This is a genomic window from Nocardioides campestrisoli (genome assembly GCF_013624435.2).
Classification (GTDB): domain Bacteria; phylum Actinomycetota; class Actinomycetes; order Propionibacteriales; family Nocardioidaceae; genus Nocardioides; species Nocardioides campestrisoli.
This window is the reverse complement of the sequence record NZ_CP061768.1, coordinates 1207501-1432735: the sequence shown is the minus strand read 5'-3', so window position 1 is coordinate 1432735 and position 225235 is coordinate 1207501. Positions and strand designations below refer to the sequence as shown.

At 72.2% G+C, this 225235-nt stretch carries 213 protein-coding genes, 7 tRNA genes, 2 rRNA genes, 1 other RNA gene and 1 riboswitch (1 of these 224 cut by a window edge); of the genes, 83 read left to right on the top strand and 140 right to left on the bottom strand.

Features of this window, described 5'->3' with window-relative positions; all coding sequences use genetic code 11:
• On the top strand, nucleotides 1-465 hold the 3' portion of the coding sequence (valS, locus tag H8838_RS06895) for a valine--tRNA ligase (RefSeq protein ID WP_181310413.1). Its footprint begins 2163 nt before the window's first position; the window shows 465 of its 2628 coding nt (coding positions 2164-2628); its start codon lies off the left edge, out of view; its stop codon occupies nucleotides 463-465.
• 7 nt (nucleotides 466-472) lie between these two features.
• On the opposite strand, the gene H8838_RS06890 is transcribed toward valS, so the two are convergent.
• The 12 genes from H8838_RS06890 to metG form a co-directional block, all read right to left on the bottom strand.
• The gene (locus tag H8838_RS06890) at nucleotides 473-1324 is read right to left on the bottom strand and encodes a hypothetical protein (RefSeq protein ID WP_185995042.1); all 852 of its coding nucleotides are present in this window, start codon (nucleotides 1322-1324) and stop codon (nucleotides 473-475) included.
• Between the two features lie 138 nt (nucleotides 1325-1462).
• Nucleotides 1463-2743, bottom strand: coding sequence for an ATP-dependent Clp protease ATP-binding subunit ClpX (clpX, locus tag H8838_RS06885; protein WP_181310411.1), 1281 nt, complete (start codon nucleotides 2741-2743; stop codon nucleotides 1463-1465).
• A 131-nt stretch (nucleotides 2744-2874) separates the two neighbouring features.
• The gene (locus H8838_RS06880) at nucleotides 2875-3483 is read right to left on the bottom strand and encodes an ATP-dependent Clp protease proteolytic subunit (protein WP_181310410.1); all 609 of its coding nucleotides are present in this window, start codon (nucleotides 3481-3483) and stop codon (nucleotides 2875-2877) included.
• Between the two features lie 2 nt (nucleotides 3484-3485).
• Nucleotides 3486-4100: an ATP-dependent Clp protease proteolytic subunit gene (locus H8838_RS06875; RefSeq protein WP_181310840.1), complete on the bottom strand. Its 615-nt coding sequence runs from the start codon at nucleotides 4098-4100 to the stop codon at nucleotides 3486-3488.
• Between the two features lie 203 nt (nucleotides 4101-4303).
• Nucleotides 4304-5719: a trigger factor gene (gene tig, locus H8838_RS06870; protein ID WP_185995043.1), complete on the bottom strand. Its 1416-nt coding sequence runs from the start codon at nucleotides 5717-5719 to the stop codon at nucleotides 4304-4306.
• A gap of 79 nt (nucleotides 5720-5798) precedes the next feature.
• Nucleotides 5799-5871, bottom strand: a tRNA-Pro gene (locus tag H8838_RS06865).
• A 36-nt stretch (nucleotides 5872-5907) separates the two neighbouring features.
• Nucleotides 5908-5981: transfer RNA gene (locus tag H8838_RS06860), tRNA-Gly, on the bottom strand.
• A 123-nt stretch (nucleotides 5982-6104) separates the two neighbouring features.
• On the bottom strand, nucleotides 6105-7193 hold the full coding sequence (locus tag H8838_RS06855) for a PP2C family protein-serine/threonine phosphatase (protein WP_181310408.1): 1089 nt from the start codon (nucleotides 7191-7193) through the stop codon (nucleotides 6105-6107).
• The gene (locus H8838_RS06850; protein WP_185995044.1) at nucleotides 7186-8073 is read right to left on the bottom strand and encodes an Fpg/Nei family DNA glycosylase; all 888 of its coding nucleotides are present in this window, start codon (nucleotides 8071-8073) and stop codon (nucleotides 7186-7188) included. The genes H8838_RS06855 and H8838_RS06850 overlap by 8 nt, the downstream gene beginning before the upstream one ends.
• Nucleotides 8066-8572: a ribose-5-phosphate isomerase gene (locus H8838_RS06845; protein ID WP_181310406.1), complete on the bottom strand. Its 507-nt coding sequence runs from the start codon at nucleotides 8570-8572 to the stop codon at nucleotides 8066-8068. Before H8838_RS06845 ends, H8838_RS06850 begins: the two co-directional genes overlap by 8 nt.
• A 12-nt stretch (nucleotides 8573-8584) precedes the next feature.
• Nucleotides 8585-9481, bottom strand: coding sequence for an alpha/beta hydrolase (locus H8838_RS06840; protein ID WP_185995045.1), 897 nt, complete (start codon nucleotides 9479-9481; stop codon nucleotides 8585-8587).
• Nucleotides 9481-11271, bottom strand: a complete 1791-nt coding sequence (metG, locus tag H8838_RS06835) for a methionine--tRNA ligase (RefSeq protein ID WP_185995046.1) — start codon at nucleotides 11269-11271, stop codon at nucleotides 9481-9483. The genes H8838_RS06840 and metG overlap by 1 nt, the downstream gene beginning before the upstream one ends.
• Nucleotides 11272-11325: 54 nt before the next feature.
• On the opposite strand from metG, the gene H8838_RS06830 reads away from it, so the two are divergent.
• Nucleotides 11326-12021 (top strand): GOLPH3/VPS74 family protein, encoded by a 696-nt coding sequence (locus tag H8838_RS06830; RefSeq protein WP_181310403.1) that lies wholly within the window; start codon nucleotides 11326-11328, stop codon nucleotides 12019-12021.
• A 28-nt stretch (nucleotides 12022-12049) separates the two neighbouring features.
• Here H8838_RS06830 and H8838_RS06825 read toward each other — a convergent pair whose 3' ends face one another.
• A complete protein-coding gene (locus tag H8838_RS06825; protein ID WP_185995047.1) occupies nucleotides 12050-12661 on the bottom strand; it encodes a mycothiol-dependent nitroreductase Rv2466c family protein in 612 nt (203 codons plus the stop codon).
• Between the two features lie 69 nt (nucleotides 12662-12730).
• Between H8838_RS06825 and pepN the strand changes: the two genes are divergently transcribed.
• Nucleotides 12731-15298, top strand: coding sequence for an aminopeptidase N (gene pepN, locus H8838_RS06820; RefSeq protein WP_185995048.1), 2568 nt, complete (start codon nucleotides 12731-12733; stop codon nucleotides 15296-15298).
• Nucleotides 15299-15423: 125 nt separating this feature from the next.
• Here pepN and H8838_RS06815 read toward each other — a convergent pair whose 3' ends face one another.
• Nucleotides 15424-15816: a DUF5130 family protein gene (locus tag H8838_RS06815; protein ID WP_181310400.1), complete on the bottom strand. Its 393-nt coding sequence runs from the start codon at nucleotides 15814-15816 to the stop codon at nucleotides 15424-15426.
• Nucleotides 15794-16171, bottom strand: coding sequence for a hypothetical protein (locus H8838_RS06810; protein ID WP_181310399.1), 378 nt, complete (start codon nucleotides 16169-16171; stop codon nucleotides 15794-15796). The genes H8838_RS06815 and H8838_RS06810 overlap by 23 nt, the downstream gene beginning before the upstream one ends.
• Nucleotides 16172-16251: 80 nt before the next feature.
• On the opposite strand from H8838_RS06810, the gene H8838_RS06805 reads away from it, so the two are divergent.
• Nucleotides 16252-17376 (top strand): mechanosensitive ion channel family protein, encoded by a 1125-nt coding sequence (locus tag H8838_RS06805; protein ID WP_185995049.1) that lies wholly within the window; start codon nucleotides 16252-16254, stop codon nucleotides 17374-17376.
• Nucleotides 17377-17396: 20 nt separating this feature from the next.
• A complete protein-coding gene (locus tag H8838_RS06800; protein WP_185995050.1) occupies nucleotides 17397-17831 on the top strand; it encodes a globin in 435 nt (144 codons plus the stop codon).
• Here H8838_RS06800 and H8838_RS06795 read toward each other — a convergent pair.
• On the bottom strand, nucleotides 17802-18683 hold the full coding sequence (locus H8838_RS06795; protein WP_224766438.1) for an acyl-CoA thioesterase: 882 nt from the start codon (nucleotides 18681-18683) through the stop codon (nucleotides 17802-17804). The genes H8838_RS06800 and H8838_RS06795 overlap by 30 nt on opposite strands.
• Before the next feature lie 157 nt (nucleotides 18684-18840).
• Between H8838_RS06795 and H8838_RS06790 the strand changes: the two genes are divergently transcribed.
• Together H8838_RS06790 and H8838_RS06785 are read left to right on the top strand one after the other, a co-directional pair.
• Nucleotides 18841-20055 carry an acetyl-CoA C-acetyltransferase gene (locus H8838_RS06790; protein WP_181310396.1) on the top strand — a complete coding sequence of 405 codons (1215 nt, stop codon included), beginning with the start codon at nucleotides 18841-18843 and terminating at the stop codon, nucleotides 20053-20055.
• A gap of 100 nt (nucleotides 20056-20155) precedes the next feature.
• A complete protein-coding gene (locus H8838_RS06785; RefSeq protein ID WP_181310395.1) occupies nucleotides 20156-20656 on the top strand; it encodes a MarR family winged helix-turn-helix transcriptional regulator in 501 nt (166 codons plus the stop codon).
• A 78-nt stretch (nucleotides 20657-20734) separates the two neighbouring features.
• Here H8838_RS06785 and ettA read toward each other — a convergent pair whose 3' ends face one another.
• From ettA to H8838_RS06760, 5 genes are all read right to left on the bottom strand, one after another.
• Entirely contained in the window at nucleotides 20735-22417 is a 1683-nt protein-coding gene (gene ettA / locus H8838_RS06780) for an energy-dependent translational throttle protein EttA (RefSeq protein ID WP_181310394.1), read from the bottom strand.
• A gap of 44 nt (nucleotides 22418-22461) precedes the next feature.
• Complete coding sequence (locus tag H8838_RS06775; protein ID WP_181310393.1) at nucleotides 22462-22974, bottom strand: single-stranded DNA-binding protein; 513 nt, start codon at nucleotides 22972-22974, stop codon at nucleotides 22462-22464.
• Nucleotides 22975-23159: 185 nt separating this feature from the next.
• Nucleotides 23160-24815, bottom strand: coding sequence for a YfjP family GTPase (locus tag H8838_RS06770; RefSeq protein WP_185995051.1), 1656 nt, complete (start codon nucleotides 24813-24815; stop codon nucleotides 23160-23162).
• Between the two features lie 39 nt (nucleotides 24816-24854).
• Nucleotides 24855-26639 carry a dynamin family protein gene (locus tag H8838_RS06765; protein WP_224766437.1) on the bottom strand — a complete coding sequence of 595 codons (1785 nt, stop codon included), beginning with the start codon at nucleotides 26637-26639 and terminating at the stop codon, nucleotides 24855-24857.
• Nucleotides 26636-27757: a PrsW family intramembrane metalloprotease gene (locus tag H8838_RS06760; RefSeq protein WP_185995052.1), complete on the bottom strand. Its 1122-nt coding sequence runs from the start codon at nucleotides 27755-27757 to the stop codon at nucleotides 26636-26638. Before H8838_RS06760 ends, H8838_RS06765 begins: the two co-directional genes overlap by 4 nt.
• A 48-nt stretch (nucleotides 27758-27805) precedes the next feature.
• Here H8838_RS06760 and H8838_RS06755 point away from each other — a divergent pair, with 48 nt between their 5' ends.
• On the top strand, nucleotides 27806-29227 hold the full coding sequence (locus H8838_RS06755; protein ID WP_224766436.1) for an aminopeptidase P family protein: 1422 nt from the start codon (nucleotides 27806-27808) through the stop codon (nucleotides 29225-29227).
• Here H8838_RS06755 and H8838_RS06750 read toward each other — a convergent pair.
• Nucleotides 29186-30505 carry an MFS transporter gene (locus H8838_RS06750; protein WP_181310390.1) on the bottom strand — a complete coding sequence of 440 codons (1320 nt, stop codon included), beginning with the start codon at nucleotides 30503-30505 and terminating at the stop codon, nucleotides 29186-29188. The genes H8838_RS06755 and H8838_RS06750 overlap by 42 nt on opposite strands.
• 123 nt (nucleotides 30506-30628) lie before the next feature.
• On the opposite strand from H8838_RS06750, the gene rlmC reads away from it, so the two are divergent.
• The 5 genes from rlmC (at nucleotide 30629) to H8838_RS06725 (ending at nucleotide 35030) form a co-directional block, all read left to right on the top strand.
• Nucleotides 30629-31792 carry a 23S rRNA (uracil(747)-C(5))-methyltransferase RlmC gene (rlmC, locus tag H8838_RS06745; protein ID WP_185995053.1) on the top strand — a complete coding sequence of 388 codons (1164 nt, stop codon included), beginning with the start codon at nucleotides 30629-30631 and terminating at the stop codon, nucleotides 31790-31792.
• Between the two features lie 10 nt (nucleotides 31793-31802).
• Nucleotides 31803-32114 (top strand): MGMT family protein, encoded by a 312-nt coding sequence (locus H8838_RS06740; protein ID WP_373562874.1) that lies wholly within the window; start codon nucleotides 31803-31805, stop codon nucleotides 32112-32114.
• An 81-nt stretch (nucleotides 32115-32195) separates the two neighbouring features.
• The gene (locus H8838_RS06735; protein ID WP_185995054.1) at nucleotides 32196-32858 is read left to right on the top strand and encodes an enoyl-CoA hydratase-related protein; all 663 of its coding nucleotides are present in this window, start codon (nucleotides 32196-32198) and stop codon (nucleotides 32856-32858) included.
• 13 nt (nucleotides 32859-32871) lie between these two features.
• Complete coding sequence (locus tag H8838_RS06730) at nucleotides 32872-33513, top strand: TetR/AcrR family transcriptional regulator (protein WP_185995055.1); 642 nt, start codon at nucleotides 32872-32874, stop codon at nucleotides 33511-33513.
• A gap of 152 nt (nucleotides 33514-33665) precedes the next feature.
• Complete coding sequence (locus H8838_RS06725) at nucleotides 33666-35030, top strand: uracil-xanthine permease family protein (RefSeq protein ID WP_181310386.1); 1365 nt, start codon at nucleotides 33666-33668, stop codon at nucleotides 35028-35030.
• 19 nt (nucleotides 35031-35049) lie between these two features.
• Here the strand turns inward: H8838_RS06725 and H8838_RS06720 are convergent, their stop codons facing one another.
• The 3 genes from H8838_RS06720 to H8838_RS06710 are packed head-to-tail and all read right to left on the bottom strand — an operon-like array spanning nucleotide 35050 to nucleotide 37697.
• A complete protein-coding gene (locus H8838_RS06720) occupies nucleotides 35050-36066 on the bottom strand; it encodes a hypothetical protein (protein WP_185995056.1) in 1017 nt (338 codons plus the stop codon).
• Between the two features lie 13 nt (nucleotides 36067-36079).
• Nucleotides 36080-36958, bottom strand: coding sequence for an NAD(P)H-hydrate dehydratase (locus tag H8838_RS06715; protein WP_181310384.1), 879 nt, complete (start codon nucleotides 36956-36958; stop codon nucleotides 36080-36082).
• The gene (locus H8838_RS06710; RefSeq protein WP_181310383.1) at nucleotides 36945-37697 is read right to left on the bottom strand and encodes a histidine phosphatase family protein; all 753 of its coding nucleotides are present in this window, start codon (nucleotides 37695-37697) and stop codon (nucleotides 36945-36947) included. The genes H8838_RS06715 and H8838_RS06710 overlap by 14 nt, the downstream gene beginning before the upstream one ends.
• Before the next feature lie 323 nt (nucleotides 37698-38020).
• Here H8838_RS06710 and H8838_RS06705 point away from each other — a divergent pair, with 323 nt between their 5' ends.
• Entirely contained in the window at nucleotides 38021-39520 is a 1500-nt protein-coding gene (locus H8838_RS06705) for a dicarboxylate/amino acid:cation symporter (RefSeq protein WP_185995057.1), read from the top strand.
• Here H8838_RS06705 and H8838_RS06700 read toward each other — a convergent pair.
• Genes H8838_RS06700 through selD form a run of 5 tightly spaced genes read right to left on the bottom strand, consistent with a single transcriptional unit; the run spans nucleotide 39447 to nucleotide 47334 of the window.
• A complete protein-coding gene (locus H8838_RS06700; RefSeq protein ID WP_185995058.1) occupies nucleotides 39447-40757 on the bottom strand; it encodes an L-lactate MFS transporter in 1311 nt (436 codons plus the stop codon). The genes H8838_RS06705 and H8838_RS06700 overlap by 74 nt on opposite strands.
• Before the next feature lie 20 nt (nucleotides 40758-40777).
• Nucleotides 40778-41932: an NrfD/PsrC family molybdoenzyme membrane anchor subunit gene (nrfD, locus tag H8838_RS06695; protein WP_224766435.1), complete on the bottom strand. Its 1155-nt coding sequence runs from the start codon at nucleotides 41930-41932 to the stop codon at nucleotides 40778-40780.
• Complete coding sequence (locus H8838_RS06690) at nucleotides 41929-42861, bottom strand: 4Fe-4S dicluster domain-containing protein (protein WP_224766434.1); 933 nt, start codon at nucleotides 42859-42861, stop codon at nucleotides 41929-41931. The genes nrfD and H8838_RS06690 overlap by 4 nt, the downstream gene beginning before the upstream one ends.
• A 29-nt stretch (nucleotides 42862-42890) precedes the next feature.
• The gene (fdh, locus tag H8838_RS06685; protein WP_185995059.1) at nucleotides 42891-46271 is read right to left on the bottom strand and encodes a formate dehydrogenase; all 3381 of its coding nucleotides are present in this window, start codon (nucleotides 46269-46271) and stop codon (nucleotides 42891-42893) included.
• A gap of 46 nt (nucleotides 46272-46317) precedes the next feature.
• On the bottom strand, nucleotides 46318-47334 hold the full coding sequence (gene selD, locus H8838_RS06675; protein ID WP_185995060.1) for a selenide, water dikinase SelD: 1017 nt from the start codon (nucleotides 47332-47334) through the stop codon (nucleotides 46318-46320).
• 45 nt (nucleotides 47335-47379) lie between these two features.
• Here selD and H8838_RS06670 point away from each other — a divergent pair.
• The 3 genes from H8838_RS06670 (at nucleotide 47380) to selB (ending at nucleotide 50665) form a co-directional block, all read left to right on the top strand.
• A tRNA-Sec gene (locus tag H8838_RS06670) sits at nucleotides 47380-47474 on the top strand.
• Between the two features lie 50 nt (nucleotides 47475-47524).
• The gene (gene selA / locus H8838_RS06665) at nucleotides 47525-48883 is read left to right on the top strand and encodes an L-seryl-tRNA(Sec) selenium transferase (RefSeq protein ID WP_224766433.1); all 1359 of its coding nucleotides are present in this window, start codon (nucleotides 47525-47527) and stop codon (nucleotides 48881-48883) included.
• 3 nt (nucleotides 48884-48886) lie between these two features.
• A complete protein-coding gene (selB, locus tag H8838_RS06660) occupies nucleotides 48887-50665 on the top strand; it encodes a selenocysteine-specific translation elongation factor (RefSeq protein ID WP_185995061.1) in 1779 nt (592 codons plus the stop codon).
• Between the two features lie 34 nt (nucleotides 50666-50699).
• On the opposite strand, the gene H8838_RS06655 is transcribed toward selB, so the two are convergent.
• The 4 genes from H8838_RS06655 to H8838_RS06640 all read right to left on the bottom strand — a co-directional run bounded on the left by H8838_RS06655 (nucleotide 50700) and on the right by H8838_RS06640 (nucleotide 55324).
• Complete coding sequence (locus tag H8838_RS06655; RefSeq protein ID WP_185995062.1) at nucleotides 50700-52355, bottom strand: PhnE/PtxC family ABC transporter permease; 1656 nt, start codon at nucleotides 52353-52355, stop codon at nucleotides 50700-50702.
• The gene (locus H8838_RS06650) at nucleotides 52352-53104 is read right to left on the bottom strand and encodes a phosphonate ABC transporter ATP-binding protein (RefSeq protein WP_181310375.1); all 753 of its coding nucleotides are present in this window, start codon (nucleotides 53102-53104) and stop codon (nucleotides 52352-52354) included. Before H8838_RS06650 ends, H8838_RS06655 begins: the two co-directional genes overlap by 4 nt.
• Nucleotides 53101-54048: a putative selenate ABC transporter substrate-binding protein gene (locus tag H8838_RS06645; RefSeq protein WP_185995063.1), complete on the bottom strand. Its 948-nt coding sequence runs from the start codon at nucleotides 54046-54048 to the stop codon at nucleotides 53101-53103. The genes H8838_RS06650 and H8838_RS06645 overlap by 4 nt, the downstream gene beginning before the upstream one ends.
• A 67-nt stretch (nucleotides 54049-54115) precedes the next feature.
• On the bottom strand, nucleotides 54116-55324 hold the full coding sequence (locus H8838_RS06640; RefSeq protein ID WP_181310373.1) for a fatty acid desaturase family protein: 1209 nt from the start codon (nucleotides 55322-55324) through the stop codon (nucleotides 54116-54118).
• A 199-nt stretch (nucleotides 55325-55523) separates the two neighbouring features.
• On the opposite strand from H8838_RS06640, the gene H8838_RS06635 reads away from it, so the two are divergent.
• The 4 genes from H8838_RS06635 (at nucleotide 55524) to H8838_RS06620 (ending at nucleotide 58791) form a co-directional block, all read left to right on the top strand.
• On the top strand, nucleotides 55524-56174 hold the full coding sequence (locus H8838_RS06635) for a hypothetical protein (protein WP_181310372.1): 651 nt from the start codon (nucleotides 55524-55526) through the stop codon (nucleotides 56172-56174).
• 169 nt (nucleotides 56175-56343) lie between these two features.
• Entirely contained in the window at nucleotides 56344-57747 is a 1404-nt protein-coding gene (locus H8838_RS06630) for an MBL fold metallo-hydrolase (protein WP_181310371.1), read from the top strand.
• Nucleotides 57747-58559, top strand: coding sequence for a sulfite exporter TauE/SafE family protein (locus H8838_RS06625; RefSeq protein WP_181310832.1), 813 nt, complete (start codon nucleotides 57747-57749; stop codon nucleotides 58557-58559). Before H8838_RS06630 ends, H8838_RS06625 begins: the two co-directional genes overlap by 1 nt.
• Nucleotides 58560-58623: 64 nt before the next feature.
• Entirely contained in the window at nucleotides 58624-58791 is a 168-nt protein-coding gene (locus tag H8838_RS06620; RefSeq protein ID WP_185995064.1) for a hypothetical protein, read from the top strand.
• Between the two features lie 111 nt (nucleotides 58792-58902).
• Here H8838_RS06620 and fahA read toward each other — a convergent pair whose 3' ends face one another.
• From fahA to H8838_RS06585, 7 genes are all read right to left on the bottom strand, one after another.
• Nucleotides 58903-60141, bottom strand: a complete 1239-nt coding sequence (fahA, locus tag H8838_RS06615; RefSeq protein WP_185995065.1) for a fumarylacetoacetase — start codon at nucleotides 60139-60141, stop codon at nucleotides 58903-58905.
• A gap of 76 nt (nucleotides 60142-60217) precedes the next feature.
• Nucleotides 60218-61078, bottom strand: coding sequence for a hypothetical protein (locus H8838_RS06610; protein ID WP_181310368.1), 861 nt, complete (start codon nucleotides 61076-61078; stop codon nucleotides 60218-60220).
• Nucleotides 61075-62298: a homogentisate 1,2-dioxygenase gene (locus tag H8838_RS06605; protein WP_181310367.1), complete on the bottom strand. Its 1224-nt coding sequence runs from the start codon at nucleotides 62296-62298 to the stop codon at nucleotides 61075-61077. The genes H8838_RS06610 and H8838_RS06605 overlap by 4 nt, the downstream gene beginning before the upstream one ends.
• 49 nt (nucleotides 62299-62347) lie before the next feature.
• Entirely contained in the window at nucleotides 62348-63892 is a 1545-nt protein-coding gene (locus H8838_RS06600) for a GntP family permease (RefSeq protein ID WP_181310366.1), read from the bottom strand.
• 93 nt (nucleotides 63893-63985) lie between these two features.
• A complete protein-coding gene (locus H8838_RS06595) occupies nucleotides 63986-66316 on the bottom strand; it encodes a cytochrome P450/oxidoreductase (RefSeq protein WP_185995066.1) in 2331 nt (776 codons plus the stop codon).
• Nucleotides 66317-66468: 152 nt separating this feature from the next.
• A complete protein-coding gene (locus H8838_RS06590) occupies nucleotides 66469-67146 on the bottom strand; it encodes an IclR family transcriptional regulator (RefSeq protein ID WP_181310364.1) in 678 nt (225 codons plus the stop codon).
• Nucleotides 67147-67213: 67 nt separating this feature from the next.
• Nucleotides 67214-67780 (bottom strand): hypothetical protein, encoded by a 567-nt coding sequence (locus H8838_RS06585; RefSeq protein ID WP_185995067.1) that lies wholly within the window; start codon nucleotides 67778-67780, stop codon nucleotides 67214-67216.
• A 161-nt stretch (nucleotides 67781-67941) separates the two neighbouring features.
• Here H8838_RS06585 and H8838_RS06580 point away from each other — a divergent pair, with 161 nt between their 5' ends.
• From H8838_RS06580 to H8838_RS06565, 4 genes are all read left to right on the top strand, one after another.
• Entirely contained in the window at nucleotides 67942-69237 is a 1296-nt protein-coding gene (locus tag H8838_RS06580) for a FlgD immunoglobulin-like domain containing protein (protein WP_185995068.1), read from the top strand.
• 143 nt (nucleotides 69238-69380) lie between these two features.
• Nucleotides 69381-70076 (top strand): hypothetical protein, encoded by a 696-nt coding sequence (locus H8838_RS06575; protein WP_185995069.1) that lies wholly within the window; start codon nucleotides 69381-69383, stop codon nucleotides 70074-70076.
• Nucleotides 70077-70378: 302 nt separating this feature from the next.
• Nucleotides 70379-70452: transfer RNA gene (locus H8838_RS06570), tRNA-Arg, on the top strand.
• 155 nt (nucleotides 70453-70607) lie between these two features.
• The gene (locus H8838_RS06565) at nucleotides 70608-71159 is read left to right on the top strand and encodes a GNAT family N-acetyltransferase (RefSeq protein WP_185995070.1); all 552 of its coding nucleotides are present in this window, start codon (nucleotides 70608-70610) and stop codon (nucleotides 71157-71159) included.
• Between the two features lie 102 nt (nucleotides 71160-71261).
• On the opposite strand, the gene H8838_RS06560 is transcribed toward H8838_RS06565, so the two are convergent.
• From H8838_RS06560 to H8838_RS06535, 6 genes are all read right to left on the bottom strand, one after another.
• Entirely contained in the window at nucleotides 71262-71906 is a 645-nt protein-coding gene (locus H8838_RS06560) for a fasciclin domain-containing protein (protein ID WP_185995071.1), read from the bottom strand.
• A gap of 127 nt (nucleotides 71907-72033) precedes the next feature.
• Nucleotides 72034-72612, bottom strand: a complete 579-nt coding sequence (locus H8838_RS06555; protein ID WP_185995072.1) for a sugar O-acetyltransferase — start codon at nucleotides 72610-72612, stop codon at nucleotides 72034-72036.
• A gap of 9 nt (nucleotides 72613-72621) precedes the next feature.
• Nucleotides 72622-73683: an adenosine deaminase gene (locus H8838_RS06550; RefSeq protein WP_181310357.1), complete on the bottom strand. Its 1062-nt coding sequence runs from the start codon at nucleotides 73681-73683 to the stop codon at nucleotides 72622-72624.
• A 34-nt stretch (nucleotides 73684-73717) separates the two neighbouring features.
• Nucleotides 73718-73972 carry a hypothetical protein gene (locus tag H8838_RS06545; protein ID WP_181310356.1) on the bottom strand — a complete coding sequence of 85 codons (255 nt, stop codon included), beginning with the start codon at nucleotides 73970-73972 and terminating at the stop codon, nucleotides 73718-73720.
• Nucleotides 73973-73981: 9 nt separating this feature from the next.
• Nucleotides 73982-74758 (bottom strand): DsbA family protein, encoded by a 777-nt coding sequence (locus H8838_RS06540; protein ID WP_181310355.1) that lies wholly within the window; start codon nucleotides 74756-74758, stop codon nucleotides 73982-73984.
• Nucleotides 74718-75284: a DoxX family protein gene (locus tag H8838_RS06535; protein ID WP_224766432.1), complete on the bottom strand. Its 567-nt coding sequence runs from the start codon at nucleotides 75282-75284 to the stop codon at nucleotides 74718-74720. Before H8838_RS06535 ends, H8838_RS06540 begins: the two co-directional genes overlap by 41 nt.
• A 116-nt stretch (nucleotides 75285-75400) precedes the next feature.
• On the opposite strand from H8838_RS06535, the gene orn reads away from it, so the two are divergent.
• On the top strand, nucleotides 75401-76075 hold the full coding sequence (gene orn, locus H8838_RS06530) for an oligoribonuclease (protein ID WP_181310354.1): 675 nt from the start codon (nucleotides 75401-75403) through the stop codon (nucleotides 76073-76075).
• A 42-nt stretch (nucleotides 76076-76117) separates the two neighbouring features.
• A tRNA-His gene (locus tag H8838_RS06525) sits at nucleotides 76118-76193 on the top strand.
• Between the two features lie 94 nt (nucleotides 76194-76287).
• Here H8838_RS06525 and H8838_RS06520 read toward each other — a convergent pair.
• Nucleotides 76288-78417: an ATP-binding protein gene (locus H8838_RS06520; RefSeq protein ID WP_181310353.1), complete on the bottom strand. Its 2130-nt coding sequence runs from the start codon at nucleotides 78415-78417 to the stop codon at nucleotides 76288-76290.
• A 124-nt stretch (nucleotides 78418-78541) separates the two neighbouring features.
• On the opposite strand from H8838_RS06520, the gene H8838_RS06515 reads away from it, so the two are divergent.
• From H8838_RS06515 to H8838_RS06500, 4 genes are all read left to right on the top strand, one after another.
• Nucleotides 78542-80110, top strand: coding sequence for a phytoene desaturase family protein (locus tag H8838_RS06515; RefSeq protein WP_181310830.1), 1569 nt, complete (start codon nucleotides 78542-78544; stop codon nucleotides 80108-80110).
• A complete protein-coding gene (locus tag H8838_RS06510; RefSeq protein WP_219923983.1) occupies nucleotides 80107-81333 on the top strand; it encodes a glucose-1-phosphate adenylyltransferase family protein in 1227 nt (408 codons plus the stop codon). The genes H8838_RS06515 and H8838_RS06510 overlap by 4 nt, the downstream gene beginning before the upstream one ends.
• A gap of 91 nt (nucleotides 81334-81424) precedes the next feature.
• Nucleotides 81425-81497, top strand: a tRNA-Lys gene (locus H8838_RS06505).
• A gap of 137 nt (nucleotides 81498-81634) precedes the next feature.
• Nucleotides 81635-82363: a B3/B4 domain-containing protein gene (locus tag H8838_RS06500; RefSeq protein WP_181310352.1), complete on the top strand. Its 729-nt coding sequence runs from the start codon at nucleotides 81635-81637 to the stop codon at nucleotides 82361-82363.
• A gap of 45 nt (nucleotides 82364-82408) precedes the next feature.
• Here H8838_RS06500 and H8838_RS06495 read toward each other — a convergent pair whose 3' ends face one another.
• From H8838_RS06495 to H8838_RS06470, 6 genes are read right to left on the bottom strand one after another with little or no spacing between them, the layout of a single operon-like run.
• Nucleotides 82409-82708, bottom strand: coding sequence for a GroES family chaperonin (locus H8838_RS06495; RefSeq protein WP_181310828.1), 300 nt, complete (start codon nucleotides 82706-82708; stop codon nucleotides 82409-82411).
• 43 nt (nucleotides 82709-82751) lie between these two features.
• A complete protein-coding gene (locus H8838_RS06490) occupies nucleotides 82752-83003 on the bottom strand; it encodes a DUF3618 domain-containing protein (protein WP_181310351.1) in 252 nt (83 codons plus the stop codon).
• Nucleotides 83000-83755 carry an energy-coupling factor ABC transporter ATP-binding protein gene (locus tag H8838_RS06485; RefSeq protein ID WP_181310350.1) on the bottom strand — a complete coding sequence of 252 codons (756 nt, stop codon included), beginning with the start codon at nucleotides 83753-83755 and terminating at the stop codon, nucleotides 83000-83002. The genes H8838_RS06490 and H8838_RS06485 overlap by 4 nt, the downstream gene beginning before the upstream one ends.
• Complete coding sequence (cbiQ, locus tag H8838_RS06480; RefSeq protein ID WP_181310349.1) at nucleotides 83752-84420, bottom strand: cobalt ECF transporter T component CbiQ; 669 nt, start codon at nucleotides 84418-84420, stop codon at nucleotides 83752-83754. The genes H8838_RS06485 and cbiQ overlap by 4 nt, the downstream gene beginning before the upstream one ends.
• Before the next feature lie 2 nt (nucleotides 84421-84422).
• Nucleotides 84423-84779, bottom strand: coding sequence for a PDGLE domain-containing protein (locus tag H8838_RS06475; RefSeq protein ID WP_181310348.1), 357 nt, complete (start codon nucleotides 84777-84779; stop codon nucleotides 84423-84425).
• Nucleotides 84776-85468: an energy-coupling factor ABC transporter permease gene (locus tag H8838_RS06470; protein ID WP_185995073.1), complete on the bottom strand. Its 693-nt coding sequence runs from the start codon at nucleotides 85466-85468 to the stop codon at nucleotides 84776-84778. The genes H8838_RS06475 and H8838_RS06470 overlap by 4 nt, the downstream gene beginning before the upstream one ends.
• A 75-nt stretch (nucleotides 85469-85543) precedes the next feature.
• On the opposite strand from H8838_RS06470, the gene bcp reads away from it, so the two are divergent.
• The 3 genes from bcp to H8838_RS06455 all read left to right on the top strand — a co-directional run bounded on the left by bcp (nucleotide 85544) and on the right by H8838_RS06455 (nucleotide 87076).
• Complete coding sequence (gene bcp, locus H8838_RS06465; protein WP_185995074.1) at nucleotides 85544-86020, top strand: thioredoxin-dependent thiol peroxidase; 477 nt, start codon at nucleotides 85544-85546, stop codon at nucleotides 86018-86020.
• A gap of 33 nt (nucleotides 86021-86053) precedes the next feature.
• Nucleotides 86054-86138, top strand: a tRNA-Leu gene (locus tag H8838_RS06460).
• Between the two features lie 56 nt (nucleotides 86139-86194).
• On the top strand, nucleotides 86195-87076 hold the full coding sequence (locus H8838_RS06455) for a bile acid:sodium symporter family protein (RefSeq protein WP_185995075.1): 882 nt from the start codon (nucleotides 86195-86197) through the stop codon (nucleotides 87074-87076).
• Between the two features lie 30 nt (nucleotides 87077-87106).
• Here H8838_RS06455 and rdgB read toward each other — a convergent pair whose 3' ends face one another.
• The 5 genes from rdgB to H8838_RS06430 all read right to left on the bottom strand — a co-directional run bounded on the left by rdgB (nucleotide 87107) and on the right by H8838_RS06430 (nucleotide 91072).
• Complete coding sequence (gene rdgB / locus H8838_RS06450) at nucleotides 87107-87730, bottom strand: RdgB/HAM1 family non-canonical purine NTP pyrophosphatase (protein WP_185995076.1); 624 nt, start codon at nucleotides 87728-87730, stop codon at nucleotides 87107-87109.
• Nucleotides 87723-88481: a ribonuclease PH gene (rph, locus tag H8838_RS06445; RefSeq protein ID WP_181310343.1), complete on the bottom strand. Its 759-nt coding sequence runs from the start codon at nucleotides 88479-88481 to the stop codon at nucleotides 87723-87725. Before rph ends, rdgB begins: the two co-directional genes overlap by 8 nt.
• Before the next feature lie 39 nt (nucleotides 88482-88520).
• Nucleotides 88521-89273 (bottom strand): helix-turn-helix domain-containing protein, encoded by a 753-nt coding sequence (locus H8838_RS06440; RefSeq protein WP_181310342.1) that lies wholly within the window; start codon nucleotides 89271-89273, stop codon nucleotides 88521-88523.
• 93 nt (nucleotides 89274-89366) lie between these two features.
• On the bottom strand, nucleotides 89367-90143 hold the full coding sequence (locus H8838_RS06435; RefSeq protein WP_181310341.1) for an ABC transporter permease: 777 nt from the start codon (nucleotides 90141-90143) through the stop codon (nucleotides 89367-89369).
• Nucleotides 90140-91072, bottom strand: coding sequence for an ABC transporter ATP-binding protein (locus H8838_RS06430; RefSeq protein ID WP_181310340.1), 933 nt, complete (start codon nucleotides 91070-91072; stop codon nucleotides 90140-90142). The genes H8838_RS06435 and H8838_RS06430 overlap by 4 nt, the downstream gene beginning before the upstream one ends.
• 132 nt (nucleotides 91073-91204) lie before the next feature.
• Here H8838_RS06430 and H8838_RS06425 point away from each other — a divergent pair, with 132 nt between their 5' ends.
• Both H8838_RS06425 and H8838_RS06420 read left to right on the top strand, forming a co-directional pair.
• Nucleotides 91205-92377 (top strand): sensor histidine kinase, encoded by a 1173-nt coding sequence (locus H8838_RS06425; protein ID WP_224766431.1) that lies wholly within the window; start codon nucleotides 91205-91207, stop codon nucleotides 92375-92377.
• On the top strand, nucleotides 92365-93030 hold the full coding sequence (locus H8838_RS06420; protein WP_224766430.1) for a response regulator: 666 nt from the start codon (nucleotides 92365-92367) through the stop codon (nucleotides 93028-93030). The genes H8838_RS06425 and H8838_RS06420 overlap by 13 nt, the downstream gene beginning before the upstream one ends.
• 32 nt (nucleotides 93031-93062) lie before the next feature.
• On the opposite strand, the gene H8838_RS06415 is transcribed toward H8838_RS06420, so the two are convergent.
• Together H8838_RS06415 and murI are read right to left on the bottom strand one after the other, a co-directional pair.
• Entirely contained in the window at nucleotides 93063-93818 is a 756-nt protein-coding gene (locus H8838_RS06415; protein WP_185995077.1) for an MBL fold metallo-hydrolase, read from the bottom strand.
• Nucleotides 93815-94645, bottom strand: a complete 831-nt coding sequence (gene murI, locus H8838_RS06410) for a glutamate racemase (RefSeq protein WP_219923982.1) — start codon at nucleotides 94643-94645, stop codon at nucleotides 93815-93817. Before murI ends, H8838_RS06415 begins: the two co-directional genes overlap by 4 nt.
• A gap of 152 nt (nucleotides 94646-94797) precedes the next feature.
• On the opposite strand from murI, the gene H8838_RS06405 reads away from it, so the two are divergent.
• Entirely contained in the window at nucleotides 94798-95889 is a 1092-nt protein-coding gene (locus H8838_RS06405) for an alkaline phosphatase family protein (RefSeq protein ID WP_185995078.1), read from the top strand.
• Here H8838_RS06405 and H8838_RS06400 read toward each other — a convergent pair.
• Genes H8838_RS06400 through H8838_RS06380 form a run of 5 tightly spaced genes read right to left on the bottom strand, consistent with a single transcriptional unit; the run spans nucleotide 95870 to nucleotide 99274 of the window.
• Nucleotides 95870-96883: a DUF3152 domain-containing protein gene (locus tag H8838_RS06400; protein WP_185995079.1), complete on the bottom strand. Its 1014-nt coding sequence runs from the start codon at nucleotides 96881-96883 to the stop codon at nucleotides 95870-95872. The genes H8838_RS06405 and H8838_RS06400 overlap by 20 nt on opposite strands.
• A 55-nt stretch (nucleotides 96884-96938) precedes the next feature.
• On the bottom strand, nucleotides 96939-97886 hold the full coding sequence (locus H8838_RS06395) for a PLP-dependent cysteine synthase family protein (protein ID WP_181310335.1): 948 nt from the start codon (nucleotides 97884-97886) through the stop codon (nucleotides 96939-96941).
• 55 nt (nucleotides 97887-97941) lie between these two features.
• On the bottom strand, nucleotides 97942-98496 hold the full coding sequence (locus H8838_RS06390; protein ID WP_224766429.1) for an NYN domain-containing protein: 555 nt from the start codon (nucleotides 98494-98496) through the stop codon (nucleotides 97942-97944).
• A gap of 5 nt (nucleotides 98497-98501) precedes the next feature.
• Entirely contained in the window at nucleotides 98502-98774 is a 273-nt protein-coding gene (locus tag H8838_RS06385; RefSeq protein ID WP_181310334.1) for a MoaD family protein, read from the bottom strand.
• On the bottom strand, nucleotides 98774-99274 hold the full coding sequence (locus H8838_RS06380; RefSeq protein ID WP_181310333.1) for a Mov34/MPN/PAD-1 family protein: 501 nt from the start codon (nucleotides 99272-99274) through the stop codon (nucleotides 98774-98776). The genes H8838_RS06385 and H8838_RS06380 overlap by 1 nt, the downstream gene beginning before the upstream one ends.
• Before the next feature lie 169 nt (nucleotides 99275-99443).
• Here H8838_RS06380 and H8838_RS06375 point away from each other — a divergent pair, with 169 nt between their 5' ends.
• Nucleotides 99444-100916, top strand: a complete 1473-nt coding sequence (locus H8838_RS06375) for a matrixin family metalloprotease (RefSeq protein ID WP_185995080.1) — start codon at nucleotides 99444-99446, stop codon at nucleotides 100914-100916.
• A gap of 72 nt (nucleotides 100917-100988) precedes the next feature.
• Here H8838_RS06375 and H8838_RS06370 read toward each other — a convergent pair whose 3' ends face one another.
• Both H8838_RS06370 and clpS read right to left on the bottom strand, forming a co-directional pair.
• Nucleotides 100989-101570, bottom strand: coding sequence for a DUF2017 domain-containing protein (locus H8838_RS06370; protein WP_181310331.1), 582 nt, complete (start codon nucleotides 101568-101570; stop codon nucleotides 100989-100991).
• Complete coding sequence (clpS, locus tag H8838_RS06365; RefSeq protein WP_181310330.1) at nucleotides 101567-101863, bottom strand: ATP-dependent Clp protease adapter ClpS; 297 nt, start codon at nucleotides 101861-101863, stop codon at nucleotides 101567-101569. Before clpS ends, H8838_RS06370 begins: the two co-directional genes overlap by 4 nt.
• 17 nt (nucleotides 101864-101880) lie before the next feature.
• Here clpS and H8838_RS06360 point away from each other — a divergent pair, with 17 nt between their 5' ends.
• The 3 genes from H8838_RS06360 (at nucleotide 101881) to H8838_RS06350 (ending at nucleotide 104681) form a co-directional block, all read left to right on the top strand.
• Nucleotides 101881-103206 carry a nicotinate phosphoribosyltransferase gene (locus H8838_RS06360; protein WP_397181885.1) on the top strand — a complete coding sequence of 442 codons (1326 nt, stop codon included), beginning with the start codon at nucleotides 101881-101883 and terminating at the stop codon, nucleotides 103204-103206.
• A 136-nt stretch (nucleotides 103207-103342) separates the two neighbouring features.
• Complete coding sequence (locus tag H8838_RS06355) at nucleotides 103343-103918, top strand: isochorismatase family protein (RefSeq protein ID WP_181310329.1); 576 nt, start codon at nucleotides 103343-103345, stop codon at nucleotides 103916-103918.
• Nucleotides 103911-104681 carry an enoyl-CoA hydratase-related protein gene (locus H8838_RS06350; RefSeq protein ID WP_181310328.1) on the top strand — a complete coding sequence of 257 codons (771 nt, stop codon included), beginning with the start codon at nucleotides 103911-103913 and terminating at the stop codon, nucleotides 104679-104681. Before H8838_RS06355 ends, H8838_RS06350 begins: the two co-directional genes overlap by 8 nt.
• A gap of 23 nt (nucleotides 104682-104704) precedes the next feature.
• Here the strand turns inward: H8838_RS06350 and H8838_RS06345 are convergent, their stop codons facing one another.
• Complete coding sequence (locus tag H8838_RS06345) at nucleotides 104705-105433, bottom strand: RDD family protein (protein WP_185995081.1); 729 nt, start codon at nucleotides 105431-105433, stop codon at nucleotides 104705-104707.
• Between the two features lie 168 nt (nucleotides 105434-105601).
• On the opposite strand from H8838_RS06345, the gene H8838_RS06340 reads away from it, so the two are divergent.
• From H8838_RS06340 to H8838_RS06330, 3 genes are read left to right on the top strand one after another with little or no spacing between them, the layout of a single operon-like run.
• Complete coding sequence (locus H8838_RS06340) at nucleotides 105602-106387, top strand: transporter substrate-binding domain-containing protein (protein ID WP_181310326.1); 786 nt, start codon at nucleotides 105602-105604, stop codon at nucleotides 106385-106387.
• A gap of 46 nt (nucleotides 106388-106433) precedes the next feature.
• A complete protein-coding gene (locus H8838_RS06335) occupies nucleotides 106434-107225 on the top strand; it encodes an amino acid ABC transporter permease (RefSeq protein WP_181310325.1) in 792 nt (263 codons plus the stop codon).
• Nucleotides 107225-107995, top strand: a complete 771-nt coding sequence (locus tag H8838_RS06330; protein WP_181310324.1) for an amino acid ABC transporter ATP-binding protein — start codon at nucleotides 107225-107227, stop codon at nucleotides 107993-107995. The genes H8838_RS06335 and H8838_RS06330 overlap by 1 nt, the downstream gene beginning before the upstream one ends.
• A gap of 18 nt (nucleotides 107996-108013) precedes the next feature.
• On the opposite strand, the gene H8838_RS06325 is transcribed toward H8838_RS06330, so the two are convergent.
• Nucleotides 108014-108922: a LysR family transcriptional regulator ArgP gene (locus H8838_RS06325; protein ID WP_224766426.1), complete on the bottom strand. Its 909-nt coding sequence runs from the start codon at nucleotides 108920-108922 to the stop codon at nucleotides 108014-108016.
• 72 nt (nucleotides 108923-108994) lie between these two features.
• On the opposite strand from H8838_RS06325, the gene H8838_RS06320 reads away from it, so the two are divergent.
• Nucleotides 108995-109594 (top strand): LysE/ArgO family amino acid transporter, encoded by a 600-nt coding sequence (locus H8838_RS06320; protein WP_224766425.1) that lies wholly within the window; start codon nucleotides 108995-108997, stop codon nucleotides 109592-109594.
• Nucleotides 109595-109652: 58 nt separating this feature from the next.
• On the opposite strand, the gene hppD is transcribed toward H8838_RS06320, so the two are convergent.
• Nucleotides 109653-110894, bottom strand: coding sequence for a 4-hydroxyphenylpyruvate dioxygenase (gene hppD, locus H8838_RS06315; RefSeq protein ID WP_181310322.1), 1242 nt, complete (start codon nucleotides 110892-110894; stop codon nucleotides 109653-109655).
• An 82-nt stretch (nucleotides 110895-110976) separates the two neighbouring features.
• Between hppD and H8838_RS06310 the strand changes: the two genes are divergently transcribed.
• Nucleotides 110977-111465, top strand: coding sequence for an Lrp/AsnC family transcriptional regulator (locus tag H8838_RS06310; RefSeq protein ID WP_181310321.1), 489 nt, complete (start codon nucleotides 110977-110979; stop codon nucleotides 111463-111465).
• Between the two features lie 39 nt (nucleotides 111466-111504).
• Here the strand turns inward: H8838_RS06310 and H8838_RS06305 are convergent, their stop codons facing one another.
• The 4 genes from H8838_RS06305 to H8838_RS06290 are packed head-to-tail and all read right to left on the bottom strand — an operon-like array spanning nucleotide 111505 to nucleotide 114853.
• Nucleotides 111505-112143 carry an IclR family transcriptional regulator gene (locus H8838_RS06305; protein WP_181310320.1) on the bottom strand — a complete coding sequence of 213 codons (639 nt, stop codon included), beginning with the start codon at nucleotides 112141-112143 and terminating at the stop codon, nucleotides 111505-111507.
• A gap of 18 nt (nucleotides 112144-112161) precedes the next feature.
• Nucleotides 112162-113955, bottom strand: coding sequence for a DEAD/DEAH box helicase (locus H8838_RS06300; RefSeq protein ID WP_181310319.1), 1794 nt, complete (start codon nucleotides 113953-113955; stop codon nucleotides 112162-112164).
• Nucleotides 113952-114236: a DUF3039 domain-containing protein gene (locus H8838_RS06295; RefSeq protein WP_185995082.1), complete on the bottom strand. Its 285-nt coding sequence runs from the start codon at nucleotides 114234-114236 to the stop codon at nucleotides 113952-113954. The genes H8838_RS06300 and H8838_RS06295 overlap by 4 nt, the downstream gene beginning before the upstream one ends.
• A 17-nt stretch (nucleotides 114237-114253) precedes the next feature.
• Nucleotides 114254-114853: a YqgE/AlgH family protein gene (locus H8838_RS06290; protein WP_181310317.1), complete on the bottom strand. Its 600-nt coding sequence runs from the start codon at nucleotides 114851-114853 to the stop codon at nucleotides 114254-114256.
• Nucleotides 114854-115101: 248 nt separating this feature from the next.
• Between H8838_RS06290 and H8838_RS06285 the strand changes: the two genes are divergently transcribed.
• Nucleotides 115102-115779: a TetR/AcrR family transcriptional regulator gene (locus H8838_RS06285; RefSeq protein ID WP_181310316.1), complete on the top strand. Its 678-nt coding sequence runs from the start codon at nucleotides 115102-115104 to the stop codon at nucleotides 115777-115779.
• On the opposite strand, the gene H8838_RS06280 is transcribed toward H8838_RS06285, so the two are convergent.
• The 6 genes from H8838_RS06280 to H8838_RS06255 form a co-directional block, all read right to left on the bottom strand.
• Entirely contained in the window at nucleotides 115776-116789 is a 1014-nt protein-coding gene (locus H8838_RS06280) for a DUF3048 domain-containing protein (RefSeq protein WP_185995083.1), read from the bottom strand. The two genes, H8838_RS06285 and H8838_RS06280, sit on opposite strands and share 4 nt — an antisense overlap.
• A gap of 169 nt (nucleotides 116790-116958) precedes the next feature.
• Nucleotides 116959-117657, bottom strand: a complete 699-nt coding sequence (locus H8838_RS06275; protein ID WP_224766424.1) for a C40 family peptidase — start codon at nucleotides 117655-117657, stop codon at nucleotides 116959-116961.
• A gap of 9 nt (nucleotides 117658-117666) precedes the next feature.
• A riboswitch (cyclic di-AMP (ydaO/yuaA leader) is annotated at nucleotides 117667-117817 on the bottom strand.
• Nucleotides 117818-117977: 160 nt separating this feature from the next.
• Nucleotides 117978-118748: an SDR family NAD(P)-dependent oxidoreductase gene (locus H8838_RS06270; protein WP_185995084.1), complete on the bottom strand. Its 771-nt coding sequence runs from the start codon at nucleotides 118746-118748 to the stop codon at nucleotides 117978-117980.
• 150 nt (nucleotides 118749-118898) lie between these two features.
• Nucleotides 118899-119339, bottom strand: coding sequence for an HIT family protein (locus tag H8838_RS06265; protein ID WP_224766423.1), 441 nt, complete (start codon nucleotides 119337-119339; stop codon nucleotides 118899-118901).
• Nucleotides 119336-120814, bottom strand: coding sequence for a M15 family metallopeptidase (locus H8838_RS06260; protein ID WP_185995085.1), 1479 nt, complete (start codon nucleotides 120812-120814; stop codon nucleotides 119336-119338). The genes H8838_RS06265 and H8838_RS06260 overlap by 4 nt, the downstream gene beginning before the upstream one ends.
• Nucleotides 120815-120866: 52 nt before the next feature.
• Nucleotides 120867-122063, bottom strand: a complete 1197-nt coding sequence (locus H8838_RS06255) for a glycoside hydrolase family 6 protein (protein ID WP_185995086.1) — start codon at nucleotides 122061-122063, stop codon at nucleotides 120867-120869.
• 197 nt (nucleotides 122064-122260) lie between these two features.
• Between H8838_RS06255 and H8838_RS06250 the strand changes: the two genes are divergently transcribed.
• From H8838_RS06250 to H8838_RS06240, 3 genes are all read left to right on the top strand, one after another.
• On the top strand, nucleotides 122261-123307 hold the full coding sequence (locus H8838_RS06250) for a hypothetical protein (protein WP_181310311.1): 1047 nt from the start codon (nucleotides 122261-122263) through the stop codon (nucleotides 123305-123307).
• 132 nt (nucleotides 123308-123439) lie between these two features.
• On the top strand, nucleotides 123440-123925 hold the full coding sequence (locus tag H8838_RS06245) for a GNAT family N-acetyltransferase (RefSeq protein ID WP_181310310.1): 486 nt from the start codon (nucleotides 123440-123442) through the stop codon (nucleotides 123923-123925).
• A 37-nt stretch (nucleotides 123926-123962) separates the two neighbouring features.
• On the top strand, nucleotides 123963-124478 hold the full coding sequence (locus H8838_RS06240; protein ID WP_181310309.1) for an MSMEG_6728 family protein: 516 nt from the start codon (nucleotides 123963-123965) through the stop codon (nucleotides 124476-124478).
• A gap of 109 nt (nucleotides 124479-124587) precedes the next feature.
• Here the strand turns inward: H8838_RS06240 and katG are convergent, their stop codons facing one another.
• The 3 genes from katG to H8838_RS06225 form a co-directional block, all read right to left on the bottom strand.
• A complete protein-coding gene (katG, locus tag H8838_RS06235; protein ID WP_181310308.1) occupies nucleotides 124588-126864 on the bottom strand; it encodes a catalase/peroxidase HPI in 2277 nt (758 codons plus the stop codon).
• Nucleotides 126861-127316 (bottom strand): Fur family transcriptional regulator, encoded by a 456-nt coding sequence (locus tag H8838_RS06230; protein ID WP_185995087.1) that lies wholly within the window; start codon nucleotides 127314-127316, stop codon nucleotides 126861-126863. The genes katG and H8838_RS06230 overlap by 4 nt, the downstream gene beginning before the upstream one ends.
• Before the next feature lie 72 nt (nucleotides 127317-127388).
• The gene (locus H8838_RS06225; protein WP_317983798.1) at nucleotides 127389-127814 is read right to left on the bottom strand and encodes an organic hydroperoxide resistance protein; all 426 of its coding nucleotides are present in this window, start codon (nucleotides 127812-127814) and stop codon (nucleotides 127389-127391) included.
• A 239-nt stretch (nucleotides 127815-128053) separates the two neighbouring features.
• On the opposite strand from H8838_RS06225, the gene H8838_RS06220 reads away from it, so the two are divergent.
• The 3 genes from H8838_RS06220 to H8838_RS20265 are packed head-to-tail and all read left to right on the top strand — an operon-like array spanning nucleotide 128054 to nucleotide 130562.
• Entirely contained in the window at nucleotides 128054-129640 is a 1587-nt protein-coding gene (locus H8838_RS06220; protein ID WP_224766422.1) for a flavin monoamine oxidase family protein, read from the top strand.
• An 11-nt stretch (nucleotides 129641-129651) separates the two neighbouring features.
• Nucleotides 129652-130311 carry a Rid family hydrolase gene (locus H8838_RS06215; protein WP_181310304.1) on the top strand — a complete coding sequence of 220 codons (660 nt, stop codon included), beginning with the start codon at nucleotides 129652-129654 and terminating at the stop codon, nucleotides 130309-130311.
• Complete coding sequence (locus H8838_RS20265; RefSeq protein WP_185995089.1) at nucleotides 130311-130562, top strand: twin-arginine translocase TatA/TatE family subunit; 252 nt, start codon at nucleotides 130311-130313, stop codon at nucleotides 130560-130562. Before H8838_RS06215 ends, H8838_RS20265 begins: the two co-directional genes overlap by 1 nt.
• Here the strand turns inward: H8838_RS20265 and H8838_RS06205 are convergent.
• A complete protein-coding gene (locus tag H8838_RS06205; RefSeq protein ID WP_185995090.1) occupies nucleotides 130514-131269 on the bottom strand; it encodes an SDR family NAD(P)-dependent oxidoreductase in 756 nt (251 codons plus the stop codon). The genes H8838_RS20265 and H8838_RS06205 overlap by 49 nt on opposite strands.
• 179 nt (nucleotides 131270-131448) lie before the next feature.
• On the opposite strand from H8838_RS06205, the gene H8838_RS06200 reads away from it, so the two are divergent.
• Nucleotides 131449-134913, top strand: a complete 3465-nt coding sequence (locus H8838_RS06200) for a reprolysin-like metallopeptidase (RefSeq protein ID WP_185995091.1) — start codon at nucleotides 131449-131451, stop codon at nucleotides 134911-134913.
• Between the two features lie 123 nt (nucleotides 134914-135036).
• Here H8838_RS06200 and H8838_RS06195 read toward each other — a convergent pair whose 3' ends face one another.
• The 7 genes from H8838_RS06195 to H8838_RS06165 form a co-directional block, all read right to left on the bottom strand.
• Nucleotides 135037-137790, bottom strand: a complete 2754-nt coding sequence (locus H8838_RS06195; RefSeq protein WP_185995092.1) for a M1 family aminopeptidase — start codon at nucleotides 137788-137790, stop codon at nucleotides 135037-135039.
• A 139-nt stretch (nucleotides 137791-137929) separates the two neighbouring features.
• Nucleotides 137930-138193, bottom strand: coding sequence for a DivIVA domain-containing protein (locus H8838_RS06190; protein ID WP_181310299.1), 264 nt, complete (start codon nucleotides 138191-138193; stop codon nucleotides 137930-137932).
• 84 nt (nucleotides 138194-138277) lie between these two features.
• On the bottom strand, nucleotides 138278-139090 hold the full coding sequence (locus tag H8838_RS06185) for a hypothetical protein (protein WP_185995093.1): 813 nt from the start codon (nucleotides 139088-139090) through the stop codon (nucleotides 138278-138280).
• A gap of 4 nt (nucleotides 139091-139094) precedes the next feature.
• Nucleotides 139095-139397: a hypothetical protein gene (locus tag H8838_RS06180; RefSeq protein WP_185995094.1), complete on the bottom strand. Its 303-nt coding sequence runs from the start codon at nucleotides 139395-139397 to the stop codon at nucleotides 139095-139097.
• Nucleotides 139397-140602: a TFIIB-type zinc ribbon-containing protein gene (locus tag H8838_RS06175; RefSeq protein WP_185995095.1), complete on the bottom strand. Its 1206-nt coding sequence runs from the start codon at nucleotides 140600-140602 to the stop codon at nucleotides 139397-139399. The genes H8838_RS06180 and H8838_RS06175 overlap by 1 nt, the downstream gene beginning before the upstream one ends.
• Nucleotides 140599-141828 (bottom strand): SPFH domain-containing protein, encoded by a 1230-nt coding sequence (locus tag H8838_RS06170; protein ID WP_185995096.1) that lies wholly within the window; start codon nucleotides 141826-141828, stop codon nucleotides 140599-140601. Before H8838_RS06170 ends, H8838_RS06175 begins: the two co-directional genes overlap by 4 nt.
• A gap of 125 nt (nucleotides 141829-141953) precedes the next feature.
• Nucleotides 141954-142313: an ArsR/SmtB family transcription factor gene (locus H8838_RS06165; RefSeq protein ID WP_181310295.1), complete on the bottom strand. Its 360-nt coding sequence runs from the start codon at nucleotides 142311-142313 to the stop codon at nucleotides 141954-141956.
• Between the two features lie 96 nt (nucleotides 142314-142409).
• Between H8838_RS06165 and arsM the strand changes: the two genes are divergently transcribed.
• Genes arsM through H8838_RS06145 form a run of 4 tightly spaced genes read left to right on the top strand, consistent with a single transcriptional unit; the run spans nucleotide 142410 to nucleotide 146057 of the window.
• On the top strand, nucleotides 142410-143246 hold the full coding sequence (arsM, locus tag H8838_RS06160; protein WP_185995097.1) for an arsenite methyltransferase: 837 nt from the start codon (nucleotides 142410-142412) through the stop codon (nucleotides 143244-143246).
• The gene (gene arsB, locus H8838_RS06155) at nucleotides 143243-144325 is read left to right on the top strand and encodes an ACR3 family arsenite efflux transporter (protein ID WP_185995098.1); all 1083 of its coding nucleotides are present in this window, start codon (nucleotides 143243-143245) and stop codon (nucleotides 144323-144325) included. The genes arsM and arsB overlap by 4 nt, the downstream gene beginning before the upstream one ends.
• Nucleotides 144322-144777 carry an arsenate-mycothiol transferase ArsC gene (locus tag H8838_RS06150; protein WP_185995099.1) on the top strand — a complete coding sequence of 152 codons (456 nt, stop codon included), beginning with the start codon at nucleotides 144322-144324 and terminating at the stop codon, nucleotides 144775-144777. Before arsB ends, H8838_RS06150 begins: the two co-directional genes overlap by 4 nt.
• A 26-nt stretch (nucleotides 144778-144803) precedes the next feature.
• Nucleotides 144804-146057: a sulfatase-like hydrolase/transferase gene (locus tag H8838_RS06145; RefSeq protein WP_185995100.1), complete on the top strand. Its 1254-nt coding sequence runs from the start codon at nucleotides 144804-144806 to the stop codon at nucleotides 146055-146057.
• A 24-nt stretch (nucleotides 146058-146081) separates the two neighbouring features.
• Here H8838_RS06145 and H8838_RS06140 read toward each other — a convergent pair whose 3' ends face one another.
• The gene (locus H8838_RS06140; RefSeq protein ID WP_185995101.1) at nucleotides 146082-147182 is read right to left on the bottom strand and encodes an ABC transporter permease; all 1101 of its coding nucleotides are present in this window, start codon (nucleotides 147180-147182) and stop codon (nucleotides 146082-146084) included.
• 282 nt (nucleotides 147183-147464) lie between these two features.
• Here H8838_RS06140 and H8838_RS06135 point away from each other — a divergent pair, with 282 nt between their 5' ends.
• Both H8838_RS06135 and H8838_RS06130 read left to right on the top strand, forming a co-directional pair.
• Entirely contained in the window at nucleotides 147465-148061 is a 597-nt protein-coding gene (locus H8838_RS06135; RefSeq protein ID WP_185995102.1) for an RNA polymerase sigma factor, read from the top strand.
• A complete protein-coding gene (locus H8838_RS06130; protein WP_185995103.1) occupies nucleotides 148058-148969 on the top strand; it encodes a hypothetical protein in 912 nt (303 codons plus the stop codon). Before H8838_RS06135 ends, H8838_RS06130 begins: the two co-directional genes overlap by 4 nt.
• A 34-nt stretch (nucleotides 148970-149003) precedes the next feature.
• On the opposite strand, the gene H8838_RS06125 is transcribed toward H8838_RS06130, so the two are convergent.
• The 3 genes from H8838_RS06125 to ssrA form a co-directional block, all read right to left on the bottom strand.
• Nucleotides 149004-149426, bottom strand: a complete 423-nt coding sequence (locus tag H8838_RS06125) for a GNAT family N-acetyltransferase (protein WP_185995104.1) — start codon at nucleotides 149424-149426, stop codon at nucleotides 149004-149006.
• Nucleotides 149427-149466: 40 nt separating this feature from the next.
• The gene (locus tag H8838_RS06120) at nucleotides 149467-151311 is read right to left on the bottom strand and encodes a hypothetical protein (protein ID WP_185995105.1); all 1845 of its coding nucleotides are present in this window, start codon (nucleotides 151309-151311) and stop codon (nucleotides 149467-149469) included.
• A gap of 171 nt (nucleotides 151312-151482) precedes the next feature.
• Nucleotides 151483-151853, bottom strand: a transfer-messenger RNA (tmRNA) gene (gene ssrA, locus H8838_RS06115).
• Between the two features lie 126 nt (nucleotides 151854-151979).
• Between ssrA and H8838_RS06110 the strand changes: the two genes are divergently transcribed.
• Nucleotides 151980-152306, top strand: coding sequence for a hypothetical protein (locus H8838_RS06110; protein ID WP_185995106.1), 327 nt, complete (start codon nucleotides 151980-151982; stop codon nucleotides 152304-152306).
• A 314-nt stretch (nucleotides 152307-152620) separates the two neighbouring features.
• Nucleotides 152621-153841 (top strand): HNH endonuclease signature motif containing protein, encoded by a 1221-nt coding sequence (locus H8838_RS06105; protein WP_185995107.1) that lies wholly within the window; start codon nucleotides 152621-152623, stop codon nucleotides 153839-153841.
• A 29-nt stretch (nucleotides 153842-153870) separates the two neighbouring features.
• Here the strand turns inward: H8838_RS06105 and H8838_RS06100 are convergent, their stop codons facing one another.
• The 7 genes from H8838_RS06100 to ftsE form a co-directional block, all read right to left on the bottom strand.
• Nucleotides 153871-154419, bottom strand: a complete 549-nt coding sequence (locus H8838_RS06100; protein ID WP_185995108.1) for a hypothetical protein — start codon at nucleotides 154417-154419, stop codon at nucleotides 153871-153873.
• A gap of 33 nt (nucleotides 154420-154452) precedes the next feature.
• Nucleotides 154453-155619, bottom strand: a complete 1167-nt coding sequence (locus H8838_RS06095; protein WP_185995109.1) for a YihY/virulence factor BrkB family protein — start codon at nucleotides 155617-155619, stop codon at nucleotides 154453-154455.
• 36 nt (nucleotides 155620-155655) lie between these two features.
• Nucleotides 155656-156624 carry an amidohydrolase family protein gene (locus tag H8838_RS06090; protein WP_224766421.1) on the bottom strand — a complete coding sequence of 323 codons (969 nt, stop codon included), beginning with the start codon at nucleotides 156622-156624 and terminating at the stop codon, nucleotides 155656-155658.
• Between the two features lie 6 nt (nucleotides 156625-156630).
• Entirely contained in the window at nucleotides 156631-157110 is a 480-nt protein-coding gene (gene smpB / locus H8838_RS06085) for an SsrA-binding protein SmpB (RefSeq protein WP_181310281.1), read from the bottom strand.
• 48 nt (nucleotides 157111-157158) lie between these two features.
• The gene (locus H8838_RS06080; protein ID WP_185995110.1) at nucleotides 157159-158457 is read right to left on the bottom strand and encodes a M23 family metallopeptidase; all 1299 of its coding nucleotides are present in this window, start codon (nucleotides 158455-158457) and stop codon (nucleotides 157159-157161) included.
• An 87-nt stretch (nucleotides 158458-158544) separates the two neighbouring features.
• On the bottom strand, nucleotides 158545-159456 hold the full coding sequence (gene ftsX / locus H8838_RS06075) for a permease-like cell division protein FtsX (protein ID WP_181310279.1): 912 nt from the start codon (nucleotides 159454-159456) through the stop codon (nucleotides 158545-158547).
• Between the two features lie 42 nt (nucleotides 159457-159498).
• On the bottom strand, nucleotides 159499-160188 hold the full coding sequence (gene ftsE, locus H8838_RS06070) for a cell division ATP-binding protein FtsE (protein ID WP_181310278.1): 690 nt from the start codon (nucleotides 160186-160188) through the stop codon (nucleotides 159499-159501).
• A gap of 146 nt (nucleotides 160189-160334) precedes the next feature.
• Between ftsE and H8838_RS06065 the strand changes: the two genes are divergently transcribed.
• Complete coding sequence (locus H8838_RS06065; protein ID WP_185995111.1) at nucleotides 160335-163142, top strand: fibronectin type III domain-containing protein; 2808 nt, start codon at nucleotides 160335-160337, stop codon at nucleotides 163140-163142.
• 75 nt (nucleotides 163143-163217) lie between these two features.
• Here the strand turns inward: H8838_RS06065 and prfB are convergent, their stop codons facing one another.
• The 14 genes from prfB to H8838_RS05995 all read right to left on the bottom strand — a co-directional run bounded on the left by prfB (nucleotide 163218) and on the right by H8838_RS05995 (nucleotide 176735).
• Complete coding sequence (gene prfB / locus H8838_RS06060) at nucleotides 163218-164336, bottom strand: peptide chain release factor 2 (protein WP_181310276.1); 1119 nt, start codon at nucleotides 164334-164336, stop codon at nucleotides 163218-163220.
• Between the two features lie 90 nt (nucleotides 164337-164426).
• Nucleotides 164427-165299 (bottom strand): hypothetical protein, encoded by an 873-nt coding sequence (locus H8838_RS06055; RefSeq protein WP_181310275.1) that lies wholly within the window; start codon nucleotides 165297-165299, stop codon nucleotides 164427-164429.
• A 151-nt stretch (nucleotides 165300-165450) separates the two neighbouring features.
• On the bottom strand, nucleotides 165451-166068 hold the full coding sequence (locus H8838_RS06050) for a CAP domain-containing protein (protein ID WP_185995112.1): 618 nt from the start codon (nucleotides 166066-166068) through the stop codon (nucleotides 165451-165453).
• A 112-nt stretch (nucleotides 166069-166180) separates the two neighbouring features.
• On the bottom strand, nucleotides 166181-166630 hold the full coding sequence (locus tag H8838_RS06045; protein WP_224766420.1) for a pilus assembly protein TadG-related protein: 450 nt from the start codon (nucleotides 166628-166630) through the stop codon (nucleotides 166181-166183).
• A 28-nt stretch (nucleotides 166631-166658) separates the two neighbouring features.
• Entirely contained in the window at nucleotides 166659-167105 is a 447-nt protein-coding gene (locus tag H8838_RS06040; RefSeq protein ID WP_224766419.1) for a hypothetical protein, read from the bottom strand.
• Nucleotides 167102-167557, bottom strand: a complete 456-nt coding sequence (locus H8838_RS06035) for a TadE/TadG family type IV pilus assembly protein (protein WP_224766418.1) — start codon at nucleotides 167555-167557, stop codon at nucleotides 167102-167104. The genes H8838_RS06040 and H8838_RS06035 overlap by 4 nt, the downstream gene beginning before the upstream one ends.
• A gap of 17 nt (nucleotides 167558-167574) precedes the next feature.
• Nucleotides 167575-167853, bottom strand: coding sequence for a hypothetical protein (locus H8838_RS06030; RefSeq protein ID WP_224766560.1), 279 nt, complete (start codon nucleotides 167851-167853; stop codon nucleotides 167575-167577).
• Between the two features lie 52 nt (nucleotides 167854-167905).
• Entirely contained in the window at nucleotides 167906-168850 is a 945-nt protein-coding gene (locus tag H8838_RS06025; RefSeq protein ID WP_185995113.1) for a type II secretion system F family protein, read from the bottom strand.
• Complete coding sequence (locus tag H8838_RS06020) at nucleotides 168847-169701, bottom strand: type II secretion system F family protein (protein ID WP_181310271.1); 855 nt, start codon at nucleotides 169699-169701, stop codon at nucleotides 168847-168849. Before H8838_RS06020 ends, H8838_RS06025 begins: the two co-directional genes overlap by 4 nt.
• On the bottom strand, nucleotides 169701-171047 hold the full coding sequence (locus tag H8838_RS06015) for a CpaF family protein (protein ID WP_224766417.1): 1347 nt from the start codon (nucleotides 171045-171047) through the stop codon (nucleotides 169701-169703). The genes H8838_RS06020 and H8838_RS06015 overlap by 1 nt, the downstream gene beginning before the upstream one ends.
• A gap of 283 nt (nucleotides 171048-171330) precedes the next feature.
• Entirely contained in the window at nucleotides 171331-171987 is a 657-nt protein-coding gene (locus H8838_RS06010; protein WP_224766416.1) for a GAP family protein, read from the bottom strand.
• A 127-nt stretch (nucleotides 171988-172114) separates the two neighbouring features.
• Nucleotides 172115-172792, bottom strand: coding sequence for a helix-turn-helix transcriptional regulator (locus H8838_RS06005; RefSeq protein ID WP_181310268.1), 678 nt, complete (start codon nucleotides 172790-172792; stop codon nucleotides 172115-172117).
• Nucleotides 172789-173643 carry a hypothetical protein gene (locus H8838_RS06000; protein WP_185995115.1) on the bottom strand — a complete coding sequence of 285 codons (855 nt, stop codon included), beginning with the start codon at nucleotides 173641-173643 and terminating at the stop codon, nucleotides 172789-172791. Before H8838_RS06000 ends, H8838_RS06005 begins: the two co-directional genes overlap by 4 nt.
• A 14-nt stretch (nucleotides 173644-173657) precedes the next feature.
• Nucleotides 173658-176735, bottom strand: a complete 3078-nt coding sequence (locus H8838_RS05995; RefSeq protein ID WP_185995116.1) for a PKD domain-containing protein — start codon at nucleotides 176733-176735, stop codon at nucleotides 173658-173660.
• A 199-nt stretch (nucleotides 176736-176934) separates the two neighbouring features.
• On the opposite strand from H8838_RS05995, the gene H8838_RS05990 reads away from it, so the two are divergent.
• The 4 genes from H8838_RS05990 to H8838_RS05975 all read left to right on the top strand — a co-directional run bounded on the left by H8838_RS05990 (nucleotide 176935) and on the right by H8838_RS05975 (nucleotide 183157).
• Nucleotides 176935-179094: a hypothetical protein gene (locus H8838_RS05990; protein ID WP_181310265.1), complete on the top strand. Its 2160-nt coding sequence runs from the start codon at nucleotides 176935-176937 to the stop codon at nucleotides 179092-179094.
• Nucleotides 179087-180055 (top strand): glycosyltransferase family 2 protein, encoded by a 969-nt coding sequence (locus H8838_RS05985; RefSeq protein WP_185995117.1) that lies wholly within the window; start codon nucleotides 179087-179089, stop codon nucleotides 180053-180055. Before H8838_RS05990 ends, H8838_RS05985 begins: the two co-directional genes overlap by 8 nt.
• 241 nt (nucleotides 180056-180296) lie before the next feature.
• Entirely contained in the window at nucleotides 180297-181793 is a 1497-nt protein-coding gene (locus H8838_RS05980) for a glycoside hydrolase family 26 protein (protein WP_185995118.1), read from the top strand.
• Between the two features lie 41 nt (nucleotides 181794-181834).
• On the top strand, nucleotides 181835-183157 hold the full coding sequence (locus H8838_RS05975; protein WP_185995119.1) for a hypothetical protein: 1323 nt from the start codon (nucleotides 181835-181837) through the stop codon (nucleotides 183155-183157).
• Between the two features lie 11 nt (nucleotides 183158-183168).
• Here H8838_RS05975 and H8838_RS05970 read toward each other — a convergent pair whose 3' ends face one another.
• Both H8838_RS05970 and H8838_RS05965 read right to left on the bottom strand, forming a co-directional pair.
• Complete coding sequence (locus tag H8838_RS05970) at nucleotides 183169-185733, bottom strand: oligosaccharide flippase family protein (protein WP_185995120.1); 2565 nt, start codon at nucleotides 185731-185733, stop codon at nucleotides 183169-183171.
• Complete coding sequence (locus H8838_RS05965; protein ID WP_181310260.1) at nucleotides 185730-187172, bottom strand: hypothetical protein; 1443 nt, start codon at nucleotides 187170-187172, stop codon at nucleotides 185730-185732. Before H8838_RS05965 ends, H8838_RS05970 begins: the two co-directional genes overlap by 4 nt.
• A 381-nt stretch (nucleotides 187173-187553) precedes the next feature.
• Here H8838_RS05965 and H8838_RS05960 point away from each other — a divergent pair, with 381 nt between their 5' ends.
• The 4 genes from H8838_RS05960 (at nucleotide 187554) to H8838_RS05945 (ending at nucleotide 190186) form a co-directional block, all read left to right on the top strand.
• Nucleotides 187554-188210, top strand: coding sequence for a response regulator (locus H8838_RS05960; RefSeq protein ID WP_224766415.1), 657 nt, complete (start codon nucleotides 187554-187556; stop codon nucleotides 188208-188210).
• A gap of 175 nt (nucleotides 188211-188385) precedes the next feature.
• Entirely contained in the window at nucleotides 188386-188835 is a 450-nt protein-coding gene (locus H8838_RS05955; RefSeq protein ID WP_181310258.1) for a glycosyltransferase family protein, read from the top strand.
• On the top strand, nucleotides 188832-189407 hold the full coding sequence (locus tag H8838_RS05950; protein WP_185995121.1) for a glycosyltransferase: 576 nt from the start codon (nucleotides 188832-188834) through the stop codon (nucleotides 189405-189407). Before H8838_RS05955 ends, H8838_RS05950 begins: the two co-directional genes overlap by 4 nt.
• The gene (locus H8838_RS05945; RefSeq protein ID WP_185995122.1) at nucleotides 189404-190186 is read left to right on the top strand and encodes a sugar transferase; all 783 of its coding nucleotides are present in this window, start codon (nucleotides 189404-189406) and stop codon (nucleotides 190184-190186) included. Before H8838_RS05950 ends, H8838_RS05945 begins: the two co-directional genes overlap by 4 nt.
• Here H8838_RS05945 and ligD (H8838_RS05940) read toward each other — a convergent pair.
• Nucleotides 190180-191088, bottom strand: a complete 909-nt coding sequence (gene ligD, locus H8838_RS05940; protein ID WP_185995123.1) for a non-homologous end-joining DNA ligase — start codon at nucleotides 191086-191088, stop codon at nucleotides 190180-190182. The genes H8838_RS05945 and ligD (H8838_RS05940) overlap by 7 nt on opposite strands.
• Nucleotides 191081-192028, bottom strand: a complete 948-nt coding sequence (gene ligD, locus H8838_RS05935; RefSeq protein WP_185995184.1) for a non-homologous end-joining DNA ligase — start codon at nucleotides 192026-192028, stop codon at nucleotides 191081-191083. Before ligD (H8838_RS05935) ends, ligD (H8838_RS05940) begins: the two co-directional genes overlap by 8 nt.
• Before the next feature lie 133 nt (nucleotides 192029-192161).
• On the opposite strand from ligD (H8838_RS05935), the gene ku reads away from it, so the two are divergent.
• Nucleotides 192162-193217, top strand: coding sequence for a non-homologous end joining protein Ku (gene ku, locus H8838_RS05930; RefSeq protein ID WP_185995124.1), 1056 nt, complete (start codon nucleotides 192162-192164; stop codon nucleotides 193215-193217).
• A 24-nt stretch (nucleotides 193218-193241) separates the two neighbouring features.
• On the opposite strand, the gene H8838_RS05925 is transcribed toward ku, so the two are convergent.
• Nucleotides 193242-198098 carry an NAD-glutamate dehydrogenase gene (locus tag H8838_RS05925; RefSeq protein WP_185995125.1) on the bottom strand — a complete coding sequence of 1619 codons (4857 nt, stop codon included), beginning with the start codon at nucleotides 198096-198098 and terminating at the stop codon, nucleotides 193242-193244.
• 93 nt (nucleotides 198099-198191) lie between these two features.
• Here H8838_RS05925 and H8838_RS05920 point away from each other — a divergent pair, with 93 nt between their 5' ends.
• A complete protein-coding gene (locus H8838_RS05920) occupies nucleotides 198192-198677 on the top strand; it encodes a DUF2505 domain-containing protein (RefSeq protein ID WP_185995126.1) in 486 nt (161 codons plus the stop codon).
• A 312-nt stretch (nucleotides 198678-198989) separates the two neighbouring features.
• Here the strand turns inward: H8838_RS05920 and pruA are convergent, their stop codons facing one another.
• Genes pruA through H8838_RS05905 form a run of 3 tightly spaced genes read right to left on the bottom strand, consistent with a single transcriptional unit; the run spans nucleotide 198990 to nucleotide 202544 of the window.
• On the bottom strand, nucleotides 198990-200618 hold the full coding sequence (gene pruA, locus H8838_RS05915) for an L-glutamate gamma-semialdehyde dehydrogenase (RefSeq protein WP_185995127.1): 1629 nt from the start codon (nucleotides 200616-200618) through the stop codon (nucleotides 198990-198992).
• A gap of 55 nt (nucleotides 200619-200673) precedes the next feature.
• A complete protein-coding gene (locus H8838_RS05910; protein WP_181310250.1) occupies nucleotides 200674-201036 on the bottom strand; it encodes a DUF6912 family protein in 363 nt (120 codons plus the stop codon).
• Nucleotides 201033-202544, bottom strand: coding sequence for a WS/DGAT/MGAT family O-acyltransferase (locus tag H8838_RS05905; RefSeq protein WP_185995128.1), 1512 nt, complete (start codon nucleotides 202542-202544; stop codon nucleotides 201033-201035). The genes H8838_RS05910 and H8838_RS05905 overlap by 4 nt, the downstream gene beginning before the upstream one ends.
• Before the next feature lie 78 nt (nucleotides 202545-202622).
• Between H8838_RS05905 and H8838_RS05900 the strand changes: the two genes are divergently transcribed.
• Both H8838_RS05900 and H8838_RS05895 read left to right on the top strand, forming a co-directional pair.
• Nucleotides 202623-203012 carry a hypothetical protein gene (locus H8838_RS05900; RefSeq protein WP_181310248.1) on the top strand — a complete coding sequence of 130 codons (390 nt, stop codon included), beginning with the start codon at nucleotides 202623-202625 and terminating at the stop codon, nucleotides 203010-203012.
• 1 nt (nucleotide 203013) lies between these two features.
• Entirely contained in the window at nucleotides 203014-204333 is a 1320-nt protein-coding gene (locus H8838_RS05895; RefSeq protein ID WP_181310247.1) for a hypothetical protein, read from the top strand.
• On the opposite strand, the gene H8838_RS05890 is transcribed toward H8838_RS05895, so the two are convergent.
• Both H8838_RS05890 and H8838_RS05885 read right to left on the bottom strand, forming a co-directional pair.
• On the bottom strand, nucleotides 204296-205627 hold the full coding sequence (locus tag H8838_RS05890) for an AAA family ATPase (RefSeq protein ID WP_185995129.1): 1332 nt from the start codon (nucleotides 205625-205627) through the stop codon (nucleotides 204296-204298). The two genes, H8838_RS05895 and H8838_RS05890, sit on opposite strands and share 38 nt — an antisense overlap.
• 1 nt (nucleotide 205628) lies before the next feature.
• A complete protein-coding gene (locus H8838_RS05885; protein ID WP_181310245.1) occupies nucleotides 205629-206231 on the bottom strand; it encodes a flagellar biosynthesis protein FlgA in 603 nt (200 codons plus the stop codon).
• 169 nt (nucleotides 206232-206400) lie between these two features.
• On the opposite strand from H8838_RS05885, the gene H8838_RS05880 reads away from it, so the two are divergent.
• On the top strand, nucleotides 206401-206646 hold the full coding sequence (locus tag H8838_RS05880) for a helix-turn-helix domain-containing protein (protein WP_181310244.1): 246 nt from the start codon (nucleotides 206401-206403) through the stop codon (nucleotides 206644-206646).
• Nucleotides 206647-206649: 3 nt separating this feature from the next.
• Here H8838_RS05880 and H8838_RS05875 read toward each other — a convergent pair whose 3' ends face one another.
• Genes H8838_RS05875 through sigE form a run of 3 tightly spaced genes read right to left on the bottom strand, consistent with a single transcriptional unit; the run spans nucleotide 206650 to nucleotide 209188 of the window.
• A complete protein-coding gene (locus tag H8838_RS05875) occupies nucleotides 206650-208104 on the bottom strand; it encodes a S1C family serine protease (RefSeq protein ID WP_185995130.1) in 1455 nt (484 codons plus the stop codon).
• Nucleotides 208101-208616: an anti-sigma factor gene (locus H8838_RS05870; protein WP_185995131.1), complete on the bottom strand. Its 516-nt coding sequence runs from the start codon at nucleotides 208614-208616 to the stop codon at nucleotides 208101-208103. The genes H8838_RS05875 and H8838_RS05870 overlap by 4 nt, the downstream gene beginning before the upstream one ends.
• Nucleotides 208613-209188, bottom strand: a complete 576-nt coding sequence (sigE, locus tag H8838_RS05865) for an RNA polymerase sigma factor SigE (protein ID WP_309136288.1) — start codon at nucleotides 209186-209188, stop codon at nucleotides 208613-208615. Before sigE ends, H8838_RS05870 begins: the two co-directional genes overlap by 4 nt.
• 378 nt (nucleotides 209189-209566) lie before the next feature.
• Between sigE and H8838_RS05860 the strand changes: the two genes are divergently transcribed.
• Nucleotides 209567-210205: an O-methyltransferase gene (locus H8838_RS05860; RefSeq protein ID WP_181310240.1), complete on the top strand. Its 639-nt coding sequence runs from the start codon at nucleotides 209567-209569 to the stop codon at nucleotides 210203-210205.
• 75 nt (nucleotides 210206-210280) lie between these two features.
• Here the strand turns inward: H8838_RS05860 and H8838_RS05855 are convergent, their stop codons facing one another.
• From H8838_RS05855 to H8838_RS05845, 3 genes are read right to left on the bottom strand one after another with little or no spacing between them, the layout of a single operon-like run.
• Nucleotides 210281-210616 (bottom strand): hypothetical protein, encoded by a 336-nt coding sequence (locus H8838_RS05855; protein WP_185995132.1) that lies wholly within the window; start codon nucleotides 210614-210616, stop codon nucleotides 210281-210283.
• 16 nt (nucleotides 210617-210632) lie between these two features.
• On the bottom strand, nucleotides 210633-212168 hold the full coding sequence (locus tag H8838_RS05850) for a leucyl aminopeptidase (RefSeq protein ID WP_185995133.1): 1536 nt from the start codon (nucleotides 212166-212168) through the stop codon (nucleotides 210633-210635).
• 2 nt (nucleotides 212169-212170) lie between these two features.
• Nucleotides 212171-212338: a DUF3117 domain-containing protein gene (locus H8838_RS05845; RefSeq protein ID WP_082574674.1), complete on the bottom strand. Its 168-nt coding sequence runs from the start codon at nucleotides 212336-212338 to the stop codon at nucleotides 212171-212173.
• A gap of 137 nt (nucleotides 212339-212475) precedes the next feature.
• On the opposite strand from H8838_RS05845, the gene H8838_RS05840 reads away from it, so the two are divergent.
• Nucleotides 212476-213285: a PaaX family transcriptional regulator gene (locus H8838_RS05840; RefSeq protein WP_185995134.1), complete on the top strand. Its 810-nt coding sequence runs from the start codon at nucleotides 212476-212478 to the stop codon at nucleotides 213283-213285.
• Between the two features lie 116 nt (nucleotides 213286-213401).
• Nucleotides 213402-214193, top strand: coding sequence for an enoyl-CoA hydratase/isomerase family protein (locus H8838_RS05835; protein WP_181310236.1), 792 nt, complete (start codon nucleotides 213402-213404; stop codon nucleotides 214191-214193).
• An 18-nt stretch (nucleotides 214194-214211) separates the two neighbouring features.
• Here the strand turns inward: H8838_RS05835 and H8838_RS05830 are convergent, their stop codons facing one another.
• Genes H8838_RS05830 through dapE form a run of 5 tightly spaced genes read right to left on the bottom strand, consistent with a single transcriptional unit; the run spans nucleotide 214212 to nucleotide 217753 of the window.
• Nucleotides 214212-215054: a M14 family zinc carboxypeptidase gene (locus H8838_RS05830; RefSeq protein ID WP_191465652.1), complete on the bottom strand. Its 843-nt coding sequence runs from the start codon at nucleotides 215052-215054 to the stop codon at nucleotides 214212-214214.
• A gap of 55 nt (nucleotides 215055-215109) precedes the next feature.
• Complete coding sequence (locus H8838_RS05825) at nucleotides 215110-215532, bottom strand: hypothetical protein (protein ID WP_181310233.1); 423 nt, start codon at nucleotides 215530-215532, stop codon at nucleotides 215110-215112.
• A 46-nt stretch (nucleotides 215533-215578) separates the two neighbouring features.
• Complete coding sequence (locus tag H8838_RS05820) at nucleotides 215579-215878, bottom strand: DivIVA domain-containing protein (protein WP_185995136.1); 300 nt, start codon at nucleotides 215876-215878, stop codon at nucleotides 215579-215581.
• 37 nt (nucleotides 215879-215915) lie between these two features.
• The gene (locus tag H8838_RS05815; protein WP_224766414.1) at nucleotides 215916-216671 is read right to left on the bottom strand and encodes an LOG family protein; all 756 of its coding nucleotides are present in this window, start codon (nucleotides 216669-216671) and stop codon (nucleotides 215916-215918) included.
• On the bottom strand, nucleotides 216668-217753 hold the full coding sequence (gene dapE / locus H8838_RS05810) for a succinyl-diaminopimelate desuccinylase (RefSeq protein ID WP_224766413.1): 1086 nt from the start codon (nucleotides 217751-217753) through the stop codon (nucleotides 216668-216670). The genes H8838_RS05815 and dapE overlap by 4 nt, the downstream gene beginning before the upstream one ends.
• Nucleotides 217754-217913: 160 nt before the next feature.
• Between dapE and H8838_RS05805 the strand changes: the two genes are divergently transcribed.
• The 4 genes from H8838_RS05805 (at nucleotide 217914) to H8838_RS05790 (ending at nucleotide 221555) form a co-directional block, all read left to right on the top strand.
• Nucleotides 217914-218852, top strand: coding sequence for an ABC transporter ATP-binding protein (locus tag H8838_RS05805; protein ID WP_185995138.1), 939 nt, complete (start codon nucleotides 217914-217916; stop codon nucleotides 218850-218852).
• Nucleotides 218849-219592, top strand: coding sequence for an ABC transporter permease (locus H8838_RS05800; protein WP_185995139.1), 744 nt, complete (start codon nucleotides 218849-218851; stop codon nucleotides 219590-219592). The genes H8838_RS05805 and H8838_RS05800 overlap by 4 nt, the downstream gene beginning before the upstream one ends.
• A 92-nt stretch (nucleotides 219593-219684) precedes the next feature.
• Complete coding sequence (locus H8838_RS05795; protein ID WP_185995140.1) at nucleotides 219685-220935, top strand: sensor histidine kinase; 1251 nt, start codon at nucleotides 219685-219687, stop codon at nucleotides 220933-220935.
• A gap of 14 nt (nucleotides 220936-220949) precedes the next feature.
• Entirely contained in the window at nucleotides 220950-221555 is a 606-nt protein-coding gene (locus H8838_RS05790) for a response regulator transcription factor (protein ID WP_317983795.1), read from the top strand.
• 100 nt (nucleotides 221556-221655) lie between these two features.
• On the opposite strand, the gene rrf is transcribed toward H8838_RS05790, so the two are convergent.
• A 5S ribosomal RNA gene (rrf, locus tag H8838_RS05785) occupies nucleotides 221656-221772 on the bottom strand.
• Between the two features lie 217 nt (nucleotides 221773-221989).
• A 23S ribosomal RNA gene (locus H8838_RS05780) occupies nucleotides 221990-225111 on the bottom strand.
• Nucleotides 225112-225235 lie beyond the last annotated feature (124 nt).

Sequence of the window (225235 nt, the reverse complement as noted above, 5' to 3'; positions counted from 1 at the left end):
CGGGCGTACGCCGAGGACGGCGGCGCCGCCACCGAGTCGGCGCGGGCGGCCCTGGCGGTCGCGCTGCACGTGCAGCTGCGGCTCCTGGCGCCGTTCCTGCCCTACGTCACCGAGGAGGTCTGGTCCTGGTGGCGTGACGGCTCCGTGCACACCCAGGCCTGGCCGACGGCCCTCGAGCTCGGGTCGGCCGCCGCGTCCGACCCGGAGTCGCTGACCGGGGTCGCCGCCGCGCTCGCCGGGGTGCGCGGGGTGAAGTCGAAGGCCAAGGTCGGGATGCGCACCGAGCTGGCCAGCGTCACCGTCACGGGGCCCGCGGCCCTGGTCGCGGGCGCCGAGTCGGCCGCGGACGACCTGCGCAAGGCCGGCAAGATCACCGGGACCCTCGACTTCGTGGTCGACGAGGACGCGCAGGAGATCCGCGTCGAGGCCGAGCTGGCCGGCGACGTGGCGACGCCGGGGGCCTGAGGTTCCCTCAGCCGCGGCCGCCGCGCGACGAGCGCGGCGGCCCGGAGAGCCCGTGGCCGTGCGGCGACCCGTGGCCGTACCCCGGGACGGAGAGCTCCGAGCCGGACGACTGGGGGCCCCGACCCGGCGAGGAGTGGCCCGGGCCGGAAGGTGACGTCGGGGCCGGGGAAGCCTGCGGCTCCTGCGGGCCCGGGTGGGTCGGCGGGACGGGCCCACGCCCCTGTGGGTGCCGCGGCTGCTGGCCGAACGGGGAACGACCCAGCGTCGTCCGGGGCTCCTGGTACTGCCCGGTCAGCGGGTGCTGCGGCTTGCCGGGGTGCTGCGTCTCCCCCGGGTGCTGGGCGTGTCCATGGCGCTGGGCCTTGCCGGGGTGCTGCGCGTGCCGGGGGTGCCGGGCGTACGGGGGCTGCCCCGACGGTGGCACCGGCGGCGTCAGCACCGGCGGGTCGGACGGCGGCACAGCGGGCGGCTGCGGGCGCGACTCCCCGGGGGGCGTCGGAACGCGCGGCCCGGGGCGGGACGAGACGGTCCGGCGAGTGGTCTTGGCCGGGTGCCCGACGGAGGGAGCCTCGACCAGCCGAGTCGCTCCCGGGCGCACCTCGCGCACCGGAGCGCCGGCCCCGGACGCCGTGGCCGGCGGAGGCACCGGCTTGTCGACCCTCGGACCACCGGCCCGAGCTCCGTCCTCCGCGTCTCCACGCTCCGGGCGGTGCTGCTGCAGCAGGTCACCCGCCGGGCCGGGCAGCGCCCGCAGGACCCCGGCGAGCGCCTCGCTGCGGATCGCGTGTCCCATGAACAGCCCGCACAGCAGGGCCACGGTGATGAAGGCGACCAGCGGCCGCTTGTGCTCGGCGCTCATGCGACGTCCTGTTCCGTCCCGAGAAGACATGTCCTGTCCATTCTGGGACCCCAGACAGGGGTCCCGAGCACGTCTCGGGACAAATAGTCACAAGTGACTAGAAGGGATGGAACGAACGGGCCATGCCGCGGCGCCGCGTCAGGCGGAGCGCTTCTTCTTCTCCGGCTCGCGGGTGATCAGGGTGGGGGCCACGTCGCTGAGGACCACCTCGTCGGTGACGATCACCTTCGCGACGTCGCCGCGCGAGGGCACGTCGTACATCACGTGGAGGAGGACCTCCTCGATGATGGCCCGCAGGCCACGGGCGCCGGTGCCGCGCTCCAGGGCCTTCTCCGCGATCGCGCCGATGGCGTCCTCGGTGAACTCCAGCTCGACCCCGTCGAGCTCGAAGAGCCGCTGGTACTGCTTGACCAGCGCGTTGCGGGGCTCGGTGAGGATCTGCACCAAGGCCTCGGTGTCCAGCTTGCTCACGCTGGCGATCAGCGGGAGCCGGCCGATGAACTCGGGGATCAGGCCGAACTTGGTGAGGTCCTCGGGGCGCACCTGCGCCATCAGGTCCTCGGCCTCGCGCTCGGCCTCGCCGCGCACCTCGGCGGTGAAGCCCAGCGACTTCTTGCCGACGCGCTGCTCGACGATGTGCTCGAGCCCGGCGAAGGCACCACCCACGATGAAGAGGATGTTGGTGGTGTCGATCTGGATGAACTCCTGGTGCGGGTGCTTGCGCCCGCCCTGAGGCGGGACGGAGGCGGTGGTGCCCTCCAGCATCTTGAGCAGCGCCTGCTGCACGCCCTCTCCGGAGACGTCCCGGGTGATCGAGGGGTTCTCCGCCTTGCGGGCCACCTTGTCGATCTCGTCGATGTAGATGATCCCGGTCTCGGCCTTCTTGACGTCGTAGTCAGCGGCCTGGATCAGCTTGAGCAGGATGTTCTCCACGTCCTCGCCCACGTAGCCCGCCTCGGTGAGGGCGGTCGCGTCCGCGATGGCGAACGGCACGTTGAGCATCCGGGCCAGCGTCTGGGCCAGGTAGGTCTTGCCGCAGCCGGTGGGGCCGATCACCAGGATGTTGGACTTGGCGACCTCGACGACCTCGTCCTTGTGGTGCTTGCCGGGCGTCCCGCTCAGGCCGGCCTGGACCCGCTTGTAGTGGTTGTAGACCGCGACGGCCAACGACTTCTTGGCGTGCTCCTGGCCGATCACGTAGGAGTTGAGGAACTCGAAGATCTCCTTCGGCTTCGGCAGCTCCTCGAGGCCCACCTCGGCGCCCTCGGCCAGCTCCTCCTCGATGATCTCGTTGCACAGCTCGATGCACTCGTCGCAGATGTAGACGTTGGGTCCCGCGATGAGCTTCTTGACCTGCTTCTGGCTCTTCCCGCAGAAGTTGCACTTCAACAGGTCGCCACCGTCACCGATGCGTGCCACGGGCGATCATCCTTCGAGTAGGCCGGGCGGACCCGGTGTGGTGCGTCGAAACTCCTAGACGGTACCCCGTGCCCGTCCCCCAGGGGGACGGGACACGGAGACCGACCTGACTGCGTGTGACGATGTCGATCTCAGCCGAGCGCCAGCGCGCTGGAGCGCGGCTGGAGAACGGAGTCGATCAGCCCGTACTCGACCGCCTGCTCGGCGGTCAGGATCTTGTCACGCTCGATGTCGCGGCTCACCGTCTCGATGTCCTTGCCGCTGTGCTCGGCGATCATCTTCTCCAGCAGCTCCCGCATCCGCAGGATCTCGTTCGCCTGGATCTCGATGTCCGAGGTCTGGCCGAACGTGCCCTCGGTGTAGGGCTGGTGGATCAGGATCCGGCTGTTGGGCAGCGCCATCCGCTTGCCCGGGGTGCCGGCGGCCAGCAGGATCGCGGCCGCCGAGGCCGCCTGACCCAGGCAGACGGTCTGCACGTCGGGCTTGATGAAGCGCATCGTGTCGTAGATCGCCGTCAGCGCGGTGAACGAGCCGCCCGGGGAGTTGATGTAGATGGAGATGTCCTGATCGGGGTTCATCGTCTCCAGGCACAGCAGCTGCGCCATCACGGCGTTGGCCACGTCGTCGGAGATCGGCGACCCGAGGAAGATGATGCGCTCCTCGAAGAGCTTGCCGTAGGGGTCGATCCGGCGGAACCCGTAGGAGGTCCGCTCCTCCCACTGCGGGATGTAGTAGTTCACTGTCAGTCCTTGTCGGAGTCGGAGGAGTGGGCCGGACGACCCTCGTCGGCGGCCTCGCGGGCGCTCTTGATCACCTGGTCGACCAGCCCGTACTCGAGAGCCTGGTCGGCGGTGAACCAGCGGTCGCGGTCCGCGTCCGCCTCCACCTGCTCGACGCTCTGGCCGGTGTGCTGGGCGATCAGCTCGAGGAGCACCTTCTTGATGTGCAGCGACTGCTGCGCCTGGATCTTGATGTCCGACGCCGAGCCGCCCATCCCGGAGGAGGGCTGGTGCATCATGATCCGCGCGTGCGGCAGGGCGTAGCGCTTGCCCTTGGTGCCGGCGCAGAGCAGGAACTGCCCCATCGAGGCGGCCAGGCCCATGCCCACGGTCGCCACGTCGTTGGGGATGTAGTTCATGGTGTCGTAGATCGCCATGCCGGCGTCCACGGAGCCACCGGGGCTGTTGATGTGGAGGAAGATGTCGGCTTCCGGGTCCTCCGCCGACAGCAGCAGCAGCTGGGCGCAGATCGCGTTCGCGTTCTGGTCGCGCACCTCGGAACCGAGGAAGACGATCCGCTCCTTGAGCAGCCGCTGGTAGATGTGGTCGTCGAGCCCGTAGGAACCGCCACCGTTCATCTGCGGTGCGATCTGGGGAGCACTGGAGTTCGGGTTCACGCCTGTGACCCTAGCCCGTGGCACCGACAGTTCCACGGCATATCGCCCTCTGTTCGCCCACAGCGCACAGCGCGGACGACGCGGGACGCACACGACGAGGCCCCCGTCGCGAGCCCCTCCGGAGAAGGGGCGCGACGGGGGCCTCGAGGCCGCCGGGGGTCCGGTCAGGCCTTGTCGTCTTCCTTCGGCTCCTCGGCGGAGTCGTCGGTCTCGGCGTCCTGCTCCTCGGCCTCGGGCGCGGCGGCGGGCTCGCCCACCGAGCCGTCCGGGCGGAGGTTCTTCAGGTCGACCACGTCGCCGGAGGCGTCCTTGACCACCGCGGTCTCCACCACCTGCGCCAGGGCCTTGCCGCGCAGGATCTCCTGGACCAGGTCCGGGATGTGGTTGTGCTCGAACATGTGGTTCGCGAACTCCTGCGGGTCCTGGCCGGACTGCTGGGCGCGCATCACCATGTGCTGGGACAGGTCGTTCTGGTCGACCCCCAGCTCCTCCTTCTTGGCGATCGCGTCGAGCAGGAACTGCGCGGTGATCGCGTCGCGGACCCGACGGTCGAGGTCCGCCTCGAACTCCTCGGTGGTCTGGCCCTCGTCCTCGAGGTACTTCTCCATCGTCAGGCCGGCGAAGACCAGCTGCTGCTCGATGTTCTGCCGGCGGGCGTTGAGCTCGTCGGTGACCAGGTCGTCGGGCAGCGGGATGGAGACCTTCTCCAGCAGCGCCTCCAGGACGGCGTCGCGGGCGGCCGCAGCCTGCTCCAGGCGCTTGCCCCGGCCGAGCCGCTCGCGCACGTCGGCGGTGAGCTCCTCGACGGTGTCGAACTCCGAGGCCATCTGGGCGAACTCGTCGTCGAGCTCGGGCAGCTGCTGCTCCTGGACGCCGGTCACCTTGACGGTCACCTCGACGTCCTGGCCGACCAGGTCGCCGCCGACGAGCTGGGAGTCGAACGTCTTCTCCTCGTCGGCGCTCATGCCGACCAGGGCCTCGTCGAGGCCGTCGAGCATGCCGCCGCGACCGACCTTGTAGGACATCCCGGAGACCTCGCCGCCCTCGACGGTCTCGCCGTCCTGGGCCGCGCGCAGGTCGATGGTGACGAAGTCGCCCTCGGCCGCCGCCCGGTCGACGTCGACCAGGGTGCCGAAGCGCTCGCGGAGCGCCTCCACCTGCTCCTCGACGTCGGCGTCGGTGACCTCGACGTCCTCGACCTGGGCCTCGACGCCCTCGTAGTCGGGGAGGTCGAACTGGGGCTTGACGTCCACCTCGGCGGTGAAGACGAGGATGTCGTTGTCCTCGAGGCGGGTGACCTCGATCTCGGGCTGGGCCAGCGGCTCCAGGCCGGCGGACTGCATGGCCTCGATGTACTTGGCGGGAACGACCTGGTTGACGGCCTCGTCGAGGACCACGCCGCGGCCGACCTGGCGGTCGATCACCGCGGCGGGCACCTTGCCCCGGCGGAAGCCGGGAACGTTGATCTGCTGGGCGATCTTCTTGTACGCCGCGTCGAGGCTCGGCTTGAGCTCCTCGAAGGGCACCTCGACAGTCAGCTTGGCCCGGGTCGGGCTCAAGTTCTCGACGGCGCTCTTCACAGGTGTTCTCCTTCATCGGGGGCTACGTGGGCTTCTGGCTGAAGCACGGGTGGAATGACGTGGTACGACGTGGTGGGAGTCGGGGCGACAGGACTCGAACCTGCGGTCTCCTGCTCCCAAAGCAGGCGCGCTAGCCACTACGCTACGCCCCGCCAAAGCGCCCCCGCCCGAGGCGGCCGAGAGCTCCTTGGAGCGGATGACGGGAATCGAACCCGCGTAATCAGTTTGGAAGACTGAGGCTCTACCATTGAGCTACATCCGCGTGCGCGCCTGAGGACGGGTGGAATCCACCGCCGACGATGCGCGCAGCCATGTTGCCACATCCGCGGCGAGGCTCGTAACCGAGGCCACCGGCCCTGCATCTCGCGCCGGACCCCCGCGCCGATCAGGGGCGCCGGTGCACCATCAGCAGCGCCCGGTCGTCGTCGGGCGAGCCCAGCGCGTCGATCAGCCGCGCCGCCCCGTCCTCGAAGTCGCCGCGCAGGATCCGCTCGGCCTGCCCCAGCATCCGGTCGATGCCCAGGCTGATGTCCCGGCCACGCTCCTCCACCAGCCCGTCGGTGTAGAGCAGCATCGCGTCGCCGGGCCGCATCACCCCGGCGGTCGAGGGGTAGGTGGCGTCCTCGATCAGTCCCAGCAGCGGGCCGTCGGCCACGACCACGCCCCAGCGTCCGGTGCCCGCGTCGTGCACGGCCGCCGGCGGGTGGCCGGCCGAACGGAGCTCGAAGTGGCCGGTGGCCAGGTCCAGGGAGAGGTGGATCGCCGTGGCGAAGCCCTCCTCCCACGCCTGCCGCAGCAGGTAGTCGTTGGCAGCAGGGAGGAACTGTGCCGGTGACATGGCCCCGAGCAGTCCACCGAAGGCTCCGGAGAGCAGCAGCGCCCGCGTGCCGGCGTCCTCGCCCTTGCCGGAGACGTCGACCACCGCCAGCTCGAGACGGTCGCGCGAGCGGCTGGCCACCACGAAGTCGCCGGCGAAGGCCGTCCCCCCGGCCGAGCGGAGCTCCCAGGCCACGTTCCACCGGGCGGGGAGCGTCGGGATCGCACCCTGCTTGAGGATCCGGTCTCGCAGGTCCACGAGCATCGACTCCCCCATCACCCCCGCCACCCCCAGGGTCGACCGGCGGAAGGAGGCCAGCAGCACGATGAAACCGAGCACGAAGAGCACGGCGACGGTCACCGCCACCCGGACCGTGATGTCGGGCTGCTGGGTCACGGTCACGGCCAGGGTCAGCAGGACGAAGACGATGAACCACGGCAGCTGGCGCGGCCCGAGCACCAGGCTGGCCACCGCCATCGGCAGCACCATCAGGATCAGCGGGGCGTAGTCGGGCACGCCGACGATGGCCGCCGCCATCAGCAGCGTCACCACCACGAGCAGCACCAGCTGCTCGGACATGCCGGTGCGCACAGCCCGGTGGTAGTGCTGCCGGACGCGTCGGGCGGACGCGGAGAGCACCGAGTTCGCTTCAGCCATGGGAGTCCTTGCGTGCGATTGCCCCAGAGCCTAGGGCCCGCGACCTGAATGACGGCTGACATCGGGGGCACCAGAACGAGTTGCGTCCCGCCAGCGGCTCGGTGCGCACCCGGGTGCCGCACACCAGGCACGGCTGGCCGGTCCTCCGGTAGACGTAGACCTCGCCGCCGTGGTCGTCGCGCCGGGGCGGCCGGCCCATCGCCTCGGGCGTGTGCTCGGGGCGCACGGTGTCGATCCGGCCGAGCCGCACGCCCTCGGCCATCAGCTCCACCAGGTCGCGCCAGATCGCCAGGAACTGGCCGCTGCGCAGGGTGTCGGCCGGGCGCAGCGGGTGCAGACGCTGGCGGAACAGGACCTCGGCCCGGTAGACGTTGCCCACGCCGGCCAGGACCGACTGGTCCAGGAGCAGCTCGCCGATCGGCTTGCGGCTGCGCCGGATCTTCTGCCAGGCCCGGTCCGGGTCGGCGTCCGGTCGCAACGGGTCGGGCCCCAGCCGGGCGAGCACCGAGTCGACGGCCTCCGCGCCGACCAGGTCGCAGCGGGTGGCGCCGCGCAGGTCGGCGTACGCCGGAGACCGGTCCGGCTCGGCCTCGGCGACCAGGCGCAGCCGCACCTGCCCGACCGGGGGTGGCACGCCCGCGGCCTCGGGGTGCACCGCGAAGCCGCCGATCAGCCCGAGGTGGATGTGCACGAACCGGTCGCCGGGGAACTCCAGGAACAGGTGCTTGCCGGCCGAGTCAGCGCCGACCAGCACCTCGCCGTCGAGCTGACGCGCCTCGACGGCGAACCGGCCCTGGGGGCTGCTGACGCCGACGCGGCGGCCGGCGAAGGTGGCACTGAGGTCGTCGGCGAGCCGACGCAGGGTGTGCCCCTCAGGCATCCGGCCCCGTCAGCGCCGACTCCGGCAGGGGCGGGAGCTCACGGGTCTGCTCGTACTCGGCCATCTGGCCGATCCGGCGCACGTGCCGCTCGTCGCCGGAGAACGGGGTGGTGAGGAAGACCTCGACGTAGCGGGTCATCTCCTCCAGGGTGTGCATCCGACCACCCACGGAGACCACGTTGGCGTCGTTGTGCTCCTTGGCCAGCGCCGCGGTCTCCTCCGACCAGGCCAGGGCGCAGCGGATCCCGATCACCTTGTTCGCGGCGATCTGCTCGCCGTTGCCCGAGCCGCCGATCACCACGCCGAGGCTCATCTGGCCCTCGGCGCGCTCGGCGGCCACCGCCTCGGCCGCCCGCAGGCAGAAGACGGGGTAGTCGTCGACCGCGTCGTAGACGAACGGTCCGTGGTCCACCGCCTCGTGGCCGGCGTCGACCAGCCAGTTCATCAGGTGGTCCTTGAGCTCGAGGCCGGCATGGTCAGAACCGAGGTGCACGCGCATGCCCACATCCTCTCAGACGTGCTGGCCCAGGAAGGCCGCCACCTGACGCATCAGGGGCTCGGCGGCGTGGTAGGCGTCGGGGTGGCGCCAGAAGCCGTGCAGCATGCCGAGGTAGCGGGTCCCCACGACCTCCACGCCGAGCTCGGCGAGCCGCCCGGCGAGCAGCTCGCCCTCGTCCCGGAGCGGGTCGTGCTCGGCGGTGACCACCAGCGTGGGCGGCAGCGTGCCGAGCCGGTCCGAGCGCAGCGGGGCCAGGTCCGGGTGCTCCAGGTCGGCGGGCGTCGCGGCGTACTGGTCCCAGTACCAGCGAGCGTCCGCGGGGTCGAAGCCCTGCACCTCGGTGCGGTAGGACTCCCCCGCCATGGTGGGGTCCAGGAACGGGTAGATCAGCGCCAGGGCCGCGAACCGTCCCGGGTGCCGCAGCGCGGCCACCAGGGCGAGGTTGGCCCCGGCACTGTCGCCGTGTGCCAGCAGCGGGGTCGACGGGTCGAGACCGAGCTCCTCGAGCCCGCCGGCGACCAGCCAGTCCGTGACCGCGGAGACGTCGTCGGGCGCCGCGGGGAACGGGTGCTCGGGCGGACGCCGGTACTCCACGCTGAGCACCGCCATCCCCGTCCGGTTGGTCAGCCGGCGCGCCGAGGCGTCGTGGACCTCGACGTCGTTGAGCACGAAGCCGCCCCCGTGCAGGTGGACCACCAGGGCCGGCACCCGGTCGACGGCCGGGCGGTAGAAGCGCACCGGCACACCGGCCGCCTCCAGGTCGCGCACCTGCGCCACCTGCTCGCGCGGTCCGGCCAGCGCGGCGGCCCGGTCCCGCGCCCGCTCCGCCTCGACGTCGAAGGCCGGGTCGGAGACCCGCTGGTCGCCGGCAGCCGCCTCGAGCGCGGCCCGGGCCTGGGGGTGCAGCATCAGGCCAGTCCCAGCCGGGCCAGCTCGTCGTCCACCACGGCAGGGTCGAGCTTGGTGAAGACGGGGGCCGGCTTCTCCACCGGGGTCCCCGGGCGCACGGGGAGCCGACGCCACGGACGGATGCCGGTGTAGTCGCCGGTGATCACCGGGTAGCCGGGCCCGCCGTCCAGGTCCTCGGCCTCCTCGATCCGCGGCAGCGGCTGCACGTCGCCGAGGCCGCCCAAGGCTCGGTCCACCTCGTTGGCGGTGAACGGCAGGAACGGGCTGAGCAGCGTGTTGAGGTCCTGCACGCACTGGGCCATCACGTGCAGCACGGTGGCCAGGCGCTCCGGGTCGTCCTTGATCTTCCACGGCTCGGAGTCGGTGACGTACTTGTTGACCTCGCCCACGGTGCGCATCGCCTCGGTGATCGCGTGCCGCATCCGGTTGCGGCCGATCTGCTCGCCCACGACCCCGAACGCGTCGTCGACGAGGTCCAGGATCCGTCGGTCCTCGTCGGTGAGCGGACCCGCCTCCGGGATCTGGCCGAAGTTCTTGGCGACCAGCGTCGCGGTCCGGCTGACCAGGTTGCCCCAGCCGGCGACCAGCTCGGAGTTGGTGCGCTGCACGAACTCCGACCAGGAGAAGTCGGAGTCCTGGTTCTCCGGGCCGGCGGCCGCGACGAAGTACCGGAAGGCGTCCGCCTGGTAGCGCGAGAGCAGGTCGGCGACGTAGATCACGACCTTCTTGGAGGAGGAGAACTTGCGCCCCTCCATCGTGAGGAACTCCGAGCTCACCACCTCGGTGGGCAGGTTGAGCCGGCCGTACTCGTGCTCGGCACCACCCTTGCTGCCCTGGCCGTTGTAGGCCAGCAGCTCGGCCGGCCAGATCTGGCTGTGGAAGGTGATGTTGTCCTTGCCCATGAAGTAGTACGACAGCGCCCGCGGGTCGTTCCACCAGGCGCGCCAGGCGTCGGGGTCGCCGCTGCGCCGCGCCCACTCGATCGAGGCGGAGAGGTAGCCGATCACCGCGTCGAACCAGACGTAGAGCTTCTTCGTCTGGTTCTCGCGCCAGCCGTCCAGGGGCACCGCGATGCCCCAGTCGATGTCGCGGGTCATCGCCCGCGGGCGGATCTCGGCGAGGATGTTCTTGGAGAACTTGATGACGTTGGGGCGCCAGGTGCCCGAGGCCTCCCGCTCGTCGAGCCACTCCCCCAGCGCCTCGGCCAGGGCCGGCAGGTCGAGGAAGAAGTGCTGGGTCTCGATGAACTCCGGCGTCTCCCCGTTGATCCGGGAGACCGGGTCGATCAGGTCGTGCGGGTCCAGCTGGTTGCCGCAGGCGTCGCACTGGTCGCCGCGGGCGCCGGGGGTGCCGCAGATCGGGCAGGTGCCCTCGATGTAGCGATCCGGCAGGGTGCGGCCGGTGGACGGCGAGATCGCGCCGTACGTCGTCTGCTCGACGAAGTAGCCGTTCTCGTAGACCCCGCGGAACATCTCCTGCACCACCGCGTGGTGGTTGCGGGTGGTGGTGCGGGTGTACATGTCGTAGGAGAGGCCGAGCCCGACCAGGTCCTCCACGATCAGCCGGTGGTTCTTGTCGGCCAGCTGCTGGGGCGTCATGCCGGCCTCGTCGGCGGCGATCAGGATCGGCGTGCCGTGCTCGTCGGAGCCGGAGACCATGAGCACGTCGTGGCCCGTCATCCGCATGTACCGACTGAAGACGTCGGAGGGCACGCCGAACCCGGCCACGTGGCCGATGTGGCGCGGGCCGTTCGCGTACGGCCAGGCAACTGCGGAGAGGACTTTGCTCATGTCCCGATCCTAGTGACGTTCCTCGAGCCGAGCCGCCGCGGCTAGGGTCGCCCCATGCCCGAGACCCCCACCCTGGTCGCCGAGGACCTGATGCTGCTGCTCATGGACGACGAGAAGGGCCGGCTCGCCGCCTCCTCCCAGTCCCGCCCGCTGTTCGGCGGCGCGCTGCTCGTGGAGCTGGCGCTCGACGAGGCGGTCGAGGTCGAGGAGAAGCGCGGCCTCCTGCACACCCCCCGGGTGCACGCGCGTCAGCCCCGGTCCCAGGAGCGGCCCGACCCACTGCTGGCGCAGGCCTGGCAGACCGTCTCGGAGAAGCCGCGCACCGCGTCGGACCTCGTCGGCCGCCTCGGCAAGGGGACGCGCGAGGAGCTGCAGCGACGGCTCGTGGCGCGGGGCATCCTGGAGGAGCGGGAGACGCGCGTGCTGGGGCTCTTTCCCAGCCGCACCTGGCCGGCCGCGGACCTGCGGCACGAGCAGGAGGTCCGCGCCGGGCTGCAGCGGTGCCTGGTCGGCGGTGCCCAGCCGGACCCTCGCACGGCGAGCCTGATCGCCCTGCTCTCCGCGGTGGACCAGGCCCACCGAGTGGTGGACCGCGGAGCGCTGAGCTCCCGCGAGGTGCGGAAGCGGGCCAAGGCCATCGCCGAGGGGAGCTGGGCGGCCCAGGGCGTGCGGGACGCCGTCGCGGCCTCGACGGCGGCGATCACCGCCGCGGTGACGACCTCGGCAGCCGTCACCGCAGCCGGCTCCTGAGCCCGAACCCCTCGGCCGGGCCGGCGGGTCAGCTGAAGTCGAGCTCCCCGGTCCGCGAACGCTTGAGCTCGTAGAAGTAGGGGACCTTGGCGACGGCGACGCAGCCGTCCCAGAGCTGACCCGCCTCCTCGCCGCGCGGGATCTTCGAGAGCACCGGGCCGAAGAACGCGGCTCCCTCGATCGCGATGGTCGGCGTGCCGACCTCGTCGCCCACCTGGTCCATCCCCTCGTGGTGCGAGCGCGCCACCGCCTCGTCGTACGACGGGTCGTCCATCGCGTCGACCAGGTCGGCCTCGAGACCGGCGTCGGCGACCGCGGCGGCGATCAGCTCACGGGAGATCGGCTGCTCCCCGACGTGGATCCGCTCCCCCATGGCGGTGTAGAGCGGCAGCAGCACCCTGCGGCCGTGCCGCTGCTCGGCGGCGATACACACCCGCACCGGCCCCCAGGCGGGCTGCAGCATCTCCCGGTACTCGTCCGGGATGTCCTTGTCCTGGTTGAGGTAGGCCAGGCTCATCACGTGCCACACCACCTCGATGTCGCGCACCTTCTCCACCTCCAGGATCCACCGCGAGGTGATCCAGGCGAACGGGCACAGCGGGTCGAACCAGAAGTCGGCATGCGTCTTGGCGTCGGTCATTCCTGAAGTCAAGCAGACAGTGCCAGGCGACACTGGGACTCTCCAGGGCGCGGTGACATGATGCGGGGCATGCCTGGAACTAACCTCACACGGGACGAGGCCGCCACCCGCGCCGCCCTCCTGGACGTGACGTCGTACACCGTCGAGCTGGACCTGACCACCGGGGAGAAGACCTTCGGCTCGACGACCACCCTCGAGTTCTCCTGCCGGGAGCCCGGCGCGAGCACCTTCGCCGACCTCGTCGACGCCACGGTGCACGAGATCACCCTCAACGGCCGGTCCCTGGACCCCGCCACCGCGTACGCCGACAGCCGGATCGCCCTGGACGGCCTCGAGGCCGACAACGTGCTGGTGGTCCGCGCCGACTGCACCTACAGCCACACCGGCGAGGGCCTGCACCGCTTCGTCGACCCGGCCGACCAGCGGGTCTACCTCTACAGCCAGTTCGAGGTGCCGGACGCCCGCCGGGTCTTCACCACCTTCGAGCAGCCCGACCTCAAGTCCAGCTTCACGTTCCAGGTGACCGCGCCCGAGCACTGGAAAGTGGTCTCCAACTCCCCCACGCCCCAGCCCGAGCCCGCCGGGAACGGCACCGCGGTGTGGCGCTTCGAGCCCACGGTCCGGATGTCGACCTACATCACCGCGATCGTCGCCGGTGAGTACCACGAGGTGCTCGACACCTACGAGGGCAAGTTCGGCACCATCCCGCTGGGCCACTACTGCCGCCAGTCGCTGGTCGAGCACATGGACACCGAGGAGCTGGTGCGCACCACCAAGCAGAGCTTCGGGTTCTTCGAGGAGAAGTTCGACTTCCCCTACCCCTTCGGCAAGTACGACCAGCTCTACGTGCCGGAGTACAACATGGGCGCGATGGAGAACGCCGGCTGCGTCACGCTGCGCGACGAGTACCTGCCCCGCAGCCGCCAGCCGCGCTCGTTCTACGAGTTCCGCACCTCGGTGATCACCCACGAGATGGCGCACATGTGGTTCGGCAACCTGGTGACCATGAAGTGGTGGGACGACCTCTGGCTCAACGAGTCGTTCGCGGAGTGGGCCTGCTACTGGTGCGAGGCGGAGGCCACGGACTTCACCGACGCCTGGACCGGCTTCGCCAACGCCCGCAAGCAGACCGGCTACCGCGCCGACCAGCTGCCGAGCACCCACCCGATCGCGGCCGACAACGTCGACCTGCACGCGGTCGAGGTCAACTTCGACATGATCACCTACGCCAAGGGCGCCTCGGTGCTCAAGCAGCTGGTGGCCTGGGTCGGCCTGGAGCCCTTCGTGGCCGGTCTGCGCCAGTACTTCAAGGACCACGCGTTCGGCAACGCCACGTTCGACGACCTGCTGGCGGCGCTGGAGCGCTCCTCGGGCCGTGAGCTGCAGGGCTGGGCCCGGGAGTGGCTGCAGACCGCGGGGGTCAACACCCTGCGCCCGTCCTTCGAGCTGGACGACGAGGGCCGCTACACCTCCTTCACCGTCGAGCAGAGCGCTCCGGCGGACTACCCGACGCTGCGCCGGCACCGGCTGGGCATCGGCCTCTACGACGCCGAGCCGGGCGAGGCCGGGACCGAGCGGCTGGTCCGTCGCCACTACCTCGAGGTCGACGTGGAGGGCGCCTCCACCGCGGTCGCCGAGCTCGTCGGGGAGCGCCAGCCCGCGCTGCTGCTGCTCAACGACGAGGACCACGCCTACGCCAAGATCCGGCTCGACGAGCGCTCCCTGGACACGGCGGTCACCGGGCTCTCCCGGCTCGACGACTCGCTGGCCCGGGCCCTGGTCTGGGGCGCCACCTGGGACATGACCCGCGACGCCGAGCTGCCGGCGCGTGACTTCGTCCGGCTGGTGCTGGCCAACATCGGCACCGAGACCGACTCCTGGGGCGTCACCCGGATCCCGGTCTCTGCCGCCATGGCCGTCAACCTCTACTCCGACCCGGGCTCCCGCGCCGAGCTGCGTGCCGAGTGGGAGGCGGGACTGCGCGAGCTGCTGCTCGCCGCCGAGCCCGCCAGCGACCACCAGCTCACCTTCGCCCGGGCGTACGCCGGCGCGGCCCGCTCGGAGGCCGGCCTGGCCGACCTGGAGGCGCTGCTCGACGGCTCGCTGCAGGTCGAGGGCCTGGTCGTCGACCAGGACCTGCGCTGGACCCTGATCACCGGGCTCGCCGCGGGCGGCCGGTTCGGCGACGCGCAGATCGACGCCGAGCTGGAGCGCGACCGGACCATCTCGGGCCAGGAGAAGGCGGCCGCCGCCCGGGTGGCCCAGCCGACCGCGGAGGCGAAGGCACTGGGCTGGGAGGCGATCATGGATCCCGCGACGCCAAACGAGACCTCCCGGGAGATGGTCTTGTCCATCTTCCGCGCCGGTCAGGACGAGGTCGTGGCGCCGTACCTGGAGAAGTACCTGGACGCGGCCGGCACGCTGATCGACACGCTGGGCTTCCACAAGGCCTCGATCGTGCTCGAGCACGGCTTCCCCAAGGCCCTGGCCTCGCCGGAGCTGGTCGACCGGGTCGAGCAGTGGCTCGCTGCCACCGACGCACCCAAGGCCGCCCAGCGGTACGCCCGCGAGGGCGTGGCCGACGTGGTGCGCGCGCTGGACGCGCAGGCGTGCGACACCCGGGCCGCCGGCGCCTGAGTGCGCTGAGAAGCACAGGAGCCCCGGACCGCCTGGCGGTCCGGGGCTCCTTCGTTCTTGGTGCTGCGTTCGTCCTGGGTCCTGCCACGGCCCGCGCAGGCGTTCGCCGTGCGGGGCTCGAGCGGCTAGGAGCCCGAGTGCAGGGTGCGGGGCGGGATCGCGTGCTCGGCGAGCAGTGCGATGCCGCGCTTGAGCCCCGCGACCTCGTCGCCTCCGGCCATCGTGGTGGCCATCTCGGCCACCGCGAGCTCGACCTCGGCGTCGGTGAGGTGGCGGCGCACCTCGGCGCCCGTCACCACCTCGAGCAGGTGGGCCGTCGGGTCCACCATGACCAGCACGCTGCGGTCCGGGCTGGCCAGGGCGGCGTGCAGGCGACGGGCGAACTCTCGCGGCTCACCGGTCACCACGCCACGGAAGAGGGAGAACTCGAACCGCGTGGCCTGCTCGGCCGCGCGGATGACGCGGTCGAGCTCGGCGCGTTGGCTCGAGGTCAGCTCACCAGGTGCCACTGGCGCCACCGGTCTCCTTCTCCGAGGACGAGGAGCCCTCGAGCTCACCGCGTCCGGCTCGCGGGCCGCCGAGCCACTGGTCCTCGACCGGCGAGGAGCTGGAGGAGATCTTCTCGCCGCGGGCCAGGATGGGGGCGTAGAACAGCAGGGTGATCAGGGCGACGCCGCCCAGCGGCAGCCCGACGAGGATCAGCAGGAACTGGAGCGCCGAGACGGAGTCGGGCTGCGTCCAGTTCTCCGGGACGTCGGCCAGGGCGGGCGAGGCCAGCAGCACGCTGCCCATCACGGCCACCGGGACGATCAGTCGCAGCGACGAGCGCAGGACGCGGGCGGGGCTGGTCTCGGAGGAGCTCGTGGAGGTCACGCGGGGAAGGATATCGCGACGGCTCCGCCGACCTGCACCTGACCACGAACGGTCACCAGCGGCTCGCCATACTGAGGGCCATGCCAGCACTCCCCCTGCAGACCAGCGAGCAGACCAGTCAGGTGTGCGAGGACGGTCAGGCCCTGTGCGGCTGGACCGAGGAGGCCACCGGGAACGCCGACCTGGCCCAGGCCGCCGACCTCCTGATCGGCAAGCCGTTGACAATCACGCTGCTCGTGCTCGGCGCGCTCCTGGTGCGCTGGGTGCTGCACCGGCTCGTCGACCGTGTGGTGCGCCGCGCCGAGCTCGGCATGGTGCCCGACCGGTTCGCCCGGGCCGCGAGCACCACCTCGGCACGACTGGGACGCAGCGTCGAGACCTCGCCGCGGGACCTGGCCGCCCGGGCCCGCCGCATCCAGCGGGCCAAGACCATGGGCAGCCTGCTCAAGAGCATCATCAGCGGCGTGGTCCTCGCGGTCGCGGCGACCATGATCCTCTCCGAGCTGGGCGTCAACATCGCCCCGATCATCGCCAGCGCCGGGATCGTCGGCCTGGCACTCGGCTTCGGCGCCCAGACGCTGGTCAAGGACTTCCTGTCCGGCATCTTCATGCTGATCGAGGACCAGTACGGCGTGGGCGACGTGGTCGACCTCGGAGAGGCGTCCGGCACGGTGGAGGCGGTCAGCCTGCGTGTCACCCGGCTGCGCGACGCCAACGGCACCGTCTGGTACGTGCGCAACGGCGAGATCCTGCGGGTCGGCAACATGAGCCAGAACTGGGCCCGCGCGGTCCTCGACATCACCGTCACCTACGACGCCGACCTGGTGCACGCGCGCCAGGTGCTGGGCGAGGTGGCCACGAGCATGTGGCAGGACGAGGACTTCCAGGGCCGGGTGATCGAGGAGCCGGAGGAGCCCGGGGTGGAGGCGATGACCCTCGACGGGATCACCCTGCGCGTCTCGCTGAAGACCGCGCCGATGGAGCAGTGGTCGGTCGCCCGCGCGCTGCGCGAGCGGGTCAAGGCCCGCTTCGACCACGAGGGGATCGTCATCCCGCACACCCGGTACGTCGAGTGGACCCCCGAGGCGCCCGAGACGTCCGAGCGGTCCGGGGCTCCCGCACGGTCCGGGGCGGCGGAGCGCGGGCCGGACCGGGAGCCGGTCGACGGCGAGGAGCCCCCCTCCCCCACCCGCCCGGTGCGCTGAGTGGAAACCGGCCCGGCACAATGGGACGCGTGAGCACCTTCTACGACGAGATCGGCGGAATGGACACCATCCGTACCGTCGTGGACACCTTCTACGAAGGGGTCGCGCAGGACCCGCTGCTGCGTCCCATGTATCCCGAGGAGGACCTCGGCCCGGCGGCCGACCGGTTCGCGCTCTTCCTGGCCCAGTACTGGGGCGGACCCGGCACGTACTCCGAGACCCGCGGGCACCCGCGGCTGCGGATGCGGCACGCCCCGTTCGAGGTGACCCCGACGGCTGCGCAGCACTGGCTGGTCCACTTCCGCGCCGGACTGGACAAGGCGGCCCTCACCCCCGAGCAGGACGCGAAGCTCTGGGACTACGTCACCCACGCCGCGCAGTTCATGGTGAACACCAACGAGGTCCCGCAGGGACCGAGCGGCGGGTCACCGGCCGGCGACCTCCTCGAGCCTTGACCGCAGGGCGGGCGGCGGCTCGGCACTCCGCCCGGTGACCGGGTCGAGGTAGACCAGCACCACCCTGGCCCGGCTCATCACCCGGTCGCCGTCGCGGATCTCGGACTCCACCGTCACCGACCGGGAGCCCAGCCGGGTCACCCAGTTCAGCACCTCGTAGGGCTCGGACCGGAACAGGATCGGCTGCCGGTACTCCACCTGGGTGCGGGCCAGCACGACCACGACGCCGTGGTCCTCGACCTCGGCGGCGAGGCGGCCCATCATCGCCACCCGCGCCTCCTGGTAGTACTCCACGTACTTCACGTTGTTGACGTGGCCGTAGACGTCGACGTCGCTGAACCGCACCCGGAGCGGGTAGCGGCTCGCGGGCTCGGCCGGTTCCCCGTCGGCGGACTCCCGTCCGGCCAGCGCCGGCTCGGACGCGGTCGGCTCGACGTAGCCGGCCAACGCCTCCCGCTCGGCCGCGGTCAGTCTGCGCGGCCGCTCCTCGGCGAAGACGAAGGGGGTGAGCACGGTGGTCGCCCGGGCGTAGACGGTCCGCTCGCCGTCGACCTCGTCGAAGATCTCGTAGGCCATGGTGAAGCTGGCCGCCCGCACCTGCGTCACCCAGCACTCGATGCTCACCGGGCGTGGACGCAGCTGCAGGGACCGCAGGTAGGTGATGTCGTGCGAGGCCACGACCAGCCCCTCACCCGGACGCGCGCCCGCCAGGCCGCCCGCGGGCGCGGGGGCGTGGGTGCGGAGCATGTCGACCCGGGCCTCCTGCAGGTAGTCGAGGTAGACCACGTTGTTGACGTGGTTGAGGACGTCCAGGTCGGCCCAGCGCATCGGGCACTCGTAGAGGTGGCGCACGGACCGGATCGTCTCACCTCCGGGTCCCTGGTCGCCGCGCCCTCCCCGGTCGGGGCGCGATGGCCAAGGACCGTTGGGCGGGCGCACCCTGACTCTGGGCGCAGAGCCCACGTAGGGTGGCCAGGGCCCTACCGAGAGTCCCGATGAAGGAGCTTCCATGCCCGAGGCAGTGATCGTTTCCGCCGCTCGTTCCCCGATCGGCCGCGCCAACAAGGGGTCCCTGAAGGATCTGCGGCCCGACGACCTGGCCGCCACGATCATCAAGGCGGCCCTGGACAAGGTGCCCGCACTGGACCCGAACACCGTCGACGACACGCTGCTGGGCTGCGGCCTGCCCGGCGGCGAGTCCGGCAACAACATGGGTCGTGTGGTCAACGTGCTCAACGGGATGGACGACGTCCCGGGCGCGACCATCACCCGCTACTGCTCCTCCTCGGTGCAGACCACCCGGATGGCCTTCCACGCGATCAAGGCCGGCGAGGGCGACGTCTTCATCTCGGCCGGCGTCGAGACCGTCTCCCGCTTCGCCAAGGGCACCTCGGACCACCTGCCCAACACGGTGAACCCGCTCTTCGACGACGCGCAGAGCCGTACCGCCAAGCTCGCCGAGGGCGGCCAGGACTGGCACGACCCGCGCCAGGACGGCGTGCTCCCCGACGTCTACATCGCCATGGGCCAGACCGCCGAGAACGTCGCGCGGCTCCGCGGCCTGGACCGCAAGGAGCTCGACGAGTTCGCGGCACGCTCGCAGAACCTCGCCGAGAAGGCGATCGCCGACGGCTTCTGGGCCCGGGAGATCACCCCGGTCACCACCCCCGACGGCACCGTGGTGAGCGCCGACGACGGCCCCCGCGCCGGCGTCACCTACGAGGCGCTCGCCGGGCTCCAGCCGGTCTTCCGCCCCGACGGCGTGGTCACCGCCGGCAACTGCTGCGCGCTGAACGACGGCGCCGCCGCCGTCGTGGTGATGAGCGACACCAAGGCCGCCGAGCTGGGCCTCACCCCGCTGGCCCGGATCGTCTCCACCGGCGTCTCCGGCCTCTCCCCCGAGATCATGGGCCTGGGCCCGGTCGAGGCGACCAAGCGCGCCCTGGCCCACGCCGGGATGAGCATCGGCGACATCGACCTCGTGGAGATCAACGAGGCGTTCGCCGCCCAGGTGGTGCCCTCCTACCAGGAGCTCGGCATCGACCTGGACCGGCTCAACGTCAACGGCGGCGCGATCGCCGTCGGCCACCCGTTCGGCATGACGGGCGCCCGGCTCCAGGCCACGATGCTCAACAGCCTCGACTGGCACGACAAGTCCACCGGCCTGATCACCATGTGCGTGGGCGGCGGCCAGGGCATGGCGCTCATCCTCGAGCGCATCTGAGCCTCGTACGACCTCGTCGCAGCGCCCGCCCCAGGAGCCGTCAGGCTCTAGGGGCGGGCGTTGCCGCGCTCAAGGCCCGGAGCGGGATAGGGTCTGGCCCATGACTGACTCGGGGGCGACCAAGTGGCTCGACGAGCCGCAACAACGGGCGTGGCGGGCGCTGATGCTGGGCCACACCCTGCTGCTGGACCGGTTGGACGACGACCTGCGTGACTCCTTCGACATCTCGCTCGCGGAGTACGAGATCCTCGTCCGGCTCTCGGAGCGCGAGGGACGCGCGATGCGGATGGCCCAGCTGGCCGACGCGCTCGCCCACAGCCGCAGCCGGGTCACGCACACGATCGCCCGGCTGGAGCGCAGCGGCTACGTACGCCGGGCGGCCTCCCCCGAGGACGGCCGCGGCGTGGTGGCGACGCTCACCGACGACGGGATGGACCTGCTGCGCCGTGCGGCCCACGTGCACGTGACGGGTGTCCGGACCAACCTGGTCGACCTCGTCTCGGGCGAGGACCTCGAGGCGGTGGGCCGGGTGATGAACGCCGTCGCCGACCACCTGATCGCGCGGCACCCCGAGATGGAGATGCGCGAAGCGACGCCGTGAGCCCGGAGCCTCCCGGGGCAGGACTCCAGGAGGCTCCGAAGGCTCCGGCCGCTCCGGGAGGCCCGGAGCGGCGCCGGCTCAGTCGCGGGTCAGGCGGCGGTGGGTGACCCGGTGCGGGCGCGCGGCCTCGACGCCCAGGCGCTCGACCTTGTTCTCCTCGTACGAGGCGAAGTTGCCCTCGAACCAGAACCACTTGCCGCCGTCCTCCTCGTCGCCCTCCCAGGCGAGGATGTGGGTGGCGACGCGGTCGAGGAACCAGCGGTCGTGCGAGGTGACCACGGCACAGCCGGGGAAGTCGAGCAGCGCGTCCTCGAGCGCGGACAGGGTCTCCACGTCCAGGTCGTTGGTCGGCTCGTCGAGGAGCAGCATGTTGCCGCCCATCTTGAGCGTGAGGGCCAGGTTGAGCCGGTTCCGCTCACCACCGGAGAGGACGCCGGCCTTCTTCTGCTGGTCGGGGCCCTTGAAGCCGAACGAGGCCACGTAGGCGCGGCTGTTCATCTCGAAGTTGGCGACCTTGATGAAGTCCAGCCCGTCGGAGACGACCTCCCAGACGTTCTTGTTCGGGTCGATGCCGCCTCGGCTCTGGTCCGCGTAGGAGATCTTCACCGTCTGGCCGACCGTCAACTTGCCGGCGTCCGGCTCCTCGTCCCCGGTGATCATCCGGAACAGGGTGGTCTTGCCGACGCCGTTGGGGCCGATCACGCCGACGATGCCGGCGCGGGGCAGCGTGAACGAGATGTCGTTCCACAGCACCCGGCCGTCGTAGCCCTTGGTCAGCCCCTGGGCCTCCAGCACCACGTCGCCCAGGCGCGGGCCCGGCGGGATGTTGATGTCGGCGGTGTCGATCTTGCGGGCCTTCTCGGCCTCGGCGGCCAGCTCCTCGTAGCGAGCCAGACGCGACTTGCTCTTGGTCTGCCGGGCCTTGGCGTTGGAGCGGACCCACTCCAGCTCCTTCTCCAGCATCTTGGCGCGCTTGGCGTCCTTCTGGCCCTCGATCTTGAGCCGGTCCTTCTTGGTCTCCAGGTAGGTGGAGTAGTTGCCCTCGTAGCCGTGGATCGAGCCGCGGTCGACCTCGGCGATCCACTCGGCGACGTTGTCGAGGAAGTACCGGTCGTGGGTGATCGCCAGGACGGCGCCCGGGTAGGTCTTGAGGTGGCCCTCGAGCCACTGGACCGACTCGGCGTCGAGGTGGTTGGTGGGCTCGTCGAGGAGCAGCAGGTCGGGCTGCTGGAGCAGCAGCTTGCAGAGCGCGACGCGGCGGCGCTCACCACCGGAGAGGTTGTCGACCACGGCGTCCGGCGGCGGGCACCGCAGGGCGTCCATCGCCTGCTCGAGGCGGCTGTCGATGTCCCAGGCGTTGACGTTGTCCAGGTAGGTCTGGAGGTCGCCGGTCTCGGTCATCAGGGCGTCCTGGTCCGCGTCCGGGTCGCCCATCTCCATGTAGGCGTCCTCGAGGCGCTTCATCTTGCCCTTGATGTCGGCGACCGCCTCCTCGACGTTCTCCAGGACGGTCCTGCCCTCGGTCAGCGGCGGCTCCTGCTGGAGCATCCCGACGGTGGCGTCGGGGTCCTTGATCGCGTCACCGTTGTTGGGGTGCTCCAGCCCGGCCATGATCTTGAGGAGGGTGGACTTGCCCGCTCCGTTCGGTCCGACGACACCGATCTTGGCGCCGTGGAGGAACGAGAGGGTGACGTTGTCGAGGACGACCTTGTCACCGTGGGCCTTGCGCACGTTGCGCAGCGTGAAGACGTAGTCAGCCATGCGGCGACCTTACCGCTGAGGGGTGGGCGGATCGCACGCGCGGGTCAGGCAGCGGGCTCGTCGCCCGGAGGCTCACCGGCGGCCTGGCTCCCGGGCTCCCCCACGACCTGCCCCTCACCGTCGAGGCGGGGCCCGCCCTCGTCGTAGGAGTGCACGACCCGACGCACCGGATCATCCTGGAGGACCGGGACGGGTTCGGGCCTGGCGGCGCGCTGGAACGTGCTCGTGCCCCGGGTCAGGTCGTGCCCCACGGAGGCGGCCACCACGACGTACCGGGTGGAGACGGTGCCGTCCTCCCGCTTCCACACGTCGGCCACCAGCCGGCCCGAGACCACCACGGGGTCGCCGGTGCGGACCGAGGCCGCCACGTGGGTGGCCAGCGCCCGCCACGCCTTCACCGCGTACCAGATGGTCTCGCCGTCCTCCCACCTCCCGCCGCGGAAGCGCCGGGGCGTGCTGCCCACCCGGAAGCTGGCGACCGCGACGCCGTTGCTCCCCTCCGTCAGGGTCACCTCGGACCCCACCCAGCCGCTGAAGGTGATGGTGCTCTCGTTCATCGCGTTCCTCCTCGCCGTGCGGGCGACCTGCCCACCAGCAGGATCACCCGACGGGGGGCCGCCCGTCGCACGCGCCGCGACGGCCTGGGGACGACGGGGCGCCCCGGACGCCCTGGGGACGACGAGCGGCTCGGGACCGCCGGCGCCGCACCGGCCCGTCAGGAGCGACGGAGCGGCTGAACGGCTCAGCGCAGCGCCGTGGCCAGCCCGTCGACCGCCTGGCCGTAGGCGTCCAGCTCGGTGCGGATCGGCGCGACCACCAGCTCGTCGGAGACCTCGCCGATGGCGTCGCGCAGGGCCTTGTCGGCCACCCGGGCCCGCCGGCGCGCCGTGGCGGAGACCAGCACCCGGCACAGCAGCGCGAGCAGGACGCCCAGGACCACCCCGCCGAGCAGGAGCAGCGTGGGCAGCGCGAACCCGCCCCACGTGGGAGTCGGCGGCTCGGGCACCCGGGCGTAGGTGCCGAGCGCGAGCACGCCCAGCCAGACGGCCCCGGTCAGGGCCGCCAGGATCAGCGCCCACTGCAGCACCCGGACCGCGCCCGCCCACACGGGCAGCTTCTGCGGACCGAGGTCGGTGCCGCCGAGCGCCTTGTCGAGCCGGTCCCCCAGCTCGGGCAGCCGCGCCACCGAGGCCCGTCGGATGGCGTGGCTCCAGGCCGGCCGGAGACCGTCGCTCACCTCGTCCACCAGGGTCCTGACCTCGGTGTCGATCCGGGCCCGCTGGACCTGGGTGGGCTCGGGCACGGAGGTCCGGGGCACGCCCGCGAGCTCCTTGCCCGCTGGTCCGAGGTCGAGGTGGAGGCGCTTGAGCGGGTCGGGACGGAACTTGCTCAGCCACGAGGTCACCGGCCAGCCGGTGGCCCGGTTGGCCCGCACCCGGGTGGACTCCTCGACGGCCTTGACCACGGTCGGCACCCCGGCCGCCTCGGCGAAGGCGTCCTCCAGGGCGTCGAGGCGCTCCCGGGGCAGCGTGGGCACCTTGGTCTCGCCGGTGACGGCGCGCAGCCGGGTCGCGGCCCCCCGGACGTCGGCCTCCAGCCGCTGCTTGGTGACCTTCTTGCCGGCGACCTTGCGCGCGATCTCCTCGCGCAGCTCGTCGATCCCCCAGCCCTCCTTGGAGCTGACCGCGAGCACGGGGACCCCGGTCAGCCCGTCGGCGGCGAGCAGCCGGCGCACGTCGCCCACCATCGCCTCGCGCCGCTCCTCGGGCACCCGGTCGATCTGGTTGAGCACGACGAGCATCACGTCCTGGTGGCCGGCGAGCGGTCGCAGGTAGCGCTCGTGGACCGCCGCGTCGGCGTACTTCTGCGGGTCGAGCACCCAGATCAGCATGTCGGCCAACGAGACCAGCCGGTCCACCTCGAGGTGGTGGCTGACCTCGGTGGAGTCGTGGTCGGGCAGGTCCAGCAGGACCACTCCCTGCAGCACGTCGTCCTCACGGCCGACGCTGAGCAGGTTGTCCCGGGAGACCTGGTGCCGCGCCGGGATGCCGAGGAACTCCAGGAGCTCCGGCGCGCCCTCGGACCCCCAGACGCAGGCGGTCGCCCACGACGTCGTGGGCCGGCGTACCCCGACCGCGCTCAGCTCGAGGCCGGTCAGCGCGTTGAACGTCGAGGACTTCCCGGAGCCGGTCGCCCCGGCCAGGGCCACGACGGTGTGGTCCGCGGAGAGCCGGAGCCGGTGCGCGGCCCGGTCGGCGGTCGAGCCGGCGTGCTCGACCACGTCGTCGTCGAGCCGCCCCCGGCTGGCCTCGACGGCTCGCTCGAGCCCGGCGACACGCTCGCCGATGTCGGAGCCACGGGTCACCAGCTTCTTGGCGCCCTCGAGAAGAGACGTCATGGAGTCCTCTGCGCAGATGGTCGGTTTCCGTGCCTCACCCTAGTCTCCGCCCGCACCCGTTCCAGCGGCGGAGTCCGGTCCCGCGGGGGTCGCCTGGGCGAAGCGCAGGTCGTCGACCCGCCGCGCCGCCTCGCGCAGGGTCTCCGGCGACTGCGTGCTCACTCCCAGCCGGTCCAGCAGGTCCAGGTAGCGCCGGCGCTCGACGTCGAACAGCTCCGCGACCCGGCGGTCCAGGTCCTTGCGGGCCCGCTCGGCCAGCGACCGCACCGCCTGGTCCCCGAAGACCGCCTCGAGCAGCTTCTGGCCCAGCACCGCGCCGCCGCCGGCGATGCCGGCCTCGGCGCCCACCAGTGCTCCGCCGGTGTGGGCGAAGACGACGACCATCAGGGCCACGGAGAGACCGTTGACGCCGTAGGCGAGGAACCGGGCGGTGGTCCGCTTGTCCGCCCCCTCGTCCCGCACCATCGCCAGCACGTCGCCCTGCCAGTCGCGCACCGCGCGCTCGGCCCGCCGGCGGAAGTCGCGGGAGGCCCGGCCCAGGTCCTCCCCGGCGTCTGCGAGCAGCGCCTGCCCGGAGGCGAGCGACTGCCAGGACGCCTCCGCCCGCTCGGCGGCCGCCTCGGCGTGCTCGGTGAGCAGAGTCTCCAGGCCGGACTCGACCGCGACCTGGACCCGCTCGGCCTGCTGGGGCTTGCCCTTGATCGCGTTGACCAGCTTGTCGCGCAGCCAGCCCACGCGGGTCTCCAGGGAGCGCAGCAGCTCGCCGGTGCCGACGAACTCCTGCCAGCGGGCGAGCACCTCCCCGCGCAGCAGCGTGCCGTCGGCGGAGGCCTCGTGGACCGCGGCGATCCCCGCGTCGTAGGCGCGCTCGGCGTCCTCGCGCAGGCGGGTCACGGCCGCGACCTGCCCGGCCTCGGCGTCCGCGACCTCGTGGGTACGGCGCGCGACCCGGCGGATCGCCCCGTCCAGCGTCTGGCGCACCACGGCCGCCCGTGCCCCCGCGTCCGCGGCGAGCGAGTCCAACCAGGACCGGATCTCCGCGACCGACTCCGGGGGCAGCAGGCCCTCGTCGTCGACCGGGCCCTCGTGCACGGTGAACAGCGGCGAGTCCTTGAGCCCGCGGCTGGCCAGCATCCGCGCCAGGTGGCTGGCCACCGTCTCGACCGCGTCCTCAGGGGTCCGGTCGAGCACGATCGCGACCGCAGCGGAGCGCTCGGAGGCCTCGCGCAGGAACTGCCAGGGCACCTGGTCGGCGTACCGGGCCGCGGAGGTGACGAAGAGCCACAGGTCCGCCGCCGCGAGCAGCTGGGCGGCCAGGGTCCGGTTCGCCTCCTCGACCGAGTCGATGTCGGGGGCGTCGAGGACGGCCAGCCCGGGCGGGATGGTGTCCGAGGGCACCAGCTGCAGGGCCGACGGGTCGTCGGTGCTGCGCTCGACCCGCTCCAGCTCGGGCAGCAGCCGGTCCTGGCCGAACCAGTGGCCGTCCGCGGGGTTGTGCACCAGGACCGGGGAGCGCGTGGTGGGGCGCAGCACGCCGGGCTGGGTGACGCGGCGCCCGACCAGGGAGTTGACCAGCGTCGACTTGCCGGCGCCGGTCGAGCCGCCGACCACCGCCAGCATCGGCGCCTCGATGGTCATCAGCCGCGGGATCACGTAGTCCTCGAGCTGGGAGATCATCTCCGCCCGGGCGGTGCGCTGGTCCTCCACGCCGGGGACCTCCAGCGGGAGCGCGGCTCCCTGGAGCGCCCCCCGCAACCGGACCAGCGCGGTGAGCATGCGCGCGCCTTCCGGGGAGGGCTCGGGGGTGGGTGAGGGTTCGGTCATCGCGTGGGGACCACCTGTCCGGGGAAGGAGACGTAGGGCCTGGCGGCCTGGAGACGTTGGACGAAGAGCTGCCCGCGGGCGGCGTAGTCGGGCGGCGGGGTGCCGCGGAGGTATCGGTGGTGCAGGAAGCCGAGCTCCACGGCCGCCTGCTGGTAGTCGCGCATGGCCCGCTCGGCGGCCTCTCCCCCGGACTGCCTGGCGTGCCGGCGCCCGGCCCGACGGGCGCCGAGGTCGATCAGCCACCTGATGTCGGAGACCGGGAGCAGACCGCGCCGGGCCGCGTCGTCGAGGGCTCGGGCGAGCATCCTGCGCTCGGATCGCCTCAGCCACACCGCGAAGGCGACGACCGCGACGAAGGCCGGGAACATGACGGTCACGTAGACGGCGAGGAAGCCTCCGGTCCCGGCCAGGGCGGACGCGTTCCACAACCCGTGGGACAGCACGGCCAGGACGTACCCCGCGACCGGGGCGAGCACGCGCACGACCTTGCTGCGGCTGGCCACGGCCACGCCGACGCCGATGCCGATGAAGGCCGTGAAGAGCGGGTGCGCGAACGGGCTGACCAGGCAGCGGACGACGAAGGTGGCCGTGAGCGCCTCGGTGCCGCCCGGCCCCAGGCCGTCGGTGCCGTCGTAGGCGGCGGCCAGGTAGAGGATGTTCTCCACGAACGCGAACCCGATGCCGACCATGCCGGCGTAGACCAGACCGTCGAGCACCCCGTCCAGCTCTCCGCGCCGCCACCACAGCAGGAGCAGCAGGAAGAGGCCCTTGGTCGCCTCCTCGGTCAGCGGCGCGACTCCCGCGAGCATGTCGCGGTCGTCGAAGCCGCCGAAGAACCCGCCGAGTCCCTGCAGCACCAGGGCCGCGGCGGTGGCCACGAAGGCGCCCCAGGCCAGCCCCGCCGCCAGCAGCCGCCGGGGCTCGGGCTCGTAGCGGTCGAGCCACAGGAAGCAGCCGACCAGGGGCCCCACGGGCAGGAAGGCCAGCAGGGTCGCGGCGGCCAGGGTCTTCGGGGCTCCGGAGAGCAGGATGACCAGCACCATCGCCACCGCTCCAAGGAACGCCAGGAGCGTCACGACGAGCGTGAAAGCGACGCTGTCGCGACCGTGGCTGGACATGGTCCGCAGCCTAACCTTCTCCGTAGGGCGCGGCGTACAGTGATCAGCGTGAGCGAGCAGCTGAGCAGTGAGTCGACCGCGCCCCGGACCGAGAGCCACGACCCCGCCGTGCCGCCCGCGTACGCGGCGTTCATGCGCACCGGCTGGGCCGAGCAGCACCGGCAGGTGCCCCGGCACCCGGTGGCGCCGCACGCCGCCGCCCGCCGGGCCCGGTTGGCCGAGGCGTTCCCGGGCGAGCGGCTCGTGCTGCCCGCGGGCACCTTCAAGGTGCGCTCCAACGACACCGACTACCGCTTCCGCCCCGACACCGCCCACACGTACTTCTCCGGCAACCAGACCACCGACGCGGTGCTGGTCGTCGAGGACGGCGAGTCGGTGCTCTACGCCCGGCCGCGGTCCTCGCGCGAGACCGACGAGTTCTTCCGGGACCGCCAGTACGGCGCCCTCTGGGCCGGGGAGCGCCCCTCCCTGCCCGAGCTGGCCGACGGACTCGGCCTGGAGGTGCGCCACGTCTCCGAGCTGCCCGACGCGCTCGCGCACGGCCCCAAGACCCGCGTGCACCGCGGGGTGAGCGAGGCCGTCGACGCGCTGCTGCCCGCGGACCCGTCGACCGACGACGAGCTGGCCCGGGTGGTCTCCGAGATGCGGCTGGTCAAGGACGCCTGGGAGGTCGAGCAGCTCCAGGAGGCGTGCGACATCACCACCCTGGGCTTCGAGGACTCGGTGCGCGAGTGGGACCGGGTGCTCGAGCACGGCGAGCGCTGGATCGAGGGCACCTTCTTCCGCCGGGCGCGGGCGATGGGCAACGACATCGGCTACGACTCGATCGTGGGGGGCGGCTCCCACGCGACCACCCTGCACTGGATCGACAACACCGGGCCGATCGTCCCGGGCCAGCTGGTGCTGCTGGACATGGGCGTGGAGGGGCGCAGCCTCTACACCGCCGACGTCACCCGCACCCTGCCCGTCTCGGGCGCCTTCACCCCCCTGCAGCGCGACCTCTACGAGCTGGTGCTGACCGCCCAGACCCGCGGCATCGAGGCGGTCCGCCCGGGCGCTCCGTTCCTGGCCGCCCACGACGCGGCGATGACCGTGCTCGCGCACGGCCTGGCCGACCTGGGCCTGCTCCCGGTCCCGGCGGAGGAGGCCCTCGACCCGGAGTCGAAGGTCTACGCCCGCTGGACGCTGCACGGCACCTCGCACATGCTCGGGATGGACGTGCACGACTGCGGCCGGGCCGCCCCCGAGGCCTACACCAAGGCCGAGCTGGCCGAGGGCATGGTGCTCACCGTCGAGCCGGGCCTGTACTTCCAGGCCGACGACCTGCTGGTCCCCGAGGAGCTGCGCGGGATCGGCATCCGGATCGAGGACGACATCCTGGTCACCGCCGACGGCAGCCGGAACCTGTCGGCCGCCCTCCCCCGCGCCTCAGCGGACGTCGAGGAGTGGATGGGCCGTCTCCGGGGCTGACGCCTCGGAAAGGGCGCCCCGCTCCAGGCGCCGGAGCCGGCGGAGCAGGCCCAGGGAGACGAGGACGGCGACCACCATCGCCGACACCGTGACCGCGAAGGCCGCGGTGTGCCCACGGTCCTGGCCGAGGTGGTCCGCGAGCCGGCCCGCGATCCCGGCGCCGACCGCGTAGCCGACGTTGACCGAGCTGCCGAGCAGGCTCAGGCCCAGGGCGAACCGCCCGGGCGGAAGCGTGCGTTCGCCCAGGGTGAACGCGCTGATCATGAACGGGGCGACCCCGAAGCCCAGGGCCAGCACCACGAGGGTGAGCGTGCCCAGGGAGTCGACCAGCAGCAGCGGCAGCGAGAAGACCAGCAGGAACCCCGCGCAGAGCACCATCCGCCGCTCCTGGGCGAAGGAGGCCGGGAGCAGCGCCGTACCGAGGCCGGCGATCACGCTGCCGATCCCGAGCGTGGCGTGCACCAGGCCGGTCAGGCCGGACTGGCCGCTGGCGTCGGCGAGCACGCTGGTGCCGGTCTGGGTGGCGCCGAAGAGCGCCCCCACGCTGAGCAGCGCGACCAGGAGCGCGACGAAGACCGGGGTGAGCACGCGCGGCGCCGGGGCGGACGCCGAGGGCGCCGGCGTGCTGTGGCCTGCTCCGGACGCCGCGTCCGCGTCCCACCCGACCGGGCGACGACGCGCCGTCGGGTGGAGGGCGAACGCCGTCCCGAAGACCAGCAGGCCGACGGCCGCGGCGACCACCGCGGCGGACGGCGAGGCCACCGCGACCAGGATGCCGACCGCGGCGGGGCCGAGCACGAACGCGGCCTCGTCGGCGGCACCGTCGTAGGAGAACGCGGTGTTGAGCAGCCGCTCCCGGTGCGGGTCGCTGTGCCCGAGCATCGGTCGCCAGCGCGCCCGGGAGAGCGGGCCGACCTGCGGGATCAGCATCCCGGAGAGCGCGGCGGCGGCGACCAGCGTCGCGCCGCCCGCCCCCTGCTCGGCGGCACTGACCAGACCGGCCAGCGCGGCAGCGCCGGCCCCGGACTGGACGAGCAGGACCGGACGCTGCCCGAACCGGTCGGCCAGCGCGCCGGCGACCGGGGCGCCGACGGCGTTGGCGACCGCGAGGACGCCGGCGGCGAGACCGCCGGTGGCGTAGCTGTCGGTGACCGAGGAGACCAGGAGCAGGGTGCCCAGCTGGCTCATCGAGAGCGGGAGGCGGCCGAAGAAGGCGACGACGAAGTACAGCGGACCGGCGAGCTCGAGGAGTCGCCGGTACGAGGCGAGAGTAGACACGAGGGAGGGAGGACTTTCGGGTAGGCGCGAACACGCGCGCCGTACCCACCTCCAAGAACGCGCTGAACCCTGTGCGCCGCCAAGTCTAGGACAACGCACACGCGAGGTAGATTCGCCGTCGTCATGGACTGCGCCCACTACGACGCCCACCGGTGTCGCTCCTGCTCCTGGCTGGAGGTCGCCCGACCCGACCAGCTGGCGGCCAAGCAGGCCGAGGTGCGGGCCCTGCTCGAACCGCTGGGCGACCCTGAGTGGCTGCCCCCGGTCGCCGGTCCCGAGGCGGGCTTCCGCAACAAGGCCAAGATGGTCGTCGCCGGCACGGTCGACTCCCCCACCCTCGGCATCCTCGACGAGCGGCGTGCCGGGGTGGACCTGCGCGACTGCCCGCTGCACACCGACGGGCTCCGGGCGACGCTGCCGGTGCTCGCCGACTTCGTCACCACCGCCGCGCTGACGCCGTACGACGTGACCAGTCGCCGCGGCGAGCTCAAGCACCTGCTGGTCACCGAGTCGCCCGACGGGGAGCTGATGGTGCGGTTCGTGCTGCGCTCCTACGAGCCGGTGCCCCGGATCCGCAAGCACCTGCCCACGCTGCTCGCGCTCCTGCCCGGCGTGCGGGTGGTCTCGGTCAACCTGCAGCCCGAGCACAAGGCGGTGCTGGAGGGCGAGCAGGAGCAGGTGCTGCACGGCGAGACCCTGCCGATGCGGGTCAACGGGCTGACCCTGCACCTGCGCCCGCAGAGCTTCTTCCAGACCAACACCGAGGTCGCGGCCGCCCTCTACCGCCAGGCCGCCGCCTGGGTGGACGAGGTGCTGCCCGGTCCCGGCCGGGTCTGGGACCTCTACTGCGGGGTAGGCGGCTTCGCCCTGCACCTGGCTCGCCCCGGGCGTGAGGTGAGCGGGCTGGAGGTCAGTGCCGAGGCGGTCGCCAGTGCCCGGACCAGCGCCGAGGAGGCGGGCCTGGCGGACGTCTCCTTCGAGGCCGGCGACGCGACGGCGTACGTCCTGGGCGCCCTGGACGGCCCGGACTCCCGCTCCGCGCCCGACCTGGTGGTCGTCAACCCGCCTCGGCGCGGGATCGGCCCGGAGCTCGCGAGCCGGCTCGAGGCCTCGGGCGTCGAGCACGTCGTCTACTCCAGCTGCTCCCCCGCGTCGCTGGCCCGCGACCTGGCCGCGATGCCGTCCCTGCGCCCGGTCCGCGCCCGGCTGCTGGACATGTTCCCGCACACCGCGCACGCCGAGGTGCTGGTGCTGCTGAGCCGTGACCCCGCCGCGGCACCGGACTGAGGCGGTGCAGGTGGCCGCCCGGGTGATGGACGAGGAGTACGTCGAGCAGGTGCTCGCCCTGGTCGAGCGGGTGCCCGCGGGCCGGGTCACCACCTACGGTGCCCTCGCCGACGAGGTCGGGCGAGGCGGCCCCCGGCTGGTCGGCCGGGTGATGTCCCTGCACGGCGGTGCCGTGCCGTGGTGGCGGGTGGTGCGGGCCGACGGACGGCCGGCCGAGTGCCACGACGGGGAGGCGGTACGCCGGCTGCTGGAGGAGGACGTGCCGTTCGCCGCACCTGGCCGGGTCGACCTGCGCCGGGCCGGCTGGTGGACGCCGGACTGAGGTTCCAGAGCACGCGCTCTGTTATGGTGCGCGCGCCGTCCTACCCACGGCGACACCGACCCAGCACCCGGGAGACCCGCCATGCCCACCCTCACCACCGACGGACCGATCTGGACCCTGGACCTCGGCGACGACGAGAACCGCTTCTCGCTGGAGTGGCTGAGCACCACCGCCGCCCTCCTGGACGAGGTCGCCGGCTCGGACCAGCCCGCCGCCCTGGTCACCACCGGCAGCGGCAAGTTCTTCTCCAACGGCCTGGACCTGGAGTGGCTCGGCGCCCACCCCGACCAGCTCGGCAGCTACGTCGACCGCATCCACGGCCTCTTCGCCCAGGTCCTGACCCTGCCCGTGCCGACGGTGGCCGCGGTCAACGGCCACGCCTTCGGCGGCGGCGCGATGCTGGCGATGGCGCACGACCACCGGGTCATGCGCTCGGACCGCGGGTTCTTCTGCTTCCCCGAGGTGGACATCCACATCCCCTTCACCGAGGGCATGTCCGCGCTGATCACCGCCAAGCTGACCCCCAGGGCCGCGATCGACTCGATGACCACCGGACGACGCTTCGGCGGCGACGACGCCGCGGAGACCGGGCTGGTCGACGTCGCCACCGACCTGGACTCGCTGCTCGGCACCGCCGCCGACCTGGTGCGCGACCGGGCCGGCAAGGACCGGACGACGCTGGGGGCGATCAAGCGGACCATGTACGCCCAGGTCGTCGAGGCGCTCACCCGCCCGCAGGGCTGAGGAGCCCGCACCCGTGGGTCGCCGCCGCGAGCACGACCTGGACGCGGTGCTCGACCATGCCCGGTCCCTGTGGGCTGAGGGCGGCGCCGGGGCGGTGACCATCCGCGCCCTGAGCGCTGCCAGCGGCGTGAGCAACGGCGCGATCTACCACGCGTTCGGCTCGCGGGACGGCCTGATGGCGACCGTCTGGACCCGGGAGGCCGGGCGCTTGCTGGACCTCCAGGACACCCTGGTGCAGTCGGCGCGGGACGCCGCACCCGACCCCGAGGCCGCCGCCGTGGCCGCCGTGGTCGCCGCGGCCACCGCCCCGGCGACGTACGCCGTGGAGCACCCCGACGGCGCCCGGCTGCTGCTCTCGGTGACCGACGACCGGCTGCTCGACGGCGACCTGGCCCCCGAGCAGCGCGACCACCTGCTCTCCCTGCGGACCTCGCTGGGGAGCCGGATCGCCGGCCTCTCCACCCAGCTGTGGGGTCGCGACGACCGGGCCGCCCAGGCGGTGGTGCGGGCCTGCGTGGTCCAGCTGCCGGCGGCGCTGCTCCACCCCCGGGCACTCCTGGACGCCGCGACCGCCCGCTCGCTGCTGGAGCGTGCGGTGCGCGGCGTCCTCGCCGGCCCGCCGCCCCCGCCGCCTGAGCGACCCGAAGGGACGTGACCTCGGTCACGTCCAAGGTCACGGATCGGGGACGACCCAAAATCAGGGCGCGCGGGGCCTTCGATCAGGGCGCACCGGAAAGTAGAGTCGTTCTGGTCGAGCGGGGCGGCCAGTCATGTCAGGTCGAGCACTAGCACCCAGGAGACACCACCATGCCGTGGAGCCTGCACGGAGACGGCAAGACCGTCGCCGCCGATGCGATCGTCCGGCCCGAGGAGCGGCTCTCGTGGCCGCGGACCATCGGCTTCGGGGGCCAGCACGTGGTCGCGATGTTCGGCGCCACCTTCCTCGTGCCCATCATCACCGGCTTCCCGCCGAGCACCACCCTGCTCTTCTCGGGTCTGGGTACCCTGCTGTTCCTGCTGCTCACCCGCAACCGGGTGCCGAGCTACCTGGGCTCCTCGTTCGCGTTCATCGCGCCGATCCAGGCCTCGATGACCGAGGGCGGCATGGGCGCCGCGCTGTTCGGGATCATGGTCACCGGACTCCTGCTCGCCGCCGTGGGCCTGCTGGTCAACGTCACCGGCACCGGCTGGATCGACGCGCTCATGCCCCCCGTGGTCACCGGCGCGATCATCGCCCTGATCGGCTTCAACCTGGGTGGGGTCGCCTCGAGCAACTACGAGCAGGCGCCGTGGATCGCCACCCTCACCCTGGCCACGATCGTGGTGGTCGCGGTCCTCTTCCGCGGTCTCGCTGCCCGGCTCTCGATCCTGATCGGGGTGGCCGTCGGCTACGCGGCGGCCGCGGTCAGCGGGGCGATCGACTTCGCCCCCGTCTCCGACGCCGCGTGGATCGGCCTGCCCGAGCTCACCACCCCCGACGTCTCCTGGTCGGTCGTGCCGATGTTCCTGCCCGTCGTGCTGGTCCTCATCGCCGAGAACGTCGGGCACGTCAAGAGCGTCGCCCACCTCGTCGGTGACGACTCGATCAACGCCCGGACCGGCAACGCGCTGCTCGCCGACGGTCTGGCGACCGCCCTCGCCGGGGCGGGCGGCGGCTCGGCGACCACGACGTACGGCGAGAACATCGGCGTGATGACCGCGACCCGGATCTTCTCCACCGCCGCCTACTGGGTCGCGGGCCTGTTCGCGATCCTGCTCAGCCTCTCCCCCAAGGTCGGCGCCCTGCTCAACACCATCCCGGCCGGGGTGCTGGGCGGTGTCACCGTCGCGCTCTACGGCCTGATCGGCCTGATCGGCATCAAGGTGTGGATCGACAACGGGGTCGACTTCGGCCGCCCGGTCAACCAGTACCCGGCGGCGGCGGCGCTGATCATCGGCATCGGCGACCTGACCCTGAACGCCGGCGAGATGACCTTCACCGGGATCGCGCTGGGCACGGTGGCGGCCGTGGTCATCTACCACGTGATGGCGGGCCTGGAGCGCTGGCGCAACGGCTCGGCCGACGCCGGGCAGTCCGGTGTCGAGACGTCCGGTGCTGGGGCAGCCTCCGGGGCCAAGGCGTCCCGCGTCGAGGAGGTCGGCGTCGACCCGGAGGGCGGCCGGCAGGCCTGACCCCGGGCCGGCCCCTCGGTCAGCGTCCGGGCCGGAGCCGGTAGTGGTGCTCGTCGACCTGGTCGACGTCGTCGTACGAGGCGACGCCACGTCCCTGGACCTGCGCGCACATGTGCCTGGTCAGCATCGTCAGCACCGTGGCCTCGTCGAAGCGGGCGCCGCTGCGGCGTACCTCGTCGAGCACCTGCTGCTCGTGCACGACGTCGGTCCCGGTCCGTGCGACCACCGCACGGACCGCGGCGAGCACCTCGGCGCGCGCCGTGCCCCGGGGCGACGGGGGCGGCGCGGCCGGCACCGCCTGCAGCGTCTCGCGCACCGGCGCGGCCGGAGGCGGGAGGACGGCCGGCGTCGAACCGGCCGGGATCGTGTCGGGACCTGAGCCCAGCACGTCGACCTCGAAGGCGTAGAGGTCGAGCTCGGGCGAGACCGGCCAGGAGCCGGCACAGGTCACCGCGACCGGCTGGGGCCGAGGGCCGGGACCCAGCGCCCGGGCCGCGCCCGCGGGGAGCGCGTCCAGCCCGGCGCGGTCCAGCAGCACCCGCGCCTGCGGATGACCTGGCCAGGGCACACCACGACGCCGGGCGAGGTGGTCGAGCTGGCCCATCAGCGGCGGCGAGGCGAGGACCCCCAGCCAGCGCCCGGCGGCGGGCACGGAGGCCACCCGGAGCACGTCGCGCAGCAGCCACCCCATCGCCTCGGTGCCCTGCGCGGCCGAGGGCGTCCAGGGCAGACGCACGTCGACGAGCGTCCCGCCGGGACCGTCGAGGAAGAGGTCGGCGAGCGGCTCGGAGGCCTCGCCGGGGCGCCCCGTGCCGGCGGTCCAGCCCAGGGTGATCCGGATGGGTGCGACACCCAGCGCCTGGAGGGCCAGGACCGCGGCCAGCCGCACCGTGTCCTGGGTGACCAGGTGTCCGCGTCCGGCCGCGAGGTGACCGGCCACGGTGGTCGCCACCAGGTGCCAGACCTGGGACCAGTCCACGGCCGGACCGGCGGTGCCTCCGGGCGGCTCGGCCACGCCGAGGTGCTGCTCCGTCACGCCCCCTCCTCCCTCACGACAGGTCCGCGAGCACCCCCGGGACCTGGCCGGGCAGCTCACGCGCGAGGAAGCCTACGGTGCCCACGGCCGTCGCGAGGCGCTCTCCTGCCCGCGCGTGCAGGTGAGCTCCCCACAGCGCCGCCCACAACGGCTCCGCTCCGCGGGCGAGCAGCCCACAGATCAGGCCTGCCTGCACGTCCCCGGAGCCGGAGACGCCCAGCCCCGGACCTCCGCCGGCGACCACCCACGCCTCGCCGTCCGGGGTGACGACGTGCTTCTCCGAGCCGCCGCAGAGCACCACCACCTGAGAGCGCCGCGCCACCTCGCGCGCCACCCCGACCGGATCGTCGTCCACCTGCTCGTCGGTCACCCGGGCGGTGCGGGCCAGCTCGGTGGGGTTCACCGAGAGCACGGCCCGGCCACCCAGGTGGCGCAACCCGTCGGGGTGCTCGGTCAGGAAGGCCGAGCCGAGGGCGTCGACCACCACCGCACACTCGACCCGAGGGACGACGCGTGCCAACAGCGCCACCGCGGACTCGACGTCGCCGAGCCCGCTGCCGAGCAGCACCGCGTCGCAGCTGGTCAGCGGTCCGTCCAGGAGCTCCGCGGCGTCGGGCGCGATCTGGCCCTCCTGCTCCGGCAGCCCCCGCACGGCCGCTTCCGGGACCGCGACCGCCAGCGCCGCGGCGGTGCTCGCGGTCGTGCCGATCATCAGCTTCCCGGCGCCCGCCCGCAGCGCCGCCTCACCGGCCAGCAGCACCGCACCCGGGGTGTCCTGGGCGCCGCCGAGGACGAGCACCGCACCGCGGGCGCTCTTGTCCTCCCCCGGTCGAGGCAGCCGGTGCCGGCGCAGGAGCTCGCGGGTGAGGACCTGGGGCTCAGGTCGCGGCATCGTCGCGCTCCCCGTGCGAGGGCTCGCGCGTCACCTGGGCCCGGTCGGCGTCCACGGCGGAGGTGTCGGCGAACTCCACCAGCTCGAAGACGTCGCCGGCCCGGCGGTAGGAGGTCAGCGAGGCGTTCGGGATCTGCACCCGGCGGTCCACCGCGAGCAGGTCTGCCTCGGCCACGTCCTCGAGCACGTAGCGGAACGTCATGATCACCGCCTGGTGGCTGAACAGCCAGATCCGGGCCCCGTCGTGCCCCTCGCGCAGGTCGTGCAGGAAGCTGCGCACCCGCAGCGCGACGTCGGCCCAGCTCTCCCCGCTCGGGGGCTGGTAGTAGAACTTGCCCAGCTTGTCGCGCCGCGCGCTCTCCTCCGGGTGCCGGGCCCGGATCCCCTTCCCGGTCATGCCGTCCAGGACGCCGAGGTCGCGCTCGCGCAGCCGCTCGTCCAGCAGCAGCGGGACGTCGTGGCCCTCCAGGGCCACGCGGGCGGTCTCCGCGGCCCGCGCGTACGGCGAGCTGACGGCGAGCGTGGGCCGCTCGTCGTCCGCCTGCTCCCTCAGCCAGCGGTTGAGGGCGGTCGCCTGGTCCCGTCCGGTCGCGGAGAGCTCGACGTCGGCGTCGCGGATGTCCAGCTCGAGCCGCTCGGCACCCGCCTTCCGGGCGCGCTGGTCGGCGAGGTTCCCCTCGCTCTCCCCGTGCCTGACCAGCACCAGGCCCGCGGGCCCGCTGTTCCACCGAGGCCGCACGCGCCCCTCCTGTCCGTCGACGATCGGTCCCCCCGCGCGTACCCACGCAGAGTGCGGCCGATGCGCCGGCGGGAATGTCCGAGGCCCCTGCGCTGTTCCCGGTCTCGTGCACCCCGAGACGACCCCCACCGCCCCCGGCGACCTGCTGACCAGGCGCCTCGTGGTGGACCTCGGCCTGCTGCACGGCACCACCTGTCGCTGACCCCGGACGCTGCGCCGCTCGGACGCCTCCTCCCGGAGGCTGCCGATCGCGCGCGTCACGCCGCCGCCCCGTTCCTCCCCGCCGGCGTCCGTGCGGGAGACCAGTGAAAGGCCACCAGAGCATGAGCACCACCCCAGCCAGTCCAGACAGCCAGGCCAGCCAGGACAGCCCGGCCAGCACAGACAGCCCCCGCTCCGAGGGAGGCCCCGCCAAGCGGTCGGCCCGCCGCCGTTGGCTGCCGTCCTTCGGCACCCAGGTCCTGATCGGCCTGGTGCTGGGCGTCCTGCTCGGCCTGGTCGCCCGGGAGATGGGCCCGGACTCCGTCGAGGGCGGGGTCACCGACCCCAACTGGCTGACCGAGACCCTGACCGAGGTGGGCGGCATCTTCGTCACCCTGCTGCGCACCATCGTGCCGGCTCTGGTCTTCCTCGCGATCGTGGCCTCCATCGCCAACCTGCGCGACGTCACCGGAGCCGCACGGCTGGCCTGGAAGACGCTTGCCTGGTTCGCGATCACCGCGCTCATCTCGGTCGGCATCGGCATCGCGCTGGGCCTGGTGCTCGAGCCCGGGCGCAACACCTCGGTGAGCGCGGACGCGGCAGCCGCGCCGTCGAGCACCGGCTCGTGGCTGGACTTCCTCACCGGGCTCGTGCCGGCCAACATCCTGGGCCTGCAGGCCGAAGCCGCCGGCGACGGCAGCGTCGGGCTCTCCTTCAACGTGCTGCAGATCCTGGTGATGGCGATCGCCGTGGGCATCGCCACGCTCAAGGTGGGCCCCGCCGCCGACCCGTTCCTCGCCGTGGTGCGCTCCGCGCTCGCGGTGGTCCAGAAGGTGCTCTGGTGGATCATCCTGCTGGCCCCGGTCGCGACCATCGGCCTGCTCGGCAAGGCGGTCGCCACCTACGGCTGGGACGCACTGGGCTCGCTGGGCACCTTCGCGGCCGCGGTCTACGTCGGCCTGGCCCTGGTGGTCTTCGTGCTCTACCCGGCGCTGCTCAAGGCCAACGGCCTCTCCGTGCGCCAGTTCTTCTCCGGCGCCTGGCCGGCGATCTCGCTGGGCTTCGTCTCCCGCTCCTCGATCGGCACCATGCCGGTCACCGAGACCGTCACCGAGCGGAACCTGGGCGTCCCCCGGGCCTACTCCTCGTTCGCGGTCCCGCTGGGCGCGACCACCAAGATGGACGGCTGCGCGTCGATCTATCCCGCGATCGCCGCGATCTTCGTCGCCCAGTTCTTCGGCGTCGACCTGTCGCTGACCGACTACGTGCTGATCGCCTTCGTCTCGGTCATCGGGTCGGCCGCGACCGCCGGGGTCACCGGCGCCACGGTGATGCTGACCCTGACCCTGTCCACGCTCGGCCTGCCGCTGGAGGGCGTGGGCCTGCTGCTGGCGATCGACCCGATCCTCGACATGGGCCGGACCGCGACCAACGTCGCCGGTCAGGCGCTGGTGCCGACCCTGGTCGCCGCCCGCGAAGGGATCCTGGACCGTGCGGCGTACGACGCGCCGCGCCGCGGTCGCCCCTGGTCCGACCGCGAGGTGGTGGTCACCGGGTCGGCACCCCACCAGCCGGGTCAGCCGTCGACGTCCGCGGCCGAGGCAGCTTCGTCACCACGGTGAGGGCCACCGCGACCAGGGCGACCACGCCGATGGTGGTGTAGGCGACGGTGTACGCCGCGTCGTCGCCGAGCAGCCACGAGGTGAGCAGCGGCCCGAAGACGCCGCCGATGCTCCAGCCGATCAGCATCAGGCCGTAGATGGCGCCGGCGTTGCGGACGCCGAAGAAGTCGCCCGCCGTCGCCGGCATCGTGCCGAACGCCCCGCCGTAGCAGAGGTAGATCACCGCGGCGAGGACGAAGAAGAACGCCGCGTTGCTGGCGTGGGGCAGCAGGATCAGGCAGATCCCCTGGAGCCCGAGGAGCAGGGCGAAGGTGGGCATCCGGCCGATCCGGTCGGAGACCGCCGCCCAGACGATCCGGCCGGCGCCGTTGAAGATGGCCAGCACACCGACGACGGCGGCGGCACCGGAGACGCTGTAGCCGGCGATGTCGGAGGCGGACGTCTTGGCCTGGGAGATCAACGAGATGCCGGCGCTGACGCTCAGGGTGAGGATCGCGGTCAGCAGGTACCACTGCGGGGTCCGCAGCGCCTCGCCCTGGGTGTAGTCGTGGGTGACGGCGGCCTTCTCGGCCTGGCCGGCGGCGGCCGTCGTCCCCGGCACCACGTAGCCGGCCGGCGGGTTGCGGAAGATCGAGGCGCCGACCAGGGACATGACCAGGTAGGCGATGCCCAGCGGCAGGAACGCGCTGGTGGGCTGGTCGGGGTCCCGGTCGATCAGCCACTGCGCGACCGGGGAGGTGAGCACCGCGCCGAAGCCGAAGCCGCCGACCGCCAGGCCGGTGATCAGGCCCCGCTTGTCCGGGAACCACTTCTGCAGCATGGCGATCGGCACGATGTAGGCGAAGCCGAGACCGAATCCGCTGATCACGCCGTACCCCAGGATGATCAGCCACAGCTCGTCGCCGCTGTCGGCGAACGAGGCCAGGATGATCCCCAGCGCGTAGATCACGCCGCCGGCCAGGGCCACCACCCGCGGCCCGCGCACGTCCTGGAGACGTCCGCCGAGGTAGCTGCCGATGAAGATCATCGCGATCGTCACCGTGAAGGGCAGCGAGGCCTCGACCTTGGTCAGCTGGAACGGCTCGGCGTCCTCCAGGGCGCCGCTGAAGACGCTCCAGGCGTAGACCGCGCCGATGGAGAACTGGAGGAGCAGGCCACCGCCGACCAGCAGCCATCGGAACCCGCCGGAGGGCTGCTCGGCGGCGCGGTCGACACCGGGACGTGTCTGGTCGGACATCTGCTGCCTCCTGTGATGAGTCACTCCGGGTGCCGGGTCGGCCCCTCACGCTCCAGCCGCTCACGCTGCGGCAGCACCGTGTACTTCGGGTCCTTCGCCGACTCGATCCCGGCGTGGAAGATGCCGAAGCGCGTGCAGGCCGAGCCCGCCATCAGCGCCGCCCCCGCGAGCGCGGAGACGACCCGGCTGCGGCCTCCGAACGCCGCCCCGGCGGCCCCGGCCACGGTCAGCACGGCGGAGGCCCGCATCAGCTGCCCGGCTCGCCCTTCGTGCAGCGGCTCCGCGGCGATGCCCAGCGAGTGCTCCATCCGGCGCTCGGCGCCGATCTCGACCAGGGCGGCCCCGATCGCGAGTCGGCGCAACGGGTCGATCTCCGCCAGGGGCGCGACGATCATCCCCCAGCCGGAGGAAGCCGCAAGCGCCGAGCTGACGAAGACGAAGGGCAGCTCCCGGTAGCTCTCGTGCCAGGTCGGGGTGGCGGTGTCGGAGAGCAGCACCGCGGTGTAGGCGGCCAGCGGCGGGCCGAAGAGCGCGGCCCAGAGGTTGGCGGGGCGGGCGACCAGCCGGCTGAGGGCGTGAGCCGTGCCCAGGAGCCGGCCACGCCTGTCCTCCGGCACCAGGTCGAGCACCTCGGCCACCCCTGCGACGCCGGCGCCGGGGGCGAACGCGGTGAGGATCCAGGTCCCGACGGACATCGGGGAGGTCAGCTTGGCCACCCGCAGCATGTAGGCGAACCGGGAGGGCTTGCCCAGGTCGTGCACCAGGGTCGCGCCGGAGAAGGCGACCGCGGCCAGCGAGCCCAGCCTGCTCCCCCGGCGCAGGCCCGGACGCCCGGTCAGGTCCGCGGCGGCGGCGATCATCGCCGTCCCGGCGGCCAGGCCGCCGCTGAACAGGTATGCCGGGATGTCGAGCTCCCACGGGGCCGGCTTGACCACGGCCCGGCCGTAGTAGGAGGTGAACTCCGCCTCCTCCACCATGGTCTCGGCGCCCGGCCCGTGCCGGCGCCGGCCACCCGGGCGGCGGCGACGGCTGCTCCCGCCGGTGGTGCGACCCCCGGCGGAGCCGATCACCGCACCGGTCTGCTGCTCGTCCTCGGTGCGGGTGAACCGGGGGCCCGCCCCGTCCTGCCGGCCGGCCGGACCGCGGGCCTGGTCGCTGGTCTGGTCGGGCGTCACGACTTCCTCCCGACGAAGGCGATCGCGACCGCGGCCAGCATCCCGGCCGCCGCGGCCGAGGCCCGGTGGAACATGTGCGGCAGGTCGCGGGTGGTCACCACCGGGTCGGGCGGCAGCCCGTAGACCTCCGGCTCGTCGAGGAGCAGGAAGAACGCGCCCGTGCCGCCGACGCCGTCCTCAGGCTCGTTGCCGTAGAGGCGGGCGTCCATGATCCCGGCGTCGTGCAGCTGGGCGACGCGGGTGTTGGCCCGCTCGCGCAGCTCGTCGAGGTCGCCGTACTGGATCGACTGGGTCGGGCAGGACTGGGCGCACGCGGGGGTCTGGCCGGCGCCCATCCGGTCGTAGCAGAGCGTGCACTTCTGGGCGATCCCGACGTTCTTGGCCCTGTCCGGGCCCTTGCGCCGGTCGATCACCCCGAACGGGCACGCGGCCACGCAGTAGCCGCAGCCGTTGCAGATGTCGTCCTGGACCACCACGGTGCCGAACTCTGAGCGGAACAGCGAGCCCGTGGGGCACACGTCCAGGCAGGCGGCGTGGGTGCAGTGCTTGCACACGTCCGAGGACATCAACCACCGGAAGTCGGGCTTCTCCCCCAGCTCGCCGGCCACCCCGTCCTGGGCGTCGGGCAGGCCGACGGTCGGCATCCCCAGGTCGGTGGGGGGCGCGGTGGGCGGGTCCATTCCGGGGTCCTGGGCACCCATCCGCTTGGGCTGCTCGATGAAGGCCACGTGCCGCCACTGGTTCGCGTTGAGCGAGTGGCTGTTGTCGTAGGAGGTGCCGGTCATGTCGAAGTGGTCCGCGGGGACGTCGTTCCACTCCTTGCAGGCCACCTCGCAGGCCTTGCACCCGATGCAGATGCTGGTGTCGGTGAAGAACCCCTTCCGCGGCGGGTGGTTCCCGGGGTAGCCCGCGTTCTGGGTGGGGTTCACCGGCCCGTAAAGGCTGTTCTTGCCGCCGATCATCGCTGCTCTCCGCTCGGGTCGTTGCCTGGGTCGTTGCCGGGATCGTTGCCTGGGTCGTGCTGGTCGCCGGACGATCCGCCCGGGGAGGGCGTCTCGTCCCCCGTGTCGGCGGTACCCGCCTGCGCCCCGGTCGTCACGATGGGTCGCGCCAGGTCGTAGGCCACCCCGGCGCGGCGCTGGTAGCCGGTCACCAGGTCCAGCAGCGCGGGCCCGGTGGGCCGTCGGCCGGCACGCACGTCGCAGGTGCCGACCTTGGTCTCCTGGATGAGCACGTTGGGGTCGAGCGAGATGCCGAACAGGTCGTTGGCCGAGTCGCCGGTGACGATCCCGCCCTGTCCCCAGTGGTAGGGCATCCACACCTGGTGCACCACGCGGCCCTCGACCCGCAGCGGGGTCAGCCGGTCGGTGACCATCACCCTCGCCTCGATCGCCGACCGGGCGGTGACGATCGTCGCCCACCCGCCGTGCTCCAGCTCGCGCTCCTCGGCCAGCTCGGGCGAGACCTCGACGAACATCTCCGGCTGCAGCTCCGCGAGCCGGGCGACGTACCGCGACATCCCGCCGGCCGTGTGGTGCTCGGTCAGCCGGCTGGTGGTGAAGACGAACGGGAAGACCTCGCTGTGCGGCTCCGGCGGACTCGGGTTCATCCGGTTGTCCTCGCGGGCATACTCCTTGCGGGTGGGGTTGCCCTGCTGCCCGTAGAACGGGTTGCGGAACGGCGACTCGACCGGCTCGTAGTGGGTGGGCATCGGGCCGTCGATCAGTCCGGTCGGGACGTAGAGCGCGCCCTTGCCGTCGCCCTGCATGATGAACGGGTCGTTGCCCGCGATGCCTGCGACGCCGTCGTCGCCCTCCCCCGGCCGGTACGACGGCGGCTTGGTCTTCTCGAAGTCGGGGACGTCGTGCCCGGTCCACTCGCCGCGCTCCTCGTCCCACCAGATGAAGGCCTTCTCGGGGCTCCACGGCCGGCCGTCGGGATCGGCGGAGGCCCGGTTGTAGAGCATCCGACGGTTGGCCGGCCAGGCCCAGCCCCACTCCGGGGCGACCCAGGACTGCTCCGAGCCGGGCTTGCGCCGGGCCGCCTGGTTGACGCCGTCGGCGTAGATCCCGGTGTAGATCCAGCACCCGCCCAGCGTGGAGCCGTCGTCCTTCATCTCGTTGAACGACGACAGCGGCCGACCGGTGGCGATCTCGTAGCCGTTGATCTCCTGCAGGATCGCCTCCGAGCTCGGCTCGGCCCACTCCCCGGACGCACGGCCCTCGTCGTGGGTGGGGTAGTCCCAGGCCAGGTCCTGCAGCGGCCGGTCCCGCTCGTCGGTGGAGCCGGCCACGCGGTCGCGGACCATCCGGCCCAGGTGGTAGAAGAACCACAGGTCGGAGCGGGCGTCGCCGGGCGGGTCGAGCGCCTTCTCCCGCCACTGCACCATCCGCTGCGTCTGGGTGAAGGTGCCCGCCTTCTCCACGTGCGAGGCCGCCGGCAGCAGGAAGACCTCGGTGGCGCACTCCTCGGGCACGATCTCGCCGGTCGCGACCTCCGGGGAGTCCTTCCAGAAGGACGCGCTCTCGATCTCGAAGAGGTCGCGCACCACCAGCCAGTCGAGGTTGGCCATGCCGAGACGCTGGGCCTTGCCGTGCGCCGACCCCACCGCGGGGTTCTGCCCGATCAGGAAGTAGCCCTTGACCTTGCCGTCGATCATGTCCAGCACGGTCCGGTAGGTGCCGTGGTCACCGGAGATCTTGGGCACGTAGTCGAAGCAGAAGTCGTTCTCCGGCGTCGCCTTCTCGCCCCAGTACGCCTTGAGCAGGTTGACCGCGTACGCCGGCGCCTGCGACCAGAACCCCTTGGCGCCGGGCTGACGCACCGCGTCCACCCACTTCTCCAGCGTGGCGTGCTGCTGGACGTTGGGCATCGGCAGGTAGCCCGGCAGCAGGTTGAACAGCGTCGGGATGTCGGTCGACCCCTGGATGCTCGCGTGGCCGCGCAGCGCCATGATGCCGCCGCCCGGACGCCCCATGTTGCCCAGCAGCAGCTGGAGGATCGCGCCGGTGCGGATGTACTGCACGCCCACGCTGTGCTGGGTCCACCCGACGCTGTAGACCAGCGCCGTGGTCTTGTCCCGACCGGAGTTCTCCGTCCAGGCCTTGCAGACCTCCAGGAACGCCTCCTCGGAGACGCCGCAGGTGCGGGCCACCATCTCCGGGGTGTAGCGGGCGTAGTGCCGCTTGAGGATCTGGTAGACGCAGTTCGGGTCCTGGAGCGTCTCGTCCCGCGGCGGCTCCCCCTCGACCTGCATGCCGTGGGTCTCGTGCTGCATCGCCGAGGCCGTCTCCCGCTGCACGGCCTCGTCGTCCCCGGCCGCGTCCCCCTCGTGGGTGGCGTACTGCCAGGACTCGGAGTCGTAGGTCCGGGTGTCGGGGTCGAACCCGGAGAACAGCCCGTCGAGGTCGTCGGTGTCGCGGAACTGGTCGCTGACGATGGTGGCCGCGTTGGTGTAGGCGACCACGTAGTCGCGGAAGTCCAGCTCGTTGCTCAGGACGTAGTTCACGATCCCGCCCAGGAAGGCGATGTCCGTGCCCACGCGCAGCGGCACGAAGGTGTCCGCCAGCGCGCTGGTCCGGGTGAACCGCGGGTCGACGTGGATCACCTTGGCGCCGCGCGCCTTGGCCTCCACCACCCACTGGAAGCCCACCGGGTGCGCCTCGGCCATGTTCGAGCCCTGGATGATGATGCAGTCAGAGTTCGACAGGTCCTGGAGGAACCCGGTGGCGCCGCCGCGCCCGAAGCTGGTCCCCAGACCGGGGACGGTGGCGGAGTGTCAAATACGAGCCTGGTTCTCGATCTGGATGGCGCCCATCGCGGTGAAGAGCTTCTTGATCAGGTAGTTCTCCTCGTTGTCCAGCGTGGCCCCGCCCAGCCCGGCGATGCCCATCGTCCGCCGGACGGCGCGTCCCTGGTCGTCGAAGTCCTGCCAGTAGTCACGCCTGGTCCTGACCACCCGGTCGGCGATCATCTCCATCGCGGTGGGCAGGTCGAGGTCCTCCCACTCGGTGCCGTGCGGACGGCGGTAGCGCACCGTGGTCTGGCGCAGCGGGCTGGTCACGAGGTTCTTGCTGGCCGCCCCCTTGGGGCACAGCCGCCCGCGGGAGATGGGACTGTCGGGGTCGCCCTCGATCTGGGTCACCTCTCCGTCCTTGACGAAGACCCGCTGGCCGCAACCGACGGCGCAGAACGGACAGACGCTACGCGCCATGCTGTCGGCGGTGGTGGTGCGCGAGGTGATCTCCTCGGTCTTCGCCGACCGCGCCGCGGTCCCGCGACCCAGGACGTCGTCACCGCGCAGCTGGCGCAGCACCGGCCAGTCGAGGAACGTCTTCATGCCCCTGCCCTCCTCATGCGTCGCAGGTACCCCACTATGCGCCGGATCATCCCCGGATGACCAGAGTCGTCTCCCGGGCCGGGACCAGCTCGCCGACGACCGGGTGGCCCGGGATCTCGCCGGCCACCAGCAGCCCGCCCGAGGTCTGCGCGTCGGCCAGCAGCACCAGCTCGTCCTCGTCCACCTGGGCGCTCAGGTGCGGCCGCACCCACTCGAGGTTGCGGCGGCTGCCCCCGGGCACGTACCCCGCGGCGAACGACTCGCGGACCCCGTCCAGGTAGGGCACCGCCGCGCTGTCGACCACGGCGGTGACCCCGCTGGCCCGCGCCATCTTGTGCAGGTGCCCCAGCAGGCCGAAGCCGGTGACGTCGGTGGCCGCGGTCACCCCGGCGGCCAGCGCCGCCCGCGAGGCGTCGCGGTTGAGCGTGGTCATCGTCGCCACCGCGTGGTCGAACCGCTCCCCGGTGGCCTTGTGCCGGTTGTTGAGGATGCCGAGCCCCAGCGGCTTGGTCAGGGTCAGCGGCGTCCCCGCGACGGCGGCGTCGTTGCGCAGCAACCGGTCCGGGTCGCCCAGGCCGCTGACGGCGAGGCCGTACTTCGGCTCGGGGTCGTCGATGCTGTGCCCGCCCGCCAGGTGGCACCCGGCCTCGGCGCACACGTCGGCGCCGCCGCGCAGCACCTCGCGGGCGAGCTCGAACGGCACCTTGTCCCGGGGCCAGGCGAGCAGGTTCACCGCCAGCACCGGCTCGCCACCCATCGCGTAGACGTCGGAGAGCGCGTTGGCCGCGGCGATCCGGCCCCAGTCGTACGGGTCGTCGACGACGGGGGTGAAGAAGTCTGCGGTGGCGATCAGCGCGCGACCGCCGGCGATCCGCACCGCGGCCCCGTCGTCGCCGTGCTCGAGCCCGACCAGCAGCTCGCCGGCGGGGTGCGGGGAGCCGTCACCGGCGCGCCCCCCGGGCAGTCCCGCCAGCACCCGCTCCAGCTCACCCGGCGGGACCTTGCACGCGCACCCGCCTCCACTCGCGAACTGGGTGAGCCGGACGTCAGGGAGCGTCGTCATGACTACGACCTTACGGATGTGTCTACAGTGGTGGCCACGTCGCGGGGAGGCGTTTCTCGTCTGGTGACGGGCGCGGTCCTCAAAACCGTAGGGTCCTGGTATCCAGGGCCGGCGGGTTCGATTCCCGTCCGCCTCCGCCACGTGTCGGTCGTCCAAGCTCCCGACGGCCGTCGGCCGAGAGAGGACCTGGATGCTGGAGACGCCCGCGGACCAGCCCCTGGCCGACTCCCGGCGGGCAGTGCCGCGCACCGACACGGTGCTGGCCGAGCCCGCCGTCCGCGCGGCGACCGAGCGGCTGGGAGCCACGATCGTCAAGGACGCGGTCCGCCGGGCCCAGGACCGGTGCCGCCGCGGAGAGCTGGCCCCCGACGAGGTCCCGTCGGCCGCCCTGGCGTCGCTGCCGCCCACCGCCACCGCCCTGCGCCGGGTGCTCAACGCGACCGGCGTGGTGGTGCACACCAACCTGGGGCGGGCCCCCCTCTCCCCTGCCGCGGTCGAGGCGCTCGGGGTGGCTGCGGGTGCGACCGACGTCGAGCTCGACCTCGCCACCGGTCGCCGGGGCCGACGGGGACGCTCGGCGCTCGCGGCGCTGGCCGCCGCGGTGCCGGACGCCGGCGGCGTGCACGTGGTCAACAACGGCGCAGCCGCCCTCGCGCTGGTCACCGCGGCACTCACCGGGACCGGTCGCGGTCCGCGCGACGAGGTGGTCATCGCCCGCGGCGAGCTCGTCGAGATCGGCGACGGCTTCCGGATCCCCGAGCTGCTGGAGTCCGTGGGCGCCCGGCTGCGCGAGGTCGGCACCACCAACCGGGTGCACGCCGAGGACTACCGCGCCGCCCTCGGGGAGCGCACCGCCTTCGTGCTCAAGGTGCATCCCTCCAACTTCCTCGTCTCCGGCTTCACCTCCTCGGTGGAGCTGCCGGTGCTCGCTCGTCTTGCGGGCGAGCACGGCGTCCCCCTGGTGGCCGACATCGGCTCCGGGCTGCTCGCCCCGCACCACCGGCTGCCCGACGAGCCGAGCGCCGCGCACGCCCTGCGGGCCGGCGCCGACCTGGTCACCGCCTCGGGCGACAAGCTGCTGGGCGGACCCCAGTGCGGGCTGATGCTCGGTGCCGCCGAGCTGGTCGAGCGACTGCGCCGGCACCCGTTCGCCCGCGCCCTGCGCGTCGACAAGCTCACCCTCGCGGCGCTCGAGGCCACCCTGACCGGGCCGGAGAGCCCGGTGGCCCGGTCTCTGGCGGCCGACCCGCGCGCGCTGCGTACCCGGGCCGAGCGGATCCGCGACCGCCTGGCCGACGTCGTCGAGGTCTCGGCCGTCGAGACCGTGGCCGCGGTCGGCGGCGGCGGCGCCCCCGAGGTCCCCCTCGCCAGCGCCGCCGTCTCGCTCCCCGTGGTGCTGCACGCCCCCCTCCGCGCCGATGCCGTGCTCCCCGTGGTGGGCCGGGTCGAGCGGGGCGCGCTGCTGCTCGACCTGGTCGCCGTGGCCGAGGCCGACGACGACGCCCTGGTCGACGCCGTACGCCGTGCCCTGGCCGGCGGGGCGGGCTGAGCCGTGCACGTCGTCGCGACCGCCGGGCACGTGGACCACGGCAAGTCCACCCTGGTCGACGCGCTGACCCAGATGACCTCGGACCGGCTGGCCGAGGAGCGGCGCCGCGGCCTGTCCATCGAGCTCGGCTACGTGTGGACCAGCCTGCCCGAGGTCGGCGACGTGGCCTTCGTCGACGTACCGGGCCACGAGCGGTTCATCTCCACGATGCTGGCCGGGATCGGTCCGGTCCCGGCGGTCCTGCTGGTGGTGGCCGCCGACGACCCGTGGATGCCCCAGGCGGCCGAGCACCTGGCCGCCCTCGACGCGCTGGGCGTGCGCTCCGGCGTGGTGGCGGTGACCCGCTCGGACCTGGCCGACCCGGCTCCCGCGATGGCCCGGGTGAGCGCGGAGCTGGCCGGCACCTCGTTGCACGGCGCCCCGGTGGTGGCGGTCTCCGCCCGCACCGGAGCCGGGCTCCCCGAGCTGCGCCAGGCGCTGACCCGGATGGTCGCCGGGCTGCCCGAGCCCGACCCCGCGGCCGACGTGCGGCTGTGGGTCGACCGCCGGTTCGTGGTCAAGGGCGCCGGCACCGTGGTGACCGGCACCCTGCCCGCCGGACGGGTCGCCCGGGGGGACGAGCTCGCCGTCGACGGCAGGCTCGTCCGGGTACGCGGGGTGCAGAGCCTCGGCCGCCCCGTCGACGCCGCGAGCGGCGTGGCCCGGGTGGCGCTCAACCTGACCGGCCCGGACCTGGCCGGCGTGGACCGGGGCAGCGTGCTGGTGACACCGGACGCGTGGCACGAGACCACGCTGGTCGACGTCCGGGTCGCCCTGCGGGGTGGTCACGGGGTCGACGGGTCGTCGGAGCGGTTGGCCTCCGAGCTCCAGCTGCACGTGGGGGCCGCCGCCGTGGCCGCCCGCGTCCGCCCGCTGACCGCGGACCTGGTCCGGCTCACCCTGGCTCGTCCGCTGCCCCTGCGGGTCGGGGACCGGGCGCTGCTGCGCGAGCCGGGGACCCGGACCGTGTGGGGCGTGCAGGTCCTGGACCCCGCTCCCCCGGCTCTGTCCCGGCGCGGCGCAGCGGCGGCCCGGGCCAAGCAGCTGGCCTCGGTCTCCGGCGAGCCCGACCTGGCCTCGGAGACCGAGCGGCGCGGCGTGGTCCACGTCGACCTGCTGCGCCGGCTCGGCGTCCCGGAGGGTGCGACGGCTCCCGGCGCGGTCCGGGTGGGCGACTGGTGGCTCGGCGCCGCGCGGGCCGAGCGGGCGAGCGCCGCGCTGGCCCGGATGGTCGCCGAGCACGACGCCGCGCAGCCCTTGGACCCCGGGGTCCCGCTCTCCGTCCTGGCCGAGCGCCTCGGCCTGCCCGACCCGGCCCTGGTCGCCGCCGTGGCGCCGTCCCCGCTCCGGGTGCGGGGCGGGCGGGTGGTCGCCCCGCACGCTCCGGCCGGGCTGCCCCCGGCGCTGGAGCGCGCTCTGGCCGAGCTGGCGGCCGACCTGGCTCCGGCCCCGTTCGCCGCCCTGACCGCCGATCGGCTGGCCGCGCTCGGCCTCGACCAGCGCGCCGTGGCGGCTGCCGCCAAGGCGGGCCGGCTGGTCCGCGTCGCCCCGGGCATCGTGCTGCTGCCGGGCGCCGAGCAGGAGGCGGTGCGTCTCCTCTCCGGCCTGCCCCAGCCCTTCACCACCAGCGAGGCGCGGCAGGCCCTGGGCACCTCGCGCCGGGTCGTGCTGCCGCTGCTCGACCTGCTGGACCGCCGAGGCCTGACCCGGCGGCTGCCGGACGACCGTCGCGAGCTCGCCTGAGCGCCGGCGACAGCGACAGCGAGGGACAGCCGGGCTACCGGAGGCTGGCGCGCACGGCGAGGCTGACCAGGTCCACCAGCAGGCAGACGGCGATGAGCGCGAGCACCGTGCCGGCCATCCCTGGGTAGTCGAAGGCTGACCGCTGCTGCTCGAGCAGCCGACCGAGCCCGCCGGCGCCGACCACGCCCACCACCACCGTCTCGCGCGCCGTCACCTCCCAGCGGTAGAGGCTCAGGGCGACCAGCTGGCCCAGCGCCGCCGGCAGCGAGGCGTAGGCGAGGGCCACCCCGGGGCGGGCCCCCATCCCGACCAGCGCCTGCCGCGGCCGCTGGTCCAGCTCCTCGACCACCTCGGCGAAGAGCCGGCCCAGGATGCCGAAGGTGTAGATGCCCAGCGCGAGGGCGCCAGGCAACGGCCCGGGGAAGACCACGAAGAGCACCAGCAGCGCCCACACCGGCGGCGGCAGGGCGCGGGTCAGGAGCAGCACCTGGCGCGCCGCCCAGCCCAGGAGGCCGCGCCACGACGCCCGGCTGCCGGCCGGCTGGCGCGCCGCGACCAGGGCGACCAGCACCCCGAGGAGGCTGGCCAGGCTGATCGCCAGCACCGACATCTGCAGGGTCTCCACGGCCCGCCGGCCCAGCTCGGCCCAGCCCCCGGCGGGCAGAGCGGGCGGGACCAGCGCCTCGCGCAGCCGGACCAGCTGGTCGGCCGTGCGGCCCGAGACCCAGCGGGCCGGGTCCGGCCCGAGGTGCCAGACGGAGAGGACCACGAGCAGCGCCCCGACGGCCAGCGAGAACCGTCCCCGGCCCCGTCTCTGCCCCCGTCGCTGCCGCAGCAGCAGCCCCCAGCGGTCCACCGCCGCACCCAGCAGGACCAGCGCGTAGACCGCGGTCCACAGCTCGGCGTACTGGAGGCCGGCGAAGCTCAGGCTCAGCTGGAGGCCCAGCCCGCCGGCGCCGACCATCCCCAGGATGACGGCCGAGCGGATCGCGCACTCGAACCGGTAGAAGGCGTACGAGGTGGCGGCCGGGAGCAGGCCGGGCAGCAGGCCGTAGGTCACCGCGGTCAGGCGGCCAGCGCCGGCGGTGCGCAGCTGCTCGTACGGCCGGTGGTCGGCCTCGTCGAGCAGCTCGGAGTAGACCTTGGCGGTGATCGCCCCGAACGGCACGGCGATCGCCACCACCGCCACCAGCGGGTCCCGCCCGAGCACGCTCACCAGCAGCAGTCCCCACACGGCCTCGTGCACGCCGCGGGGCAGCGCCGCCACCACCCGGGAGAGCACCAGTCCTCCGCGCCGGAGCACGCGACCGACCGGCCGGCCGCTCGTCGGGGCCCACCAGGTCTCGCTCATCCACGGTGCGCCGAGCACCCCGAGCAGCACCGCTCCCACCGTGCCGAGCACCGCGAAGGCGACCGTGGTCAGCGTGGCCTCCCAGGTCGTGCGGAGGAAGGCGGGGTCGAGCTCGGGGCGCAGGGCGTGCGCCCAGAAGTCGGCGAGGAAGTTCCAGCCGGCGGGGTTGACCACCTGCCCGCCGGGCGGTAGCAGCCCGACCGTCGCCCAGCCGAGGACGACCAGCCACCCGAGCGCCCAGAGCCAGCCCCGCCGACGCGGCCGGACCCGACCGGCACCCGCAGGCGGGCTCGGCGGCCCGGTCGCCTCGAGCCGGGTGAGCGCCCGGAGCCCGGTCACCCGCGGCCCAGGGCGTACAGCTCCCGACGCCGCTCCGGGCCGACGGCGGCGGCGGGCAGGTCGAAGACGACCTGCCCCTCGCGCAGGCCGACCACCCGGTCGCACCAGCGCACCGCGAGGTCGAAGTCGTGCAGGCTGACCAGCAGGGTGCGGGCCGGGGTGGCGACCGTCTCGCACAGCAGCCGCATCACCTCCTCGGCCCGGGCGGGGTCCAGGCTGGCGACGGGCTCGTCGGCTAGCACCAGCGACGGGTCCTGCACCAGCACCCGGGCCAGCGCCACCCGTTGCTGCTCCCCGCCGGAGAGGTCCCCGGTGCGGGCGTGCAGCAGCTCCTCGATGCCGGTGCGGGCCAACGCCGCCCGCGCGGTGGCGACCTCCCGGGGCCGGACCAGGGAGGTGAGGGCCTGCCAGGTGCTCCAGCGCGCCAGGTGCCCGGCGTTGACGTTGTGCACCACCCGGAGCCGCTCGACCAGGTGCAGCCGCTGGTGGATGGTGCCGATCCGTCCCCGCACGTCCGCCAGCTCACGAGCGCCCACTCGCGCGAGGTCCCGGCCCAGCACGGTCACCTCTCCCTCGGCCGGGCGCACGGCGCCGGTGCAGAGGGCCAGCAGCGTCGACTTCCCGGCGCCGCTGGGACCGACCAGCGCGACCCGCTCCCCTGCCCGGACCTCGAGGTCCACCCCACGCAACGCGACCCTGCTCCCGTAGCTGACCCGCACCCGGCGCAGCGTCACCGCGAGCTCGCTCACGACGTGACCAGGCCCAGCTTCCGCGCGATCTCCTCGACCTGCTGGTAGTTGTCGGGCTCGGTCGGGACCAGTGCGCCCGCGCCGTACCCGGCGAGCAGCTCCTCCTCCTGCGGGGTCGAGCCGTCGAGCGCCAGCATGGCGTCGCGCAGCCGGTCGGTGAATCCCTCGCCGAACCGGTCGTCGGTCTCGGGGCCGGCGATCCAGTGGTAGTCGTGGTACGTCGGGGTGCGGAAGACCTCCACCACCTCGTCCGGGTCGACCGTGCCGTCGGCGGTCCGGTCCTCCCAGACCTGCTCGTTGAGCACCCCGGCCTCGTAGGAGCCGGAGGCGACGAGCTCGATCGTCTGGTCGTGGGAGCCGCTGAAGCCGGGCTCGCCGGGGAAGTCGGTCGCCCCGTCCAGCCCAGCCTCCTGGAGGAACCACTCGGGCATCAGCCGCCCCGACGTGGAGGACTCGCTACCGAAGGTGAACCGGCGGCCCGTCAGCGCCGTCAGCCCCTCGACCGACTCGATCGGGTCGATCCCGGTCCTGGTCCCGGCGATGAAGACGCTGCGGAACTCCTCGTCGATGTCGCGCTGGGCGACCAGCGTGGCGCCGGGCGTCTGGAGCCTGGCCTGGACGCCGGTGAGACCGCCGTAGAAGACCAGGTCCAGGTCGCCCGCGGTGAAGAGCTGCACCGAGGCGGCGTAGTCGGTGACCGGGACGTACTCGACCTCGACGTCGAGCGTCTCGGCGAGGTAGTCGGCGAGCCGCTGCTCGCGGGCCACCAGCTCGGACGGGTCCTGGTCGGGGATGGCGCTGATGCTCAGCACCGGCGAGTCCTCAGCGGACTCGCTGGAGCCGCAGGCCGCGAGCAGGCCGCCCAGGGCACCGAGGGCCCCGAGGGCCCCGACCAGCACGGTCCGCTGCCAGCCCGACGTCCTCGTCCCGAGAGGTGTCTTCATGCTTCCCGAGCATGCCAGAACCGCAGGCCCCCGGGCCCGGGCGACGCGGGGGTCTCACCTGCGGGACTCAGACCAGGGCGGCCCGGCCCATCGCCGCGACGGCGGCACCCTTCGTGGCCCGGCTCCGGCGTCGGAAGAGCGAGGCCACCTGGCGCGGGGCGTTGGACCAGGTGGTCTCCTCCAGCCAGCCGTTCGGCAGGGAGAGCCGGACGACCTTGTGCCACGCGCTGCCCACCTGCTGCGGGAGGGGGCGCGCGTTGTAGGAGAGGCCGTAGCGCTCGAAGACGGCGCGCACCTTCGGCGCGATCTCCTGGTAGCGGTTGCTGGGCAGGTCCGGGAACAGGTGGTGCTCGATCTGGTGGGAGAGGTTGCCGCACATCAGGTGCATGGTCGGGGAGCCGGAGATGTTGGCCGAGCCGAGCATCTGGCGCAGGTACCACTCCCCTCGGGTCTCGTCCTCGTCCAGCTCGGGCTGCTCGAAGGTCTCCACGCCCTCGGGGAAGTGGCCGCACATGATCACCGAGTGGCTCCACACGTTGCGCACCACGGTGGCCGTGGCGTTGGCACCCAGCGTGGCCTTCCAGCCGCGTCCCGAGAGCGCCGGGAAGACCACGAAGTCGCGCAGCACCTGCTTGCCGGTCTGCTTGAGCGTGTCCACGATCCTGGCCCGCAGCTCGGGGGTGACGCCCTTCTTCTCCCGGAGGTGCTCGCCGAGCTCGATGTCGTAGGTGGCGATCCCGTACTCGAACATCAGCGCGTTGACGGCGTTCCAGACCGGCTGGACCAGGTAGCGGGGCTGCCACTCCTGGTCCTCGTCCACCCGCATGATCCCGTAGCCCAGGTCGTTGTCCATGCCCAGGATGTTGGTGAACCGGTGGTGCTGGACGTTGTGGGCCCGCTTCCACTGCGAGGGCGGCGAGGCGTGCTGCCAGTTCCAGGTCTCGGAGTGGATCTTCGGGTCGCGCATCCAGTCCCACTGCCCGTGCAGGACGTTGTGCCCGATCTCCATGTTGTCGAGGATCTTGGCCACCGAGAGGCAGCCGGCGCCGATCAGCCAGGCGGGGCGCCGCCTGCTGCCCACCATCAGGGCCAGGCGTGCGGCGACCTCGAGCCCGGTACGGGCGGCGATCACCCGCCGGATGTAGGCCGCGTCGCGCTCGCCTCGGGTGTCCAGGACGTCGTGTCGGATCTGGTCCAGCTCACGGCCGAGCGCCTCGATGTCCTCAGGGGTGAGGTGGGCGATCTGGCTCGCGGGCTTCCTCTCGATGGCAGTCACTTCGATGCTGTCCCTACTTGTCGCGGAGCCGCCACCGGTGGTGATGGCTGCCCCCATTGTGCCGGGTCGGCGGACACGTACCCCGTTTTCAGTCTTCCAGCCCTGAGACGCGGATACGACCGGCGCTGGTGGTGTCCCTGCTCACGCTCCCGGGACGCCGCCCTCCGGGCCGCTCGGGGGGCGCGTTACATTCGTCCTCGTGGACGACGTCGCGTGGATCGAAGCCCGAACGCTGGACATCGAGACCGTCCGGGAGACCTTTGCCCTGGCCGCCCGGCACGTGCTCGCCGACACCGCCACGGAGTACCACGCGGTGATCACGGTCGCGGAGCTCTCCGCCGCCGTGCAGCAGCGCACCAAGATCCGCCAGCGCCAGGCACCGAGCCTGTGGATGGGCGACGTGCTCTTCCGCGTGGCCAAGGACTGCGTACGCCGGGCCGAGCCCCTGCTGGGCTCCCTGTGCGTGGGGCCCGACGGCCGGATGAGCGACTGGTACGCCGACACCGTGCTGACCGTGCGCGGCGACCAGGTCACCGACCCCGAGCAGCACGCGGCCCAGGAGCGGCTCGAGTGCTACCGCCGGCACGGCGCGGAGCTGCCGGCGAACGGTGGCGAGCCGGCCCTGCCGCCCGTGCGCGAGGTCGCCCGCCGCAGCCCGAAGGCAGCGAAGAGCACCCGCCCGGCGCGGGCGTCGAAGGACGCCGCGGTCGCCAAGGTCACCCCGCACCGCACCTCCAAGCCGTCCGCCACGGTGAGCCGCTCGCGCCAGCCCGAGCCGCCGCGTACGGCGACCTGCCCCCGATGCTTCATGCAGCTCCCGGCCACCGGGCTCTGCGACACCTGCGACTGACCTCGGCGTCCGGGCCACCGCGGTCCCGGCCGACACGCACCCCGTCCCCCTGCAGCCACCCGGCCGCGTGGGGCCGGGGCTCGAGTCGCGCCCAGGATTCACTAACCCCCCGGGGGGTTGTGTACCTTGGAGGCCATAACCCCCTAGGGGGATGGAAAGTGAGGTAGACATGACCGACTCGCAGGCGCTGACCGTGCGCATCATCGAGACCCCGTCCCTGGGCGACCGCAGCTATCTGGTCCACGACGGGACGGTGGCCTTCGTGGTCGACCCGCAGCGGGACATCGACCGGGTGCTGGAGGTCCTCCAGGCCGACGGCGTCCGACTCACCCATGTCTTCGAGACCCACATCCACAACGACTACGTGACCGGCGGCTTCGCGCTCGCCGAGGCGACCGGAGCGGCCTACCTGGTCAACGCCGCGGACGAGGTCTCGTTCGCCCGCACCCCGATCGCCGACGACGAGGTCGTGCAGGTCGGGCCGGCCATGCGGGTCCGGGCGATCGCCACCCCCGGGCACACCTTCACCCACCTCTCGTACGCCGTCTCCACGATCGGCGACGACGGCACCGAGGAGCCGTACGCCGTCTTCACCGGCGGCTCCCTGCTCTACGGCGCGACCGGCCGGCCCGACCTCCTCGGCGCCGAGCACACCGACACCCTGGTCCGCCACCAGCACGCCTCCGCCCACCGGCTCGCCGACGAGCTGCCCGACGCCGCCGAGGTCTACCCGACCCACGGCTTCGGCTCCTTCTGCTCCGCCAGCCAGTCCGACGCCACCTCCTCCACCCTCGGCCAGGAGAAGCGGTCCAACCCGGTGCTGACCCAGGACGAGGAGACCTACGTCCGCGAGCTGCTCGCCGGGCTCAGCGCCTGGCCGGCGTACTACGCGCACATGGCGCCGCGGAACTCCGCCGGCCCGCAGGCTCCCGACCTCTCCCCCGTCGACACCGCCGACGCCGGGGAGCTGCGGCGCCGGATCGAGGCCGGCGAGTGGGTGGTCGACCTGCGCACCCGCACGGCGTTCGCCGCCGGGCACGCGCCGGGCACCTTCAACTTCGGCCTCGACGGCCAGTTCGCCACCTACCTGGGCTGGCTGATCGAGTGGGGCACCCCGGTGACCCTGCTCGGCGAGACCAGCGAGGACGTCGCCCGGGCGCAGCGCGAGCTGGTCCGGATCGGGATCGACCGCCCGGCCGCCCAGGCGACTGGCGACCCGACGTCCTGGACCACCGGGGAGCTGACCAGCTACCCCACCGCCACCTTCGCCGACCTCGCCCAGGTGCGCCACCACCGCCGGGTGGTGGTGCTCGACGTCCGCCGGACCGACGAGCACCGGGCGGGCGCGGTCGAGGGCGCGCTCAACATCCCCCTGCACGAGCTGCCGCGCCGTACCGGCGAGGTGCCGGCCGGCGAGGTCTGGGTGCACTGCGCAGCCGGCTACCGGGCGAGCATCGGGGCCTCGTTCCTCGACGCGGCCGGTCGCACCGTGGTCGCCGTCGACGACGCCTTCGACCAGGCGCGGGCCGCGGGCCTGCCGATGGTCGGCACCGAGGAGCCGGACGCCGGGTGATGCTCGGCGCCGCACTCCTGGCCGGCGCGCTGATCGGCCTCTCGCTGGGCACCCTCGGCGGCGGCGGCTCCATCCTCGCCGTCCCGGTGCTGGTCTACCTGCTCGACCAGTCCCCCGCGCAGGCGACCACCGGCTCGCTGGTGGTGGTCGGGGCGACCTCCCTGGTCGGCGCGATCAGCGCCCGCCGTGCCGGGCACGTGCTGCTGGGCCGGGGCGCGGTCTTCGGCCTCGTCGCCACGGGCGGCGCGGCCCTCGGCGCCACCGCCTCCACCGTGGTCTCCGACGAGCTGCTGCTGGCGGCGTTCGCGGCGCTGATGCTCTTCGTCGGCGGGCTGATGGCCTGGCGGGTGCTGCGGCACCGCGGCGCCGAGGACTCGCCCCGGCCGACGCTGGACGACCCGATCATCACCTTCAGCCCGACGTTCGCCTGCAACTGCCCCCGTGCCCTCCAGGTGCTGCTCACGGCCACCGCCGTGGGTCTGCTCACCGGGTTCCTCGGGGTCGGCGGCGGCTTCCTCGTCGTCCCGGCACTGCTGCTTGCCCTGGGCATCCCGATGCGTCAGGCGGCGGGCACCTCGCTGGTGGTCATCACGATCACCAGCGCCGTCGCCCTCGCGGTCCGGGCCGGCGGTGGCGTCGCACCCGACTGGTCGTTGGTCGCCGCCCTCACCGCCGCCTCCGCCCTGGCTGCGGTGGCCGGCGCCCGGCTCGCGGGACGGCTCGACGCCGCGAAGCTCCAGGCGGCCTTCACCGTCCTGGTGCTCCTGGTCGCGGTCTACACCGCCGCGCGCGCCCTGCCCGGCCTCCTCTAGACCTGCCGGTCCCTGCCCCGTCCCCCGAGCTCAGAACCTGAGAAACCCACCAAGGAGAAGCACCATGTGTCGTCCCACCACCTGCAAGACCTGCCAGAAGACCACCTGGGCCGGCTGCGGTCAGCACGTCGCCCAGGTCACGGCCAGGGTCCCCGCCGGTCAGTGGTGCCCCGGGCACCCCAAGGAGGAGCGGACCGACGGCGGCTGGCTCAGCCGGTTCCTCGGCCGCTGACCCGTTCTTCGGCGGACGTCATGGCGGCTGGCTGCTCACGCAACCAGCCGCCATGACGCGTTGGTACGGCCGGGGAGGGTCGGCCGTACGTCTGGGGGGACGGGCGGTCGCTCAGCCCTCGGTGGCGGGCAGGATCGTGCCCGCGCAGTCACCGAAGGCGATGACCGAGCCGTCGGGGCCGGGCGCGGTGGCCCGCAGCACGACGGTCTGACCGTCCTCGAGGAAGGACTGCTCGCGACCGTCGGCCAGCACGAGCGGCTCCTGCCCGCCCCAGGAGAGCTCCATGAAGGAGCCGCGCTGGTCGGCCTCGGGGCCGGAGACCGTGCCGGAGCCGAAGAAGTCGCCGGGGCGCAGGGAGGCCCCGTTGACCGTCATGTGCGCGACCATCTGCGGCGCGGTCCAGTACATCGTCCGGAACGGCGGCCGGGAGACGGTCTCGCCGTCGATCTCGACCTCCAGGGTGATGTCCAGGCCCCACGGTCCGTCGACGGAGTCGTCGAGGTAGTCCGCCAGGGCGTGCTCCCGCACCGGCGGCGCGACCCGGGCTGCGGCCAGCGCTTCGAACGGCACCACCCACAAGGAGATCGAGGACGCGAAGCTCTTGCCCAGGTAGGGGCCGAGCGGCACGTACTCGTAGGCCTGGATGTCGCGGGCCGACCAGTCGTTGAAGACCACCACGCCGAAGAGGTGCTCGGCCGCGGCCCGCGACACGGAGACCTCCCCGGCCTCCGCGGAGCCGCCGACCACGAAGCCGATCTCGGCCTCGATGTCCAGACGTCGCGACGGCCCGAAGCTGGGCGACCCCGACTTCTCCGGACGAAGGCCCTTGGGCCGCCGGATGTCCGTCCCGGAGCCGATCACCGTGCCCGCGCGGCCGTGGTAGCCGACCGGCAGGTTCTTCCAGTTGGGCAGCAGCGGCGCCTGGTCGGGGCGGAACATCCTCCCGATGTTGGACGCGTGGTGCTCCGAGGCGTAGTAGTCCACGTAGTCAGCCGGGGTGAACGGCATGTGCAACCGCACCTCGGAGAGCGGCGTCGAGGCCTGCTCGACGGCCGAGTCCAGCCCTTCGGTGGTCACCACCTGCTGGAGCCAGGACCGCAGCGGACGCCACGCCGTGTGGCCGGCCGCCAGCAGCAGGTCGAGGTCAGGCCCCGACGCGGCGGCGCGTGCCGTCGCGTCCAGGGACGGACCGTCGGCCTCCAGCGCGGCGGCCAGCGCAGCCACGTCGAGCACCCGGTCACCCAGGCGGACGCCGAGCCGACGCTCACCTCCCGCGACGGAGAAGGAGCCGTAGGGCAGGTTCTCGACCCCGAAGCCCTCGGTGGCGAAACGGTCGGCGGCGGTGCTCATGCGGTGTGATCCTCCTGGATCGCTGGTCTGGGAAGGGTGGTGTGTGGTGGGGGTGCGCCGGTCCGGGACGGACCGGTCAGTCCGCGGCGGGCGGGAAGAGCACCAGCCGGCGAAGGCTCTCGACGGGCTCGCTCACGCTGCAGGTGCCGAAGGAGAGGAAGGACTCGCGCCAGGCGCCGTCGGAGCGGGCGCCCAGCCGGGCCAGCGCCGCGGAGTCCGTCTCTGCCAGGTGCGCGGCCACCTGCTCGTCCGGCTCCCCCGCACGCGCCGCCTCGGCGGCCATCGCGATGTTGAGGAACCCGTGGTGGTCGAAGCCGGTGGCCGGGTCGGTGTAGCGGACCGCCTCGTGCAGCCCGGCGGTGAGCTTGAACGGGATCCCGGCGTCGATCGCCCGGACCAGGACGTCCGCAAGCTCCGTCGGCGTGGGGAAGAGGTGGGCCTCGATCCCTCCGGTGCGGAACTTCAGGCGCAGCCCGGTGCCCGCCAGCAGGTCCAGCGCCCCGGCTCCGACCTGCCGGGCCGACAGCTCGACGAAGACCGGCAGGCCCTCGACCGCCGCGGCGGCGCGAATCTGCTCGGTCCAGGTCTGCTCGTCGTCCGGATCGGTCTTGAGCTCGATCGCGACCACCCTCAGCTGCGGGGCCAGCCGGTCACCGGCCGCGAGCGCCTCGTCCAGCGCGCCCGCGGGGGTGACCACCGAGACCTCGACCGGTCCGTCGGCCAGGTCGAGCTCAGCGGCCACCCGACGCGCGGCGTCCAGGTCGGCCAGAGCGAGCACGGCGGGACCGACCGAGGCGGCCCAGGAGACGGACCTGCGCCGTACGTGCTCGGTCACCGCACGCTCGACCGGGGCCAGCCCGGGCGGGAAGGTCGCGGCGTCGTCGAAGAAGCCGAGGAACTGCTCCGGCACCTCGCTCACGTGCTCGGCGAGGCTCATGCGTCCTCCGAGGCGGCCGGGAGCCAGCGGCCCCCGGTCCAGGAGGCTGCGTACTTGCCGTCGTCGGTCGCGCGGGCGGCCGGCCCCAGGTCGAGCGGCCGGAAGGTGTCCACCATGACCGCGGTCTCGTCGAAGTACTCCGCGCCCAGCGAGGCCTCCACCGCACCGGGCTGGGGGCCGTGCGCGTGCCCGCCGGGGTGGATGGAGATCGACCCCTTGCCGATGCCCGAGCCCTTGCGCGCCTCGTAGTCGCCGTCGACGTAGAACATGATCTCGTCGGAGTCGACGTTCGAGTGGTAGTACGGCACGGGCACGGCGAGCTCGTGGTAGTCGACCTTGCGGGGCACGAAGTTGCAGATGACGAAGTTGTGCCCCTCGAAGACCTGGTGCGCCGGCGGCGGCTGGTGCACCTTGCCGGTGATCGGCATGTAGTCGCGGATGTTGAAGGTGTACGGGTAGAGGCAGCCGTCCCAACCGACGACGTCGAAGGGGTGGTTCGGCACCGTGTGCACGGTGCCGGCGAGGCCGCCCGGTCCCCGGCCGCGGTGCTTGATGTAGACGTCCACGTCCGTCTCGTCGCGCAGCAGCGGTCCGCTCGGGCCGGTGAGGTCGCGCTCGGAGTACGGCGCGTGCTCGAGGAGCTGGCCGTACTTGGACAGGTAGCGCTTCGGCGGGGCGATGTGGCTGGTCGCCTCGATGAAGTAGAGCCGGGCGGTCTCCCCCTCGCGCAGGACCCAGCGGTGGATGGTCGCCCGCGGGATGATGACGTAGTCGCCCTCCGCCGCCTCCAGCGTGCCGAACTGGGTCTCCACCAGGGCCGAGCCGCGCTCGACGTAGACGCACTCGTCGCCGATCGCGTTCTTGTACAGCGGCGAGGTCGTCCCGACCCAGGCGTAGGAGATCCGGACGTCGGGGTTGCCCAGCACGAGCTGGCGACCGGTGACCGCGTCGGTGGCCGTCGCCTGCTCCTCGGTGAACAGGTCGTGCAGCTTGAGGTGGCGCGGGAGCAGCAGGTCGTTCGGCGTCAGCGACTGGTCGGGGAGCTCCCAGGGCCGGGCGCCGACGATGGCGGACGGGATGTGCCGGTGGTAGAGCAGGGAGGAGTCGGAGGAGAACCCCTCCTCCCCCATCAGCTCCTCGTAGAGGATCCGTCCGTCCTCGTCCTTGTGCAGGGTGTGCCGCTGCTTGGGCACCGGTCCGATCTGGCGGTAGTGGGCCATGATCACGCCTTTCGGGTCGAGCAGGCCGGGGCCTGCCGGTGGGAACGGGTCAGAACGAGCCGACGGTGAAGCCGAGGCCCAGCACGGCCAGCAGGCCGATCACCGGGACGACGACGGTCACCACGAAGATGTCCTTGTAGGACTCACGGTGGGTCAGCCCGCACACGAGCAGCAAGGTGATGATCGCGCCGTTGTGGGGCATCGAGTCGAAGCCGATCGAGGCCATCGCGGTGACCCGGTGCAGCAGGTCCATGGAGATGCCCTGGTCGGCGGCCATCGCCGCCAGGTCGGCACCGAAGGTCTGCAGGGTGATGGTCAGCCCGCCCGACGCGGAGCCGGTCAGGCCGGAGATGCCGGAGGTGGAGGCGGCCGCGACGATCAGCGGGTTGTCGCTGAGGCCGAACAGTCCGTCGCGGATCACCGCGAAGACCGCCAGGGACGCGATCACCGCGCCGTAGGCGACCTCGCTGGCCGTGGTGAAGACCGGCAGCACGGCGTTCTTGGCGCCCTCGGTGAGGCCCTCGACGTACTCGGTGAACGAGCCGGGGCGCATCGCGAAGATCAGCACGATGCCGGTGAGCATCGCCACCGTCACCGCCCAGACGCCGGTGAGCGCGTCGATGGAGGTCGCGCCGTACTTGTCCTCGGCCAGGTAGCCGAAGTCCAGGGCGGGGAAGATGGCGTAGGTGCACAGCGCGTTCATCGCCACCACCGCCAGGACCGGGCTGATCCCGATGAGTCCGGTCAGCGCGGAGGTCCGGGAGCGACGGTCGGTGACCGGCTCTGCCGGCATGGTGGCCACGGCGGAGCCTCCGCCGACGGCGGGCTGGAGGCCCTGCTCGCCGTCCAGGCCGTCGGGGTTCGTACCGGAGGGACGAGGCATCGCGCCTGCGCCCGGGCGGACGGCGCCCCCACCTCGCTCCGCCTCCTTGAGCTCGGCCAGCGTCGGGTCGGCGAAGGACTCACCGGCCTGCGCGAGCTGCTTCGCCCGGCGGTCGAGCCACAGCATGCCGAGGCCGAAGACGAGCGCCGCGGCGAGGACGCCCAGGCCGGGAGCAGCGAAGGTGTTGGTGCCGAAGAACTTCGTGGGGATCGTGTTGTGGATCTGCGGCGACCCGGGCAGCGCGGCGGTGGCGAAGGTGAAGATGCCCAGCGCGATGGCGGCCGGCATCAGCCGCCGCGGGATGTCCGCCTCCTCGAAGAGGGCGGTGGCGATCGGGAAGATGGTGAAGACCACGACCCAGGCGCTCACCCCGCCGTAGGTCAGCAGGGCGGTGGCGAGCACCGTGACCAGGATGGCGAACCGCGGACCGAGCAGGCCGGAGATCCACCCGGCGAGGTCCTGGGCGTAGCCGCTGACCGTCATCAGCCGGCCGAAGATCGCGCCCACCAGGAAGAGCGGGAAGAAGGAGACGATGAACCCGCCGAGGGCGGGCATCATGATCTGGGTGTAGCTGGCCAGGAGCGGTGCTCCTGACATCAGGACCGCGATGGCGGCGGCGACGGGGGCGACCACGATCACGGAGTGGCCGCGGTAGGCCAGGGTGATCAGGACCGCCAGTGACAGCAGGATGCCGAGCATGGCAAACGACATGGTGCGCCTTAGGGAGTGGGTGGGTGGATAGGAAGAGTGTGCTGAGAAAGCTGGTGACAGAAGAAGCTGGGTGGAGAGGAAGCAGTAGCCGGGTCAGAGCCCGAGGACGATCCGGTCGCCGACCGCACGGGAGCAGCAGGACATCATCCGGTCCCCGGACCGTCGCTCGGCGGCGGTGAGCACGACGTCGCGGTGGTCGACCGCCCCGTCGAGCACCGGCACCTCACAGGTGCCGCAGAGACCCTCCTGGCAGTTGGAGGGGATCTCCCAGCCGGCCTCGCGCAGGGTCTGCAGCACGGTCCGGTCGCGGGGCACGACGAGGTCGACGGCGGAGTCCTCCAGGTGCACGGTGAACTCGTGCTCCTGCTCGGGGTCGAGCTCGCCGAGCTGGGAGGAGAAGTGCTCGAAGACGACCGCGCCTTCCGGCCAGTCGTCGCTGGCGGCGGTGAGGTCGTCGATCATCCGCTGCGGGCCGCAGGCGTAGACGTGCAGCCGGCCCGAGCGCCCGTCCTCGGCGTGGGCGGCGAGCAGCGCTCGCAGGTCGGCGCGGGTGCCCTCCCCCGCGCAGTGGACGACGAGGCGGTCGCCGTGCTGCTCGGCCAGCTCGTCGAGGAACGCCATGCTGGTCCGCTCGCGGCCGAGGTAGTGCAGCTCGTAGGGGACGCCCTCGCGCGCGGCCTGCGCGGCCATCGCGCGGATCGGCGTGATCCCGATGCCGCCGGCCACGAAGAGGTAGCGCTCGGTCCGGTCGGGCAGCCGGAAGTGGTTGCGCGGCCCCCACACGGTGAGCACGTCGCCCTCGCGCACGTGGTCGTGCACCCAGGCGGACCCGCCGCGGGAGTCCTCGTCGCGCAGGACCGCGATCTCGTAGGTCTCCGGGCGCGGGGTGTGCGGCACCGGGCAGCCCTCGGCCTGCACCGGGGCGGGCGGCAGCCCGCAGAGCGAGTACTGCCGGACGATGCCGGTGTCCCCGCACTCGATGTCGATGTGCGCGCCCGGCGTGAAGGCCGGCAGCTCGGTGCCGTCGGCGCTGGCCAGGGTCAGGTGCCGCACGCCGGCGGCCGTCTCGACGATGCGCTCGACCCGCATCGGGCGGCTGCGGTGGACCGGCGCGGGCTCGCCGATGTTGACCTGGACCCGCGGGGTCAGCACGGAGGGGTCGGTGCGCTCGGGGTTGAGCGCGGGGTCCCACTCGACCCACAGGTGCTCGGGGCCGCGGAAGGAGGTGTTGGGCACGTAGGTGAACTCCTGCTCGGCCAGCCGCATGTGCGGCAGCCGGCCGGTGAGCTCCTCGAGGAAGATCTGCATCTCCATCCGGGCCAGGTTCTTGCCCAGGCACTGGTGCGCGCCGTAGCCGAAGGTCAGGTGGTCGGCCGCGTCGTCGCGCCGCACGTCGACCAGGTCGGGGTCCTCGAAGTGGCGGGGGTCGTGGTTGCCCGAGGCGGAGACCATGAGGATCCGGGCGCCCTCGGGGATGGCGACGCCACCGACCACGGTGTCCTTGGTGGCGATCCGGCGCCAGGCCGCCTGGGACCCGTTGTGCCGCAGGCACTCCTCGACGGCGTTGGGGATCAGGCTCGGGTCGGCGCAGATCTGGTCCCACACGTGCCGGTTCTCCAGCAGCAGCTTGACCGCGTTGGCGATGCCGTTGGCGGTGGTCTCGTGCGCGGCCACCAGGCCCGCCATCATCATCGAGTGGAGGTAGGAGTCGGTGACGACCTCCGGCAGCTCGCGCTGCTTGCGGATGCCGTACTGCATCCACCCGTGCTCGTCGGGGTTCTCGCGCATCCGCTCCAGCACTCCCCCGGCGTACTGCCAGAAGTTGCCCACGGCGTGCGCCACCGCGACCTGCTCCTCGGGCTCGGGACGGCCCCAGGTGTTGACGGTGTGCGCGACCGAGTACTCCCGCAGCTTGGGCCGGTCGTCGTCGGGGACGCCGAGGAACTCCATCGCCACCGTCAGCGGGATCTCCCAGAACATCTGGTTGACCAGGTCCGCGCGCCCGTCGTCGATGAACCGGTCGACGTACTCGCGGACCAGGGCCCGGACCGCCGGCTCGTGCTCGGCGAGGTGCTCGGGGGCGAACGGCTCCATCAACGCCCGGCGGCGCTCCATGTGCGCCGGCTCGTCCTCGTTGACCAGCGTGCGGGCCATCCCGTAGTCGTAGGAGGCCAGGACCTGGTTGGCCTCCTCGCTGGTGGGGGTGATCTTCTCCAGCGCGACCGCCGGGGAGAAGGTGATGTTGTCGCGGAAGATCGCCTTGATGTCGTCGTAGCGGGTGACCACCCAGTAGTCGAGCTTCGGGCTGTAGAAGATCGGCTCGCGCTCGCGGGACCAGGCCACGTACCCGGGCGGGTCCTGCTGGTAGCCGTCCCCGAACGGGTCGAAGTCGGCGGCCTCAGGCGAGACGGGGCAGGCAGACATGCAACGGACTCCCTTGTGCGGTCAGAGCACACTCTTGTGCGCTGTCCGCACAACGTAGTGTGCGTCACATCGGGTGGTCAAGGGTTTCCACCAGGCGAGACCGGCTGGGCACGCGACCGGTCCGGCAGTAGGGCTCCTCGGGGAGCGGACCCTCAGTAGAGCCCGAGGATCGCCTCGCGAGCGGCCTGCACGAGCGGCAGCAGCTGGTCGACGTCCAGGTCGCCCGGCAGCCCCAGACGCACCACGCCGATGGAAGCCTCCACCGCGGCGCCGGGGTCGCTGCCGGTGCCGACGGCCAGCCCGACCGCGCCGGGCTGGACCTCGCCGTCGGAGAGGGCGTACCCCAAGGAGCGGGCCCGCCGGACCGCGTCGCTGTCGGTGGCTCGCTCGGGGCGCTGGGCGAGGATCGCCAGCCCGTCGGCACCTTCCTCGATCGGGTGCCGGGCGCCTACCTGGTAGCTGATCCCGAGCGGGTCGCGGGTGACCGGCTCGGCGACGGCGAGCGCCACCGACTCGTCCCGGTCGGCGATGGAGACGAAGGCGGTGAAGCCGGTCCGCGACGCCAGCTCCTGGACGACCGGCTGCACGGCGGACCGGTACTGGCTCATGAACCGGCCGGCGAAGACCAGCGCGCCGCTGCCCAGCCGGTAGAGACCGTCGCCCCCCTTGACCACCAGGTGCCGCTCCTCCAGCGTGCTGAGGATCCGGTAGGCCCCCGCCCGGTGCACACCCAGCTCGTCGGCCAGCGAGGCCGGAGAGACGCCGCTCGTGCGCTGGGAGATGATCTCGATCGCCTCGAGGCCTCGATCAAGGGTCTGGAGGGCGCTCATCTGTGTCGGTGCTCCTAGGGCCGGGTGGCCCGGAGTCTACGCAGTGACGACCCGCCCCGCGCTGGAGTCAGTCGTGGCCGACCTTCCAGTACTTGGCGCGGACGCGGTCGTTGCGGTACTCGATGATCGACCAGGCCCAGAAGGCCATGTTGTCGTAGGTGATGCTGGTGGTGTCGCGGGACGTGGACGGGTCCCGTCCTGGGGTGCCGACCAGCGCCGTGACCTCCTCGTAGGTCATGCCACGGCGTACGGCGTCGAACTCCGCCCGGGACAAGGTGCCTTCCCGGGTCTTCTCCTTGATGGTGACCGTCCTGCGTGCGGTCTTGCCCCGACGCCCGCACCACACGGTGGTCTCGACCTGGTACGTCCCGGGTCGCAGCCTGGGGAAGCGCACGCCGGGGAGCGCCCCCCGCCACCGGTGGATGCTCAGCCACCCGGTCTGGGAGTTGACGATGGCCATGACCGCCCGCGGCTCGATCCGGTAGCTGTGGCAGTGCACGAAGGGGTTCTGGATACCGCCCTTCCCGCCCGCCGGGGCGTCGAAGACGGGTGGCTCGCCGATGGCCGGCGTCCGGGGCGGGGCGGAGGCGACAGTGGGTGCCGGCGCGCAGACGGCGAGGAGTGCGGCCGCCACGCCGGCGGCCACGGTCGCTCCGCGACTCCCTCTGCCGGCGTGTGAGGTCCGACGGGAGCGGGTGCTGGTTGGACGGTCCATGCGAGGTCCTGGGATCCGGGATCGGATCTTTCAACGTACGCCCGTGCCACGCGGGTGTACACGTCGCCTACCCTCCCCGGATGGGGAGATCACTGGGGTGGCGCGTGCTGGTGACGATGCTGCTGGCGGCGTTCGTCGGAGTCCAGGCAGGCGCCGTGCTGCCCGCCGCTGCGGTGACGGCTGAGGACGAGCGACCTCGTTTTCTGAGCGGCCAGCGGGAGCTGTCGCCGAGCGGGGACGGGCGCCGGGAGCGGGTCACCCTCCGGTACCGGCTGAAGGCGGACGGACCGGTGCAGCTACGGATCGGCGTGGGGCGCACGGCCAGGAAGGGCTTCACGCCGTACGTCGTCCGGCTGGGCAAGAAGCCGGCTGGGCGGCACGCCTGGACCTGGGACGGGCGCGATCGGCGCGGGCGGGTGGTCCCCCACGGCCCCTACAGGATCACCCTGAGCACGCCACAGGGTCGGGCCCTGGCCTACGTCGACGTGGACCGGAAGTTCGAGGCTGGGGTCGCGGTCGCGGAGCGGTACGGCGCCCCCGGCCGCCAGGTGCCGAAGGTCTACCCCCGCTCACGCGTGGTCCGGGACGCCGTCCGGCTGCAGGCGATCCCCGAAGCCGGGACCCGGCGCGGCAAGCTGACGATCCGCAACGCCGCCGGACGGGTCGTCGCACGTCGGGCCCTGCGCTCGCTCGGCAACGAGGCGGAGATGGCATGGGAGGCCCGTGACCGACGGGGCCGTCCGCTGCCGCCGGGCCGGTACGTCGCCCGCGTCTCGGGGACCGACGCGGCCGGCAACTCCGGCTCCGGCAAGCCGCTGCGGCTCTGGGTCTCCCGGGACCGGCTGACGTGGCGGGAGGAGACGCGCACGCTCACGGCGCAGCAGACGCACGTCGACTCCTGCGACTGGAGCGGGACCCCGGAGTGCTACGAGTTCCCCTCGAGCTGTGGCGAGGTCTCGCCCAGCACCCGGCTGCCAGGCGGGATGACGCACCGCACCGTGCCGTGCGACGACCCGGAGAGGCCCGCCGACGCCGTGTCGGCGCACTTCGTGCCCGTGCCGGACGCCGTGCGCGGGGTGGACGCCGTCCGGGTCGCGTTCTCCGGCGAGCCGACCGTCCCGGGGACGGTGGCCACCGGGAACCTCAACGCCGGGGGGACGGCCTCGGATCCGCCCATGGTCTCCTCCTCCACGGGTGGACGGACCGACTGGGTGCAGGACCCGCACCTCGGCTCCGGGCGCGACCGCGACCCGGACGAGCCCCGAGCTCCCCGCGTGCCGGCAGGCGCCTTCTGGGTGTTCTGGAACGACGGCCCGAACGCGTTCGACGTCGGGACGTTCACGCTGGACCTCCGCTACCTGGCCGTGCTCGGGTAGCGCTCTCCCTGCCGGACCGAGCGGGTTTCGGGAGGCCGGGCGCTCGGCTGCGGCACACTGTCCGAGGGTCGATGACCAAGCGGACAAGCCTGGTACTCCGCACCGTTCCAATCCCACTACGCCTACTGCGGGGACTAAAAAGCATGAACCACCACACCGCACGGGCTGGCGTCACCGCAGTACTGCTGGTGACGGCACTGGGATGCGGCGCCGACACCGGGCAAGGCTCGCCCGGCGCAGCGTCCACCCCCGACCCGGCAGGCAACGTCTCGGTGCCACCCGAACCCCCGGCCGAACCGGTGAACGACGCCTCTACGACGACGGACACTCCCGAGCCCCTCGCGACACGGTCCTCCTCCGAACAGACCCAGGACGAGGCCGACTCCAGCACGGACCGCCTCGCGGCCGAGAACTTTGCCATCTCGTTCGGCCAGATGATCGTGGACGTCCGTGAAGCTCGCGACCAGGAAGCGGTCGTCGACGACCTGATCAGCACCCAGCTGCCCGCCGAGGTGCGTGAGTTCCTGCTGGTCGACTACGAAGACCAACGCGCGCTCGGGTCGCAACGTCGTCTCGACCTGGACTTCCCTGCCTTCGTGCGCTCGAGCATCGAAGGGCCCGCGGACGAGCCCACCCGGGTCAACGTCGAGCTCGCCGCCGTCTTCGCCGCCTGGGACGTGAAGGCCGTGTGTCGAGTCCGGGTCGACGTCATCCGGGAAGGGGACCAGTGGCGGGTCGTCGAGTTCGGCGGACCGTCGGTCACCGGCGGCCCCTTGGAGAAGTCCGAAGAGGTAGAGGCGAGCTTGCAGGGAGCCGGCTGGCGACCCCTTCCGAACTGACCGCCGGTTGACCTGTCGCCGGCGCAGGAGATGAGGTCCTCCGCGTCCCCGGGCAGGACCGAGAGACCGGCAGCAGGCATAGCCACCGGACGACCGGCAGCTCCCCCGCACAGCACCCGGCAGCACCGCCGGTCTACGAACCGACCTCGTGTGTCGATGCGGGCAGTGCGTGTCGGGCCCATGGCAACGGGTCGGGCCGCGCCTGCCCGATGTTGCCCCTAGACTTCCTGGCAAGGTTGAGATCTCTTCGAACTACACGGGAGTTATCCCGATGTTCATCCCGAGGGAAATCCCGACCCCCCGCCTCCGTAGCTCAGCTGGACAGAGCAGCGGCCTTCTAATCCGCCGGTCGCAGGTTCGAATCCTGCCGGGGGCGCCGTGTGATCGCTCAGGACGCACCCGGACCCACGGAAACGTGGGTCCGGGTGCTTGTCATCTCGGGTTCGTCTCTTCTGGGGTCGGCTGTGGAGCACGCGCGAAAACCCCTTGTCGCCCGCGTTCGTCCAGTGCGAGAACTTGATCGTGACGCACGTGATCCTGCGATCTGACCGGCTCCGGCTCCTGCCGTTGAGCGACGAGCACCTGGACCTGGAGTACCTGCTCGACACCGACCCCGAGGTGATGCGCTACGTCGGCGGACCGGCCCGCGACAGGACGGTGGTCGAACGGTCCCATGCACGCCGCATGGAGCTGGGCCGACGACGCGACGGCCTCGGGTTCTGGGTCGGCTTCGCCGGTGACCTGTTCGTCGGCCTGCTGATGCTCCCCCCAGCTCATGGACCGGACCAACCGGACGATCCGGGCGTGGCTGATCTGGGCTACCGCCTCGCCCGGCCCGCATGGGGAGCCGGCTACGGCCGCGAAGCAGTCCGTCTCCTGCTCACCCATGCCTTCGGATCGGTCGGCATGCGGGCGGTCATCGCCCAGACGCGGTCTGACAACGACCGCTCACGGCGACTCCTGGAGGCGGTAGGCATGACGCACGTGCGCGACTTCCAGTCGCTCGACGCCGCACCTGGCGCCCCGCTCGACAGCGAGTACCGGCTCAGCAACAAGGAGTGGCGAACCAAACCGGTGGGCTGACCCGTCGGGCCTGCGCCCTGGCCGGGGGCGCCGGGAACGAGAGCAGCCCTGACCGGGATCGCCGGTCAGGGCCCCTCTCCTCGTCCCTTCGGACCTCGCGCCTCAGAGGTCGAGCGGACGGAGCACCAGGAAGATGCCGTGGGCGATCTGCTTGTTGCCCTTGTTGATGTCGAGCTTGCCGGGCTGGAGGAACGGGTCGACGTCGTTGCGGTCCGTGTCGCGCAGCTGCACGATCCCCAGCCGCGGCGCCAGCACGTCGACGGTGACCTTGCCGCCCTGGGCGGTGGTGAGCGCGGCGTTGTCGGAGCGCAGCGCGGTCCTGGAGTCGATCGTGGCCCCGGGGATCACGTGGTAGAGCAGGACCTGCTCGATCGCGTCCACCCCCACCGCGTCGACCAGCGTCTGGAACGTCTGACGCTCCGACCACTGGAACCGGCCGGTCAGGTCCTTGGCGAGGAGCCGGAAGGAGAGGTCGGTCGGGGCGAACGCGGTGAGCGGCACGTTGCCGTCGGTCAGCACCTTGACCGGGCTGTCGGGCTTGGCCGCCAGCACGGCCAGCACGGCCTCGGTGAGGATGTCGAAGTCGCCGGCGTTGTTGTCGAACTGGTTGCCGTCAGAGGTCAGCACGGCCGCGAGGCTCTGGTTGCCCAGCGGCTCGGAAGAGCCGGACGCCTGGGCCGGCAGCGCCGCCCCCGCGGCGAGCAGCGAGGTGGTCGCGAGCGTGGCGAGCATGGTGCGGATCTTCATGAGATTCCTCCCTGAGCGGGACTGCCCGATGCAGCCCTTCTGGAGGTGTTTCGCCCCTGAGGGCTCCGTTGGATTTGCCCGCGCCGAGATTTCTCGGATTCCGACCCGTGATCCCCAAGAATGGGCATCACCCCAGCTGGCGGATCACCTTCGCCGGCTGGCCCACGGCCAGCACCCCGGCGGGCAGGTCCGAGACGACCACCGCACCCGCCCCCACGACCGTGTTCTCCCCGATCGTCACCCCCGGGCAGACGATCACGCCGCCGCCCAGCCACACGTTGTCGCCGATGGTGATCGGTGCCGCGCCCTCCCACTTGTCCTTGCGCTGCTGCGCGTCCAGGGGGTGGGTGGGGGTGAGCAGCTGCACGTGCGGTCCGATCTGCACGTCCGCCCCGATGGTGATCGGGGCGACGTCCAGCGCGGTCAGGCCGAAGTTGACGAAGGTCCGCGGCCCGATGGTGATCCGGTCGCCGTAGTCCAGGTAGACCGGGGTCCGCACCTCGACGTCCTCCCCCACCTCGCCCAGCAGCTCCTCCAGGAGCCGGCGCCGGGTCTGCGGGTCGCCGGGGTCGGAGGCGTTGTACGCGGCCATCCGCTGCTGGGCCGCCGCGGTCAGCGCGGCGATCTCGCTGTCGGTGATGTAGGGCTGGCCCGCGAGCATCCGCTCGCGCATCGTCATCACGCCGGGCAGGTCGCTGGTCGTCATGGGGCCACGCTAGACGACGGTGGCGCCGTCCCCGGACCCCGCGGCCAGCCGTCCGGCGTACTCGTCGATCTCGCCGAGCAGCCGAGCGCGCACGTCGTCGGAGGCGAACGACCCTTCGACGCCCTCCTTGGCCAGCGCCACCACACCGTCCCGGTCGAGGCCGAGCAGCCCGGCCGCGATCTCGTACTCCCGGTTCAGCGTCGTGCCGAACATCGGCGGGTCGTCGGAGTTCACCGAGAACCTCACCCCGGCGTCGCGGAACGCCACGATCGGGTGCTGCGCGAGCTCGGCCACGGCGCCCGTGGCCAGGTTGGAGGAGGGACAGACCTCGAGCGGGACGCCGGTCCGGGCCAGGTGCTCCAGCAGGGCGGGGTCCTGGGCGGCGGAGGTGCCGTGGCCGATCCGCTCGGCGCCCAGCAGGTCGAGGGCGTCCCAGACCGTCCCCGGTCCGGTGGTCTCCCCCGCGTGCGGCACCGACCGCAGCCCGGCCGCCCGGGCCGCGTCGAAGTGCGGCTGGAACTGCGGCCGCGGGACGCCGATCTCCGGGCCGCCCAGGCCGAATCCGACCAGCCCGTCGGGAGCGTGCTTGGTGGCGTAGGTCAGCGTGGCGTCGGCTGCTGGGATCCCGGCCTCGCCGGGGATGTCGTAGATCCAGCGCAGCACCAGACCGAAGTCGCGCTCGGCGGCCAGCCGGGCGTCCTCGATCGCCTCGGTGTACGCCTCGATCGGCATCCCCCGGTCGGGCTCGTGCGGCCGCACCGAGGTGTACGGCGTGCAGGTGAGCTCGGCGTACCGCACCTGCTGGCCCTGCGCGAGCTCGCGCGCCACCTCGTAGGTGAGCAGCCGGACGTCCTCCGGGGTCCGGACGAGGTCCACCACGGCGAGGTAGACCTCGATGAAGTGGGCGAAGTCGCGGAACTCGTAGAACGCCGCCAGCTGCTCGGGGTCAGCCGGGACCGTGCCCGGGTGGCGCGCCGCCAGCTCGGCCACGATCCGGGGCGAGGCGGAGCCGACGTGGTGCACGTGCAGCTCCGCCTTGGGCAGCCCGGCGATGAACGACGTCAGATCCATGGCGCGCAGTCTGCCCCACCCCTGCTCGGCGTGGTCAGGCGAAGTAGAGCCCCAGCGCCAGCGGCACGAACCCCGCGATCAGCCAGGGCGTCAGCAGCGACATCTGGTTGATCACCCGCGTTCCGACGATCGCCAGCAGGCAGACGATCGTGGCGATCGTGATCAGCACCGGGAACGCTCCCGGGTTGTCCACGGTCAGCGCCAGCAGCACCAGCCCGCCGGCGAAGTGAGCCGCCGTGGTCAGGACCAGGGCGGAGATGATCCACTTCTGGACGCGTTCGACCTGCACGGCTCCCCCTCAGCCCAGCAGGGCGGCGAGCTCGGCGGGCCCGCCCTCGAACCGCTCACCGTCGACCATCACCGTGGGCGTGCCGGTGACGCCCTCCTCGAAGGCGTGCTCCGTGGCGTTCTCCACCCACAGGTCGAAGGTGCCGTCCTCGATCCCGGGGCGCACCTCGGACTCCTCGGCCCCCGCCTCCACGGCGCGGTCGATCAGCCAGTCCTTGTCGGGCAGGTCGCCGGACTCGGCGGGCTGCTCCTTGAAGAGGAGGTCGTGGAACTTCTTGGCGACCTCGGGGCCCGACTTGTCCAGCACCACGGCGAAGGCGTTCGCGGCGTCCTTGGAGTAGTCGCCGTACTGGCCGAGGATCTCGATCGGGTAGTACTTCACCTGCACCTTGCCGTCCTCGGCCGCCTTGTCCAGCATGTCGGCCGTGGCCAGCTCGAACTGGGCGCACGCCGGGCAGAGGAAGTCCTCGTAGATCTCCACGGTGCGCGGGGCGTCGTCCTCGCCGGTGGCCAGGGCGAACTCGTCGGTGATGTTCGCGGGCACGGCCGCGTTCTCCCGGGCCGAGTCCTTCGCCTGCTGGTACCAGAAGATGCCGCCGATGGCCGCGATCACGGCCAGCACGACGCCGCCCACGATCAGCCGCTCCTTGAGCTTGCGGCGGGCACGCTCGCGGGCCAGCGCCTCGGCCTGCCGGGCAGCCTTCTCCCGGCGTGCCTCGCGCCTGGCCTGCTGAGCGGCCTTCTCCTCAGCCCTCGAGCGACCGGGCTTCTTCGGGGGGTTCGCCATCATCGTTCCTTTCCACGTCGAGCTCCGGGTCATGTCCCGGGTCACGCCCATCTGGGCGGAAGATCAGGTTGTCCAGCGCGAGCCGCGTGCGCGGCCAGCGCACCAGCCACAGGGAGGCCAGCATCAGCAGCACGTCGCGAGCGATCTCCCAGGGGTACTCCGAGGAGGCGCCCTCCTTCTCGCCGCCGCCGCCGAAGCAGCCGCAGTCGATCTCCAGGCCACGGGCCCAGGCCGAGGCGATCCCGGCGATGAAGATCGCGAACAGGAGGGCCGAGACGAGCCCGCCGGCGCGGGTCAGCACGCCGAGCACCAGGCAGATCCCCACCACCACCTCGATCGCCGGCAGCAGGAACCCCACCGTCGGGACCAGGGTCTCGGGCAGGATCTCGTAGGCCCGCACCGCCTGGGCGCTCTCCACGGGGTCGGGCAGCTTGAGTGCGCCGGCCACGATCCACACCCCGCCGGTCACCAGACGGGCGACGGTGCCGATCCACGGCCGGGCCACTGGCCAGAGGTTGCGCTGCACGTAGTCACCCTAGGTCGGGAGTCTGAGTACGCGCTGAGCGGGGCGTGAAGCGGCGCCGTGAGCCTGGACACGCGCGGAGAGACGGACCACGGACCTGGGCCAGTAGGGTGGATCGGGTGAGCGACAGACTGGTGTGGATCGACTGTGAGATGACCGGCCTCGACCTCGGGGCAGACGCGCTGATCGAGGTCGCCGCGCTCGTCACCGACTTCGAGCTGAACGTGATCGGCGACGGCGTCGACGTGATCATCAAGCCCCCGGCCGAGGCCCTGGAGCAGATGGTGGACTTCGTCCGCTCGATGCACGAGACCTCGGGCCTGCTCAAGGAGCTCGACGGCGGCATGGCGATGGCGGAGGCGGAGGAGCAGGTGCTCGCCTACATCCGCGAGCACTGCCCCGACGGGAGCCGCCCTCCGCTGGCCGGCAACACGATCGGCACGGACCGGGCCTTCCTGGCCCGCGACATGCCCACCCTCGAGGGACACCTGCACTACCGCAACATCGACGTCTCCTCGATCAAGGAGCTCTCCCGCCGGTGGTACCCGCGGGCCTACTTCGCCTCCCCCGCCAAGCGCGGCAACCACCGCGCGCTCGCCGACATCCAGGAGAGCATCGAGGAGCTGCGCTACTACCGCGAGGCCGTCTTCGTGGCGCCCCCCGGCCCGGACTCCGCGACCGCGAAGGAGATCGCCGCCAAGCACGCCGGCGCCCTGACCGGCCTCGGCCTGGAGCCGGAGCAGAGCGCCGACTCCACGGGTGCCAGCCCGGATGCGGAGCAAACGGCTCCTTAGGGCTACACTCTTCCACGGCCCCGGCACCACCGGGGCCTCATGGTGGGCGTAGCTCAGCTGGTAGAGCGCCGCGTTGTGGTCGCGGATGTCGCGGGTTCAAGTCCCGTCGTTCACCCCAGGTAGAAGGCCCCCGGGCCGCGGAGACGCGGACCGGGGGCCTTCGTCCGTTCCCGGGGCCGACTGCCCCAGCCGAGCCGCGGGCGAGCCGGCGATCAGCTGGCGAGGCTCGTCTCGTCCTTGCCGTACGTCGTCTGCTCGGCCGTCCCGGCCGCCGACGCGGTTGCGACGCCCTGGGCGAGCTGCACGGGAACGGGGTCGGCCCCCTCCAACGGGAGGCGCACCCGGAAGGTGGACCCGACGCCGTGCCCGGACTCCATGTCGATGACCCCGCCGTGGGTCTCCACGATCGCGCGAGCGATGGACAGGCCCAGGCCGCTGCCCTGGGTAGCCCGCTCGTGCGCGATCCGGGAGCGGAAGAACCGGTCGAACAGCTGGCCCTGCTCCTCGGGCGGCACCCCGATGCCGGTGTCGCGCACGGCGAGCACGGCGCAGGCCCCTTGGACCTCGAGGGAGATGTCGATCCGGCCCTCGGGCTCGGTGAACTTCACCGCGTTGCCGAGGAGGTTGACCAGGACCCGGCCGAGCCGCTCCTCGTCGCCGATCACCAGGACCTGCTCCTCGGGCAGCGACAGGGAGCAGTCGATCTCGGCCGAGAGCATCGCCGGGCTCATCTCCTCGCGGGCGCCGGCCACCACGTCCCGCAGGTCCAGCTGGCAGGTGGCGACCGCGAGGCTCCCGTCCTGGATGCGGGAGAGCATCAGCAGGTCGTCGATCAGGGAGAGCAGCCGCCGGCTGTTCCCCTTCACCCGGCCCAGCGCCTGGACCTGGCCCTGGTGCAGCGGCCCGAACCCGCCCTCCTCCAGCATCTCCAGGTAGCCCAGGATGCTGGTGATCGGCGTACGCAGCTCGTGGCTGACACCGGAGACGAACGAGTCCTTGACCGCGTCCACCTCGCGCTGGTGCTCCAGCGCTCGCCGCTCCACCTCGAGCGCCTCCTCCAGCACGCGCTGCTGCTGCACCCGGTGGGTGACGTCCTCACCGGTGCTGACGTAGCCGATGGGTGCGCCGCTCTCGTCCACCAGCCGCGACATGGAGAGCTGGAGGGTGCGCACGGACCCGTCCTTGTGCAGGAACTCCACGTCCATCGCCCCACGCCCGGGTCGGGCGAGCTCGAGCGTGACCGCGGCGTAGTCGGCCTCGATCCCCAGCCGCGTCGCCAGGCGCTGGACCTCGGCGGCGGTGTGGAACATCCGCGGCGAGCGGCCGAGCACCTCTTCGGGGGCGTAGCCCAGCAGCGCGGACGCCCCGGGGTTGAAGAGGTCCAGGTGACCGTTCCGGTTGGTGCCGATGATCGCGATGCTCGACGCGCCCTGGACCAGCTGCTCGACCTTGGCCTTCTCACGCCCGACCTGCCAGCTCTGCCGCCGCTGCGCGCCGACCGCGATCGCGAACGGGATGCAGCTGAGCGCGCAGGCGCAGATGAACAGAGCGAGCACCGCGGCGAAGAGCTCGGCCTCCAGGTGGGTGGTGGTCTCGTCGACGGCCGTCGGACCGAAACCCTGGGTGGTCATGGAGTGGGCGATCACCGCGACCACCATCAGCTGGACCAGCGTCTCGCGCATGGGCGCACGCAGCGCCGCCCAGCCGAGGAAGGGGATGAGCACGAAGGCGAGGCTCACCGGGGAGTCCAGCGGGGAGAAGACCACGACGGTCGCCGTCACGGTGCCGACCCACTGGAGCACCCGCTCGGGCAGCGGTGCCACCCCGCGGTAGCGGGCCCGGCCCATGAAGTGCGGCACCATCACCAGGTACGAGGCCAGGTGCGGCAGGGCGACGGCCATCGCGATCACCCACCAGTCGGCGAGGCCGACGGCCACGCCCACCCCGGTGCACACCACGGCGGCGGCCACCGACCCGGCAGCACTGGCGGCGATGAAGCGCCGCAGGTCCCGCTCGTTGAGCAGCGCCGGGCGGCGCTGTCCGCGCTGGGTGGTCACCTCGGAGACCAGCCAGGCACCCAGCCCGCCGGCGAGGCTCCAGCCCACCGCCACCACGGGGTCGCGTCCGGCCGAGAGGTAGAGCCCGACCGCGATCGCCACCAGGAGCACCAGCAGCGCGGGCCGCGGGGGCCGGGGCACGAGCAGCAGGACGCCGGCCATCAGGCCGACCGGGAACGCCTCCGCGACCACGGCGGCGTCCGACTGCACGCCGAGCGCGTAGAAGCCCACGAGCGCGTAGAAGCCCACCAGAAGGAGCAGCCCGATCCGGTTCCCACGGGTCATCCCCGGCGCCTCCTCCCCCATGACGATCCTGCCGCCGACACTAAACTTGCCGGAAACCTATTGCCGCGGTTTCGGGGCGGGGATCCCCCGTTCGGTGGTTTAGGTTGACCAGGTGACCACCAGCATGACTAGAAATGACTACGACGTCGTCGTGGTCGGCGGCGGCCACAACGGCCTGGTCTCCGCGGCGTACCTCGCCCGGGCCGGCCTCTCGGTTCTGGTCCTCGAGAGACTCCCGCACGTGGGCGGCGCCGCGGTCTCCACCCAGACCTTCCCCGGCCTGCCGGCCCGTCTCTCCCGCTACTCCTACCTGGTCAGCCTGATGCCCGAGCAGGTGATGGCCGAGCTGGACCTGGACGTGCGGCTGGTCTCGCGCCGGACCGCCTCCTACACCCCGTACGCCCGCGACGGCATGGCCGGCGGGCTGCTGGTGGAGCGCCGGGAGGGTGAGGCCACCCGGCGGTCCTTCCGCGAGCTGACCGGCAGCGACGAGGAGTACGACGCCTGGCGCCGCTTCTACGACGAGGTCGGCACCTTCGCCGAGGTGGTGGCCCCGACCCTGACCCAGCCGCTCCCCCTCGAGCGGGACGTGGCCGCCAAGGTCGAGCCCGAGCTGTGGCACGACCTGGTGCGCGAGCCGCTGGGGACGGCCGTACGCCGCCGGTTCGCGAACGACACCGTGCGGGGGGTGGTGGCCACCGACGCGCTGATCGGCACGTTCGCCTCGCTCGACGACGTCTCGCTGGTGCAGAACCGCTGCTTCCTCTACCACCTGGTCGGCAACGGCACCGGCGAGTGGCGGGTCCCGGTCGGGGGGATGGGCTCGGTGACCGACGCACTCGCCCGGTCGGCCGTCGAAGCGGGCGCGGAGCTGGTCACAGGCGCCGGGGTGAGCGCGATCCGTCCCCAGGGCGACGGGGCCGAGGTGACCTGGCACGACGGCACCCGTGAGCACGGGGTGACCTGCCGGCGGGTGCTGTCGGGGGTGGCGCCGTGGGTGCTGAAGATCCTGCTCGGCGAGCCGGAGGAACCGGCGAGCAAGCCCGAGGGCTCCCAGCTCAAGATCAACCTGCTGCTGGAGCGGCTCCCCCGCCTGCGGTCCGGCATCGATCCCGAGGTCGCGTTCGCCGGCACCCTGCACCTGGCCGAGGACTACTCGCAGGTCGAGGCTGCCTGGGCGCAGGCGGCCGCCGGGCGGATGCCTGACGTGCTACCGGGAGAGGTCTACTGTCATTCACTCACCGACCCCTCGATCCTCGGCGACCTCGTCGGGACGGGAGCGCACACGATGACGTACTTCGGACTGCACACCCCCGCCTCGCTCTTCGAGGGGGACCGCGAGGCCGCCAAGGCACAGGCGGTGGAGCGGGCGCTGGCCTCGCTCGACGAGCACCTGGTCGAGCCCATCGCCTCCTGCCTGATGACCGACGCCGAGGGCCGCCCGTGCCTGGAGGCGAAGGTGCCCCAGGACGTCGAGGCCGACCTGGCGATGCCCGGCGGACACATCTTCCACGGCCACCTGGAGTGGCCCTGGGCGCCGAACCGCGCGCGGCTGGAGACACCCGCGCAGCGCTGGGGCGTGGCCACCGACGACGAGGCCGTGCTGCTCTGCGGCTCCGGCGCCCGGCGCGGCGGCGCCGTCTCCGGGATCGGCGGCCACAACGCCGCCCGGGCCGTGCTGGAGGCGCTGTGAACGGCGACGTGCTGGCCATCGTCCAGGCCGGCGGCCAGGGCTCCCGGATGGATGTGCTGACCCGGGAGCGTGCCAAGCCGGCCCTGCCGTACGGCGGCACCCACCGGCTCATCGACTTCGCCCTCAGCAGCATGCTGCACTCGGGGCTGCGCGACGTCTGGGTCAGCCTGGAGTACCAGGTGGCCTCGATCGACCAGTACCTCGCGGGCGGCCGGCCCTGGGACCTGGACTCAAGTCGCGGCGGGTTCCGCCGGATGGTGCCGCAGACCGGGAGCGGACCGGCCACCGAGGACGGCTTCGCCTTCGGCAACGGCGATCTGCTGCTACGGATGGCGCGCGACCTGGAGGCCCGGGCTGCGGAGACCCTGGTGGTCACCAGCGCCGACCACGTCTTCAACGCCGACCTGCGCGACGTGATCGCCGAGCACCGCGGCTCCGGCGCCGCGGCCACGGTGCTGACCAGCGAGGTGACCAAGAAGGAGGCCAGCCAGAACGTGGTGCTGGAGACCGCCTCCGACGGCACCGTGACGGCGGTGCACGAGAAGCCGTCGCGGCCCGTCACCGGCACGGTGGCCACCGAGGTGTTCGTCTACCAGACGGCTCCCCTGCTCGAGGCCCTCTTCCGCCTACGCGCCCGGTTGGCGGGCGAGACCGACGACGACGACAGCGGGATCGGCGACTTCGGCGAGCACCTCCTGCCCGACCTGGTCGCGCGCGGGCTGGTGCGTGCGGAGCCGCTGCCCGGATACTGGCGCGACCTGGGCCGCCCCGAGGTCTACCTCCAGGGTCACCGCGACCTGCTCGCCGGCAAGGTCGACGTCTTCGACCACCCCGACCGCCCCGTGCTCACCCACTGGCCGGACCGCGGGCCTTCGCGGGTGCGTCCCAGCGGCGAGCTCTCCGACAGCCTGCTCGCCCCCGGCTGCGACGTGGCCGGCGCGGTGCGCCGCAGCGTGCTGGGGCCGGGCGTGGTGATCGAGGAGGGCGCGCTCGTCGAGGACGCCGTGCTCTTCGCCGGCACCGTGGTGCGCCGCGGTGCCCGGGTCACGACCAGCATCCTGGACGCAGGCGTCGAGATCGGACGGGACGCCGTCGTCGGCACCCCGCCCACCTCGCGGGTGGCCCGGGAGGAGGAGCTGGTGATGGTCGGCCAGGACTCTTCCGTGGCGGAGCGGACATCGCTGCCGGCCGGGTCCCGGGTCGAGCCCGGCTCCACCGTGTGAACCGACCGCGCGAGGGGTCAAGGGACCCCCACCCCCGCACCCGATTTCTCTCGCGCCCCACCCGCTGGTAGTGTTTCCCTCGCTTCACCGGGCGCCATTAGCTCAATTGGCAGAGCAGCTGACTCTTAATCAGCGGGTTCGGGGTTCGAGTCCCTGATGGCGTACAGATCGCAGCACCGAAAGCCCCTGACCGGGAGTCCCGGTCAGGGGCTTTCTCGTGCCTGGGGGTCAGCGACACGGCGCCGCCGGGCGTCCTCGCCGCGCGGTTGCGCCCGCGCGAAGCACGGGTCAGGCTGGAGACATGTCCGCCACGCTGTCCGACCTCGAGTCCTTCCTCTCCGACGCCCGGGTCGACCCGGCGGTCCTCGAGCTGCGTCCGGACTACCGGGCGCTCCTGGTCGCGGTCAGCGGACTCGCTCCCGCCTCCAGCGACGAGGAGAGCGAGGAGCTGCTGCTCGCCGCCGAGCAGTCCGCCCGCGAGTCGCTGGCCGTGGCACCGGTGCAGGACCTGCCGCACGTCGCCGCCTGGCGCGAGGCCTACCGGGCCTTCGGCGCCAAGCCGCAGCGCACGCGCAACAGCCTGGAGGCGCTGATGCGCCGTGCCGACTCGGGGCTGCCCCGGGTCAACCGGCTCACCGACCTCTACAACGCCGTCTCGGTGCTCCACCAGGTGCCGCTGGGCGGAGAGGACCTGGACCGTTACGCGAGCTCCCCGCAGCTGGTGCGGGCCACCGGCGAGGAGCCCTTCGACACGCTGGCCCAGGGCGAGCCGGTCACCGAGCACCCCGAGCCCGGCGAAGTGGTGTGGCGCGACGCCGAGGGCGTCACCTGCCGCCGGTGGAACTGGCGCCAGGGACGCCGTACGCAGCTGCGGGACGAGACCACGGCGGCGATCTTCATCCTCGACGCGCTCGACCCGATGACGGACGAGCAGCTGCACGCCGCCGCCGACGACCTGCTGACCCACCTGGGCAACGGCGCCTCCGAGCTGGTCAGCGCCCGGCGGCTGCTCGGCCGCTCCGGAGCCTGACCCGGGGAGCAGAGGCCCGGGAGCCTGGCCCCTGGTGAACGTGGCTCAGAGGTAGAGGCCGGTGTCGCCGCCCTCGAGCCGCTCGGCGGCCACGGCGTGGACGTCCCGCTCGCGCATGACGACGTACACCTCGGCGTTGACCTCGACCTCGGCCTTGTCCTCGGCGTCGAAGAGCACCCGGTCCCCCACCTCGACCGCGCGGGCGTGCGGGCCGGTGGCGACCACCTTGGCCCAGCTCAGCCGCCGGGCACCCATGGCCGCGGTCGCCGGGATGACGATGCCGCCGTTGGAGCGTCGCTCTCCCGCCTCCTGGTCGGGCTCGACCAGGATCCGGTCGTGCAGCATCTTGATCGCGGCGCCGCCCCGGCCGCCCGAGAGGTGGCTCGGCTCAGTCACGTGCGATCTTGCGGATCACCGCGAAGAGCAGCACCACGCCCACCACCCCGGCCGCAGCCTTGAGGATGTTGTCGGTGCGCGGGGCGCCCGTGTCGGGATCCACGAAGTGCGCCTTGGTCGAAGCCACCTCGCGGTTCACGATCGTCTTCGGGCTCGCACGGTAGAGCAGCTGGTCGATGGTTCCGGCCAGGCGGTCTCGGGTCATCTCGATCTCGCGCTCGAGCGCGGACACGTCTTGGGTCACTCTGGAAGGCTACCAATGGTGGTGGGGTCGAAGCCGAACGGCAGTTCGAGGCGGTGCCGAGCCATCAGCTCGCGGTCGGTCAGCACGTCGTACGTCGACCCGTCGGCCACCACGACGCCCTCGCTGAGCACCACCGAGCGGGGGCAGAGCTCCAGCGCGTAGGGCAGGTCGTGGGTGACCATCAGCACGGTGATGTCCAGGGAGCGGAGGATGTCGGCGAGCTCGCGCCGGCTGGCCGGGTCGAGGTTGGAGCTGGGCTCGTCGAGCACCAGGATCTCCGGCTGCATGGCCAGCACGGTGGCGACGGCCACCCGCCGGCGCTGGCCGTAGGAGAGGTGGTGCGGGGGCCGGTCGGCGTGCTCGGCCATCCCGACCGCCTCCAGCGCCGCGAGCACCCGGGCTTCCAGCTCCCGGCCGCGCAGCCCGAGGTTCGCCGGCCCGAACGCGACGTCCTGGCGGACGGTGCCGAGGAAGAGCTGGTCGTCGGGGTCCTGGAAGACGATCCCGACCCGGCGACGGATCTCCCCGAGGTTCTTTCCGGCCACCGGCAGCCCGCTGACGGTGACGCTCCCGGCGCCCGCGGTCAGGATCCCGTTGAGGTGGAGCACCAGCGTGGTCTTGCCCGCGCCGTTGGGCCCGAGCAGCGCCACCCGCTCGCCGGCGTGCACGTGCAGGTCGACGCCGAACAGCGCCTGGTGGCCGTCGGGGTAGGCGTGCGCGAGGCCACGGACCTCCAGCACGGGGACGCTCACCGGGGCAGCCGCCCGTCGTACCCGCGGGAGAGCATCGCCAGGTGCACCCGCTCGCCGCGCTCGTAGGAGCGGATGAACAGCGCCCCCAGGGAACGGGCGAGCACCGGCCAGTGGCGCGGCGAACGCGGGTCGACGCCCCGCGACAGCATCGCGGTCCTCATCCGCGCCAGCTCGTCGAGCACCACCTCCAGGTAGCGGACCATGAATCCCATGATCTGCACCAGCAGGTCGGGCATCCGCAGCCGCTCCAGACCGCCGACCACCTCGTGCGGCTCGGTGGTCGCCGCGAGCGTCAGCGCCGCGACCACGCCCAACGTCCCCTTCATCAGCAGGCCCGCGGCGGCGACGAGGCCGGCCTCGGAGAGCGGGAGCCCCAGCACGTCGACCCGCGGGCCGACGGCTACGAAGGGCACGAGGAGGGCGAAGACGACGAACGGCAGCTCGATCACCATCCGCCGGGCCAGGTAGCCCCAGGGCACCCGGGAGGTCGCCACGACCGCCAGCAGCACCAGCGCGTAGCCGGCGAAGACTGGGTAGGCGTCACGCGGGGTGGCGACCACGACCAGCATGAAGACCAGCACCGCGACGATCTTCAGGTGGGCCGGAGCCCGGTGCACCGGGCTGTGACCGTGGTAGTGCAGCAGGTGGCCGTGCCCGGCGCCCACCCCTACTCCCGACTCGAGTCGGGACCGGAACCACGACGCCTGACCACCCAGAAGATCCCGCCCGCGAGGAGCAGCACCGTCCCGGACCCGAGCAGCCCCGCGAGAGCACCGCTGAGCCGGGCGTCCTCGACGCCCTTGACCTGGTAGTCGGCGAGCGGGCCGTCCCCGGCTGCGTGCTCGTCCGCGCTGTCGAGGAAGCCGGTCTGCTCGGCGACGTGCTCGAGCCCGTCGGGGTTGCTGCTGGCGTAGTAGCTCAGCCCGCCGGCGACCAGGAGGGAGACGAGCAGACCGGCCAGCCAGAGCCGGGTGCCGCGCCGACTCCGGACCGGGCGGGGCGAGTCCAGCTGCTCCGTGCTCATCCCTGCATCCCGGAGGGACGGATCTCCAGCGGCCGCGAGCCCAGCAGGGGGCGGGCGCCGTAGACCAGGTCCGGGCGGACCGCGATCACGCTGCCGACCACCAGGAAGGTCACCACCGCCTCGCCGACGCCGATCAGCGTGTGCCAGCCGAGCATCGCGGCGAGCAGCGTGCCCGTGTCCACCGGCGCCGTCCCGCCCACGGCGAAGAGCCCGGTGAAGACCAGCGCGGCCGCCGGGACGCTCACCAGAGCACCGCCGCCGGCGGCGAACGGCACCATCGAGAGCCGCTTCGGCAGGACCGCGCGCAGTCCGGTGAAGACCAGCCAGCCGACCCCGACGGCGACCAGGGAGAGCAGGGTGACGTTGGTGCCCAGGGCGGTGATGCCGCCGTCGGCCATCATCAGCGCCTGCACGACCAGCACCACGGCGACCGCCAGCACCCCCGTCCACGGGCCCACCAGGACCGCCGCCAGGGCGCCGCCCATCAGGTGCCCGCTGGTGCCGGCCCCGACCGGGAAGTTCACCATCTGTCCGGCGAAGACGAAGGTGGCCACGAGCCCGGCCATCGGGGCGGTACGGTCGTCGAGTTCCCGACGAGCCCCGCGCAGGGCCACCGCGATCCCCCCGGCGGCCACCACCCCGGTCACCACCGAGGTGGGTGCGTCGAGGAATCCGTCGGGTACGTGCATACGCTCCACCATGAGCGCACTGCAAACGATTGGCAATAGCCAATTGCACATGACTGGCAACAAGGAGCAGCACAGATGAGCGACCGCCTCACCGTCGGCGACCCGGCCCCCGACTTCACCCTCACCTCCGACACCGGCGAGCAGGTCTCCCTGGCGGACCTGCGCGGCCGGCGCGTGATCGTGTACTTCTACCCCGCCGCGATGACGCCGGGCTGCACCAAGCAGGCGTGCGACTTCACCGACTCCCTCGCCTCGCTGCAGGCCGCGGGCTACGAGGTGGTGGGCATCTCCCCCGACAAGCCGGAGAAGCTGGCGAAGTTCCGCGAGCGGGACGCCCTGACGATCACCCTGCTCTCAGACCCCGACAAGGCGACCATGCAGGCGTACGACGCCTTCGGCGAGAAGAAGCTCTACGGCAAGGTCGTGGAGGGCGTGATCCGCTCCACCGTGGTCGTGGATCCCGAGGGCAACGTCGAGCTCGCGCAGTACAACGTGAAGGCGACCGGCCACGTGGCCAAGCTCCGTCGCGACCTGAAGCTGGACGCCGCCTAGACTGCAGCGGCCGTCGCTCACGCGGCGGCGAACGCCGAAGTGGTGGAACTGGCAGACACGCAGGTTTTAGGTACCTGTGCCTTCGGGTGTGCGGGTTCGAGTCCCGCCTTCGGCACCAGGAGCGGGTGAGCGTCCGCTCTTCCCGGATGTGACCTGAACCACTACGGTCCGGCCATGGACTCCGCGCTGACGACCATCGGTCTGCCGATCGCCCTGGGCATCATCATGTTCGGCCTCGGTCTGGACCTGACCCTCGGCGACTTCCGCCGGGTCGCCCGGACGCCGAAGGCGGTGACGATCGCGCTGGTGTGCCAGCTGGTGCTGATGCCGGCGATCTGCTTCGGACTGGTGGTGGTCTTCGACCTGCCCGCCCTGCTGGGGATCGGCATGCTGCTGCTCGCCGCCTCCCCGGGCGGGACCACCGCAGCGCTGTTCAGCCACCTCTTCCGCGGCGACGTGGCGCTCAACATCTCGCTCACCGCGATCAACTCGGTGGTCGCGGTCTTCACCCTGCCGCTGATCACCGGGGCGGCCATCGCCTTCTACGACCGCCAGGACGAGGTCGCGATGCCGCTGGACGAGATCGTCAAGGTCTTCGCCCTGATCATCCTGCCCGTGGGGCTGGGCATGCTGGTCCGTGACCGGCGTCCCGGGTTCGCCGCGGCGATGGACCGGCCGGTGCGCCTCGGGTCGGCAGTGATCCTCGCCGTCCTGGTGATCGGCATCCTGATCGACCAGCGCGCCGAGGTCGGTGACTACCTGGCCGACATCGGCCTGGTCGCCGCACTCTTCTGCGCCCTCAGCCTGATCGTGGGGTACGCCGTCCCTCGGGCGCTGGGCATCTCCGGCCCCCAGTCGATCTCGTCGTCGATGGAGATCGGGGTGCACAACTCCACCCTGGCGATCTTCGTCGCGGTCGAGGTGCTGGACTCCACGGAGATCTCCGTGCCGGCTGCGGTCTACTCGATCATCATGTTCGTCTTCGCCGCACTCTGGGGCAGCTGGGTCGCGCGGCGGGTGCGGGCCGACGAGCCCGCCCCCGCCGTCGCGGCCTGATCAGCCCAACACGAATCAGCCCAGCACGAATCAACCCAGGACCTGCGCCACCACCGGGGCCAGCGCCCGCAGCGCCCTCCCCCGGTGGGAGATCTCGTCCTTCTCGGCCGGGTCCAGCTCGGCCGAGGTCCGACCGTCCGACGCGTGCTCGTCGGCGACGAAGAGGACGTCGTACCCGAAGCCGCCGGTACCACGGACCTCGCGGATGATCCGGCCGTCCATCCGGCCGTGCAGCACGTGCTCCTCGCCGCCGGGCAGGCAGAGCGCGACCGCACAGGCGAAGTGGGCGCCACGACACTCGTCGGGCACGTCGGCGATCTGGTCGAGCAGCAGCGCGTTGTTGCGCGCGTCCACCTCGGCCCGGTCGCCGCGCGTCCCGCTCCACCGGGCCGAGAGCACACCCGGCATGCCGTTCAGGGCGTCGACGCACAACCCGCTGTCGTCGGCGATCGTCGGTCGGCCCGAGGCCTTGACCCCCGCCCGCGCCTTGACCAGCGCGTTCCCCTCGAAGGTCGGCTGGTCCTCCACCGGCTCGTCGTACGCCGCGACGTCGTCGAGGCCGAGCACCACCACGTCGGGCAGCCACTGCGAGAGGATCCGCTGCATCTCCGCGAGCTTCTTGGCGTTGCGCGAGGCGAGGAAGACCTCAGCCACGGAGGCCTCCCGGGAGCGGCTTGGCGAGCTCCTCGCGCTGGAGCCGGGTCAGGTCGGCGCAGCCCTTCTCCCCCAGGGCGAGCAGCGCGTCCAGCTCGGAGCGCTCGAAGGCGGCACCCTCGGCGGTCCCCTGCACCTCGATGAACTTGCCCTCGCCGGTCATCACGATGTTCATGTCGGTCTCGGCCCGCACATCCTCCTCGTAGGGCAGGTCGAGCCGGGGCACGCCGTCGATGATGCCCACGCTCACCGCGGCGACCGAGCCGGTCAGGGGCTCCCCGGTGAGCGAGCCCGTGGCACGCAGGTGCTCGATGGCGTCCGCCAGGGCGACGTACGCCCCGGTGATCGCGGCGGTGCGCGTGCCGCCGTCGGCCTGCAGGACGTCGCAGTCGAGCTGGATCGTGTTCTCCCCCAGCGCCTGGTAGTCGATCACCGCACGCAGCGACCGGCCGATCAGTCGGGAGATCTCGTGGGTGCGCCCGCCGATCCGGCCCTTGACCGACTCGCGGTCCGAGCGGGTGTTGGTGGCCGAGGGGAGCATCGCGTACTCCGCGGTGACCCAGCCGAGGCCGGAGCCCTTGCGCCAGCGCGGCACGCCGACCGAGGCGGACGCGGCGCAGAGCACCCGGGTGCGGCCGAACTCGACCAGCACCGAGCCGGCCGGGTGGTCCTGCCACCCTCGGGTGAAGCGGATCTCGCGCAGCTCGTCGTCGGCACGCCCGTCGGCGCGGGTCAGGGAGGTCTCAGTCATGGCCACGACCCTAGTCGTGACCACCGACCGGTCCGTCCCTCAGGCGACGTCCTCGGCAGCCGCGCGCAGCAGCTCGGCGAGCCGGTCGTGGTCGCGCAGGATCTCCTGCTCGGGACCGACCACGACCAGAGCGGCGGGTCCCTCGGCGTCGTGACCGTCCTCGCCCGCCTCCGCCTCGCCCTCCGAGCGGGGCAGGGGCCAGGGCAGCGCCAGGCAACCGATGCCGGGTGAGTTCCACGAGCGCTCGACGACGGGCTCGCCGCGTCGCAGGCGGTCCAGCAGGTCGTGCACCTCCTCGGGGCTCCGCGGCGCACCGGCGGCCCGCGTGGGCCACGGGGAGACGTCCAGGTGCGGAGACAGGTCCGCGGGCGGCAGCTGGGCCAGCAGGGCGAGCCCGGCAGCGGTCTCCCACAGGTGGTTCGCCGGCTCGGCGGGAGCCGGCAGCGGGGAGTCCGGCTCCCGGGGCTCCACCGCGAGCGGGTGCGCGCCACTGGTGCGCAGCTGGACCACGGCCGTGGTCTGGCCGGTCTGGTCGCGGAGCCGACGGGCCAGCTGGACGGCCCGGCCGCGCAAGGGGGTGGTGAACGCGCCGGAGGACAGGAGCAGGGCGCGCGGCCCCAGCACGTGCAGGCGGCCGGTCCGCTCGACCCAGCCCTCCTCCAGGAGGGCTCGCAGCACCCGGGAGACCCCGGCCTTGTCCACCTGCAGTCGACGGGCTACCTCGGAGACACCGAGCGGCTCGGTACGCAGCATCTCCAGGATGCGCAGACCGCGGAGCAGGCTGGCAGACATGGCGCCGATCCTAGGCAGAGACCGGCGCCGGGCGTGGCTGAACCCTCACACTCCCGGCGCCGGTGCTCCTGCTACGTCGCTGCCCGGGGCTCGCTACTTGACCTCGGCCTTGAGCAGGCGGAGCCAGCCGAGCACGAACGGGATGACGATCCAGATCAGGGTGGTGCTGCCCAGCTGGGCCCACTCCTCGCCGGAGAGGTCGATGCTGGAGCTGAAGAGCGGCATCTGGGCGGTGGCCAGGTCGATCCAGGGTGCCGCGTCGCGCAGCGCGTCGACCAGGCTGAACAGCAGGTTCATCACGATCGGCAGGCCGAAGAACAGCACGATCGCCGCCGGGGTGTTGAGCAGCAGCAGGCCGTAGGCGAGCCCCTGGAGGATGGTGAACAGCTGCAGCAGGAAGAACGCGGAGCTGTCACCCCACTCGAAGCCGGCGAAGCCGTCGGTCCCGCCCGAGAGCAGGGTGGCGAGGGCACCGAGGACGATCGCCGCCACGAAGGCGCCCGCCCCGAAGATCATGGCGGCCACGGTCTTGGCACCCACCACCCGCGACCGGGACGGCTCGAGGGCGAAGGTCACCATGGCGGTGCGCTGGCTCCACTCGCTGGTGACCAGCAGGATGCCGAGCACCGGGAGCAGCAGCGACTGGGGCGTCGAGGCGGCCGAGAGGTAGTTGCCGAACGTGTGCTCGTCCGAGGCGAAGTAGACGATCGCCATCACCAGGGCGGTGATCACCACGATCGACCCGATCAGCCAGAGCCCGGCCCGGGTGTCGAACGACTTGCGCAGCTCGACCTTCACCAGCCGCGCGAACGGGGTCTTGGGGGTGCCGCTGACGTCGAGGGTCCGCGGCGCGGAGTCGAGGGTGCTCATGCGTGCGCTCCTGTCTGGGGGCCGGTGGAGCCGGCGAGCTGTTCGCGCTGGGTCTGGCCGGTCAGCTCGAGGAACAGGTCCTCGAGACCGCCGCCGGTCTGGTGCAGGTCGGTGAGGACGATGCCCGCCTCGAGGGCGGCCCGGCCCACCACCACGGGCTCGGCGTCGACCCGCAGGCCGTCCCCGGTCGCGGTGACCGTGTGACCGAGCCCCGTCAGCGCCGTCGCGAGCGCCTGGTCGTCGAGGGAGGCGACCTGGGTCGCCGCGCCGCCCCGGCTGGCGAGCAGGGAGCGCTTGTCGCCCTGGGCGAGGATCTTCCCGCGGCCGATCAGCACCATGTCGTCGGCGATCAGCTCGACCTCGTTGAGCAGGTGGCTGGAGAGCAGCACGGTGCCCCCACGCTCGGCGTAGCCGCGCAGCAGGTCGCGCATCCACCGGATGCCCGCCGGGTCGAGCCCGTTGGCCGGCTCGTCCAGGATCAGCACCGAGGGGTCCCCCAGCAGGGCGTGGGCGAGGCCGAGCCGCTGCTTCATGCCGAGGGAGTAGTTGCGCAGGCGGCGCTTGGACTCCTTCGGCGAGAGCGAGACGAGCTCGAGCATCTGGTCCACCCGCGAGGTGGGCAGGCCCATGGTGCTCGCGCCGAGCTGCAGGATCTCCCGGCCGGTGCGGCCCCCGTGCTGGGCGCCCGCGTCGAGCAGCACGCCCACGTGCAGCCCGGGGTTGGGGATGTCGCGGTAGAGCTGCCCGCCGATCGTCGCGCGACCCGCGGTCGGAGCGGTCAGCCCCACCACGATCCGCATCGCCGTGGTCTTGCCGGCACCGTTGGGCCCGAGGAACCCGGTCACCCTCCCCGGCTGGCAGGCGAAGCTCACGTCGTCGACGGCAAGGAAGTCGCCGTACCTTCTGGTCAGTCCCTGGACTTCGATCATGGGAACAGCCTGCCTCAGGCGTCCACCGAATTTCGCCCTCCCCGGGTCGCGTCGCGGCCCTACCTAAGTAGGGGGTGCTGCCCCGACGGCCGGCTCCTGCGCTGCCGGCGACCGCCGCCTAGCCTGTGCTGCGTGCCCCGGCCCGCCCCTTCCGCCTCCCAGCCCCACCAGCCCTCGCTCGGTGTCTGGGACCAGGTCTGGCGCCTGCTGGTGTGCCTGCTCGCCTCGCTGCTGGTCTGGGGCAGCGTGGTGGAGGGACAGTGGGAGGACCACCGCGCGCTGTGGTGGACCGACGTCGTCGTGGGGCTGGCCTCCTACGTGCTCGTGCTGTTCCGGCGGCGCTGGCCGTTGACCGTCGCGCTGCTCACCCAGGTGATGATGATCGGCTCGGGGATCGCGGCCGGCCCGGCGACCCTGTCGGCGGTCTCCCTCGCGACGCACCTGCGGCTCGTGCCGATCGCGGTGACCAGCGTGGCGATGGTCGCTGCCGGGATGGCCTTCCCCCTCGTGCAGCCGTTCGCCGGCAGCAGCCCGTGGTGGCTCGACCTCGCGTTCAACACGGCCGTCACCGTCGCGCTGATGGGCTGGGGGATGTACCTCGGCTCCCGGCGCCAGCTCATCGGCACCCTGCGTGAGCGGGCCGAGCGCGCGGAGACCGAGCAGACGCTGCGCGAGAGCGAGGCCCGGTCGGCCGAGCGGACCCGGATCGCCCGGGAGATGCACGACGTGCTGGCGCACCGGATCTCCCAGATCTCCCTGCAGTCGGGGGCGCTGGCGTTCCGCGACGACCTCGACGCCGACACCCTGCGCGCGGGCGTCGCGGAGATCCGGGAGAAGTCGCACCAGGCCCTCGACGACCTGCGCGGCGTCCTGGGGGTGCTGCGCGACCTCGAGGGCACCGCGCCGGACCGGCCGCTGCCGACGTACGCCGCGGTGCGGGAGCTGGTCGAGGAGGCCTGCGCCGAGGGCACCCCCGTCGTGCTCGAGGACCGGGTGGAGGACCCCGCGCTCGTCCCGGAGGTGTCGGGCCGGGCCGTCTACCGGATCGTGCAGGAAGGGATCACCAACGCCCGCAAGCACGCCCCCGCGGCACGTCTGGAGATCCAGCTGGCCGGAGACCCCGAGCAGGGGCTGAGCCTGCGGTTGAGCAACCGGCTCGGCTTCGCCACGGTGCCCGCCGCGCCAGGGTCGGGGCTGGGGCTGGTCGGCCTCGCCGAGCGCGCCCAGGCCCGCGGAGGTCGGCTCACGCACGGCCGCCAGGGCGACGTCTTCGTCGTGGAGGGGTGGCTGCCGTGGACGACGTGACTCCGCTCGACGTGGTCGTGGTCGACGACGACCCGCTGGTGCGCTCCGCGCTGAGCCTGATGCTCGGCGGCCGGTCCCGGATCCGGGTGGTCGGCGAGGCCGCCGACGGCCAGGCCGGAGTGGCCCTGGTCGAGCGGCTGCGTCCCCACGTGGTGCTGATGGACATCCGGATGCCCGTGCTCAACGGCCTGGAGGCGACGGCCCTCCTGCACGCACGCCCGGACCCGCCGCGGGTGATCGTGCTGACCACCTTCGACGCCGACGAGCACGTGGTCGGCGCCGTGGCGGCCGGCGCCGACGGGTTCCTGCTCAAGGACACCCCTCCGGCGCAGATCGTCGAGGCGATCCACCGGGTCGCCGACGGCGAGGCGATGCTCTCCCCCAGCGCCACCCGGGCGCTGGTCACCCAGGTGCGCGCCCAGGCGCCCGACGACCGCGCCGGGGCGGCCCGGCAGCGGCTGGCCTCACTCACCGCCCGGGAGCAGGACGTGGCCCTGGCCGTGGGCGCCGGGCTCTCCAACGCCGAGATCGCCCGGGCGCTGCACCTGTCGGTGGCCACGGTGAAGGCGCACGTCTCGCGTCTCTTCGAGAAGCTCGAGGTCACCAACCGGGTGCAGATCGCCATCCTGGTGCACGACGCGGGCCTGGCCTGACCACGCTCTTCCGTGCCGGCGGGTGAGTGCTGTCAGAGCTCCAGCACCTGGCCGGCGTACGCCAGCTCCAGCGGCCCGGAGTAGACCTCCTTGGCCTCCTGCAGCGCCACCTCCGGGTCGTGCCACGGCGGCACGTGCGTGAGCAGCAGCCGCCGTACGCCGGCACGCGTGGCCAGCTCGCCGCACTCGCGCCCCGTCAGGTGCAGGTCCGGCGGGTTGACGTCGCCCTCCTGGAACGACGCCTCGGCCAGCAGCACGTCGGCGTCGGCCGAGACCCGGTCCAGCGCCTCGCAGGGGCCGGTGTCGCCCGTGTAGGCCACCACCGTGCCCTGGGTGGCGACCCGCAGGGCGAACGCCGGGACCGGGTGGACCACCGGCACCGCCTGCACCTCGAAGGGGCCGAACCGGAAGGCCTCCCCCCACACGCGGAAGTCGAACTCCCCGGTCATCCCGGACTCCAGCGGCAGGTCGTAGGCCAGCGCCATCCGCTCGGCCGTCCCGGCCGGGCCCCAGACCGGGATCCGCTCCTGCGGGCCCTTCGGGTGGTAGCGGCGCAGCACGTGGTAGCCGCACAGGTCCATGCAGTGGTCGGGGTGCAGGTGACTGAGCAGCACGGCGTCGATCGTGAGCGGGTCCACGTGGCGCTGCAACGCTCCCAGCGCACCGCTGCCCAGGTCCAGCAGCACCCGCCAGGTGCGGCCCTGGTGCTCGGCCTCCAGCAGGTAGCAGCTCGCGGGTGACTCGGGTCCGGGGTAGGACCCCGAGCACCCGACGACGGTGAGCCTCATGCCATCCCTCCCACGAACTGGTGCGCGGTCCTCAGCTCGGGGCCGAGGAACCGTCGTCCGATGGTCTCGAACTCCGAGGCCGTCCCCGTCGTGAGGAACGTGTACGTCGCCTCCCCACCCTCTCGCATCAGGCCCTTGGTCGCCAGCAGCCGGTAGACGTCCTTCGCACATTCCTCCGCGGAGCTGACCAGGGTGACCTGGCCGCCCATCACGTAGGAGATGACCCCGGTGAGCAACGGGTAGTGGGTGCAGCCCAGGATCAGCGTGTCGACGCCCTCGGAGACCAGCGGGTCCAGGTAGCCGTGCGCCGCCTGGAGCAGCTCGTCGCCGCCGGTGATCCCGGCCTCGACGAAGTCCACGAACGAGGGGCACGCCTGGGTGTGCAGTGAGATGTGCGGAGCGGCCGCGAAGGCGTCCTCGTAGGCCATCGACTCGGCGGTGGCCCGGGTGCAGATCACCCCGATCCGGCCGGTCCTGCTGGCGGCGACGGCTCGGCGGGTGGCCGGGTAGATGACCTCGATCACCGGCACGTCGTACCGCTCGCGGGCGTCGCGCAGCATCGCGGCGCTGGCGGAGTTGCACGCGATCACCAGCGCCTTGACGCCCAGGGTGACCAGGTGGTCGAGGCACTCCAGCGCGTACTCGCGCACCTCCCCGATCGGCTTGGCGCCGTAGGGCTGCCGGGCCGTGTCGCCGAAGTAGATGATCGACTCGTGCGGCAGCTGGTCGATCACGGAGCGGGCGACGGTGAGTCCCCCGAAGCCTGAGTCGAAGATGCCGATCGGCGCGTCGACCGGTCCGGGGGGTGGGAGAGACACAAGCGACAAGGCTAGGGGGTCGCCGTCCTGGGGTCACCCACACGCGACCCACGTCACCCATCGCCTGGGTCACACTGGGTGACACTGGGTCACACTGCTCGCCCCGGCCGCCCTGCTCATCTCGGTCACGCGGCGGTGCGGCGCGGGTTACGGTGAGGGAGATGACCTTCCTCGCGCGCACCCGCTCCGGTCCCGGCACTCTCGCGCTCGTCGCCGTCGGCGCCCTCTGCGCCCTGGTGCCGGCCGCCCCGGTCACGCACGGGGCCGCCGGACCCGACGTGGCCCGGGTCCCGCTGGCGGGCGAGCCGTGCGCCGCCGGCACGACCAGCAGCGGACCGGTCACCGACTCGGTGCTCGTGGTCTCGGTCGACGGCCTCAACCCGCACGCGCTGACCCGGCTGGGCCGGGCCGGGACCCCCGCGCTGCACCGGCTCCTCGACGAGGGGGCCGGCACCCTGAACGCGCGCACCGCGGTGGAGCTCACCGTGACGCTGCCCAACCACACCGGCATGGTCACCGGGCGGCGCATCGACGCCGCGCGCGGCGGCCACGGCGTGAACTGGAACGTCGACCGGGCCCGCCCCGCGACCGTGCGGCGGGCCGCCGGCGAGCGGGTCGACTCGGTCTTCACCGCGGTCTCCCGCGCCGGCGGCTCCACCGCCCTGTTCGCCAGCAAGTCCAAGTTCAGCCTCTGGCGGCGGTCCTGGGGCCAGGACCTGGACCGGGTGGTGATCCGGGAGGACAACCAGCAGCTGGTCCGCTCGCTGCTGCGCGACCTGCGGACCCGGGACCGGGACCTGCGCTTCGTGCACCTCTCCGCACCGGACGCCGCCGGCCACCGCCACGGTTTCATGGGCCGCGACTACCTCGACGCGGTACGCGACGTGGACCGGTGGCTGGGCCGGGTGGTGCGTGCGATCGACCGCGACGGCGCCCCCGCCACCACCCTGCTGCTGACCTCCGACCACGGGGGCGGGCGCAGCACCGGCCACTCGCAGCGCAACAAGCCGGCCAACTACCGGGTGCCCTTCCTGGTCCGCGGCCCGGGCGCGGACGCGGGAGCCGACCTCTACGCGCTCAACCCGGCGTACCAGGATCCCGGACGCGGCCGCCCCGGGTACGCCGAGGAGCGGCAGCCGGTGCGCAACGGGATGGTTGCCAACGTGGCGCTGGACCTGCTCGGCCTGCCGCCCGTGCCGGGCAGTGTGCTCGGTGCCGACGAGCGGCTGCTGCTCACCGCTCCGACGGGGTAGGCCACGGATTGAAGCGGCACCCCGCCCGGCCCTTGGACTGCTGCATCATCACCGGGGCGAGCCGTCCGGGAGCCGGGCAGGAGAGGTGCCCGCGGCCCAGCCAGTGGCCGGTCTCGTGGTTGACCACCATGTGCCGGTAGTCGCGCAGGCTGCGCCCGGCGGCGTTCCAGGCCGGGGAGGCGTGCCGCCAGCGGGCCTGGTTGATCACCACGTAGCGCCCGACCCGACAGCTCCAGGTCGCGCTGCACACGCTGGAGAAGCGGGGCACCTCCGAGGGCTCGGCGAGCACCAGGCTCAGGTCCCCACCCCGGTCGACCCGGCGCAGCTCGACGCCGGTGCTGCGCCAGCCCCGCGGGTCGTCGAAGGTCTCCTGGGCCAGCCGGGCAAACTCGCGGACGCCACTGACGGCTCCGCGGGTCTCGACCTGGTAGGTCACGACCCGGCGTACGGGGACCAGGTGCCGCACCGGGGGTGTCGGCCGGGAGACCGCGGTCGCCCAGGACCCTCCGGCCAGCCGCGCCCGGACCTGCACCCGCAGCCTGCTCCCGACGTCCTCGGGACGGATCCGGTACCGGCGCTGCCGGGCACCGGGGATCGGCGTCCCGTCGCGCAGCCAGCGGTAGCGGGTCTCCTCCCGCCGGGGCGTCCAGCGGCCCGGGTGGGCACGCAAGGTGCGTGACCAGCGGGGCTCCCCCAGCACCCGAGGCCTGCGCACCGGCGCGATGCCCGGCTCCTCGGCTCCAGGGTCGGTCTCCGGGCCGGGCTCGGTCCCGGGCGTCTCGGTCGAGCCGGGCGGCCGGTGGGTGGGATCGGGAGCCGGAGCGGGGCTGGGCGACGGGCTGGGCGAGGGTGCGGGCAGGCCGATCAGCGCAGGGTGGACCCCGGGCTGGGCGGACGCGGACTGGGCGGACGCCGAGGTCGCGGCGAGCGGGGGCAGCACCAGCAGGCCGGCCACGAGAGCCGACCTGAGCACCATGGTCCACCGGTCACGCACGCCCCCAGAGTAGGTCGCGACCGGACCGCGGACCAGGTGGCGACCGACACGCCGGTCAGGCCCAGAGCTGCCCGTCCAGCCGGTCCTCGGCCTCGTCGACGGTGCCCTCGTAGGCACCGGTGGAGAGGTACTTCCAGCCGCCGTCGCAGACCACGAAGGCGATGTCCGCGCTCTCGCCGGCCCGGACCGCCTTGGCGGCCTGCGCCATCGCCGCGTGCAGGATCGCCCCGGTCGAGACCCCGGCGAAGATGCCCTCCAGCTCCAGCAGGTCGCGCACCCGGCGCACCGCGTCGCGGGGGCCCACGCTGAACCGGGCGTCGATCAGGGAGGCGTCGTAGAGCTCGGGGACGAAGCCCTCGTCGAGGTTGCGCAGCCCGTAGACCAGCTCGCCGTACCGCGGCTCGGCGGCGACGATGCGCACGTCGGGCTTGGCGCGCCGGAAGAACCGGGAGACCCCCATCAGGGTGCCCGTGGTGCCGAGCCCGGCCACGAAGTGGGTGATCTCCGGGAGGTCGGCCAGCAGCTCGGGGCCGGTCCCCTCCTCGTGCGCCAGCGCGTTCGCCGGGTTGCCGTACTGGTAGAGCATCACCCAGTCCGGGTGCTCGGCAGCCAGCCCCTTGGCCACCCGCACCGCCTCGTTCGACCCCCCGGCGGCGGGCGAGGAGACGATCTCCGCCCCCCACATCTGGAGCAGCTGGCGGCGCTCGACGGAGGTGTTCTCCGGCATCACGCAGACGATCCGGTAGCCCTTGAGCTTGGCCGCCATCGCCAGCGAGATCCCGGTGTTCCCGCTGGTCGGCTCCAGGATGGTGCACCCGGGCCGCAGGGTGCCGTCGGCCTCGGCGACCTCGATCATCTTCAGGGCCGGGCGGTCCTTGATCGAGCCGGTCGGGTTGCGGTCCTCCAGCTTGGCCCACAGACGTACGTCGGGGGACGGCGAGAGCCGCGGCAGGCCGACGAGCGGGGTGTTGCCGACCGAGGCCAGCAGGTTGTCGTGGCGCATGGTCACGAGCCTTTCACGAGCGGTCGGAGCGGGCGGAGCGGAGGGGCAGCTCGGCTCAGCGCAGGAACATCTCGGGGTCGAAGTCGTCGAGCGCGATGATGCGGACCCGCGGCAGCGGGACGTTGAAGGCGGCCACGTCGTCCTCGAGGTCGTGCAGCTCCAGCCCCAGGGCGTCGAACCGGGACGTGGCGTACTCGCGCAGCGCGGCGACGGCGACCCGTCGCCCCCCGCCCAGCAGCGCCTCGAGGTGGTCGGCGAAGTCCGCGTCGTGGCTGACCAGCAGGACGTCGTCGTCGTGGCGCAGCAGCGCCTCCAGCGTGCGCTGGATACCGAGGTCGACGACCTTCTCGTCGGCCCGCCCGGCCAGCGGGATCGGCCGGTAGCCCATCGCCAGCAGCGCCTGGACGAAGGTCTGCGGGAACTGGCCGCTGGTGGCGTTGAGGAAGAACAGTCCGACGACCGGCTGGTCCCACAGCTCCCGGGCGTAGTCGGTGACGCGCTCCCAGCGGGGACGCTCCTCCGGCAACGGTCGTCGGCCCAGGAGGGAGTTGCCCAGGGTGGCGTCGATGTTCTCCCCGTCGACCAGGACGAAGGTGCGCCGACCCGTCACGTCGCTCAGCCGCCGGCGACGGCGGGGAGCACCACGACCTGGTCGCCGTCGTTCAGCTCAGCGTCCAGGCCGCCGATGAAGCGCACGTCCTCGTCGTTGACGTAGACGTTGACGAACCGGCGCAGGTCGGAGCCGTCGAGCAGCCGCTCGGCGAGACCGGGGTGGTTGGCCTCGAGGTCGTCGATGAGCGCCTTGAGCGTCTCGCCCTGGCCGTTCACCGCCTTCTCGCCTCCGGTGTAGGTACGCAGGATGGTGGGGATGCGGACCTCGATGGCCATCAGTCGTTGCTCCTCGGTGTGGATGCCTGGGTGGGCGGACCGTCGGGCGCCGGGTCCTCGGACGAGGTGGCGCCCTCGACGACGACGACCTCTTCCTCGGTCACCTCGCCGTTCACGATCCTGTAGGACCTGAACTCCACCGGGCCGTCGTTATTCCCGTGCTCGCGGGTGCTCACCAGGACGTAGTGGGCGCCGGGCTCGCTGGCCAGGCCGATGTCGGTGCGGCTCGGGTAGGCCTCGGTGGCGGTGTGGGAGTGGTAGACGACGACCGGTTCCTCGTCGTTGTCCCACATCTCCTTGTAGAGCGCCAGCAGCTCGGTGGAGTCGAACTCGTAGAACGTCGGGCTCCCGGCGGCGTTGACCATCTCCACCAGCCGCTCGGGCCGGTCGCTGCCCTCGGGGCCGGCGACGACCCCGCAGGCCTCGTCGGGGTGGTCCCGCTTGGCGTGGGCGACGATGGCGTCGCGGATCTGCCGGCTGATGGTCAACACGTCCCGCATCCTAAGACGCGGCCGGTCGAGCCGCGCCTCCTGTCTCACCCGCCCGACCCGTCTCGTGACCCTCCTCACCGCGACGGTCTCGGTGTGCGGCGCGGGCGAGGCCGCCCGGGTCGGGTGACCGATCGGCGACGCCCCTGACGCCACGGGGGTTCCCGGGTTAGCGTGGACCGTGCCCCCGGACTCCGCGCCTCGTCGCCCTCACCCGCCCCGCACCAGTCGCGCCGTCCGCACCGGCCTGCTCGCCGCTGCCACCGTGCTCTCCGCGGGAGCCGCCACACTGCCGGGTCTGCTGCCGGCCACCGCCTCGGCGTCCCCCGTCCCCAGCGACCAGGTCTCCGCCCGGCCCGCGGCAGGGAGCACGACGGCGTCCGGCGCGACCAGGGCGACCAAGGCGACCAGGGGGGTGGTGGTTGCCCGCCGCGCCCGGATCACGGTCAAGGCCCCGCGGTCGGCCGCTGCCGGTAGCCGCTTCACCCTGCGCGGGACCGTGCGCGCCGGGTCGGGCGTGCGCGTGGTCACGGTGACCGAGAAGCGCGGCGCGCGCTGGAAGAAGGTCGGTCGCGACCGCACGAACCGCAGGGGTGCCTTCTCGGTGAAGGTCCGGGCGGGCGGCAAGGAGCGGACCCGCACCTTCCGGGTGCAGGCCAGCGCGCGCGGGCGGGTGCTCGCCCGGGCCCGGGTCAAGGTCCGGGTGCAGGCGCCGACGACGGTGACCACGACGTGGCCAGCCGCCACCGCCCCGTGGGGCGCGCCGGTCACGGTCACCGGCGTGGTCTCCGCCGCCGACCTGGCCGGCCGCACGGCTCGCCTCCAGCTGAAGCTGCCCACCGGGTGGCGCCAGGTGTCCAGCACCCCGGTGGCCGCGGACGGCTCCTTCGCCCTGGCCGCCCCCTCGGACTGGCTCTACTCGACCAGGCTCCGGGTCCTGGTGCCGGCGGGCGGGGGCAGCTCGGAGGGCCGCTCGGCCCCCTGGGGCCTGACGATCACCCCGACCTGGGCACCGCCGGGCTCCCCCCGCGACTGGACCGAGCTCAACGAGACTCCCCTGCGCTACGACCCGTGCCAGGTGATCGCCTACCGGACGAACCTCGACGCCGCCCCGCCCGGTGCCGCCGAGGCCCTCACCGAGGCGCTGCGCCAGGTGAGCCTGGCCACCGGCCTGCGCTTCCAGCACCTGGGTGCCACGACGGCGCTGTTCGACGGCGAGGGCGCGAACGCGGCGTACCCCAAGGACGCGACGCTGATCGTGGGCTTCGGCACCGCCACCCAGACCCGGGCGCCGTTCGACACCGGCCCCACCATCGGCTGGGGCGGCTCCGCCCACGGGGTTCGCGCCCGCAGCGCGACGCTGGGTCAGGTGTGGCGGATCGTGCAGGGCGGGGCGGTGCTCAAGGCCGACCACGCCTGGACTCCCGGCTCCATGCTCGAGGCCCTCACCCACGAGGTCGGCCACGCGGTGGGGCTCGGGCACGCCGACATGCCCGACCAGCTGATGTATCCGGTGTCCGAGGGCGCCAACCCGGTCTGGGGAGCCGGGGACCTCACCGGGCTGCGCTCGGCGGGGCTGCTGTCCGGGTGCCTGCGACCGGCGCGGGCGAGCGGCGACGGGGACCGGTTCCCCGGCGTGGTCGCCCTGCCCTGACCAGAGGAGGCCTGACCAGAGGGCCTGACCCGGAGCACCTGACCGGACCTGGCCCGGCGCCTGGTCCTCGGGTCAGGTGAGGGACTCGACCAGGGTCTCCTGCAGGTAGCCGACCCACTCGTAGATGTCGTGGGCCTGCGTGCGCGGGTCGTCCTCGGGCAGCGACTCCCAGTAGCCCTCGTCCCCCTCCTCGACCTCCAGCCGGGTGGCCAGGGCGAGCCGGATGTCGTTGAGCGCGCGCAGCCAGTCCTGCGCCTGGGCGGGCTCGAGCTCGACGTCGATCATCAGCCCGTCCTCGTCGAGCTCGGGCGGCAGCCCGGCCTCCTCGAGGGTCTCGATCAGCACCACCGCGGTGCGGGCCTTGCCGTCACGCAGCGCGGCCTCGGTGTAGCGACGGAACTCCGCCGCCGCATCGTCGTCGTCGCGGTAGGCGGTCGGGAAGAAGCGCAGCAGCACCGGGTCCTCGGGCTCGCTGGTCGGCCCCGAGAAGTCGAGCATCGCCTCCAGCGGGTCCACCTCGCTCGCCGGCTCCGCCCGCTCGTTGCGCAGCAGCTCAACGACCTGGGCGGACAGGGAGCGCAGCAGGTCGGCCTCGAGGCCGGTGAAGTTGGCGATGGTCCGGCCGCTGCGCCGGTGCCGGGTGAAGCCGCTCATGCCGAGCGCTCCATCGTGGCCCACAGCCCGTACTCGTGCATCGCCTGGACGTCGCGCTCCATCTCCTCGCGGCTTCCGGTGCTCACCACCGACCTGCCGTCGTGGTGGACCTCCAGCATCAGCTTCTCGGCCTTCTTCTTGTCGTACCCGAAGTAGGTGCGGAAGACGTAGGTGACATAGGACATGAGGTTGACCGGATCGTTCCAGACGATCGTCACCCAGGCCTTGTCCAGCAGGGTCGACTCGTCGGCGGTCAGGTCGGGTTCAACCTCGACGGGGCTCGCGGCGGACACGCCCTCATCGTGGCACAGTGACTGCTGTGACCGCCCGCACCCCCGTCGACCTGCCCTCCTCGGCCCTGCTCACCGACCACTACGAGCTCACCATGCTGCAGGCCTCGCTGGCCTCCGGCACGTGGCAGCGGCGCTCGGTCTTCGAGCTCTTCAGCCGGCGTCTGCCGGAGGGCCGCCGGTACGGCGTCGTGGCCGGCGTCGGCCGCGCGCTCGACCTGGTCGAGCGGTTCCGGTTCGACGACCACGTCCTGGGGATCCTGGACGAGGAGCGCGTGGTCGACGAGCAGACCCTCGCCTGGCTGGCCGACTACGAGTTCACCGGCGACATCTGGGGCTACCCGGAGGGCGAGGTCTACTTCCCCTACTCCCCCCTGCTGGTGGTGGAGTCGACGTTCGCCGAGGCGGTGCTGCTGGAGACCTTGCTGCTCTCGGTCTACAACCACGACTCCGCGATCGCCTCCGCCGGCTCCCGGATGACCTGGGCCGCCCAGGGACGCCCGTGCATCGAGATGGGCTCGCGGCGTACCCACGAGGAGGCGGCGGTCGCGGCCGCGCGGGCGGCGTACGTCGCGGGGTTCGACGCCACCTCCAACCTCGCCGCCCGGGAGCGCTACCAGATCCCCACCACCGGCACCTCCGCGCACAGCTTCACCCTCCTGCACGACAGCGAGGAGGATGCGTTCCGGGCACAGGTCACCTCGCTGGGGCGTGGCACGACCCTGCTGGTCGACACGTACGACGTGGCCGAGGCGGTCCGGCTGGCGGTGGAGGTGGCCGGCCCGGAGCTCGGCGCCGTCCGGCTGGACTCCGGGGACCTGGGGGTGCTGGCCCACCAGGTGCGGGCCCAGCTCGACGCGCTCGGCGCGACGGGCACCAAGATCGTGGTCACCAGCGACCTGGACGAGTACGCGATCGCCGCACTCGCCTCCGCGCCGGTGGACGGCTACGGCGTCGGCACCCAGCTGGTGACCGGCTCCGGGCACCCCACCAGCGGTTTCGTCTACAAGCTGGTGAGCCGGGCCGACGAGCAGGGCCGGATGCTCCCGGTGGCCAAGAAGAGCAAGGACAAGGCGTCGGTGGGCGGACGCAAGTACGCCCTGCGCCAGCTCTCCCCCGAGGGCGTCGCCCAGGCCGAGGTGGTCGGGATCGGCGCCGAGCCGGTCGACGACGGGGACGACCGCTCGCTCCTGGTGCCGTTGGTGCGCGAGGGCGAGGTCGTGGGCCGCGAGAGCCTGGACGCCGCCCGGCAGCGCCACCTAACCAGCCGGGAGGAGCTGCCGCTGCCGGCCCGCATGCTGAGCAAGGGGCAGCCGGTGATCCCCACGGTCCACCTGGACTCTTGACCCGCCCGTCCCCACGAATCCCCGCCTGTGCGGGGTTGTGCGTGGTTGGCACGTGGTGCAACACCCGCCAACCTCCGCGATCCCCGGCTGAGCGGGGATCCCGACAGGGGGCGCGGCCGCGGCGTAGCCTCTCGCCATGACCCGAGCACTCATCGTCGTGGACGTGCAGAACGACTTCTGTGAGGGCGGCTCCCTCGCGGTGACCGGAGGCGCACGCGTGGCCGCCGAGATCTCCACGCTGATCGGGGCCTGGCAGGCGAAGTCGGCCGACGCGCCGGCGTACTCGCACGTCGTCGCCACCAAGGACCACCACGTCGACCCCGGGGCGCACTGGTCCCGCGAGCCCGACTTCGTGGACTCCTGGCCGGTGCACTGCGAGGTCGGCACCGACGGGGAGGCGTTCCACCCCAACCTCGACCCGCAGCCCTTCGACGCGGTCTTCCTCAAGGGCCGGTACGCCGCGGCGTACTCGGGGTTCGAGGGACAGACGGCGGCGGGGTCCGCCCTGGGCGACTGGCTGCGCGAGCACCAGGTGACCGAGGTGGACGTGTGCGGGATCGCGACCGACCACTGCGTGCGGGCCACTGCGCTGGACGCCGTGACGCAGGGGTTCGCCACCCGGGTGCTGGTCGACCTCTGCGCCGGGGTGGCCCCGGGGACCACCGAGTCCGCGCTCGCCACGATGTCCGGGGCGGGGATCGACCTTGTCTGACCTCCAGGTCGCCGTCGAGGACGGCGCGCTGCGGGTCCGTTTCGCCCGGCCCGAGGTGCACAACGCCCTGAGCGCCGAGATGGTCGAGGAGCTCACCGCCCTGCTGGAGGGCCTGCCTCGGCGCGACGACGTCCGGGTGGTGCTGCTGACCGGCAGCGGCCGCTCCTTCAGCTCCGGGGCAGACCTCTCCGGCCCCGACGCCCACCGTCACCTCGACGTCCGCGCAGTCGACCAGGCCAACCGCCTGGTTCGGGCGATCGTCCACGCCGACCAGCCGGTGGTCGCCGCGGTCGACGGCGTGGCGGCCGGGTTCGGCTGCTCGCTCGCCCTGGCCTGCGACCTGGTGGTCGCCAGTGCCCGCTCGACCTTCCTGCTCGCCTTCGCCCGGGTCGGGCTGATGCCGGACGGCGGCGCCACCGCCACCGTGACCGCCGCGGTGGGGCGGGCCCGGGCGATGCGGATGGGGCTGCTCGGCGAGGCGTTGAGCGCGGCCGAGGCGTACGCGGCCGGGCTGGTCAGCCACCTGGTCGAGGACGCCGACCACCCGCGGGAGGTCGACGCGATCCTCCGGCGGTTGGCCGGCGGGGCTCCCCTGGCCCAGGCCGCCACCAAGCGCGCGGTCAACGCCGCGGCGCTGGAGCGGCTCGAGCCCGCCCTGGAGGCGGAGCGGCGCGGCCAGTCCCTGCTGCTGCGCACCGAGGACGCGGCCGAGGGGATGCGCGCCTTCGCCGAGAAGCGGCCGGCAGAGTTCCGCGGCCGCTGACCCGGCCCGTCGCCGGCTCAGGCTCAGCGGGTCCGCACCACGCAGGTCTCCGACCACGTGTCGTGCAGGCCGCGCCGGTGCGCACCGTCGACGACGGCGCTGCCGGCGATGACCAGCCAGGCGAGGGCGCCGACCGACTGGATGCCGGGCACGAGCGCTCCCACCAGGCAGACCGAGCTCGCCGCGGTGCGCACCGCCAGCTGCTCGCGGGTCAGCCGGCCGTGCTCCTGCCAGGGCCGCACCCCCACGCCGACGGCCCGCTGGCCCCAGGTCGCGCCGTGCGCGGACAGGGTCGTCCAGTGGTAGACCCAGAAGACCAGCAGGGGCGTGAGCCCGGTGAGCCAGTCCTGGACGGCCGACGAGCCGTCGAACGCAGCCCCCAGGAGCCTGCCGAGCGGCCACGCGATCACCGCGACGATGAAGAGGTCGAGCACGAAGGCGGTCATCCGCGGCCCGAAGTCAGCCAGGGCCACCCCGTAAGGAGTGACCGGCACCTCGGGGCTGCGCCTCGGCACCGGCGGGGCGGGCAGGGCAGGGACGGCGGGGCCGGGCTGGTCGGTCGCGGCGGGGACCACGGGCGTGTGCCGCGCCGGGTCGCCGGGCGCGGGCACCTCGAGCCGGTCGTGCAGGTCGTCGGGCATCGAGAGCCGGGTGTGCGCCGTCCACTGCACGCCGTTCCACCAGCGCTCCGCGGCCGGGTGCGGCACCGTCGGGTCGGCGTACCACCCCTCCGGGGTCTCTCCCGCGATCATCGAAACCACCTCTCTCCCAGGCACCGCCGTCGCGGCGCCTGGCCCCCTCCGCGTCGTCGCGGGTGTCCGCCGCCCGGGCGAGCACGGCGCCATTGTGGCGGACCCGGACGGTCTGCGCCGCGGACCCGGTGGAGACGTGGAACACATCATTGTGGTTATTGTTCTGGAATGAACTTTCGATCGATGACCTCTGGTATCGGCCTCGCGGCCGCCGCGCTCGTCCTCGCCGGGTGCGCGAGCGACACCGAGACCACGACCACCGAGTCGGGCGTCGAGCTGGTCGAGGACGGCGTGCTCACCATCTGCACGCACCTGCCCTACGAGCCGTTCGAGTTCACCGAGGGCGGCGAGGTCGTCGGCTTCGACATCGACGTGCTCGACATCGCCGCCCAGGCCGAGGGCCTCGACACCAAGGTCGTCGACACCTCGTGGGAGACCATCGTCTCCGGCGAGGCGCTCAACACCGGTCAGTGCGACGTCGCCGCCGGCGCCATGTCGATCACCGACGAGCGCGAGGCCGTGATGGACTTCAGCGAGCCGTACTTCGAGGCCAAGCAGGCCCTGCTGATGAAGTCGGGCGCGGGCTACGAGTCCCTCGAGGACCTGGCCGGCAAGACCATCGCGGTGCAGGACGCCACCACCGGCGCCGAGTTCACCCGGGAGAACGCACCCGAGGACGCCAAGATCATCTCCTTCGAGGACTCCGCGCTGATGCAGCAGGCGGTCAAGACCGGCAAGGCGGACGCCGGGGTCAACGACAACGGCCTGCTCAACTACTTCGCCAGCCAGAACCCCGACGTCGAGGTGGGCACCGAGTTCGAGACCGGTGACGTCTACGGCTTCTCGGTGAAGAAGGACGGCAACGACGAGCTGATCTCGGTGATCGACGACGCCATCGCCAGCGACGAGTACGACGCGGCGTACGAGAAGTGGTTCGGCACCTCCGCCTCCTGAGCCACCCGCGCGAGTCCTGACGTCCGACCGAGCAGGAAGATCCAGCATGGCCAGTCCCCGACAGCGCGCCGCGAGGTGGCGCCTGGTCCAGTACGCCGTCCTCGTGGCCGTGATCGCCGCCCTGGCCTACGTCGCCGACTGGGGGCAGCTCCAGCGGGCGTTCTTCAACTGGGAGCTCGTCAAGGAGCAGTTCCCCCGGGTGATCACCATCGCCCTGAAGAACACGCTCATCTACACCGCGTGCGGCTTCGCGTTCGGCCTGGTGCTGGGCCTGGTGCTGGCGCTGATGCGGCTCTCCAGCGTGGGCCCCTACCGGTGGATCGCCACGCTGGTGATCGAGATCTTCCGTGGGCTGCCGGCCCTGGTCGTCTTCATCGCGCTCAGCGTGGGCTTCCCGCTGGCCTTCCCCGGCCGGGAGATCCCGTTCGGCAACCTCGGCATCGTCACCCTGGCACTCGGCCTGGTCGGCGGCGCCTACATGGCCGAGACGATCCGGGCCGGCATCCAGGCCGTCCCCAAGGGCCAGATGGAGGCCGCGAGGACGCTCGGGATGTCGCACTCGCGGGCGATGATCAGCGTGGTCGTCCCCCAGGCGTTCCGGATCATCCTGCCGCCCCTGACCAACGAGCTGATCCTGCTCACCAAGGACTCCTCGCTGGTCTACATCCTCGGGCTGGCGCTCACCGACTACGAGCTCACCAAGTTCGGCCGGGAGAGCATGAACAGTGCCGCGAACCTGACGCCGATCGTGGTGATCGGGCTCTGCTACCTGCTGATCACCATCCCGCTGTCCATCGTCGTACGCCGCATGGAGAGCCGTGCGGAGAGGGCCCGCTGATGACCGACCCGACCGTCACCCCGTCCGTCGACGACCGCAACGCGGCCGCGATCGACGTCCAGGACCTGCACAAGTACTTCGGGGAGAACGAGGTGCTCAAGGGCATCGACTTCCACGTCGGCCACGGGCAGGTGGTCTGCGTGATCGGGCCCAGCGGCTCGGGCAAGTCGACGCTGCTGCGCTGCGTCAACATGCTCGAGACACCGACCAGCGGCCGGATCTTCGTCGAGGGCGAGGAGATCACCGACCCGGACGCCGACGTGGACAAGCTGCGGGCCCGGATCGGGATGGTCTTCCAGCAGTTCAACCTGTTCCCGCACATGAGCGTGCTGCGCAACCTGACCATCGCCCAGGAGAAGGTGGCCGGGCGGAAGAAGGACGAGGCGGTCGCGATCGCCCGCGCCAACCTGGAGAAGGTCGGGCTGGCCGACCGGGAGAAGGCGTACCCCGCCCACCTCTCCGGCGGCCAGCAGCAGCGGGTCGCGATCGCCCGGGCACTCTCCATGCAACCGGACATGATGCTCTTCGACGAGCCGACCTCCGCGCTGGACCCCGAGCTGGTGGGTGACGTGCTGGCGGTGATGAAGGACCTGGCCACCGAGGGGATGACGATGATGGTGGTCACCCACGAGATGGGGTTCGCGCGCGAGGTGGGCGACAAGCTCGTCTTCATGGACGGCGGGGTGATCGTCGAGGAGGGCCTCCCGTCCGAGGTGCTGGCCGCGCCGCAGCACGAGCGCACCCGGGCGTTCCTGTCCAAGGTCCTCTGAAGTCGGTCACCCGACCGCTCAGCCGAACCAGGCCGACGCGGTCCGAGTGACGGCAGCGGTCAGGTCGGTGATCACCGGCGACTCCAGCCGCCAGTGCTGCCAGAAGAGCGGGACGTCGACGTGCCGCCCGGGGGCCAGCTCGACCAGCCGGCCGGTGGCGAGGTCGCGGGCGGCGTGGCTCTCCAGCACCATCCCCCAGCCCATCCCCCGCCGGACCGCCGAGTCGAACTCGTTGACCGACGGGATGTAGGTCGCCGGCGGGGTCAGCCGGCGACGGGTCACCTTCCGCAGGAAGTCGTGCTGGAGCGTGTCGGAGCGGTCGAAGGCGATCATCGGCGCCCGCTCGAGGGCGGCCGCCGTGGCTCCGTCGGGCAGGTGGTCGCGCACCCACCGGGGGGTGGCAGCCGCCAGGTAGCGCATCCGGCCCAGCTGGACCACCCGGCAGCCCGGCACCGGCCGGGGGTCCGAGGTGACCGCCGCCATCACGTCCCCGCGGCGCAGCCGCTCGGCTGTCCGGGTCTGGTCCTCGCGCAGCAGCTCGAAGGTCACCCGGTGCTGGCCCTGCACCTCCACCAGGGCGTCGATCAGCCAGGTGTGCAGCGCGTCGGCGTTCACCGCCAGGGGCACCGCGGCGTACGGCGCCTCCTCGTCGTCGTCCACCTCGGTCAGCTCGGCGACCGCCTCGCGCTCCAGGAGCTCGGTCTGGGCGGCCAGCCGGACCAGGACCTGGCCCGCCTCGGTGGTCTCCAGCGGCTTGACCCGGTGCAGCAGCACCCGGCCCACCCGCGCCTCCAGCGCCTTGATCCGCTGGCTCACCGCCGAGGGGGTGACGTGCAGCTCACGGGCGGCTGCCTCGAAGGTGCCGGCGCGGACGGCGGCAGCCAAAGTGCGGAGTGCGACGGGGTCCATCTGGGTGAGGTCTTTCACACAAGACATTCTAATGATTGCCCAGAATCGTTCGCTGGCGTTATGACTTCACGGTGCCTAGCGTTTGGTCACGTGCTGAACGTCGTCCTTGCCGGCCTGCTGACCGGCCTCGCCCTCATCGTCGCCATCGGCGCGCAGAACGCCTTCGTCCTGCGCCAGGGGATCCGCGGGGAGCAGGTGCTCCCGATCGTGGTCACCTGCCTGGTCTCCGACGTCGTCGCGATCACCGCCGGCGTCGCCGGGCTCGGCATCGTGCTCGAGCGGTGGCCGGGCGTGCTGCCGGTCGCGCAGGTCCTGGGAGCGGTCTACCTGATCGGGTTCGGCCTGCACGCCGCGATGCGGGCATGGCGACCCAAGGGCCTGGACTCCGGCACCGGGACCTCGATGACCTGGCAGCGCGCGGTGCTCACCACGCTGGCCCTGACCTGGCTCAACCCGCACTTCTACCTCGACGCCGTGCTGATGCTCGGCACGGTGGCCAACAGCTTCGGCGCAGACCGCTGGTGGTTCCTGCTGGGCACCCTGGTCGCGAGCACCGGGTGGTTCTTCGGCCTGGGGTACGGCGCCCGACTGCTCCGCGGACTCTTCGCCCGCCCGTCCGCCTGGCGCGTCCTGGACTCCGCCATCGCCGTGGTGATGGGCTCCCTCGGGGTGGGGCTGCTCCTGCACTAGGAACACCCCGGCGACCGAGCCCACGTCCCTCCCGCGCGGGCTCGGTCCCCACGGGGCCTCACAGGTTGCCGCGCGCCTCCTGCTCCCGCTCGATCGCCTGGAAGAGGGCCTTGAAGTTGCCCTTGCCGAAGCCCAGCGACCCGTGCCGCTCGATGAGCTCGTAGAAGACAGTGGGCCGGTCCCCGATCGGCTTGGTGAAGATCTGCAGCAGGTAGCCGTCCTCGTCGCGGTCGACCAGGATGCCGCGCCGCTTCAGCTCCTCGATCGGCACCCGCACCTCGCCGATCCGAGCACGCAGCTCCGGGTCGTCGTAGTAGGAGTCGGGGGTGTCGAGGAACTCGACCCCGTGGTCGCGCAGCACGTCGACCGAGCGGAGGATGTCGGAGGTGGCCAGGGCGATGTGCTGGCAGCCGGCACCGTCGTAGAACTCCAGGTACTCGTCGATCTGCGACCTCTTCTTCGCGATCGCCGGCTCGTTGAGCGGGAACTTCACCCGGTGGTTGCCGCTGGCGACCACCTTCGACATCAGCGCCGAGTAGTCGGTGGCGATGTCGTCGCCGATGAACTCGGCCATGTTCGTGAAGCCCATGACCTGCTGGTAGAACTCCACCCACTCGTCCATCCGGCCGAGCTCCACGTTGCCCACGCAGTGGTCGACGGCCTGGAAGAGCCGGCGGGGGCGCCCCTCCCCGCGGGCGACGGTCGAACGGCGTGCCACGAACCCGGGAAGGTACGGGCCGTCGTAGCGGGAGCGGTCGACCAGCGTGTGCCGGGTCTCGCCGTACGTCGCGATCGCCGCCATCCGCACCGTGCCGTGCTCGTCGGTCAGGTCGTAGGGCTCGTCGAGGATCGTCGCACCCACCGAACGCGCGTGCTCGATGCAGCGGTCCACGTCGGGCACCTCCAGCGCCAGGTCGACGACGCCGTCGCCGTGCTTGCGGTGGTGCTCCAGCAAGGGGCTGTCGGGAGTCACTCCCCCGGCGAAGACGAACCGTGCCGAGCCCGAGCGCAGCACGAAGACCTTGGCGTCCCGCAGACCCGTCTCCGGCCCCCGGTACGCCTCCAGCTCCATCCCGAAGACCAGCTGGTAGAAGGTCGCGGTCTGGGTCGCGTTGCCGACCACGAAGCAGATCGCGTCCATCCCCGTGACCGGGAACGGGTCGCGCGAGGGGTCGTACTCCACCAGCCCGACGAGCTGCCTGAGCTGGTCCAGCGAGAGATCGGCACGCAGCTCGTCCGCGGTCAGAGCAGCACCGGTGGACGGCTGGGGCCGGGTGGGCGTCGAGGGGGTCTGTGTCATGGCTCACAGACTGTCTCCGATGCGCAAGGTGTGCAATCGTCCTCCAACAGGGTGGACAAGTTGCTCGAACCGGAGGCTCTCGATGGACGCGTTGGACCGCAGGTTGCTCGATCTCTTCTCGGAGGACCCGAGGATCGGCGTCCTCGAGGCGTCGCGTCGACTCGCGGTGGCGCGAGGCACGGTCCAGGCGCGGCTGGACCGGCTCGCCCGGACCGGCGTGATCACCGACTGGGCGCCCCGGCTCTCCCCCGCCGCGCTGGGCTACCCGGTCACTGCCTTCCTCACCCTGGAGATCCGCCAGGGCTCAGGACACCAGGCGGTCGCCACACACCTGGCCGCGATCGCGGAGGTCCTGGAGGTGCACACCATCACCGGCGCCGGGGACCTGTGGGCGCGGGTGGTGGCCCGGTCGAACGCCGACCTGCAACGGGTGATCGACCTGGTGCTGGACGACGCGGCGATCGTGCGCTGCGCCACCGTGATCTCCCTGACCGAGCAGGTCGGGCACCGGGTGCTCCCGCTCGCCCGCGCCGCCGCGGCGCCGCAGGAGCCGCCCGAACCGCCGGCCTGACGAGCGGCTCGAACCGCCGACCGGGCTGCGTACGTCGGCTCAGACCAGGCGGGAGGCGATCTCGCGGGCAGCCGCGACCACCCGGGGCGCCACCACCGACTCGTCCACCGGCCGCCCGAGGGTGACGATGCCGACCGAGGCGTCGAGGCCCTGCACCCCCCGGATCGGCGCGGCCAGGCCGTGCGCCCCCGACTGCAGCTCGCCCTGGCTGACCACGTAGTCGCGGTCGGACTCGCGGCGCCCCAGCAGGATCGCGCGGCCGGCCGCCCCCTGGTCGAGCGGGTGCCTGGAGCCCACCCGGAAGGCGACGTGGAAGTCGGTCCACGACGGCTCGACGACCGCCAGGGCGAGCGCCTCGTCCCCGTCGGCGACCGTGAGGTGTGCCGTGCAGCCGACGGTCTCGGCGAGCTGGCGCAGCACCGGGACCGCGAGGTCGCGCAGCACCGGCTGCACCGCGGAGGCCACGTGCAGCACGCCCAGCCCGACCTGGAGCCGCCCGTGCGGGCCACGGCGGACCAGCGCGTGCTGCTCGAGGGTGGAGACCAGCCGGTAGACGACGGTGCGGTTGACCTCCAGCCGGACCGCCAGCTCGGTCACGGTGAGCCCGTCGGGCTCTCCCGCCAAGGTGGACAGCACCCGGATGCCCCGGTCCAGGGTCTGTGACGTCTCAGCGGCCATTTTTTGAGTGTAGGCCGATCAGGACGACTTGCGGACCGCCCAATTCCTCAACGTGTCGATCCGAGCGTGCAGCTGCTCCGCGGTGGCCACCGCTGCGGCGGGCCCGCCGCACTCCTTGCGCAGCGCCGCGTGGGTCACCCCGTGGGGCTGCCCGGTGCGGTGGTACCAGGAGGCGACCAGGCCGTTGAGCTCGCGGCGCAGCACCGCGAGCTGCTCGTGCGTCGACAGCGCGGCGACCGACTCCTCTGCCTCCCGGCGCGGTGCGGCCGCCTTCTGCCGGGCCGCGCGCTCGCTCTGGCGCGAGTGCAGCAGCTCGCGCACCTGGTCGGGCTCGAGCAGGCCGGGGATGCCGAGGAAGTCCATCTCCTCCTCCGAGCCCACGTGCACCTCGCCGGAGTGGCCGAACTCGCCGCCGTCGTAGAGCACGCGGTCGAACGAGGCCGTCGACCCCACCGCCTCGAACGTCCCCTCCAGGTCGTCGGAGGCGCCCTCCGAGGCCTGGGCCTGGGCGAGCAGGTCGTTCTCGGCGGCGAAGATGTCGCCGTCGTCGTTCACCTTGCGGCCCAGCACGTGGTCCCGCTCGACCTCCATCTCGGAGGCGAAGCCCAGCAGGTTGGGCACCGAGGGCAGGAAGACCGACGCGGTCTCGCCGCGCTTGCGGGCCCGGACGAAGCGGCCGACGGCCTGGGCGAAGAACAGCGGCGTCGAGGTGCGGGTCGCCCAGACCCCGACCGCGAGCCGGGGGACGTCGACCCCCTCGGAGACCATCCGCACCGCGACCATCCAGCGGTCCTCGGACTCGGAGAACTTCGAGATCTTCTTCGACGACAGCTTCTCGTCGGAGAGGACCACCGTGGGCGACTCGCCGCAGATCCCGCGCAGGATCTTCGCGTAGGCGCGCGCGCTCTCCTGGTCCGAGGCGATCACCAGGCCACCGGCGTCGGGCATGTGCCGGCGTACCTCGGTGAGCCGGGTGTCGGCTGCCTCGAGCACCGACGGCATCCACGAGCCGGCGGGGTCCAGCGCCGTACGCAGCGCCTGGGCGTGCATGTCCTTGGTCAACGGCTCGCCCAGCCGGGCGGTGATCTCGTCGCCCATCCGGGTGCGCCACTGCATCTCACCCGAGTAGGCCATGAAGAGCACGGGGCGGACCACGTGGTCGGCCAGCGCCTGGGCGTAGCCGTAGGTGTAGTCGGCGGCCGAGCGCGGGATGCCGTCCGGCCCGGGCGCGTAGGTGACGAACGGGATCGGGTTCACGTCGGAGCGGAACGGCGTACCGGTCAGCGCGAGGCGCCGGGTGGCGGGGTCGAAGGCCTCGCGCACCCCCTCGCCCCAGGCCAGCGCGTCGCCGGCGTGGTGCACCTCGTCGAGGATCACCAGGGTCTTGAACCGCTCGGTGCGGATCCGCATCGCGAGCGGGTTGACCGCCACCCCGGCGTAGGTGACGGCGATCCCGAGGTAGTCCTTGGAGGTGCGGCCCTTGCCGGCGGCGTACGTCGGGTCGATCGGGATGCCCGCCCGCTGCGCGGCCTCGGCCCACTGGACCTTGAGGTGCTCGGTCGGGGCGACGATCGTCACCCGGTCGACGATCCGCCGGCTGAGCAGCTCGGCGGCGACGGTGAGTGCGAAGGTCGTCTTGCCGGCCCCCGGGGTCGCCACCGCGAGGAAGTCGCGGGGCTGCTCCTCGAAGTACTTCGTCATGGCGGCCGCCTGCCACGCGCGCAGGGATCCCGCGGTGCCCCACGCGGCACGCTCCGGCCAGGCCGGGGAGAGCGCAGGAGTGACGGGGCCGGTCTCTGCCCGGTCACTCACGCGTCGTTGCCCCCCGAACCGGGACCTTTCCCTCCCCCGCCGGGCTTGAGGGAGTCCCAGATCTCCTTGCACTCCGGGCACACCGGGTACTTCTCCGGGGCACGGCTGGGCACCCAGACCTTGCCGCACAGCGCGATCACGGGGGTGCCCATGACCATGGCCTCGGTGAGCTTGTCCTTGGGCACGTAGTGGGAGAACCGCTCGTGGTCACCGTCGTCGGTGGGGACGGTGCGAGTGTCCTCGACGGTCGAGGCTCCGGGCGAGAATCCGATCTGGGTCATGGTCCGGTCAGTCTAGGTCAGTTGAGGGCAGGATCGTCAGGCCGCGTGGAGTGCCAGGCCAGCTCGCCGGGCTGCCGACGCAGCACGTCCCGCCTGAGCGTCTCCGGGTCCACGCGGAAGACGTCGCGTTCGTCACCCGGGACGACGTACCAGTCGCCCCGGGCCACCTCGCCGCGCAGCTGCTGGGCGCCCCAGCCGGCGTACCCGGCGAAGACCCGGAGCCCGGAGAGCGACCCGCTGACGAGCTCGAGGGGGGCGTCGAGGTCGACGATGCCGAGCACCGTGCCCTGGTTGACCCAGACCGCGCGGAAGCCCACGGGCTCGTCCGCCGGGTCGGCCAGCTGGGCGACCGCCAGCGCCCCCTCCACCCCCACGGGTCCCCCGTGGAAGAGCACCTCCGGCTCGGTGGCCACCTCGCCCCACTCCCCCAGCACCTCGGAGACCAGCACCGGCGACGGGCGGTTGAGCACCACGCCCAGGGCACCGTCGGCGTCCACGTCGAGCATCAGCACCACGGTGTCGGCGAAGTTCGGATCGGTCATCCCCGGCGTCGCGACCAGCAGCGAGCCGGCCCTGACCGTGCGCTCGCGCTCCGCGTCCTGCTCGGCGTCACCCATGTCTCCATCATGGGGCACGTCAGGGAGAAGACGACAGCCCCGGCCCGGCGCTCAGGGAGGGAGGGAGGTGCGGTGCCTTGGGAGAGACCGCGGCGCAGGGACGGGGCTGTCTGGCTCATCGGGGGACGGACCCGAAGGTCCTTGAGCACGCTTTAAACGTACGTCGGCATACCGCTGGTATGCAAACGTTCAATGAGTGACTCTCCGCACAACCGCGCGTGGGGAGCCGCACTCCCTAGACTGCCGGGATGACCGAGCTCAGGACGCCACGGGTGGCGCGACGGCAGGACTACTCCGCGGCCACGCGCCGAGACCTCCTCGGGGCCGCCGAGCGGCTCTTCACCGAGCAGGGGTACGCCGCCACCTCCCTGGACGCGATCGTCGCCGACGCCTCGGTCACCAAGGGCGCGCTGTACCACCACTTCAGCAGCAAGCAGGCGGTCTTCGAGGCCGTCTTCACCCAGATCGACGAGGAGTCGGCCCGGCTGATCCACCGCTCCGTCGACGCCGAGGAGGACCCGTGGGCCCAGGCCGGCGCCGGGCTGCGGGTCTTCCTCCAGACCGTCCGCGACCCCGGCTACCGCCGGATCGTCGTCCAGGACGGACCGGCCGTGCTGAGCCCCGAGCGGCTGCGCGAGGAGGCACGGCCGACCTTCGCGCTGGTCGAGGGGATCCTGCGCAACATCCTGGGCTCGGGCTCCTGGGAGGTCGACGACGAGGTGCTGCGCACCTTCGCCCGGCTCTTCTTCGGCGCGCTCAACACGGCCGGAGCCGGCGTGGCCACCAGTGAGCACCCCGAGACAGACGCCGCGAGGGCCGAGCAGGTGATCGGCCTGATGCTGGCCTCGATCCGCCAGCTGGTCGAGTCGGGCGCACCGCTGTCCGAGATCACCAGGACGGTGCTGCCCCGACCCCCGTCCCGCTAGCGCGAGAAGGTCACCGCGCCGGTGCCCTGGGGGACCAGCTCGACCCAGGTGCGCCCACGGGGCACCGGGATCTCCTCGCCGCCGGCCTCCAGCTTCAGCTGGCCCTTCAGCCCGGACTTGGACCAGGTCGCGTTGACCACGCGGCCACGGTGGAAGAGCTGGGCGGGGCCGGAGCCCTCGAAGATCGTCTCCGGCACGAAGCTGCCGGCCGGGTCGAGGTAGCCGGCGTCGCCGACCCGGACCCGGAGGACCAGCACGGTGTCCGCGACGAACTCGTCGCCGGCACCGGCGTACCCGTTGACGTTGCGGTAGCGGCCGTTGTCGAACTGCCAGCTGGTGGTGTGCCGGCCGAAGTTCGCGTTGAGGGTCGTCGCCTTCCTGCCCTTGGGCAGGTCGGAACGCTCCCCGAAGGTGAAGTAGTCGGCGGGGCGCGCCTTGGCGCCGGCTGCGACGCCGGCCACCTCGCCGGGTCGCGCCATCAGGTTGTACGGCGCGTAGCGGCTGCTCTCGCGGAACAGGCCCTTGGCCCCCTCCTCGTAGAAGGTGATGCCCGCGCCGCTGATCCGGTTCTTGGTCACCGGCGCCGCGCCACTGGTGATCACCTGGGCCTTGACCGGGGTGACGATGCCGATGTCGCTGGCCCGCATCGAGCGGACCGGACCGGCCACGTCGGGCAGCTGGCTGTAGAAGAAGGCAGCCAGCCGGGTGGTGCCGCCCTCGACCAGCTCCTCGACCACCATGTCGGCCTTGCCGAGTCCCAGCTGGGGGGCGGCGCTGGCGGTGTTGTCGATCTTGGTCACCAGCACCGGGTGCTTCGTGGCCGCCGAGTCGCCGTCGGCCACGGGGAGCCCGGTCAGCGGCCAGGTCTCCGGCTCGGCCTGCTCGGCGGGCGCCTGGGACGCGGGACTCTCCGCCGGGGTGGAGGAGGTGGACTCCTCGCCTCCGCCACACCCGGCCAGGAGCAGGGCAGCGGTGAGGAGGGAAGCGGTGAGGGCAGGGGCGCGACGCACAGGAACTCCGATCGTGGTGCTGGTATCCCGCTCAGTCTGCGGGTGCCCGGAGGCACAGCGCCGCAGGACGCGCGGAACGGGCCGAGACACCCGCACCTCCACCGTAGTCGGCGGGGCCACGGGTGCCTCGGCCCCCTCAGCGCCAGATCAGCGCAAGCTCAGCGCGGGATCAGCGGACCGTGCCGGCGAACCAGCTCGAGGTCCAGGGCGCGGCGGTCTGCACCGGCGTGCCCGGGCGGGAGGCGTGCACCATCAGCGGGGTGCCGCCCTTGCCGCGACCGGCGAAGATGCCCACGTGGTAGACCCCGCCGCCGTTGGCGAAGAACATCAGGTCGCCGGGCTTCATCGCGGCCTTGGAGATCCGACGGGTGTGCGCGGCCTGGGCGCCGGAGGTCCGGGGCATGCCCTTGAACCCGGCGCGGTGGTAGGCGTACTGGACCAGGCCGGAGCAGTCGAAGGCGTTCGGGCCGGTGGCGCCGTACACGTAGGCGTCGCCGCGCTGGGCCAGGGCGACGTTCTTGGCCCGGCCGATCTGGCGGATCTTCGACCACTTGGCCCTGCGGGCCGCGACCCGGGCCCGCTTGGCGCGCAGGGCCTTGCGCTTGGCGATCCGCGCCTTGCGCTTGGCGATGCGCGCCTTGCGCTGGGCGGCCCGGCCCTTGGCGGCGGTGTCGGCGGCGTTGGTCTCCGCCGAGGTGGGCGTGGCCGGGGTCTCGGTCTGCGGGAGCGTCTGGGGGGCGGCGTGGGCCACCGGCGTCGCGGCCGGAGCGGCGAGGCCGAGCCCGGTGACGAGTCCGAGCATGAGGGTGGCGGTGAGGGCGCGGGTGGTGTGAGGGCGCGCAGAGGTGTGACGTGCGAAGACAGGCATGGTGGAGCGAGTTCCTTTCCCACGCCTGTGAGGTGAGCTGTCGGGTTGGAGCTGGAAAGTGCTCCGCCACCAGAGGTGACTTCACCCCGAGCCGTCCGCGGACGGCGAGAAACCTGGGTCCCCCACTCCTGCCCATGCATGGATGTTGCGGTGCTCCATCCGGGAGGGCAGGACTCGGCGTACCCGGGGAACTCTTGACTTGTCGGTCGATCTCTCGACCCCCCGAGTCAGGCACATGACCCTGGGTCAACGCAAAACGGGGAGACCCGGCCACGCCTGGGGCGTGAGCCAAGTCTCCCCGTCAGGGAGCCTGAAGTGAATCAGCTCACCAGCTTGGCGCCACCGTCGACGTAGAGCGTCTGACCGGTGATGTACGACGCCTCGTCGCTGGCCAGGAAGGTCACGGCCGCGGCGATGTCCTCGGGGAAACCGACCCGGCGGACGGGGTTGTTCTTGGCGTTGAGCTCGCGGAACTCCTCCACGCCCAGGCCCAGGCGGGCGGCGGTCGCGTCGGTCATCTCGGTGGCGATGAAGCCCGGCGCCACGGCGTTGGTGTTGATGCCGAAGGGGCTCAGCTCGATGCCCAGGGTCCGGGTGAGGCCCTGGACGCCCATCTTGGCCGCCGAGTAGTTGGCCTGGCCCCGGTTGCCGAGCGCGGAGACGCTGGAGAGGTTGACGATCTTCCCGTACTTCTGGTCCACGAAGTGCTTCTGCGCGGCCTTGGTCATCAGGAAGGCGCCCTTGAGGTGCACGCCCATGACCAGGTCCCAGTCCTGCTCGGTCATCTTGAACAGCAGGTTGTCGCGGGTGATCCCGGCGTTGTTGACGAGGATGTGGATGCCGCCGAGCTCGCTCACGACCCGCTCGACCGCGACCTCGACCGAGGCGGCGTCGCTGACGTCCGCGCCGATCCCGACGGCCTTGGCCTGGCCGACCGTCTCCAGGCGGCCCGCGGCCTCGGCGGCCGCGGCCTCGTCGAGGTCGATGATGGCCACGCTGGCCCCCTCGGCGGCGAAGCGCTGGGCGGTGCCGAAGCCGATGCCTCGTGCTGCTCCGGTGATGACTGCGACGCGACCGTCGAAACGACCCATGTCAGGTGACCTCCTCGGGGTGTGCGAGGCCGGTCCCCGCTCCGGGTGGTCACTCTAGGCGCTGCGCACGGCCCTGGCTCTGGGCGGTCCGCCCACCATCGGCGGCCGCCTCGTCGCCGAGATCACCGCGTGCGCTGATCCGGTCCCGGGTCAGAGCACCGCGCGCAGCCGCTCGCCGTACGCGGCCCGCTCGGCGTCGTCGGCGTACTTCGTACGGGGCCAGAAGAACCCCCGCAGGCCGTCGCCCTTCGTCCGCGGCACCACGTGCAGGTGCAGGTGCGCCACCGACTGGCTGACCACGTTGTTCATCGCCACGAAGGACCCCTGGGCGCCGAGCCCGTCAACGACCGCGGTGGCCAGCCGCTGGGCCTGGGCCAGGAAGCCGTCGCGCAGTTCCGCGGGCAGGTCGGGGAGGGTGATCACGTGCCGCCGCGGCACGAGCAGGACGTGGCCCTTGAAGACCGGCCGTACGTCGAGGAACGCGACGTGGTCCTCGGTGCGCAGCACCACCTCGGCTTCCGCGTCGCCGGCGACGATGGTGCAGAACAGGCAGCCCGGCTCGGCGGCCAGTGCTTCGTCCCCGGTGCTCACGTGCACACTCCCCCGCACCGGTCCCCGGCGAGCACGGCGGCCAGCCGCCCGGTGGCGCCGGCGGCGTCGAAGTGGTGGTTGTCCTGGCGCCCGTAGGTCCAGCGGAACCCGTGGCGGCGCATCAGCGCCACCACCGGGTGGCTCGGGGAGCGCCAGGCGACGCGGGCGTGCGAGCGCGACGCCCACCAGGTGTTGGGCACGATCCCGGCGCGACTTCGGTACGGGTTCTCCCAGGGGTTGATGTCCACCGAGCGTCCCCACGAGTGCGGCGACCGGACCCGGGGGTTGCCGACCACCTGGCGGCAGTTGAACGCCGAGGTGTTCCCCGCGGCCATCGACGCGTAGTCGTCGGCGCCCCGCAGTCGCGGGGACCAGCCGAACCGGTCGACCCGGTACATCGAACGGATCGGCATCCGCCGCTCGTGCCACTCGGTGAACGCGCTCACCACCTGGCCGGTGATCCCGGCGTTGACCACCAGCTCGCCGCGGCGCCGGTAGCCGTCGAAGTCGTAGTAGTTGAGCTGGACCAGCCGCAGCCCGGCCCGGCCGACGGGGCAGCCGGGGCGCCACGAGCGGCCCACCATCTGCCGCCACACGCCGTCGGGGATCTCCCGGACCACCGCGTGCACCCCCGGGCCGGTCGCCCGTGGCTGCGGAGGCAGGGAGATCCGCGGCCGGGGCGCGGCACGGGGCAGCCGCACCGGGACACCTGGCGGGAGGTTGCGCAGGGTCAGCACCCGGCTCCGGGTCCCCGAGAGCCAGGACTGGTCACCGACGACCGCGCGCCACCGGAAGGTCGCGCGCGGACGCACCTCGACCGACGCTGACCCGTCGGCCGCGGTCTCCACCTGCTGCACCGTGCGCCAAGGCTGCGCGCGCCGCTGGGCCGGGGTCATCCGCTCGCCCGGGCGGGCCACCAGCCGGCGCTGCAGCTGCACCGGGCCCGCCACCGGCGCGCCTCGGGCGGTGGTCCACTCCACCCGCAGCGTCGCCGTCTGCTCGTCCACCACGCGCCTCGGGCCGCGCAGGCGCAGCCTGCTCTCCCGCGGCACCAGGGTGAGCGCGTGCTCGGCGGAGACCGCAGCCGGGTGCGTCGCGTCCCCGGCGTACGTCGCCCGCAGCCGGTTGTCGTCCGGGGTCCGGGCCACCGGGAGCGCGAAGGTGGTCACCCCGGCCGCGTCGGTCACCACGTCGGCCGCCCTGACCCACGACCCCGAGCCGACCCGCTCGATCGTCACCGGCGCGTTCGCCAGGCCGAGCCCGTCGACCCCGGTGGCGGTGAGCGTCACCGAGGTGAGGTCGTCGGCGAGGCCGGGTGCGCTCGTGAGGGTGAGCAGCACGCCGCTCGCGGAGCCGCGTACGGCGAGGGAGTCGCGAGCCGTGCTGCCAGGGGCTGCCGAGGAGGCTGCGGGCGCGACGGGCAGGCCGGCCAGCACCGCCGCCGTACCGAGGAGGGAGACGAGCAGTGCACGCATGCCCGCATGTTCACACACCGCGACGACGCGGGCGCCCGCCAGGCTCGGCGGCTCAGAGCAGCGGTCCGGGCCAGGGGGTGCTGCGGCCCATGTCCAGCGCCCGCTGGAGCACGAACGGGTCGGCCTGGTTGTAGAGCCAGGGCCGACCGAACCAGACGAAGCCGTCCACGTAGCGCGCGGCCACCCGGCGGTCCTGCGCCGGCAGTCCCCAGCGCCGGGCCGCGACCCGGACGGTCGGCGGGATGCCCAGCGTCACGCAGCGCTTCATCCGCCGGCTCGTGCAGGTGCGGGCGTTGTCGGTGAGGTCGTGCTTGGTGGCCGGCACCATGTCCAGCCAGCGGGTGGGTCGCCCGCTCTTGGCCGTGTCGATGATGAAGTGCTTCTTCCCGTAGCCCCAGCGCTTGAGGAGCTTGACGATCTCGTGGCCGTGCCGGATGTTGTCGCCCGGTCCGGTGTAGTGGGTGGAGTCGAGCGCGAAGCCGCGGGCGTGCTCGATGCCGGTGCGCTTGAGGATCTGGGCGCACCGCCGGGGGTCGTTGCCGCGGTCGTTCTCGCACCAGTCGGCCGCGCCTGCGTCGAGGTAGACCTCGGTGTTCGGCAGCGCGCTGAGCGTGCGCGTGGCCTCGCTCAGCAGCCGGGACTTCTTGCCCCGGTCCGGCACGCACCACAGGAACGGGCCGTCCGGCTGCATCACCACCAGGGTGGGGGTGGCGCCGATCCCGCGCGCCAGGTTGTCGATCCAGGTGCGGTAGCTCTGCCGCTCCGCCGGGGTCGAGGGCCGGGTGCAGGCCTCGTGCTCCCAGGGCTGCATCCGGAAGACCGCGATCTGCACGAGCCGCTCGGGGTCCCCCTGCTGGGAGGCGGCGATGTAGTCCCGCGCCCGGGACTCGATCTGGTCGTCGGGCACGTGCGTGCCGTACCACTTGGTCCGCGGTCGCAGGGCGATCTTCCCGACCAGCCGCCGCTCGGTGCCGGTGGTCGCCTGGAACGGGGCCCAGACCTGGTCCTGCGGTCCCTGGTAGACGCCCCACACCCGCCCGGCGAGCGGGTTGCGCCGGTTCTCCGGGTACGCCGGCTCCGCGGCCTGCCAGACCTCGCGACGCGGCGCCGGGCGGGCCGCTCGCGCGGCGCCGTCCTGGGCGCCCGACTGGTCCGCCGGCCGGGAGACCGGGCCGTCCTGGTCCGAGGCGGACGCGGCGGTCAGGGGGCCGAGCACGGCAACGAGCAGGGCGACGGCAAGCGCGAGCACGGGGCCCGCCCCCCACCGAGCGAGGCGGGGCGAGGGGCCGGAGGCGACCGGCGGGCGGGATCGAGACAGCACGCGTCACGCTAACCGCGCAGCGCGTCCCGCGTCACGGGAAGTACCGAGGACGCCGCCAGGCGCGGCAGCCGGCGTGCGACGATGCGCCGGACGCCGCGGAGCGGCCCACGGGCGGGAGGACGACCATGCACCAGACGCGAGCCGACGCGGGCACCCCGACGGACGCGCCGGGCAACCCGGCAGGAACGGCCCCGGGCACCGACTCGGGGACCATGGCCGCGGCCGAGCGGTGGTTCCTCGACCACGGCCTGCCCTACTTCGTCGACGACGTGCGCGCCCGGGTCGCCGGCGGCCTGCGCCGCCCCCGCCTGGTCGGGGTCGCGGTCGTCGCGGTGCTGCTCGCCGCGGTCGCCGGAGCGATCACGCTGCCACTCTCGGACCGGTACGTCGCCGCCTCGGCCGCGCTGACCACCCTCGGGGTGGTGGTGGCCGGCTACGCGCTGGCCACGCTGCGGGTGTGGCTGTGGCTGCGCTGGGCGACCGGCAAGACGTTCTCCTCCCTCGGGCTGATGGTGCCGCTCGTGGCCCGGGCGCTGCCGATGCTCATGCTCTTCATCACCTTCCTGTTCATCAACGCCGAGGTGTGGCAGGTCGCCGCCCGGCTCTCCGGCGGCGTGATGTGGGCGGCGGTCCTCGGCTTCGCCGCCGCCGCAGTGGGCTTCCTCCTGTTCAAGCTGCCCGAGGAGGTGGACTCCTTCACCGAGCAGCTCGACCCCGACGGCATCGAGAGCGCGTGCGCCGGCACCCCGTTCGCCGCGTGGTCGGCCCAGGTGGGGCGCGCCGCGGACGTGAGCGTCCCCTCGCGGCTCGAGCGGGCCAACCTGGTGCTGGTGCTGCTGGCCTCGCAGGCCGTCCAGGTGCTGCTCCTCAGCGTCGCGGTCTTCGCCTTCTTCCTGGGCTTCGGCGTGGTCGCCATCCCGGACGAGGTCGCCACCAGCTGGGTCGGGGTGGAGCCGACCCGGGCCGTCGGGGCGCTGACCTGGGAGCTTGTCCGGGTCTCGGTCTTCCTCGCGGCCTTCTCCGGCCTCTACTTCGCCGTCTACGCGGTCACCGACGAGACCTACCGGCGTCAGTTCTTCACCGGCATCACCGACGACCTGGGCAAGGCGCTCTCCACCCGCTGCGCCTACCGAGCCGTGCGCGACCACGCCCACGCTCAGGCCGACGGCTGACGGTCGCACCGGCCCCGCCGCGCCCACCCGCGTGGCGCCGGTGTGGTGCTCGTCTGGTGCTGGTGTGTGGTGCTGGTGTGGCGCTCGTCTCGACCGCTTGAACGGGGGCGCCTCGGCCCTCACGATTGCCCGATGCCCTACGTCTCCCGCATCCTCACCGGCGAGGACTGGATGTCCCTGCGCGAGATCCGCCTGCGTGCGCTCGCCGACTCCCCCGACGCCTTCCAGGCCAGTCTGCAGCAGTCCAGCGAGGACCCCGAGGACGCCTGGCGGGCCCGGGCCGACCAGGCCGGCCCGACGCTGCTGATCCTCGACGGCGAGCACCCGGTCGCGATGGGCGGGGCGCTGGCCTACCCCGAGTCGCGGACCGCGTGGCTGTGGGGCATCTGGACCGCACCCGAGGCGCGGGGCCAGGGCCTGAGCCGGCGCGTGGTGAGCGAGCTCGTCGAGTGGTGCCGGGCGCACTCCCTCGACGTCCACCTGCACGTCACCGACGGCAACGACCCGGCCCGGTCGGTCTACGAGTCGCACGGCTTCGAGCCGACCGGCGAGCGGGTGCCGCTGCGCGAGGGCTCTCCGCTGCAGATGCAGACCATGCGGCTGCGCACCGCCAGCTGAGACGGCGCGTCCCCGTCCCCTGGCTACCCTGGCCAGGGTGCAGACGTTCCTCCCGTACGCCGACTTCGAGGCGTCCGCGCGCGTCCTGGACGTGAGGCGTCTGGGCAAGCAGCGGGTGGAGACGCTGCAGGTCGTCCGGGCGCTGACCCGCACCGACTACGGCTGGGGCAACCACCCCGCGGTGCTGATGTGGCGCGGGCACGAGGAGGCGCTGGGCCGGTACGGCCTCGTCTGCTGCGAGGTGTGGACCCGGCTCGGCTTCGCCGACACCTGCGCCGCAACCATCGCCGACGACCTCGCCGCGGCCGGCGTGACCCGGGTGCGCACCCAGGCCGAGCTCGCGGGGGCGGGCGAGCTGCCGTCCTGGCTCGGTGAGGAGGCACTGCACCTGAGCCACCGGTCGGCGCTGGTGCGCAAGGACCCCGAGCACTACCGGGCGCTCTTCCCCGGCGTGCCCGACGACCTGCCCTACGTCTGGCCGGTCCGCTCCCCCGCGGTGCTGGAGCGTGAGCGCCGGCGCGCCGAGCGCGCCGCCGCCCGCTCCCGGGGCTGACCGGCCGAGCCCGGAACCACCCAGTCCGGAACGACCGAGCCCCGGCCACCCGCACTGCGGGCGACCGGGGCTCGGGCTCAGGCCCTCAGGCCTTCAGGTGCTCAGGTGCTCAGACCAGGTCGAAGCGGTCGAGCTCCATCACCTTGGTCCAGGCGGCGACGAAGTCGCGCACGAACTTCTCCTGCGCGTCGTCGCTGGCGTAGACCTCGGCCAGCGCACGCAGCTGCGAGTTCGACCCGAAGATCAGGTCGACCGCGGTGGCCGTCCACTTCAGCTCACCGGAGGAGAGGTCGCGGATCTCGAAGACGCCCTCCTCGGACTCCGACGCCTTCCACTGCGTGCCGGGGGCCAGCAGGTTGGCGAAGAAGTCGTTGCTGAGCACGCCGGGACGCTCGGTGAAGACGCCGTGCTGCGCGCCTCCGTAGTTGTTGCCGAGCGAGCGCAGGCCGCCGACCAGGACGGTCATCTCGGGCGCCGTCAGGTCGAGCATGTACGCGCGCTCGACCAGCAGGGTCTCCGGCTCCCGCTTCGAGCCCGGGCGCAGGTAGTTGCGGAACCCGTCGAACTTCGGCTCGAGCACCCGGAAGGAGTCGACGTCGGTCTGCTCCTGGGTGGCGTCGGTGCGGCCCGGGTGGAACGGCACGGTGATCTCCACGCCCGCGTCCTTGGCGGCCTTCTCCACCCCGGCGTTGCCGGCGAGCACGATCAGGTCGGCCAGCGAGACCTGGGCCCCGCCCTGGCCGTTGAACTCGGAGCGGATCTCCTCGAGCTTGCCGAGCACCTTGGCCAGCTGCTCCGGCTGGTTGACCTCCCAGCCGCGCTGCGGCTCGAGGCGGATCCGCGCACCGTTGGCGCCACCGCGCTTGTCGGTGGACCGGAAGGTCGCGGCCGAGGCCCACGCGGTGGAGACCAGCTCGGCGACCGAGAGGCCGGAGTCGAGCACCTTGGCCTTGAGCGCGGCCACGTCGGCGTCGCCGATCAGCTCGCCCTCGACGGCCGGCACCGGGTCCTGCCACAGCTGCGGCTCGGGCACCCAGGGGCCGAGGTAGCGCGAGACCGGACCCATGTCGCGGTGGAGCAGCTTGTACCAGGCCTTGGCGAAGGCGAGGCGGAACTCCTCCGGGTTCTCCTTGAACCGTCGCGAGATCTTGTCGTACTCCGGGTCGAAGCGCAGCGCCAGGTCGGAGGTGAGCATCCGCGGCTCGCGGCGCTCGTCGCCCTCGTGAGCACCCGGCACCATGTCGGAGCCGGCGCCGTCCTTCGGCCGCCACTGGTACGCGCCGGCCGGGGACTTGAAGAGCTCCCAGTCGTAGGCGTACAGGATGTGGAAGAACTCGTTGTCCCAGCGGGTCGGGTGGTAGGTCCAGGTGACCTCGAGGCCGGAGGTGATGGTGTCCCCGCCCTTGCCGGAGCCGAACTCGCTCTTCCAGCCCAGGCCCTGCTGCTCCAGCGGAGCGCCCTCGGGCTCGGGGCCGACCAGGTCGGCGTCGCCGGCACCGTGGGTCTTGCCGAAGGTGTGACCACCGGCGATCAGCGCGACGGTCTCCTCGTCGTTCATCGCCATCCGGGCGAAGGTGGCGCGGATGTCGCGGGCCGAGGCCAGCGGGTCGGGGTTGCCGTTGGGGCCCTCGGGGTTGACGTAGATGAGACCCATCTGGACCGCGCCGAGGACCTCGTCGAGCTCCCGCTCGCCGGTGTAGCGCTCGTCGCCGAGCCAGGTGTCCTCGGGGCCCCAGAAGATCTCCTCGGGCTCCCACACGTCCTCACGGCCGAAGGCGAAGCCGAAGTGCTCGAAGCCCATGTCCTCCATCGCGACCGTGCCGGCGAGCACCAGCAGGTCGGCCCAGGAGATCTTCTGGCCGTACTTCTTCTTGATCGGCCAGAGCAGGCGACGGGCCTTGTCGAGGTTGGCGTTGTCGGGCCAGCTGTTGAGCGGCGCGAACCGCTGGCCGCCATCGCCGGCGCCACCACGGCCGTCGTAGATCCGGTAGGTGCCGGCCGCGTGCCAGCTCATCCGGATGAACAGGCCGCCGTAGTGGCCGAAGTCGGCCGGCCACCAGTCCTGCGAGGAGTGCATCAGCTCGACGAGGTCCGCCTTGAGCGCCTCGAGGTCGAGCTTCTCGAACTCCTTGCGGTAGTCGAAGTCCTCGTCCAGCGGGTTGACCTTGGTGGAGTGGGCGTGCAGGACCGAGAGGTCCAGCATGTTCGGCCACCAGTCCTTGAGGCCGTGCGGGCGGCCGCCGGTCTTGGGCTGGGGCGAGTCGATCGCCGGGTTCTCGCTCTCGCTGCCGTGCGCAGCCGCCGAGTCGTGCATGACCGGGCACCCGGCCTCGGCCTTGCGGTCCACCCCCTGGGGGCTCTGCGGGGTGTTCTCTTCCTGGCTCATCTGCTTCCTTCCGGCTGGCGTTGGGTGTGCGTGGTGGCGGACGCGCACGCGGGACAGGTGCCCCAGTACACGACCTCCGCCTCGTCGACCACGAAGCCGTGGTCGTCGGAGGCGGTGAGACACGGGGCGTGACCGACGGCGCACTCGACGTCGGCGATCGCCCCGCAGCTGCGGCAGACCACGTGGTGGTGGTTGTCACCGACCCGGGCCTCGTAGCGCGCGTTGGCCCCGGCCGGCTGGATCCGCCGCAGCAGTCCGGCGTCGGTCAGGGCCTTGAGCACGTCGTACACCGCTTGGTGCGAGACCGTCCCGAGGTCCTCGCGGACCAGGTTGAGAACGGCGTCCGTGTCCAGGTGGGGGTGCTGGTGGACCGCGCTCAGCACCGCGATCCGCGGTCTGGTGACGCGCAGCGACGCGGTGCGCAGCGAGGCCTCGAAATCAGGCGTCTGCATGGGTCTCAGCATGGTTCCTTTTCTTGAACAAGTCAAGATTGGGAGTGTCGGCCGGCGGCCCGCCTCCCGCCGTCAGGCGACCGTGAGGGCCACCTCGATGTTGCCGCGGGTGGCGTTGGAGTAGGGGCAGACCTGGTGGGCCTGCTCGACCAGCTTCTCGGCGTCCTCCCGGGAGACCTGGGGCAGCGTCACCTCCAGGGCCACGGCCAGCAGGAAGCCGCCGTTCCCGTTGTCGCCGATCGAGACGTCCGCGACCACCTCGGACTCCGAGACGTCGGCCTGGGCCTGTTGGGCGACCAGGCGGAGCGCGGAGTGGAAGCATGCGGCATACCCGGCGGCGAAGAGCTGCTCGGGGTTCGTCGCGCCGCCCGGGCCGCCCATCTCCTTCGGGATGCGCACGTCGGTGACCAGCAGGCCGTCCGTGGTCTCGACGTGTCCGTTACGGCCGTCCCCGGTGGCGACGGCACTGGCTGTGTAGAGAGGAGTCATACGCCCCACGATAGGGACGCGCCCCTCGCGCACAACCCCTGCGAGCAACCCCGGCACCACTCCTGCGCACGGCTGGCACTCCGTGCTCCTCCTCCGTGTGCGGAGTCCGACACACGACTGTTCGACGCCCGCCCGGTTGGAAACGCGGGCGTCACCTGAGCACGACCTCCGGCGAAACCACCGCTACCTAGCGTCCCGTGCACCAGTCGGACCCGCGGCCGCAGGCCCGGGCAATCTCGGAGGTCAACTTGTCACAGACACGTCGCGCATTCCTGCGCAGCGTCGGCGTCGCCGGCGGAGCGGGAGTCATGTTCCAGACAATGGGAGCCCTGGGCCTCGCGCCGGCCGCACATGCGGAGACTCCCCCGTTCACCCCGCTCGACCGGGAGGCGCTCCACCGCCGGGGCCGCAAGTCGGTCGTCGTCCTGGGCGGCGGGATCGCCGGCCTGACCACGGCGTACGAGCTGCTCAAGGGCGGCTACTCGGTCACCGTCCTGGAGGGCCGGAACCGGCCCGGCGGGCGCAACTGGACGGTGCGCGGCGGCGACTCCTACACCGACCTCAAGGGCCGCTCGCAGCGCGCCCGGTTCTCCCGCGGCCAGTACATGAACGCCGGCCCCGGGCGGATCCCGCAGATGCACGTCACGCTCGACTACTGCAAGGAGCTGGGCGTCCCGATCGAGGTCTTCACCAACCAGAACGCCGACGCGTTCCTCTACCGTGAGGGTGTCCCGGGGGCCCTCAACGGCGTGCCCGTGCGGCAGCGGGCGATCAAGGCGGACGCCTACGGCTACACCGCCGAGCTGCTGGCGAAGGCGACCAGCCAGGGGGCGCTCGACGCCGAGCTGACCGCAGAGGACAAGGAGGCGCTGATCTCCTACCTGCGCAGCTTCGGGGCGATCAACTCGGCCAACGAGTACGTCGGCGGCGGACGCCGCGGCTACGACCCCGAGCCGGGCGCGCACCTGGAGGCCGGCACCCCGCTCCCCCAGTACGACGTCTCCGACGTCTTCCGCTCCACCCTGGGCAACTACTTCTCCTTCGAGATGGGCTTCGACCAGGCGATGATGATGTACCAGCCGGTCGGGGGCATGGACCGGATCGCCTACGCGCTGGCCGACGCCGTCGGCTCGCGCAACGTGCGCTACAACGCCGAGGTCGTCGAGTACAAGAACACCACCACGGGCGTGGAGGTCCTGTACCGCGGCCTGGGCGGGACCCGGAAGATCACCGCCGACTTCGCGGTCAACACCATGCCGCCGCACATCGCCGCCCGGATCCCGAGCAACCTGCCCGCCGAGGTGGTCACCGCGCTGGGGTCGGTCAGCAAGACCAACGCGGGCAAGATCGGCATCGAGTACGAGCGCCGGTGGTGGGAGGAGGACTTCCGCATCTACGGCGGCATCACCAACGCCAACACCAACCTCGCCAACGTCTGGCACCCGTCGTACGACTACCACGGCAAGCGCGGCACGATGATCGGCTACTACAACACCGGCACCAACGCGAACTTCTACGGGGCGCTCACCCCCGCCGAGCGGTTCACCGAGGCGATCGCCCAGGGCAAGAAGATCTTCGGCGACGTGTACGGCGAGAAGGTCGCGGCGCACTTCAGCCAGGACTGGGCGTCGTCCAAGTTCTCCGAGGCCGCCTGGGTGGGCTGGCCCAGCGCCGTCGGCGGCCAGACGGGCGCCGGCTACCGGAGCCTGCTCGGCGCGACGCAGAACATCTACTTCGCCGGCGACCACCTCAGCCACGCCATCGCCTGGCAGCACGGGGCCATGACCTCGGCCCGCACGACCGTCCAGCAGATCCACGAGAGGGTGACCGCCTGATGCGCACGACGATGAGCCACCGCACGAAGATGATCCTCGCGGCCGTGGTGACGGCCGCCCTGGTCGCACCGCCCGCCGCGGTCGCCGGAAGCAGGTACTGGGAGCCCAAGAAGGACGAGACCGTCTCGATCCTGCCCGCAGGTCAGGACAACCCGATGATCGCCGAGGGCGTGGCGATCGGGAAGGACGTCGCGCTCTACAAGACCAGCGGCCTGGGCCCCGGCGGGCTCAACACCGCGGCGCCCGCGGGGTCGCAGGAGCGCTACATCGACCCGGTCGACCTGGTCGGCGGCGCTCTCCCGCCGGGTGTGACGATCACCGAGGCGCAGGGCCTCAACGTGCTGCGCCGGATCGGGGAGAACCTCGCCAAGGTGGGCCTGAGCTACGACGACGTGATCACCATGCGGGTCTTCCTGCAGAACCCGGCGGGCGAGGAGAAGATGGACTTCGCCGGCTGGAACCGGGCCTACCGCCAGTTCTTCGCCAACACCAGCCTGTCGACCGGCAAGCCGGTGCCCGTCCCGCTGGGCACCGCGGCACCGGCCGCCCCGATGGTGACCAACCCGGCCCGCCCCTCGCGGTTCGCGCTGGAGATCGAGAACCTGCCGGTCAACGGGTGGCTGGTCGAGGTCGAGGTCGACGCCGCCTTCCCGGACAAGAAGAAGCGGTGATGGCGGGCCTGGGCAGCACCGAGCTGCTGATCCTGCTGGCGGTCTTCGTGCTCCTCTTCGGAGCGCGCAAGCTGCCGGAGCTCGCGCGCGGCACCGGTCAGGCGCTGCGGATCCTCCGGGACGAGACACGCTCGGAGGAGCCGGACGCGCTCGAGACCGTGGAGCAGCCGGAAGGCACCTCGCGCCCCGCCCCGCCCGTGGCTCAGTCCACGGGCGCCAGCGGTCTGGGCGCCAGCGGCTCGCCCGTGTAGTCGCTCAGGGCGACCAGCAGCTCGGCTTGGAACTCGTGGTCAAGGACGGCCGGCGCCGGCTCCTCGCGCGCCTCGTGGCGCCAGTAGCCGCCGGAGGTCATGGCCTCGGGCGAGCTGCTGGTCGCCAGCCACACCTGGGTGCGGTGCCCGAGCCGCAGGTCGTCGGGCGCCGAGGGACCGCCCATCCGGGTGGGCACCCAGCCGGGGTCCACGGCGTTGCTCAGGACCTCGGGCCAGACCCGGGCCATGGCGACTGCGAGGGTGGTGACGAAGAGCTTGCTGTCGGGGTAGGACCCCTCCGACTCCCGGCCGCTCCAGTCCTGCCCTCGCAGCACCGGGCGTCCCGCCAGGTGCTCCTCGCTGCTGAGGTAGACCAGCCGCGACGGTCGCCAGATCAGGGCGGTCAGCAGGTACGGCGCGACCACGTTGACCGGCAGCACGTCCGGCCCGCGGTAGACCCCCGCGTTGTGGATCACCGCGTCCATGCGGCCCAGCCGGTTGACCTGCTCGGCCACGTCGCGCGTCTGGTCCGGGTCGGCCAGGTCGCCGGTCACGTGGCCGGCGCCGCGGCGTACCAGGTCCTCGACCGCTCGGAGCCGCTCGTCGTCGCGCGCGTGCACCACCACGTCGTGCCCCTCGTCCAGCAAGGCCTCGGCCGCGGCCCTCCCCAGACCCTCGGTCGAGCCGGTGATGAAGATGCGTGCCATGTCCCCAGGCTGGGCCCGCGACCACACCAGGACCAGTGCCATTCGACCTGTCCACCTCCGAAGGTGTGTCTTCTCACCCCCCGCAAATCGTGTGACACTCGCCATGTTTCACCTACCTCTTCTGTAAGAAAGAGACACCCATGCCACATGCGTCCCACCGACGCCCCCGACTTCGGGGAGTGCTCGGTTCCACCCTGGCGGTGGTCCTGGGTGCGGGCGGCCTCGCGCTGCTCGCCTCCACGCCTGCCACAGCCACCCCCTCCGCCAGCGGCGACTACTGGTCGGCCTCCTCGGCCAAGCCGAACGCCTCGCGTGCCGCTGGCGCGCTCCGCGTCAGCCCGAAGAAGTACGCGGCCTTCACCCTCGACGACGCCGCCCTGCGCGGGGAGCTGCGCGACGCGCCCCTCGAGGAGCAGGTCGGCGCCGAGGCCGAGACGGTCTACGTGCCCGCCCCGAACGGCGACCTGGTCGCCTTCGAGGTCAAGGAGTCCCCGGTGATGGAGGCCGAGCTCCAGGCGGCCAACCCGGAGATCCGGACCTACGCCGGCCGCGGCGTCGAGGACCCCACCGCGACCATCCGCTTCGATGTCACCCCGAACGGCTTCCACGCCTCCGTGCGCGGCGACGGCGGCCAGGCCGCCTGGTACGTCGACCCGGCCTGGAACGGCGACGACAGCCTCTACCTCTCCTACCTGGGCCGTGACCTGCCCGCCCCGGAGAAGGGCCTGATCGAGCCCGAGCTCGACAAGCACACCCTCGACGGGCTGCACGAGGAGCACGCGGACGACGAGCAGCGCGCGGGCGAGGCCCCGGGCACCGAGGTCGGCCTGCGCACCTACCGGCTGGCACTGGTGACCGACCCGTCGTACGCGGCGTACTTCGGCACCGAGAACGTGCTGGCCGAGAAGGTCACCCTGATGAACCGGGTCAACCAGATCTACAACGACGACCTGGCCATCCGGATGCTCCTCATCAACGACACCGACAAGCTCAACCTCGACACCGCCGCCAAGGCCACCGAGCCCGGTGGTCCGTGCGGCGATGCGGCCTGCTTCACCACCGCGCAGCTGGCCAGCTGCACCGGCGGCCTGCTCAACCGCAACCGCATCGTGCTCGGCCAGCTCGTCGGCGCCAGCAACTACGACGTCGGCCACATCGCGCTCGGCACCCCCGGCGGCGGCGTCGCCGGCCTGGGCGTGGTGGGCCTCGGCGGCAAGGCCCGTGGCTGCACCGGTCTCCCCCAGCCCGAGGGTGACTTCTTCGCGGTCGACTACGTCGCCCACGAGATCGGCCACCAGTTCGGCGGCCCGCACACCTTCAACGGCACCGAGTACAACTGTGGCGGCAACATCGGCGGTTCGCCGTGGGAGCCGGGCTCCGGCTCGTCGGTGATGGCCTACGCCGGCATCTGCCAGCAGGACAACCTGCAGCCGCACACCGACCCGTACTTCTCGCAGCGCAGCATCTTCGACATCACCAGCACCGTGCTCCGCGTCCGTCCGGACGAGGACGAGGTGCAGACGGTCTCGCTGCGTGGGTTCGACACGGACGGTGAGTCGTTCACCCTCTCCTTCAACGGCCAGACCACCGAGCCGATCGTCCGCGGCACGAACTACTCGACCGCAGCGATCGACGCGGCTCTCGAGGCGGTCATCGGCACGGACACCGTCGCCGTGGCGGCGTTCGGCGGCTCCGGCACGCTCAACGACACCGGCTTCCAGGTGACCTTCAACGGCGGCGTCGTCGACAACACCGACGTCGAGTCGCTGGTCCTCACCACCGTCTCCGGTGACGTCTCCGGCTTCGTCGGCGAGACCCAGGCCGGTGGGCCGGTCGAGAACGGTGGCTACACCGTCACCGCCAGCGGCAACCGCGCCCCCGTGGCGACCGCCCCCGCTGACAAGACCATCCCGCTGCGGACGCCGTTCGCCCTCACCGGCTCGGCCACCGACCCCGACGGCGACTCGATGATCCACATCTGGGAGCAAAACGACCGCGGTACCGGCACGCCCCTGGGCAGCCAGACCAAGGCCGACGGCCCGCTCTTCCGGATCTTCGGCAAGCACGCGCCGGTGACCCCGGCCGGCACCCTGCTGATCAACTCCCCCGGCGAGAACATCGCCACGTCAGACCCCACCCGGGTCTTCCCGGACATGGAGCAGATCCTCGAGAACAACACCAACGCGGCCAACGGCACCTGCCCGGCCATGCCGGCCAAGCCGGTGACCGGTGGCGCCACCAACGTGCCCGTCCCGGTCGTGGAGTGCTTCGCGGAGTGGCTGCCGACCGCCGACTACGTCGGCAACGCGGCGGCTGGCAACACCGAGCCCTCGCTCAACTTCCGGTTCACCGCGCGTGACCTCGACCCGCACGCAGGCGGCTACGCCTACGACGACGTCAAGCTGACGCTCGACAAGACCGCGGGTCCGTTCCTGGTCTCCTCCAAGAACGTCGCGAACGCCGGCGCCATCGGCGGACGCAGCGAGATCGTCACCTGGGCCGTCAACGGCACCGCCAAGCCGGAGCTGGCGGAGAACGTGCGGATCACGCTCTCCACCGACGGTGGCAAGACGTTCCCGGTCGTCCTGGCCGAGAGCACCCCGAACGACGGCACCGAGCGCATCGTCTGGCCCAACGTCTCCACGACCAAGGCCCGGATCAAGATCGAGGCGGTGGACAACTACTTCTTCGACGTCAACGACGCCGACTTCGAGATCGTCTCCTCGCTCACCGTCACCGGTCCGGCGAACGAAAAGCTCACCGTGGTCAGCGGCCAGGCCGTCCCCGCGGCGGAGCTGTCGGCCAGCACCCGCGGCAGCGCCGGTGCCGAGCTCGCGGCGACGGCCACGGGACTGCCCGCGGGCGTCTCCCTGGAGCAGGTCGCCGTCTCGGCTGACACGGTCCGTCCGGGTACCGCCACCTGGCGCACCACCGGCACCGTGACCGCGGCCGCCGGCACCTACCCCGTCACCGTCAGCATCACCGACGGGACCGCCAGGGTCACCACGGAGTTCACGATCACCGTGACCGCCGCGGCCAAGGCGCCGGAGACGACCATCACCGACGGCCCCGCCGACGGCTCGGTCGTGCTGGACCGTGAGCAGAAGTTCGCGTTCTCCGCGGACGTCGCCGGCTCCCGGTTCGTGTGCACCGTCGACGGCGACCCCGTCGACTGCGCCGTGGCTGGCCTGACCAAGCGGTTCAAGCCGGGCACGCACCTGTTCAGCGTGGCCGCGGTCGCGCCTGACGGCTCGGCCGATGCCACCCCCGCGACGCGCACCTTCACGGTGCCGCTGAACGACGGGCAGCTGAACCGCCAGGGCAAGTGGAAGCAGGTCAAGAAGGCCCGTGCCTTCGGGGGCGACTTCCTGAAGTCGTCGGCCAAGGGCGCCAGCCTGTCGACCCGGATCAACAAGGCGACCAGCGTCTCGCTGGTGGCCGCGCCGCTGCCGAAGTCCGGCCCGGTGCACGTCTTCGTGGGCGGCAAGAAGGTGACGACCTTCAACCTGAAGGGCGCCAGCGCCTTCAACAAGCTGAAGACGGTGAAGTTCGACAAGCCGCGCAGCGGCAAGCTCACGATCAAGGTCGGGAAGCGCAAGCCCGTCCGGATCGAGGGCGTCGCAGTGGTCACCAGCGTCAGCTGACCCACTCGGCACCAGCAGCACCTGAACACAGCAGCACCTAGCAAGCACGAGGGCCGCCCGCTTCCCGCGGGCGGCCCTCGTGCTTCTCTGCTGGTGTTTCTCTGCTGGCGTGCTGGTCCGGCGCTACCTCCGGGGTCCGCCGTTCTTCCCGGCCCGGCCCTTCTTGTGCTTCTTGCCCTTCTGGACCTTCTTGGGCGTGACCTTGGCGGTGGCCTTGCTGCGCACGGTCACGGTGGTGTGGCCCGGCTTGCTCGCCGTCACGGCGACCCGGATCCGCTTGCGCGCCAACGCCCTGGTCAGTGGGAGCCGAGCTCCCGAGCGCACCTCCTGGCGGCGGGCGTACCAGGTGTAGGTCAGCGCGACGCCGGCGTCGAAGCCGTACACCCTGGCCCGCAGGACCCGCCCCACCTCGGCCTTGCCGACGGTCCGCACCTTGCCGCGCGTGAGCCGCTGTGCGGCGACCGCCGCCGTCGGGGCGCTGATCCGGGTCACCGAGGCGTAGCCCGGGCGTGAGCCCGTGACCTGCACCGACAGGCGGGCGCCCACGTCGGCCGCACCGAGGGGGTACGACGTCTCCGTGGCGCCCGGGACGACCGCACCGTCGCGCAGCCACTGCACCTGCGTCGCGACCTCGGCACCCCAGTCCCCCGGCTCGACCAGGAGCGTGCCGCCGAGGACGGTCGGCCCGCTGATCGTCGGCGTCGGCGCGGCGCCCAGCGCGCCCGGAGCGACCTCGGCCGGCGCACTGCTCCGGGACGTCGGGGCGTAGCCGGGAGCCGTCCCGGTCACGGTGAGGGTCAGGGCACGGCCGAGGTCCGCCGCGACCGGCGTGTAGGTCGCGCCGGTGGCGCCCTCGACCGGCGTCCCACCCGTCGACCACTCGTAGTCGAACGAGGTCCCGGCCGGCCAGCCCTCCACGCTGCCGGTCAGCGTCGTCCCCACCGTCGGAGTGCCGCTCAGCGTCGGCCGCGGGGCGGACTCCAGACCGCCGCACGCCAGGCACGCCCCGCCCAGGGTGGCCGGGGCGGCGGTGGCGAAGACGTCGTCGCGGAGGCCCGGGCCAGTGGTGACCGGGACCTCCACCGAGGCCGACGCGCCGACCGCGGTCGCCGGGACCTGCCAGGACAGCGTCGTGCCCGTGCGGGTGACACCGGCCGGCAATGCGCCCAGCGTGGCGTCGTCCAGCACGTCGGCGAGGTCGACGGTGACCTCCGCGCCCGAGAGGGGCACCTTGCCGGTGTTGGCGGCGGTGAGCGTGTAGGTCATCGGCGTCCCGCCCGCGACGGTGCCCTGCGGGTGCGTGGACGCGAGCGAGACGTCGTACTTGGCGGGCCACGCCGGCTTGTCCGCGTCCAGGATCCAGTCCTGCCAGAAGGCGTCGAGGTCGTGGCCGGAGATCTCCTCGGCGAGCGCCTTGAGGTCGTCGCCCCGGCGGCTCTGGCCGCCGTACCGGGCCTGCCACTGGCGCACCACGGCGAGGAAGTCCTCGTCGCGCAGGACGGTGCGCAAGGCCTCCCAGAACAGGGCGCCCCGGGTGTAGGTCTGGTAGCCGTAGAGCTTCGCGGGGTCCGTCTGGGCCCCGGGCGGGGTCGTCCAGTCCGGGTGGTTCGCGGCCTTGTTGCTCCAGCTGGTGAAGTAGGTGTTCTCCACCGCCGCGGGGTTGGGCGTGGGCGCGGCCAGCACCTGGTTGTAGTAGGTCGGACCCCAGCTCGCCATCCCCTCGTTGATCCAGATGTCGGTCCACAGACCCGGTGAGACCGCGTCGCCGTACCACTGGTGGACCACCTCGTGCAGCAGCGTGTTGCCCGCCACCGAGGCGGCGCTGGGGAAGAAGGACCGGTCCTGCGTCTCCAGGGCGTAGTTGATCCCGCTCGGCACGGTGTCCACCACGACGCCGGTGCTGTTGCCCGGGTACGGCCCGTAGATCCGCTCGAACCGCCGGGTGATCTCGCCCAGCAGGGCTCGCCGGTTCCTGATGGTGGTCTTGTTGGCCTCGCTGAGCGAGGAGTCCATGAACGACCACTCCGGGATCACCCGGCCGCTGGACAGCGTCACCTCCGACTCGATCACGTCGTACTTGCCGACGGTGATCAGGGCCAGCTCGCTGGCCATCTGCTCGCGCTGGACCCACTCCCAGGTGGTGCGTTCACCGTCCGGGCTCACCTGCTTGTCCGCCAGCTCGCCGTTGCTCACCGCGGCGGCCGGACCGGTGCCGGTGCCGCTGGTCAGCGTCGAGGGGACGTCGAGGGAGAAGGTCCAGGTGGCCTTGTCGCCGGGGGTGTTGTTGTGCGGGATGCCGGCCATCGCGCCGATCGGCTGACCCATGAAGATCGCACCGTCGGAGGTGGCGGTCCAGTCCTCCCAGGAGCCGTCCGCGTCCACGTGGTGCTGCGGGACGCCCGAGTAGCTCACGACGGTGGTGAACTCCCCGTCCACCGGGGTCTCAGGTGTGACCACCAGCTTGAACTTGGTGGCCTCGGCGTCCTGAACCCGCTGGTACGTCGCCGGCACGCCGTCGACGGTGACCGCGTCGACCTGGAGGCCCTCGAAGTCGAGGGAGAAGGAGCGCAGCGGGGCGCCGGTGGTCCGGGCCCGCATGGTCGCGGTGGCACTGCGGAACTCGCCGGTCATGTAGCCGTCGACCACGCCGTTGGCGACCCAGGCGATGTCGACGTCGTAGTGCAGCGCGTCGTAGCCGCCGTTGCCCACGTGCGGGAAGATCGCGTCCCCGGCGGTCTGTGCCCCGTCCACCGCGTCGGCCGCCTGCGTGGGTGCGGTGGCCGTCCCCACCAGCCCGCCGGCCACCAGGAGGAGGGGCACGGTCCGGGCCGCCGTCCGGCGCCACCCTCCGTGCCGTGGGATCGACTTCGTCGTCATCTGTGCGCCCTCTCGCTCGGTCTCCGGACGCGCGGTTCCGCAGGTCGGAGAGACGTGACTGAGGGTCAGGCTAAGTCGCCGCTCCCGGCTGAGGAAGGGCTCCGGGTGACGCTCCCGGGCGTACGGGTCGCGGCGATGGTCAGGCCGTCCGCGGATCGGCGGCGCGGAGCGCCACCGAGAGCTGGTCCAGCCGGTCGTCGACGCTCCCCTGGTCGTACCCGTGCCTGAACCGGGTCGGGGTGAACCTGACCTGGCGCAGCTCCTCCTCCGTGACGGCGCCGGCCCGACGCTCCAGCGCCAGCTCGCAGCGGTGGACGAACGCGTCCACCTCCTCGATCGCGTACCCCTCACGCCACTTGGTGAGGGGGAACCGTCGGCCTGCCTGGGAGTCGAAGGGCGTCATGGGCCGTTCTTGCCCTCGCGCCCCCGGCGGCAAACATGTCCTCGGAGCTCGACGGCAGGCAGGTGGGGTGCGCGGTCTTGGGGCCTATCCGTCGTCCAGAAGCCCCCGACGGAGCTCGGGCGTACGCCCGGTGAGCTCACGGGCGGTGTCGAGCGCCTGGTCGAGGGCGTCCAGGTCGCCGTCCGGCGCGAGGCCGAGGTCACCGGCGGCGACCTCGCTGCGGATGGCCGCCTCGAGCTCCTTCTCGGCCGTCGCGAGGGAGAGGGCCTTGGCCGCACTCCGGAAGACCCACTCGCGGGACTCCCTGTGCTCCTCGGTGTCCCGATGGTCCGGGTGACTCTCCGCCCGACCCAGGGCCAGCACCAGCGCCTGCATCCTGGCCTCGTTGGCGGCCAGCGCGGCCCGCGCCTGCGCGGCGCCTTCGAGCGCGTCGAGCTGGTCGCGCGCGGTGACCCAGTCCCCCCACGCGTCCGCGAGGCCACCCTTCAACGTCAGGTGCCGCTCGGTCGCGACCCGGGCCAGCGCCCGCCCGTGGTGCACCCCCAGCGCGATCACCGGCACCACCAACGCCCAGATCGCCACCCGCGCGGCGACCGGATCGACCACTGCGCCGAGGACCAGCAGCAGAGGAACGCTCATCAGCCCCAGCACCAGTCGTACGACGAGCTCCCGGTGCCGCTGGCTCAGCGCGTCGTACCTGCGCTGGGAGATCGACGGATGCGGCAGTGCGACCTCACGGGTCGTCGAGCGCCGGTAGCGCCGCAGGCTCGCCTCCTCAGGCGAGCTCGGCGTTCCCCGGACCGAGCCCCACAGCTCCCGCAGCTCCGCCGAGTCGCGGACCCACTTCTCCAGCCGGCGTCCGAAGGACCGGCCTTCGGAACCCTGTTCGGCAGCCATGGAGTCAGCCTAGGCGCTGCACCCGCTTGCGATGGTCGGAGACGTTGTTGCCCTTGACCTCGGTCCGCTTCGTCCCGCGCACGGTGTCCACCTTGCGGTCCCGCGCGGTCACCGGCTGCGCCTCGATCCGGGTCTCCTTCTCGAAGTCGTGCGACTTGTCGGTGTTGCGGTAGTAGCGGTAGAGCCCCGAGTAGACAATGACCGCCACCACCGGTCCCAGCAGCAGGATCAGCAGGTCCACGGGCTCGTCGGATGATTCCAGAGCCTGGAGGACAGGCTGGGACAGCGACAGGACGAGGGCGTTCATCAGGCCACCAGCAGCGCGAAGACGATCGCCTCGACCACGCTGCCCGTCGCGAGGGCCGCCAGGGCGAGTCGCCAGTGGGAGACCGGCACGCTGCCCATGGTCTCGCCGGTCCGTCCGTTGACGGCGATGTAGTGCACCATCGCACTCCCTCCCTCTTCGTGGTAGTAGGAGTAGAGCCAGACCGGGAGGTACATCGAGACCCACTTCGTCCCGTGCACCTCGACCTTCTCCGCCTCCCAGCGCACGCCCCGGTCGTACTGGCTGACCGAGCTGTAGACCTCGGACCGGGTGATCGAGAGCAGCTGGTGCTCCAGGCTGGGCATCAGCGCCGAGACGTCAGCATCGCGGCGCTCGGAGGAGTAGCCGACCAGGTAGCTGGCGTTCCACTGCACCGCGTTCTTCGTGTCGAACGGCAGGATCGTGTTGATCACGTTGTTGGTGTTGACGAACGCGCGCATGTTGGCGCGCTCGGTCGAGGACTCCAGGGTCAGGTCGTCGACCGTGAAGTCGACGTGCCGGTCGACCCGGTAGACGTCCGCGTTGTAGACCGTCTCACTGTCGTCGCGGCTGCCGAAACGCCGGGTCTCCACCTCGCCGACCCCCTGGACGTCTCCGCTGACGTTGCAGTCGACGACCATGTAGGGCAGGTAGGCGCCGATCACGTTCTCCGGGGTGAACTCCCGGAGGAACCGGCGGTGCGCGAACCTCCTCCGCCTGCCGGCGAACTCCTTGATGTTCTCCACGGCCTGGTCGCGGGTGAGGCTGAACGGCAGGACCGCGTCAGGCACCGCCCCGTTGGGCATCTGCTCGTTGACGGTGAGCACGTGCCGGCACCAGTGGCAGCGCGACGACGTCGCCTCGGAGGTGTTCACGACCACCTCGGCACCGCACCCGGAGCACTTCATCGTGAGCATGCCGGCGTCTGCGGCGATGTCCGAGGCGCCCGAGGCCACCGTGGTGCCGGTGAGGTCGCGCAGCGTCCCCTCCCCGGAGACCAGCGGCTCGATCGTCGCCTCCGCCCATTCGTGCCGGCAGAACAGGCAGATCAGCATCGAGGTGGAGACCCGCAGCTGGATCTCGGTCGCCCCGCAGGCCGGGCAGCGGTTGACCCCGTCCTCCAGCCTCTCGTTGGCGGTGTTGATCACCGGCTCTGCGGGAGCTGCCGGCTCCCCCGGGTCGGCACCCGTGGTGGCCCCGGCGCTCACAAGCCGAGCGCCTTCGCCTTTGCCGCGTCGTAGTCGGCCTGGGTGATCAGACCGGCGTCGAGCATCTGCTTGGCCTTGGTGAGCATCACCATCGGGTCCTCGGCGGCGGGAGCGGCCGACTGGGCCGCGGGGGCGGCGGGCTGGGCGGCCGTGGACTGGGCTGCCGTGGACTGGGCTGCCGTGGACTGGGCGCCCACACCCGGCACCGGCTGCTGCAGGCCGCCGATGCCCGCGCCGCTCGCCGCCATGCCCATCCCGATCAGGCCGCCGGGGCCGCCGTTCTCGCCGGCCGACTCGAAGCCCGCGGCGACGGACGCCTGCAGGTTCGAGTTGCCGCGGGCACCGGAGAGGGCATCGGCGCGCTGCACGTTGCGGAGCAGCGCACGGGTGGACTCGTCGTACTCGATGGAGACGATCGCGACCGAGACGATCTCCAGCCCGCGGCCGGTGCTCCACTTGTAGTTCTCCTCGACCGCGGCCGACAGGCTCTGTGCGAACCCGACCGAGTCCTGCTGGATCTTGGTGATCCGGTTGCCCTTCGACGGGTCGTTCGTATACATCGAGAAGGCAGGTGCCAGGGAGCCGACGACCTCGTTGAAGAGCTGGGAGGCGGCGTCGTTCTCCACGTCGGTGAAGTCGAAGACCCGGCCGGGCTCCAGGTAGCTGGCCGGCACGAACGCCTTGATGAAGAGGATCGGGTCGGTGATGCTCAGCGTGTAGGTGCCACGGGTGACCACGCCGACCTGGGCGTTCATGTAGGCGTCGTCCCAGTAGATCTCCGACTGGGTGCCGAACCGGTTGTTGGGCAGCTCCTTGAGCGCCACGAAGTAGGCGCGCTGCTGGGCGCTGGGGCGACCACCGAACTTGAAGCGCTCCCACGAGGTGGTGACCAGTGGGCCCACGATGCCGTCGCCGGCGAAGATCGACTGGGAGTCCTGGGCCTCGGAGTCCCACTCGTACGCCCCGGGCTCGGCCGCGAAGCCGGTGATCGCGCCGTCCTGCATCAGGACCAGGCCGTAGCCCTCGGGGACGATGATCCTGCTGCCGTTGGTGATGACGCCGTCAGACCCCTTGGCGTTCGATCCACGACCCGCGTTCGTGCCCCGCGCGGCGGCCGAGAACAGCGCCGCGGTGGGTGCCAGGTCCCCGGGAACCGTGTAGAAGTCCTTCCACTGGTCCGCCAGGGTTCCCCCGAGTGCGCCGACCGCTGCCTGAATGAGTCCCATGGTTGCCTTCCGCCTTCACCCTGAACAGAACGGCTCACCCTAGCGACGCGGGGTGCCCGCTGGGAGGTGATTTCCGAAGGCTCGCGGGGTCCCATGGAGCGGCTGCCGCGGCGACAAAGTGCCGATCAGGGTTTGAGAGCCCCGCTGAGCGCGGCGAGGGTGTCCTCGACGAGCCGGTAGAACGCCCACCGTCCGCGCTGCTCACGGACGACGAGTCCCGCGTCGACGAGCTGCTTCATGTGGTGGGAGACCGTCGGCTGCGAGAGCCCGACGGGGTCGGTGAGGTCGCAGATGCAGGCCTCACGGTCGGGCTGCGCGGCGATCAGCGACAGCAGCCGGACGCGCGTGGGGTCACCCAGGGCCTTGAACATGCGCGCGAGCCGCTGCGCCTCGTCGGTGTCGAGCACGCCGCCGGTCACCGTCGAGCAGCACGCCGGCGCGGCGGCGTTGGCGTCCAGGACTGGCGGGGCCGTTCGGGTGGGCATGGATCCAGTGTGCCAGACGTATTGACAATCGTCGATAGATCGAAGAACCTCGATACATCGAGAACGACCGATACGTCATCGAAGGAGTGCGTCGCCATGACCACGAGCAACCCGCAGGCACCCACGCAAGCCGGGGTGACCCCGGACGAGGTACGTGAGCAGGTCCGCAACCGCTACGCCCAGGCCGCGACCGCGGTCGGCCGCGGCGTCGGCAACGCCGAGCTCAACGTCGACCTGCAGGTCGTCGACGACTGCTGCGGACCGACGTCCTGCTGCAGCAGCGACACGACGGTCGACGAGGCGTTCGGCGCCGCGCTCTACAGCAGCGGGGACCAGGAGGAGCTGCCGGCCGAGGCGGTCGCGGCCAGCCTGGGCTGCGGCAACCCGACCGCGGTGGCCGACCTGCGGGCCGGCGAGCGGGTGCTCGACCTCGGCTCCGGCGGCGGCATCGACGTGCTGCTCTCCGCACGCCGCGTCGGCGAGACCGGCTTCGCCTACGGCGTCGACATGACCGACGAGATGCTCGACCTCGCCCGAGCCAACGCGGCGAAGGCCGGGGCGACCAACGTGGAGTTCCGCAAGGGCACCATCGAGGACGTCCCGCTGCCCGACGCCTCGGTCGACGTGGTGATCTCCAACTGCGTCATCAACCTCTCCGTCGACAAGCCGAAGGTCCTCGCGGAGATGTTCCGCGTGCTCACGCCGGGCGGCCGGATCGGCATCTCCGACGTCGTCGCGGAGGACCACCTCTCCCCCGCCGACCGGGCCGAGCGTGGCTCGTACGTCGGCTGCATCGCCGGCGCCCTCTCCCGCACCGAGTACCTCGAGGGCCTGGCCGCCGCCGGCTTCTCCGACGCCGAGGTGGAGTTCACCCACGAGGCGGTGCCGGGGATGCACGGCGCGATCGTCCGCGCCACCAAGCCGGCCGCGTGACGGCCACCGTCCCGGCGGCCCCGCCCGTCGCCCAGCGCCTCTCCACGCTCGACCGCTACCTGCCGGCCTGGATCGGGCTGGCCATGCTCGCGGGCCTGCTCGCCGGACGCTGGGTGCCGGGCATCGCCGACGCGCTCGACGCGATCAAGGTCGGATCGATCTCTCTGCCGATCGCGCTCGGTCTCCTGGTGATGATGTACCCGGTGCTGGCGAAGGTGCGCTACGACGAGGTCGGGCACGTGGCCCGCGACCGCCGGATGATGGCGCTCTCCCTGGTCCTCAACTGGCTGGTCGGCCCGGCGCTGATGTTCGCCCTGGCCTGGCTCTTCCTGCCCGACCTGCCGGAGTACCGCACCGGCCTGATCATCGTCGGCCTGGCCCGGTGCATCGCCATGGTGATCATCTGGAACGACCTGGCCTGCGGCGACCGGGAGGCCGCGGCCGTGCTCGTCGCGGTCAACTCCGTCTTCCAGGTCGTGGCGTTCGCCCTGCTCGGCTGGTTCTACCTGGACCTCCTGCCGGGCTGGCTCGGACTCTCCACCACCGGGCTCGACGTCTCCCCGTGGCAGATCGCCTGGAGCGTCCTGGTCTTCCTCGGGATCCCGCTGGCTGCCGGCTACCTGACCCGACGCGTCGGCGAGGCCCGCCGCGGCCGCGACTGGTACGAGCAGCGCTTCCTCCCGCGACTGGGGCCGTGGGCGTTGTACGGGCTGCTGTTCACGATCGTCGTCCTCTTCGCCCTCCAGGGCGAGAAGATCACCAGCCAGCCGCTGGACGTCGTCCGGATCGCCGTCCCGCTGGTCGTCTACTTCGCCCTGATGTGGGCCGGCTCCCTGGTGCTGGCCCACCGGGCCGGGCTCGGGTACGCCCGCGCCACCACCGTCGCGTTCACCGCGGCCGGCAACAACTTCGAGCTCGCCATCGCGGTCGCGATCGCGGTCTTCGGCGTCACCAGCGGCCAGGCGCTCGCCGGCGTGGTCGGGCCGCTGATCGAGGTCCCGGTGCTGGTCGGCCTGGTCTACGTCAGCCTCTGGGCGCGCCGCTTCTTCCCCGACGTCCGGCAAGGAGTCTCGCCATGAGTCACCGCACCACCGAGGAGCGAATCCCGCAGGTTGTCTTCGCCTGCGTCCGCAACGGCGGCCGCTCCGTGGCTGCCCGGGTGCTCACCGAGCACTACGCCCAGGGTCGGGTGATCGCCCTGTCGGCCGGCACCCAGCCCGGGGAGCACATCCATGCCGAGGTCGCTGAGGTGCTCGAACGCCTCGGTCTCGACACCTCCCGCGAGCAGCCGAAACACCTGACCACCGAGATGGTGGCAGGCAGCGACCTGGCGATCACGCTGGGCTGCGGCGAGGAGTGCCCCTACGTCCCCGGGGTCACCTACCGGGACTGGCCGGTCGACGACCCGGGCGGTCAGGACGAGCCCACCGTGCGGCGGATCCTCGCCGACCTCGACACCCGGGTGCGGGCGCTGCTGGGCGAGCTGGCGCCGGACCTCGTGCTGGCCCCGAGCGTGCTCGCACCGGTCTGACCGAACCGCCGCTAGGCTGCCGCAGCATGTCCGACAACGTGCTGTGGATCATCACCGACGACCAGCCGCGCGCCACCCTGGAGCGGATGCCGCGGACGTGGAGCCGGCTGGTGCAGCGCGGCGTCCGGTTCGACCGGGGGTACGCGGCGATGCCGTGGTGCGGTCCGGCGCGAGCGTCGATGCTGACCAGCCGCTACCCGCACCACCACGGCTGCAGCACCAACCAGACGCACGCGCCGTTCGTCCAGCGCGGGCTCGACCAGGACACGGTCGCCACCCGGCTCCGCGCGGGCACCGACTACGACACCGGCTACTTCGGCAAGTACATGAACGGCCTCTCCCGCGACCCGGCGTACGTCGCTCCCGGGTGGCGCCGCTGGGTGACCACGGTGGGGTCGGGCGGGCGGGTCAACGTCGACGGCGAGAACCGGGAGCTCGGGTCGCAGCGGGCGGCAGACCGGTTCGCTCTCGACCGGCTCACCAACTACCTGGAGCGCCAGGCTGACAGCGGTCCGTGGTTCGCCGTCTGGTCGACCTCGACGCCGCACGACCCCTACACGCCGAGCCGTCGGCACCGCGACGACTTCGACGGCGTGCGCTGGGACCCGCCCTCGCTCAACGAGCGGGACATGAGCGACAAGCCGAGCTGGCTGCGGGATCTCCCGCCCCAGGACCGGGCACGGATGCGCGAGGTCCACGAAGGAAAGCTCGAGGAGCTCCAGGACCTCGACGACCAGGTCGCCCGGGTCCTCGACGTGCTGCGGGAGACGGGTCAGCACGAGCGGACCTGGATCTTCTTCGTCTCCGACAACGGCTACCTGCTGGGCGAGCACCGGCTCTTCCGCAAGGAGCAGCCCTACGAGGAGTCCGCCGGCGTGCCGTACGTCGTCCGCGGACCCGGTGCGGCACCTGCGGTGAGCGACGCCCTGGTCTCCCAGGTCGACCTGATGCCGACCACCCTGGAGATCGCCGGACTCGACCCGGACGCCGGTCGTGAGCTGGACGGCCGCTCGCTGCTGGCGCCGCTGACCACCGGGGACTGGTCCGGCTGGCGACGCCGGCTGCTCGTGGAGAACACCAACCTCGGGTGGGCGATGCTGCGGGAGGGGTCGCACGTCTTCATCGACCACCACGAGCGGGGCGAGTGCGAACTCTACGACCTCGCCACCGACCCGCACCAGCTCGACAGCCTCCAGGGGGCCGACGTGGCCGGCTGGGCGGGTCCGCTCGGTCGTCTGCGGTCCGCGACCGGCCGCGCCCTGCGCGCCCTGGAGATCTGAGACCGCGGCCGGACGAGTCACGGCTCAGACGGTCACCAACACCTCCGGGCGGCGGCCGCGGCCGGCGATCAGCAACGTGAGCACGATGCCGACCACGGCGTACGCCGCCAGCACCGACAACGGGCGGGTCAGGTCGTCGGAGCCGAAGTAGACGATCTGGCGCACCCCGTCCACGCCCGCACCGGTCGGGATCCAGTCACCGACGACCCGCCAGAAGGTGGGCATCACCCCGGCCTGGAAGGCCCCGCCCGCGCTGGGGTTGCCGATGATCACGATCAGCAGCAGGGTGATCCCGATCCCGATCACCCCGAAGATCGCCTCCAGCCCGATCGCCAGCGCGGCGATCGAGAACGACACCGCGGCCCCGAGCAGTCCCAGCTGCCAGAAGTGCCCCGTCTGGGCGTCCAGCATCGGCCCGACGATCAGTGCGCCACCGAACCCGGAGGCCAGCGCGTACGGGACCAGCGCGGCCAGCCGGAGCGCCGCGAAGCGCACGGACGTGGGCCGGTCACCGCGCGCGAGGGCGATCACCGTCGGGAACAGGTAGCCGCCGACCGCCCAGCCGACCACGAGGTAGAAGCCGGTGAGCCCGCGGGCGTCACCGCTCTGCAGCGGGACCAGGTCCTCCTTCTCCACGGTCCGCCCCTGCTCGGTCACCACCTTGGAGAGCACGGCGGCGGCGGCCTCCTCCTCCGAGACGCCGGCGCCTGAGGCGGTGAGCAGCAGATCGCTGCTCTGCTCGGGGCGGAGCACCAGGGCGCTCACCTGGTCCCCGCTCCGGACGTCCTTGCGCGCCTGTTCCTCGGAGTCGGCCAACGAGGCGTCCAGCGGGTCGTCGGAGAGCTTGTTGAGCTGGTCGACCAGCTGCTCACCCTGGGCCTGGCCGCCCTGCGGGGCCACGACCTGCACCTTGAGCTCGTGCGGCTTGGGGTCGTGGAAGGCACCGACGTAGCTGTAGATGAAGGCGAACTGGAGGAAGAGCACGCCGAGGACCCACGCCACGGCCCGGATCATCGAGCGCTTGGGGTCGATCGCCAGGGCCTCCGCCTCTGCGGCGTCGAGGTCCTTCGCGTGCCGCGGGGTGTCCGGGGGCTGCTGGTCCTGCGGGGTCCGTTCGGCTGTCATGGCCTCTCCTTTGCCGGGCGCCGGTTCCGCGCCGACGTGGCGCGGACGCCGTACGGCGAGAGCAGCGGGCCCGAGCCCCATCGCTGACCACAGTAGGTGTGGTCGCCGGGACCTGACACGGGCCGGATGACCCGGGCCCAGGAGGTGGTTCGGCCGGCGAACCAGGGCCGCAGGTCCCGCGGAAGTGCAGGACCGCGAGCCGCGGCGGGCGCTAGCGTGGCCGGTCGCAGGTGCGCAGCGGGGAGCGTGTTGCACCGACGGGTCGTCCGGACATAGAGGGGCATGAGACGCACGAGATCGGCGCGGGAGGAGCGGTTCCGCTCCCTGTACGCCGACCACCACGACCCCGTCCTCCGGTTCGCGCTGCGCCGCACCGACCCCGCCCGTGCCGACGACGTCGTCGCCGAGACGTTCCTCGTCGCGTGGCGGCGGCTGGACGACGTGCCCCGGCGCACCGGCGAGGCGCTGCCCTGGCTCTACACGGTGGCCCGCAACTGCCTGCTCAACGCGACCCGGGGCGACGACCGGCAGCGCGCGGTGGCGGTCCGGCTGGCCGCCCGGACCGGACCGGGCCCGGCGGCCGCGGGTGACCCGGGTGACCGCCTCCAGGTGGTCGAGGCCTGGGGCCAGCTCTCCCCGGCCGAGCAGGAGGTGCTGGCGCTCGCCGTCTGGGAGGACCTCACCTCGCCGCAGGCCGGCCGGGTCCTCGGCATCTCGGCGGCGGCGTACCGGGTGCGGCTGGCTCGCGCCCGCGCCAGCCTGTCCCGCCACCTCGATGGAGCTCAGCCCCTCGACGCCCCCTCCCCTTCCCGCGCCGCCGGCCAGCGCGCCGCCGGCCAGCGCGCCGCCGCGACCCAAGCCCAGGAGACCTCCCGATGATCGACGACCGCACCCTCGACGCGCGCCTGCGGGCGCTCGACCCCGTCCCCCACGACACCCCCGTCGACGCCGACCGCAGGGCTCGCCTGCTGGAGTCGGTGCTGGCCACCGAGCCGGCGCAGCCCGTCGCGGATCTGCCGGTGCCGCCGCCCCGTCGCCCGCGTCGTCCCGTACGACGGGTCGCCTGGGGTGCCGCGGCCGCCGTCACACTGGCTGGCGTCTCGGTGGCGCTCCCCCTCACGAACGGAGGCGAGCCCGCGTTCGCGTCGTGGACCGCGGAGCCGGCCGCGGCCTCGGATCGGGACGCCGAGGTCCTGCGAGAGGCGTGCCTGGAGCAGGTGGGCGACAGCGTGGGCGGCGACGGTGCCCCCGAGGTGCCGAGCGCCGAGCTCGCGACCCGCCTCACCGACCGGCGGGGCGAGTGGGTCTCGGTGCTGCTCACCGGGACCGCACCCGGGCGCTACCAGTTCACCGTCGCCTGCCTGGGCCGGCTGCCGGCCGGGTCGTCGGACGGGCCGTCCGAGCTCACCCATGCCGTCACCGGCGGGGGCGGATGGGCCGCGCCCTCGGGCGACCAGCTCGTCGAGGGCCCCATGGCCGAGCTCGCCGTCGGCGGTGGCCCCTTCGGGATGGGTGAGCAGGAGCGGGCTGCAACCACGAACGGCGAGGTCGGTCCGGACGTGGTCGGCGTGACCATCCACGCCGGCGGGACCACCGTCGAGGCGTCCGTCGCCGACGGCACGTACGCCGCGTGGTGGCCCGGGCGGATCTTCGACCCGGCGGACGTCGTCGCCGACGCGGCCTCCGGGCTGCCCGACGGCGAGCCCGAGCCCCTGCTGCGCTACGACGTGACCCTGCGCGACGGGACCGTCCTGCGCGACGTGGATCCGGTGCATCCGACGGACTGAGACGTCCCGCCCTGGCGCCGGACTGCCCGCGGCCTCAGAGGTGCTTGAGCATGTGCACGTCGTCCCGCCCGGGCGTGGGAACCGACTCCCACCGGAACGTCTCCTCGTAGCCATGACGTTGATAGAAGTCGGGGGCCTGGAAGGTGAACGAGGTGGCGAAGACGTGCGTGCATCCCCGTCGCCTGGCCTCCTCCTCGAACGCGGCGAGGAGCGCTGACCCCAAGCCGCTGCGGCGGTGCTCCGCGTGCACCCAGGTCAGGCCGATCCCGGCGGCCTGGCCCCAGGTCCAGCCGGACAGGCCGGCCAGCAGCTCTCCGTCGTCCTCGATCCGGACGGTGAGCTCCTCCTCAGGGGCGACCCCGGGCGTCGCAGCGGCGTTGTACTTGCTCAGCTCGTCGCTGAGTCGTTGGTCCAATGCGCTGTCGCCGCCTCCGACGACTGGTGTGGTGTCGGCCATGAGCCGGATGCTCTCACGTTGCGGGTCCGGGGGCTGACGTTCACCGGCGCACCGCCAGCTGCCGCGGCGCACCCGTACGAGGCACGTCTTTCGAGGCGCCGTACAACAGCACGAGGAACCACGCCAGGACGCCGAGCGACGCGAGGCCCAACGTAAAGCCCAGCACCGCCGCGCTCGGCTCGGCGGACGCACCGGCGATCGCGAGGACCTGCGCGATGTCGAGACCGACGGCGAGCCATCGGATGGTCGAGGCCGACGGCCTCCGCGCAGGACTCACCGACATGAGCGCCGTGCAGGTCGCGACCTGGACGACGAGCAGCGCGAGGCCGACCGAGACGTCGATCAGCGTGCTCTCGACGCCGAACCACTCCGGCACCGACGGGACCGCGGCCACCCACGCCGCCACCCCGGCGAGGCGGAAGCCCGGGTGAACCTCCGCGAGCGAGCCGAGCGCCAGCGCGGCGATCACCCACCCGAGAGGGTCGGGGATGAGGTCGGGACTTCCCCCGACGCGGAAGTCGAGCAGCACCAGGAGCATGCCGGTGGCGGCCGTGGCGAGAGGTCGCCACGGGCGTGAGTCAGCAGTGGACCCGCCGTCCCCAGGCTCCACCTGGGCCTGCTCCCCGGGACGAGCGGGCTCCCACGGCGGACGGGTCAGCTCGGCTGGCTGGTCCGTCGTACGACGCCACCGGCGGCTCAGGAGCACCCCGGCGAGCAGCACGAGAAGGGTGCCGGAGAGCCACCACCACGGCCGTCGCGGGTCAGCGACCTCCTCCGGCTCCTCGGGAACGACGAGTGGCTGCTCCCACAGGTCGCTAGCCAGGTACGGCGCATTGACCTGCGTCCCGTCGCCCTTCAGATCGATCTTCTCCACCGCGCCGGTCACGACATCGACCACGTGGACCGACGTCCGGAAGTGCCCCAGGACGACGTGGACGGGATCGCGCCACCCGAGCAGCTGGTCCACGCCCACGCCGGAGGGTAGGTCCACGGCGCGGCCCCGAGCCTCGGCGAACGTGCGCCCGGCGTACAGACGCCACCGCGACTTCGGCTTGCCGGCCGTCCGCCCGATGTAGGCGAAGCTGGTGTCGTCGGGGCCCCAGGAGGCAGCGATGACATCCTGCGGGAGCGTCACCGTGGTCATGTCTCCGGACGCCGGGTCCACGCGGAACACGTTCCGTCCCCGAGCCCAGGTCACCCCGGTGGGCGCCGACCCCAGGTTCGGCAGCCAGGACGGCCCGGGCTCCTCGATCACCGTCGGCTTCCCGTCCTCGGTGTCCCAGGCAACGAGCTGGTGGCTCCCGGGCTGCGGCGCGTTCCGCGTACCGGGGCTCTCGTAGCTCGTCAGCAGGTAGCGGGAGTCCCCGGAGAAGGCGAGCTCCGTCATCGTCCCTTTCACCCAGGGGACGCCCGGTACGTCGAGCTCGCGGATCGCGCCCGTGGTCGTCTCCATGATCGACCAGCCGGCGACGCGCCCGGGGTACGACGGCCCCTGGGGTCGGTGAGGCCGCACCCATCCGATCCACTGCCCGTCGGGCGAGACCGCGAAGCCCCCGAACCCCCAGCCGTCCAGCGAGAGCCCCGGGGTGCGGAGCCAGGCGGCGTGGCCGTCGAGCGCCGAGACCGCGAAGAGGGCAAGAGACTCCCGCTTCTCCACGAGTCCGACCGGCTCCGTCCGGGTCGCCACGCCGACAGCCGCGACCGGCCATCGCACCTCCTCGTCGCCGGACCACGTCCCCGGGGCGTTCACTGCCGTCGGCAGGTGTCGCTCCTCGAGCGAGGCAGGGTCGTCCTCCGCGTGGACGATCACGGCCGGGCCGAGCACGAACAACGCCGCCAGTGCGGCCAGCACGTGGGCGCCACGCCGGCCCGAGCGAATTCTCACGGGCGACACTGTGCCCGCCCGCCGCGGAAAGCACGAGAGCCGCACCGACTGGTGTCGGTGCGGCTCACGTTCAAGAGGGCTGGCTCCCAGTGGTGTGACCCACCGGGACCGGTAGTTCTGCGAAGAGTCCACGCTTGTTCTGCGAAGACCCCCTGGTCTGGCTGGCTGGTCTGGTGGAGCTGCGGGGAATCGAACCCCGGTCCTCGAGCGTCGATCCAGGTCTTCTCCGGGTGCAGTCCGTGATGTCGCTTTTCTCAGCCCCGACGCTCGCAACGGACACGTCGTCGACAGGCTCAGTCAGGAAAAAGTCCCGTTCACCCCTCCTGACAGGAGATGAACAGCTAGTCCTCTAGATGAGGCCTGGGTCCGGGACGAGGACGGATGCCCGGTCAGACCCTTCGATCACTGCTCAGGCAGCGAGAGCGAAGTCGTTGCGATTAGAGTCGGCAACTGTGTGTTCCAGCGATCGTTTACGAGATGACGCTGGCTTCTCGACCCGCTTCCCCTGGAACTAACGTCCCAAGTCGAAACCGATCAGCCCCTCTTGAGTTGTACTGGCGCAACCCTAACCCAGCGCCGTTCATTCCCCCACCTGGTTTCGCTTGCCCCGCGGCACGCCCGCTCTGCCATCGTCGGCACATGGAGATCGACGAGCTCGACGTGAGCACGTGCCGGAGATCCTGACCGCGGTGGACCGCGCCGGCGGACCGGTGGCGGGCCCCGCTGGGCCCACCGAGGCAGAGCGGGCGCAGCGCACGCTCAACCTGTCCATCGCTGGAGGACTCTTCCTCCAGCTCGTGGCGGTCCTGGTCGTGGCGGTCGCTGCCACGAAACACGGAGAGCTCGTCGTGGAGGGCGGGGTTGCTCGACACGAGGGCAGTCCCTGGGGTGTCTCCTTCGGCGTGCTGATCGGCTCCGTGGGCGCGCTGTTCGTCCTCCTGGGAGTCATCGGCTGGGGCGTGGTGCTGGGTCTCAGGGCGGCGCGACGACCCTGACCTTGGCGGACTCAGCCTCTTGTGCTCTTATTCGAACACGTGTACGATAAGGCAAGCAGGCCGGGCGCAGAGCTGGCTGATCGGACTCGGGGGAGGTCGACGTGGACAACGCACCTCTCCCCCGCCTGGGCCCACACGTCCACCGACACATCGGCTCGCACGGCCGGGCATACGCGGGTGCCCCCGCCGGCCACTCGCCTTGTGCCGACAGCCCTGCCGAGGCGAGCGGTACGCCGCACCGGCTGCTGCGATGCGCGGCGGCACTGGAGGCTGCGCTCGACGAGGCCGTGGCCCTCGATCCCGTCTTCATGTCGGTGGCTGAGAAACGAGACAGCCTCGTCACCCTGGAGCGGCTGGCCTCCCGCGTCACCGCCCTGAAGCTGCGGGTGGTGGCAGCCTCGGCCGACGTCGCGGACGCCGAAGGGCACCGCGACGTGGCGTCCTGGATGACGCACCGCACCCGCGGTGACCGGCGCCAACGACGACGGGAGCAGCGTCTGGCGGAAGCCTGCGACGGCCGCTGGCGACGCCTCGGGCAGGCACTGACCACCGGCGCGGTCCACCTCGACCAGGCGTACGTCGTCTCCCGCGCCCTCGACGACCTGGCCCGGCTGCTCACCGACCTGCTCGGGGACACCTCTTTCACGCCCGTGCTCACTTCCGACCGCCGGAACGAGATTCTCGACCAGGCCGAGACCCATCTGGTCGAGCAGGCCGCGTCCTTCGGACCGGACGACCTCGCCCGCCTCGGTGCGCGGATCCTCCAGGTGCTCGCGCCGCACGTGGCCGACGATGCTGAGTCCAAGAAGCTCCGGGACGAGGAGCGGCACGCCCGCCGCGTCACCCGCCTGACCACCCAGCGGCTGGGCGACGGCACCGTCCTGGTGAAGGCGCGTGTCCCCCAGCACGTGGCCACCAGACTGACCACCACCCTCGAGGCCTTCACCAACCCTCGCAAGCAGTGCGGTGATGCGGCGCAGCCCGACGGCCCCCACCGCGCCACCGACGCGACGGGCGAGGACCTCCCCTATGAGATGCGGCTGGGCCACGCGTTCTGCGCCCTGCTCGAGGGGCTGGACCCGCACCGGCTGCCCCTGCACGGAGGGTCCGCGACCACGCTCGTGGTGACGATGGAGCTTGACGCGCTACTGCGCGGAGTCGGCGCCGGCCAGCTCGCCACCGGCGAGACGCTGAGTGCCGGGGAGGTCCGTCGCCTCGCCTGCACCGCCGACCTCGTGCCCGCGGTCTTCGGCACCCGGTCAGAGCTCCTCGACCTCGGACGCACCGCCCGTCTCTTCTCCCCCGCCCAGCGCAGGGCCCTGGCCCTGCGCGACCGACAGTGTCGGGCGGCGGGGTGCGAGATTCCCGCGACCTGGTGCGAGGCACACCACCTGCTGCCCTGGGGGCGGCTGGGAGCAACCGACCTGGACAACGGCGTGCTGCTGTGCAGCCACCATCACCACCGGATCCACGACGATCGCTACCTCCATCAACGACTGCCCAACGGCGACGTCCGGTTCAGCAGGCGACGGTGAGTCGACGGGGAGCGTGCGCGCCGCGCAGCTCAGCGATAGGGGTCTGCCACCGCGGAGGGACGTGCCCCGTGGGCGTGCAGCAGGCCGACGAACTGGGCGGCGTACCGGCGCTCGCGGAGGTCCTTCGCCGTGTTCGTGCTGAACCGGTTGATGTGCTCGGTGCTGACCGCACACCGGACCACGCCCATCGGCCCGGACAGCTGGACGTCGCCGCCGTCGAGCGAGAAGTACGACTGACGGTCGGCCACCAGCTGGTCGCACGGCACGGTCCAGACCGGGGCTGCAGCCCCGTCGGGGGTGAACGAGAGCAGCCCCGACTCCAGACGGACGATCCCGTAGTCGCGGCGGACGGAGAGAAGTCCGCTGCCTGCTGGCACCACCGCGGCGTTCCACTCCCCCGCGAAAGGCAAGCTCCCGGGCCCGGCCGGCTCGGCGGAGACGTGCTGCTGCTGTTGCTGCGGGCCCCAGCCCCGTCGCTGGGGCCGACGCTTGAACGCGATCAGCAGGATCCCCACGACCAGCAGCAGGATCGCCAGCCAGCTGAGGATGAACACGAGGGGCAACCACTCCAGGGGCACGGCCGCCACCCTAGCCAATCGGCTTCGCTCCGGTCAGCGATCGCGACTCGGCTGCGAGCCGCCTTCCGAGGTGGCGCGCGCCGCCAGCCCGAGGTGCGCAGGGTCCTGGGACGGGCGGTCGTCTGCTGGCAGAGCGTCCTGGCCGGGCAGGTCTCCGTCCACCGCCCCAGTCCCGGGGTCACCCACCTCGGAGAGCACCGTCCCGGAGAGGTCCGCTTCCCAGTCCGGCCCGTCCTTCCAGACCACCTCGACCTGCTCGTAGCCCTTGAGCCGCTGCATCCGCACATAGCTCGCGTAGGCCCGCCGGTCCGCCTGGGTGAGGTGGACCCGATCGGTGAACGGGGTCAGCAGGGCGCGTGGCCACAGCCGACGCCCGAGCACCACGTTGATCTCGGTGGCGAAGACCGCCATGGTGGCGCCGATCCACAGGAACCCGATCAGGCCGAGCACCAGGCCGAACGTCTTGGCCATCGAGCTGGTGTCGACGAGCACGTGCTCCACGTAGCTGGCGCCGAGGATCTGCAGGCCCTGCCACATCAGCGCCAGCGTGAAGCCCCCCGGCGCCGCGCGCCAGAAGGAGTGCTGGCCCGTGGCCGCGAACCGGAAGAGCAGCGAGAGGAAGGCACCGACGACGAGCACACCGATCATCGGCAGCACCAGCGTCCGGAACCAGCCCTCCAGGGCCCCCGAGAAGAGGTCCGTCGTGGTCCCCACCGTCGTGAGCACCGAGACCGTCATCAGCGACATGCCCGCCGTCACCAGGAGCAACAGCGTCTTGACCCGCGCGTAGATGGGGTTGGGCCGGCTGTTGCGCGGGACCGACCACGCGGTGTGCTGGAGGTTCTGCAGCGCCTGACCGAGTCCCTGACAGCCGTAGAGCGCGGTCAGCGCGCCGAGCACTGCACCGGTGAGGGAGCCCTGGATGCCCTGCGGTCGGCCCAGCTCGTCCCCGATGATCGGGAACTGCCCCAGCGCGGAGTTCAGGATCTGCTCCTGCAGCTCGGGGTTGTCCTGGAGCACGAACCCCAGGATCGAGGTGCCCAGCAGCATCAGCGGGAAGATCGCGACGAACGCGTAGTAGGTCAGTCCGGCCGCCAGGTAGGGGCCCTGGTCGTCGAAGTACTTGTAGACGACGGCAAGCGGGAACCCCACGACGCTGTGACGTCGCTGGAAGTCGTCGACCTTGGAGACTGCACCCACGGGCCCACGCTACCGGGGCAGTGGCCCCGGGGAGCCTCAGCGGGCGAAGAGCCGTACGCCGTTCTCCCAGCAGACCGCGCGCAGCCACGGCTCACCCAGCCCCGGGTGGCAGGCGGCGAGCCGCTCGAGCGACTCGAGCTGGTGGACGTAGGGGTACGGGATGTTGGGGAAGTCCGAGCCGAGCAGCACCTTCTCCCCCAGGTCCGCGACCCTGGGCAGGAGGTCGCTCGGGAACGGGCCGCCCATCTCGGTGAAGAAGTCGGTGAACGCCATCGTGGTGTCGAGCCGGACGTGCTCGTAGGTCTCCGCCAAGTTCAGGAACTCGGCGTACTCGGGGGCGCCCATGTGCGCGATCACCAGCCGCAGCCGCGGGTGGCGGGCGAGCAGCTGGGCCACCGGCCCCGGCCCGGTGTGCTCGGTCGGGATCGGACCGCTCCCGGCATGCAGCACCACCGGGGTACCGGCCTCGGCGACCACACCCCAGGCCTCGTCCAGCAGCGGGTCGGTGACGTGGAACGCCCCCACCTGGACGTGCACCTTGAACAGCTCGAGACCACCCTCGATCCGGCGTCGGACGTAGTCGGCGGCGCCCGGCTCGGGGAAGAACGTGCCGCAGCGCAGGGCACCGGGGGTGCGGGCCGCGAACTCGTCGGCCCAGTCGTTGAGGTACTCCGCCATCTGCGGCTTGTGCGCGTAGGGCAGCGCGGAGAAGTGCCGTACCCCGAACGAGGTGAGCACCCGGGCCAGTGCCGTGTCGCTGTCGCGGTAGCGCAGCGGCCACGTCCGCCCGATCAGCGGGCCAGCGGAGTCGAACTGGGCGCGGACCTTCTCCATCACCCGCGGGGGCAGGAAGTGGGTGTGCACGTCGAAGAGCCCGGGCAGCCCGAGCCGCTCGGTCCAGGCACGCACGTCGGCGGCGTCACCGGCGACCTCGTCCCCGGACGCCTGCCCCGCGACCCGGATTCGGGTCGGTCCCGACGGGTCGCTCGCGTGCTCGGTGGTCACGCCGGCTCAGTCCTTGAAGCCCTTGAGCCGGCGCTGCACGGCCTGCTCCTTCTCCCGGTTCGCCTGACGCTCGGCCAGCGAGTGCCGCTTGTCGTAGGACTTCTTGCCCTTGGCCAGCGCGATCTCGACCTTGGCCCGGCCGTCCTTGAAGTAGAGCTGGAGCGGCACCAGCGTGTAGCCGGAGTCGGCCACCTTGCGCTCGATCTTGTTGATCTCGGCGCGGTTCAGCAGCAGCTTGCGCTTGCGTCGCGCGGAGTGGTTGGTCCAGGTGCCCTGGGAGTACTCCGGGATGTGCACCTGGTGCAGCCAGACCTCGCCGCCGTCGACCTCGGCGAACCCGTCGACCAGGGACGCCCTGCCCTGCCGCAGCGACTTCACCTCGGTGCCGACCAGGACGATCCCGGCCTCCCAGGTGTCCTCGATGTGGTAGTCGTGTCGCGCCTTGCGGTTCTGCGCAACCGTCTTGGTGCCCTGTTCCCTGGCCATGAGGGTCATCCTCTCAACTCGGCGCAACCGCATTCGCGGCCGGTCCGGTCAGAGCCAGCCGCGAGGATCCACAGTCTGGCCGTTGGCCATCACCGAGAAGTGCAGGTGACACCCGGTCGACCACCCGGTGTTGCCGACGTACCCGATGACCTGCCCGCGCGAGACGGTCGCGCCGACCCCGACGCGGTAGCTCGAGGCGTGGTTGTAGACGGTCGCCAGCCCCCGGCCCGCCACGGCGCCGTGGTCGATCACCAGACGGTTGCCGTAGACCGAGGAGTAGTACGACGAGACGACCCGCCCGTCGGCACCGGCGACCAGGGGCTGGCCGCAGTCGGCGGCCCAGTCCTGGCCGTCGTGCAGCCCCCAGTACCCGTAGATCGGGTGGGTCCGCCAGCCGTACGGCGAGGAGAGCCGAGCGTTGGAGACCGGCGAGGTGAGGAAGCCACCCGCCTGCCCCGACGACGTCGACTGGCGCGCACGCTGGGCGCGCAGGGCGGCCTCCGCGAGCCGGCGCAGCTTGTCGGCCAGCGCGGCCTCCTCGCGCTCCAGCTCGGCGAGCGCCTGCTCGTCGGCCCGCCTGGCAGCGGCCGCGGCCTCGTGCGCCGTACGCCGCTCCCCCACGCGGGCGGCGACGGCGGCCTTGGCGCTGGCTGCCTCCGCCTCGTACTCCTGCATCTCGGCCAGGTGCGCAGCCGCCGCGGCGCGCTTCGTGGCGACGACCTCCTTCGCCGCCGCGACCTGGGCCTCCTTGACCTCGAGCAGCACCTCGGAGGCCTGGAGCTCCTGGTAGGTCCGGGACTCGCGGTCGACGATGGCGTCGCGCATCTTCGTCTGGCGGGTCAGGTCGGCCGGCGTCTTGGCGTCGAGCAAGGAGGCGAACGCCAGGAGCTCGGGGTCGCCCTGCTGGTAGATGTCGGTGATCGTGGTGGCCACCTGGTCGCGCTGGGCGGCCCGGTCGACGCGGCTGCTCTCCAGCTCGGCCTGGGCCTGCTCCAGGGCGAGGGTCGCCTCGTCCAGCTCGGCCTGCATCTGCGCGTCGCGCTCGGCGGCCGTGGCGACCTTCGCCTCCGCCGCGGCCAGCGTCACCTTCGCCGCACCGAGCTGCTCGCGGGCGGTGGCCAGGGCCGCCGACGCCCGCTGCATGCGCGAGCTGGAGGAGTGCAGGTCCTCCTCGGCCCGCTCGATGTCCTTCTCGACCTGGCGCTTCTTCTTCTTCAGGTCGTCAGGGTTCGACTGCATCCCCAGATCTGCAGCAGCGAGCACGGGGGTCGAGGCCGAGGTCGAGACGGCTGCGGGGACGGCGAGCACACCGATCGCCATGCCGCTCGCCGCGAGGGCGGAGGCCATGCGTCGGCGAGTGGTACGGGGGAAGTGACGCACCAGGTTGCCTTCGGTGTCCGGGGAAGTGAACGACCTGACGGTAACCGAGCGCGGTCAGACTTTGAGGTATTTGCGGGTCAGCACGAGTGTCGGAAGCAGCGTGAGCAACGGACCGAGCAGCGCGATCGCCGCCACGGCGGTGCCGTACTCCCCCAGTCCGATCCACGGCATGAACTTCAGGTCGTCCGCGGTTCGCTCGTGGATCCCGAAGTACATGAAGGCACCCAGGGCCCCCGCGGCCAGCAGGACACCGACCAGGGCGGTGACCAGCGCCTCCAGCAGGAAGGGCAGCGTGATGTAGAGGGTGGAGGCACCGACGAGCCGCATGATGCCGATCTCCTTGCGCCGGGCGAACGCGGCGAGCCGGATCGTGTTGCCCACCAGCAGCAGCGCGGCGAGCACGAGGAATCCGGCGGTGCCGAGCGCGCCCCACTTGAGCGCGTTGATCGAGCCGTAGATGGGCGTCAGCGTCTCGCGCATGTCCCGGATCCCGGAGACCCCGTCGAGGCCGCGGACGGCGGAGACGATGCCTTCGAACTCCTCGGCGTTCTTCAGCTCGATCCACACCGACTCGGGCATGTCCTCCACGGACGCCGCGGGGTTGGGGCCCTCGAACCGCTCCTGGCCGAAGAGCTCCTTGACCTTCTCGAACGCGACCTCCTGGGACTCCAGGTGGTAGCCGGCGACCTCCGGGTTCTCCTCGACGACCTGGACGATGGCGTCACGCTGGGCGTCGGTCACCTCCCCGGTGCAGGCGGCCGAGCTGTCCTCGGCCTTGCACAGCCAGACGGTGATCTGGAGCTGGCTGCCCCAGTGGTCGGCGGCCTTGTTCGCCTGCTGGTTGAGCAGCACGCCCAGCCCGACGAGGGTGAGGGAGACGAAGAGGGTGAGGATGACCGCGAGGTGCATCGACAGGTTGCGTCGAAGCCCCTGGCCGAGCTCGGAGAAGACGTAACGCAGCTGCATGGGGTGGGGTTGCCTCTCGTCGGTACGGGGGAAGTGCGGGGGTCAGTTCTGCGCGCCGTAGACGCCCTGGGACTGGTCGCGGATGACGCGCCCGTGCTCCAGCTCGATGACCCGCTTGCGCATCTGGTCCACGATCCCCGCGTCGTGGGTCGCCATCACCACGGTCGTGCCGGTGCGGTTGATCCGGTCCAGCAGCTTCATGATGCCCACCGAGGTGGTCGGGTCGAGGTTTCCGGTGGGCTCGTCGGCGATCAGGATCATCGGCCGGTTGACGAACGCCCGGGCCACCGCCACCCGCTGCTGCTCACCGCCCGAGAGCTCGTCGGGCATCCGGTCGCCCTTGCCGTCCAGGCCCACCAGCTCGAGGGTCTCCGGCACCAGGTCCTTGATGTCGGAGCGTGATCGGCCGATCACCTGCAGCGCGAAGGCGACGTTCTCGCTGACGGTCTTGTTGGGCAGCAGGCGGAAGTCCTGGAAGACCGTGCCGATGTCGCGGCGCAGCCGCGGCACCTTCCAGCTCGCCAGCCTGTTGATCTCCTTGCCGGCCACGTAGACCCGTCCCGACGAGGGACGGTACTCACGCAGCACCAGGCGCAGGAAGGTCGACTTCCCGGAGCCCGAGGAGCCGACGAGGAAGACGAACTCGCCCTTCTCGATGTCGACCGAGACCTGGTCGAGCGCGGGTTGGGCGTGCCCGGGGTAGGCCTTGGTGACCTTCTCGAAGCGAATCACGTGAAGCGACACTAGCCGAGCACGCACGGGCGGCCGGGACGCACGCCGCGCTGGGTCCCCCTGGTGTGTGACAGGCCACGAGAGTTCTCCTTCGCTTTCGTTCGTTCGCCTGCGGGAGGCCCCTCGTGCGCCATATCCTCGGGCCGGTGACACGACTGCCTGCCGCCCCACGGACCCGTCCTCGCCGCTTCCCCGCCTCCCTCGTCCTGGCCGCCGCACTCGTGGCCGTCGGCATCCCGGTGGGCGTGGCGAACGCGGGCGAGGGGACGGCGGACGAGCCCGTCGTACGCCTGGACAGACCGGTCTCGGGTCCGGAAGCGGTCGACGCGCTGGGCGGTGCGGGTGGCGCCGACCTCGCGGCGGTGGCCGAGGCGCACGACCTGCGTCCGGCAGACCTGGCGGAGAGCCTGGCCGAGGACGACTCGCTCCACGTCGACCCCTCGGGCCGACTCTTCTACGCCGACGACTTCACCCACCATGAGCCCCACCAGCATTCTGAGCCCCACCAGCACCTCGAGCACCAGCACGGCGCAGAGCGGACGCCGCAGCCCGAGAGCGCCGGGTCTGCTGCTCCCACCACCGTCGCCGACGACGTGTTCCACCTGCACAGCAAGCCTTGGGCGAGGCGCACGATCTTCATCGACGTGGACGGGCACGACATGTCGCACACCGCCTGGGCGGCGACCTACCCGGCCGCCACGGGCTTTCACCAGGGGTGGGACCCCGCCCAGGACGGACCCGGGTTCTCCGCCGAGGAGCGTCGCCTGCTGCAGGAGGTCTGGGCGCGAGTCGCCGAGGACTTCGCGGCCTTCGACGTGAACGTCACCACCCGGAACCCGGGCGACGACGCGCTCTACCGCACCTCCCCTGGCGACGAGCGATACGGGGCGCGGGCCCTGCTCAGTGACAGCCCGACGCTCGCCACCGCCCTCACCGGCTCGAGCGCTCAGGGCGGCACGGTCGGACTGGGGTACGTGGGCTCGTTCAACCAACTCAACACCCTGGCCCAGAGAAGCCCTGCCCTCGTCTTCAGCGGCAAGATGCGAGGTGCCGACGCCGATCTGCTGGCCTGGACCATCTCGCACGAGGTGGGCCACAACATCGGCCTCAGTCACGTGTGGGACGCGCCCTACGGACCGGTGGCAACTGGATCCGACGTCAGCGACCTGCACTTCCGGATCATGGACTACGGCTCCCCGCGGCCCGCCAGCTTCTGGTCCGAGGTCGAACGCACGCGCGCGACCACGTACGGGCTGCCACTGCGCGCCGACGAACCGGGCACCGACGGCCTCACCGCACAGACGCTCGACGCTGGCACCGCGACGGGTTCCATCACCTCCGAGAGCGACCAGGACTGGTACCGCCTCGACCACTGCACCGACCTGGTCGCCCGGGTCACGACCACCACTGTCACCCCCAACCTCGACGTCGCGATCCGGCTGGTCGACGCCGACGGCCGCGTGGTAGCCACCGACGCCCCCGCCACGGTCCGGGGCACGCCCGTGCGCAACGCCGGGGTGGACGCCGAGATCAGCCGCCAGCTCGACGGCTCGCGCCACTACCTGGTGGTGCTCCCCGACGGCAGTGGGGGTACCCCGCAGGCCTACCCGGCTTCGCACTCCGTCGGTGCCTACACCGTGGACGTGACAGGCTGCGGCTCCGCCGTGCACGCCCCCGGGCCGCCGACGGCGCTGAAGGCCGTCACGACGGCCGCGGGACAGACGACGGTGACCTGGGCTCCGCCCGCCACCTCCGGCGGCGGAGCCGTCACCGGCTACGTGATCTCGGTCGGAGGCCAGGAAGACGTCACCGTCGACGCCGCGACACGTCGACACGTCGTGCAGACCACCCCCGGCGCCCCGGTCACCGCGCGGGTACGCGCCGTCAACGCGGCGGGGCCCTCCGAGGCGGCCGAGGTGACGTCCCTCATCCCGCCGGGCGCGCCGCTGCACGTCTCGCTGAGGACGCTGGGCCCCGACCACGTGCAGCTGCGGACGGTCACGCGGCCGGGCGAGAGCCTGGACGGCGTGACGGCGCGGTTGACCTTCACCTCGACGGGAGGCGGACAGGCTCACTTCCCGACACTCCCCCCGAACGGCGCAACCTTGCCAGGGGAATATTTCGTGGCGGGCACCACGGCAAGCCTCACCCTGACCAACGAGGCCGGGACGGGTCCGGCGAAGTCGTTCAGGGTCCGGTTCGCCCCGGTGGCGCCGACGGAGCCGACCGAGGTGACCGCCACTGTCGACGGCACCACGGCGACCCTCGGCTGGGCGACCCCGACCGACGACGGCGGCGACCTGACGACCTACGAGGTGCGCCTCGACGACGGCGCCTGGACGACGGCGGACGCCTACACCTTCACGAGGCGCTTCGACGACCTCACCTCCGGTGAGCACACGCTCGCCGTACGCGCGGTGAACGCTGCCGCTCACAGCACCGCGGTCGGGATGCCGGTGACGGTCGAGATCCAGACCGTACCGACGCCGACCCCGACGCCGACCCCCACGCCGACGCCGACGCCGACCGCAACACCGACGCCCACCGCGACGCCGACCGCGACGTCCGCACCGGCGAGCCCTTCGCCTTCTTCCTCACCGTCCGCTCCGCCGACAGCCGGCACCGTTCCCACGCCGACACCTGTCGCTCCCGGGAAGCCCAGGAGGGTCAGCGCCACCCCCGGCTCGGCGGGCGGCAAGACCACGGTCCGCGTGACCTGGCGAGCGCCGAGGTCGATGGGCAACGACCGCCCCACCCACTACCGCCTGACGCTGCAGAAGGTGAACGCGCGCGGCAAGGCCGTCGGCAAGGCCCGCACCGTCACCGTCACGGCGACGACGCTCTCCCGCGAGCTGCGTCTGGGCCGTGGGCGTTGGAAGGTGCAGGTCCAGGCCGGCACTACCGGGGGCTGGTCGAAGCGCTCCGGCTGGACCAGGGCAGTCCGCCCGCGCTGAGACAGGCGGCGCTGGGACGGTCGGCTCTGAGATAGGCGGCGCTGAGACAGGCGGCGCGGGGTCGCGCCGCGCGGGTCAGTTGGACTCGGCCTTCTCGGCGCCCCGCCGCCAGCGGATGCCGGCCTCGAGGAAGCCGTCGAGGTCGCCGTCGAAGACCGCGCTCGGGTTGCCCACCTCGTAGCCGGTGCGCAGGTCCTTCACGACCTGGTAGGGGTTGAGCACGTAGTTGCGCATCTGGTCGCCCCAGCTGGCCTGGACGTCGCCGCGCATCTCGTCGAGGTGCGCCTTCTCCTCGGCCTTCTTCCGGGCCAGCAGCTTGGCCTTGAGCACCACCATGGCGGAGGCCTTGTTCTGCAGCTGGGACTTCTCGTTCTGGCAGGAGACGACCGTGCCGGTCGGGATGTGGGTCAGCCGGACCGCGGAGTCGGTGGTGTTGACCGACTGCCCGCCGGGACCGCCGGAGCGGTAGACGTCGACGCGGATCTCCTCGTCGGGGACGTCGATCTCGTCGGTCTGCTCCAGCACCGGCACCACCTCGACCGCGGCGAAGCTGGTCTGGCGGCGACCCTGGTTGTCGAACGGGCTGATCCGCACCAGTCGGTGGGTCCCCGCCTCGACCGAGAGGTTGCCGTAGGCGTACGGCGCGTGGATGGCGAAGGTGGCGGACTTGAGGCCGGCCTCCTCGGCGTAGGAGGTCTCGAAGACCTCCACGGGGTACTTGTGCTGCTCGGCCCAGCGCGTGTACATCCGCATCAGCATCTCGGCGAAGTCGGCGGCGTCGACGCCACCGGCTCCGGCGCGGATGCTGACCAGTGCCTCGCGAGCGTCGTACTCGCCGGAGAGCAGGGTGCGGATCTCCAGGGACTCGACCGAGCCCTTGATCCGCTCGAGCTCCCGCTCGGCGTCGGCCAGCGCCTCGGCGTCGCCCTCCTCCTGGCTGAGCTCGACCATGATCTCCAGGTCGTCGATCCGCTCGCTCAGCGAGGTGAACTTGTCGAGCTCGCCCTGCAGCATGGAGAGCCGACCGGTGACCCGGGTGGCGTTCTCCTGGTCGTCCCACAGGTCGGGTGCGGCGACCTGGTCCCCGAGGTCCGCGATCTCGCGGCGCATCGCCTCCACGTCGAGCACCTGCTCGATCGTGTGCATGGTCGCCTGGAGCTGCTTGATCTGGGTGTCGAAATCGGGGCCTGCCACAATTGCTCACCCTACGGCGCCGCCGGTGAGGTGTCGAAACCCCCTCACCGGCGGCGCTCGGGCTGTGCGTGGCTCAGCCCAGCGGGTCCGTCACTTGGTGCAGAGCACCTTGACGTCGGCGGCCGCGACCTGGGCGGCCGGGGTCTCGCTCGCGGTGAACCGGAGGGCCACCCGGAACGCGCCGGTCACGTCGCTCACCACCGGGGCGATCGTGCCGATCGCGAGCTCGTGCCAGGTCTTGGTCACGCCGTCAGCCTCGAGCTTGGCGGTGCCGGTGGATCCAGTGGCGCTGGTGTCGGTCAGGGCGTAGGTGGCCGAGAGCTTCGTGCACTTGCTCCCCAGGGTGTACTCGATCATGCCCTCACCGGGGGCCTTGGTGACCAGGCTGTTGCCGTAGGTCTGGGCGCCGATCTGGACGATGCCCGGGTCCACGTTGAGCTTGGGGCCGTGGCTGCGCGGGGTGAGGGCGTCCCAGCGGTAGACGACCACCTTCATCTCCTCGCTGAACCCCCGCTTCACACCCTTGCCGGGCCGCTTCATGATCCGGTAGTAGCGGGTGCCGCGAGCGCTGGGCTCGTCGCTCAGCACGAACCGGCCGTTCTTCCGGACCTTGGCCGAGCTGGACTTGCTCCATCGGGTCTTGCCCTCGAGGCGCTGCTGCAGGACGACGGTCTGGCCCTTGATCTTCGGCCGGACCGTGCCGTTGAACCAGAGCGTGTCCTCGCCGACGACGGCGACGTCCTGGTCGATGGAGACCCTCACCTTGGCCTGCTTCTTCGGCTTCGCCTGGGCGCGGGCCGCGACCTGGTCGGCGGACGACCCGGTCGCCTGTGCTGCCTGACCCTGAACTGCCTGACCCTGCACAGCCTGACCCTGGACTGCCTGACCGGGTGCTGCCACGAGCACGGCGGGCAGGAGGGCGGCCGCGGCCGCGGCCGCGGAAGCGATGATCGTGCGGTTCATGGGGTGTTCTCCCTCGTCGGTTGCAGGCATCTGGTCCTGCAGGCTCGACAGTGTGATGTCACCCGACCCCACTTTGTTGTGCCCAATTCGGGGTAACTTCCGGCCGCGTGGGGCTTCGCCTCGATCCCCGGTGCCGCACGTTGACGAGAGGTCAGCGACGACCGAACACCTGGGCGGCGTACCAGCGACCGTCGGACCCCTGAGCGGCCGCGATCCCGACCTGGCGGTACTCCCGGCGCAGGATGTTCTCCCGGTGCCCGGGCGAGCCCATCCAGCCACGCACCACGGCACGACCGGTCGGGTAGCCCATCGCCACGTTCTCCCCCACCATCCGCATCCCGCAGCGGCTGAGCACCGGCGAGAGCTCCTGGTGGTAGATCGTCTGGCTGTCCGCCATCGCCCGCGCCTGGTTGCGCGCGGCGCGGACGAGACAGCGCTGGGACTTCAGCGGACGCAGGCCCTGGTTGCGGCGCTGGACGTTCGTGGCCCGCAGCGCCTTCTTGGCGTACCGATTCCCGGACGCTTGGCGGCTCGCAGCGGGGGCCGCTGGCGCCGCCGCTCGCGCCGAAGCATCTGACACTCGGTCCGGCGTCGTCGGCGCGTAGGCGGTCACGGAGCTGCCGCCCGCGCCGTTCACTGCGCCGTTCACTGCGCCGCTCACTGGACCGGTCACTGGGCCGGTCGCGGCGAGCGCGGAGGACGGCAGGCAGGTCGCCAGGACCGTGACGGCCAGCAGCACGGTGCGGGTGATCGGCGGGCTGGGACGCATGTGGGAGCTCCTCGTCGGGGGACAGCGGTTCCACACCGTAGCTGCCGACGGCCCCCGTCCCGACCTGTCGCACCGCGAGCGGCGAGGGGCCCTGCGCAACCTGAACTCTCGGTCACCGCTGGACCGTGACCGCGGCGGAGCCGACCGCGGTGACGCTGGGCGGCTTCTCCAGCCACGGCACCCGCAGGGGCAGGTCGACCGAGGCCCGCAGCGTGACCCGGACCAGTCCTGCGTCGGCGTCCACGCGCACGGCGTGCTTCACCCCGGGGAACCGGCGATCCGCCCCCACCTGGTCCAGGTATGCCTTCACCGCCGCGCGGACACTCGTGTCGTCCAGGGCCAGTCGCTCGTCGGGGAGCCCTTCGGCGTACACCCCGGTGGCGCCGAGATCGGCGCCCTGCAGCGCCGCACCGTCCGCCAGGGTGCTGAGCCCCTGCCGGTGCAGGTACGCCGCCGAGGCGTCCAGGACGACGGCGATGGCCAGCAGCAGGACCGTCGCGAAGCCGATGATCAGCAGGGACACCTGGCCCCGCTCGTCGCGCCGCCTCATCAGCTGCCTCATCCCAGCCCCTTCATCCCAGCCCTTCATCTCAGCCGCCTGCCTGGACGTACTGCCCGATCGGGAGCGTGTGGCTGGACTCGAGGGCGAAGCTGGTCCGGCCGCCGGTGAGCACCTTCGGCATCGCCGGCAGCTCGATCCCGGAGACGACCACGACGGTGATGACCGACGTGCCCTCCAGGCATCGTCCCGGACCGTTGCTGCACGTCACCTGGACCTCGGCCTTCATGCCGTCGCCCCCCTGGTCCTTCAACGTCTGTGCGGCCACTGCGCGAGCACGTGCCAACGCGGTCCTCTCGTCCGGGGCGAGGGCGTAGGCCCGGCCCGCTGCGCGAGCGGCGGCGTCGACGGCGAACGCGCCGCGCTGCACCTCGAAGACCGAGACCACGATCCAGACCAGCGGGACGAGGAGCAGGACGCCCAGCCACGTCATCTCGACCAGCGCGCTGCCGGTTTCGTCCCGGCGCCGGAGGCTCACGACTCCTCCCCCGGCCTGGGGCCGGGCTCGAGAATGGCGTTGCCGCTGACCGTGAAGGAGACCCTCGGCCCGCCGAGGCCCAGCGCCGGGACCGCGACCTCGGCGCTCATCCGGTACGCCGGCGCCCCGTCGATGGTCACCAGCTCGACCTGCGGCTCGGCGACGAACGCGGGGTCGATCGCCGCGGCGTACTGGGCCCGGGCCTTCGCCACCCCGTCCTGGGGTGTCGCCTCCCAGGTAGCCGCGAACCGCGCGCCCTCGGCCAGCGCCGAGCTGACCGTGTTGCGCACGTGCATCACCAAGGCCACCTGCAGGATCCCGAGCACCAGCGGCAGGAGGATCAGGAGCACCAGGACGAAGTCGACGACCGCGGAGCCTGACTCGTCCTCCCGCGTCCTCCTCCCCCGGCTCACGGTCTTGCCCTGGCGCCCGGGGGCTCGACAGCCCAGCACAGCAGAATCCTCAGGCCTCAGGCCGCAGGTCCGGTGACGCTGTTGAGCGCCTTCTTCAGGATCTCTCCCAGCTCGGGTCCGGCGATCTTGAGGAGTCCGCCGACGAGGCCGGCGGTCATCACCGTGATCAGCACCCAGCCGGGCACGTCCCCGCGCTCCTCCGTGGCGCGGGTGGCGAGCCTCGTCTGGATCCGGACCAGCAGTCGTACGGGGTCGAGGTGCTTCATGGTGTTCTCCTCCCTCAGACCGACCGGCCAGGTGCCGGTCGGGATGCTGCACGTGCCTTGCTGGGTCATGGGCTCTGTCTGCGCTGGTCTGGGTCTGGGTCTGGGTCAGGTCATGGGTCGGTCATGGCGTGGTCAGGCGCAGGCCGACCAGGCCGGGGTAGAAGGCGAAGAGCACCGTCACCGGGAGCACGAGGAAGACCACCGGCACGAGCATGAAGACCTCGCGTCGCGCCGCGCTCTCGATCAGCGCTCGCCGCCCGGCCTCCCGCACGTCGGCGGCCTGGGCGTGCAGCACGTCGGCCAGCGGCGTCCCTCGGTCCACCGCCACGGAGACACCTTGGGCGAAGCGGGCGACCAGGCTCAGCCCCGTACGCCGGGCCAGCTCGTGGAAGGCCACGGCCACCGGCTCGCCGGTCCTGATCGAGGCGAGCACCCGGCCCAGGTCGACCGAGAGCGCGCCGCTGCTGCGTCGTACCACCCGGTCCAGGGCCGCGACCGGGCTCTCTCCCGAGGCCACCGCAAGAGCGAGGAGCTCGGCGATGATCGGGAACTCGGCCACGATCTCACGCTCGCGCGCCACCGCGCTGGCGGTCAGCCGCTGGTCGCGGAGCACGACCCCGCCGGCGAATCCCACCAGGCAGAGCAGCGCCGAGCCGAGCAACGAGGCCGACCCGGTCACCGCGTCCAGCAGCTGCCAGGCGGCGACCCCGGCGAAGCCGAGCAGCCCCCACACCACCTGCTCGACCCGGAACTCGTGCACGGTCTTCTCCAGGTCGGCGCGCTCCAGCCTGCGCGCGACGGAGGCACCGCCCCCGAGCACCCGCTCGACCAGGTCGGCGGCCCGGCGCAGGGCGGGACCGAAGATCTGCTGGGCGGCCCCCAGAGGCGAGGCGACGGCGGTCGCCTGGAGCGGTGCCGCGCGGCCCACCTGCGGCAGGTCGCGCACGTAGGGCAGGACCCGGACGGAGACCTGCGTACGCCGGATCGCCACCACCCGAGCCAGCACGACCTGCAACCCGACCGCAACGAGCAGCCCCAGCAGGGCACCGGTCAACGCGGGGCTCACGAGAGGATCCTGCGCTCGACGGGGAGGCGGCCGATCCGCAGCATCAACCAGTAGGCGCCGAAGCAGAGCGCGGCGCCGACGGCCAGCACCAGGGCACCCGTCGCGGTCGCGTACCTCGCGATCAGCTCGCTCTGGAAGGCCATCATCAGCAGCACCACCCAGGGGGCGGCCACGGCCAGCCGCGCCCCGTTGACCGTCCAGGCCTGCCGTGACTCCAGCTCGGAGCGGGTCCGTGCCTCCTCCCGCAGGTAGCCGGAGAGGTTGCGCAGCAGCCGCCCGAGGTCACCCCCGCCGACCTCGCGCGCGATCCGCAGCCCCTCCACCATCCGGTCACCGACCGGGTCGGCGAGCCGCCCCTTCAGCCGGTCCAGGCTCTCGCCGAACCGGCCGGTCACCTGGTAGTCCAGCGCGAACTGGGCGAACGCGTCGCGCAGCGCCACCGGCCCGCTGACCGCCAGGCCCGCCAGCGCGTCGGGCAGCGACAGCCCCGCCCGCACCGCGGAGGCGAGGTTGTCCACCGCCTCGGGCCACACCTCGGCGAACTCCCGCTGCCGGCGCCGCACCCGGCTGCGCAGCACGGCGAACGGCAGGTAGCCGCTGATCACGCCGAAGGCCAGAGCCACCGGCCAGGCGCCGGCGACCAGCTGGACCACCACCAGGACGCTGAGCCCCAGCACGGCGCAGAGGGCGTACAGGCTGGCGACCGAGACCTCCCCCATGCCTGCGCGGGCCAGCATCTCCTCCACCGGCCCGGCGCGCCGGGAAGCCGGCCGGGTCCCGCGGGGCAGGAAGAACGCCGACCAGACGAGCAGCGCGCCGGTGCCGAACCCGAGCCCGACCAGGGCACCCATCAGCGGGTCCCCCCGTGCAGGCCCCCACCGTTCAGGCCCCCACCGTTCAGGAGCTGGTGGACGTCGATCCCCACCCGCTGGTAGCGCTCCGGCCGGTGCGGGACCCCACCCGTCCAGCGCAGCTCCCGCGGCTCCGAGCCCTGTCCCGCGCTCCGCTCGAAGATGGGCTCGATCTCGATCACGTCGTCCTCGACCCGCCCGGGTACCGCGACGATCTCGTTGACCCGGCGGGTGCCGCCCACGTCGATCCCCAGGTGGACCACCAGGTCCACCGAGCTGGCGACCGTGGGCACGACGAACCTCGCGGAGATGTTCTCCCCGGCGAGCAGCGGCAGCGTGCACATCTTCACCAGCGCCTCACGCGCACTGTTGGCGTGCAGCGTGCACATCCCTGGCAGACCGGAGTTGAGCGCCAGCAGCAGGTCGAGGCACTCCTCGGCACGCACCTCCCCCACGATCACCCGCGAGGGGCGCATCCGCAGGGACTCCTTGACCAGGTCGCGCAGGCGGATCTCCCCGGTGCCCTCCAGTCCGGCCTGCCGGGTCTGCATCGGCACCCAGTCCGGGTGGGGGAACTTGAGCTCGAAGACCTCCTCCGCGCTGACCACCCGTTCGCCGCCCGGGATGGCCGCGGCCAGGCAGTTGAGCATCGTGGTCTTGCCGGCCTGGGTCGCTCCCGCCACCAGCACGTTGAGCCCGGCGCGGACCGAGGCGTCCAGGAACGCCGCGGCGGTGGCGGGCAGGCTGCCCAGCTGGACCAGGTCGGTGAGCCGCGCCGCCTGCAGCCGGAACTTGCGGATGTTCACGGCGGTGAACCCTCGGCTGATCCCCTGCAGCACCACGTGCAGCCGGTGTCCCTCGGGGAGCATCGCGTCGACGAAGGGCTGGCTCAGGTCGACCCGGCGGCCGCTGCTCTTCAGCATCCGCTCGACCAGCTCGTCCACCTGGGCGCGGGAGAGCACCAGGTTGGTCAGCTCGTGGCGTCCGTGCCGGGCCACGAAGACCCGGCTCGGGTCGTTGATCCAGATCTCCTCGACCGCGGGGTCATCGAGCAGCGGCTGCAACGGGCCGAACCCGGCGACCCGGGCGACCAGCTCGCCCACGGTCTGCTCCGGTGCCGGCAGCGGCTCGACCGCCCCGGTCATCGACCACTCGTCGTGCTCGGCGACCAGCCGCTCGGCGAGCTGACGGACCAGCACCGTGTCGCGCTGCGGGTCGACCCCCTCGCGGCGCACCAGCTGACGCAACCGGGCGTCCAGCGACTCCAGGACGCCGGGCGGCGTGGGCCGCGGTGCAGAGTCGACGGCCGCTCCCGGAGCTCCCGGGCCTGGCGAGGTGGGCGCCACCCCAGACGAGCGGGCCGAAGGCGTCGACGACGCTGGCAAGAACGGCGACGCGGTCATGGCACTCCCCCCGAGCTCGTCCGACCACCCGAACGACGACGCCAACGACGCTAGTGCGCACGCCACCGCGACAGACGGCCGTTTCGGCCCGCTGGGGACAACTCGCCGCGGAGCCGGGGAAGTTACCCACCATGGCGTACGCGGCCTACCTCACCTGACGTACGTCGACAGGCCAGTCGCGCCCGCTGCGCGACCGCAGGCGGCCACGGTCACGCTCGGCGGTGCCTCAGGAACCGATGATGTGCACGACGCCGCGCGCCACCAGGAAGAGTCCTACAGCCGTCAGCAGCAGCACCGTGACCAACCGGCCACGGGTGTCGATGAAGTGCGAGAGCGCCTGCAGACCGCGCCGCGTGGGGGCCGGCGCCACCAGGGTCATCGCGAGCGGGAGCCACGCCGGCAGTGCGGCCACCACGACCACGATGCCGATCACGATCAGACGTCCGATCAGGCCGAGGTCACTGGCGGCGATCTCCTTGGCCACGGGGACCATCGCCGCCAACGTGGTGAAGTTCGTCGCCATCGAGAACACACCGAAGCCCAGCGCCTGGCCCGGGGTGAGCCCACGGTCGCGCGACTTCTCGGGTTTCGGGGTGCGCGGGCGGCGGAGACGCAGGACGGCAGCGATGAGGACCAGGAGGGAGCCCAGGACGACGTCGAGGGAGGCGCTGAGCCGAGGCTCCCCCGGGAGGGCGATGGCACTGCCGAAGAGCACCAGGAGCGACAGGAGGACCAGCAAGGTTGCGCCGGCTCCGACGGCGTAGCCCCCAGCGACGCGGCGTCCGTCGCGCCCAGCCAACAGCACGGTCTGCTCGGTGAGCATGACCGGGCTGATAGCGCCCGCGAAAGCCAGCGGGATCACGAGCGCAAGGACACTGACCATTGAGCCGAAGCGTAGCGGCGGCGGGGTGTTCTGGGTCGCGGTGAAGGAGAGTCTCCTACCGCTCAGACGGACCGGACCCGAAGAAGGTGCCCTGCCCGCACGACAGCGTGCGCACCACAGCGCCTGCTCAGCCGGTCTGGCCGTAGTTCAGCTCGGTCGCCTGCTGGTACGCCGCGACCGCGGCGAGCTGGGACTTCACGTTGAGCTTCTGCCGGATCGCCCGGACCTGGCTGCGCACGGTGCCCTCACTGACCCCGCCGGTCTCGGCGATCGCCTTGATCGAGTGGCCTTCCTTCAGCTGCTCCAGCACCTGCCACTCGCGTGGGGAGAGAGCGGAGATGCGCAGGATCAGCGAGCGCCGCGACGTACCGAGCCGCTCCCACTCCGCCAGCACCTCCTCGCGGGCCGACTGCGGCATCCCGGGACCGCCGCGCGAGACCGCCCACAGGGTGCGGGTGAGCACGTCGAGGCCGGCCGACATCGGCACCACCCCCTGGCACCCGGCCGCCACCAGCGCACCCCAGCGCGCCGGGTTGCGCGAGCCGGTGACCACCAACCAGCGCATCCGGACCGACTCGATCAGCGCCAGCGCGTCGCGCCACTGCCCCAGGTCGTCGATCTCGGCGACCACCAGCCCCACGCCGGCCTTGATCCGGCTGATCTCGCGCCGGGCCTCGACCAGCTCCTGGCGCGAGCGGGGGCTGGCCATCCGGTCGATCTCGAAGTCGCGGGCGCTCAGCGCCACCTCGATCGCCTCCCCCACCAGGTAGCCCTCGGCCACGACCACCACGCGGGGCGCACTCATGAGCTGATGTCCAGGTAGACGTTGTCCAGCAGGCCGTTGAACTGGTCGGTGTCCCGCGGCTGGATGTTGCCGCGCCGGTCGACCTTGCCGCCGATCGCGACCGGCTCCGACCGGCGGAACTCGATCGACCCCACCGAGGCCGGCACCGACCACCGCTGGGGCGCCGGACGTCCGGGCAGACCGACCGTCAGGCTCAGCTCGTCCCCCCGCAGCTGGCAGGCGAGCCGGTACCAGACCCCGCGCTCCACCGCGGTGTCGGCGACGACCAGGGCCTCGCCCTCGGAGCCGCGCACCCGGCACGACGGGACGTCGTGGTCGATCTGCAGCTTGATCTGGGCCTGGTGGTCGAAGAGGCCGCGCTGCAGGAGGTTGTCCCCGTTGTCGGCGGGGGCGTCCCCCTGCTCCTCGTCGAGCATCATGTCGATCCCCCACCGGACGGGACGCGTGCCCGGGCTCAGCTGGTCGGCGCCCCGGGGCTTGATCACCAGCACCGCGGCGGGAGTCTTCCCGGTCGCGGTGAACGCCGGGGTACGCACGGCGTACCCCGAGCGCCCCTCGACCCGCTCCAGGAAGCCGCCACCCGCGGTGCTGACACCGATCCGCAGGGTCGCCGTCCCGGAGCTCTGGATCCGCTCCATCGAGTCGCCTTCGGCGCTCAGCCCCTCGTCGAACTCCAGCACCAGCTCGCCGCGCACCGGCGTCACCGTCATCGCCTCGGTCGACTCGGTCGCGGCGGTCGGACCGCCACACGCGCTCAGCGCCAAGGCGCCCACGGAGACCACGCCGGCCAGGGCCACGGCCGTGGCGACGCGCCCGGAACGTCGGCGCCCCGGTGCGTCCGTCGTCCTCACTCCCTGCTCACCTCCTACTGCAGACCCAGGGCGGTCGAGAAGACGATCGCCCTCGGGACCTCCACCGTGGTCCGGCCCACCAGCCCACCGGTCTGCCCCGCGGGGACCGGCCCGGCGGAGTCGGCCACCGTCGCGGTGATCCGGCCGGAGCCCACCCCCGACGAGGTGGCTCGTGCGGTCTGACCGCCGATCTCACGCCACGACGCCTCGTCCGGCGACTTCAGCGCCCAGTAGGTCACCAGCCACCCGCCGCCCGCGGGGGCGGTCACCTGCGGCGAGGTGAACTCCGTGCCGCGCGAGGTGTGCGCCTTCGCCTGCTGCTGGGCCACGTACGCCAGGCGTCCCTCCGAGCCTCGGTACGCCGCGACCGACAGGTCGCCCTTGGCCGCGGCGCCGACCGACACCCGCACGTTGCTCCCCGCGTCGCCGGCCTCGGCCCGGCGCCACCACGATCGACCGGAGACGCCGCCGGCAGCCACGGACTCCAGCGGGGTCCAGCCCTCGGGGTCGGTGATCGCCACGTCGCTGTTGAGCGCGAGCGTCAGCACCATCACGTCACCGGGCGCCACCTGCGCCGGCAGCCCGACCCGGTGGGTGGTGGAGTTGCCGTTGGCCGAGGCGGCGCTGACGAACTGCACCTTGGCCAGGTTGGCCGCCACGTCCTGGGTCACCGAGTGCGTCACCCTGTCGCTGTCGGTGACCGTCAGCGTGACCCGGTAGGCGCCCTCCGCGGAGTAGACCTTGGTCGGGCTCACCCCGGTGCCGGAGGTGTTGTCCCCGAAGTCCCAGGCGTAGGTCACCGGGCCCTCGGCGTCGCTCGACGCCGAGGCGTCGAACGCGCACAGCGTGCTCTGGCACGAGGCGGTGAACACGGCCACCGGACGCTGGTTGACCCGGGTGACCTGCACGGCCCGGGTCACCGTCGCACTCTGGTCACGCGTGCTGGTGATGGTCAGCCGCACCTGGAAGGTCCCGCCCTGGGTGTAGACGTGCTGGGGGCGAGGACCGGTCGCGGTCGCCCCGTCCCCGAAGTCCCAGACGTACTTCGCCACCTCACCACCCGGGGTCAGCGAGGAGGTGCCGTCGAAGCTGCAGGTCAGGCTGGTGCAGCCGACCTCGAAGGCCGCCTGCGGCTCCATCACCGCTCCGCGGCCCTGGGCGTCCTGGAAGACGAACAGGTCGCGGGAGGTCCAGCTGACCCGGTCGATCTGCGGGCCGGAGACCGCCGCCGCCGTCCCGGCCACGGGAACGCCCGACTGACCGCCGGAGCGCCAGTCGATGCGCCGCAGCACGCCCTGCCCGTCGGACCAGTAGAGCTTGCCGTCGGCGAGGAACATGCCGCGCACCCCGGAGAAGCTGATCCCGCTCACGTTGCCGGAGGCGACCAGGCGCTTGGCGCCCACGACCGCGCTCTCCGGGGTGAAGTAGCGGTAGCGCAGCTCGTTGCTGCCCGCGAGGGTGTAGTAGATCCGGCCATCGTCGAAGAACATGCCCGTCACCTTGCGCAGGTCTTCCTGCCAGGTGGCGTCGGCCTTGAGCCGGTCGGCGGTGTCGACCCGCTCGGCCGCGCCGAAGGTGGTCCCGTCGAAGGTACGGCGGACGAAGGTGCCGTCGGACTGGGCCAGGTAGAGCCACCCGTTGACCATGAACGCGCCCTTGACCGAGCTGGCGCTCAGCCCGGAGACCGGGCGGGCGGCTCCCACCGTGCCGCCGCGGTAGGAGCGGGCGGTCACCGTCGAGGCCCCGACGGTGTAGATGTCGTTGGGCAGCCGCGCCGAGCGCACCGGAGGGACGGTGAGTCCGCCGGTCGGGAGCAGCGCGATCCGCGCCCGGGTCTGCCGGTCCGTCCCGATCCGGTCCGTGTCCGAGGCCACCCACAGGCCGGCCTCGGTGACCAGGAAGTCGAAGACGCCGATGCCGCGGGACCGCCCCGGGTTCCACGAGTAGGGCAGCCCGTTCGCCGGGTCGAGGGCGGCAATCCCCTCGCGCGGCACGGCGCCGAAGCTGGCCAGGTCGCCGGCGAACGGGTTGTTCTGCCAGCGGAAGTGGCCTCCGACGTAGACCACGGAGTCGGTCACCTCGACCGCGTAGAGGGTGTCCCCGCCGGTGAGGTTGACCCAGGAGGGCTGCACCGTCGCGCCGGCCGCGTAGGTCTCGAACCGCGAGGTCGAGTCGCACGGCGCGTCCGCCCCGCCGTACCCACCGGTGGTGGTGACCACGAAGAAGGAGCCGTCGGGCGAGTAGTCCACGTCGCGCATGTAGGTGTCGAAGGAGCGCGAGCACGTGGCGGTGAAGAACCGGGTGTTCAGGGTGCTCGCCCGCGCGGCGTCGCCGCTGATGTCGAGCTGCATCAGCTGGTGGCGGACCACCCCGTCGACGGTGTCGAAGTTGCCGACCGCGACCAGCCGGTCGCCCCGGGGGCTGACGTCGATCTTGAGGACGTTGGTGGCCCCGCTGTTGTGGTTGCCGGCGATGCCGAGCCGCATGAAGGGGAGGAAGGTGCCGCTGCGGGCGTCCACAGTGGCCAGCGCCGTCTGGGCGTGGCCGCCCACGTGGGTGAAGTGCCCGGCGATCCAGAGCCGCCCGCCGGCCAGGCGCAGGTCCCGGACCTGTCCGGCGATCTTGCCGGCGTCGAAGGGCAGCACCGCGCCGTCGGAGATCCTGACCTGGGCCAGGTTCTTGCGGTTCTCGCCGCCGATGCTGGTGAACTTGCCACCGACGTAGACCGACTTCCCGTCGGCCGCCGGCAGCACGACCCGCACGACGCCGTTGGGCTGGGGCACGAAACCGGTGCTGACCCGGCCGTCGGCGGGGTTGAACGCGAGCAGGTTGGTCCGAGGGAGCTGGGCACTGGTGCCGTCGTTGCGCGCCTTGGTGAAGTCGCCGCCGAGCACGATCTGTCCCCCGGCCTCGGCGACCGAGTAGACCATCCCGTCCAGGACGTGCGGCGTCCGCGCCGCCGCCCGCTCCTGGACCAGCTGACCACCCGGCTGGTCGACCGCCATCGCCGGCAGCTGGCCGACCACCCCGACGAGGGCCGCGAGGCCCCCGGTCAGCATCAGCATCAGCGCACGGCCGAACCCGCTCTTCATTCCTCGCCCACCCTGTTTCTTCACACCAACGCGTGACTAGCACCAACACGTGACACGTCCCGTCAGGCACGCGGACCGTCCCCCAAGCCGGTGGTCAGGGGAATCTTGGCCCTGTGCCGGACGGCAGAGCGTTTCCCGGGCATGATTTCCCCTCAATTGGTGACGTTGGTCGGAGGGACCGCGACTTCTCATGGACCGCATGACGCAACGGGTGGGGGCGGCGCCACCGACGACGCCGCACGCCCCCGGGCCGTCGTCCCCTGAGTCCGCGCTCTCCTCCCCCGCGCCCTGGTGGCGTCGGCTGGGCCAGGGGTGGCCGCTGGCGGTGATGCTCCTGGGCTGGCCGGTGTGGTGGGTCCTGGGACTCGCCGAGACCGTGCCGCTGCTGATCGCCCTGGTGATGCTGGTCCAGCTGTTCCGGCAGCCCGAGATCCACCTGCCGCGCGGCTTCGGCTGGTGGCTGCTCTTCCTGGTCTGGGTCGTCCTCGGCGTCACCATGCTGTGGATCGACGCGCCGGGGGCGGTGCCGGGCGGCGGCGGCGCGGGCCGGGTGCTGGTCTTCGGCTTCAAGCTCGCCTGGTACCTGGCCTGCACGGTGGCCCTGGTGTGGATCACCACCATGCCGCGCAGCACCGTGCCCGACCGGCTGGTGCACGGCTCGGCCGCCTGGATGTTCCTGGTGAGCACCGTGGGCGGGCTGGTCGCTCTGGTCCTGCCCACCTTCGAGCTGCGGACGCCGTTCGAGATGCTCCTGCCCACCAACATCGCCTCCAACGCCTTCGTGCAGTCGCTGGTCCACCTCAAGGTTGCCGACGTCCAGACCGTGCTGGGCGACGCCGGCACCCGCCCCAAAGCCCCCTTCGCCTACACGAACACCTGGGGCTCGGTGATCGCGATGTCCCTGGTCTTCGTGGGCGCCTGGCTGGCGCGCGCCCGCGGCCGGTCCCGCGTCCGGTGGTCGGTGGTCACCCTGGTCGCGGTCGCCGCGGCGATGGTGCCGGTGCTCTACTCCCTCAACCGCGGGCTGTGGGGCTCACTCGCGCTGGGCGGCGTCGGCCTCGCGGTGCTCGCCGCGGCCAAGGGGCGGCCCGCCCTGCTCATGGCGTGCGGCGTGCTCGCCGGCATCGGGCTGCTGACCGTCCTGGTCACCCCGCTGGGCAGCCTGGTCACCGACCGCCTGGAGAACCAGCACAGCAACGACCGCCGTGGCGGCCTGCTCACGCTCACCACGACCTCGGTCACCGAGGGCTCGCCGGTCCTGGGCTTCGGCGGCACCCGCGACGTCCAGGGCAGCTTCGCCTCGATCACCGGGGCCTCGACCCCGGAGTGCCCCGACTGCGGCGTCCCGCCGCTGGGCACCCAGGGGCTGTTGTGGACGGTGCTCTTCTCCCAGGGCTGGCCTGGGCTCCTGTTCTTCATGACCTTCGTCCTGCTGGCGCTGGCCCGAGCCGTGCGGTGCCGCACGGTGAACGAGGCGATGTGCACCTTCGCCCTGGCCTTCTTCCTGCTCCAGCTCCCGATCTACGACACGCTCGGGCTGCCGCTGATGCTGTTGATGCTGGCGATCGGCCTGGTCGCCCGTGAGCGGCGGGAGCAGGAGGGGTCCGGCCCGCCCCGGCTGCTCAGCACCGGCTCCCGGCTCCTCGGCGAGGTACGTCGCGGGCTCCCCGTGCTGGTGGTCGGCACGGTCGTCGGGGGCCTGGTCGGGCTCTCGGCCGCCCTGCTGGCCCCGCCGCCGGACCACGTCTCCCGTGTCTTCATGGCCATCACCCCGGCCCCGGTCTACCTCGACATCGAGGTGGAGGACGAGGAGGAGGAGACCGACCGCCGGGCGCGCCAGGAGATCACCGTCGACACCGAGGCCGCCCTGCTGATGTCCGAGGAGACCCTGCGGGCGGCGGCCCGGTCGGTGGACTCCACCCCCGGCGACCTGCGCGACGGCCTGGTCGTCACCGCGCAGCCGAACTCCAGCGTCCTGGTCATGCACGTGCTCTGGCCCGACCCCGGTGAGATCCCGGGTCTGGCCGACGCGGTCAGCGGGTCCTACCTCGAGGCCCGCGCGGAGTACCTGGACCAGCGTCGCCAGGACCTGCTCGCCCAGCTGCGCGAGCAGCTGCGGACCCTCCAGGGCGATGCCAGCGAGACCGCGACGGAGCCACGGGCCAAGCTGACCCGGGCGATCAGCGACCTGGAGAGCGACCGCCGCGCGGTGGGCGAGGTCATGCGGACGGTGCCTCCGGAGCCTGGCCGACGACGGTACGAGCTGCTCACCATGTCGGGCGCTGCGCTCGGGCTGCTGGGTGCTGTCATCCTGATCACCCTGACCCCGCCGCGACCGAGGAGACGACCACGTGGCTGACGCCGCCGCCCCTGCCGTCGATACGGCCAGTGAGGTCGTCGCTGCCTCTGCCGTCGCTGCTGCCGCGGAGGTCGACGTGGTGATCGCGACCCGAGGACGCCCCGAGCTGCTCGCCCGCGCGCTGGCGGCCGTCCGGACCCAGGACCACCCGGGCGTGGTGCGCACCTGGGTGGTCTTCGACCAGGGGCCGATGGACCCGGCCGTCACCGATCAGGACCCCCGCCGGCCGGTCACCGCGCTCGCCAACACCCGGACCCCGGGGCTGGCCGGTGCCCGCAACAGCGGGATCGCCGCCGGACGTGCGCCCTGGGTGGCCTTCTGCGACGACGACGACCGCTGGCTGCCGAACAAGCTGACCGCACAGCTCGCCGAGCTGGCGCGCACCGGCGCTCCCACCTCGGTGACCGGGATCGTCGTGGCCTACGGCGACACCCGTACCGAGCGGGTCGCCACCAGCTCCGAGCTGACCCTGGCCAACCTGGTGCGGCACCGGGTGATGGCCGCCCACCCGTCGACGGTCGTGGTGGCCCGCGAGGCGCTCGAGGGGCCGATCGGCCTTGTCGACGAGGAGATCCCGGGCAGCCACGGGGAGGACTACGACTGGATCATCCGGGCGGCCCGGCACGCCGGCTTCGCCGTGGTCGAGCAGCCCCTGGTCGAGGTGACCTGGGGACAGTCCCTGTTCTCCCAGCGGTGGGCCACCATCGTGGCCGCCACCGACTACTGGCTCGACAAGCATCCGGAGTTCCGCGCCGACCGCCACGCCCTGGCCCGGCTCAGCGGCCAGCGGGCGTTCGCGCTGGCCGCGATGCGCAGCCCGGAGGTCTGGCCGGCGATCCGGCAGACGCTCCGGTGCCGGCCCGCCGAGCGGCGTACCGCCCTGGCGCTCGCGGTGGCGCTCCGCCTGGTCTCCGCCGAGCGGCTGATGGACCTGGCGCACCGGCACGGCCGGGGCATCTGAGTCCCCGGGCTCCGAGTCCCGGCCGACCTCCCCCGTTCGGGGACCGCGCCGCCCGGGTGGGTAGTCCCGGGATGACCCGGAGGACTTACCTCAATTGAGGGATAGACGGGCAGCGCACCTACCGAAATTGGGGTACGTTCCGAGGACGGTCTGAGAACTCCTTCCCCTCCGGTTCCTCGGCCTCACGTCCGCATCGGCTTCTCCCGTCCCGGCATGACGCCCTCTCCCGGAGGTCCCTCCCGTGATCCACCCCCGCTCCGTGGTTCAGCGCGCCCTTTTCCCGGTCCTGACCACCGCCCTGGCCACCACGCTGGCCGTCTCGCTGACCACCGGCGTGGCCACCAGCGCGCTCGGCGTGCCCGCCTCGCAGGCAGCCGCTCCCGCCGGCTCGCCGGCTGCCGGCTCGCCCGCCGCCTCGACCGTGGCTGCCGCTGCGGAGGCCCCGACGCCTCGGGCGGTCTACCGCAAGACCTTCGACGCCCGCGGCGCGCGGCACGCGGTCCGCGCCCGGCTCCGCTCACCCAGCGGCCGGGTGCCGGCCCGGCTGGTGGTCCGGGAGGTCGAGCCGGCCACCGGGAAGGTGCTCGACGTACGCCGGAGCAAGGTGCTGGTCCGCCGGTCCTGGTCCAGGGCCGAGGTCAAGGTCACCCGGAAGTCCGGCTCCTCGGTGATGCGGGTCGAGGTCCGCACCCGCCAGGCACGGAAGGGACGCGTCCTGCTGGACGACGTCCGGGTCGTGCGACTGCCGAAGGGCCAGCGGCCGGGTGGGAAGAACCCCAAGAACAAGCCCAGGAACAAGCCCCAGGAGAAGCCGAAGGGCACGCCGGTCCCCACCCCGGAGCCGCCGCGGCCACCGGACGACGTGGCGGGCTACCTGAGCAACGGCTGCTCCTACAGCAGCCGCGGCATCCCCGCCTGCGGCGCCTACCTGGGCTCCGCCTACGGCGCCAACACCGACCCGGCCCCGATGGAGGCAGCCACCGGGCACCGGCTGGGCGTGCGCCGCACCTACTACCAGGGCCACCAGGTCGACAAGGCGGTCGCGGTCTCCCGCGCCGACCTGGCGGCCGGTCGGCTGCCGTGGATCAGCTTCAAGCTGCCGCTCTCGTGGGAGCAGATGGCGGCCGGCGCCGGTGACGCCTGGGCCTACGACCTGGCGAACAAGCTGAGGACGCTGAACGGCCCCGTGTGGGTCGCCTTCCACCACGAGCCGGAGAAGGACGGCGACATCCAGGCGTGGCGGGCGATGCAGGAGCGCCTCGGCCCGATCGTGCGCAGCACCGCACCCAACGCCGCCTTCACGGTCATCACCACCGGGTGGAACCAGCTCTACGGCCCGGCCGAGTTCCGACTGGAGAACATCTGGCCGCGCACCAAGGTCGACGTCGCCGGCTTCGACGTCTACAACTGGCACATGACCACCCGGTCGAACGGCACGATGGTGACCAAGACCGAGGACATCCGCTCGGTCTACTTCGACCGGTTCTCCGCCTGGGCGCGGGCCAACGACACGACCTGGGCGCTCGCCGAGACCGGGCTGACCGACGAGGCGTTCGCCCACGACAGCACGTGGCTCCAGCGCACCTACGACCAGCTGGTCGCCACCGGCGGGCTGGCGATGGCCTACTTCAACACCGAGCTCAACAGCTACGGCAACTCCTACCCGATCACGGGGCCTGCGAAGTTCGCCTCGTTCGCCGCCGCCCAGAGCAAGGCCCCGCTGCTGCCCCCCCGGTGAGCCTGCCGCCGGCGGGCCGGGGCTGCGGGAGGATGTCCGTCGTGAGTCCTTCCGCCCTCGGCCCCGAGCCGGCTCCGGCCCCGCTGGGGGACGACGCCATCGGCGTCCTGTGCGAGACCCTGGCGCGGCTCTGGCCGCAGGCCAGGGTCGAGCTGGTGCGCTCGCGCCGCAGCGACCCCGCGGCGACCGTCGAGTTCCTGGTGCTCCCCTCCGCACGGGCCCCGCGGATGCTGCTGCCCGCTGCGCCGGCTGCGGCCGCCGGCGCCGTCCGGCGCTTCAGCGCGACCGCGGGCCCCGGCGAGATCGCGGCCCGGACCGCGGCCTCGGGCGCCTTGCGGGTCGGGGCCGCCCGGGCGCTCCCGGACCGGGTCCGGGTCTACGCCGAACCCGGAGCGCCCACTCCCCTGGTGGACCACCTGGGTGACGCGCTCGGGACCGCTCCGCCCACCTTCAGCCTCACCGTGGGGCCCGCTCGGGTCAACCGCAAGCCCGTCCTGCAGCTGTTCGACACCGACGGCCGGTCGCTCGGCTTCGCCAAGCTGGGCGACTCCCCGACCGCCGCCGAGCACGTGCGCGCCGAGGCGGACGCCCTCGAGGTGCTGGCGACCCGGCGGTTCGACACGTTGCGGGTGCCCCGTCTCCTGCACCGCGGCGCGTGGCAGGGGATCGACGTCCTGGTCCAGCAGGACCTGGGCGTCCGGCCGGGCAGCGCGCTCGTCCGGACGCCCGCGCTGGCGCACCGCGCCGAGGCGGAGCTCGAGGCGGCGTTCTCCGAGGACCCGGCTCCCCTCGCCTCACTCGCCTGGTGGGGGCGCTGCCACGAACGCGCGGGCGCCGCCGCGGAGCCGGCGCTGGTCGCCCGGTTCCGGGAGGCGATGGAGCTGGTCGCCGCCCGGTACGACGCCCCTGTCCCGGTGAGTGCGTGGCACGGCGACTGGACCCCGTGGAACATGGCGCCGGGGCGCAGAGACACCGCGCCGGGGCGCAGAGACACCGCGCCGGGGCGCAGAGACACCGCGCCGGGGCGCCGGGAGACCGCGCCGGGGCGGGGTGGTGCGCTGCTGGTCTGGGACTGGGAGCGCTTCGAGACCGGGGTGCCGGCCGGCATGGACGCCCTGCACTTCGCGGTCAACGCCGCCACCCGCCGGCACGGCGCCACCGCGGACGTGGTGCGGAACGCGCTGCGGGCCGCCGGCACGAGCGCCAGCACCAGGTCCAGCACGGGCGCCAGCACCGGTGCGGCGTACCTGGTGGCCATCACCTCCCGCTACCTGGAGATGTCGGGCGCCCCCGGCGGCGGGCTGATCGTCCCCCGGGCGGTCACCGCCCTGGAGCTGGTGGAGGAGTGGGCCCGAGCCCGCTGAACGTCCGCCGGTCAGGAGGAGACGTGCTGGTCCGGTCGGAGCTGCTGGACCGGCGCGTCCTCGTGCTGCTGGCGCCACCGCGGGGGCCGGCCCAGGTACGTCGCGAGCTGCGCGTCCGAGGACTCGAAATGGGCGAGCAGCTCCGCCCGTCGCGCGACCGGCAGCCGGGGGCCGCCGGGGCGGGCGTTCCACCGCTCCACCCGCTCGGGCAGGTGGACCGGGATGTCGAGGCGTCGCTGGAGGTCCACGAACTCGTGCACCGGGTCGGCGAAGAGCGCGTCCGCGTCGACCACGTGCACCCGGTCGGGGCCCAGCGCGTCGACCAACCGGGCGATCTGGTCTCCGTACTCACCGCGGGCCAGGTAGCCGTGGTGCCGGTGGGCATGGCTGCGGTAGTCGGGGTCGGCGGCGAGCCGCTCGGCCTCCCCCGCCAGGCGCTCGGACTCGCGGGCCAGCGCCTCGTCCAGCGGCAGGTCCTCGAACCCTCGGGCCAGCTCGTGCCGGTGCGCCGACATCGCCCGCTCCACCGGGTCCCGAACCAGCACCACCACCTGGGCGTCCGGGAGCTCGGCGGCCAGGCGCCGCGCGGCCAGCGGGTGGAACAGGTAGTACCCGCTGCACTCGAACGCGCGGGCCTCCCGGCCGCCCAGGAGTCGACCGGTCAGCCGCAGCGGGAACTGCGCGCGGTACCACCGAGCGCCCTTGGCGTGGTGGTCGTCGAAGTAGCCGGTCCCCTTGGACTGGGTCGGACGCATCAGGTTCGGATGGTCCTCGAGCATCCGGAACAGGGTCGTGGTGCCGCACCGCTGGGCTCCCACCACCACCACCGAGGGCGTCATCCGCAGGTCGGCGGTGAGCCACCCCCAGCCGAGCGCGACGGCGCGCAGCGCGCGGACCAGCGGGCCGGGGGCGCGTCGGCGGACGGTCGAGGTGATCCTTCTGAGCGGCACGAGCGGAGCTCCTTCGAGGTACGTCGGTGCGGTCCGCGCCTGGTGCGGGACCGAAGGGCCGGGCGGGGCGAGCGGAGTGAGCGACCTGAGCGGGGCGGGGGCCGCGGATCGGCCGAGGACGTCGAGGCGCAGCTGGCGCCGGAGCACGCGTACGGCGACCAGGTAGGCGAGCGCAGCGACCGCGGCGGCGAACGGCCAGGCGACCCCGGCGCCGGTCAGCACCAGCACGGGCACCGCGACGGTGAGCAGGCAGACCCCACCGGCGAGCAGGACCACCGGGGCGATCCCGGAGACCTGCACCTCGCGCCGGACGAAGTGCACCGCCAGCCCCGCCTTGAGCAGCACCGCGGCACCCCAGGCGAGCGCCGCCCCCAGGATGCCGAGCACCGGGAGCAGCAGCAGGCAGAGCAGGAGGTCGACCACGAGCGAAGCCACCGCGGTGGCCATGCTGGTGGCGCTGCGTCCCGCCATCACCAGCAGCGTGTCGACCGGACCGGTGGAGACCGCGACCAGCATGGCCACGGTCATCGCGACCACGACCCAGCGGCTCTGCTCGGTGTCGTAGCCGGACCCGAACAGGCCCAGGTACGCCGCCGGGGCGCAGCCCACCAGCAGGTAGAGCGGCCAGGAGAGCAGGACGTTCCACGCGGTGGCGGTCTGGTGGACGGTGGCGAGGTTGTCGCGTGAGCCCTCCAGCACCAGGGCGGCGAACCGCGGCTGGAGCACCTGGGTCACGGCGGTGGCCGCGACCTGGCCCAGGGCGACGAACCGGGTGGCGGCGGCGTACACCGCGGCGTCCTGGGGGGTGAGCAGGGCGGCGACCAGCACCACGTCGCTCTTCTGGATGCCCAGGCGGGCGAGCACCGAGACGCTGCGCGGCCAGGTGAACCGCCAGAACTCCCGGCGCACCGTGGCCAGCGGGGCCTCCGCCGCGGCACCGGGGGGCGTCCCGGGAGGCCCGAGGCCGTCGACCGGCTCGGAGGGCACCCGGTCGCCGAGGAACCGGCGCAGGGCGAGCAGCGACCAGAGCGCCGCCACCGGGTACCAGGCCAGCCAGGCGAGCATCAGCCCCGCCTCGCCGGCGCCCGCGGCGCCGGCGACCGCCACCCCCGCGACCTGGGCGACGGACCGGCCGATCCGGTCGATCACCACCGTCTCGTGCATCCGGCCGAAGGCGCGGGTGCCTGCCTGCGCGTACTCGGCCACCACCGCCAGCGGAAGGGCCAGGCCGGCCAGCCGGAGCAGGTCGGCACCGCCTCGGCCCCAGTCCAGGGCCTGGGCCACCGGTCCCGCGGCCAGGAGCAGGAGCGCCCCCAGCCCCACCGCGATCCCGGTCACGGTGCTGCCGGCGGTCCGGAACAGCGCGCGCACCCCGTCGGGCCGGCCCTCGTGCTCGAGCCGCTGGCCGAAGCGGGCCATCCCGCTGTCGATCCCCAGCCCGGCGAAGCCGACCAGGATCAGGAAGAGTGCGCTCGCGGCGAAGAAGAGGCCCGACGTACCGGGATCGAAGGCACGGGCGACGACGAGCACCAGCCCGAACGTGGCCACCGCCGACACACCCGAGCCCAGCAGCGAGAGGCTGGCGCCCCGGGCCACCAGGCGCAGGTGCTGTCGGGCCTCGGTCATCGGCCGAGGTCACCCTCCTGCTGGTGGACCAGGACCAGACCGACCACCTGGCCGCCGGAGCTCCAGATCATCGAGCGCGCCGCGGAGATGTCCTTGAGGGTCGTGCTGTCGGCGTGCACCTCGAGCAGCACGCCGTGGCTGTGCCTGACCACCGCCTGGCTCCAGGGCTCGTGCGCGGAGCCGGCCTCGAGCACCACCACGTCGGCACGCTTGCCCATCTCGGTGAGCGCCGCTCCCATGTCCGGGGAGCCGAGCAGGTCCGGCAGCCGCTCCGGCATACGGCCGGGGACGACGCGGGACAGGTGCGAGGTGACGGGGACCAGCACGTCGTCGACCGAGGCCCGGTCGAGCACCAGGTCGGAGACGCCCTCGCGGTGGCCGGCGCCGGAGGTGAGCTCGACGAGCACCGCCTCGTACCGGGCGCGCGCCATGCTGCGGGCCAGCCCGTCGGCGACGTGCACCTCACGGCCCGCGCTGACCAGCGCCAGCACCAGCGGTCGCTGCGGGAGCGCCGCGAGGATGCCGGAGCGCAGCCCTGCGGTGGTCAGGTCGTCCCCGTCGTCGGTGGCGCTGACCTCGCCCAGCACCGGCACCCCGACCTCGGCGAGGTCGTCGACCGAGCGGACCCGCCCGTCCCGCCGGGCCCGGACCGCCGCCACCCCGAGGCTGCCGCCGACGCCGACGAGCAGGCCGAGGCCCGCCATCAGCTCGCGCTCGCCGAGCAGTCCGGTCTCCGGCAGCGCGGCGGGCGTGACCACCTCGCCCGGCTCGGCACGGGTGGCCTGCAGGGCGGAGAGCTGGGCGCGCAGCTGGACCAGCTGGGTGTTGATGTCGAGGATCTGCTGGCGCAGCAGCAGCGCACCCGGCGAGTCGGGTGCCTGCGCCGCGAGGTCGCGCGACCTGCGGTTGAGCTCCTTCTGCCGCTCCGCGACCTGCTCGGCGACCTGCTCGGCCAGCGAGCTGGACGCGGCCAGGGCCCGGGCACGACGGAAGTCCAGGTAGGACTCCGCGAACGCCTGGGCGGCGCTCAGCGCCCGGTCCGGGTCCTTGTCCTCCGCGGAGATCCGCAGGATCTGCGTGTTGGGCGGCACCTCGACCGAGACGGTCTCCAGCAGCTCGGCGGGGCTCAGGCTGAGCCCGAGGTCGGCCAGCACGTCGTCGGCCACGGAGTTCGAGCGCACCAGCTGCGCCTCGGTCTCGAGGTTGACCAGGTCGCTGCCGGTCCCGTCCGGGCTGAACGCGTTGCCCGCCAGCGGACTGATCAGCACCACGGCCGTCGCCTCGTGGTACGCCGCCCGACGTGCGCCGTACCAGCCACCGGCGAGCAGCCCGAGCAGGCAGACCGCCACGGCCAGGGCCGTGCCGGTCCGCAACCAGCGCAGGACGTGGCGGCTCCACCGGTCCTCCGGCTTCGCGTACAGGTCGTCGAGACCACTCACCCAGCAAACCCCTCTTCGCACGAGCCGGCCGGCCCAGCAGCCATGGTCGGTCCTTCCGGTCCGCTGTCGGAGGAACCGGAAGGTTAATCCCCACTTTTGGTGAGGTCTGTGGCGAGGTCTCGCCCCGCCTCCCGCATCATCGCTGCCCGGACCGACCGACATACCCAAATTGATCCAACGGATTCACGAGACCGGATGACGGGGGCGAAGTGCAGGCCGTACTGTCGCTGCTTGGGGGGAACGAGGGTGCATGATCCAGCCCCCGCCTGCCGGAAGCAGACCGTCGCCGGCAGCAGGATCCCGGTCCACGATCAGTGGTGCCGGGACGAGCAGGACCAATCGGGGCGAGGAGTTGGAGGCACGATGAGAGGCTCGTCGCGCGTGTGTGTCATCGAGGACCACACCCTCTTCGCAGAATCCCTGCAGATCGCCCTGGAGCTGAAGGGTCACGAGGTACGCCGCGTGCCGCTCCCGGCCGACCTGCACCAGGCCACCAGCCTGCTCCCGGCGGTGATGAAGCACCAGCCGCACGTGCTGCTGCTGGACCTGGACCTGGGCAACGCCGACGGCAGCCGGCTGATCGAGCCCGTCGCCCGCGCCGGCACCGCCGTGGTGGTGCTGACCGGCAGCAGCGACCGGGCCCGCTGGGGTCAGTGCCTGCGTCTGGGCGCCCGCAAGGTGATGGTGAAGACCTCCCCGCTCAACGAGATCCTGGCGACCATCCGGTTGATCGGCGAGGGCCGCCCGGTGATGCCGGTGCAGGAGCGCGAGGAGCTCGTCCGGCACTGGCAGGAGGAGCGGGCCGCGGTCAGCGAGCTGCAGGACCGGCTCAACCGGCTCACCGCCCGCGAGGCCGAGGTGCTGGGCCAGCTGATGGACGGCCGGCAGGTCCGCCAGATCGCCGAGGAGAGCGTCGTCTCGGAGGCGACCGTGCGCACCCAGGTGAAGTCGATCCTGGCCAAGCTCGAGGTGACGTCGCAGATCGGCGCGGTCGGTCTCGCCCACCACGCCGGCTGGGTGGCCCCGATCTCGTCCTGACCGGTCTAGGCCGGTGGTGGCTGTCCGCGACAGTCACCTGTGACAGATCGGGCCGAAACGCCCACATGCCCGATTTGGGGCATGCGTTCGAATCGAGCGTTCCCTAGCGTGAGCCCGGTCGCCCGTGTGGGTGATCCTGCCTGGCAGGGATTCCCGTGGGGGGAAGAAACGGTCGATGCGAGTGCTCATGGTGTGTTCCTCCGGTGGACACCTCACCCAGCTGATGTGCCTGGAGTCCTGGTGGACCCAGCACGACCGGCGTTGGGTCACGTTCGACACCGAGGACGCCGTGACCAAGCTGGCCTCCGAGGACGTGGTCCACGCCTACCACCCCACGACGCGCAACCTGCGCAACCTGCTCCGCAACACCCGCCTCGCCTGGCGGGTGCTCCGCGAGTACCGCCCGGACGTCGTGCTCACCACGGGTGCCGGGGTCGCGGTCCCGTTCTTCTGGCTCAAGCGGATCGTCGGGGCCCAGACGGTGTACCTCGAGGTCTTCGACCGGATCGACTCCAAGACCCTCACCGCGCGGCTGTGCCGGCCGGTGACCGACCTGTTCCTCGTCCAGTGGCCCGAGCAGGAGCGCCTCTACCGCGACTCCGTGCTCCTCGGGAAGGTGTGGTGACCGTGCTCTCGCGTCAGGTCAGGATCCCCAGCCAGCGGGCGGTCCCCACGATCCTCCGCAGCCCCGCCGGCCGCGGGGTCGCGGTGCTCCTCGGCACCGACCACCACCCCTTCGACCGGCTCGTCGAGTGGGCCGCCACCCTGGCCGCCGGCAGCCCGGACCCCTGGTTCGTCCAGCACGGGTCGAGCCAGCTGCACCCCGAGCTCGACGGACGCCGCATGCTGGGCGGTCGCGAGCTGACCCGGCTCCTCGGCTCCGTCGACGTGGTGGTCACCCACGGTGGCCCCGGACTGATCATGGAGGCCCGCGCGGCCCGGCACATCCCGATCGTGGTGCCTCGCGATCCCGCCCTGGGTGAGCACGTGGACGGGCACCAGATCCGGTTCGCCCAGCGCCTCGACGAGCGCGGCGACATCCGCCTGGTCAACTCGCTGGACCAGCTCCGGGAGGCTGTCGAGCTGGCGAAGGTGATGGGCCGGATCGCCGCCGACGTCCCGACGCAACGGGCCGAGACCACCGTCCGCTTCGGGGAGCTGGTGGACCAGCTCCACCAGCGGGCCAGGCGTCGATGACCGAGCTGGCCTCCGTCCCGGACCCCGTCCTCGCACCCGACGTCACCCGCAACCTCGCAGCCGGCCCTGCACCCGGTCTCAGCCGCGTCCCCACGCCCCGCAGGGCCCCGGAGGTCGAGCACCTCCCGGGCGCGCGGCCCGCCCGGCTCGTCCTGCTCCAGCCGATCGACCCGGCTCCGGTGCGCCGGGCCGTGAAGGACGTCTGGGAGCGGCTCTTCGCCGCGCTGCTGCTGGTCCTGACCCTGCCGCTGCTGGTCCTGCTGGCCCTGGCCATCCGCGCCGACCGGGGCGGGCCGGCCGTCTTCCGGCAGGTGCGCGTGGGCCGGAACGGCACCGAGTTCGTGCTGCTCAAGCTGCGCACGATGCGCCCGGACGCCGAGGAGGTGCTCGCCGACCTCGCCGGCTGCAGCGACACCAACGGCGTGCTGTTCAAGATGCGCGAGGACCCGCGGGTCACCCGGCTCGGCCGGCTGCTGCGGCGCTACTCGCTCGACGAGCTGCCCCAGCTGTGGAACGTCGTCCGCGGGGACATGGCGCTGGTCGGCCCGCGCCCCGCGCTGCCCGACGAGGTCGCGGCGTACCCGGCCGGCGTGCACCGTCGGCTCACCGTGAAGCCGGGCCTGACCGGGCTGTGGCAGGTATCCGGCCGCTCCGACCTCTCCTGGGAGGAGAGCCAGCGCATCGACCTGCGCTACGTCGACCAGTGGTCGCTGCGGCTCGACCTGCTGATCACCCTGCGCACCGTCCGGGCCGTGGTCGGGCACCAGGGCGCCTACTGAGGCGAGCCCGGGGCGAACAGGTCGCCGTGCTCCTCGATCCGTTCGAGCACGGTCGCCAGGTCCAGCTGCTCCAGGGCCAGCGGGTCCTCCGCCCCCTCCTCCACCTCGGCCCAGGTGACCGGCGCCGCCACGGTGGGCCGCTCCCGGCCCCGCAGCGAGTACGGCGAGATCGTCGTCTTCGACCCGGCGTTCTGCGACCAGTCCAGGAACACCTTGCCCCCTCGCCGGGACTTGGCCATCGTGGCCGTGACCAGGTCGCCCCGCTCGCGCTGCAGGCGTTCGGCCACCTCCTTGGCCAGCGCCGTCGTCCCGTCACTGTCCAGCTCCCCGTCGAGCCCGGCGTACAGGTGGATGCCCTTGCTGCCGCTGAGCACCGGGCTGCTCGTCAGGCCGCGCTCGGCCAGCAGCTCGCGTACCAGGAGTGCCACCTGCGCACACTCGTGCAGTCCTGCCGGCTCCCCGGGATCGAGGTCGATCACCAGCCGGTCGGGCGGCAGCAGGGTGCCGTCCGGCTCGACCAGCCACTGGTGCACGTGCAGCTCCAGGGCAGCCAGGTTGACCAGCCAGGTCAGGGTCGCCAGGTCGTCGACCACGGGGAAGACCAGGGTCCCCGAGGCGTCGTCCCCCGCTCGGGATCCGGTGGTGGGCACCTCCGCGGTCCGCACCCACCGGGGGCTGCGGCGCGGCACGTTCTTCTCGAAGAAGCTCTCCCCCTGCACTCCGTGCGGCCAGCGGATCCGGGTCACGCACCGGTCCGCGAGGTGCGGCAGCAGGACCGGGGCGACCTGGGCGTAGTAGTGGAGCACCTCCCCCTTGGTGGTGCCGGTCCGCGGGTAGAGGACCTTCTCCAGGTTGCTGATCCGCAGCGTCCTGCCGTCGACCTCGACGTGCACCTCACTCATCGCCGGCCTCCTGGTCTCTCGGCTCCTGCCGCTCCAGCAGGTCCTCGGGCGCCAGGTCGGTCCGTACTCCCTGGAACGACGGCTGGCGCAGCCGGTCGTGGTGGGAGTAGCCGAGCGACTCGACGTCGACCACGAGCTCGGGACGGACCCAACGGGTGCCCAGCACGTCCACCCGGGGCAGCTGGTCGATGAACGGGGAGACCGGAGCCGCCAGCGGCTCCACCAGCTCCCGCAGCCGCGCCGCGGCCCGGCCGGTGACTCCGCTGCCCACCCGGCCGCGGAAGACCAGGCCGTCGGGGGTCGGCTCCCCCACCAGCAGCGCCCCCAGGCGGTCCGCCGAGCCGGTCTCGGGACGCCAGCCCCCGACCACCCAGGAGGCACGCTCGCGGTGCGGGAACTTCAGCCAGTGCGGGCTGCGCAGACCCGGGACGTAGCGGGAGGAGAGCCGCTTGCTCACCACCCCCTCCAGCCGCTGCTGGCGGGTCGCCTCCCACAGCATCTCGCCGTCGTCGTAGGCCGGCGGCACCTGGCAGCGGTCCGAGCCGAGGCCGAGCCCCTCCAACGCCTGTCGCCGGCGCTCCAGCGGCTCGTCCATCAGGTCGCGTCCCTCGAGCCGCAGCAGGTCGAAGACCAGGAGGGTGACCGGACGGGAGGCGACCAGGGCCTGAGCCCGGCGCGGGTTGCGCTGGTGCATCCGCTCGGCCAGCGCCCCGAAGCTCGGGCGCCCGTCGGCGAAGGCCACGACCTCGCCGTCGAGCAGCGCGTCGGGGGCGTCGAGGCGGGTGAGCTCGGGGAAGGAGACCGTCACGTCGTTCTCGTTGCGCGACCACAGCCGCACCTGTCCGGAGGAGACCTCGGCGAGCACCCGCATCCCGTCCCACTTGACCTCGTGCAGCCACTCCTCGCCACCGGGCAGCCTGGTTCCGCGGGTCGCGAGCATGGGACGCACCGGTTCATCCTCGCCGACTGGGGGTACCTCTGGCGATACTGGGTCAGACCAGCACCACCATCACACGAGGCATCCGAGGCCACCCGCAGCCGTACGAGGCAGCACGAGAGCAGAGGGAGACGACATGCGCGCGATCTGGAAGGGCTCGGTCTCGTTCGGGCTGGTCAACGTGCCGGTCAAGCTCTACTCGGCCACGGAGTCCCACGACGTGTCGTTCCGGCAGGTGCACGCGAAGGACGGCGGGCGGATCAAGTACCAGCGGGTCTGCTCGATCGACGGCGAGGAGGTCGCCTACGCCGACATCGCCAAGGGGTACGAGACCGAGGACGGCGAGATGGTCATCCTCACCGACGACGACCTGGCGCAGCTGCCGCTCACCTCCTCGCGCGAGATCGCGGTGGAGAAGTTCGTGCCCAGCGACCAGATCGACCCGATGCTCTTCGAGAAGAGCTACTACCTGGAGCCGGAGAAGACCGGGGCGAAGCCGTACGCACTGCTGCGCCAGGCGCTCCAGGAGGCCGACCGGATGGCCGTGGTCACCGTCGCCCTGCGCCAGCGCACCTCGGTCGCGGTGCTCCGCGTGCGCGACGACGTGATCGTCCTGCAGACGATGATGTGGCCCGACGAGATCCGCACCCCCGACTTCTCGGTCGACGCCGGCGAGGTGCGGTCCGGCGAGGTCAAGATGGCGCAGATGCTGGTCGAGACCTTGGCCGGCGACTTCGACCCCACGGAGTTCGAGGACGACTACGCCGAGGCGGTCGAGGCACTCGTCAGCGCCAAGATCGAGGGCGGTGAGGTCAAGCGGACCGCCACCTCGACCAAGAGCTCCGGCGAGGTGGTCGACCTGCTGGCCGCGCTGCAGAAGTCGGTCGCCGCGGCCAAGAAGGCGCGCGGCGAGGACGTCGCCGACGAGGAGCCCGAGGACCAGACGGACGAAGCGGACGAAGCGGACGAGGCCGACGAGACCGACGAGAAGCCGGCCAGGAAGACCGCGGCGAAGAAGACCGCGGCGAAGAAGACGTCGGCGAAGTCGACGGCCAAGTCCACGAGCAAGTCCACGAGCAGCTCGACGGCGAAGAAGTCGTCGGCCAAGAAGGCCCCCGCGAAGAAGACGGCCGCCAAGTCCGCCGCCAAGAAGAGCACGGCCAAGAAGGCGGAGACCCGGAAGGCGAGCTGACCCCGACCGGGCCCCGGTCGAGACTCAGTCGAGCAGGCCGCGCACCACCCGCAGCGCGACCGACATCCGCGCCAGGTCGGCGTCCTCGTCCAGGCAGATCTGCTCCAGCATCCGCACGGCGTGCGCCACCGCGTCGGACCGCTTCTCCTCCCAGTCCGCCACCCGGCGCTCGGCGGACTCGTGCTCCCCCGAGGCCAGCACCCGGAGGGTGAGCTCGGCGTGCACGGCGTACAGGTCGTCGCGCAGGGCCGCGCGGGCCATCGTCTGCCAGCGGTCGTCGCGCGGCAGCTGCTGGATCCGCTGGACCAGCATCGGCAGCGCGAGCCGCTCCCCCAGCGCGAAGTGCACCTGGGCGACCTCGTACGGGTCGAGCTCCTGGCTCTGCGCGGTCTCCACGATCGAGAGCAGCGCGTAGCAAGCAGGCAGCCCGGCCACCCGCACCGCGAGCTCCTCCGGCACCCCGTGCTCGAGCAGCTGGTCCCGGCGCTGCTCGTACGCCGCCCGCTCACGACCCACGAGCAGGTCCGGCAGGTCGCCCATCGCCCGCTGCACCGGCACGCTGAGCGTGTCGACCAGCTCCTCGCTGTGCAGGGGTCGCCGGTGGGTGACCAGCCAGCGGGAGGCGCGCTCGACCAGCGTCCGCATCTCCAGCCGGATCTGCGTCTGCACCGCGGCCGGGAGCCGGTTGTCCTCCTCCTCCAGCCGGCGGCGCAGCGCCAGCGAGCCGAAGAGCTCCCGGGCGACGAAGTTGGCCCGGGTCAGCTCGGCGGCGCTGGCGCCCGTCTCGCGGCCCAGCCTCGACCAGTAGGTGAGGCCCGCACCGTTGACGAGCGCGTTGACCACCTGGGTGGTGATGATCTGCCGCCGCAGCGGGTGCTCCATCATCTGGGCGCGGTAGTCCTGGTGCATCCGGGAGGGGAAGTAGGTGATCAGGTCGAGGGCCAGGTACGGGTCCTCGGGCAGCTCGCTGTCCAGGAGCTCATCGGCCAGCACGATCTTCGTGTACGACATCAGCACCGAGAGCTCGGGCGTGGTCAGCCCCTCCCCCCTCTCGATGCGGCGCCGCACCTCGGTGCGGTCGGGAAGCGCCTCCAGCTCACGGTCCAGGACGCCGCGGGCCTCGAGCTCGCGCATCCAGTCCTCGTGCACGTGCAGCATTGCCGGCGCCTGGCTGGCGGCGTTGGCCAGGGTGAGGTTCTGCTCGTAGTTGTCGCGGAGCACCAGGGTCGCGACCTCGTCGGTCATCTCCGCCAGGAGCCGGTTGCGGTCCTCGCCGTCGAGTCGCCCGGCGTCGACCGCCCGGTCGAGCAGGATCTTGATGTTGACCTCGTGGTCGGAGGTGTCCACGCCGGCGGAGTTGTCGATGAAGTCGGTGTTGATCCGACCGCCCGCACCCTCGCGCCCGTGCAGGCTGTACTCGATCCGTCCGCGCTGGGTGAACCCGAGGTTCCCGCCCTCACCGACGCAGCCGGCCCGCAGGTCGGCGCCGTCGACCCGGATCGCGTCGTTGGCCTTGTCCCCGGCGTCGGCGTGGCTCTCGCTCCGGGCCTTGACGTAGGTGCCGATCCCGCCGTTCCACAGCAGGTCGACGGGGCTGGTGAGGATCGCCCGCATCAGCTCGGCCGGCGTCATCGACGCCACGTCGTCGGCGATGCCCAGCGCCCGCCGGACCGCGTCGTTGAGCGGGATCGACTTGCTCGCCCGGCTGTGCACGCCGCCGCCGGCCGAGATGAGCTCCGGGTCGTAGTCGCGCCAGCTCGAGCGCGGCAGGTCGAAGAGCCGCTTCCGCTCGGCGTACGACGTGGCGGCGTCGGGGTCGGGGTCCAGGAAGATGTCGCGGTGGTCGAAGGCGGCCACCAGCCGGATGTGCTCGGAGCAGAGCATGCCGTTGCCGAAGACGTCGCCGGACATGTCCCCGATGCCCACGCAGGTGAAGTCCTCGCTCTGGCAGTCCACGCCGCGCTCGCGGAAGTGCCGCTGGACCGAGACCCAGGCGCCGCGGGCGGTGATCCCCATCTTCTTGTGGTCGTAGCCCACCGAGCCGCCCGAAGCGAAGGCGTCCCCGAGCCAGAAGCCGTAGTCCTTGGCCACCTCGTTGGCGATGTCGGAGAACGACGCCGTGCCCTTGTCCGCGGCCACCACCAGGTAGGCGTCGTCGCCGTCGTGGCGCACCACCGACGGGGGCGGCACCGTACGCCCGTCCACCAGGTTGTCCGTGACGTCCAGCAGGCCCTGGATGAAGGTGCGGTAGCAGGCGATCCCCTCGGCCAGCCAGGCCTCGCGGTCGGAGGGGTCGGGCAGCTGCTTGGCCACGAAGCCGCCCTTCGCGCCGACCGGCACGATCACGGTGTTCTTCACCATCTGCGCCTTGACCAGGCCGAGCACCTCGGTGCGGAAGTCGTCGCGACGGTCCGACCAGCGCAGGCCGCCGCGGGCCACCGCGCCGAACCGCAGGTGCACGCCCTCGACCCGGGGCGAGTAGACGAAGATCTCGAACGCCGGCCGCGGCTGCGGCAGGTCGGGGATCGCGGAGGGGTCGAGCTTGAGGGAGAGATAGGGACGTGGGCCGCGCTCCGGGTCGTCGTCGAGGGGCCGGAAGAAGTTCGTCCGCAGCGTGGCCTGGATGTGGGTCAGGTAGGAGCGCAGGATCCGGTCGTGGTCCAGGCTGACGACGTCGTCCAGCGCGGCGGCCAGCTTCTCCTCGATCGCGGCCACCTCCTGCGTCCCGGCCGGGTCGAAGCGGGCCTCGAAGAGCCGGACGAGCAGCCGGGTGATGTCCAGGTTGGTGCGCAGCGCCGCCTGGATCGAGGAGAGCGCGAACGGCGTACCGCCCTGCCGCATGTAGCGGGCGTAGGCCCGCAGCACGGTCGCCTGGCGCCAGGTCAGTCCCGCGGAGAGCACCAGGGTGTTGAAGCCGTCGGTCTCGTTGAACCCCGCCCAGATGGCGCGCAGGGTGTCGACCGCGAGCTCGGCGGCGCCGGGCACCATGGCCCGCTCGTCGCGCAGCCCGAACTCGTAGATGTGGGTCGTCTCGGGCAGCCCCTCCAGCTGGTAGGGACGCTCGTCGACCACCTCGACACCGAGGGAGGAGATCGTCGGCAGCACCTGGGAGAGCGACAGCGGGTCGCCGATCCGGAAGATCTTGAGCCGCGCCTGGCTGCGCCGCCTCGGGTCCTCGTCGGCGGCCAGCACCAGGTCGAGCGGACCGCCGGGCTCCAGAGCCTCCAGCCGGGCGACGTCCTGGGCGGCCCGCGCCGGGGTGAAGTCCTCCTTGAACGCCTCGGGGAAGGCGCCTGCGTACGTGCGTGCGAGCCGCGACCCCTCGTGCTCGCCGAACTGGGCGACGAGCTCGGTGCGCAGGTCGTCGGTCCAGGAGCGGGACGCCTCGCTGAGCGCCCGCTCGATCGCGGCCGGGTCGAAGTCGGCGATGGCCCCGTCGGGACCGGGGTGCACCACGAAGTGCACCCGGGCGGTGACGGACTCGTTGACCCGGGCGGTGAACTCGACGTGGTCACCGCCGAGCTGCTCGCGCAGGATCGCCGCGAACCGCTCGCGGACGCCGGTGTTGTACCGGTCGCGCGGCAGGTAGATCAGCGCGGAGACGTAGCGCCCGTAGGTGTCGCGACGCAGGAACGCCCGCAGCTGGCGGCGCTGGCCGGCGTGCATCATGCTCTCCGCGATCGGCACCAGCTCGTCCAGCGGGGTGTGGAAGAGCTCGTCGCGCGGGTAGTTCTCCAGGGTGTCCATCAGCTCCTTGCCGGCGTGGCTGCGCCGGTCGAAGCCGACCCGGGCCAGCACCTGCTCGGCCTTCTCCCGCAGCAGCGGGATCCGGGTGATCGACTCGGTGTAGGCGCCGCTGGAGAGGAGCCCGAGGAACCGGCGCTCCCCGACCACGCGTCCCTGGTCGTCGAAGGTCTTCACGCCGACGTAGTCGAGGTAGGCGGGCCGGTGCACGGTGGCCAGCGAGTTCGCCTTGGTGAGCACGAGCAACGTCGGCTCCGCCGCCTTCCGGGCGGCGATCTCCGGCAGCCGCGAGGACTCCCCGGTCATGTCGGGGTCGGCGCGCAGGATGCCCAGACCGGTGCCGGGGACGGCGCGGAGCAGGGCACCGCGCTCGTCGGTCTCCAGCTTGTACTCGCGGTAGCCCAGGAAGGTGAAGTGGTCTGCGGCCAGCCAACCCAGGAGCGCGGCGCCCTGCTCGACCTCGTACGCCGGCAGGTCCGGGGGCTGGGTACGCAGCTGCTCGACCACGCTCTCGGCCTCGGCCCGCATCCGGCCCCAGTCCTCCACGGCGTCCCGGACGTCCTGCAGCACCCGCTGCAGCCGCTCCTCCAGCGCAGTCGCGTCGGTCTCGTCGACGAGCCGGTCGATCTCCACGTGCATCCACGACTCGATCACCCGGCCCCGCTCCTGGGCCGCGGTGGTCACCTCGGTCTCGTCGACCGGGTGCACCGCCTCCAGCCGCCCGGTGATGTCCCGCTCGACCAGGAAGCGAGGGTGGACCACCCCGTGCACGGCCGAGCCGGAGCGGGTCAGCTCCATGGTCACCGAGTCGACCAGGAACGGCATGTCGTCGGTGACGATCTCCACCACCGAGTGCCCGCGCGCCGACCAGCCGCTGCCCTCCACGTCGGGGGTGCTCACCCGAACCACGGCGCGGCCCTGGGGACGAGCGGCGGCGACCTGCAGGTGGCTGGCCCAGGCGCCGTACAGGTCGGCCGGGCTCCGCTCGGCCACGTCCTCGGGGGCGACGTGGCGGTAGTACGACGGCAGCAGCACGTCGGTCTCCTCGCCGGCTCCCTCGCTCGTGCCTGCCGCCGACCCGTGGCCTGCAGCCTGCTCCAACAGCTCCGCCTTCTCGTCCTCCACCTGTGAGCCCACGACCCGACCCTAGGCACACGGCTGTGACGGGCACAACACGCACCGTCCTCGGCGCGTCACGCCGTCCGCCCGGCGACCCGTCAGAATGGCCGGATGACCACGCGACTGACCCACCAGCTCACCTATCCCGCCCCGCTGGAGGAGGTGGCAGCCATGCTCCGGGACCCCGCGTTCCGCCAGCAGGTCTGCCAGGGCCAGAAGGCGCTCGAGTCCAGCGTCGAGGTGGAGACCGAGGGCGCCACGACGTCGGTCACCGTCTCCCGGGTGCTGGAGGCGCGCGGCATCCCGTCCTTCGCCGCGAAGGTGGTCGGGGACCGGATCGAGGTCGTCCAGACCGAGACCTGGCACGACCACGAGCGGGCCGACTACCGCGTGGAGATCCCCGGCAAGCCGGGCGAGATCACCGGGACGGCGGTGCTGACCGAGTCAGGTGGGACGACGACCGAGACGGTCTCGCTCGACATCGGGATCCGCATCCCGCTGGTCGGCGGGAAGCTCGAGGCGCTCATCCGCGACCTGCTGGTCAAGGCCCTCGACGTCGAGGTCCGGGTCGGTCGGGACTACCTCGCCGGCGTCTGAGGCGCCGGAGTCGTCTGAGCCACCCGAGAGCCCGGCCTCCTCCCGCGCGTCGGCGCGACCGCGCCACCACACGACGAACCCCAGCAGCACGAACGGCCCGAAGGCGAGCAGCACGGTGAGCGCCTGCTCGAAGGGATGCAGGGCGCCCATGTGCAGTGCGTTCAGACCCGAGGCGTTCAGACCCAGGACACCCGGATCCGGCAGGTTCGGGTGGAGCAGGCCGAGCAGGTGGGGCATGCCGCCATTCTCCCCCAGCACCGCGCACGGAGCACATCGGCGGCGCGGGCTGCCCGCACGCCTGCGCCGGCCCGCTCACTCCATGTGCGGGTAGCCGATCTGCGTCGGCGGCACGAACGTCTCCTTGATCGACCGGGGACTGGTCCAGCGGAGCAGGTTGAGCGCGGCGCCGGCCTTGTCGTTGGTGCCCGAGGCGCGGCCGCCGCCGAACGGCTGCTGCCCGACCACCGCCCCGGTGGGCTTGTCGTTGACGTAGAAGTTGCCCGCCGCGAACCGCAGCGCCTCCCCGGCCCAGGCGATCGCCTGCCGGTCCTGGGCGATGATCGCCCCGGTCAGGGCGTACGGCGCGAACGACTCCATCTGCGCCACGACCTGCTCGAACCGGTCGTCCTCGTAGACGTGCACGGCCAGCATCGGACCGAAGTACTCCTCGGAGAAGATCGCGTCCGTGGGGTCGCTCGACTCCACCAGCGTGGGCCGGACGAACCAGCCGACCGAGTCGTCGGTCTGGCCGCCGGCCAGCAGCGTGAGGTGGTCGGTCTCCTCCACCCGGGCGATCGCGGCGCGGAGCCGGGTGAAGGCGCGCTGGTCGATGACCGCGCCCATGAAGTGGGACAGGTCCGTGACGTCGCCCATCGTCAGGCCCTCGACGTCGGCGACCAGCTGGTCCTTGATCCGCTCCCACACCGAGCGCGGAACGTAGGCCCGCGACGCGGCCGAGCACTTCTGTCCCTGGTACTCGAAGGCGCCCCGCACCATCGCCACCCGCAGCACGTCGGGGTCGGCCGAGGGGTGGGCCACGATGAAGTCCTTGCCCCCGGTCTCCCCCACGATCCGCGGGTAGGCCCGGTAGGAGGAGATGTTCTCCCCGACCGTGCGCCACAGGTGCTGGAAGGTGGCGGTGGAGCCGGTGAAGTGGATCCCGGCCAGGTCGGGGTGGGCCAGTGTCACCTTCGAGACGTCGAGTCCGTCCCCGGGCAGCATGTTGATCACCCCGGGCGGCATCCCGGCCTCCGCGAGCAGCTCCATGGTCAGGCTCGCCGCCAGCTGCTGGGTCGGCGACGGCTTCCAGATCACCGTGTTGCCCATCAGCGCGGGCGCGGTCGGCAGGTTCCCGGCGATCGCGGTGAAGTTGAACGGGGTGATCGCGTAGACGAACCCCTCGAGCGGGCGGTGGTCGGTGCGGTTCCAGACCCCGGGTGCGGAGACCAGCGGCTGCTCGGCCAGCACCTGCGCGGCGAAGTGCACGTTGAACCGCCAGAAGTCGATCAGCTCGCAGGCCGAGTCGATCTCCGCCTGCTGCGCCGTCTTCGACTGGCCCAGCATGGTGGCGGCGTTGAGCCGCTGACGCCACGGGCCGGCGAGCAGGTCGGCGGCCTTGAGCAGGATCGCGCAGCGCTCGTCGAAGGGCATCCTGCTCCACTCAGGAGCGGCCTGCGCGGCCGCCCGGACGGCCGCCTCGGCGTCGCTCGTGGTGGCGGACCGGAAGGTGCCGAGGACGTGCTGGTGGTCGTGCGGCTGGACGACCTGCACCTCGGCGCCGCCGCCGTCGCGCCACTGCCCGCCCACGTAGGCGGGCAGCGTCCGGGCTGAGCCCTCGAGCCGGGCGAGCTCTCGCTCCAGCTCGGCCCTCTCGGCGGTGCCGGGCGCATAGGTGAGGTTCGGCTCGTTGACCGGGAGCGGGGGGTGCGTGATGCCGTCCATCCCGCGACGATAGCCGCGCCCGGGTGAGCGGCGACACCGCCGGGGCACCGCCGGGTCAGATCAGGTGCGGGAGCTCCTCGGGCGCGAACCAGGCCAGGTCGTCGTCCGGGTCGTCGGCCTCGTCCCGGTCCTCGGTGTCCAGGTGGACGGCGACCACGTCGCTCAGCCGGACCGGCCCCGCGGGGTGCCCGGGCTCTGCGACGAGCACGACCCGGCGCAGCCCGGCCTCCGCCCGGGTCGCAGCAAGGGCGGTGGAGAGGTCGGCCGCGGTCATCAGCGCGGCGTACTCCGCCTCCTCGTCCTCGCCCTCGGCCTGCACCGGTCCCTCCGGGGCGAGCTCGTCCTCCGGCAGCTCGCCGGTGGCGACCAGCCGGCCCAGCCCGGCCCGGGTCGTGGGCAGGTAGAGACGACCGCTCACGTGCTCTCCTCCCGGGGGCTCGCCGGGGGCGTGCCGGCCGGCCGGCTCCCCTCCTTGCGGTCGCGACGGGTCGGTGACCCGGTCCGGCGCCGGCCCCGCGGAGCGCGAGGACGCGAGTCGCTGGCGGAGTCCTTGAGCTCCTCCAGCGCCTCCACCACGCACTGCCCCAGGACGTCGGCGTCAGGCACCAGGTCCCGGTCGACGGTGAGGCCGTAGAAGACCTTGCCGTCGTACGAGGTCACCCCGATGGCCAGCGCGTGGCCCGGCTGCAGCGGGTGCACCGGATAGCTCTCCAGCATCCGCGCGCCGGCCGCGTAGAGCGGGAACTGGGGGCCGGGGACGTTGGTCACCGAGAGGTGGAAGCCGCGCCGCAGCTCGGCTGCCGCCACCCGGGAGCCGAGTGCGTGGAAGGTCGTCGGGGCGAAGCCGGCGATGCCGGCCAGCCGCTGTGCCGCCACCGCACGACCGGTCTCGCGGTGGTTGTGGAACCCGTAGCTGACCTGGAGCAGCCGCACCACGGCACTGGGCTCGCCCACGGGCAGGTAGACCTCGTGCCCGGTCACCTGGGTGCCCATCGAGGTCGCCTCGAGCTCGTCGTCGATCACCGACATGGGCACGACCGCCTTGAGCCGCTTGATCCCGTGCAGCGCCTCGTCCCGGGTCATCAGCCAGGCCCGCAGCGCGCCGGTGACCGTGGCCAGCACCACGTCGTTGACGCTGGTGCCGTGCACCCGGCGCACCTGGCGGTAGTCGGCCAGGTCGGTGGCGATCGTCACCACCCGCCGCTGCTGGGAGAGCGACCCGGTGACCGGGGTGTCGGGGGCCGGCCTGCGGTTGGCGAGCGCGCCCGCGACGTGCGTGGCCCGGGTCCGTGCCGCGTCGGCGGTGCGCAGCAGCGCCCCCACGTTGCCGCGGGCGGTGCTGACCAGCGTGCTCGGACGCTCCAGGCTCTCCCGCACCGCGGAGGCGATCAGGGAGGCGGGGGTGGGCGCCCGTGCCGGGCGCCACTCGTCGAGGCCCAGCGGCTCCTGGTCGGGGTTCACGTCGAGCATCACCTGACCGAGGTCGACGGTCTCCACCCCGTCGACCAGGATCTGGTGCGACTTGGCCAGGATCGCGACCCGACCCTCGGCGAGCCCCTCGATCACGTAGACCTCCCACAACGGGCGGGTCCGGTCCAGGGACCGGGAGACGATCCGGGCGGTGAGCTCGCGCAGCTGGTCCTCGTTGCCCGGCCGGGGAAGCGCCGAGCGACGCACGTGGTAGCTCAGGTCGAACTCCTCGTCGTCGACCCACACCGGGTTGGCCAGCCGACCCGGGACGGCCTGCAGACGCTGGCGGTACCGCGGCACGTAGGAGATCCGCTCGGCGATCAGCTCCAGCACGTGGGAGTACTCGAACCCGCGTGGTCCGGGCTCGAAGATCTCGAGGGTCGCGTTGTGCATCGGCGTGGCTGGCGAGTCCGTGGCCAGGAACGCCAGGTCCCGCGACCTCAGCCGGTCCCTCATGTCTGCCCTTCCGTCGCCCGAGTTTCGTCCACATGGGATTCTGGCAGAACGAGACCACTGCATGAGAGGAACGCCCACATGTCTGCCCCCCTCGGTCCGCGACTGCGCCTCACCGCCGCGGCGGCCATCTCCGGACTCGCGCTGCTCGGACTCACCGGCTGCTCGGAGGACTCGAGCACCGCGACCCCGGACGAGAGCACCTCGGAGCCGACGTCGATCCAGGTCACCGTGGAGGGCGACAGCATCACTCCGGCCGGGGAGCGGGTCAAGGTCTCGGTGGGCGAGCCGGTGACCCTGGAGATCGACTCGGACCGCGAGGGCGAGCTGCACGTGCACTCCACCCCCGAGCAGGAGATCTCCTTCTCCGAGGGCGCCTCCGAGCACGAGCTGGTCCTGGACCGCCCCGGCATCGTCGAGGTGGAGTCGCACGACCCCGACATCGTCGTGCTGCAGCTCGAAGCCCGCTGACGTGGAGCGCGACCTCCTCGCCCACGGGTTGGGCGGGGCCAAGGACCTGCCCATCTCCCCCGAGCTGGCGATCGCCGGCGCCGTGGCGGCTCTGGTCGTCTCCTTCACCGTGCTGGCGCTGGCCTGGCGCACCCCCCGCTTCGACCGGCCCTCCGGGCGCCCGGCGCCGGCCTGGCTGAGCACTGCGGTCGACTCCGCCTGGTTCACCGTCCTGACCCGCGCCCTCGGCCTGGCCCTCTTCGGCTGGTTCGTGATGGCCGCCGTCCTCGGCGAGAACCTGCTGATCAACCCGGCCCTGGGCATGTTCTACGTGCTGCTCTGGGTCGGGCTCGTGCCGCTCAGCCTGGTCTTCGGGCCGGCGTACAAGGCACTCAGCCCGGTCCGCACGCTGCACGCCGGCCTGGTCCGGCTGACCGGGTCCGACCCGCGCGAGGGACTGCGTGCCTACCCGGAGCGGCTGGGCTACTGGCCGGCCGCGCTGGGGCTGTTCTCCTTCGTCTGGCTCGAGCTGGTCCACCCCGACTCCACCCAGCTGGGCACCGTCCGGCTCTGGGTCGCGATCTACGTCGCGGTGATGCTGCTCGGCGGTGCTGTCTACGGCTCCCGGTTCTTCGAGCGGGCCGACCCCTTCGAGGTCTACTCGACCCTGGTCGGGCACCTGTCGGTCTGGGGTCGCCGCGACGGCGAGCTCGTGCTGCGCTCGCCGCTGGCCAACCTGGCCACGGTGCCCGCGCTGCCGGGACTGGTCGCCGTGGTCGCGGTGCTCTTCGGCAGCACCGGCTTCGACTCGTTCCGCGAGTCGCCTCCGTGGCTGCGGTTCGTCCAGGACTCCACGGTCGACTCCGCCCTGCTCGGCACCGCCGCGCTGGTCGTCTTCTGCGTCGGCGTGGGCCTGGTCCTCACCGTCGCCACGGTGGCGACCGGCGTCGGGGACGACCTGGAGCGCCGGCGACTGCCCAGCCTCTTCGCGCACTCGATGGTGCCGATCATCGTGGGGTACGTCGTGGCCCACTACCTGTCGTACTTCGTCGAGTACGGCCAGGTCACCCTGGCCCAGATGAGTGACCCCTTCTCCCAGGGGGACAACCTGCTCGGCACTGCGGACTGGCAGGTCAACAGGTGGCTGAGCTACCACCCCACGACCCTGGCCAACATCAAGGTGCTCGGCGTCGTCCTCGGTCACGTCCTGGGTGTGGTCGCCGCCCACGACCGCGCCGTCGGCCTGCTGCCCCGCCGTCACCAGCTCACCGGACAGCTCCCGCTGCTGTTCGCGATGGTGGGGTTCACCGCGGGCGGGCTGTACCTGCTGTTCGCGGCCTGACCCGGCGCGCCAGCCGCCCGCGCCCTGCACGCCCGCCCCGCCGGGCTCCGGACGCCCCGAGGCTGCCTGGGTCGACCGCGTCGGTGAGCCGGGCGACCGCCCGGCTCACCGAGGAGTCCCCGACCTCGCCCAGGGCCCGTCCGGCCACCAGCGCCCGGTCCACCGCGGCGCGGTCGTCGGGCAGGAAGTGCAGGGCGCTGACCCGGGCGAAGCCCTCGACCATCCCGACGACGTCCGCCTCCGACCAGCCGAGGCTGGGTCGCATCCGGTTGACCACCACCCGCAACGGCGTGCTCCCCACCACCTCGCGCACGTCCACCAGCGCGCGGGCCAGCCGGGAGAGGCCCACCGGGTCGGCGGCCCCCACCACGAGGATCTCGTCGGCCGCCTCCAGTGCCTCGAGCGTCATGGTGTTGTGCGCACCCGCGGGACCTGCGGCGTGGTCCACCGCGAGGTCGGGGCCGGTGTCGACCACCACGCTGCCGCGCGACCTCGACGCCTCGAGCACGTCGCCCAGCACGCCGGGACGCACCTCGACCCAGCGGTCGGGACGAGGGAGACCGGTCATCACCGCCAGGCACGGCGCGACGGTCCGGCAGGTCGCGGGCAGGCGCTCGTGCAGGGTCCCGGCGGCGACCAGCCGGGAGGCGGCCAGCACGCCGGAGACCTGGTCGAGGACACCGAGGTGCTGGGCCACCGAGGCCGCGTGCGGGTCGGCGTCCACCAGGAGCGTCGGGGTCCCCCGCCGGGCCATCTCGGCGGCGGTCGCGGTGGCCACGGTGGTGCGGCCAGGCGCGCCGGCCGGGCCCCAGACGGCGACCACGCGTCCCGGTCCCCCGGCCCCCGACGGCCCGAGCGTCTCGGGCTGTGTCCAGTCGCCCGGCCCGGTGCCCGCCCCCAGAATGCCGAGAGAGGAGCCCGAGCCGGCGCGCGTGTCCCCGAGGTCCTCGGCCCGGGAGACCGTGGCGGCCAGCTCGGCGAGGTCCTCGGCAGGGACCCAGGAGCCGACGTCGAGACGGGCGAGCCGTGCAGCCACGTCGTCGCGCCCCGGGTCCGCGACCACCGCGACGGGCCGCACGCCGTGCCGCCGCAGGTGCTCCACCGCCGAGCGGTCCAGCCCGGGGGCCTCCAGGGCCACCAGAGCCACGTCCGCCTGACCGGTGGCAGCGGTGGCCATCAGGTCGTCCACGTCGACGCACCGCTTGAGGACCACCACCCGGGAGGCCTCACCCAGCCGCGTCAGCGCCTCGGACTCCCATCCCGCCCCCGAGGCGAGCACCAGGACGCAGACCATCTCAACCTCGTCCGACGAGCATCAGGCGCCCGTCTCCGCTGGCGGTGAGCACCCGGGCCAGGTTGGCTCCGTCGTCCGGGATGCCCAGCACCAGCTGACGGTCCGTGGGCGAGCCTGCGAGGTCCGCCGAGCCGCGGGGGGCGTCGGCCACCCGGACGTCGGCGACCGCGAGCTTGGCCTTGCTGGACTCCGGGGAACCGCTGGCCGGCAGGATCCACACGTCGACCACGGAGCCGGCCGACACCGAGGGAGGCAGCTGCACGGCGGGGACGGAGACCGAGACGAGCGGCGTCTCGTCGTCCGGCTCGCCGAGCACCGTCCGGGGCAGCAGCTCTCCTGCCGTCACGCCCCGGGCGAGGTGGCGCGCGGTGGGCAGCGCGTCGCCGGTGGTGAAGTAGAGCTCGGCGTCGGAGGGGTCCGCGAACCGGACGCGTCGAGCCACCAGGTCGGAGGGGTCCACCTCGGTGCCCTCGGCCAGGTCGGTCCCCACCGTCCACATCGCGACGGTGTCGTCGGCCCCGCCCACCACCCGGGCCCCCACCACGACCGAGACGGCGACGAGCGCGACCCCGATCCACAACCGGGGGTCGCGCCACCCTGCCACGGGGCTTCGCTGGGCCGCGGGGCTGTCTTCGCTTCCTGGACTCGAGAGCACGACCAGCATCCTTGCGCCTCCGGCTGGGAGGGTGGCGGACTGTCCACAGAGGGAGCGGCGCTTCACAACGCAGGCCGCGCCGCACCACCTCCGCCGTGTGAGGTGGCACCATGGAGGCATGCCCGGCTCGCCCCGCTTCCTCACCCTCGCCGACGTCGCCGAGGTGCTGAACACCTCCAGCGCCCAGGTCTACGCCCTGGTCCGCCGGGGCGACCTGCCCGCGATCAAGATCGGCGGCCGCGGCCAGTGGCGGGTCGAGCACGCGCAGCTGGAGACGTTCATCGAGCGGATGTACGCCGAGACCAAGCAGTTCGTCGACCAGCACCCGTTCGTGGAGGCCGACGCCTCGATGGGCGACGACTGAGGCTCAGCCCACCTCGGAGTCGAGGGTGATCGACACCCGGCGCTCCTCGCCGTCGCGCATGACGGTCAGGTCGAGGGTGTCGCCCGGCCGGTGTGTCCGGATGGCCACGATCAGCGCGATGCCGTCCGCGACGCGGTCGCCGTCCACCTCGGTCACCAGGTCGTCGACCCGCAGCCCTGCCCGCTCCGCCGGGGTGCCGTCGAGCACCTCGTCGATCCGGGCGCCGAGGTTGTCCCGGTCGCCGCCGGTCTGCACCGTGGCGCCGATGACGGGGTAGCGCGCCTCACCGGTGCGCAGGATCTGGTCGGCGGTGGTCCGCACCTGCTCGATCGGGATGGCGAAGCCCACCCCGATGTTGCCGGCCTCGCGGAGCATGCCCCCGGTGGTCGCGATCGCGGAGTTGACCCCGACCACCTGCCCCTCGAGGTTGACCAGGGGGCCGCCGGAGTTGCCGGGGTTGATCGCCGCGTCGGTCTGGACCGCGTTGATGAAGGACGTCTCGTCGTCGCTCTCGCCGGTGGTCACGGGCCGGTTGAGGGCGCTGACGATGCCCGAGGTCACCGTCTGGCTCAGACCCAGCGGAGCGCCGAAGGCGACCACGGGATCGCCGACCAGCAGACTGCGGGACGCCCCCAGGCTGGCGGCGCGGAGCTCGTCCGCACCGTCGACGTCGAGCACGGCGATGTCGTAGACCTGGCTGACGCCGACCACCGAGGCCTCGTAGACGCGCCCCTCGAAGTCGACGATCCGCAGGTCGTCCTCGCTGGACCCCGCGACGACGTGCTGGTTGGTCACGACGTGCCCCTGGTCGTCGAGCACGAAGCCCGACCCGGTGGCCCCTGCGCCCGGTCCGCCGGCCAGCACCTGCACGGTGCTCGGGAGCAGCTCATCCGCCACCGCCGAGACCGACTGGTTGCCCGCGTCGAGCGGCGGGGCGGTCCGGGTGCTCGCCGGGTCGAGGCCGGTGCCGCCCAGGCGCAGGCCCTCGTAGAGCGCGCCTCCGAGTGCACCGCCGGCCAGACCGACCACCAGGGCGACGGCGGCGACGGCCGGCCACATCCACGAGGCCGGCCCGCCGGGTCGTCCGGGGGCTTCGGCCGGAGGAGCCTGCGCGAGCCAGCCCGGCGTCCCCGCCGGACCGGAGGACGGCGCCACCGGCGGCGCCCACGGGCTCCTCGGGCCCACTCCCTCGAGCGGAACAGTGGGCTCCGCGTCGCGCGGCTCGCTCTCCGGCAGCTCGATGAGAGGCGGCCCGGGAGCAGTCGGCTCACTCACCGGCGCTTCGGCAGCAGACGGATCGGTGGCAGTCGGCTCGGTGACGGGCGGTGCTTCCGAGCCGCCGGTCAGGTCGTGGTTCCCGTCCCGGTCCTGGGGTGAGGGCACCCCATCGTCAGCGTTGCCGCGGGGCCCGTCAGTCCAGTCGTCGCTGCCGTCGTCGCGGGAGGAGTGGTCGTTCACGGCACCAGTGTCGCGCGAACACCACCCGGGCGCAGCCAGGAGGGTCGCGCCGGAGGCGTCTTGGTCGAGCCCGTGTCGTTGACGGTGCTGGGCGGGACCATGCTCGTGACCGGACCACGACGGTCGGTCTGGGGCGCGTTCGCCGGGACCGAGCCCAGCGCCAGGACGCCGACGACCGCCACCCCGGCGGCCCCTCCCCCGAGCGCGGCCAGGTGCCGGGGACGGGAGCGGGAGCGGGCGTGCGACACCTCGAGCGCGTGCCGCTCCATCGGGGAGGCCCCCTCCGGGGCCATCATCATCAGCGAGCGGCGCAGCCCCTGCTCCAGCCCGGGGGGCGTGGACGGCGAGCAGTGCGTGAGCTCGGCCAGCCGGGTCTTGACCCAACCCTCGCGCTCGACCGCGTCCCGGCAGGGGTGGCAGGCGTGCACGTGCTCCCAGGCGCGTTCCTCCTCAGCCGGGCTCAGGCAGCCGTCCAGGAGGGCGCTGACGCGGGTGCCGAGGTGGCCGATCACGCCGAGCCCCCCAGCACGGGCGTCGGACCGGCGTACCGCTGGCGCCCCTCCGCCGGCGCCCGGTGGGCCAGGGCCTTGCGCAGCATCGTGCGTCCGCGGTGGATGCGGGAGCGCACCGTGCCCAGCTTGGCGTCCATGATCGCGGCGATCTCCTCGTAGGAGAGCCCCTCGACGTCGCAGAGCACGACGGCGGCACGGAAGTCGGGCGGGAGCGTGGCGAGTGCGCGCTCCACGTCGTCGTCGAAAGTCCGGTCGTCGTACGCCGCGTCGGGCGACGGCGACGCGCTGACCAGTCGGCTGGCGCGCTCGTCGGAGAGCGCGTCGAAGCGGATGCGCTGGCGGCGGCGAGCCTGGTCCAGGAAGAGGTTGGTGGTGATGCGGTGCAGCCAGCCCTCGAAGGTGCCGGGCGTGTAGCCGTCCAGGGAGCGGAAGACGCGCACGAAGACCTCCTGGGTGAGGTCCTCCGCGTCGTGCCGGTCACCGGTGAGCCGGTAGGCCAGACGGAAGACCCGGTCCGAGTGCCGCGCGACGATCTCGTCCCACGTCGGGACGGTCTCGGGCGGGTTCTCCACGGGTGCCTCCTGACGAGACGGGGATCGTCGATGCTGCGTCGAGCCGAACATGCTGTGTCTCCCTGACTCGAGGTGTCGAGCGTAGGCGCCTCGCCTGAGAGGAACCTGTGAGCCCGTGCGGACCCTGGCGGACCCCGTGACCCCTTCCAACGCTCGGCGCGACCCCGAGGTTCCGGACGGCGGCCGCTCGACGTGCCGGCGGGGAGCAGGAGGGGCTCAGGCGGGGCGCAGGCGGCGGCGCGGCGGCGCTGATCGCTTCTCCCGGCCGAGCGCACACCTCGGCGACGGGGCCACCGACGCGATAGAGTCGGCCCGGTCGGGGAGACGCTCGCGTACCCGGCTCCCGCCCGAACCCAGGAGGTCGTCATCACCGTCGCCATGAGCCCCACCAGCTGGAGCTTCGCCGAGCAGTTCGTGGCGGAGGACGACGTGCTTCTCGCCGCGCGCGCCCGCGCCGACGAGGTCGGGGTGACCCCGATCGGGTCCGGTGGCGGAGCCACGCTCCGGTTCCTGGCCGCGGTCCTGGAGGCGCGCACGGTGGTGGAGATCGGAACGGGCACGGGCGTCTCCGGGCTGTGGATGCTGCGCGGCATGCGCCCGGACGGCGTGCTCACCACCGTCGACATCGAGGCGGAGCACCAGCGGCTCGCCAAGGAGACCTTCCACGAGGGCGGCATCCCCCCACAGCGGGCGCGGACCATCAGTGGTGCGGCGCTCGACGTGCTGCCGCGGCTCACCGACGGCCACTACGACCTGGTCTTCTGCGACGGCGACAAGCGGGAGTACTCCGCCTACCTCAAGGAGGCGCTGCGCCTGCTGCGTCCCGGCGGCGTGGTGGCCTTCGACAACGCCCTGTGGCACGACCGGGTCGCGGACCCGGCGCAGCGCGACGAGGAGACCGTGGCGATCCGCGAGTTGGGCCGGCAGGTGGCCGAGCACGAGTCGCTGGTCCCGGTGCTCCTGCCGGTCGGCGACGGACTGCTGGTGGCCAAGAAGGAGTGGGCCGGCGAGGCCTGAGGCCTCCCGCCCCGCTTCACCGCTCGCTCGCCCCGCCCGCTCGGTCTGACCTGGTCGGCCGGCGCGCCCGGACGTTCAGTCCGGCGTCGCCTCGAACCCTTCCCAGCCCTCGGCGACGGCCACCACGTCGCACGGCTCGGTCAGGATCGGGGGCGAGCCCACGATCTGCGAGACCGGGGAGTCGTCGGCGCCGGCTCGGAACGACTCCTCGAAGTCGGCCCGGGCCTGGTCGTCCACGAAGACGTAGGACCCCTCGAACCACTCACCGGCCCGCATCCGCCAGGTCTTGAACCGCAGCCCCGACATGCCGGTGAACCGGGCGTGGGAGGTCTCCGCCACGTACGTCGCCAGTGCCTCCTCGACGCCGTCCGGCGCCTCGGCCAGCGACCAACGGACCGTCAGGCCCCTCACCGCGGACCAGCCGGACTCATCGCAGGCCGGCCACGGGGTCGGGGCCTGCCAGCCAGGTCAGCAGGAGCCGGGCGCCGAACCCGCTCGGGCCGGTGGTCCACTCGTAGCGCTCCTCGGGCGAGTCGCCCACGGAGGCCACGTCCAGGTGGGCCCAGGGCACGTCCCCGGCGAAGTGCTGGAGGAAGAGCGCGGCGGTGATGGCGCCCGCACCCCCGGCGGCGTTGTCGGCGTCGGCGACCTTGGAGGCGAGCTTCTCCTCGTAGTCGGCGACCAGCGGCATCCGCCACACCGGCTCCCCCGCGGTCTTCCCGGCCTCGCTGATCGCCTCGGCCAACGCGTCGTCGTTGGCGAAGAAGCCACCCGTGCGCTGGCCCAGGGCGACCTTCATCGCACCGGTCAGCGTCGCGACGTCGACGAGCACGTCCGGCTTGAGCTCGGAGACGGCGTAGGCCATGGCGTCGGCCAGCACCAGGCGGCCCTCGGCGTCGGTGTTGTTGACCTCGGAGGTGCGTCCGCCGTGGTGCACGATCACGTCGCCGGGGCGCATCGCGTTGCCGCCCACGGCGTTCTCCGCCAGCGGCACGAGGCCGGTCACCCGCACCGGGCAGTCGAGCTCGGCCAGCGCCGCCATGGTGGCGATCACCACGGCGCCTCCGGTCATGTCCCGCTTCATGGTGCTCATGCCCTGGGCGGGCTTGATGTCCAGGCCACCGGTGTCGAAGGTGATGCCCTTGCCCACCAGGACCACGTGCGGGACCTTGCCGGAGCTCTTCGCCGGCCGGTAGTCCAGGCGCACCAGCCGCGGAGGCGTGGCCGAGGCCGCGCCGACTGCGAGGATGCCGCCGAAGCCGTCCTCGGCGAGCCGCTGCTCGTCCCAGACCGTGACCTCGAGGCCGGCGGCGTCAGCCACCGCCACGGCCTGCTCGGCCATCCAGGCGGGGTTCTTGACGTTCGAGGGAACGGTGGCGAGCATCCGCGAGCGCCATCCCGCACCGCCGAGGGCCAGGGCGCGCTCCAGCTCGGGACGCCGGGAGTCGGCGTCCTGGACCCCGGCCACGACCACCTGGCGCACCGGCTGCTCCGCCGGCCCCTCGGAGCGCCAGTGGAAGCCGAAGGAGCCCAGCATCGCGCCGACGACGAACGCCTCCAGCGCGCCGTCGGGCGCGATCGCGCAGATGCTGGTGGCGACGCTGGCGCGATCCTTGACCGCCCGGGCGAGCGTGGCCCCGGCCCGGCGGAAGTCGGTGACCGACTGGTCCCCCAGGCCCACGAGCAGGACCAGGCGGACGTCGCCCGCCGCGACAGGCACGACGGTGAGCTCGCCGGTGCGCCCCGTGGCGCGCGCGGACTCGAGCACCTCGAGGAGGTCGAGACCCAGCGTCCCACCGGCCTCGTCGGCGCCGGGGCCGAGCACCACCGCTCCGTCCTCCCCGGGCAGCACCGGGAAGGCCCAGCACTCCACTCCCCCGATCTCGTGGGGGGCGTGCTCGGAGAGCGCGAACTCAGGCGGCGAGACCTGGGCGGGCAGGGCGGCGGGAGTCGTGGTGGCCACGATCAGCCGACGACGTCCTTGAGGGCGTCACCGAGGGCGCCGGCCTCCTCGGCGTTCAGCTCCACCACGAGGCGTCCCCCGCCCTCGAGAGGCACGCGCATGACGATGCCGCGCCCCTCCTTGGTGACCTCAAGCGGTCCGTCGCCCGTCCTCGGCTTCATGGCCGCCATGAGCGCACCTCTGCTTCCCTTTGATCGCGCGGCCGCGAGGCCGCAAAGTTCCGTGACAGTCCATTATCCCCTATCCGGACGGTGACCGGCACCACAGGTCGCCAGACACGATCCTCGGGCAGTGTAAGACTGCGTGGATGCGCGCCCGATCCGCCCTCTTCGACGTGTACGGAGATCTCCTGCCGACCCGCGACGACCGCGCCACGGTCGCCGGTCTGGTCCGGCTGCTGCAACCGGTCGGCATCGCGGCCCCCGCGGTGCGCACCGCGATCTCCCGGATGGTGACCCAGGGCTGGCTGGAGCCGGTGCTGCTGGAGGAGGGGCGCGGCTACGCCGCCACCGAGCAGGCGGTACGACGCCTGGCTCGCGCCGCCCAGCGCATCTACCGCGTCCACCCTCGCCAGTGGGACGGACGCTGGCAGCTGGTCCTGGTCTCCGGTCCCAGCAGCCGGACCCAGCGGGCGCGGCTCCAGCGCGAGCTCGGCTACCTCGGCTACGCAGAGCTGCGCCCGTACAGCTGGCTCAGCCCACACCCCCACGAGGAGCTCGCCGAGGTGCTGGAGCGGTGCGAGACCGAGGCGGTCTTCGCCTCCGTCGCCACCTTCGACCCCCCGGAGACCCCCTTGGGCTGCTGGGACCTGGACGGGCTCGCGCGGGCCTACGAGGAGTGGATGGCGTCGGCGACCGAGTCGGTCGGTCGGCACCTGTCCCTGCACGCCGACCCCGACGAGGGCGCGTTCGCGGCTCGGTTCCACCTCGTGCACGAGTGGCGCAAGTTCCTCTTCGCCGACCCCGGGCTCCCCGGTGAGCTGCTGCCCTCGGACTGGCCCGGGCATCGCGCCGCCCGATTCTTCGCCGACGAGGCGGAGCGGCTGCGCGCCCCGTCCGAGAGGTTCGTGGCCCGCGCCCTCGCCCGGCCCGAGCCGGAGCTGACCCCCGAGCCCTGACCCCCGAGCCCTGACCCCCGAGCACTGACCCCGAGCACTGGCCCTATGAGCACTGGCCCACGAGCGCTGACCCGTGGGGGGTGACGCACGGGCGTCGGAGTGGGCAGACTGTCCCGATGGCTGACTCGGTGCTGCTGGACACGCGCGACGGCGTCGCGACCCTCACGCTCAACCGTCCGGAGGCGATGAACAGCCTCGACGTGGAGACCAAGGAGCGCCTGCGCGACCTGGTCGTGCAGGTCGCGCGAGCTCCCGAGGTCCGGGCGGTGCTGCTGACCGGCGCGGGGCCGGCGTTCTCGGTCGGGCAGGACCTCGACGAGCACGTGACGCTGCTCCGTCAGCACGAGGCCGAACAGGTCTTCGAGACCGTCGAGCGTCACTACAACCCGATCATCGAGACCCTCGCCACCATGGACAAGCCGGTGGTCTGCGCGGTCAACGGGATGGCGGCCGGGGCCGGCGCCTCGTTGGCCCTGGCCTGCGACCTGCGGATCATGGCGCAGGGCGCCGCCTTCAACTTCGCCTTCACCCGCGTGGGCCTCTCCTGCGACAGCGGGGTCAGTTGGACGCTCCCCCGGTTGGTCGGGCCGGAGCGGGCGTTGGAGCTGCTCTACCTGCACGAGACCGTGCGCGCCGACGACGCCGTCCGTCTGGGGCTGGCGAGCCGCGTGGTGGCCGACGACGAGCTGGGGAGCGTGGCGAGCGAGCTGGCCGCCCGGCTCGCCCAGGGGCCGACCGTCGCCCTGGGGGCGATCCGTCGCTCGCTGGCGTACGCCGCGGAGCACACCCTGCCCGACACTCTCGCCTTCGAGGGACAGATGATGCGGCTCAGCGGCGGCACCGCGGACCACCTCGCAGCGGTCGAGTCGTTCCTCGCCAAGCAGCGACCGGTCTTCCGCGGCCGCTGACCGGCCACCCTCGCGCAGCTACCGCCGGCCCGTACGCCGGCCACCGAGCGCGCCCACCAGCTGGCGGGGCGCCCGGGTCCGCATCCGGTGCCGGGCCGGGTGGGCTCCGTACTCGACCGTGAGCGCCGCACCGCCGAAGCGCGCGTTGAACCAGCCGGTCATGGTGCCGTGGCACACCCCGCCACAGTCCAGTCGGGTGGGCGGCAGCCGGAGCGCACGTGCCAGGCGACGGGCGAACCGGGCGTCCTTGGTGTCGGTGTCCACGCCGTGCAGCGGCTGGTGGAAGCTGACCACCCGGCTCGGCCGCACCTGGCGCAGGAAGCGCATCACGGCGCGCGTCTCGGGCTCGCTGGCCGGGCGCGGACCGGACTCGTAGCGCCCATCGAGCTCGGCCCAGGAGTGCGGGAAGTTGCGGTTGAGGTCCACCCCCCGGGCGTTGTACCGGGTGCCACGCGCCAGGCCGTCGGGATTCACCACGGGGACCACCCACAGGTCGATCCCGGTCACCGGCCGGCCGTCCCGCAGGCTGGTCAGGATCGACCGGGTCGTCGGCTCGTCGCCGTGCATCGTGGAGAGCAGCACCACCGGTCGCCCCGCGGGCTCCCCGAGCCGCCAGGCGAAGATCGGCCGTCCGGCACGCGAGCGCCCGATCACCCGGCGCTCGTACGCCGCGGTGGGCCTCCCGGCTCCGACCGAGCCCGCGCGGCTGGTCGGAGTCTGCCCGGACGCACCCACGCCCGCCTCGGCAGCAGCCGAGACGGGCGTGGGAAGGAACGGGGTGGAGCCGGGGCCGACCGCCAGGCCGACCGCGAGGAACACGGTCAGCATGCCTCCGGACGAGCCCGTCACGAGGCGGGCCACCAGGCCCGTCCCAGCACCGCGACCAGGCCGCGGCGACGTAGGTCCGGAGGCGCGGTCACGCCGCCGTGAGGTAGTAGAAGGTGAAGACGAAGACGCCGATCAGCAGGCCGCCGTGCGCGAGGACGGAGAGGCCGGGGCCTTCGCTCCAGCTGTCCTCCTCGACGTTGGTGGCGTGTCGTCCACGCGAGGGAAGCCAACGGATCAGCAGGGACAGGCCCGCGAGGCAGGTGACCCACCACAGGGCCAGCGCGATGATGCCGGCGACGTCACCCCCCGTCAGCGAGTCGTTCGGCGTCAGCAGCCACGCCACCCAGAGGGCGAACGCGGGCAGGCCGATGAACGTGTGCACATTGAGGGCTGGCTTGTTGACCTTCATCGGTCCCTCGGTCTCGTCCTTGCCCAGGCGCACCCGGGTCAGCAGGATGACAACGAGGGCCAGACCGGTCAGGACCCAGACGATGATCTCTTTCGACTCCACGCAGGGAAGTGTGCACCAGAGACCTGGATCACGCTATGGAAACACCCTATTCCGGCGATGTCGCCGCCTGCTCCGCCTGGTCCGGCGGGGGTGCGTCGGGCTCGCTCGTGCGCTCCAGCTGGTCGGCGAGCCGGTCCAGCAACGCGTCGACGTCGGCCATCCGGTAGCCGCGGACCGCGAGCGGGAAGCGGACCCGGCGCAGGTCCGCCCCGCCCAGGTCTCCCTCGGGCAGCCGCGACCTGACCCGGTCCCGCTCGGGCTCGGTCCAGCTCCCGGTCCGACCGGCGGCGACGGCCGCCACACCTCCGAGGACGACCACCAGCAGGACCGCGATCCACCACGTCATCTCAGCGTCCTCCTCGTCGACGGTTCCTCGTCATGCCTCACGGCGTCTCGTCCGTTCGCGGCTCGGGGTCGTGCCCGTCGCGCGCCGCGACCATCATGGCCACCGCCTCGTCCACGTCGTCGGTGAGCGTGATCATGTCCAGGTCGGGGGCCGAGATCTTGCCCTCGGCGAGCACGGTCCCGCGCATCCAGTCCAGCAGCCCCGACCAGTAGTCCACGCCCAGCAGCACCACCGGGAACGAGGTCACCTTCTGGGTCTGGACCAGGGTGAGCGCCTCGAAGAGCTCGTCGAAGGTGCCCAGCCCGCCCGGCAGGACGACGTACCCCTGGGAGTACTTGGCGAACATCATCTTGCGGGCGAAGAAGTAGCGGAAGTTGATGCCCATGTCGACCCACGGGTTGAGCCCCGCCTCGAAGGGCAGCTCGATGCCCAGACCCACGCTCACGCCGCCGGCCTCGCTGGCGCCCTTGTTGGCGCCCTCCATGGCCCCCGGGCCGCCGCCGGTGATCACCGCGAAGCCGGCCTCGGTCAGCCCGCGGCCCAGCGCTTCGGCCAGCGCGTAGTAGCGGTGCTCCGGCGCGGTGCGGGCGGAGCCGAAGACCGCGATCGCGGGCCCCAGCTCGGCCAGGGCGTTGAAGCCCTCGACGAACTCGGCGGTGATCTTCATGACCCGCCACGGATCGGTGTGCACCCAGTCCGACGGGCCCCGGGAGTCCAGCAGCCGCTGGTCGGTGGTCGTGTTCTCCACCTGCTGACGGCGCATCCGCACCGGCCCCTTGAACTGGTCCCTCATGCGTCTGCCTCCAGCCAGGCTCGCAGCTGCTCCTCGCAGCGCAGGATGTCGGTCACCGGCACCTGCTCGTCCTGCTTGTGCGCGAACAGCGGGTCGCCCGGGCCGTAGTTGACCGCCGGCACGCCCAGCGCGCTGAACCGCGCCACGTCGGTCCAGCCGAACTTGGGTGCCACCTCGCCGCCGACCGCGTCGACGAAGGCCCGGGCCGCCGGCCGGTCCAGGCCCGGCAGCGCCCCCGGAGCCAGGTCGGTGACCTGGAGCTCGAAGCCGTCGAAGAACTCGGTCACGTAGGCGACGGCCTCCTCGGGCGAGCGGTCCGGGGCGTAGCGGTAGTTGACCTCGACGACGCACTCGTCGGGGACCACGTTGCCGGCCACTCCCCCGTGGATCCGGACGGCGTTGAGCCCCTCGTGGTAGGTCAGGCCGTCGATCACCGGCTGGCGCGGCTGATAGGCGGCGAGCCGCGCCAGCACCTCGTGGACGGCGTGGATGGCGTTCACCCCGCGCCAGCTGCGCGCGGAGTGGGCACGCTCGCCGTGGGTGCGCACCTCGACCCGCAGGGTGCCCTGGCACCCAGCCTCGACCGAGGCGTTGGACGGTTCCATCAGGATCGCGAAGTCCGCCTTCATCAGCTCGGGGTCGCTCTCGGCGAGCAGCCGCAGCCCGTTGTGGACGTCGGCGACCTCCTCGGCCTCGTAGAAGATGAAGGTGAGGTCGCGGCGCGGCTCGGGCACAGTCGCAGCGAGCCGGAGCATCACGGCGTCCCCGCCCTTCATGTCGCACGTCCCCAGACCGTGCAGGATGCCGTCCTCCAGCCGGGCCGGCAGGTTGTCGTTGACGGGCACCGTGTCGAGGTGCCCGGCCAGCACGACCCGCTCCTCGCGGCCCAGCTCGGTGCGAGCCACCAGCGTGTGGCCGCGCCGAACGACCTGGAGGTGCGGGAGGGCGCGTAGCGCCTGCTCCACGGCGTCCGCGATCCGCGCCTCGTCGTGACTCACCGACTCGATGTTGACGAGCTGCTCGGTGAGCGCCACGGCGTCGAGGCTCAGGTCGAGGACGGGTACGGCGCGTGCGTCGGACATGCGCCCCATCCAACCACCCGCGCGGGCGGGCACGCCGGACCCGCCCACGGGCCAGCGGCCGAAGCCACGACTGCGTGCCGCGTGGTCAACCGATCGGTGGACACCGAGCACCACCGGTCGCCGGATGCGCGGCGACCTGCGTCGGTCCAGGATTGGGGTCATGTTCCAGGACGAGACAGCGGCGGTGCAGGTCAGCGACCTGCGCAAGGCCTACGGCGACAGGACCGCGGTGGACGGCATCAGCCTCGAGGTGCGCCCCGGGGAGGTGTTCGGCATCCTCGGCCCCAACGGCGCCGGCAAGACGACGACGGTCGAGTGCGTGGCGGGCCTGCGCACCGGCGACTCCGGCAGCGTCCGGGTGCACGGGCTGGACCCCTGGACCCAGCGGGCGGAGGTGACCCGGATCGTCGGCGTCCAGCTGCAGGAGAGCAGGCTCCAGGACAAGATCACGGTCCGCGAGGCGCTCGAGCTCTGGTCGGAGTTCTACGACGACCCCGTGCCCTGGCAGGGCCTGGTCGAGCGACTGGGGCTGACCGACCACGTCGACGCGCGCTTCGCCAAGCTCAGCGGCGGCCAGCAGCAGCGCCTCTCCATCGCCCTCGCCCTGGTCGGGCGGCCTCGGGTCGCGATCCTGGACGAGCTCACGACCGGGCTGGACCCACGGGCCCGCCACGACGTCTGGCAGCTCGTCCGCGACCTGCGCGAGACCGGCGTGACCGTGCTCCTGGTGACCCACCTGATGGAGGAGGCCCAGGCCCTGTGCGACCGGATCGCGATCATCGCCGACGGACGGATCCGCGCCCTGGACACCCCCGACGGGCTGATCCGCCGAGCCTCCCGGGCCACGGTCACCTCGTTCGTCCCCAGCGACACCGTCGACCTGACCGCCCTGGGCGGGCTGGACGGCGTCTCGACGGCCCGCGCCGACGTCGGCCGGGTGGTGGTCGAGGGCAGCGAGGACGCGGCCGTGGCCGTGCTGGCCTGGCTGGCCGCCCAGGACGTCGTCCCCCATCGCCTCCGAGTGGCCGACGGCTCCCTCGACACCGCCTACCTCGACCTCACCGGCGACCCGGCCGACCAGCCTCAGGAGATCGCATGACCACCCCGACCCGCGCCGTCCTGCGCACCGAGGCCCGGCTCTTCGCCCGCGAGCCCGGCTCGCTCTTCTGGATCATGCTCTTCCCCGTCGCCCTGCTCTGCATCCTGGGCGCTGTCCCGAGCTTCCGCGACCCTCAGCCGGAGCTGGGCGGGCTACGGACCATCGACCTGTACATCCCGGTCACGGTGCTGCTCTCGATGATCATGGCGGCCCTGATGGCGATGCCACCGGTGCTCATGGGCTACCGGGAGCGCGGCATCCTGCGTCGGCTGCGCACCACCCCGGTCTCCCCCGGGACGGTGCTGCTCACCCAGGCGGCGCTGCACGCCGCGGCGGTGCTGGTCTCCCTCGTGCTGCTGCTGGCGGTGGGCCGGCTCGCCTTCGACATCGCGCTGCCCGGCTCGGTGCTGGGGTACGCCGTCGCGCTGCTCCTGGCCATGGCCGCCGCCTTCAGCATGGGAGCGGTGGTCGCCGCCGTCTCCCCCAACGTCCGGGTCGGCACCGCGATCGGGATGGTCTTCTTCTTCCCCTCCATGTTCACCGCCGGGGTCTGGTTCCCCGTGCAGGCGATGGGAGGCCTGCTCCGGGACGCGGTCGTGCTCACCCCGCTCGGCGCAGCCTCGGAGGCGCTGCACACGGCCGGCACCGGCAGCTTCCCGGGCGCGGTGGACCTCGTCGTCGTCGCCGTGTGGACCGCCGGCCTGGCGTTGCTGGCCGTCCGCGCCTTCCGCTGGGACTGAGCGCGGGCGATGCGCCGGACCGAGGCCAGGGGCCCAGCAGACGGTGAGCAGAGGGCCAGCATGGAGCGCCCGCGAGATGAGAAGGTGACCCGGTGAGCACGCCCCAGGCCCCGCCACCGGTCCCGGACGCCTGGGAGCCCCGCGACCACTGGCAGCGCCTCCTGCCCCTGCTCCTGCTCGGTCTCGGCGCCGCGGGTGCGACGTTCGTGCACGGGAGCCTGGACACGACGTGGGTCAGCCTGCCCGTGGCCCTGGCCGTCGCAGCGGCCACCGCCGCCTGGATCGCCCTGTTCACCTTCGTCGTGCCGCCGACGCCACGACGGCTCCAGGTCATGTACGTCGTCCGTACGGCGCTGGCCTTCCTGCTCGCCTCGTTCAACCCGCTCTTCGCGATCTTCGCGTTCGTCGGCTACCTCGACGTCTTCGACCTCTTTCGGCGCCGTGCCGCCTTCGCCGGCGTGGCGGCGACCGCGCTGACCAATGCCGGGGCCCAGGCCGGCGGGTTCCCGCCCCGGGGGGCCGAGCAGGGAGCCATCTTCGTGATCCTGGTGGCCGTCAACCTCGGTCTCGCGCTCTTCTTCACGCTGCTGCACCGGCGCATGGAGGAGGTCAGCGCCGAGCGCGCGACCACCAACACCGAGCTCGCCCAGGTCAACCAGGAGCTGGCGCGCACACTGGCCAGCAACCACGCGCTGCAGGAGCAGGTGGTCGCCCAGGCCCGGGCTGCCGGGGTCCAGGAGGAGCGGCAACGGCTCGCCCTGGAGATCCACGACACCCTGGCCCAGAGCCTCGCGGGGGTGGTGGCCCAGCTGCAGGCCAGCCAGGACGAGCCCGACGCCGCCGTCCGCCGCGAGCGGGTGGAGCGCGCCACGGTCCTGGCCCGGGGTGCGCTGGCGGAGGCCCGGCGCTCCGTGCTCGACCTGGGGCCCGGAGCCCTGGTCCAGACATCGCTGCCGGACGCGCTGGCGGCCCTGGTCACCGAGTGGGGGGCGCAGCAGCAGACGAAGGCCGACCTGGTCATCACCGGCGAGGCGCGACCGCTGCACGAGGAGGTGCAGGCGACCGTGGTCCGGGTGACGCAGGAGGCGCTGGCCAACGTGGCCGCGCACGCCCGAGCCGACCGGGTGGGCGTCACACTGACCCACGCCGAGGACGAGGTGATCCTCGACGTGCGGGACGACGGGGTCGGCTTCCGTCCCGACGAGGTGGGTCCTGGGTTCGGGCTGCGCGGCATGCGTCAGCGCGCGGAGCGACTGGCCGGGGTCCTCGACCTAGAGTCGGAGCCGGGACGCGGCACGGCGATCTCCGTCCGGCTCCCCGCCCTGGAACCGGGTGCCTCATGACCAGGATCCTGGTCGTGGACGATCACCCCGTGGTCCGCGACGGCATCTGCAGCCTCCTGGGGGCGGTTCCCGGCTTCGAGGTCGTCGGGGATGCGGACAGCGGACCCGCGGCGGTCGCCCGAGCGCGCGAGCTCGATCCGGACGTGGTGGTGATGGACCTGCGGATGCCCGGCGGTGGGGGCGTCGAGGCCCTCCGCGAGATCCGCCGGTTCGGGCTACGCGCCCAGGTGCTGGTGCTCACCACCTACGACACCGACTCCGACACGGTGGCGGCGATCGAGGCAGGGGCCAGCGGCTACCTGCTCAAGGACTCCCCCACCGAGGCTCTGGTCGCCGGTGTGCGCGCCACTGCGGCGGGAGAGACGGTGCTCTCGCCCACCGTGATGGCCCGGCTTGCCTCCCACGTACGCTCGCCCGCCCGTTCCGGCGCCCTGACCGCGCGGGAACGCGAGGTCCTGGTGCTGGTGGCTCGAGGCCGATCCAACCGGCTGGTGGCCGAGGAGCTGTTCGTCAGCGAGGCCACCGTCAAGACCCACCTGGTCCGGATCTACGAGAAGCTCGGCGTCACCGACCGCGCCGCAGCCGTGGCCGCCGGCTACCAGCGCGGCATCCTGGGCTAGCAGACCCTGGGACCCAGCTCGTACCTCCGTCACAGCCACCCGAAAGGGTCGTGAAATGCGAAGAGGGACCGCCCGGTGGGCGGTCCCTCTTCTAAGTGTTGTCCGGCGGCGTCCTACTCTCCCACAACCTCTCGGTTGCAGTACCATCGGCGCTGAAAGGCTTAACTTCCGGGTTCGGGATGGGACCGGGTGTTTCCCTTTCGCTATGGCCGCCGTAACTCTTGTGGTCTCCCACCCGCAACCCCACCCCACGTGTGTGGGTTGGGTGCTGGGCGGGGCCAAGCTCATTGTTGTGTTGTGTGTTCGCAGAAACCATCTACCCCACCTTGTGGTGGTGGTTTGTTGGTTGGGAACTGGTTAGTGGACGCGGGCAGCTTGTGCTCTTTTGTTGTGCGCAGTGGTGCTTGTCACCGTTGAGTGGTTTTGTACGGTGTTGGGACAAGCCCTCGGCCTATTAGTACCGGTCGGCTAGGCATTACTGCTGTACACCTCCGGCCTATCAACCCAGTGTTCTGCTGGGGGCCTTACCCACTTACGTGGTGGGAAACCTCATCTTGAAACGTGCTTCCCGCTTAGATGCATTCAGCGGTTATCACTTCCGAACGTAGCCAACCAGCCGTGCCCCTGGCGGGACAACTGGCACACCAGAGGTTCGTCCATCCCGGTCCTCTCGTACTAGGGACAGCCTTTCTCAAGTTTCCTGCGCGCGCGGCGGATAGGGACCGAACTGTCTCACGACGTTCTAAACCCAGCTCGCGTGCCGCTTTAATGGGCGAACAGCCCAACCCTTGGGACCTGCTCCAGCCCCAGGATGCGACGAGCCGACATCGAGGTGCCAAACCATCCCGTCGATATGGACTCTTGGGGAAGATCAGCCTGTTATCCCCGGGGTACCTTTTATCCGTTGAGCGACGCCGCTTCCACATGCTGGCGCCGGATCACTAGTTCCGACTTTCGTCCCTGCTCGACATGTCTGTCTCACAGTCAAGCTCCCTTGTGCACTTACACTCGCCACCTGATTGCCAACCAGGCTGAGGGAACCTTTGAGCGCCTCCGTTACATTTTAGGAGGCAACCGCCCCAGTTAAACTACCCATCAGGCACTGTCCCTGATCCGGATTACGGACCTAGGTTAGACATCTAGTACGACCAGAGTGGTATTTCAACGATGACTCCCCGACCACTGGCGTGGCCGGTTCACAGTCTCCCACCTATCCTACACAAGCCGAACCAAACACCAATACCAAACTATAGTAAAGGTCCCGGGGTCTTTCCGTCCTGCCGCGCGTAACGAGCATCTTTACTCGTAGTGCAATTTCGCCGAGTCCATGGTTGAGACAGCGCCCAAGTCGTTACTCCATTCGTGCAGGTCGGAACTTACCCGACAAGGAATTTCGCTACCTTAGGATGGTTATAGTTACCACCGCCGTTTACTGGGGCTTAAGTTCTCAGCTTCGAGGATTGCTCCTCTAACCGGTCCCCTTAACCTTCCAGCACCGGGCAGGAGTCAGTCCGTATACATCGTCTTACAACTTCGCACGGACCTGTGTTTTTAGTAAACAGTCGCTTGGGCCTGGTCTCTGCGGCCATCACCGCTTCCCCACGAAAAGTGGTTCACGGATCCGGCCCCCCTTCTCCCGAAGTTACGGGGGCATTTTGCCGAGTTCCTTAACCATGGTTGTCTCGATCGCCTTGGTATTCTCTACCTGATCACCTGAGTCGGTTTGGGGTACGGGCGGCGCATAGCTCGCTAGAGGTTTTTCTCGACAGCATAGGATCATCCACTTCCCCCATACGGGGTCCCCATCAGGTCTCAGACACATGAGCGGCGGATTTGCCTGTCCGCTCGTCCTACACCCTTAGCCGTGGACTACCATCGCCACGGTTGGACTACCTTCCTGCGTCACCCCATCGCTTGACTACTACCAGCTCGGGTCCCACGCTCTGCCACATCGCCTCGCCCCGAAGGGTCCGGTCAACATGGTTTCGGATGGTTAGCATCACCAGGTTCGTCATGGGCGCTACTTTGCCGGTACGGGAATATCAACCCGTTGTCCATCGACTACGCCTGTCGGCCTCGCCTTAGGTCCCGACTTACCCAGGGCAGATTAGCTTGACCCTGGAACCCTTGATCATTCGGCGGAAGAGTTTCTCGCTCTTCATTCGCTACTCATGCCTGCATTCTCACTCGTGTAGGCTCCACAACTAGATCACTCTGCTGCTTCACTGCCCACACGACGCTCCCCTACCCATCCACACACCTGAACCAACACCCGAAGATGCGGCTTAGCTAACGTATGAATGCCATAGCTTCGGCGGATGACTTGAGCCCCGCTACATTGTCGGCGCGGAATCACTTGACCAGTGAGCTATTACGCACTCTTTCAAGGGTGGCTGCTTCCAAGCCAACCTCCTGGTTGTCAATGCGACTCCACATCCTTTTCCACTTAGTCACCGCTTAGGGGCCTTAGCTGATGGTCTGGGCTGTTTCCCTCTCGACTACGGAGCTTATCCCCCGCAGTCTCACTGCCGCGCTCTCACTTACCGGCATTCGGAGTTTGGTTAACGTCAGTAACCTTGTAGGGCCCATTAGCTATCCAGTGCTCTACCTCCGGCAAGAAACACGCGACGCTGCACCTAAATGCATTTCGGGGAGAACCAGCTATCACGGAGTTTGATTGGCCTTTCACCCCTATCCACAGGTCATCCCCTCAGTTTTCAACCTAAGTGGGTTCGGTCCTCCACGCGGTCTTACCCGCGCTTCAACCTGCCCATGGATAGATCACTCCGCTTCGGGTCTTGATCGCGCTACTGAAACGCCCTATTCGGACTCGCTTTCGCTACGGCTTCCCCACACGGGTTAACCTCGCAACACAACGCAAACTCGCAGGCTCATTCTTCAAAAGGCACGCCGTCACAACCCACAAGGGATCGCTCCGACGGATTGTAGGCACACGGTTTCAGGTACTATTTCACTCCCCGCCAGGGGTACTTTTCACCTTTCCCTCACGGTACTTGTCCGCTATCGGTCACCAAGGAGTATTTAGGCTTAACGGGTGGTCCCGCCAGATTCACACGGAATTTCAGGGGTTCCGTGTTACTTGGGGTCACGCTCCAGAGTCTGCAGCTTACGTCTACGGGGCTATCACCCTCTACGGCCCGGCTTCCCAACCGGCTTCGACTTCACTGAAGATTTCTTACTCTGTACCAGACCGGCAGATCTGATAGAACGGCCCCACAACCCCACACCTGCAACCCCTGCCGGGTATCACACAGGCATGGTTTGGCCTCATCCGATTTCGCTCGCCACTACTCTCGGAATCACTGTTGTTTTCTCTTCCTGAGGGTACTGAGATGTTTCACTTCCCCTCGTTCCCTCCACTCACCCTATGTGTTCAGGTGAGGGTAACTGGACATGACTCCAGCTGGGTTTCCCCATTCGGACACCCCCGGATCACAGCTTGGTTGCCAACTCCCCGGGGCTTATCGCAGGCTCCTACGTCCTTCATCGGCTCTTGGTGCCAAGGCATCCACCATGTGCCCTTCATAGCTTGTCTCAACAACGTCAAAACAACTCAACTACAAAGACCACTGCCACCCACCCCAATCAAAGGCAGGCAGCACAAAAAATCACACAGACACCCACACCACACACCCCAACACAGCACACCAACCCACCCC

Bases quoted from the DNA above. Each gene is read 5' to 3' on its own strand.
- H8838_RS06030 (WP_224766560.1), bottom strand. From the start codon at position 167,853: ATGACCCAGCAAGGCACGTGCAGCATCCCGACCGGCACCTGGCCGGTC.
- ligD (WP_185995123.1), bottom strand. From the start codon at position 191,088: ATGAGTGAGGTGCACGTCGAGGTCGACGGCAGGACGCTGCGGATCAGC.
- katG (WP_181310308.1), bottom strand. From the start codon at position 126,864: ATGAGCCAGGAAGAGAACACCCCGCAGAGCCCCCAGGGGGTGGACCGC.
- H8838_RS06285 (WP_181310316.1), top strand. From the start codon at position 115,102: ATGACCGAGCTCAGGACGCCACGGGTGGCGCGACGGCAGGACTACTCC.
- H8838_RS06620 (WP_185995064.1), top strand. From the start codon at position 58,624: ATGTGTCGTCCCACCACCTGCAAGACCTGCCAGAAGACCACCTGGGCC.
- H8838_RS06600 (WP_181310366.1), bottom strand. From the start codon at position 63,892: ATGTCGTTTGCCATGCTCGGCATCCTGCTGTCACTGGCGGTCCTGATC.
- H8838_RS06475 (WP_181310348.1), bottom strand. From the start codon at position 84,779: ATGAGCACGGAGCAGCTGGACTCGCCCCGCCCGGTCCGGAGTCGGCGC.
- rph (WP_181310343.1), bottom strand. From the start codon at position 88,481: ATGACTGAGACCTCCCTGACCCGCGCCGACGGGCGTGCCGACGACGAG.
- dapE (WP_224766413.1), bottom strand. From the start codon at position 217,753: ATGTCCGACGCACGCGCCGTACCCGTCCTCGACCTGAGCCTCGACGCC.
- H8838_RS06370 (WP_181310331.1), bottom strand. From the start codon at position 101,570: ATGAGCGGCTTCACCCGGCACCGGCGCAGCGGCCGGACCATCGCCAAC.
- H8838_RS06725 (WP_181310386.1), top strand. From the start codon at position 33,666: ATGCCGTGGAGCCTGCACGGAGACGGCAAGACCGTCGCCGCCGATGCG.
- H8838_RS06190 (WP_181310299.1), bottom strand. From the start codon at position 138,193: ATGACGCCCTTCGACTCCCAGGCAGGCCGACGGTTCCCCCTCACCAAG.
- ettA (WP_181310394.1), bottom strand. From the start codon at position 22,417: ATGGCTGACTACGTCTTCACGCTGCGCAACGTGCGCAAGGCCCACGGT.
- H8838_RS06170 (WP_185995096.1), bottom strand. From the start codon at position 141,828: ATGGGACTCATTCAGGCAGCGGTCGGCGCACTCGGGGGAACCCTGGCG.
- H8838_RS06310 (WP_181310321.1), top strand. From the start codon at position 110,977: ATGGACGCGTTGGACCGCAGGTTGCTCGATCTCTTCTCGGAGGACCCG.
- H8838_RS06260 (WP_185995085.1), bottom strand. From the start codon at position 120,814: ATGCGTGCACTGCTCGTCTCCCTCCTCGGTACGGCGGCGGTGCTGGCC.
- H8838_RS05820 (WP_185995136.1), bottom strand. From the start codon at position 215,878: ATGACGTGGTGGATCGCGGTCCTGCTGGTGGTCGTCCTCGGAGGTGTG.
- H8838_RS06195 (WP_185995092.1), bottom strand. From the start codon at position 137,790: ATGACGACGAAGTCGATCCCACGGCACGGAGGGTGGCGCCGGACGGCG.
- H8838_RS06145 (WP_185995100.1), top strand. From the start codon at position 144,804: ATGTCCGACAACGTGCTGTGGATCATCACCGACGACCAGCCGCGCGCC.
- ligD (WP_185995184.1), bottom strand. From the start codon at position 192,028: ATGCTCGCGACCCGCGGAACCAGGCTGCCCGGTGGCGAGGAGTGGCTG.
- H8838_RS06805 (WP_185995049.1), top strand. From the start codon at position 16,252: ATGCCAGCACTCCCCCTGCAGACCAGCGAGCAGACCAGTCAGGTGTGC.
- H8838_RS05995 (WP_185995116.1), bottom strand. From the start codon at position 176,735: ATGAAGAGCGGGTTCGGCCGTGCGCTGATGCTGATGCTGACCGGGGGC.
- H8838_RS06080 (WP_185995110.1), bottom strand. From the start codon at position 158,457: ATGGCCTCCGCCCTCGCGGCGAGCGGCATGGCGATCGGTGTGCTCGCC.
- H8838_RS06590 (WP_181310364.1), bottom strand. From the start codon at position 67,146: ATGAGCGCCCTCCAGACCCTTGATCGAGGCCTCGAGGCGATCGAGATC.
- H8838_RS06800 (WP_185995050.1), top strand. From the start codon at position 17,397: ATGGGACGCGTGAGCACCTTCTACGACGAGATCGGCGGAATGGACACC.
- H8838_RS05905 (WP_185995128.1), bottom strand. From the start codon at position 202,544: ATGAGGGACCGGCTGAGGTCGCGGGACCTGGCGTTCCTGGCCACGGAC.
- H8838_RS05840 (WP_185995134.1), top strand. From the start codon at position 212,476: ATGCGCGCCCGATCCGCCCTCTTCGACGTGTACGGAGATCTCCTGCCG.
- H8838_RS06330 (WP_181310324.1), top strand. From the start codon at position 107,225: ATGACCGACCCGACCGTCACCCCGTCCGTCGACGACCGCAACGCGGCC.
- smpB (WP_181310281.1), bottom strand. From the start codon at position 157,110: ATGGCCAGGGAACAGGGCACCAAGACGGTTGCGCAGAACCGCAAGGCG.
- ftsX (WP_181310279.1), bottom strand. From the start codon at position 159,456: ATGCAGCTGCGTTACGTCTTCTCCGAGCTCGGCCAGGGGCTTCGACGC.
- H8838_RS06770 (WP_185995051.1), bottom strand. From the start codon at position 24,815: ATGACGTCTCTTCTCGAGGGCGCCAAGAAGCTGGTGACCCGTGGCTCC.
- H8838_RS05800 (WP_185995139.1), top strand. From the start codon at position 218,849: ATGACCACCCCGACCCGCGCCGTCCTGCGCACCGAGGCCCGGCTCTTC.
- H8838_RS06215 (WP_181310304.1), top strand. From the start codon at position 129,652: ATGAGCCACCGCACGAAGATGATCCTCGCGGCCGTGGTGACGGCCGCC.
- H8838_RS06395 (WP_181310335.1), bottom strand. From the start codon at position 97,886: ATGCGCCACGACAACCTGCTGGCCTCGGTCGGCAACACCCCGCTCGTC.
- H8838_RS05860 (WP_181310240.1), top strand. From the start codon at position 209,567: ATGAGCCCCACCAGCTGGAGCTTCGCCGAGCAGTTCGTGGCGGAGGAC.
- H8838_RS05815 (WP_224766414.1), bottom strand. From the start codon at position 216,671: ATGAGGGACCAGTTCAAGGGGCCGGTGCGGATGCGCCGTCAGCAGGTG.
- H8838_RS06560 (WP_185995071.1), bottom strand. From the start codon at position 71,906: ATGAAGATCCGCACCATGCTCGCCACGCTCGCGACCACCTCGCTGCTC.
- H8838_RS06130 (WP_185995103.1), top strand. From the start codon at position 148,058: ATGATCGACGACCGCACCCTCGACGCGCGCCTGCGGGCGCTCGACCCC.
- H8838_RS06495 (WP_181310828.1), bottom strand. From the start codon at position 82,708: ATGCTGCACGACCGGATCCTGGTCGAGCCCGACCAGGAGGCGGGAGAG.
- arsM (WP_185995097.1), top strand. From the start codon at position 142,410: ATGACCACGAGCAACCCGCAGGCACCCACGCAAGCCGGGGTGACCCCG.
- H8838_RS06705 (WP_185995057.1), top strand. From the start codon at position 38,021: ATGAGCACCACCCCAGCCAGTCCAGACAGCCAGGCCAGCCAGGACAGC.
- H8838_RS06140 (WP_185995101.1), bottom strand. From the start codon at position 147,182: ATGACAGCCGAACGGACCCCGCAGGACCAGCAGCCCCCGGACACCCCG.
- H8838_RS05890 (WP_185995129.1), bottom strand. From the start codon at position 205,627: ATGGTCTGCGTCCTGGTGCTCGCCTCGGGGGCGGGATGGGAGTCCGAG.
- H8838_RS05835 (WP_181310236.1), top strand. From the start codon at position 213,402: ATGGCTGACTCGGTGCTGCTGGACACGCGCGACGGCGTCGCGACCCTC.
- H8838_RS06645 (WP_185995063.1), bottom strand. From the start codon at position 54,048: ATGAAGACACCTCTCGGGACGAGGACGTCGGGCTGGCAGCGGACCGTG.
- H8838_RS06150 (WP_185995099.1), top strand. From the start codon at position 144,322: ATGAGTCACCGCACCACCGAGGAGCGAATCCCGCAGGTTGTCTTCGCC.
- H8838_RS05880 (WP_181310244.1), top strand. From the start codon at position 206,401: ATGCCCGGCTCGCCCCGCTTCCTCACCCTCGCCGACGTCGCCGAGGTG.
- H8838_RS06250 (WP_181310311.1), top strand. From the start codon at position 122,261: ATGCACCAGACGCGAGCCGACGCGGGCACCCCGACGGACGCGCCGGGC.
- H8838_RS06765 (WP_224766437.1), bottom strand. From the start codon at position 26,639: ATGACCGAACCCTCACCCACCCCCGAGCCCTCCCCGGAAGGCGCGCGC.
- H8838_RS06515 (WP_181310830.1), top strand. From the start codon at position 78,542: ATGACTAGAAATGACTACGACGTCGTCGTGGTCGGCGGCGGCCACAAC.
- H8838_RS05945 (WP_185995122.1), top strand. From the start codon at position 189,404: ATGACCGAGCTGGCCTCCGTCCCGGACCCCGTCCTCGCACCCGACGTC.
- H8838_RS06135 (WP_185995102.1), top strand. From the start codon at position 147,465: ATGAGACGCACGAGATCGGCGCGGGAGGAGCGGTTCCGCTCCCTGTAC.
- H8838_RS06555 (WP_185995072.1), bottom strand. From the start codon at position 72,612: ATGACGACCAGCGACCTGCCCGGCGTGATGACGATGCGCGAGCGGATG.
- H8838_RS06295 (WP_185995082.1), bottom strand. From the start codon at position 114,236: ATGACCCAGATCGGATTCTCGCCCGGAGCCTCGACCGTCGAGGACACT.
- H8838_RS06790 (WP_181310396.1), top strand. From the start codon at position 18,841: ATGCCCGAGGCAGTGATCGTTTCCGCCGCTCGTTCCCCGATCGGCCGC.
- H8838_RS06760 (WP_185995052.1), bottom strand. From the start codon at position 27,757: ATGTCCAGCCACGGTCGCGACAGCGTCGCTTTCACGCTCGTCGTGACG.
- H8838_RS06185 (WP_185995093.1), bottom strand. From the start codon at position 139,090: ATGGCTGCCGAACAGGGTTCCGAAGGCCGGTCCTTCGGACGCCGGCTG.
- H8838_RS06290 (WP_181310317.1), bottom strand. From the start codon at position 114,853: ATGGGTGACGCCGAGCAGGACGCGGAGCGCGAGCGCACGGTCAGGGCC.
- H8838_RS06630 (WP_181310371.1), top strand. From the start codon at position 56,344: ATGACCGACTCGCAGGCGCTGACCGTGCGCATCATCGAGACCCCGTCC.
- H8838_RS06205 (WP_185995090.1), bottom strand. From the start codon at position 131,269: ATGGCACGCATCTTCATCACCGGCTCGACCGAGGGTCTGGGGAGGGCC.
- H8838_RS06775 (WP_181310393.1), bottom strand. From the start codon at position 22,974: ATGAACGAGAGCACCATCACCTTCAGCGGCTGGGTGGGGTCCGAGGTG.
- bcp (WP_185995074.1), top strand. From the start codon at position 85,544: ATGAGCGACCGCCTCACCGTCGGCGACCCGGCCCCCGACTTCACCCTC.
- H8838_RS06385 (WP_181310334.1), bottom strand. From the start codon at position 98,774: ATGGCCATCGAGGTCCGCATCCCCACCATCCTGCGTACCTACACCGGA.
- H8838_RS06830 (WP_181310403.1), top strand. From the start codon at position 11,326: ATGCCCGAGACCCCCACCCTGGTCGCCGAGGACCTGATGCTGCTGCTC.
- H8838_RS06230 (WP_185995087.1), bottom strand. From the start codon at position 127,316: ATGCAGACGCCTGATTTCGAGGCCTCGCTGCGCACCGCGTCGCTGCGC.
- H8838_RS06455 (WP_185995075.1), top strand. From the start codon at position 86,195: ATGGACTCCGCGCTGACGACCATCGGTCTGCCGATCGCCCTGGGCATC.
- H8838_RS06405 (WP_185995078.1), top strand. From the start codon at position 94,798: ATGACCTTCCTCGCGCGCACCCGCTCCGGTCCCGGCACTCTCGCGCTC.
- H8838_RS06610 (WP_181310368.1), bottom strand. From the start codon at position 61,078: ATGAGCCTCGCCGAGCACGTGAGCGAGGTGCCGGAGCAGTTCCTCGGC.
- H8838_RS06550 (WP_181310357.1), bottom strand. From the start codon at position 73,683: ATGGATCTGACGTCGTTCATCGCCGGGCTGCCCAAGGCGGAGCTGCAC.
- H8838_RS06440 (WP_181310342.1), bottom strand. From the start codon at position 89,273: ATGTCTGCCAGCCTGCTCCGCGGTCTGCGCATCCTGGAGATGCTGCGT.
- H8838_RS06275 (WP_224766424.1), bottom strand. From the start codon at position 117,657: ATGCCTGTCTTCGCACGTCACACCTCTGCGCGCCCTCACACCACCCGC.
- H8838_RS06845 (WP_181310406.1), bottom strand. From the start codon at position 8,572: ATGCGCGTGCACCTCGGTTCTGACCATGCCGGCCTCGAGCTCAAGGAC.
- H8838_RS06595 (WP_185995066.1), bottom strand. From the start codon at position 66,316: ATGTCTGCCTGCCCCGTCTCGCCTGAGGCCGCCGACTTCGACCCGTTC.
- fahA (WP_185995065.1), bottom strand. From the start codon at position 60,141: ATGAGCACCGCCGCCGACCGTTTCGCCACCGAGGGCTTCGGGGTCGAG.
- H8838_RS06700 (WP_185995058.1), bottom strand. From the start codon at position 40,757: ATGTCCGACCAGACACGTCCCGGTGTCGACCGCGCCGCCGAGCAGCCC.
- H8838_RS06340 (WP_181310326.1), top strand. From the start codon at position 105,602: ATGAACTTTCGATCGATGACCTCTGGTATCGGCCTCGCGGCCGCCGCG.
- selA (WP_224766433.1), top strand. From the start codon at position 47,525: ATGCTGGAGACGCCCGCGGACCAGCCCCTGGCCGACTCCCGGCGGGCA.
- H8838_RS06715 (WP_181310384.1), bottom strand. From the start codon at position 36,958: ATGCCGCGACCTGAGCCCCAGGTCCTCACCCGCGAGCTCCTGCGCCGG.
- H8838_RS06020 (WP_181310271.1), bottom strand. From the start codon at position 169,701: ATGGGTGCCCTGGTCGGGCTCGGGTTCGGCACCGGCGCGCTGCTCGTC.
- metG (WP_185995046.1), bottom strand. From the start codon at position 11,271: ATGAGCAAAGTCCTCTCCGCAGTTGCCTGGCCGTACGCGAACGGCCCG.
- H8838_RS06270 (WP_185995084.1), bottom strand. From the start codon at position 118,748: ATGGGTCGTTTCGACGGTCGCGTCGCAGTCATCACCGGAGCAGCACGA.
- H8838_RS06245 (WP_181310310.1), top strand. From the start codon at position 123,440: ATGCCCTACGTCTCCCGCATCCTCACCGGCGAGGACTGGATGTCCCTG.
- H8838_RS06165 (WP_181310295.1), bottom strand. From the start codon at position 142,313: ATGCCCACCCGAACGGCCCCGCCAGTCCTGGACGCCAACGCCGCCGCG.
- H8838_RS06305 (WP_181310320.1), bottom strand. From the start codon at position 112,143: ATGGCCGCTGAGACGTCACAGACCCTGGACCGGGGCATCCGGGTGCTG.
- H8838_RS06850 (WP_185995044.1), bottom strand. From the start codon at position 8,073: ATGCCTGAGGGGCACACCCTGCGTCGGCTCGCCGACGACCTCAGTGCC.
- H8838_RS06500 (WP_181310352.1), top strand. From the start codon at position 81,635: ATGTCCGCCACGCTGTCCGACCTCGAGTCCTTCCTCTCCGACGCCCGG.
- pepN (WP_185995048.1), top strand. From the start codon at position 12,731: ATGCCTGGAACTAACCTCACACGGGACGAGGCCGCCACCCGCGCCGCC.
- H8838_RS06625 (WP_181310832.1), top strand. From the start codon at position 57,747: ATGCTCGGCGCCGCACTCCTGGCCGGCGCGCTGATCGGCCTCTCGCTG.
- H8838_RS06045 (WP_224766420.1), bottom strand. From the start codon at position 166,630: ATGAGGCAGCTGATGAGGCGGCGCGACGAGCGGGGCCAGGTGTCCCTG.
- selD (WP_185995060.1), bottom strand. From the start codon at position 47,334: ATGACGACGCTCCCTGACGTCCGGCTCACCCAGTTCGCGAGTGGAGGC.
- H8838_RS06050 (WP_185995112.1), bottom strand. From the start codon at position 166,068: ATGCGTCCCAGCCCGCCGATCACCCGCACCGTGCTGCTGGCCGTCACG.
- hppD (WP_181310322.1), bottom strand. From the start codon at position 110,894: ATGACACAGACCCCCTCGACGCCCACCCGGCCCCAGCCGTCCACCGGT.
- H8838_RS06735 (WP_185995054.1), top strand. From the start codon at position 32,196: ATGCCCACCCTCACCACCGACGGACCGATCTGGACCCTGGACCTCGGC.
- H8838_RS06580 (WP_185995068.1), top strand. From the start codon at position 67,942: ATGGGGAGATCACTGGGGTGGCGCGTGCTGGTGACGATGCTGCTGGCG.
- H8838_RS05845 (WP_082574674.1), bottom strand. From the start codon at position 212,338: ATGGCGGCCATGAAGCCGAGGACGGGCGACGGACCGCTTGAGGTCACC.
- H8838_RS06010 (WP_224766416.1), bottom strand. From the start codon at position 171,987: ATGGTCAGTGTCCTTGCGCTCGTGATCCCGCTGGCTTTCGCGGGCGCT.
- H8838_RS06540 (WP_181310355.1), bottom strand. From the start codon at position 74,758: ATGGCGAACCCCCCGAAGAAGCCCGGTCGCTCGAGGGCTGAGGAGAAG.
- H8838_RS05970 (WP_185995120.1), bottom strand. From the start codon at position 185,733: ATGACCGAGGCCCGACAGCACCTGCGCCTGGTGGCCCGGGGCGCCAGC.
- pruA (WP_185995127.1), bottom strand. From the start codon at position 200,618: ATGGACGGCATCACGCACCCCCCGCTCCCGGTCAACGAGCCGAACCTC.
- H8838_RS06470 (WP_185995073.1), bottom strand. From the start codon at position 85,468: ATGCACGTACCCGACGGATTCCTCGACGCACCCACCTCGGTGGTGACC.
- H8838_RS06380 (WP_181310333.1), bottom strand. From the start codon at position 99,274: ATGCGGGACGTGTTGACCATCAGCCGGCAGATCCGCGACGCCATCGTC.
- H8838_RS20265 (WP_185995089.1), top strand. From the start codon at position 130,311: ATGGCGGGCCTGGGCAGCACCGAGCTGCTGATCCTGCTGGCGGTCTTC.
- H8838_RS06415 (WP_185995077.1), bottom strand. From the start codon at position 93,818: ATGAGGCTCACCGTCGTCGGGTGCTCGGGGTCCTACCCCGGACCCGAG.
- H8838_RS05900 (WP_181310248.1), top strand. From the start codon at position 202,623: ATGTCTGCCCCCCTCGGTCCGCGACTGCGCCTCACCGCCGCGGCGGCC.
- H8838_RS06355 (WP_181310329.1), top strand. From the start codon at position 103,343: ATGACCCGAGCACTCATCGTCGTGGACGTGCAGAACGACTTCTGTGAG.
- H8838_RS06055 (WP_181310275.1), bottom strand. From the start codon at position 165,299: ATGAACCGCACGATCATCGCTTCCGCGGCCGCGGCCGCGGCCGCCCTC.
- H8838_RS06890 (WP_185995042.1), bottom strand. From the start codon at position 1,324: ATGAGCGCCGAGCACAAGCGGCCGCTGGTCGCCTTCATCACCGTGGCC.
- H8838_RS05920 (WP_185995126.1), top strand. From the start codon at position 198,192: ATGACCACGCGACTGACCCACCAGCTCACCTATCCCGCCCCGCTGGAG.
- H8838_RS06855 (WP_181310408.1), bottom strand. From the start codon at position 7,193: ATGGCTGAAGCGAACTCGGTGCTCTCCGCGTCCGCCCGACGCGTCCGG.
- H8838_RS05990 (WP_181310265.1), top strand. From the start codon at position 176,935: ATGACGCAACGGGTGGGGGCGGCGCCACCGACGACGCCGCACGCCCCC.
- H8838_RS06180 (WP_185995094.1), bottom strand. From the start codon at position 139,397: ATGAACGCCCTCGTCCTGTCGCTGTCCCAGCCTGTCCTCCAGGCTCTG.
- H8838_RS06435 (WP_181310341.1), bottom strand. From the start codon at position 90,143: ATGAGCACCCTCGACTCCGCGCCGCGGACCCTCGACGTCAGCGGCACC.
- H8838_RS06125 (WP_185995104.1), bottom strand. From the start codon at position 149,426: ATGGCCGACACCACACCAGTCGTCGGAGGCGGCGACAGCGCATTGGAC.
- H8838_RS06575 (WP_185995069.1), top strand. From the start codon at position 69,381: ATGAACCACCACACCGCACGGGCTGGCGTCACCGCAGTACTGCTGGTG.
- H8838_RS06785 (WP_181310395.1), top strand. From the start codon at position 20,156: ATGACTGACTCGGGGGCGACCAAGTGGCTCGACGAGCCGCAACAACGG.
- H8838_RS06825 (WP_185995047.1), bottom strand. From the start codon at position 12,661: ATGACCGACGCCAAGACGCATGCCGACTTCTGGTTCGACCCGCTGTGC.
- H8838_RS06005 (WP_181310268.1), bottom strand. From the start codon at position 172,792: ATGAGTGCGCCCCGCGTGGTGGTCGTGGCCGAGGGCTACCTGGTGGGG.
- H8838_RS05805 (WP_185995138.1), top strand. From the start codon at position 217,914: ATGTTCCAGGACGAGACAGCGGCGGTGCAGGTCAGCGACCTGCGCAAG.
- H8838_RS06345 (WP_185995081.1), bottom strand. From the start codon at position 105,433: ATGATCGCGGGAGAGACCCCGGAGGGGTGGTACGCCGACCCGACGGTG.
- rlmC (WP_185995053.1), top strand. From the start codon at position 30,629: ATGGACTGCGCCCACTACGACGCCCACCGGTGTCGCTCCTGCTCCTGG.
- H8838_RS06520 (WP_181310353.1), bottom strand. From the start codon at position 78,417: ATGACCCGTGGGAACCGGATCGGGCTGCTCCTTCTGGTGGGCTTCTAC.
- H8838_RS06335 (WP_181310325.1), top strand. From the start codon at position 106,434: ATGGCCAGTCCCCGACAGCGCGCCGCGAGGTGGCGCCTGGTCCAGTAC.
- H8838_RS06840 (WP_185995045.1), bottom strand. From the start codon at position 9,481: ATGCTGCACCCCCAGGCCCGGGCCGCGCTCGAGGCGGCTGCCGGCGAC.
- H8838_RS05955 (WP_181310258.1), top strand. From the start codon at position 188,386: ATGCGAGTGCTCATGGTGTGTTCCTCCGGTGGACACCTCACCCAGCTG.
- H8838_RS06430 (WP_181310340.1), bottom strand. From the start codon at position 91,072: ATGATCGAAGTCCAGGGACTGACCAGAAGGTACGGCGACTTCCTTGCC.
- ku (WP_185995124.1), top strand. From the start codon at position 192,162: ATGCGCGCGATCTGGAAGGGCTCGGTCTCGTTCGGGCTGGTCAACGTG.
- H8838_RS06605 (WP_181310367.1), bottom strand. From the start codon at position 62,298: ATGGCCCACTACCGCCAGATCGGACCGGTGCCCAAGCAGCGGCACACC.
- H8838_RS06875 (WP_181310840.1), bottom strand. From the start codon at position 4,100: ATGAACGGTGGCGGTTCCTACGGGCTCGACGACCACATCTACCAGCGG.